This window comes from Pseudomonas sp. Q1 (assembly GCF_009935975.1).
In the GTDB taxonomy this organism is placed as follows: Bacteria; Pseudomonadota; Gammaproteobacteria; order Pseudomonadales; family Pseudomonadaceae; genus Aquipseudomonas; species Aquipseudomonas palleroniana.
On sequence record NZ_QODI01000003.1, the window covers coordinates 57,672 to 286,401 of the forward strand.

At 61.0% G+C, this 228,730-nt stretch carries 213 protein-coding genes, 1 other RNA gene, 2 pseudogenes and 1 riboswitch (2 of these 217 only partly in view); of the genes and pseudogenes, 101 read left to right on the forward strand and 115 right to left on the reverse strand.

The genetic code is table 11. From position 1 onward, the window contains the following. The 6 genes in view from DK870_RS05360 to DK870_RS05385 are tightly spaced (at most 44 nt apart) and all read right to left on the reverse strand, a layout consistent with a single transcriptional unit that may run on beyond the window. On the reverse strand, positions 1–48 hold the 5' portion of the coding sequence (locus tag DK870_RS05360; RefSeq protein WP_060754472.1) for a hypothetical protein. It extends 249 nt beyond the left edge of the window; 48 of the gene's 297 nt are visible here — the first part of the coding sequence; it begins with the start codon at positions 46–48; its stop codon lies off the left edge, out of view. 13 nt (positions 49–61) lie between these two features. Beyond that, positions 62–811 (reverse strand): SDR family NAD(P)-dependent oxidoreductase, encoded by a 750-nt coding sequence (locus DK870_RS05365; RefSeq protein ID WP_161548197.1) that lies wholly within the window; start codon positions 809–811, stop codon positions 62–64. 43 nt (positions 812–854) lie between these two features. After that, positions 855–1,616 carry an SDR family NAD(P)-dependent oxidoreductase gene (locus DK870_RS05370; RefSeq protein ID WP_104995611.1) on the reverse strand — a complete coding sequence of 254 codons (762 nt, stop codon included), beginning with the start codon at positions 1,614–1,616 and terminating at the stop codon, positions 855–857. Positions 1,617–1,626: 10 nt separating this feature from the next. Next, complete coding sequence (locus DK870_RS05375; RefSeq protein ID WP_161548198.1) at positions 1,627–2,967, reverse strand: MFS transporter; 1,341 nt, start codon at positions 2,965–2,967, stop codon at positions 1,627–1,629. Positions 2,968–3,011: 44 nt separating this feature from the next. Then, complete coding sequence (locus tag DK870_RS05380; protein WP_010212857.1) at positions 3,012–3,890, reverse strand: polysaccharide deacetylase; 879 nt, start codon at positions 3,888–3,890, stop codon at positions 3,012–3,014. An 11-nt stretch (positions 3,891–3,901) separates the two neighbouring features. Beyond that, positions 3,902–5,233, reverse strand: coding sequence for an amidase (locus DK870_RS05385; protein ID WP_161548199.1), 1,332 nt, complete (start codon positions 5,231–5,233; stop codon positions 3,902–3,904). A 337-nt stretch (positions 5,234–5,570) separates the two neighbouring features. Between DK870_RS05385 and DK870_RS05390 the strand changes: the two genes are divergently transcribed. The 6 genes from DK870_RS05390 to cmoB all read left to right on the forward strand — a co-directional run bounded on the left by DK870_RS05390 (position 5,571) and on the right by cmoB (position 12,189). After that, a complete protein-coding gene (locus tag DK870_RS05390) occupies positions 5,571–6,560 on the forward strand; it encodes a GntR family transcriptional regulator (RefSeq protein ID WP_161548200.1) in 990 nt (329 codons plus the stop codon). A 118-nt stretch (positions 6,561–6,678) separates the two neighbouring features. Further along, positions 6,679–9,099 carry an endopeptidase La gene (gene lon, locus DK870_RS05395; protein ID WP_090366551.1) on the forward strand — a complete coding sequence of 807 codons (2,421 nt, stop codon included), beginning with the start codon at positions 6,679–6,681 and terminating at the stop codon, positions 9,097–9,099. Positions 9,100–9,408: 309 nt separating this feature from the next. After that, a complete protein-coding gene (locus DK870_RS05400) occupies positions 9,409–9,798 on the forward strand; it encodes a protease inhibitor I42 family protein (RefSeq protein ID WP_161548201.1) in 390 nt (129 codons plus the stop codon). A 1-nt stretch (position 9,799) separates the two neighbouring features. Beyond that, positions 9,800–10,456 carry a lysoplasmalogenase gene (locus DK870_RS05405; RefSeq protein WP_104995607.1) on the forward strand — a complete coding sequence of 219 codons (657 nt, stop codon included), beginning with the start codon at positions 9,800–9,802 and terminating at the stop codon, positions 10,454–10,456. 36 nt (positions 10,457–10,492) lie between these two features. After that, a complete protein-coding gene (gene cmoA, locus DK870_RS05410) occupies positions 10,493–11,236 on the forward strand; it encodes a carboxy-S-adenosyl-L-methionine synthase CmoA (protein ID WP_104995606.1) in 744 nt (247 codons plus the stop codon). Beyond that, the gene (cmoB, locus tag DK870_RS05415) at positions 11,233–12,189 is read left to right on the forward strand and encodes a tRNA 5-methoxyuridine(34)/uridine 5-oxyacetic acid(34) synthase CmoB (protein WP_161548202.1); all 957 of its coding nucleotides are present in this window, start codon (positions 11,233–11,235) and stop codon (positions 12,187–12,189) included. Before cmoA ends, cmoB begins: the two co-directional genes overlap by 4 nt. Positions 12,190–12,316: 127 nt before the next feature. On the opposite strand, the gene tadA is transcribed toward cmoB, so the two are convergent. The 10 genes from tadA to lptF form a co-directional block, all read right to left on the reverse strand. Then, a complete protein-coding gene (gene tadA, locus DK870_RS05420; protein WP_161548203.1) occupies positions 12,317–12,832 on the reverse strand; it encodes a tRNA adenosine(34) deaminase TadA in 516 nt (171 codons plus the stop codon). Beyond that, positions 12,832–14,208 (reverse strand): multicopper oxidase family protein, encoded by a 1,377-nt coding sequence (locus tag DK870_RS05425; protein WP_161548204.1) that lies wholly within the window; start codon positions 14,206–14,208, stop codon positions 12,832–12,834. The genes tadA and DK870_RS05425 overlap by 1 nt, the downstream gene beginning before the upstream one ends. 116 nt (positions 14,209–14,324) lie before the next feature. Further along, complete coding sequence (pdxJ, locus tag DK870_RS05430) at positions 14,325–15,068, reverse strand: pyridoxine 5'-phosphate synthase (protein WP_104995604.1); 744 nt, start codon at positions 15,066–15,068, stop codon at positions 14,325–14,327. Positions 15,069–15,119: 51 nt separating this feature from the next. Beyond that, positions 15,120–15,803, reverse strand: a complete 684-nt coding sequence (gene recO / locus DK870_RS05435) for a DNA repair protein RecO (protein WP_060754486.1) — start codon at positions 15,801–15,803, stop codon at positions 15,120–15,122. 98 nt (positions 15,804–15,901) lie between these two features. Next, positions 15,902–16,804: a GTPase Era gene (gene era / locus DK870_RS05440; RefSeq protein ID WP_016978271.1), complete on the reverse strand. Its 903-nt coding sequence runs from the start codon at positions 16,802–16,804 to the stop codon at positions 15,902–15,904. After that, positions 16,797–17,486: a ribonuclease III gene (gene rnc / locus DK870_RS05445; RefSeq protein WP_033902449.1), complete on the reverse strand. Its 690-nt coding sequence runs from the start codon at positions 17,484–17,486 to the stop codon at positions 16,797–16,799. The genes era and rnc overlap by 8 nt, the downstream gene beginning before the upstream one ends. Positions 17,487–17,638: 152 nt before the next feature. Beyond that, the gene (lepB, locus tag DK870_RS05450; protein ID WP_060754982.1) at positions 17,639–18,493 is read right to left on the reverse strand and encodes a signal peptidase I; all 855 of its coding nucleotides are present in this window, start codon (positions 18,491–18,493) and stop codon (positions 17,639–17,641) included. Positions 18,494–18,498: 5 nt separating this feature from the next. Then, positions 18,499–20,298, reverse strand: coding sequence for a translation elongation factor 4 (gene lepA / locus DK870_RS05455; RefSeq protein ID WP_090366560.1), 1,800 nt, complete (start codon positions 20,296–20,298; stop codon positions 18,499–18,501). A 151-nt stretch (positions 20,299–20,449) separates the two neighbouring features. Beyond that, on the reverse strand, positions 20,450–21,529 hold the full coding sequence (gene lptG, locus DK870_RS05460; RefSeq protein WP_060754984.1) for an LPS export ABC transporter permease LptG: 1,080 nt from the start codon (positions 21,527–21,529) through the stop codon (positions 20,450–20,452). Further along, positions 21,522–22,640 carry an LPS export ABC transporter permease LptF gene (gene lptF / locus DK870_RS05465; protein WP_060754985.1) on the reverse strand — a complete coding sequence of 373 codons (1,119 nt, stop codon included), beginning with the start codon at positions 22,638–22,640 and terminating at the stop codon, positions 21,522–21,524. The genes lptG and lptF overlap by 8 nt, the downstream gene beginning before the upstream one ends. Positions 22,641–22,923: 283 nt before the next feature. On the opposite strand from lptF, the gene DK870_RS05470 reads away from it, so the two are divergent. The 5 genes from DK870_RS05470 (at position 22,924) to rlmF (ending at position 29,649) form a co-directional block, all read left to right on the forward strand. Further along, on the forward strand, positions 22,924–24,414 hold the full coding sequence (locus tag DK870_RS05470; RefSeq protein WP_161548205.1) for a leucyl aminopeptidase: 1,491 nt from the start codon (positions 22,924–22,926) through the stop codon (positions 24,412–24,414). A 159-nt stretch (positions 24,415–24,573) separates the two neighbouring features. Further along, complete coding sequence (locus tag DK870_RS05475; protein WP_060754987.1) at positions 24,574–25,002, forward strand: DNA polymerase III subunit chi; 429 nt, start codon at positions 24,574–24,576, stop codon at positions 25,000–25,002. A gap of 7 nt (positions 25,003–25,009) precedes the next feature. Further along, on the forward strand, positions 25,010–25,393 hold the full coding sequence (locus DK870_RS05480) for a hypothetical protein (protein WP_060754988.1): 384 nt from the start codon (positions 25,010–25,012) through the stop codon (positions 25,391–25,393). Positions 25,394–25,605: 212 nt separating this feature from the next. Beyond that, positions 25,606–28,452 carry a valine--tRNA ligase gene (locus DK870_RS05485; RefSeq protein ID WP_090366567.1) on the forward strand — a complete coding sequence of 949 codons (2,847 nt, stop codon included), beginning with the start codon at positions 25,606–25,608 and terminating at the stop codon, positions 28,450–28,452. 177 nt (positions 28,453–28,629) lie between these two features. Beyond that, the gene (gene rlmF / locus DK870_RS05490) at positions 28,630–29,649 is read left to right on the forward strand and encodes a 23S rRNA (adenine(1618)-N(6))-methyltransferase RlmF (protein ID WP_161548206.1); all 1,020 of its coding nucleotides are present in this window, start codon (positions 28,630–28,632) and stop codon (positions 29,647–29,649) included. Between the two features lie 202 nt (positions 29,650–29,851). Here the strand turns inward: rlmF and DK870_RS05495 are convergent, their stop codons facing one another. Continuing rightward, positions 29,852–30,133, reverse strand: coding sequence for an HU family DNA-binding protein (locus DK870_RS05495; RefSeq protein WP_003188840.1), 282 nt, complete (start codon positions 30,131–30,133; stop codon positions 29,852–29,854). A 398-nt stretch (positions 30,134–30,531) separates the two neighbouring features. On the opposite strand from DK870_RS05495, the gene yejK reads away from it, so the two are divergent. Together yejK and DK870_RS05505 are read left to right on the forward strand one after the other, a co-directional pair. After that, entirely contained in the window at positions 30,532–31,536 is a 1,005-nt protein-coding gene (yejK, locus tag DK870_RS05500) for a nucleoid-associated protein YejK (RefSeq protein WP_090366571.1), read from the forward strand. Beyond that, on the forward strand, positions 31,536–31,886 hold the full coding sequence (locus tag DK870_RS05505) for a glutaredoxin family protein (RefSeq protein ID WP_060754993.1): 351 nt from the start codon (positions 31,536–31,538) through the stop codon (positions 31,884–31,886). The genes yejK and DK870_RS05505 overlap by 1 nt, the downstream gene beginning before the upstream one ends. A 151-nt stretch (positions 31,887–32,037) precedes the next feature. Here the strand turns inward: DK870_RS05505 and DK870_RS05510 are convergent, their stop codons facing one another. Together DK870_RS05510 and DK870_RS05515 are read right to left on the reverse strand one after the other, a co-directional pair. Next, positions 32,038–33,015, reverse strand: coding sequence for a FecR family protein (locus DK870_RS05510; RefSeq protein WP_161548207.1), 978 nt, complete (start codon positions 33,013–33,015; stop codon positions 32,038–32,040). After that, positions 33,012–33,590, reverse strand: coding sequence for an RNA polymerase sigma factor (locus DK870_RS05515; RefSeq protein WP_161548208.1), 579 nt, complete (start codon positions 33,588–33,590; stop codon positions 33,012–33,014). Before DK870_RS05515 ends, DK870_RS05510 begins: the two co-directional genes overlap by 4 nt. Before the next feature lie 289 nt (positions 33,591–33,879). On the opposite strand from DK870_RS05515, the gene DK870_RS05520 reads away from it, so the two are divergent. The 3 genes and pseudogenes from DK870_RS05520 (at position 33,880) to fecA (ending at position 37,733) form a co-directional block, all read left to right on the forward strand. Beyond that, positions 33,880–34,368 (forward strand): sigma-70 family RNA polymerase sigma factor, encoded by a 489-nt coding sequence (locus DK870_RS05520; protein ID WP_161548209.1) that lies wholly within the window; start codon positions 33,880–33,882, stop codon positions 34,366–34,368. Further along, a complete protein-coding gene (locus DK870_RS05525) occupies positions 34,365–35,306 on the forward strand; it encodes a FecR domain-containing protein (RefSeq protein ID WP_090366578.1) in 942 nt (313 codons plus the stop codon). The genes DK870_RS05520 and DK870_RS05525 overlap by 4 nt, the downstream gene beginning before the upstream one ends. 91 nt (positions 35,307–35,397) lie before the next feature. Then, a pseudogene (gene fecA / locus DK870_RS05530) lies at positions 35,398–37,733 on the forward strand (TonB-dependent Fe(3+) dicitrate receptor FecA). Here the strand turns inward: fecA and DK870_RS05535 are convergent. Continuing rightward, the gene (locus DK870_RS05535) at positions 37,730–38,569 is read right to left on the reverse strand and encodes a LysR family transcriptional regulator (RefSeq protein WP_161548210.1); all 840 of its coding nucleotides are present in this window, start codon (positions 38,567–38,569) and stop codon (positions 37,730–37,732) included. The pseudogene fecA and the gene DK870_RS05535 sit on opposite strands and share 4 nt — an antisense overlap. Before the next feature lie 105 nt (positions 38,570–38,674). On the opposite strand from DK870_RS05535, the gene DK870_RS05540 reads away from it, so the two are divergent. Next, complete coding sequence (locus DK870_RS05540) at positions 38,675–40,183, forward strand: MFS transporter (protein ID WP_161548211.1); 1,509 nt, start codon at positions 38,675–38,677, stop codon at positions 40,181–40,183. A gap of 51 nt (positions 40,184–40,234) precedes the next feature. Here the strand turns inward: DK870_RS05540 and DK870_RS05545 are convergent, their stop codons facing one another. After that, positions 40,235–40,645, reverse strand: a complete 411-nt coding sequence (locus DK870_RS05545; protein ID WP_161548212.1) for an HPF/RaiA family ribosome-associated protein — start codon at positions 40,643–40,645, stop codon at positions 40,235–40,237. Positions 40,646–40,857: 212 nt separating this feature from the next. After that, positions 40,858–41,805: a LysR substrate-binding domain-containing protein gene (locus tag DK870_RS05550; protein WP_161548213.1), complete on the reverse strand. Its 948-nt coding sequence runs from the start codon at positions 41,803–41,805 to the stop codon at positions 40,858–40,860. A gap of 136 nt (positions 41,806–41,941) precedes the next feature. Between DK870_RS05550 and DK870_RS05555 the strand changes: the two genes are divergently transcribed. The 3 genes from DK870_RS05555 (at position 41,942) to DK870_RS05565 (ending at position 45,284) form a co-directional block, all read left to right on the forward strand. After that, the gene (locus DK870_RS05555) at positions 41,942–43,318 is read left to right on the forward strand and encodes an L-serine ammonia-lyase (RefSeq protein ID WP_161548214.1); all 1,377 of its coding nucleotides are present in this window, start codon (positions 41,942–41,944) and stop codon (positions 43,316–43,318) included. 61 nt (positions 43,319–43,379) lie between these two features. Next, complete coding sequence (locus tag DK870_RS05560) at positions 43,380–44,666, forward strand: serine/threonine transporter (protein WP_090366585.1); 1,287 nt, start codon at positions 43,380–43,382, stop codon at positions 44,664–44,666. 300 nt (positions 44,667–44,966) lie between these two features. Further along, on the forward strand, positions 44,967–45,284 hold the full coding sequence (locus tag DK870_RS05565; protein WP_090366587.1) for a DUF3509 domain-containing protein: 318 nt from the start codon (positions 44,967–44,969) through the stop codon (positions 45,282–45,284). On the opposite strand, the gene DK870_RS05570 is transcribed toward DK870_RS05565, so the two are convergent. Continuing rightward, positions 45,281–45,769: a phosphate-starvation-inducible protein PsiE gene (locus tag DK870_RS05570; protein WP_060755005.1), complete on the reverse strand. Its 489-nt coding sequence runs from the start codon at positions 45,767–45,769 to the stop codon at positions 45,281–45,283. The genes DK870_RS05565 and DK870_RS05570 overlap by 4 nt on opposite strands. A 247-nt stretch (positions 45,770–46,016) precedes the next feature. On the opposite strand from DK870_RS05570, the gene DK870_RS05575 reads away from it, so the two are divergent. Next, positions 46,017–46,277, forward strand: coding sequence for a YebG family protein (locus tag DK870_RS05575; RefSeq protein WP_161548215.1), 261 nt, complete (start codon positions 46,017–46,019; stop codon positions 46,275–46,277). A 55-nt stretch (positions 46,278–46,332) separates the two neighbouring features. Here DK870_RS05575 and DK870_RS05580 read toward each other — a convergent pair whose 3' ends face one another. Continuing rightward, positions 46,333–47,352: a Glu/Leu/Phe/Val dehydrogenase dimerization domain-containing protein gene (locus DK870_RS05580; protein WP_060753834.1), complete on the reverse strand. Its 1,020-nt coding sequence runs from the start codon at positions 47,350–47,352 to the stop codon at positions 46,333–46,335. Positions 47,353–47,539: 187 nt separating this feature from the next. On the opposite strand from DK870_RS05580, the gene DK870_RS05585 reads away from it, so the two are divergent. Next, positions 47,540–48,343: a SirB1 family protein gene (locus DK870_RS05585; protein ID WP_161548216.1), complete on the forward strand. Its 804-nt coding sequence runs from the start codon at positions 47,540–47,542 to the stop codon at positions 48,341–48,343. Here DK870_RS05585 and DK870_RS05590 read toward each other — a convergent pair. The 4 genes from DK870_RS05590 to hmgA all read right to left on the reverse strand — a co-directional run bounded on the left by DK870_RS05590 (position 48,340) and on the right by hmgA (position 53,014). Next, on the reverse strand, positions 48,340–49,707 hold the full coding sequence (locus DK870_RS05590; protein ID WP_161548217.1) for an aromatic acid/H+ symport family MFS transporter: 1,368 nt from the start codon (positions 49,705–49,707) through the stop codon (positions 48,340–48,342). The two genes, DK870_RS05585 and DK870_RS05590, sit on opposite strands and share 4 nt — an antisense overlap. Before the next feature lie 76 nt (positions 49,708–49,783). Next, entirely contained in the window at positions 49,784–50,428 is a 645-nt protein-coding gene (gene maiA, locus DK870_RS05595) for a maleylacetoacetate isomerase (RefSeq protein ID WP_161548218.1), read from the reverse strand. Positions 50,429–50,440: 12 nt separating this feature from the next. Continuing rightward, the gene (gene fahA / locus DK870_RS05600; RefSeq protein WP_161548219.1) at positions 50,441–51,727 is read right to left on the reverse strand and encodes a fumarylacetoacetase; all 1,287 of its coding nucleotides are present in this window, start codon (positions 51,725–51,727) and stop codon (positions 50,441–50,443) included. Between the two features lie 3 nt (positions 51,728–51,730). Next, complete coding sequence (hmgA, locus tag DK870_RS05605; protein ID WP_060753839.1) at positions 51,731–53,014, reverse strand: homogentisate 1,2-dioxygenase; 1,284 nt, start codon at positions 53,012–53,014, stop codon at positions 51,731–51,733. A 119-nt stretch (positions 53,015–53,133) separates the two neighbouring features. On the opposite strand from hmgA, the gene DK870_RS05610 reads away from it, so the two are divergent. After that, entirely contained in the window at positions 53,134–53,913 is a 780-nt protein-coding gene (locus tag DK870_RS05610; protein ID WP_090366600.1) for an IclR family transcriptional regulator, read from the forward strand. Position 53,914: 1 nt separating this feature from the next. On the opposite strand, the gene dacB is transcribed toward DK870_RS05610, so the two are convergent. The 9 genes from dacB to DK870_RS05655 all read right to left on the reverse strand — a co-directional run bounded on the left by dacB (position 53,915) and on the right by DK870_RS05655 (position 63,370). Next, a complete protein-coding gene (gene dacB, locus DK870_RS05615; protein WP_060753841.1) occupies positions 53,915–55,372 on the reverse strand; it encodes a D-alanyl-D-alanine carboxypeptidase/D-alanyl-D-alanine-endopeptidase in 1,458 nt (485 codons plus the stop codon). 54 nt (positions 55,373–55,426) lie between these two features. After that, positions 55,427–56,467, reverse strand: coding sequence for a YncE family protein (locus DK870_RS05620; protein WP_256679823.1), 1,041 nt, complete (start codon positions 56,465–56,467; stop codon positions 55,427–55,429). Further along, positions 56,467–58,881: a TonB-dependent receptor gene (locus DK870_RS05625; protein ID WP_060753842.1), complete on the reverse strand. Its 2,415-nt coding sequence runs from the start codon at positions 58,879–58,881 to the stop codon at positions 56,467–56,469. The genes DK870_RS05620 and DK870_RS05625 overlap by 1 nt, the downstream gene beginning before the upstream one ends. A 108-nt stretch (positions 58,882–58,989) precedes the next feature. Then, positions 58,990–59,925, reverse strand: a complete 936-nt coding sequence (locus DK870_RS05630; protein ID WP_161548220.1) for a glutathione S-transferase family protein — start codon at positions 59,923–59,925, stop codon at positions 58,990–58,992. A gap of 77 nt (positions 59,926–60,002) precedes the next feature. Continuing rightward, positions 60,003–60,275 (reverse strand): GIY-YIG nuclease family protein, encoded by a 273-nt coding sequence (locus DK870_RS05635; protein WP_060753844.1) that lies wholly within the window; start codon positions 60,273–60,275, stop codon positions 60,003–60,005. Positions 60,276–60,311: 36 nt separating this feature from the next. Then, positions 60,312–60,782 (reverse strand): nuclear transport factor 2 family protein, encoded by a 471-nt coding sequence (locus DK870_RS05640; RefSeq protein WP_161548221.1) that lies wholly within the window; start codon positions 60,780–60,782, stop codon positions 60,312–60,314. Between the two features lie 104 nt (positions 60,783–60,886). Further along, positions 60,887–61,519, reverse strand: a complete 633-nt coding sequence (locus tag DK870_RS05645; RefSeq protein WP_104995583.1) for a DUF1120 domain-containing protein — start codon at positions 61,517–61,519, stop codon at positions 60,887–60,889. 207 nt (positions 61,520–61,726) lie between these two features. After that, entirely contained in the window at positions 61,727–62,353 is a 627-nt protein-coding gene (locus tag DK870_RS05650; RefSeq protein WP_090366613.1) for a response regulator transcription factor, read from the reverse strand. A 183-nt stretch (positions 62,354–62,536) separates the two neighbouring features. Then, on the reverse strand, positions 62,537–63,370 hold the full coding sequence (locus DK870_RS05655) for a response regulator (RefSeq protein WP_161548222.1): 834 nt from the start codon (positions 63,368–63,370) through the stop codon (positions 62,537–62,539). Between the two features lie 413 nt (positions 63,371–63,783). Here DK870_RS05655 and DK870_RS05660 point away from each other — a divergent pair, with 413 nt between their 5' ends. The 8 genes from DK870_RS05660 (at position 63,784) to DK870_RS05695 (ending at position 71,549) form a co-directional block, all read left to right on the forward strand. Then, complete coding sequence (locus DK870_RS05660) at positions 63,784–64,422, forward strand: DUF1120 domain-containing protein (RefSeq protein WP_161548223.1); 639 nt, start codon at positions 63,784–63,786, stop codon at positions 64,420–64,422. Between the two features lie 37 nt (positions 64,423–64,459). Next, complete coding sequence (locus DK870_RS05665) at positions 64,460–65,086, forward strand: DUF1120 domain-containing protein (protein ID WP_161548224.1); 627 nt, start codon at positions 64,460–64,462, stop codon at positions 65,084–65,086. Positions 65,087–65,114: 28 nt separating this feature from the next. After that, positions 65,115–65,735 (forward strand): DUF1120 domain-containing protein, encoded by a 621-nt coding sequence (locus tag DK870_RS05670; protein ID WP_161548225.1) that lies wholly within the window; start codon positions 65,115–65,117, stop codon positions 65,733–65,735. A 99-nt stretch (positions 65,736–65,834) separates the two neighbouring features. After that, complete coding sequence (locus DK870_RS05675; protein ID WP_060753852.1) at positions 65,835–66,464, forward strand: DUF1120 domain-containing protein; 630 nt, start codon at positions 65,835–65,837, stop codon at positions 66,462–66,464. Between the two features lie 2 nt (positions 66,465–66,466). Next, complete coding sequence (locus DK870_RS05680) at positions 66,467–67,183, forward strand: fimbria/pilus chaperone family protein (protein ID WP_161548226.1); 717 nt, start codon at positions 66,467–66,469, stop codon at positions 67,181–67,183. A gap of 129 nt (positions 67,184–67,312) precedes the next feature. Then, entirely contained in the window at positions 67,313–69,751 is a 2,439-nt protein-coding gene (locus DK870_RS05685; RefSeq protein WP_161548227.1) for a fimbria/pilus outer membrane usher protein, read from the forward strand. A gap of 11 nt (positions 69,752–69,762) precedes the next feature. Then, positions 69,763–70,887, forward strand: a complete 1,125-nt coding sequence (locus DK870_RS05690; RefSeq protein WP_090366624.1) for a DUF1120 domain-containing protein — start codon at positions 69,763–69,765, stop codon at positions 70,885–70,887. A gap of 11 nt (positions 70,888–70,898) precedes the next feature. Further along, positions 70,899–71,549: a DUF1120 domain-containing protein gene (locus DK870_RS05695; RefSeq protein ID WP_161548228.1), complete on the forward strand. Its 651-nt coding sequence runs from the start codon at positions 70,899–70,901 to the stop codon at positions 71,547–71,549. Positions 71,550–71,875: 326 nt separating this feature from the next. Here DK870_RS05695 and DK870_RS05700 read toward each other — a convergent pair whose 3' ends face one another. From DK870_RS05700 to DK870_RS05725, 6 genes are all read right to left on the reverse strand, one after another. Continuing rightward, entirely contained in the window at positions 71,876–73,147 is a 1,272-nt protein-coding gene (locus tag DK870_RS05700) for a CynX/NimT family MFS transporter (protein ID WP_161548229.1), read from the reverse strand. Then, positions 73,137–73,796 carry a FadR/GntR family transcriptional regulator gene (locus DK870_RS05705; protein ID WP_060753857.1) on the reverse strand — a complete coding sequence of 220 codons (660 nt, stop codon included), beginning with the start codon at positions 73,794–73,796 and terminating at the stop codon, positions 73,137–73,139. The genes DK870_RS05700 and DK870_RS05705 overlap by 11 nt, the downstream gene beginning before the upstream one ends. A 139-nt stretch (positions 73,797–73,935) precedes the next feature. Continuing rightward, on the reverse strand, positions 73,936–74,700 hold the full coding sequence (locus tag DK870_RS05710) for an amino acid ABC transporter ATP-binding protein (RefSeq protein WP_003221897.1): 765 nt from the start codon (positions 74,698–74,700) through the stop codon (positions 73,936–73,938). A 10-nt stretch (positions 74,701–74,710) separates the two neighbouring features. Beyond that, complete coding sequence (locus DK870_RS05715; protein ID WP_060753858.1) at positions 74,711–75,808, reverse strand: amino acid ABC transporter permease; 1,098 nt, start codon at positions 75,806–75,808, stop codon at positions 74,711–74,713. A 10-nt stretch (positions 75,809–75,818) separates the two neighbouring features. Continuing rightward, entirely contained in the window at positions 75,819–77,000 is a 1,182-nt protein-coding gene (locus tag DK870_RS05720; protein ID WP_060753859.1) for an amino acid ABC transporter permease, read from the reverse strand. A gap of 72 nt (positions 77,001–77,072) precedes the next feature. Then, entirely contained in the window at positions 77,073–78,104 is a 1,032-nt protein-coding gene (locus DK870_RS05725; protein ID WP_060753860.1) for an amino acid ABC transporter substrate-binding protein, read from the reverse strand. Positions 78,105–78,449: 345 nt separating this feature from the next. Between DK870_RS05725 and DK870_RS05730 the strand changes: the two genes are divergently transcribed. Beyond that, entirely contained in the window at positions 78,450–79,106 is a 657-nt protein-coding gene (locus tag DK870_RS05730; protein WP_090366637.1) for an alpha/beta hydrolase, read from the forward strand. Positions 79,107–79,203: 97 nt separating this feature from the next. Continuing rightward, positions 79,204–80,673 carry an ATP-dependent RNA helicase RhlB gene (gene rhlB, locus DK870_RS05735; protein WP_060753862.1) on the forward strand — a complete coding sequence of 490 codons (1,470 nt, stop codon included), beginning with the start codon at positions 79,204–79,206 and terminating at the stop codon, positions 80,671–80,673. A 361-nt stretch (positions 80,674–81,034) separates the two neighbouring features. Here rhlB and moaE read toward each other — a convergent pair whose 3' ends face one another. The 6 genes from moaE to DK870_RS05765 all read right to left on the reverse strand — a co-directional run bounded on the left by moaE (position 81,035) and on the right by DK870_RS05765 (position 89,278). After that, positions 81,035–81,481, reverse strand: a complete 447-nt coding sequence (moaE, locus tag DK870_RS05740; protein WP_081086985.1) for a molybdopterin synthase catalytic subunit MoaE — start codon at positions 81,479–81,481, stop codon at positions 81,035–81,037. Between the two features lie 5 nt (positions 81,482–81,486). Continuing rightward, positions 81,487–81,729, reverse strand: a complete 243-nt coding sequence (moaD, locus tag DK870_RS05745) for a molybdopterin converting factor subunit 1 (RefSeq protein WP_060753863.1) — start codon at positions 81,727–81,729, stop codon at positions 81,487–81,489. After that, positions 81,726–82,199 (reverse strand): cyclic pyranopterin monophosphate synthase MoaC, encoded by a 474-nt coding sequence (moaC, locus tag DK870_RS05750; protein ID WP_060753864.1) that lies wholly within the window; start codon positions 82,197–82,199, stop codon positions 81,726–81,728. The genes moaD and moaC overlap by 4 nt, the downstream gene beginning before the upstream one ends. Before the next feature lie 179 nt (positions 82,200–82,378). Continuing rightward, positions 82,379–86,098 (reverse strand): autotransporter domain-containing protein, encoded by a 3,720-nt coding sequence (locus tag DK870_RS05755; RefSeq protein ID WP_161548230.1) that lies wholly within the window; start codon positions 86,096–86,098, stop codon positions 82,379–82,381. Positions 86,099–86,410: 312 nt separating this feature from the next. Next, a complete protein-coding gene (locus DK870_RS05760; protein ID WP_161548231.1) occupies positions 86,411–87,805 on the reverse strand; it encodes a PhoH family protein in 1,395 nt (464 codons plus the stop codon). Between the two features lie 348 nt (positions 87,806–88,153). Beyond that, positions 88,154–89,278 carry a polysaccharide deacetylase family protein gene (locus tag DK870_RS05765; protein WP_161548232.1) on the reverse strand — a complete coding sequence of 375 codons (1,125 nt, stop codon included), beginning with the start codon at positions 89,276–89,278 and terminating at the stop codon, positions 88,154–88,156. A 132-nt stretch (positions 89,279–89,410) separates the two neighbouring features. Between DK870_RS05765 and yaaA the strand changes: the two genes are divergently transcribed. From yaaA to DK870_RS05840, 15 genes are all read left to right on the forward strand, one after another. Beyond that, positions 89,411–90,190 (forward strand): peroxide stress protein YaaA, encoded by a 780-nt coding sequence (yaaA, locus tag DK870_RS05770; protein ID WP_161548233.1) that lies wholly within the window; start codon positions 89,411–89,413, stop codon positions 90,188–90,190. Between the two features lie 816 nt (positions 90,191–91,006). Next, positions 91,007–92,323: a nucleotide sugar dehydrogenase gene (locus DK870_RS05775; RefSeq protein ID WP_060753869.1), complete on the forward strand. Its 1,317-nt coding sequence runs from the start codon at positions 91,007–91,009 to the stop codon at positions 92,321–92,323. Positions 92,324–92,402: 79 nt separating this feature from the next. Continuing rightward, a complete protein-coding gene (gene alg8 / locus DK870_RS05780; protein ID WP_161548234.1) occupies positions 92,403–93,884 on the forward strand; it encodes a mannuronan synthase in 1,482 nt (493 codons plus the stop codon). Between the two features lie 37 nt (positions 93,885–93,921). Then, positions 93,922–95,088, forward strand: a complete 1,167-nt coding sequence (locus DK870_RS05785; RefSeq protein ID WP_060753871.1) for an alginate biosynthesis protein Alg44 — start codon at positions 93,922–93,924, stop codon at positions 95,086–95,088. An 8-nt stretch (positions 95,089–95,096) separates the two neighbouring features. Next, a complete protein-coding gene (algK, locus tag DK870_RS05790) occupies positions 95,097–96,641 on the forward strand; it encodes an alginate biosynthesis TPR repeat lipoprotein AlgK (RefSeq protein ID WP_256679824.1) in 1,545 nt (514 codons plus the stop codon). After that, positions 96,638–98,125, forward strand: a complete 1,488-nt coding sequence (locus tag DK870_RS05795; protein ID WP_161548235.1) for an alginate export family protein — start codon at positions 96,638–96,640, stop codon at positions 98,123–98,125. The genes algK and DK870_RS05795 overlap by 4 nt, the downstream gene beginning before the upstream one ends. Continuing rightward, positions 98,125–99,693 (forward strand): mannuronan 5-epimerase AlgG, encoded by a 1,569-nt coding sequence (gene algG / locus DK870_RS05800; RefSeq protein WP_161548236.1) that lies wholly within the window; start codon positions 98,125–98,127, stop codon positions 99,691–99,693. Before DK870_RS05795 ends, algG begins: the two co-directional genes overlap by 1 nt. Before the next feature lie 11 nt (positions 99,694–99,704). Next, positions 99,705–101,153 carry an alginate O-acetyltransferase gene (locus DK870_RS05805; protein ID WP_161548351.1) on the forward strand — a complete coding sequence of 483 codons (1,449 nt, stop codon included), beginning with the start codon at positions 99,705–99,707 and terminating at the stop codon, positions 101,151–101,153. 8 nt (positions 101,154–101,161) lie between these two features. After that, positions 101,162–102,271, forward strand: a complete 1,110-nt coding sequence (locus tag DK870_RS05810) for a mannuronate-specific alginate lyase (RefSeq protein ID WP_060753874.1) — start codon at positions 101,162–101,164, stop codon at positions 102,269–102,271. A 199-nt stretch (positions 102,272–102,470) separates the two neighbouring features. Continuing rightward, complete coding sequence (locus DK870_RS05815) at positions 102,471–104,003, forward strand: MBOAT family protein (protein ID WP_104995563.1); 1,533 nt, start codon at positions 102,471–102,473, stop codon at positions 104,001–104,003. A gap of 11 nt (positions 104,004–104,014) precedes the next feature. Continuing rightward, positions 104,015–105,196 carry an alginate O-acetyltransferase gene (locus DK870_RS05820; RefSeq protein WP_161548237.1) on the forward strand — a complete coding sequence of 394 codons (1,182 nt, stop codon included), beginning with the start codon at positions 104,015–104,017 and terminating at the stop codon, positions 105,194–105,196. Between the two features lie 16 nt (positions 105,197–105,212). Then, positions 105,213–105,869 (forward strand): alginate O-acetyltransferase AlgF, encoded by a 657-nt coding sequence (locus DK870_RS05825; RefSeq protein ID WP_060753877.1) that lies wholly within the window; start codon positions 105,213–105,215, stop codon positions 105,867–105,869. A gap of 83 nt (positions 105,870–105,952) precedes the next feature. Then, positions 105,953–107,404 carry a mannose-1-phosphate guanylyltransferase/mannose-6-phosphate isomerase gene (locus DK870_RS05830; protein ID WP_060753878.1) on the forward strand — a complete coding sequence of 484 codons (1,452 nt, stop codon included), beginning with the start codon at positions 105,953–105,955 and terminating at the stop codon, positions 107,402–107,404. A 255-nt stretch (positions 107,405–107,659) separates the two neighbouring features. Beyond that, positions 107,660–108,124, forward strand: a complete 465-nt coding sequence (locus DK870_RS05835; RefSeq protein ID WP_060753879.1) for a hypothetical protein — start codon at positions 107,660–107,662, stop codon at positions 108,122–108,124. A 13-nt stretch (positions 108,125–108,137) separates the two neighbouring features. Beyond that, a complete protein-coding gene (locus tag DK870_RS05840; protein WP_161548238.1) occupies positions 108,138–108,950 on the forward strand; it encodes an SDR family oxidoreductase in 813 nt (270 codons plus the stop codon). Here the strand turns inward: DK870_RS05840 and DK870_RS05845 are convergent. Next, on the reverse strand, positions 108,947–109,804 hold the full coding sequence (locus tag DK870_RS05845) for a LysR family transcriptional regulator (RefSeq protein WP_161548239.1): 858 nt from the start codon (positions 109,802–109,804) through the stop codon (positions 108,947–108,949). The two genes, DK870_RS05840 and DK870_RS05845, sit on opposite strands and share 4 nt — an antisense overlap. 112 nt (positions 109,805–109,916) lie before the next feature. Between DK870_RS05845 and DK870_RS05850 the strand changes: the two genes are divergently transcribed. From DK870_RS05850 to DK870_RS05875, 6 genes are all read left to right on the forward strand, one after another. Further along, positions 109,917–111,107, forward strand: coding sequence for an MFS transporter (locus DK870_RS05850; RefSeq protein WP_104995560.1), 1,191 nt, complete (start codon positions 109,917–109,919; stop codon positions 111,105–111,107). Then, positions 111,104–111,505 (forward strand): hypothetical protein, encoded by a 402-nt coding sequence (locus DK870_RS05855; protein ID WP_060753883.1) that lies wholly within the window; start codon positions 111,104–111,106, stop codon positions 111,503–111,505. The genes DK870_RS05850 and DK870_RS05855 overlap by 4 nt, the downstream gene beginning before the upstream one ends. Before the next feature lie 237 nt (positions 111,506–111,742). Continuing rightward, positions 111,743–113,095 carry a TolC family protein gene (locus DK870_RS05860; protein ID WP_178126861.1) on the forward strand — a complete coding sequence of 451 codons (1,353 nt, stop codon included), beginning with the start codon at positions 111,743–111,745 and terminating at the stop codon, positions 113,093–113,095. Further along, positions 113,095–114,225, forward strand: a complete 1,131-nt coding sequence (locus DK870_RS05865; RefSeq protein ID WP_104995559.1) for an ABC transporter permease — start codon at positions 113,095–113,097, stop codon at positions 114,223–114,225. The genes DK870_RS05860 and DK870_RS05865 overlap by 1 nt, the downstream gene beginning before the upstream one ends. A 6-nt stretch (positions 114,226–114,231) precedes the next feature. Further along, on the forward strand, positions 114,232–114,984 hold the full coding sequence (locus DK870_RS05870; protein ID WP_060753886.1) for an ABC transporter ATP-binding protein: 753 nt from the start codon (positions 114,232–114,234) through the stop codon (positions 114,982–114,984). After that, entirely contained in the window at positions 114,981–115,883 is a 903-nt protein-coding gene (locus DK870_RS05875; protein WP_104995558.1) for an HlyD family secretion protein, read from the forward strand. Before DK870_RS05870 ends, DK870_RS05875 begins: the two co-directional genes overlap by 4 nt. Before the next feature lie 35 nt (positions 115,884–115,918). On the opposite strand, the gene DK870_RS05880 is transcribed toward DK870_RS05875, so the two are convergent. From DK870_RS05880 to DK870_RS05895, 4 genes are read right to left on the reverse strand one after another with little or no spacing between them, the layout of a single operon-like run. Continuing rightward, complete coding sequence (locus DK870_RS05880; protein ID WP_104995557.1) at positions 115,919–116,779, reverse strand: HlyD family secretion protein; 861 nt, start codon at positions 116,777–116,779, stop codon at positions 115,919–115,921. Between the two features lie 10 nt (positions 116,780–116,789). After that, positions 116,790–116,990 (reverse strand): DUF1656 domain-containing protein, encoded by a 201-nt coding sequence (locus DK870_RS05885; protein WP_060753889.1) that lies wholly within the window; start codon positions 116,988–116,990, stop codon positions 116,790–116,792. Beyond that, on the reverse strand, positions 116,980–119,169 hold the full coding sequence (locus DK870_RS05890; protein ID WP_104995556.1) for an FUSC family protein: 2,190 nt from the start codon (positions 119,167–119,169) through the stop codon (positions 116,980–116,982). The genes DK870_RS05885 and DK870_RS05890 overlap by 11 nt, the downstream gene beginning before the upstream one ends. A 10-nt stretch (positions 119,170–119,179) precedes the next feature. Beyond that, the gene (locus DK870_RS05895; protein WP_104995555.1) at positions 119,180–120,691 is read right to left on the reverse strand and encodes an efflux transporter outer membrane subunit; all 1,512 of its coding nucleotides are present in this window, start codon (positions 120,689–120,691) and stop codon (positions 119,180–119,182) included. A gap of 182 nt (positions 120,692–120,873) precedes the next feature. Here DK870_RS05895 and DK870_RS05900 point away from each other — a divergent pair, with 182 nt between their 5' ends. From DK870_RS05900 to DK870_RS05920, 5 genes are all read left to right on the forward strand, one after another. Then, positions 120,874–121,836 (forward strand): LysR family transcriptional regulator, encoded by a 963-nt coding sequence (locus DK870_RS05900; RefSeq protein WP_060753892.1) that lies wholly within the window; start codon positions 120,874–120,876, stop codon positions 121,834–121,836. A gap of 199 nt (positions 121,837–122,035) precedes the next feature. Beyond that, the gene (locus DK870_RS05905) at positions 122,036–123,010 is read left to right on the forward strand and encodes a D-glycerate dehydrogenase (RefSeq protein ID WP_161548240.1); all 975 of its coding nucleotides are present in this window, start codon (positions 122,036–122,038) and stop codon (positions 123,008–123,010) included. Positions 123,011–123,121: 111 nt separating this feature from the next. Next, entirely contained in the window at positions 123,122–124,024 is a 903-nt protein-coding gene (locus tag DK870_RS05910) for a chemotaxis protein (protein ID WP_060753894.1), read from the forward strand. Positions 124,025–124,027: 3 nt separating this feature from the next. Further along, positions 124,028–124,510 carry an N-acetyltransferase gene (locus DK870_RS05915; protein WP_104995553.1) on the forward strand — a complete coding sequence of 161 codons (483 nt, stop codon included), beginning with the start codon at positions 124,028–124,030 and terminating at the stop codon, positions 124,508–124,510. A gap of 110 nt (positions 124,511–124,620) precedes the next feature. Next, positions 124,621–125,364, forward strand: a complete 744-nt coding sequence (locus DK870_RS05920; protein WP_104995552.1) for a YkgJ family cysteine cluster protein — start codon at positions 124,621–124,623, stop codon at positions 125,362–125,364. Between the two features lie 18 nt (positions 125,365–125,382). On the opposite strand, the gene DK870_RS05925 is transcribed toward DK870_RS05920, so the two are convergent. Both DK870_RS05925 and DK870_RS05930 read right to left on the reverse strand, forming a co-directional pair. Further along, positions 125,383–126,171: a transporter substrate-binding domain-containing protein gene (locus DK870_RS05925; protein ID WP_060753897.1), complete on the reverse strand. Its 789-nt coding sequence runs from the start codon at positions 126,169–126,171 to the stop codon at positions 125,383–125,385. 172 nt (positions 126,172–126,343) lie between these two features. Then, positions 126,344–126,577, reverse strand: a complete 234-nt coding sequence (locus DK870_RS05930; RefSeq protein WP_060753898.1) for a hypothetical protein — start codon at positions 126,575–126,577, stop codon at positions 126,344–126,346. Positions 126,578–126,791: 214 nt separating this feature from the next. On the opposite strand from DK870_RS05930, the gene DK870_RS05935 reads away from it, so the two are divergent. The 6 genes from DK870_RS05935 to DK870_RS05960 all read left to right on the forward strand — a co-directional run bounded on the left by DK870_RS05935 (position 126,792) and on the right by DK870_RS05960 (position 136,414). Continuing rightward, positions 126,792–127,958, forward strand: coding sequence for an efflux RND transporter periplasmic adaptor subunit (locus DK870_RS05935; RefSeq protein WP_161548241.1), 1,167 nt, complete (start codon positions 126,792–126,794; stop codon positions 127,956–127,958). Beyond that, on the forward strand, positions 127,955–131,050 hold the full coding sequence (locus tag DK870_RS05940) for a multidrug efflux RND transporter permease subunit (RefSeq protein WP_161548242.1): 3,096 nt from the start codon (positions 127,955–127,957) through the stop codon (positions 131,048–131,050). The genes DK870_RS05935 and DK870_RS05940 overlap by 4 nt, the downstream gene beginning before the upstream one ends. Before the next feature lie 30 nt (positions 131,051–131,080). Continuing rightward, a complete protein-coding gene (locus DK870_RS05945; RefSeq protein ID WP_060753901.1) occupies positions 131,081–131,773 on the forward strand; it encodes a heavy metal response regulator transcription factor in 693 nt (230 codons plus the stop codon). Next, positions 131,763–133,127 carry a heavy metal sensor histidine kinase gene (locus DK870_RS05950; RefSeq protein ID WP_161548243.1) on the forward strand — a complete coding sequence of 455 codons (1,365 nt, stop codon included), beginning with the start codon at positions 131,763–131,765 and terminating at the stop codon, positions 133,125–133,127. The genes DK870_RS05945 and DK870_RS05950 overlap by 11 nt, the downstream gene beginning before the upstream one ends. 391 nt (positions 133,128–133,518) lie before the next feature. Next, positions 133,519–134,841 carry an OprD family porin gene (locus DK870_RS05955; RefSeq protein ID WP_161548244.1) on the forward strand — a complete coding sequence of 441 codons (1,323 nt, stop codon included), beginning with the start codon at positions 133,519–133,521 and terminating at the stop codon, positions 134,839–134,841. 85 nt (positions 134,842–134,926) lie between these two features. After that, complete coding sequence (locus tag DK870_RS05960; RefSeq protein ID WP_060753904.1) at positions 134,927–136,414, forward strand: diguanylate cyclase; 1,488 nt, start codon at positions 134,927–134,929, stop codon at positions 136,412–136,414. Between the two features lie 52 nt (positions 136,415–136,466). On the opposite strand, the gene lpxC is transcribed toward DK870_RS05960, so the two are convergent. The 18 genes from lpxC to rsmI all read right to left on the reverse strand — a co-directional run bounded on the left by lpxC (position 136,467) and on the right by rsmI (position 155,958). Beyond that, positions 136,467–137,378, reverse strand: a complete 912-nt coding sequence (gene lpxC, locus DK870_RS05965) for a UDP-3-O-acyl-N-acetylglucosamine deacetylase (RefSeq protein WP_003171886.1) — start codon at positions 137,376–137,378, stop codon at positions 136,467–136,469. A gap of 112 nt (positions 137,379–137,490) precedes the next feature. Next, positions 137,491–138,687 (reverse strand): cell division protein FtsZ, encoded by a 1,197-nt coding sequence (ftsZ, locus tag DK870_RS05970; RefSeq protein WP_161548245.1) that lies wholly within the window; start codon positions 138,685–138,687, stop codon positions 137,491–137,493. 74 nt (positions 138,688–138,761) lie between these two features. Then, the gene (gene ftsA, locus DK870_RS05975) at positions 138,762–140,024 is read right to left on the reverse strand and encodes a cell division protein FtsA (protein WP_060753906.1); all 1,263 of its coding nucleotides are present in this window, start codon (positions 140,022–140,024) and stop codon (positions 138,762–138,764) included. Between the two features lie 15 nt (positions 140,025–140,039). Further along, positions 140,040–140,909 (reverse strand): cell division protein FtsQ/DivIB, encoded by an 870-nt coding sequence (locus DK870_RS05980; protein ID WP_060753907.1) that lies wholly within the window; start codon positions 140,907–140,909, stop codon positions 140,040–140,042. 4 nt (positions 140,910–140,913) lie between these two features. Beyond that, positions 140,914–141,870 carry a D-alanine--D-alanine ligase gene (locus tag DK870_RS05985; RefSeq protein WP_161548246.1) on the reverse strand — a complete coding sequence of 319 codons (957 nt, stop codon included), beginning with the start codon at positions 141,868–141,870 and terminating at the stop codon, positions 140,914–140,916. Continuing rightward, a complete protein-coding gene (gene murC / locus DK870_RS05990) occupies positions 141,867–143,315 on the reverse strand; it encodes a UDP-N-acetylmuramate--L-alanine ligase (protein ID WP_060753909.1) in 1,449 nt (482 codons plus the stop codon). The genes DK870_RS05985 and murC overlap by 4 nt, the downstream gene beginning before the upstream one ends. After that, entirely contained in the window at positions 143,308–144,378 is a 1,071-nt protein-coding gene (gene murG / locus DK870_RS05995) for an undecaprenyldiphospho-muramoylpentapeptide beta-N-acetylglucosaminyltransferase (protein WP_161548247.1), read from the reverse strand. Before murG ends, murC begins: the two co-directional genes overlap by 8 nt. Continuing rightward, a complete protein-coding gene (gene ftsW / locus DK870_RS06000) occupies positions 144,368–145,591 on the reverse strand; it encodes a putative lipid II flippase FtsW (RefSeq protein ID WP_060753911.1) in 1,224 nt (407 codons plus the stop codon). Before ftsW ends, murG begins: the two co-directional genes overlap by 11 nt. Next, positions 145,588–146,934 carry a UDP-N-acetylmuramoyl-L-alanine--D-glutamate ligase gene (gene murD / locus DK870_RS06005; protein WP_161548248.1) on the reverse strand — a complete coding sequence of 449 codons (1,347 nt, stop codon included), beginning with the start codon at positions 146,932–146,934 and terminating at the stop codon, positions 145,588–145,590. The genes ftsW and murD overlap by 4 nt, the downstream gene beginning before the upstream one ends. A gap of 6 nt (positions 146,935–146,940) precedes the next feature. Next, positions 146,941–148,023, reverse strand: a complete 1,083-nt coding sequence (gene mraY / locus DK870_RS06010; protein WP_161548249.1) for a phospho-N-acetylmuramoyl-pentapeptide-transferase — start codon at positions 148,021–148,023, stop codon at positions 146,941–146,943. Further along, a complete protein-coding gene (gene murF / locus DK870_RS06015) occupies positions 148,023–149,393 on the reverse strand; it encodes a UDP-N-acetylmuramoyl-tripeptide--D-alanyl-D-alanine ligase (RefSeq protein ID WP_161548250.1) in 1,371 nt (456 codons plus the stop codon). Before murF ends, mraY begins: the two co-directional genes overlap by 1 nt. After that, positions 149,386–150,849 carry a UDP-N-acetylmuramoyl-L-alanyl-D-glutamate--2,6-diaminopimelate ligase gene (locus DK870_RS06020; RefSeq protein WP_161548251.1) on the reverse strand — a complete coding sequence of 488 codons (1,464 nt, stop codon included), beginning with the start codon at positions 150,847–150,849 and terminating at the stop codon, positions 149,386–149,388. The genes murF and DK870_RS06020 overlap by 8 nt, the downstream gene beginning before the upstream one ends. Then, complete coding sequence (locus DK870_RS06025) at positions 150,849–152,591, reverse strand: penicillin-binding protein 2 (RefSeq protein ID WP_178126862.1); 1,743 nt, start codon at positions 152,589–152,591, stop codon at positions 150,849–150,851. Before DK870_RS06025 ends, DK870_RS06020 begins: the two co-directional genes overlap by 1 nt. Then, positions 152,591–152,884 carry a cell division protein FtsL gene (gene ftsL, locus DK870_RS06030; protein ID WP_003171871.1) on the reverse strand — a complete coding sequence of 98 codons (294 nt, stop codon included), beginning with the start codon at positions 152,882–152,884 and terminating at the stop codon, positions 152,591–152,593. Before ftsL ends, DK870_RS06025 begins: the two co-directional genes overlap by 1 nt. Further along, positions 152,881–153,828, reverse strand: a complete 948-nt coding sequence (rsmH, locus tag DK870_RS06035) for a 16S rRNA (cytosine(1402)-N(4))-methyltransferase RsmH (RefSeq protein WP_161548252.1) — start codon at positions 153,826–153,828, stop codon at positions 152,881–152,883. Before rsmH ends, ftsL begins: the two co-directional genes overlap by 4 nt. Further along, positions 153,825–154,280: a division/cell wall cluster transcriptional repressor MraZ gene (gene mraZ / locus DK870_RS06040; RefSeq protein WP_003171868.1), complete on the reverse strand. Its 456-nt coding sequence runs from the start codon at positions 154,278–154,280 to the stop codon at positions 153,825–153,827. The genes rsmH and mraZ overlap by 4 nt, the downstream gene beginning before the upstream one ends. 355 nt (positions 154,281–154,635) lie before the next feature. After that, positions 154,636–154,989, reverse strand: an RNA gene (rnpB, locus tag DK870_RS06045) — RNase P RNA component class A. Positions 154,990–155,085: 96 nt separating this feature from the next. Next, a complete protein-coding gene (gene rsmI, locus DK870_RS06050; RefSeq protein WP_060753918.1) occupies positions 155,086–155,958 on the reverse strand; it encodes a 16S rRNA (cytidine(1402)-2'-O)-methyltransferase in 873 nt (290 codons plus the stop codon). Positions 155,959–156,167: 209 nt separating this feature from the next. On the opposite strand from rsmI, the gene DK870_RS06055 reads away from it, so the two are divergent. The 4 genes from DK870_RS06055 (at position 156,168) to DK870_RS06070 (ending at position 159,614) form a co-directional block, all read left to right on the forward strand. Further along, positions 156,168–157,979, forward strand: a complete 1,812-nt coding sequence (locus tag DK870_RS06055; protein ID WP_161548253.1) for a penicillin-binding protein activator — start codon at positions 156,168–156,170, stop codon at positions 157,977–157,979. Then, positions 157,979–158,350: a YraN family protein gene (locus DK870_RS06060; RefSeq protein ID WP_060753920.1), complete on the forward strand. Its 372-nt coding sequence runs from the start codon at positions 157,979–157,981 to the stop codon at positions 158,348–158,350. The genes DK870_RS06055 and DK870_RS06060 overlap by 1 nt, the downstream gene beginning before the upstream one ends. A gap of 92 nt (positions 158,351–158,442) precedes the next feature. Beyond that, positions 158,443–159,036 (forward strand): phosphoheptose isomerase, encoded by a 594-nt coding sequence (locus tag DK870_RS06065; protein WP_007904374.1) that lies wholly within the window; start codon positions 158,443–158,445, stop codon positions 159,034–159,036. Continuing rightward, on the forward strand, positions 159,033–159,614 hold the full coding sequence (locus DK870_RS06070) for a BON domain-containing protein (RefSeq protein WP_060753921.1): 582 nt from the start codon (positions 159,033–159,035) through the stop codon (positions 159,612–159,614). The genes DK870_RS06065 and DK870_RS06070 overlap by 4 nt, the downstream gene beginning before the upstream one ends. Positions 159,615–159,689: 75 nt before the next feature. On the opposite strand, the gene DK870_RS06075 is transcribed toward DK870_RS06070, so the two are convergent. Both DK870_RS06075 and DK870_RS06080 read right to left on the reverse strand, forming a co-directional pair. Further along, a complete protein-coding gene (locus tag DK870_RS06075; RefSeq protein WP_060753922.1) occupies positions 159,690–160,463 on the reverse strand; it encodes an OmpA family protein in 774 nt (257 codons plus the stop codon). A gap of 355 nt (positions 160,464–160,818) precedes the next feature. Further along, complete coding sequence (locus DK870_RS06080; RefSeq protein WP_090366704.1) at positions 160,819–161,295, reverse strand: hemerythrin domain-containing protein; 477 nt, start codon at positions 161,293–161,295, stop codon at positions 160,819–160,821. A gap of 336 nt (positions 161,296–161,631) precedes the next feature. On the opposite strand from DK870_RS06080, the gene DK870_RS06085 reads away from it, so the two are divergent. The 4 genes from DK870_RS06085 (at position 161,632) to DK870_RS06100 (ending at position 165,040) form a co-directional block, all read left to right on the forward strand. Continuing rightward, positions 161,632–161,871, forward strand: coding sequence for a hypothetical protein (locus DK870_RS06085; RefSeq protein WP_060753924.1), 240 nt, complete (start codon positions 161,632–161,634; stop codon positions 161,869–161,871). Between the two features lie 202 nt (positions 161,872–162,073). Then, a complete protein-coding gene (locus DK870_RS06090; protein ID WP_161548254.1) occupies positions 162,074–163,201 on the forward strand; it encodes a sensor histidine kinase in 1,128 nt (375 codons plus the stop codon). 163 nt (positions 163,202–163,364) lie between these two features. Then, positions 163,365–164,903 (forward strand): cryptochrome/photolyase family protein, encoded by a 1,539-nt coding sequence (locus DK870_RS06095; protein WP_161548255.1) that lies wholly within the window; start codon positions 163,365–163,367, stop codon positions 164,901–164,903. Continuing rightward, positions 164,900–165,040 carry a DUF2256 domain-containing protein gene (locus DK870_RS06100; protein ID WP_081086983.1) on the forward strand — a complete coding sequence of 47 codons (141 nt, stop codon included), beginning with the start codon at positions 164,900–164,902 and terminating at the stop codon, positions 165,038–165,040. Before DK870_RS06095 ends, DK870_RS06100 begins: the two co-directional genes overlap by 4 nt. Positions 165,041–165,073: 33 nt before the next feature. Here the strand turns inward: DK870_RS06100 and DK870_RS06105 are convergent, their stop codons facing one another. The 5 genes from DK870_RS06105 to DK870_RS06125 form a co-directional block, all read right to left on the reverse strand. Further along, positions 165,074–167,803: a LuxR C-terminal-related transcriptional regulator gene (locus DK870_RS06105; protein ID WP_161548256.1), complete on the reverse strand. Its 2,730-nt coding sequence runs from the start codon at positions 167,801–167,803 to the stop codon at positions 165,074–165,076. Positions 167,804–168,052: 249 nt separating this feature from the next. Continuing rightward, on the reverse strand, positions 168,053–169,417 hold the full coding sequence (locus tag DK870_RS06110; RefSeq protein ID WP_161548257.1) for a DUF1329 domain-containing protein: 1,365 nt from the start codon (positions 169,415–169,417) through the stop codon (positions 168,053–168,055). A gap of 29 nt (positions 169,418–169,446) precedes the next feature. Next, positions 169,447–171,306 (reverse strand): DUF1302 domain-containing protein, encoded by a 1,860-nt coding sequence (locus DK870_RS06115; RefSeq protein ID WP_161548258.1) that lies wholly within the window; start codon positions 171,304–171,306, stop codon positions 169,447–169,449. Positions 171,307–171,640: 334 nt separating this feature from the next. Continuing rightward, entirely contained in the window at positions 171,641–173,323 is a 1,683-nt protein-coding gene (locus tag DK870_RS06120; protein ID WP_104995533.1) for a fatty acid--CoA ligase, read from the reverse strand. Positions 173,324–173,465: 142 nt separating this feature from the next. Next, on the reverse strand, positions 173,466–174,098 hold the full coding sequence (locus DK870_RS06125; protein WP_060754975.1) for a LysE family translocator: 633 nt from the start codon (positions 174,096–174,098) through the stop codon (positions 173,466–173,468). A gap of 86 nt (positions 174,099–174,184) precedes the next feature. On the opposite strand from DK870_RS06125, the gene DK870_RS06130 reads away from it, so the two are divergent. The 3 genes from DK870_RS06130 (at position 174,185) to DK870_RS06140 (ending at position 177,021) form a co-directional block, all read left to right on the forward strand. After that, positions 174,185–175,147, forward strand: coding sequence for a 2-hydroxyacid dehydrogenase (locus DK870_RS06130; RefSeq protein WP_161548259.1), 963 nt, complete (start codon positions 174,185–174,187; stop codon positions 175,145–175,147). A 30-nt stretch (positions 175,148–175,177) separates the two neighbouring features. Next, the gene (locus DK870_RS06135) at positions 175,178–176,176 is read left to right on the forward strand and encodes a class I SAM-dependent methyltransferase (RefSeq protein ID WP_104995531.1); all 999 of its coding nucleotides are present in this window, start codon (positions 175,178–175,180) and stop codon (positions 176,174–176,176) included. A 51-nt stretch (positions 176,177–176,227) separates the two neighbouring features. Beyond that, positions 176,228–176,347, forward strand: a riboswitch (yybP-ykoY riboswitch). Positions 176,348–176,436: 89 nt separating this feature from the next. Continuing rightward, on the forward strand, positions 176,437–177,021 hold the full coding sequence (locus DK870_RS06140) for a TMEM165/GDT1 family protein (RefSeq protein WP_016978300.1): 585 nt from the start codon (positions 176,437–176,439) through the stop codon (positions 177,019–177,021). A 136-nt stretch (positions 177,022–177,157) separates the two neighbouring features. Here DK870_RS06140 and DK870_RS06145 read toward each other — a convergent pair whose 3' ends face one another. Beyond that, entirely contained in the window at positions 177,158–177,976 is an 819-nt protein-coding gene (locus tag DK870_RS06145; protein ID WP_060754981.1) for a M48 family metallopeptidase, read from the reverse strand. Positions 177,977–179,280: 1,304 nt separating this feature from the next. Here DK870_RS06145 and DK870_RS29955 point away from each other — a divergent pair. Then, a pseudogene (locus DK870_RS29955) lies at positions 179,281–179,475 on the forward strand (HAMP domain-containing protein); the annotation flags it as partial. 114 nt (positions 179,476–179,589) lie between these two features. Continuing rightward, positions 179,590–180,333 carry a methyl-accepting chemotaxis protein gene (locus tag DK870_RS29960; RefSeq protein WP_372241662.1) on the forward strand — a complete coding sequence of 248 codons (744 nt, stop codon included), beginning with the start codon at positions 179,590–179,592 and terminating at the stop codon, positions 180,331–180,333. Between the two features lie 116 nt (positions 180,334–180,449). Here DK870_RS29960 and DK870_RS06155 read toward each other — a convergent pair whose 3' ends face one another. From DK870_RS06155 to DK870_RS06165, 3 genes are read right to left on the reverse strand one after another with little or no spacing between them, the layout of a single operon-like run. Further along, positions 180,450–181,070, reverse strand: coding sequence for an SOS response-associated peptidase (locus tag DK870_RS06155; RefSeq protein ID WP_161548261.1), 621 nt, complete (start codon positions 181,068–181,070; stop codon positions 180,450–180,452). Between the two features lie 36 nt (positions 181,071–181,106). Then, positions 181,107–181,367, reverse strand: coding sequence for a putative signal transducing protein (locus DK870_RS06160; RefSeq protein WP_060754970.1), 261 nt, complete (start codon positions 181,365–181,367; stop codon positions 181,107–181,109). A 29-nt stretch (positions 181,368–181,396) separates the two neighbouring features. Next, positions 181,397–181,579, reverse strand: coding sequence for a CPXCG motif-containing cysteine-rich protein (locus DK870_RS06165; RefSeq protein ID WP_060754969.1), 183 nt, complete (start codon positions 181,577–181,579; stop codon positions 181,397–181,399). Positions 181,580–181,711: 132 nt separating this feature from the next. Here DK870_RS06165 and DK870_RS06170 point away from each other — a divergent pair, with 132 nt between their 5' ends. Then, complete coding sequence (locus DK870_RS06170) at positions 181,712–182,875, forward strand: 1-acyl-sn-glycerol-3-phosphate acyltransferase (protein WP_174554023.1); 1,164 nt, start codon at positions 181,712–181,714, stop codon at positions 182,873–182,875. 63 nt (positions 182,876–182,938) lie between these two features. On the opposite strand, the gene DK870_RS06175 is transcribed toward DK870_RS06170, so the two are convergent. Further along, on the reverse strand, positions 182,939–183,196 hold the full coding sequence (locus DK870_RS06175) for a hypothetical protein (protein WP_060754967.1): 258 nt from the start codon (positions 183,194–183,196) through the stop codon (positions 182,939–182,941). Between the two features lie 180 nt (positions 183,197–183,376). Here DK870_RS06175 and DK870_RS06180 point away from each other — a divergent pair, with 180 nt between their 5' ends. Beyond that, positions 183,377–183,586 carry a hypothetical protein gene (locus tag DK870_RS06180; RefSeq protein WP_060754966.1) on the forward strand — a complete coding sequence of 70 codons (210 nt, stop codon included), beginning with the start codon at positions 183,377–183,379 and terminating at the stop codon, positions 183,584–183,586. A gap of 60 nt (positions 183,587–183,646) precedes the next feature. On the opposite strand, the gene DK870_RS06185 is transcribed toward DK870_RS06180, so the two are convergent. Next, complete coding sequence (locus DK870_RS06185; protein ID WP_161548352.1) at positions 183,647–184,231, reverse strand: YajG family lipoprotein; 585 nt, start codon at positions 184,229–184,231, stop codon at positions 183,647–183,649. A 182-nt stretch (positions 184,232–184,413) separates the two neighbouring features. Between DK870_RS06185 and DK870_RS06190 the strand changes: the two genes are divergently transcribed. Further along, positions 184,414–184,647 carry a hypothetical protein gene (locus DK870_RS06190; RefSeq protein ID WP_060754964.1) on the forward strand — a complete coding sequence of 78 codons (234 nt, stop codon included), beginning with the start codon at positions 184,414–184,416 and terminating at the stop codon, positions 184,645–184,647. 726 nt (positions 184,648–185,373) lie between these two features. Continuing rightward, complete coding sequence (gene mqo / locus DK870_RS06195) at positions 185,374–186,900, forward strand: malate dehydrogenase (quinone) (RefSeq protein WP_090366724.1); 1,527 nt, start codon at positions 185,374–185,376, stop codon at positions 186,898–186,900. 132 nt (positions 186,901–187,032) lie between these two features. Here mqo and DK870_RS06200 read toward each other — a convergent pair whose 3' ends face one another. The 3 genes from DK870_RS06200 to DK870_RS06210 form a co-directional block, all read right to left on the reverse strand. Next, complete coding sequence (locus DK870_RS06200; protein WP_161548262.1) at positions 187,033–187,320, reverse strand: PA4642 family protein; 288 nt, start codon at positions 187,318–187,320, stop codon at positions 187,033–187,035. Between the two features lie 84 nt (positions 187,321–187,404). Next, positions 187,405–187,872 (reverse strand): WbuC family cupin fold metalloprotein, encoded by a 468-nt coding sequence (locus DK870_RS06205; protein WP_060754961.1) that lies wholly within the window; start codon positions 187,870–187,872, stop codon positions 187,405–187,407. Between the two features lie 3 nt (positions 187,873–187,875). After that, entirely contained in the window at positions 187,876–188,433 is a 558-nt protein-coding gene (locus DK870_RS06210) for a hypoxanthine-guanine phosphoribosyltransferase (RefSeq protein ID WP_060754960.1), read from the reverse strand. Positions 188,434–188,596: 163 nt separating this feature from the next. Here DK870_RS06210 and upp point away from each other — a divergent pair, with 163 nt between their 5' ends. Continuing rightward, a complete protein-coding gene (upp, locus tag DK870_RS06215) occupies positions 188,597–189,235 on the forward strand; it encodes a uracil phosphoribosyltransferase (RefSeq protein ID WP_024073483.1) in 639 nt (212 codons plus the stop codon). 2 nt (positions 189,236–189,237) lie between these two features. Then, positions 189,238–190,512 carry a uracil-xanthine permease family protein gene (locus DK870_RS06220; protein WP_060754959.1) on the forward strand — a complete coding sequence of 425 codons (1,275 nt, stop codon included), beginning with the start codon at positions 189,238–189,240 and terminating at the stop codon, positions 190,510–190,512. Positions 190,513–190,628: 116 nt separating this feature from the next. Here DK870_RS06220 and hisC read toward each other — a convergent pair whose 3' ends face one another. From hisC to DK870_RS06270, 10 genes are all read right to left on the reverse strand, one after another. Then, entirely contained in the window at positions 190,629–191,681 is a 1,053-nt protein-coding gene (gene hisC, locus DK870_RS06225) for a histidinol-phosphate transaminase (RefSeq protein ID WP_060754958.1), read from the reverse strand. A 3-nt stretch (positions 191,682–191,684) separates the two neighbouring features. Then, complete coding sequence (gene hisD, locus DK870_RS06230) at positions 191,685–193,001, reverse strand: histidinol dehydrogenase (RefSeq protein ID WP_060754957.1); 1,317 nt, start codon at positions 192,999–193,001, stop codon at positions 191,685–191,687. Between the two features lie 127 nt (positions 193,002–193,128). After that, positions 193,129–193,764, reverse strand: a complete 636-nt coding sequence (gene hisG / locus DK870_RS06235; protein WP_003188599.1) for an ATP phosphoribosyltransferase — start codon at positions 193,762–193,764, stop codon at positions 193,129–193,131. A 213-nt stretch (positions 193,765–193,977) separates the two neighbouring features. Further along, positions 193,978–195,243 carry a UDP-N-acetylglucosamine 1-carboxyvinyltransferase gene (gene murA, locus DK870_RS06240; RefSeq protein ID WP_060754956.1) on the reverse strand — a complete coding sequence of 422 codons (1,266 nt, stop codon included), beginning with the start codon at positions 195,241–195,243 and terminating at the stop codon, positions 193,978–193,980. A 23-nt stretch (positions 195,244–195,266) separates the two neighbouring features. Next, positions 195,267–195,506 carry a BolA family protein gene (locus tag DK870_RS06245; RefSeq protein WP_060754955.1) on the reverse strand — a complete coding sequence of 80 codons (240 nt, stop codon included), beginning with the start codon at positions 195,504–195,506 and terminating at the stop codon, positions 195,267–195,269. A 114-nt stretch (positions 195,507–195,620) separates the two neighbouring features. Beyond that, entirely contained in the window at positions 195,621–195,926 is a 306-nt protein-coding gene (locus tag DK870_RS06250) for a lipid asymmetry maintenance protein MlaB (protein ID WP_060754954.1), read from the reverse strand. Next, entirely contained in the window at positions 195,923–196,570 is a 648-nt protein-coding gene (locus DK870_RS06255) for a phospholipid-binding protein MlaC (RefSeq protein ID WP_090366737.1), read from the reverse strand. Before DK870_RS06255 ends, DK870_RS06250 begins: the two co-directional genes overlap by 4 nt. Before the next feature lie 11 nt (positions 196,571–196,581). Beyond that, positions 196,582–197,049 carry an outer membrane lipid asymmetry maintenance protein MlaD gene (mlaD, locus tag DK870_RS06260; RefSeq protein ID WP_010170575.1) on the reverse strand — a complete coding sequence of 156 codons (468 nt, stop codon included), beginning with the start codon at positions 197,047–197,049 and terminating at the stop codon, positions 196,582–196,584. Continuing rightward, the gene (gene mlaE, locus DK870_RS06265) at positions 197,049–197,846 is read right to left on the reverse strand and encodes a lipid asymmetry maintenance ABC transporter permease subunit MlaE (protein WP_060754952.1); all 798 of its coding nucleotides are present in this window, start codon (positions 197,844–197,846) and stop codon (positions 197,049–197,051) included. The genes mlaD and mlaE overlap by 1 nt, the downstream gene beginning before the upstream one ends. Next, complete coding sequence (locus DK870_RS06270) at positions 197,846–198,655, reverse strand: ATP-binding cassette domain-containing protein (protein WP_003171811.1); 810 nt, start codon at positions 198,653–198,655, stop codon at positions 197,846–197,848. The genes mlaE and DK870_RS06270 overlap by 1 nt, the downstream gene beginning before the upstream one ends. Before the next feature lie 298 nt (positions 198,656–198,953). Here DK870_RS06270 and DK870_RS06275 point away from each other — a divergent pair, with 298 nt between their 5' ends. The 10 genes from DK870_RS06275 to DK870_RS06320 all read left to right on the forward strand — a co-directional run bounded on the left by DK870_RS06275 (position 198,954) and on the right by DK870_RS06320 (position 205,963). Further along, positions 198,954–199,928, forward strand: coding sequence for a KpsF/GutQ family sugar-phosphate isomerase (locus DK870_RS06275; RefSeq protein WP_104995528.1), 975 nt, complete (start codon positions 198,954–198,956; stop codon positions 199,926–199,928). Beyond that, on the forward strand, positions 199,929–200,453 hold the full coding sequence (locus tag DK870_RS06280) for an HAD family hydrolase (RefSeq protein WP_090366741.1): 525 nt from the start codon (positions 199,929–199,931) through the stop codon (positions 200,451–200,453). An 8-nt stretch (positions 200,454–200,461) separates the two neighbouring features. Beyond that, entirely contained in the window at positions 200,462–201,034 is a 573-nt protein-coding gene (gene lptC, locus DK870_RS06285; protein ID WP_060754949.1) for an LPS export ABC transporter periplasmic protein LptC, read from the forward strand. Then, positions 201,021–201,554, forward strand: a complete 534-nt coding sequence (gene lptA, locus DK870_RS06290; RefSeq protein ID WP_104995527.1) for a lipopolysaccharide transport periplasmic protein LptA — start codon at positions 201,021–201,023, stop codon at positions 201,552–201,554. The genes lptC and lptA overlap by 14 nt, the downstream gene beginning before the upstream one ends. After that, the gene (gene lptB, locus DK870_RS06295; protein WP_003171806.1) at positions 201,554–202,279 is read left to right on the forward strand and encodes an LPS export ABC transporter ATP-binding protein; all 726 of its coding nucleotides are present in this window, start codon (positions 201,554–201,556) and stop codon (positions 202,277–202,279) included. Before lptA ends, lptB begins: the two co-directional genes overlap by 1 nt. Positions 202,280–202,464: 185 nt before the next feature. Continuing rightward, the gene (locus DK870_RS06300; protein WP_060754947.1) at positions 202,465–203,958 is read left to right on the forward strand and encodes an RNA polymerase factor sigma-54; all 1,494 of its coding nucleotides are present in this window, start codon (positions 202,465–202,467) and stop codon (positions 203,956–203,958) included. 75 nt (positions 203,959–204,033) lie between these two features. Further along, complete coding sequence (gene hpf, locus DK870_RS06305; protein ID WP_003171804.1) at positions 204,034–204,339, forward strand: ribosome hibernation-promoting factor, HPF/YfiA family; 306 nt, start codon at positions 204,034–204,036, stop codon at positions 204,337–204,339. 10 nt (positions 204,340–204,349) lie between these two features. Continuing rightward, positions 204,350–204,814: a PTS IIA-like nitrogen regulatory protein PtsN gene (ptsN, locus tag DK870_RS06310; protein ID WP_060754946.1), complete on the forward strand. Its 465-nt coding sequence runs from the start codon at positions 204,350–204,352 to the stop codon at positions 204,812–204,814. A 2-nt stretch (positions 204,815–204,816) separates the two neighbouring features. Further along, positions 204,817–205,674, forward strand: coding sequence for an RNase adapter RapZ (gene rapZ / locus DK870_RS06315; RefSeq protein ID WP_060754945.1), 858 nt, complete (start codon positions 204,817–204,819; stop codon positions 205,672–205,674). Between the two features lie 16 nt (positions 205,675–205,690). Beyond that, positions 205,691–205,963, forward strand: coding sequence for an HPr family phosphocarrier protein (locus tag DK870_RS06320; RefSeq protein WP_060754944.1), 273 nt, complete (start codon positions 205,691–205,693; stop codon positions 205,961–205,963). 37 nt (positions 205,964–206,000) lie between these two features. Here the strand turns inward: DK870_RS06320 and DK870_RS06325 are convergent, their stop codons facing one another. The 6 genes from DK870_RS06325 to pmbA all read right to left on the reverse strand — a co-directional run bounded on the left by DK870_RS06325 (position 206,001) and on the right by pmbA (position 211,271). After that, positions 206,001–206,894 (reverse strand): ZIP family metal transporter, encoded by an 894-nt coding sequence (locus DK870_RS06325; RefSeq protein WP_104995526.1) that lies wholly within the window; start codon positions 206,892–206,894, stop codon positions 206,001–206,003. A gap of 36 nt (positions 206,895–206,930) precedes the next feature. Continuing rightward, positions 206,931–207,542: a superoxide dismutase gene (locus DK870_RS06330; RefSeq protein ID WP_060754942.1), complete on the reverse strand. Its 612-nt coding sequence runs from the start codon at positions 207,540–207,542 to the stop codon at positions 206,931–206,933. Between the two features lies 1 nt (position 207,543). Further along, complete coding sequence (locus DK870_RS06335; RefSeq protein WP_060754941.1) at positions 207,544–207,987, reverse strand: hypothetical protein; 444 nt, start codon at positions 207,985–207,987, stop codon at positions 207,544–207,546. A gap of 27 nt (positions 207,988–208,014) precedes the next feature. Then, entirely contained in the window at positions 208,015–209,391 is a 1,377-nt protein-coding gene (locus DK870_RS06340; protein ID WP_161548263.1) for a lyase family protein, read from the reverse strand. Then, positions 209,384–209,779 (reverse strand): hypothetical protein, encoded by a 396-nt coding sequence (locus DK870_RS06345; RefSeq protein ID WP_060754939.1) that lies wholly within the window; start codon positions 209,777–209,779, stop codon positions 209,384–209,386. Before DK870_RS06345 ends, DK870_RS06340 begins: the two co-directional genes overlap by 8 nt. A 145-nt stretch (positions 209,780–209,924) precedes the next feature. Next, a complete protein-coding gene (gene pmbA / locus DK870_RS06350) occupies positions 209,925–211,271 on the reverse strand; it encodes a metalloprotease PmbA (protein WP_060754938.1) in 1,347 nt (448 codons plus the stop codon). A 108-nt stretch (positions 211,272–211,379) separates the two neighbouring features. Here pmbA and yjgA point away from each other — a divergent pair, with 108 nt between their 5' ends. Then, positions 211,380–211,901, forward strand: coding sequence for a ribosome biogenesis factor YjgA (yjgA, locus tag DK870_RS06355; RefSeq protein ID WP_060754937.1), 522 nt, complete (start codon positions 211,380–211,382; stop codon positions 211,899–211,901). 45 nt (positions 211,902–211,946) lie between these two features. On the opposite strand, the gene tldD is transcribed toward yjgA, so the two are convergent. From tldD to mreB, 8 genes are all read right to left on the reverse strand, one after another. Then, complete coding sequence (tldD, locus tag DK870_RS06360; protein ID WP_060754936.1) at positions 211,947–213,389, reverse strand: metalloprotease TldD; 1,443 nt, start codon at positions 213,387–213,389, stop codon at positions 211,947–211,949. Positions 213,390–213,408: 19 nt separating this feature from the next. Beyond that, the gene (locus DK870_RS06365; protein WP_104995522.1) at positions 213,409–214,254 is read right to left on the reverse strand and encodes a carbon-nitrogen hydrolase family protein; all 846 of its coding nucleotides are present in this window, start codon (positions 214,252–214,254) and stop codon (positions 213,409–213,411) included. Between the two features lie 48 nt (positions 214,255–214,302). Continuing rightward, positions 214,303–218,118 carry a YhdP family protein gene (locus tag DK870_RS06370; RefSeq protein ID WP_161548264.1) on the reverse strand — a complete coding sequence of 1,272 codons (3,816 nt, stop codon included), beginning with the start codon at positions 218,116–218,118 and terminating at the stop codon, positions 214,303–214,305. Positions 218,119–218,194: 76 nt separating this feature from the next. Then, a complete protein-coding gene (gene rng, locus DK870_RS06375) occupies positions 218,195–219,652 on the reverse strand; it encodes a ribonuclease G (RefSeq protein WP_010567681.1) in 1,458 nt (485 codons plus the stop codon). A 70-nt stretch (positions 219,653–219,722) separates the two neighbouring features. Continuing rightward, complete coding sequence (locus tag DK870_RS06380; protein WP_090366764.1) at positions 219,723–220,319, reverse strand: nucleoside triphosphate pyrophosphatase; 597 nt, start codon at positions 220,317–220,319, stop codon at positions 219,723–219,725. Positions 220,320–220,370: 51 nt separating this feature from the next. After that, the gene (mreD, locus tag DK870_RS06385) at positions 220,371–220,859 is read right to left on the reverse strand and encodes a rod shape-determining protein MreD (RefSeq protein WP_003171788.1); all 489 of its coding nucleotides are present in this window, start codon (positions 220,857–220,859) and stop codon (positions 220,371–220,373) included. Further along, positions 220,859–221,959, reverse strand: coding sequence for a rod shape-determining protein MreC (gene mreC, locus DK870_RS06390; protein ID WP_081087022.1), 1,101 nt, complete (start codon positions 221,957–221,959; stop codon positions 220,859–220,861). The genes mreD and mreC overlap by 1 nt, the downstream gene beginning before the upstream one ends. A gap of 139 nt (positions 221,960–222,098) precedes the next feature. After that, positions 222,099–223,136 carry a rod shape-determining protein MreB gene (gene mreB / locus DK870_RS06395; protein ID WP_002555108.1) on the reverse strand — a complete coding sequence of 346 codons (1,038 nt, stop codon included), beginning with the start codon at positions 223,134–223,136 and terminating at the stop codon, positions 222,099–222,101. Between the two features lie 210 nt (positions 223,137–223,346). On the opposite strand from mreB, the gene gatC reads away from it, so the two are divergent. From gatC to DK870_RS06425, 6 genes are all read left to right on the forward strand, one after another. Further along, the gene (gatC, locus tag DK870_RS06400) at positions 223,347–223,634 is read left to right on the forward strand and encodes an Asp-tRNA(Asn)/Glu-tRNA(Gln) amidotransferase subunit GatC (RefSeq protein ID WP_057006884.1); all 288 of its coding nucleotides are present in this window, start codon (positions 223,347–223,349) and stop codon (positions 223,632–223,634) included. A 16-nt stretch (positions 223,635–223,650) separates the two neighbouring features. After that, on the forward strand, positions 223,651–225,102 hold the full coding sequence (gene gatA, locus DK870_RS06405) for an Asp-tRNA(Asn)/Glu-tRNA(Gln) amidotransferase subunit GatA (protein WP_060754931.1): 1,452 nt from the start codon (positions 223,651–223,653) through the stop codon (positions 225,100–225,102). A 10-nt stretch (positions 225,103–225,112) separates the two neighbouring features. Continuing rightward, entirely contained in the window at positions 225,113–226,558 is a 1,446-nt protein-coding gene (gene gatB, locus DK870_RS06410) for an Asp-tRNA(Asn)/Glu-tRNA(Gln) amidotransferase subunit GatB (protein ID WP_060754930.1), read from the forward strand. A 145-nt stretch (positions 226,559–226,703) separates the two neighbouring features. Further along, positions 226,704–227,075 (forward strand): septal ring lytic transglycosylase RlpA family protein, encoded by a 372-nt coding sequence (locus DK870_RS06415; RefSeq protein WP_060754929.1) that lies wholly within the window; start codon positions 226,704–226,706, stop codon positions 227,073–227,075. Between the two features lie 50 nt (positions 227,076–227,125). After that, a complete protein-coding gene (locus tag DK870_RS06420; protein WP_161548353.1) occupies positions 227,126–228,181 on the forward strand; it encodes a calcium/sodium antiporter in 1,056 nt (351 codons plus the stop codon). Then, on the forward strand, positions 228,178–228,558 hold the full coding sequence (locus DK870_RS06425; protein ID WP_060754927.1) for a carboxymuconolactone decarboxylase family protein: 381 nt from the start codon (positions 228,178–228,180) through the stop codon (positions 228,556–228,558). Before DK870_RS06420 ends, DK870_RS06425 begins: the two co-directional genes overlap by 4 nt. Here the strand turns inward: DK870_RS06425 and DK870_RS06430 are convergent. Next, on the reverse strand, positions 228,555–228,730 hold the end of the coding sequence (locus DK870_RS06430) for an AEC family transporter (protein WP_060754926.1). The gene runs 766 nt beyond the window's last position; the window shows 176 of its 942 coding nt (coding positions 767–942); its start codon lies off the right edge, out of view; it ends in the stop codon at positions 228,555–228,557. The genes DK870_RS06425 and DK870_RS06430 overlap by 4 nt on opposite strands.

Here is a 228,730-nt window from a genome sequence, read left to right on the forward strand (position 1 = left end):
ATCGCTCCAGTGCAGGTCTTCGCCGAGCAAGCCGCAGAGCCCACACATCGCTACACCCCGCTCATGGCATGACGTCGCCGGAGTTCGGGCCCAGGGTCTGGCCGACGAACAGGTTGCCGCCCGGCTCGCTGGCGAGCAGCACGGCGGCGGGTGCCACTTCATCGGCCAAACCGAAGCGACCCAGAGGCAACTCGACGGCCTTGGCGCGTTTCCAGGTATCGCTGATACCGCCCACCAGGGGGGTTTCGATCGGGCCGGGGGCGATGGCGTTGACCAGCACATTGTCCTTGGCCACTTCCAGCGCCAGGGACTTGGTAAAGCCGATCACCCCAGCCTTGGCCGCTGCGTAATGGGTCAATTCGGCGCCGCCCTTGATCCCCAGTTGCGAGGCCACATTGATAATCCGCCCCCAGCGCTGCGCGAGCATATGCGGCAAGGCACGCTGGCTGGCGACGAACACACTGGTGAGGTCGACGCGCAGCATGTCGTTCCACATTTCAAGGGTGAGGTCGACGCAGCGCGCCTGGGTGAGCATGCCGGCGTTGTTCACCAGAATATCGATGCCACCAAAATGCTCGACGCAACGGTCGACACTGGCCTGTGCGCCGTCGACGCAGCCGACATCGGCCAGGCATTCGACGACCTCGGCGCCGAGGTTGCGGCAGGTGATCGCGGTTTCGGCCAGGCTTGCGGCATTGCGGTCGGCCAGCAAGAGGCGCGCACCTTCAGCGGCATAGGCCCGGGCGATGGCGGCACCGATACCGCTGCCGGCGCCGGTGATCACGGCGCGGCGGTTGGTCAGTTGAGGCATGTCAAATCTCCTGAAGCAAACACGGATCCCATGTGGGCAGCTGTCAATCGGGCCAGCGCACGGTCAGGCCGCCGTCGATAATGATGCTTTGCCCGGTCAGGTAGCTCGACGCATCACTGGTCAGGAATTGCACCAGCGCCGCCACTTCATCGGCCCGCCCGACCCGACCCAGCGGGATTGCCCGCGCAGCTTTTGCCAGGCCCTGCGGGCCAAGGGAGTTCTGCGCATCCAGCGACTGCGGCGTCTCGATCAACCCGGGAATTACCGCATTGCAACGAATCCCCCTGGCCGCCAACTCCACCGCCAGCGAACGGCACAATCCCGGTACGCCCGCCTTCGCCGCTGCATAGTGACTGTGCTCCTGCCAGCCATACACGCCGCCGGCAATCGATGAAATCGCCACCAGTGCGCCGCCCTCGCCCATATACCGGGCCGCCGCACGAAAGGTACGCATCACGCCGGTCAGGTCGACATTGAGCATCTCGTTCCACAACTCATCGGTCATCTCCAACAGCGGCGCACGGCGCAGCAAGCCGGCATTGGCCACGGCGTAATCCAACCGCCCGAAATGCTCCACGGCCTGCGCCGCGAGCGCGTCCACCGAGGCGCTGTCGCCTACATCGAGCGGCCACATCACGCACTCGCCGCCCGCCGCTTCCACCAAGCGAACCGTGGTCTGCGGGTCATGTGGATCAGCCGGGTAATACCCGCCCGCCACCGCGACGCCGCTGCGCGCATAGGCCACGGCGAGGGCTTGGCCGATGCCGCTGGCGGCACCGGTGACCAAGGCAACTTTACGCTTCATCGCACACTCCTTATTGAACGGTTTCCGGGCGCACATGGCGCGCGGCAAACATCAGGGCACCGGACAAAAAGCACGGCAGTGCGCCGAACCACAGCGCGGCGGTTTGCCAGTCACTGCCGGCGGACAACACCTGGGTCGCGCCAAACCCGGCGACCACCGCGCCAATCGGCCCCATCGCATGGATGATCGCGCCGCCGGTGGCGCGGATGCTGGTGGGAAAGCTCTCACTGATAAAGAACAGCGCCGCCGAGTAAGGCCCGATCAGGAAGAACAGCCCCAGGCTGTACAGCCCCACTACCATCGGCATGTTGCTTGGCCCGAACAGCATCCCGGCAAACGACAGCCCACCGAGCATCCAGCCCAGGCCGATGACATTGCGACGGCCGATCTTGTCGCCCATCCAGCCGTGGCTGAGGTAACCGCAGTAACCCACCAGGTTGGACAGCACCAGGATGATCAGCGAGTTCTCAAACGAGATGTGGTGCACGCTGACGATCACCGACGTGCCGAGCACGCTGAACACCTGGATCGCCGCCCAGTTGAGCAACAGCGCGGCGCCGATCACCAAGGTGGCGCGCCGCGCCGGGCCACGGAACGCCGCCTTGAGGCCGGCGTTGCTGTGTTCGTCGTAATCCACGCCGTAGGTCACGGCGACGTTCTGCGCTTCGTTCACTGCGCCGTTTTTACGCAGTTCGCCGATGCGTTGATGGATCTGGAATTGCGGGCTTTCCTTGAGCTTGCGCGCCAGGATCGCGATCACGACGGCCGGGATCGCGGCGAAGATGAAACAGCCCTGCCAACCGATGACCGGCAGCAACAACGCGGTCAACCCGGCGGCGATCAACGCGCCCACCGGCCAGCCGCCTTGTACCAGGCTGTAGATGAAGCCACGGCGCTTGGTCAGCCGCGGATCTTGCGAGGCGCCGTACAGCTCACTCAGGTAAGTGGCGTTGACGGTTTCCTCGGCATAGCCCAGCCCGCCCAACGAACGGATCAGAATCAATGGCGACTTGCCCCAAGCCCCGCCGATGGCCGTCAACGCCGAACACAGCGCAGACCCGGCCACGGTGAAAATAATGCCTTTGCGTCGCCCCAATTTATCGACGACAGGGCCGATGGCAAAGGCGACGACCGCCGTGCCCACCGCCACCCAAGTCGCAATCTGTGCTTGCTCCACTTCACTCCAGCCGAAATGCCGGCCGATCTCCGGCAGCAAGGTGCCGAACAGAATGAAGTCGTACACCGCAAACACCCAGGCGAAAAACGCGATCCAGGTCGCGAAGCGCACTTCCTGGGACGTCAGTTGCCGGGGTTTCCAGCCAGTCAGGTCAAGCTTGTTGTAGATGGACATGAATCGCGCCTCGCAAAGTGGGGGGTCGAACGCATCCTGTAGGGTCAGGTACGCGGTTGGCGGCGGATAAAGTCGTCGGCGATTTCGTCGAAGGTGACGAAGCGCACGCCGGCATGGCTCTGGATGTGCTCGATCAAGCGCTCAAGCATCAACAACACTTGCGGGCGACCGGACACGTCGGGGTGGATGGTCATGGTGAACACGGCGTGTTCGTGTTCGCGGTAGACCCAGTCGAACTGGTCGCGCCACATTTCTTCCAGGTGACGCGGGTTGACGAAGCCGTGGCTGTTGGGGGCTTTTTTGATGAACATCATCGGCGGCAGGTCGTCGAGGTACCAGTTGGCCGGGATCTCCACGAGGTCGGTTTCTTCGCCGCGCACCAGGGGTTTCATCCAGGTGTCGGGGTGCTGGCTGTAGTCGATCTTGGTCCAGCTGTCGCCCTTGCGCACGTAGTAAGGGTGGAAGTCGTTGTGCATCAGGCTGTGGTCGTACTTGATGCCTTTTTTCAACAGCAACTCGTTGGTGACCTTGCTGAATTCCCACCAGGGTGCGACGTAGCCGGTGGGGCGTTTGCCGGTGACTTGGGTGATCAGTTCGATGGACTTGTCCAGGACGATTTCTTCCTGCTCGGCGGTCATCGCGATGGGGTTTTCATGGCTGTAGCCGTGCACGCCGATTTCATGGCCGGCGTCGGCCACGGCCTTCATCTGCTCGGGAAAGGTTTCCATCGAGTGACCGGGGATAAACCAGGTGGTGCGCAAACCGTAGCGCTCGAACAATTTGAGCAGGCGCGGCGCACCGACCTCTCCCGCGAACAGGCCACGGGAGATGTCATCCGGCGAATCTTCGCCGCCATAGGAACCGAGCCAGCCGGCGACGGCGTCAACGTCGACGCCAAATGCACAAAGGATATCTTTAGCCATGGTGTGTCTCCTTAAATAGTCAGTACGGATTCGACGGACAACGCGGCCCGTAACAAGCGTGCGTCTTCGCCCATCGGCGCGCTGAGCAGCAGCCCGGTGGGCAAGCCCTGGGCGTCGCGACCGCTGGGCAGGGTGACGCCGGGCATATCCAGCAAGCTGCCGGGCATGGTCAGGCGCAGGGTGGCGAGGTTGGTCTGCACGAACAGCGCGTCTTCGGCCTCCAGCGGCGCCAGCGCGGGGGCCACATGGGCAACGGTGGGCGTGATCAGGATGGCGCCGTCGAGGTCGTCGCTCAGCTGTTGCTGCAATTGCCGACGCGCATCGAGCAGGTGGATCAACTGGCTGGCCGGCAATGCGCGCGCAGCTTCGAGGCGGCGGCGTACGCGGGGGTCGAGTTGCTCGGCATCGGCGCTGTCGAGCAAGGCTTGATGCAAGGCGAACGCTTCGAATGAGCCGAGCCAGCCGTGGTCCCGGATCAGGTCCAGCGTGGCCTGGAACGCGATGCACGGGCGCACGCTGATCAACGCCCCGGCGGTTTTCAATTGATCCGTCGCACGCAGCAGGTTATTGCGCACGGCGGGCTCAATGCCATCCAGTGCGCCCTGCTCCAGTACAAAACGCTGGCCCTTGAGGCTGCGCGGAGTGTGCAACTGCGTACGCCCGTTGAGCAGGTCATCGATGGCAAGCGCGTCGCGCACGCTGCGGGTCAACGGGCCGAGGCTGTCGAGGGTGCGGGCCAGCGGGAACACGCCGTCGCGGCTGTAGCGACGGCTGCTGGCGCGGTAACCCACCACCCCATTAAAGGCCGCGGGAATGCGGATGGACCCTGCGGTGTCGGTGCCCATGGCGATCGGCACGATCCCGGCGGCGACGGCCACCGCCGAACCTGAAGACGAGCCGCCAGGAATGCGTGGCCGGTCAGTGCCATGGGGATTGTGCGGCGTGCCGAAATGCGGGTTCAGGCCCAGGCCGGAATAGGCCAGCTCGCTGAGGTTGGTCTTGCCCACGCTGACCATCCCGGCACGGCACAGCAGCCCCACGCTCGGGGCATCGAGCAAGGCGGCCGGTGCCGTGCGACGGTAGGCGGCGCCGGCGGTGGTGACGCTGCCGGCCACATCGAACAGATCCTTCCAGGCCAGGGGCACGCCATCGAATACGCTCAAGGGTTGGCCGGCGCGCCAGCGAGCGGCGGCCGCTTCGGCCTCGCGGCGGGCACGTTCGGCGCTCAGGCCGATAAACACGCTGGGGGCCATGCTCGCATGGACCAGCACCTGTTCGAGCACCTCTACCGGATCGCTGCGGCCGCTGGCGAAAGCCTCAGCCATTGAAGTGGCGTCTGACACAGTGACGACCCCCTATAAAACGTACTTATTAATAAAATGTACATTTTACAAAAGCAGTTTCCGTGCCAGTCTTAGCGGGTGACTTGTGTATGCCAGTCTGGTTTATCTCTAATAGCTACGGGATAGAGGGGCTGGCATCCGATAGAAAACCCAAAGGAGACCGCCGGGACAACCCGCGACCCTAATAATGTATCTTTTATCAATAAGTACATTTTGGTGCAGAAAAGTAACATGCCTGCCGTAACGGCCCCAGAAAAGTGCCTTTGCCGGGGTACAGAGTGACAGGCGCAACTGTGAGAGAATCCCCGGCCACCGTCCTACCTGACCAGAGAACGCGATGAAAGCAGTGTCCGCCTCGGCCTCCCGCTACGCGATGATTCATCAAGTGTTGCGCGACGCGATCGTCAGCGGTACCGCCCGCCATGGGCTGGTCCTGCTGGAAGCGCCACTGGCCGAATTGTTCGGCACCAGTCGCGTACCGGTGCGCAAGGCGCTGGACCTGCTGCACGCCGAAGGCTTGATCTGCCGCTTCAACGGTCGCGGCTACCTGATCAACCCCGAAGGCCTGGCCATGGAGCCCCTGCGCCTGCCCTTGAGCCATGCGCACCTGGGGCTCAATGGCGAAGTGGAGCTGGTGGACACTCGGCCACTGGGCGAGCGCATCGTCGAGGAAATCGGTGCGGCGCTCTCCACGTGCATCGCCTTCGGCCATTACCGCCTGGACGAACAAGCCGCCGCCGACCACTACGGCGTCAGCCGAGCCGTGGTGCGTGAAGCGCTGATGCGCCTGCGCGACCGTGGCTTGGTCGAGAAGGAGCCCTACTCGCAATGGCTGGCGGGGCCTTTGACCGCACGCGAAGTTACCGAAGACTACGAACTGCGCGCCTGCCTGGAGCCCGAAGCCCTGCGCCAGAGCGCCCCTCACCTTGATCGCGAGCGGCTTGAAACGATGCTGCAGCGCGTGCTGGACGCCCAGGACAACCCTCAGTGCAGCCTGGAAGACATCGAACAGATCGAAGAGGACTTGCACCAGCACTGCCTGGCCGGTCTGCAAAACCGCAAGATTGCCGCGCTGATCCGCCAGGGCCAGAGCCCGATGATCATCAGTCGGATTTTTTACCGTTTACTGGGCATTGGTGCCGACCCTGCGATGTTGGCCGAACACCGGTTGATTCTGGAATTGCTGCTGCACGGTGCGTTTGATGCGGCGGCACTGAACCTGCGTGAACATCTGCAACGCGCACGCCAGCGGATGTTGCAGCGTTTGAAAGTGTTGTCGGTGCTGCCCGAGCAGCCATTGCCCGCTTACCTGCACAAAATCAGCTGACGCCATCGGCCGAGTCACCGCAGGAATTTCATGCAATTTGTTGCTAAGTGCTCGCGGCCATTGAAACCACCACGGTCCCGCCCCATCTAACCTGCATACTTACTGATGCAGGTGCCCCATGAGCGACCAGCAAGCATTCCCTGATTACGATATCAACGACTACGCCGACCCCGAAAACGCAGAAACGCCGTCTTCCAACACCGGCCTGGCCCTGCCTGGGCAGAACCTGCCGGACAAGGTCTACATCATCCCGATCCACAACCGCCCGTTCTTCCCGGCGCAAGTGTTGCCGGTGATCGTCAATGAAGAGCCGTGGGCCGAAACCCTGGAGCTGGTGAGCAAATCCGACCACCATTCCCTGGCCCTGTTCTTCATGGACACACCGCCCGAAGATCCCCGTCACTTCGATACCTCCAGCCTGCCGCTGTACGGCACCCTGGTGAAGGTGCACCACGCCAGCCGCGAGAACGGCAAGCTGCAATTCGTGGCCCAGGGCCTGACCCGTGTGCGCATCAAGACCTGGCTCAAGCACCACCGCCCACCGTACCTGGTGGAAGTCGAATACCCGCATCAGCCCAGCGAGCCGACCGACGAGGTCAAGGCCTATGGCATGGCGCTGATCAATGCGATCAAGGAACTGCTGCCGCTCAACCCGCTGTACAGCGAAGAGTTGAAAAACTACCTCAACCGCTTCAGCCCCAACGACCCGTCACCGCTCACCGACTTCGCCGCCGCGCTGACCTCGGCCACCGGTAATGAGTTGCAGGAAGTGCTGGACTGCGTCCCCATGCTCAAACGCATGGAAAAAGTGCTGCCGATGCTGCGCAAAGAGGTAGAAGTCGCGCGCCTGCAAAAAGAACTTTCAGCCGAAGTGAACCGCAAGATCGGCGAGCACCAGCGCGAGTTCTTCCTCAAGGAACAGCTCAAAGTCATCCAGCAAGAGCTGGGCCTGACCAAGGATGACCGCAGTGCCGACGTCGAGCAGTTCGAGCAGCGCCTGGAGGGCAAAGTGCTGCCGACCCAGGCACAGAAACGCATCAGCGAAGAAATGAACAAGCTGTCGATCCTGGAAACCGGCTCGCCCGAATACGCGGTCACGCGCAACTATCTGGACTGGGCGACCTCGGTGCCGTGGGGCGTGTATGGCGAGGACAAGCTCGACCTCAAACACGCACGCAAGGTGCTGGACAAGCACCACGCCGGCCTGGATGACATCAAGAGCCGCATCCTCGAATTTCTCGCGGTGGGTGCCTATAAAGGCGAGGTCGCCGGCTCCATCGTGCTGCTGGTGGGCCCGCCGGGCGTGGGCAAGACCAGCGTGGGTAAATCCATCGCCGAGTCCCTGGGTCGGCCGTTCTACCGTTTCAGCGTCGGCGGCATGCGCGACGAGGCCGAGATCAAGGGCCACCGCCGTACCTACATCGGCGCCCTGCCGGGCAAGCTGGTGCAGGCATTGAAAGATGTGGAAGTGATGAACCCGGTGATCATGCTCGACGAGATCGACAAGATGGGCCAGAGCTTCCAGGGCGATCCGGCTTCGGCGCTGCTGGAGACCCTCGACCCGGAACAGAACGTCGAATTTCTCGACCACTACCTGGACCTGCGCCTGGACCTGTCCAAGGTGTTGTTCGTGTGCACCGCCAACACCTTGGACTCGATCCCCGGCCCATTGCTGGACCGGATGGAAGTGATCCGCCTGTCGGGCTATATCACCGAAGAAAAAGTCGCCATCGCCAAGCGCCACCTGTGGCCCAAGCAGTTGGAAAAAGCCGGCGTGGCGAAAACCAGCCTGACCATCAGCGACGGTGCCCTGCGCGCGTTGATCGACGGTTATGCGCGAGAGGCCGGGGTGCGCCAGTTGGAGAAGCAACTGGGCAAATTGGTGCGCAAGGCGGTGGTCAAGCTGCTGGATGAACCGGACTCGGTGATCAAGATCGGCAACAAGGACCTGGAAAGTGCCTTGGGTATGCCGGTGTTCCGTAACGAGCAAGTGCTGTCCGGCACCGGCGTGATTACGGGGCTGGCCTGGACCAGCATGGGCGGCGCGACCCTGCCGATCGAGGCAACGCGCATTCACACGCTCAATCGCGGTTTCAAGCTCACCGGGCAGCTGGGCGAAGTGATGAAGGAGTCCGCCGAAATCGCCTATAGCTACATCAGTTCGAACCTGAAGTCGTTTGGCGGTGACCCGAAGTTCTTCGACGAAGCCTTCGTGCATTTGCACGTACCGGAAGGCGCCACGCCGAAAGATGGTCCCAGTGCGGGCGTGACGATGGCCAGTGCGCTGCTGTCGTTGGCGCGTAACCAGCCGCCGAAAAAAGGCGTGGCCATGACGGGCGAGCTGACGTTGACCGGGCACGTGCTGCCGATTGGCGGGGTGCGCGAGAAGGTGATAGCGGCGAGGCGCCAGAAGATTCATGAGCTGATCTTGCCGGAGCCCAATCGCGGGAGCTTTGAAGAGCTGCCGGAGTATTTGAAGGAAGGCATGACGGTGCACTTTGCCAAGCGCTTCGCAGACGTGGCCAAAGTACTCTTCTGATCCCGTAGTGAGCGGGCTTGCCCCCCAGCGCGGGGCAAGCCCTGATACCAGTAAGTTAAGGATTAACGCGGTCACTGTGGGAGGGGGCTTGCTCCCGATGGACTGCGTAGCAGGCCCATTTTTGAGGCCGCTGCGCGGCCTATCGGGAGCAAGTCGAATCGTCGCACCGCCCCTCCCACAATTTATTCATCGCCCACTTTATCGCTTAACTGACTGGCATTAGGGCAAGCCCGCTCACTACAGCAGCTTGTCACACCTTGTCTCATCTTCGGTTATGCTCGCCGTTCGTCGTAAATGAACGGAGGCTCCATGACCGCTGCCCGCCTGCTACTCCCCCTGAGCTTTGCTCTGCTCGCCGCGTGTGCCAGTGCGCCGAAGCAAAACGTCACCGTGGACAGCCAAAGCGCCTGCCCGCTCCAGCTTAAATCCGGGCAAAACCTGATCCTCACCCTACCCAGCAACCCCACCACCGGTTACCGCTGGGCCATCCAGGACTCCGCCGGCGGCGTGCTGCGCGCCCTGAGCCCGGAGGTCTACAGCAGCGCGGAATCCGGCGTGATCGGCGGCGGCGGCCAATCCACCTGGCGCTTCCAGGCGTTTGCCGCAGGCCAGGGCCGTTTGCGCCTGACCTCCCAGCAGCCTTGGGAGCCGGAAGCCGAACCCACTGGGACCTTCGACTGCGCCATTACGGTGAACTGATATGCCCTGGCTGATCCTTGCGTTGATGGGTGCCGGCACCTTTATCTACGGCCTGAGCACTCACGCGGCACTGTTGTGCCTGCTGGTCAAACCCATGCCGGTGCTTGCGCTGCTGGGTTGGCTGCATGATGCGCCGCCCACCGACTATCGACGCTGGATCAGCCTGGGGCTGATTTTTTCCCTGGTAGGCGATGTATTGCTCGCCTGGCCGGGCGACCTGTTTATCTTTGGCCTGGGTGCATTTCTATTCGCCCACCTGGCGTATCTCAAAGCGTATTTCAGCGACTGCCGCCGCTTGGCGCTGCTGCCATTGATACTGGCGCTGGGGGTGGGCGCCGTGCTGTTGAGCATCCTGATCGCCCACGGCCTGGGTGATTTGCTGATACCGGTAGTGATTTACGCAACGGTGATCAGCGCCATGCTCTGGCGTGCACTGGCACGACTGGGCAGCGACGTGCCGAAACGCTCGGCACTGCTGGCGGCTGCGGGAGCGCTGTCATTTGTGTTTTCCGATACGCTGATCGGCATCAATCGGTTCGTCGTGTCGTTCGACGCGGCGCCCTATCTATTGATCGTCACCTACTGGCTCGGCCAGTGGGGCATCACCGCCTCGGCTTTCCATCAGACAACCCGCGCACACGCGGGCCAACTTGGCTAAAATGCCGGCCTTTTCCACATCAATGCCGGAACAACCGTGAGCAAAGAACCCGATCGCCTATTCGCCCAGCCCCTGCCCCAGGTGCCGGACTTCGCCTTTAACGAGGACGTGGTGCGGGTGTTCCCGGACATGATCAAACGCTCGGTGCCGGGCTACCCGACCATCGTCGAGAACCTCGGCGTGCTCGCGGCGCAGTTTGCCCAACCCAACAGCGTGCTCTACGACCTGGGCGCGTCCCTCGGGGCGGTGACCCAGGCCCTGCGCCGCCATGTGCGCACCGACGGTTGCCGGGTGATCGCGGTGGATAACTCGGCGGCAATGGTCGAGCGCTGCCGCGAATACCTCAATGGCCAGGACTCGATGTTCCAGGAGCTGTTGCCGGTTGAAGTCATCGAGGGCGATATCCTCGCGCTGCAGTTCCAGCCGGCCTCGGTGGTGGCGTTGAACTTCACCCTGCAATTTATCGACCCCGCCGAACGCCTGGGCCTGCTGACGCGCATCCGCCAGTCGCTGCTGCCGGGCGGTGCGTTGATCCTGTCGGAAAAACTGCGCTTCAATGATCCTGAAGAGCAGGCGCTGCTCACCGACCTGCACATCGCGTTCAAGCGCGCCAACGGCTACAGCGAACTGGAAATTGCCCAGAAGCGCAGCGCCATCGAAAACGTCATGAAGCCCGACAGCCTCGAAGAACACCGGGAACGCCTATTGGCCGCCGGGTTCTCGAAAGTCGTGCCGTGGTTCCAGTGTCTTAACTTTGCCTCGTTGATTGCCTTGCCATGATTGATCTGTCCCCCCTCGCCCGCCACTTGGTCGGCACTCCCCTGGCGGTATGGGCCCAGGGCCTGCAAGCGCAACTCGATAGCAAGATGGAAAAGGGTCATGGCGACCTGGAGCGTTGGCAGAGTGCGTTGGACGCGCTGCCGCAGATCCAGCCCAGCGAAGTCGACCTGATCAATGGACTGACACTCGACACCGACTGCGACGATGCCACCCGCGCACAGATGCGCACCGCGTTGATGGGCCTGAGCCCGTGGCGCAAGGGGCCGTTCCATCTGTTCGGCGTGCATGTGGACACCGAATGGCGCTCGGACTGGAAGTGGTTGCGGGTGGCGCCGCATCTGAACTTGAAAGGCAAACGCATCCTCGATGTCGGCTGCGGTAACGGCTACTACATGTGGCGCATGCTCGGTGCCGGGGCTGACAGCGTGATCGGCGTGGACCCTAACTGGCTGTTCTTCTGCCAGTTCCAGGCGGTGCAGCGTTACTTGTCCGAACCCAAAGCCTGGCACCTGCCCTTCCCGTTCGAAGATCTGCCGGCGAATCTGGAAGGCTTCGATACGGTATTTTCCATGGGTGTGTTTTATCACCGCCGCTCGCCGATCGAGCATTTGCTGGCGCTGAAAGACACCCTGGTCAAAGGCGGCGAATTGGTCCTGGAAACCCTGGTGGTGGAAGGCGACCAACAGCAAGTGCTGGTGCCGGAAGATCGCTACGCGCAGATGCGTAACGTGTGGTTCCTGCCGTCGGTACCGGCGTTGATGCTGTGGCTGCGACGGGCCGGGTTCAGTGAGGTGCGCTGTGTGGACGTCAGCGTAACGACGGTGGAGGAACAGCGTGGCACGGAGTGGATGAAGTATCAGTCGTTGAGTGATTTCCTCGACCCCGATGATCACAGCAAGACCATCGAAGGGCTGCCGGCGCCGATGCGGGCGGTGATCATCGCCAAGAAATAACGGTGATCACTCACTGAAGCAATAGAGATCAAATTGTGGGAGGGGGCTTGCTCCCGATAGCGGTGCATCAGTCATAAATAAACTGACTGACAGGCCGCCATCGGGAGCAAGCCCCCTCCCACATTTTTTAATCTCCAGGGTTGCTTAAACGGACGGGCTTGGCTCGGCGGGCCTTGAAGAATTCGCTCAGCACCGTGCCGCACTCCTCGGCCAGTACGCCCCCTTCAAACAACACCCGATGGTTGAGAAAACCCTGGGTGAAAAACTGCCCCTGGCTCTGCACAATCCCGGCCTTGGGCTCCAGCGCGCCATACACCACCCGCGCAATGCGTGAGTGCACGATCAGGCCGGCACACATGCTGCACGGCTCCAGGGTCACATACAGCGTACTGCCGACCAGCCGATAATTGCTGATCGCCTGCGCGGCGGCGCGGATGGCGACCATTTCGGCGTGGGCACTGGGGTCGTTGCAGCTGATAGGGCAGTTGAAACCGCGGCCGATGATTTCACCCTCCTGCACCAGCACCGCGCCTACCGGCACTTCACCCAATGCAGCGCCTTGAGCGGCGAGAGCCAGGGCTTCGCGCATGAAGTCCTGGTCGCGGCTGCGGTCGATAATGGCTGCGGGACGGATCTGGCGCATTACGCCACCTCGATGGCGGCCATCAGGCCGGTTTCCATGTGGTCGATCACGTGGCAGTGGAACATCCACACCCCCGGGTTATCCGCCACCAAGGCCACGCGGGCACGCTCATTCTTGCCCAGCAGGTAGGTGTCGGTGAAGTACGGGATCACCTTGTGGCGGTTTGAAGCGATCACCTTGAAGCTCATGCCGTGCAGGTGGATCGGATGCTGGTACTGGGTCATGTTCTTCAATTCGAAAATGTAGCTCTTGCCCTTTTCCAACTTGGCAATCGGGCGGTCGGCGCAGGTCTTGTCGGTGACATCCCAAGCCTTGCCGTTGATCTGCCACAGGCTCGGCGGTTTACCGTCGTCCACCGACACGGTGCCCACCCATTCGAAATTGAAGTTGAGTTTCTCGGCGTTGGCCAGGTCCGGCTCGCTGATCGGGTTGGCCGGCAAGGCTGCAGGCCATTCGGTGGGTGCATCGGTGTTGGCCACCGAGCGGAAGGTACCGAGGCGCACCGGGCCGTTGCGCAGGGAGAGTTCTTCACCCGCCGGCGGCGCCTTGATCGCCAGGCAAATCCGCATGCCAGGGCCCAGCCAGTACTCCTTGCCCAGTGGGCGCGGCTCGACGGGGTTGCCGTCCAGGGCGTAGATCTGCGCTTCGGCGTCGGGAATATTGAGGCGATAGGTCAGAGTGTTATCGAGGTTGAGCAAGCGCACACGGGTAATCTGCCCGGCCGGCAAATCGATCACCGCCTGGGAGACGCCATTGATGGTCGACAAACGCCCGGCAGTACCGCCACGCGCCGCCTCACGCGGTACGCTGAAAGCAACAAAGGCGCCCTCCTCGTCCACGTGCCAGCTTTTCAGGCTCAGGGTGCGTTCGTGCTTGAAGCCTGTAGGCTCGCGCTCTTCGATGATCAACGGCCCGACCAGGCCACGGCCGAGTTCTTCACTGCTGTTCACGTGGGGGTGATACCAGTAGCTACCGGCATCGGGAACGCGGAATTTGTAGTCGAAGTATTCACCCGGCAACACCGGCAGCTGTGACACGTACGGCACGCCGTCCATTTCCAGCGGCAGGCGAATGCCATGCCAGTGGATCGTGGTAGCGACCGGCAGGTGGTTGATGAAGCGCACGCGCAGCCATTCGCCCTGGCGCACGCGCAACTCGGTCCCCGGCGCCGAAGGGCCGAACGCCCAGGCTTGGGTCTTGTGTCCCGGCACCAGTTCCACGTCCAGGGGCGCGGCGATCAACTCGTAGTCATGCCCCGCTTCAGCCTCGGCGACTTTCCCCAGCCAGTAGCGATAGGCACCACCGGCCCCCACGCCCACTACGGCAAGGCCGGCGAGGCCACCCAGGATTTGTCGACGGGAAAAGGATCGGGACACAACAACCTCACGTATCTGCCGCAGGACCAAGCCCTGCAAAGGGCAGATACGATACACCGGCGGGGTCTAAACAGTAAGACTTCTCATGTGGGAGCAAGCCACTCCCACACTGGATCTCAAGCCTTGGCGGCGGCCAGGATCAGCGCCTTCATCTCGGCCACGGCGCCTTTGAAACCGACGAACAGCGCATGGGCCACCAACGCGTGACCAATGTTCAACTCGTTGATGCCCTTGATCGCCGCCACGGCTTCGACGTTGTGGTAGTGCAGGCCGTGGCCGGCATTGACGATCAGGCCGGCCTTGAGGCCGCAGCCCACGCCATCAATGATGCGTTGCAGTTCCTCGGCCACTTCGGTTGGCGTGGTGGCATCGGCGTAACGGCCGGTATGCAGTTCAATCGCCGGCGCGCCGACACGACGCGAGGCTTCGATCTGGCGCTCGTCGGCGTCGATGAACAGTGAGACTTCGCTACCGATCTTCGACAGGCGCTCCACGGCCGCCTTGATCCGGGCTTCCTGGCCGGCCACGTCGAGGCCGCCTTCGGTGGTCAGTTCCTGGCGAGTTTCCGGCACCAGGCAGATGTGCGCCGGGCGAATACGTTCGGCGAACTGCATCATTTCTTCGGTGACGCCCATTTCGAAGTTCATGCGGGTTTGCAGCACATCCTTGAGCACCAGCACGTCACGCTCCTGGATATGGCGGCGGTCTTCGCGCAGGTGCACGGTGATGCCGTCGGCGCCCGCTTCTTCAGCGTCCAGCGCGGCCTTGACCGGGTCAGGGTAACGGGTGCCCCGGGCCTGGCGCAGAGTGGCGACGTGGTCGATGTTGACGCCAAGAAGAATGCGGTTGCTGGTGGTCACGGAAGCGCTCCTGAAAAGGGAAAGAAACGCTGCACAGCATACACGGGGTTGTCAGGGCTTTCGAAACAACTCGCGACTGACCAGTGGCCGCCCCCCCAGATGCACGGCCAGGGCCTGGCGCATCAGGCGCTTGGCGGCGGACAAGGCACCCGGGGCGCTCCAGTCGGCTTCGCTCATGGCCAGCAGTTCAGTGCCCTGAAACAGGCCGGGTTGCAGCAGGTACACGCGCTCAAGGCCGGCGTCGACTTGCAGGCGGTACATGCCATCAGCGGCGATCGGTGCTCCGTGCAGGTCGTTGGCGAGCTCGAAGCCGTAGCCCAGATCATCCAGCAACCGCCATTCGAAGGCGCGCAGCAGCGGTTCCAGGGGGCGGCCTTCGGCGAGGGCCAACAGCGTGGCGGCGTAGTGATCGAAAACGGCCGGGTGCGGGTCTTCGGCGGGCAGCAGGCGGATCAGCAGTTCGTTGAGGTAGAGGCCGCTGAACAGCGCTTCGCCATTGAGCCAGGCCGAGGTGCCCAGGCTTTCCATGCGGCCGACGTTTTTCAGCTCGCCCTTGCCGCGAAACTCCACATCCAGGGCTACGAACGGCCGCGCCAATGTGCCCGCCTTACCCCGTGCGCTGCGCAACACCGCACGCAGGCGGCCTTGAGGGGTGAGGAAGTCCACCAGGGCACTGGTCTCGCGGTAGGCGCGGCTGTGCAGGACGTAGGCGGGTTGGCTGGTGGGCTGGGACATGGAGGCTCACTGCTGGAATGCATTTTTTGAAAACTGCACAAACCGAATGTAGGAGGGAGCAAGCCCCCTCCCACATTTTCAGTCCTGCGGTGTACTGCTTAAAGGTCGCCGTAGCCCAGGGAACGCAATGCGCGCTCGTCATCGGACCAACCACCTTTCACCTTCACCCACAGGTTGAGCATGATCTTGGAGTCAAACAGCAACTCCATGTCCTTGCGCGCTTCGGTGCCGATGCGCTTGATGCGCTCGCCCTTGTCGCCAATGATGATTTTCTTCTGGCCGTCACGCTCGACGAGGATCAGCGCATGGATATGCAGGGTCTTGCCCTGCTGCTTGAACTCTTCGATTTCCACGGTGATCTGATACGGCAGCTCGGCGCCCATCTGGCGCATGATTTTCTCGCGCACCAGTTCGGCGGCGAGGAAACGGCTGCTGCGGTCGGTGATCTGGTCTTCCGGGAAGAAGTGCTCGTTCTCCGGCAGGTGCTCGGCGATCACACGCTCCAGCGCATCGAGATTGTGCCCGTGCTGGGCCGAAATCGGGATGATCTGGGCGTTCGGCAGTTGTTCCTGCAGCCAGCTCAGGTGCGGCATCAGCTCGGCTTTGTCTTCGATGCGGTCGGTCTTGTTCAGGGCGACGATCAACGGGCCGGTGACATACTGCACGCGCTCCAGAACCATCTGGTCTTCGTCGGTCCACTTGGTGCGGTCAACCACGAAGATCACCACGTCGACGTCTTTCAACGCGGCCGAAGCCGTCTTGTTCATGTAGCGGTTGAGGGCTTTCTCGCCACCTTTGTGCATGCCCGGGGTGTCGACGTAGACCGCTTGCACGTTGCCTTCGGTCTTGATGCCCAGCATGTTGTGGCGGGTAGTCTGCGGCTTGCGCGAGGTGATCGCGAGCTTCTGGCCCAGGATGTGGTTCAGCAACGTGGATTTGCCCACGTTCGGGCGTCCAACGATGGCGACATAGCCACAGCGTGTTGCGGTTGAATCAGTCATGGCCATTCTCCACGCCCAGGGCAATCAGTGCTGCAGCGGCCGCTACCTGTTCGGCAATACGACGGCTCACACCCTGGCCTCGGCTTTTTTCGTTCAGTAAGGTGATTTCACATTCCACGAAGAATACGCGGCAATGGGGCTCACCCTGGATGTCCACCACTTCGTAGCGTGGCAGTTCGCAACCGCGCGACTGCAGGAATTCCTGCAGGCGGGTCTTGGGGTCTTTGTTGGTATCGACCAGCGTCAGACTCTCGATCTCGGAGGTCAGCCAGGCAGTGACGCGCTCCTTCGCCGCTTCCATGCCGGCATCGAGGTATATCGCACCGATCAGCGCCTCAAGGGCATCGGCCAGGATCGACTCGCGGCGGAAACCACCGCTTTTCAATTCGCCGGAACCCAGGCGCAGGTATTCGCCCAGGCCAAAACCACGGGCCAGTACCGCCAGGGTTTCGCCTTTCACCAACCGTGCACGCAGGCGTGACAGCTGGCCTTCGCGGGCTTGGGGGAAACGCTCGAACAACGCCTCACCGGCAACGAAATTGAGGATGGCATCACCGAGGAATTCCAGGCGCTCGTTATTACGCCCTGCAAAGCTGCGGTGTGTGAGGGCAAGGACCATCAATTCCTGGTCCTTGAAGGTGTAACCGAGCTGACGCTCGAGACGACTTAGAGAAACGGTCACGGTTTATCCATATCTAGTTGGTGGCACCGGCGGCCATCGACGATTGACGCAGTGTTCAAGTTCAAATCCTGATTGGTGTCGCATGAAGCCGGGCCAATGATTGTCCCAACCCCAGAAAAGCATTCGGCGCTGTGTGAACAGCGCCGTCTGTATTACTTGATCAGCCCGACCCGCGAGAAGTTCGGCAGGTGGCTGAGCTTGGGTTCCGGCCAACTCATCCAGACCGCAAAGGCCTTGCCGACAATGTTCTCGTCGGGAACCATGCCCAGCAGGTCCTTGGGAATGCTGGGGTCATCCCAGTAGCGGCTGTCGTTGGAGTTGTCCCGGTTGTCACCCATCATGAAGTAGTGACCGGCCGGCACTTTCCACTGGCCATCAGGCATTGCGCGGTAGCGGCTCATTTCCTTGCGGATTTCGTGCTCTACCGTACCGAGTTTTTCCTGGTACAGCTCGGCGCTGCCCAGGGTGTTCGGCTCGGTGCCCAGCAGCTTCTCGGCCACCGATTCACCGTTGACGAACAGACGCTTGTCGCTGGTGTAGCGGATCACGTCGCCCGGCAGGCCCACGACACGCTTGATGTAGTTGACGTTCGGGTCGCTTGGGTAGCGGAACACCATCACATCGCCGCGCTGCGGGTCACCCACCGGGATGACTTTCTTGTCGATCACCGGCAGGCGAATCCCGTAGGAGAACTTGTTCACCAGGATGAAGTCGCCCACGTCCAGGGTAGGTTTCATCGACCCCGACGGGATCTGAAACGGCTCCACCAGGAAGGAGCGCAACACCAGCACGATGAACAGTACCGGGAAGAACGACTTGCCGTATTCAACCAGCAGGGGCTCTTTGTTCAGCTTTTCGACCACCACCGCATCGGGCTGGCTGACGCTGCCCTGATAGGAGGCGATAGCCGCCCGCCGACGCGGGGCGAAGAACACCAGATCGAGCAACGCCAGGAGACCGCAAACGGCAACGGCGATGACCAGCAACAGCGGGAAATTTAGCGACATAGGACCTAACTATCCAACCTGAGCACCGCAAGGAAGGCTTCTTGTGGAACTTCCACGTTACCTACTTGCTTCATGCGTTTTTTACCGGCCTTTTGCTTCTCAAGCAGCTTGCGCTTACGGCTTACGTCACCGCCGTAGCATTTGGCCAGTACGTTCTTTCTGAGAGCCTTGACGGAGGTCCGCGCAATGATCTGCCCGCCGATGGCGGCCTGGATCGCGACGTCGAACATCTGGCGCGGAATCAGTTCTTTCATCTTCTCGGTCAACTGCCGACCTTTGTAGTGCGCGTTGTCCTTGTGCACGATCAACGCCAGTGCATCTACCTTGTCGCCGTTGATCAGCACATCCAGTTTCACCAGATTAGCCGATTGGTAACGATCGAAATGGTAATCCAGCGAAGCATAGCCGCGACTGGTGGACTTGAGGCGGTCGAAGAAGTCCAGAACCACTTCGTTCATCGGCATATCGTAGGTCACTTGCACCTGCGTACCGAGGAACAGCATGTCGCGCTGGACGCCACGCTTCTCGATGCACAAGGTGATGACGTTGCCCAAGTGCTCCTGCGGAACCAGGATATTGGCCCGCACGATAGGCTCGCGCATGTCTTCGATCGCCGACAGATCCGGGAGCTTGGACGGGTTATCGACGTAAATCGTTTCACCGGTTTTCAGCAACAGTTCAAAAATAACCGTTGGCGCGGTGGTGATCAGGTCCAGGTCGTATTCGCGCTCAAGGCGCTCCTGGATGATTTCCATGTGCAGCATGCCCAGGAACCCGCAACGGAAGCCGAAGCCCAGGGCGTCGGAGCTTTCCGGGGTGTACTGCAACGACGAGTCGTTGAGGGTCAGTTTTTGCAGGGCTTCGCGGAAATCTTCGAAGTCGTCGGAACTGACCGGGAACAGGCCAGCGTAGACCTGTGGCTGAATGCGCTTGAAGCCCGGCAGTACGTCGACGTCCGGCGTGCTGCTCAAGGTCAGGGTGTCGCCCACTGGCGCACCGTGAATGTCCTTGATACCGGCGATGATGAAACCTACTTCACCGGCTTTCAGATCAGCGGTCGCGGTGTGTTTCGGGTTGAATACACCGACGCTGTCCACCAGGTGGATCTTGCCGGTGGATTTGACCAGGATCTTGTCGCCCTTCTTCACGCGGCCGTGGCGCACGCGAACCAGGGAAACAACGCCCAGGTAGTTGTCGAACCAGGAGTCGATGATCAACGCTTGCAGCGGGTCTTCGATGTTGCCGGTCGGGGCGGGAATGGTGTGCACCAGGCGCTCGAGCACTTCGTCGACACCCAGGCCGGTCTTGGCGCTGCAGGTGACGGCGTCGGTGGCATCGATGCCGATGATCTTCTCGATCTCTTCCTTGACGCGCTCAGGCTCGGCCTGGGGCAAGTCGATCTTGTTCAGCACGGGCATCACTTCCAGGCCCTGCTCGATCGCGGTGTAGCAGTTGGCAACCGACTGCGCTTCAACGCCCTGGCCGGCGTCAACCACCAGCAAGGCACCTTCGCAGGCCGCCAGGGAACGGCTGACTTCGTAGGTGAAATCGACGTGGCCTGGGGTGTCGATGAAGTTCAGCTGGTAGGTAATGCCGTCTTTGGCCTTGTAGTACAAAGTAACGCTGTGGGCCTTGATGGTGATCCCGCGCTCGCGCTCGAGGTCCATGGAATCCAGTACCTGGGCTTCCATTTCACGCTCGGCGAGGCCGCCGCACATCTGGATGAATCGATCGGCCAGCGTCGACTTGCCATGGTCAATGTGGGCGATGATGGAGAAATTGCGGATATGACTCAAATCACTCACGGGTCAACACTCAAAAAGGCTGCAGGCAGATTGCCCGCTGAAAAATAGCCGGGAATTGTACCTGATGCTCAGGCCAGACGTCATCTTTGCTGACCAGAACAAAAATGCCCCGATCTCTCGAACGGGGCATTTTTTGTTCATAAGCGCAGTATCAACCGGCCCGGCGCAGCAGCCACAACCCGGCCACGGCGCAGATCGCCGTCGGCACCAGCACCGCAAACAGCGGAGAAAAACCGAACACCAGGCTTGATGGGCCAAGCAGATCCTGGGCGATACGGAAAGTAAAGCCCACCAGCACGCCGGTGAATACCCGCTGGCCGAGGGTCACTGAACGCAGCGGACCGAAGATGAAGGAAATCGCCATCAAGACCAACGCAGCGGTGACCACCGGTTGCAGCACCTTGACCCAGAACGCCAGCCAGTAGCGCCCGTTATTCAGGCCCTGGTCCTTGAGGTAGTGGATATAGCTCCACAAACCGGAGATCGGCAGGGCTTCCGGGACCATCACCACGGTATTGAGCAGTTCCGGCTTCAGGGCGATGTCCCATGGCTCGGAGGCCACGTTGATCACTTCGGTGCTGGCCTTGGTGCCTTGGCCCACATTGCGGAAATAGGTGGTGGTGACATCACTCAACTCCCACTTCTCGGCACTGTACTGCGCACGCTTGGCAAAGCTGGAAGTCAGCATGTGCCGCTCTTTGTCGAAGGTATAGCGGGTTACCCCGATCAACAGGCCGCCCGGCTGCACAGCGTTGATATGGATGAACTCGTCTCCCTGGCGGTGCCACAGACCGTGCTTGGCGCTTTGCGCATCCCCCGAACCCTGGGCCAGGGCGCGATTGGCCTGGGCCGTGGCTTCGGCAGGCGGCGCTACGTATTCACCGACCAGCACGCTGCAGGCCATCAGCAGGAGCATGGGCTTCATCACCGCCCAGACGATACGCCCGATGGACACACCGGCGGCACGCATGATGGTCAGTTCGCTGCTGCTGGCCAGGCTGCCGAGGCCGATCAGGCAGCCGATCAGCGCCGCCATCGGCATCATGTCGTAGACACGACGAGGCGCGGTCAATGCGACGAAGCTCAATACGTCCGTGACGGTATAGGTGTCAGTGACGTTGCCGACTTCGTCGATGAAAGCGAACAACGAGGCCAGGCCAAGGATGATGCCCAACACCGCCAGGATGGCGATCAGTACGCTGCTACCTATATAGCGATCAAGCTTAGCCACGGGCCAACTCCTTCAGGCCACGACGGCTCTTCATTTTCAAACGGATAGGTTCCCAGTAGAGCAGCCCCAGGCCGATCGCCAGGAATATCCCATGCACCCACCACAGGCCCAGGGCCGGCGACAACCTGCCCTTCTCCAGGGAGCCACGGGCGGAAATCAGGATGGTCAGGTAGGCCATGTACAGCAGGATCGCCGGCAGCAGCTTGAGGAAACGGCCCTGGCGCGGGTTGACCCGGGACAGCGGCACGGCCATCAAGGTCACGATGAACACCAGCAGCGGCAGGGAAATCCGCCATTGCAACTCGGCGATGGAGCGCAGTTCCTGGCTGCCGAACAACGAGGCAGTCGGGAGCGCGTCGCGGTCGGTTACCTCTTCACTGATTTCAGGCTTGGCCAGCATCACACCATAAGTGTCGTACTTGATCGCCCGATAGTCCGCGAGGCCAGGGCTGCCGTCATAACGATAGCCATTTTCCAGGATCAGGTAGCGGCTGCCGTCAGGGCGTACTTCCTGGCGCCCGCTATTGGCCACCAGAATCGAAATGCCGCGGTCTTTCTGGTTCTGGCCGAAGTTTTTCTGGGAAATGAACACACCACCGAGGTTGGAGCGGTCATCGGTCATGGTTTCGGTATAGGTCACCCGCGTGCCGTCGTTGAGCGCCTGGAAGCGCCCGGGCTCCAGGGTGTCGAACTCGGTCATCGCATCCTGTTTGTTCAGCAGCAGCTGGAACTGCATGGCGCCCTGGGGCGCCAGACTCATGCTCAACCATGCCACCACCAGGGCAACGCCGGCGGCCGGCACCAGGGTCATGGCCAGCAGACGCTGCTGGCTCATGCCGGTGGCCGAAAGCACGGTCATTTCACTTTCGAGGTACAACCGGCCATAGGCCAGCAGAATGCCCAGGAACAGGCCAAGCGGCAGGATCAACTGCAGGAAGCCCGGCAGGCGAAAGCCCATGATCAGGAACAGCGAGCCCGGGTCCAGAGCCCCGGAAGCGGCCTGGGCCAGGAATTTGACGAAACGACCACTCATGGTGATGACCAGCAATACCGCACTCACGGCACTCAGGGTCAACAGGACTTCGCGGGACAGATAACGGAAGACGATCAAACCAGACACTCCAGGGTTGTCAGGCTAAGGCGGCCAAACAAGCAAGCATAACGAGTCGACCCGTTTGCACGGGCCGGCTAAAAAGATTGCGCATTATCCTGTGATTGACCGCGCCTGTCACGGAGCTTACTCATGCGCGTGCACAAAGCATGTGGCAAGGGTTGTCAGGTTCCGTCGGCGAGGTTCAAACTGCGGCCTTTGCCGCTGGCGGTTTACCAAGCCGCCAGGCGTTAAAGCCTGCGTACAAACCTCAGGCTCACAGACCTTGATAAGGGACCCGAAAATGGAATTGGTTGTAAAAAGCGTTAGCCCCGAAACGTTGAAAACCGCCACCCTCGTGGTCGCTGTCGGCGAAGGCCGCAAACTCGGCACCGCCGCCAAGCAGCTGGACGAATTGAGCGGTGGCGCCATCAGCGCCGTGCTCAAGCGCGGCGACCTGGCCGGCAAAGTCGGCCAGAGCCTGCTGCTGCAAAGCCTGCCCAACCTCAAAGCCGAGCGCGTCTTGCTGGTTGGCGTGGGCAAGGACGCCGAACTGGGCGACCGTCCGTTCCGAAAGATCATCAGCGGCATCCTCAGCACCCTCAAGGACCTGGGCGGTAGCGAAGCGACGGTGGCACTCGATGAAATCGTCGTAAAAGGCCGCGACAGCTACGGCAAGACGCGCCTGCTGGCCGAGACCCTGGTCGACGGCGGTTACATCTTCGACCAGTTCAAGAGCCAGAAAGCCGAACCCCGCGCCCTGAAAAAAATCACCCTGCTGACCATCAAGGCCGCCCAGGCTGAAGTCCAGCGCGCCGTGACCCACGCCCAGGCCATCGCCAATGGCATGTCGTTCACCCGCGACCTCGGCAACCTGCCGCCGAACATCTGCCATCCGACCTTCCTCGGCGAACAGGCCAAGGCACTGGGTAAAGAGTTCAAAGGCTTGAAAGTCGAAGTGCTCGACGAGAAGAAGATCAAGGAACTGGGCATGGGCTCGTTCTATGCCGTGGGCCAGGGCAGCGACCAGCCGCCACGCTTGATCGTGATGCAATACAACGGCGGCAAGAAGTCCGAGAAGCCTTACGCCCTGGTGGGTAAAGGCATCACCTTCGACACCGGCGGCATCAGCCTCAAGCCGGGCCTGGGCATGGATGAGATGAAGTACGACATGGGCGGCGCCGCCAGCGTCTTCGGGACCCTGCGTGCCGTGCTGGAGCTGAAACTGCCGATCAACCTGGTGTGCATCCTGGCCTGTGCCGAGAACATGCCGAGCGGCGGCGCTTCGCGTCCGGGCGACATCGTCACCACCCTGAGCGGCCAGACCGTCGAAATCCTCAACACCGACGCCGAAGGCCGCCTGGTGCTGTGCGATGCCCTCACCTATGCCGAGCGCTTCAAGCCGCAGGCCGTGATCGACATCGCCACTCTCACCGGCGCCTGCGTCGTCGCCCTGGGTTCCCACACCTCGGGCCTGCTGGGCAACAACGACGAGCTGATCGAGCAACTGCTCAGCGCCGGTAAAGCCGCCGACGACCGCGCCTGGCAATTGCCGCTGTTCGATGAGTACCAGGAACAGCTGGATAGCCCGTTTGCCGATATCGCCAACATCGGCGGCCCGAAAGCCGGCACCATCACCGCGGCCTGCTTCCTGTCGCGCTTCGCCAAGAACTTCAACTGGGCGCACCTGGACATCGCCGGCACGGCCTGGACCAGCGGCGGCAAGGACAAGGGAGCCACTGGTCGTCCGGTTCCACTGCTGACCCAGTACCTGCTGGATCGCGCCAAGGCCTAACCCTGTAGGAGCGAGAATGTCGTGGCGAGGGAGCTTGCTCCCGCTGGACTGCGCAGTAGTCCCCAGCTTTTCTGGGGCCGCTTCGCGCCCCGGCGCAAGCAAGCTTGCTCGCCACAATACGCTCGCTTTTATCCCGGTTGAGGCCGTTCAGGAACCGCAATGACCCAAGTCGACTTCTATATATTGCCCAGCGCCGACCCGCTCGCGCGCCTGGACTTTGCCTGCAAACTCACCGAAAAGGCCTGGCGCATGGGCCACCGCATTTACCTGCATTGCAGCGATGCCGCCCAACGTGACGAGCTCGATGCCCGCCTGTGGCGCTTCAAGGGTGAAAGCTTCGTGCCTCACGGCCCCGCCGAATCCGAACCCGACGGCCTGGTCGTCCTGGGATTGGGCGACAGCTGCGGCGATCACCATGACCTGCTGGTCAACCTCGACCTGAAAGTACCGCCCTTTGCCAAGGCGTTCGCCCGGGTGGCGGAAGTGGTGGTGGAAGATCCGGCTATTCGTCAGGCCGCGCGGGAGAGTTTCCGTTTCTACCGCGAACAGGGCTATCCTCTGCAAGATCACCGGCTACAACGACTTTGAGTAAATGATGGACACTTCCAACCCTTTAAAAAAAGACGACCACCTGCTGGACGACCTGGAGTCGATCCGCAAGTTGCTGGGTGATGATGACTTGCAACCGCCGCTGCTGACCGAGACGGTCGAAGGCGAGGTACAGATTCCGCTGCTGTTCGACATGGTCGGCGGCAAACCCGTCGCACCGGAACCGGTTGCGCAGGCGCCCGCCGTCGAGCCGGCCCCCGCCGAAAAAGGCCAAGACGCCCTGCTGCTGCACCTGGACAACGAACTGCGCGCCGCCGCGCAACTGATCATGCAGGACGTGATCGACGACTTTGCCCCGCACATCGAAACCGAGATCAAGCGCCGGCTGGATGCGCGGATGGAGCGGTTGCTCAGCCAGTATCAGTCTTAAATCAAACAAAGATCCTCTGTGGGAGGGGGCTTGCTCCCGATAGCGGGGTATCAGCTACCCCTGAACTGGCTGGTCCACTGCTATCGGGGGCAAGCCCCCTCCCACATTTACCCCCCATACACGTCAAGCCCGTCTTCGCCTCGCCCTGCGCCCTATCCCCCGTTATACTTGCCGGCTTTCCTGAATTAATGCCAACTAGGGTCCCGCCGCGCATGGATAAGACCTACCAGCCGCACGCCATCGAAACTTCCTGGTACAACACCTGGGAATCCGAGAATTATTTCGCCCCGCAAGGCGCGGGCGATTCCTACACCATCATGATTCCGCCACCGAACGTCACTGGCAGCCTGCACATGGGCCATGGCTTCAACAATGCGATCATGGATGCGTTGATCCGTTTCCGCCGTATGCAGGGTCGCGACACCCTGTGGCAGCCGGGCACCGACCACGCCGGTATCGCCACCCAGATGCTGGTGGAACGCCAACTCGAGGCCACCGGCCAGAACCGTCACGACCTGGGCCGCGAGAAATTCCTCGAGAAAGTCTGGGAATGGAAAGACCAGTCCGGCGGCAATATCAGCCGTCAGATCCGTCGCCTCGGCTCGTCCGTAGACTGGAGTCGCGAACGCTTCACCATGGACGATGGCCTGTCGGAAGCGGTGAAGGAAGCCTTTGTGCGCCTGCATGAAGACGGCCTGATCTACCGCGGCAAGCGCCTGGTCAACTGGGACACCAAGCTGCACACGGCGATCTCCGACCTCGAAGTGGAAAACCACGACGAGAAAGGTTTCCTGTGGAACCTCAAGTATCCGCTGGCCGATGGCGCCAAGACTGCTGAAGGCAACGATTACCTGATCGTCGCGACCACCCGTCCGGAAACCATGCTCGGCGACGCCGCCGTAGCCGTCAACCCGAACGATGAGCGCTACCAGGCGCTGATCGGCAAGTTCGTCGAACTGCCGCTGGTCGGCCGTCGCATCCCGATTATCGCGGACGACTACTGCGACCCAGAATTCGGCACCGGCTGCGTGAAAATCACCCCGGCCCACGACTTCAATGACTACGAAGTCGGCAAGCGCCACAACCTGCCGCTGCTGAACATCTTCGACAAAAATGCCGCCGTCTTGCCGGCCTGCCAGGTCTTCAACCTGGACGGTACGCTGAACGACAGCATTGACGGCAAGATCCCGGCTGAATACGTCGGCCTCGACCGTTTCGAAGCACGCAAGCAGATCGTCGCCGCCTTCGACGCCGCCGGCCTGTTGGTCAGCGTTGACGACCACGGCCTGAAAGTGCCGAAGGGCGACCGCTCCGGCACCGTGATCGAGCCGTGGCTGACCGACCAGTGGTACGTGTCCACCAAACCGCTGGCAGAACCTGCGATCGCCGCCGTGGAAGATGGCCGCATCCAGTTCGTGCCCAAGCAGTACGAAAACATGTACTTCTCGTGGATGCGCGACATCCAGGACTGGTGCATCAGCCGTCAACTGTGGTGGGGCCACCGCATTCCGGCCTGGTACGACGAATCGGGCAAGGTCTATGTAGGCCGCGATGAAGCCGAAGTCCGTGCCAAGCACAACCTCGGTGCCGACATTGCGCTGCAACAGGACAACGACGTACTGGACACCTGGTTCAGTTCGGGCCTGTGGACCTTCTCTACCCTGGGCTGGCCGCAGCAGACCGAATTCCTCAAGAAATTCCACTCTACCGACGTGCTGGTCACCGGCTTTGACATCATTTTCTTCTGGGTCGCCCGGATGATCATGCTGACCATGCACCTGGTGAAGAACGAAGATGGCACGCCGCAGGTACCATTCAAGACCGTGTACGTGCACGGGCTGGTGCGTGATGGCCAGGGCCAGAAGATGTCCAAGTCCAAGGGCAACGTGCTGGACCCGCTGGACATCATCGACGGCATCGACCTGGAAACCCTGGTGCAGAAACGCACCTCGGGCCTGATGCAGCCGAAGCTGGCGAAGAAGATCGAGAAGCAGACCCGCGACGAGTTTGCCGACGGCATCGCCAGCTACGGCACCGATGCCCTGCGCTTCACCTTCTGCTCGCTGGCGTCCACCGGTCGCGACATCAAGTTCGACATGGGCCGCGTCGAAGGCTATCGCAACTTCTGCAACAAGATCTGGAACGCGGCGCGCTACGTGCTGGATAAAGGCGAAGACTGCGGCCAGAACGGCGAAGCCTACGAGCTGAGCCTGGCCGACCGCTGGATCATCTCGCAGTTGCAGCGCACCGAAGCCGAAGTCACCCGCCAACTTGACCAGTTCCGTTTCGACCTGGCCGCACAGGCCTTGTACGAGTTCATCTGGAACCAGTATTGCGACTGGTACCTGGAGCTGTCCAAGCCCGTGCTGTGGGACGAGAACGCGCCGATCGAACGCCAGCGTGGCACCCGTCGCACCCTGGTGCGCGTGCTCGAAGTGGCACTGCGCCTGGCGCATCCGTTCATGCCGTTCATCACCGAAGAAATCTGGCAGCGCCTGGCGCCGCTGGCCGGTATCGAAGGCAAGACCATCATGCTGCAACCTTGGCCGGTGGCCAACGAAGCGCGCATCGATGAGGCGGCCGAAAGCGATATCGAATGGCTCAAGACCCTGATGCTCGGCACGCGCAACATCCGCGCCGAGATGAACATCGGGCCGGGCAAGCCACTGGCGGTATTCGTCAAGAACGCCAGCGCCGAAGACCAGCGTCGCCTCAGCGAGAACGATGCACTGCTCAAGAAGCTGGCGAAGCTGGAGTCCATCACTGTCTTGGCTGATGGCGCCGAAGCACCGCTGTCCGCCACCGCATTGGTGGGCGACATGGAAGTGCTGGTGCCGATGGCCGGCCTGATCGACAAGGGCGCCGAACTGGCGCGCCTGGACAAGGAAATCGCCCGCCTGCAAGGCGAAGTGCAGCGGGTGGGCGGCAAGTTGTCCAACGCGGCTTTTGTCGACAAGGCGCCGGCTGAAGTGATCGACAAAGAGCGCGCCAAGCTCGCCGAGGCTGAACAGGCCCTGGGCAAGCTGGCGGAGCAGCATGCGCGGATTTCCAGCCTGTAAGGCGGAACCTGTGTGAAAAAAGAGACCTTCGGGTCTCTTTTTTTTGCCTGGAACTCCCCAATTCCAGGCTGGCAATACAATCAAGGTGGAAGGGGACCTGCCCTCTCCCACATTTGCCCGAGATCACCTCGGGATGTGTGACAATGCTCGCCACTTTGAGCCAACACCAGAATCATCATGACCGCCCCCAGTACGCCAAAACCTCCGCGCAAGAAGCCTAAAACCGCAGCCACGGCCAAACCCGTCGTGCCGCGCAAAGAGGCCACTCTGCACCCGCGCAACCGTCACACAGGCCGTTACGACTTCCCGGCGCTGATCAAGATCACGCCGGAACTGGCGAAGTTCGTGATCATCAACCCGTACGGCAAGGAAAGCATCGACTTCGCTAGCCCGGAGGCGGTGCGGGTCTTCAACCGGGCGCTGCTCAAGGCCTTCTATGGTATCCAGCACTGGGACATCCCTGCCGACTACCTGTGCCCACCGGTGCCTGGGCGCGCCGACTACGTGCACTTCCTCGCCGACCTGCTGGCCAGCACCAATGACGGCAAGATCCCGCGCGGTTCTATCGTCAAGGTGCTGGACGTCGGCATGGGCGCCAACTGCGTCTACCCCCTGATTGGCTACATGGAGTACCGCTGGAACTTCCTGGGCTCGGACGTCGACCCTGTCGCCGTGGCCGCAGCCAAGGCCATCGTGCAGTCCAACGACCTGGGCAAAGTCATTCAACTGCGCCAGCAACCCAATCCCAAGCAGATCCTGCTGGGGTTGCTGGAACCGGGCGAGCGCTTTGACCTGACGATGTGCAACCCACCATTCCATGGGTCCATGGAGGAAGCCACCAAGGGCAGCGAACGCAAGTGGCGTGCCTTGGGCAAGGCGGATCCCAAGCGCAAGTTGCCGGTATTGAATTTCGGTGGCCAATCGGCCGAGTTGTGGTGTGAAGGCGGTGAAGCGCGGTTTGTGACGCAGCTGATTGCCGAGAGCGCGCATTTTGCCCACAAGGTGTTGTGGTTCAGCACCCTGGTGTCAAAAGCGTCGAACCTGCCCGCGATCGAGACGGCACTGAAAAAGGCCGGCGCGCTGGAAAGCCAGGTGGTGGAGATGTCCCAGGGGCAGAAACAAAGCCGTTTCGTCGCCTGGACCTTCCAGACCAAGAACGAACAACTGATCTGGCGCCAACGCTGGGTCCGCAACTGACCCCTGTAGCGAGCGGGCTTGCCCGCGCTGGGCTGCGAAGCAGCCCCATACCAGACACTGCATTTTTCCTGCCTGACCACAATTGCCGGTTTTAGGGCGGCTTCGCCACCCAGCGCGGGCAAGCCCGCTCACTACAAGGCAAATCGCAGGCAATAAAAAACCGTGCCCGGATCGCTCCGGAGCACGGTTTTTTTGCTGCGTCTTACTTGTTAACAGCGTCGGTCAGGCCTTTGGCCACAACCAGCTTGATAACTTTCTTGGCAGCGATTTCGATGGCAGCGCCAGTCGAAGGGTTACGGCCAGTACGGGCAGGACGCTCGGTCACTTTCAGTTTGCCAACGCCTGGCAGAGTGATTTCGCCGCCGTTTTCCAGCTGATCAGCAACAACTTGGCTCAGTTGGTCCAGCAGAGCGCGCACGGTAGTTTTCGGTGCGTCTACTGCTTCAGCCAGGTCAGCGATCAGTTGGTCTTTAGTAATAGCCATTGTGGTGTTCCTTCCCTATCAAATTCATATGGATTGCAGAGTGCAGTGTCAGCCATCGAGCCCGACCGTCTAGGCCTGGCACCCCAGGCTTAATAACCGCGGAGATCGGGGTTATAGATGCTTGAAACGGGGATTGGTTCGACCTGACAGATGCTGAATGCACGCTTAACGCCGAGACTTGGCGTAAGACGGGGCAAAACTAGCACAGAGACGGGGAAATATCCGCCTCTACCTAGCCATTTGGTCAGCTTTATCGCTCTAAACCGTGAAAAAAAGGCATATGCCCCGTCAGAGAGCATCCAAAATAGCCTTCCAGGCGTGTCTTGACCAATGGGTGCGGTACACTGGGCGACTTTTCGGGGAGGCCACCGGCTCCCCTTCAACCAGCCGAGAAGCCTATGCCGATCCGTCATTGCATCGTCCACCTGATCGACAAAAAACCCGACGGCACACCCGCAGTTCTTCACGCCCGCGATACGGAGCTGTCCGAATCCGCCGCCATCGAGAATATGCTTGCCGACCTCAACGAGAGCTACAACGCCAAACAAGGCAAGGCCTGGGGGTTCTTCCATGCCGAGTCCGGCGCGCACCCGTTCAGCGGCTGGTTGAAGGAATATTTCGACGGTGCCCAGGATTTCACCCGTTTCAGCCGGATGGCAGTCGAGCACCTGCAAAAGCTGATGGAGGAGTCCAACCTCTCCACCGGCGGCCACGTGCTGTTTGCGCATTACCAGCAAGGCATGACCGATTACCTGGCCATTGCCCTGCTGCACCACAGTGAAGGTGTGGCGGTGACCGACGAGCTGGACGTGACCCCGTCGCGCCACCTCGACCTTGGCCAACTGCACCTGGCGGCGCGGATCAATGTGTCCGAGTGGCAGAACAACAAGCAATCCAAGCAGTACATCTCGTTTATCAAGGGCAAGAACGGCAAGAAGGTCTCGGAGTACTTCCGCGACTTCATCGGTTGCCAGGAAGGCGTCGACGGGCCGGGCGAGACCCGCACCTTGCTCAAGGCCTTCAGCGACTTCGTCGAAAGCGAAGACCTGCCGGACGAATCCGCCCGCGAGAAAACCAAGACCCTGGTGGATTACGCCAGCAGCCAGGCCAAGCTCGGCGAACCCATGGGCCTGGAAGAACTGTCGGGCTTGATCGATGAAGATCGGCCAAAAGCGTTCTACGACCATATCCGCAACAAGGACTACGGCCTGTCGCCGGAAATCCCGGCGGATAAGCGCACCCTCAACCAGTTCCGCCGTTTCACCGGCCGCGCCGAAGGCTTGTCCATCAGCTTCGAGGCGCACCTGCTGGGCGACAAGATCGAGTACGACGAAGCCGCCGGCACCTTGATCATCAAGGGCCTGCCGACCCAACTGACCGACCAGCTCAAGCGCCGCAACTGATGCTCGGCGGGGTGTTCAAGAAAGTCTTGCTGGTGTTGCTGGTGGTGGTTGTAATCCAGAACTGGGGCAAGATCGAGCGGGTGTTCAACCCCTCGCAGGTGGTTTCGGAGCCGATACGCGCCTCGGCGCGCGTGGTGCTCTACTCCACAGAGTGGTGTGGCTACTGCAAGCAGACCCGCCGCTTCCTGGACCAGAAAGGCATCCCCTACCAGGCTTTCGACATCGAGAAGGACGCCCAGGCGCGCAAGGCATATGAGGCGTTGGGAGGTGGCGGTATTCCGTTTGTGGACGTGAACGGCACGTTGATCCGTGACTACAACCCGGACGCGATCATGGCCGCGCTGAAGTAATCCATTCTACAAAACACAGCAGAACTCCATGTGGGAGGGGGCTTGCTCCCGATAGCAGTGTGTCAGCGCCAGCTGTTCTGGCTGATTCACCGCCATCGGGAGCAAGCCCCCTCCCACATGGGGTTCTGCGGCGCTTTTATCTTAGGTGTGACTAGCGCAAGACAATCATCCGGCCAAGAATCTCGTGCTGCTCAAACCCCAGCACCGCCTGCAAGGCATTCAACACGGCTTGCGGGTCTTTGCTCGGAAAGCTGCCACTCACACGTTTGCCGGCCATCTCGTCGTTGAGCAACAGAATGCGCCCGGGGTAGTAACGCCCCAGATCCTTGACCACATCGGCCAAGGGCGCCTTGTAGTAGTTGAGCCAACCGTCACGCCAGGCCAGGCGTGATTCGCTGTCGACCGGGTGCATAGGTTCGGCGACACCGTCGGCGTAGGCCACTTGCTGGCCTGCCGTCAGAATTTGTTGCTGGCCCTGCCTGGAAGGCGTCACTGCAACCCGCCCGGAAAGCACCGTCACCTGGGCACCCGCCGGTTGCAGGCGCACCTCGAACTGCGTGCCCAGCACCCGCGCTTCACCGCTGTCGGCGCCCACTACAAAGGGTTGGCCGGTGTGAGTCACGCTGAAAAAACCGGCGCCGCGACGCAATTGGATATGGCGCTCGCCCTGGCTGAAATCCACGGCAATGGCACTGTCGGCATCCAGGGTCACTTGGGATTGATCGGCCAGGGTGACGGTCCTCACCTCACCGGGCGCCGTCACATAGTCGGCGCCCAAGTCATCGACCCAGCGCGACGGCTGCCAGGTTGCGCCCATGCACACCATCAACAGAAGGCTCGCAGCTATCGCCAGTGCACCGGACCAGCGCACCACCCGTGAGCGCTTGGGGGTGTTCATCGCATTGAGGTAGCCCTGCAAGACCAGCGCCTCTTCATCCGCCAGTTGACGTGCCGGCACTTCACTCAGCTCCCACAGCACCTGCGCCTGGGAGTAAGCCTCGACGTGCGCCGGGTCGGCGCGCAACCACCGGCTGAAGGTCGCCTGGTCGCCACTGCTGGGCTGGTCGTGCAACAGGCTCAACCAGTCGAGCGCGGCCTGCTCCTGAGCGGGTGTGGGGGTGACGTTCACGGTGCTTTCCCTGGCGTGCGTGGAGGCGGCGGTTCACGAAGGCTGGCCTTGCAGGCTTCGAGGGCACGCATCATATGTTTTTCCACGGCACTTTGGGACAAGCCCATGGCCTGGGCGATCTGCGCATACTTGCGGCCATGGATGCGGTTAAGCAGAAAAATCTGCCGGGTGCGCTCCGGCAAACTGCGCAAAGCGGCTTCGACATGGCGCAAATCATTGCCCGCTTCGAGTGCCGCCTGGGGTTCACAGCCTCGGTAGTCCTGCTGCTCCGGCAACCAGCCTTCGCTGCTGCGCACCCGCGCACTTTCGCTGCGTAGATGGTCGATGGCAATGTTGCCCGCGCAGCGCAACAGGTAGGTGCTGAGTTCTTCGACTTGCACCAGCGGCCGGCGCCAGAAACGCAGGAACAGGTCCTGCACCAGGTCGGCCGCCGTGGCACGGCAACCCACGCGGCGGCTGACCAACGCTTCCATCTGCGAGCGCTGGGACAAGAACACCTGCAGGAAATGCGCACGCCCACTGGCCGCATCGGCGTGCGGGTGGTCCTGGGATTCCGGTGGGGTGCCGACCCTCATGGCAGCATCCGCCAACACAGCACCGCCAACAGAATCACGGGCGCCACTACGACACGCGACGTCGCGGCCAGTCGGTAGGAAGCGGACAGTGAGGTTGTGCTGTGCATGCGGGAGGCGCCAGGATCATCAATGCGCGATATTAATGATAAATATTCTCATAAGCAAAAGAGAACGGATGAATCACCTGCGTCCTTTATTGAGCTGCAGGATTGCCCAACGTTGTCACGCAACCTACAATGCGAACAATTCTTGTTCTCTGACGCACACCAATGTTCGTGGAGTGATCGCGTTGCAGCCGTCCAACACCGTCGAAGTCCTGTACCACGACCATCACCACTGGCTCACCGGCTGGTTGCGACGCAAGCTCGGCTGCCCTGAAAGTGCCGCGGACCTGGCGCAAGACACCTTTATCCGGGTGCTGACCGCACGGGAAACCCCAACCCTGATCGAACCCCGCGCCTTCCTCACCACCGTGGCCAAGCGTGTCCTGTTCAATTACTACCGTCGCCAGGACTTGGAACGCGCCTACCTCGACGCCTTGGCGCAACTGCCCGAGCACGTCGCGCCTTCGGAAGAAGAACGCGCCATCATCCTGCAAACCCTGCTCGAGCTGGACCAACTGCTCAACGGCCTGCCGCTTCAAGTCAAACGCGCCTTCCTGCTGGCCCAGCTCAACGGCCTGACCTACGCGCAAATCGGCGCGGAACTGGGCATCTCGATTGCCACCGTCAAACGCCACCTGAATAAAGCAGCCATGCGTTGCTACTTTGCCCTATGAACTTCTCGACCCACGTCGCCGAGCAGGCCGTGCACTGGCTGATGGAAATGCAGCAAGGTGGCCTCAACCCGCGCCAGCATGCGGCCTGGCAACAGTGGCTGGCGGCCCACAGCGAGCATCAGCGCGCCTGGGAGCATATGCAACGCGTTAACCAGCGCCTGCGCGGCATGCCTTCGCCCCTGGCCCATGCGGCGTTGAACGCGCCGAAGTCCAACAGCCGGCGCCAGGCGCTGAAGTTGCTGCTGATCCTCGGCGCGGGGTCGGCGGCGGCCTGGGGCCTGCGCCAGCAACACATTCTGCCGCCACTGAGTGCCGACTATCGCAGCCCCGTAGGCCAGCGTCGCAAAGTGCAGTTGGCCGACGGCAGCCAGTTGCAGCTCAACACCGGCAGCGCGGTGGATGTGCACATGGATGGCCGGCAGCGCTCGATCCGCCTGCTCGACGGCGAAATGCTGCTGACGGCCCGGGCGGGTCATTCGCCCCTGCGTGTGCTGACCGGCCAGGGCCTGCTCAGCAGCCAGGCGGCGCGCTTGAATGTGCGCCAGTTCAACGACCACACCCAACTGGCGGTACTCGACGGCCACGTCGAGGTCATGCCCGACCACTACAGCGGCCTGCCACTGATCGTCGAAGCCCGCCGCCAGGTGAATTTCACTCGCAAAGGCTGGGACACCCCGCGCCCCGTCGACGCCAACAGCGGCGCCTGGGCCGATGGCATGCTGATGGCTGCGCATATGCGCCTGGAAGATTTCCTCACCGAGCTGGGACGCTACCGCCGCGGTCAGCTCAATTGCGACCCGCAGGTGGCCAACCTGTTGCTGTCCGGCAGTTATCCGCTGGACGACAGCGAACGCATTCTCGATCTGCTGGAAGTCAGCCTGCCGGTCAAGGTTCGCCGCTTCACGCGTTACTGGGTGAGCGTGCAGGCACGCGCCTGAAAATATTTTCGACAACCGTGAGCCGTTTTCCAGCCCTCGCGTGACAGAGAAGGAAAGCCACCTTGATCCTTCCTTCTCAGGACCGCCCTTTATGCTCCAGCAACCCACCCCTCTCGCCCGCGCCCTGCGCCAACTCCTGCTCGGCGCCAGCCTCAGTTTCGCCGTGCTGCCCCAGGTGATGGCGGCCGATGCCAAGCCCTATCACATCGCACCGGCTTCGCTGGAAGCGGCCCTGAACCAATTCGGGCGAGAAGCGGGTGTGCTGATTTCCTTCGGCTCCGAGCTGACGGCCGGCATGCAAAGCCGGGGTCTATCCGGCAACTACGGCGCCGCCGACGGCTTGCAAAAACTGCTGGAAGGCACCGGCCTGCAAGCCCGCGCCGAGGGCAACAATGCCTATAGCCTGCAACCGGCCAACGCCCCCACGACGGTCGAACTGCAAACCTCCAATGTCGTCGGCGACTGGCTCGGCGATGCGCAGCAAACCAACGTGTTCGAACACCCCGGCGCCCGTGACGTGATCCGCCGCGAAGCATTCGAACGCCAGGGCGCAACGCAGGCCCGCGACGTGCTCAACCGCATCCCCGGCGTCAACGCTCCGGAAAACAACGGCACCGGCAGCCATGACATGGCGCTGAACTTCGGTATTCGCGGCCTCAACCCACGGCTGGCCTCGCGCTCCACGGTGTTGATGGATGGCATTCCGGTGCCCTTCGCACCGTATGGCCAACCCCAGCTTTCATTCGCCCCGATCAGTACGGGCAACATGGATGCAGTGGACGTGGTACGCGGTGGCGGCGCCGTGCGTTATGGCCCGCAAAACGTCGGCGGTATCGTCAACTTCGTGACCCGCGCTATCCCGGACGCACCGACGGTCAAAGGTGGCTTGCAGACCGAGACCAGCCCGTCTTCCAGCCACGATGGCTTCAAGACCAGCGGCAACCTGCTGGCCGGCGGCACGGCCGACAACGGCCTGGGCGGCGCGATTCTGTATTCCGGCACCCGTGGCGGCGACTGGCGCGAAAACAGCAACACGCGCATCGACGACCTGATTCTCAAGGGCAATTACCAGCTCGACGACGCCAACAGCTTCAATACCATGGCTCAGTACTACGAAGGCCAGGCCGATATGCCCGGCGGCTTGAACGTAAAGGACTACAAGGCGGACCCGTACCAGTCCACCCGCCCCTACGACAAATTCTGGGGCCGCCGTACGATGTTCAACGCCGGTTATCGCTACCAGGAAGACCGCCGTGAGTTCACCGCCAACACGTTCTTCACCACCACCTTGCGTAACGGCTACCTGGACCAGGGCAACTTCCTTTCACTGTCACCCCGCGAATACTGGGTACGCGGCCTGGAAACCCGCTTCGCCCAGGGCTTCGACCTCGGCCCCAGCCGCCATGAGGTCGGCATCGGCTACCGCTACATCAGCGAAGCCGGTCACGAAATGCGCTATCGCACGCCGATCACCGCCAACCAGCAAATGCCCGATACCAACAGCCGCAACGACCGCGACACGCGTGGCGCCACCGAGGCCAATGCGTTGTTCGTCGATGACCGCATCGACATCGGCAAGTGGACCATCACGCCGGGCGTGCGCTACGAGATGATCGAGTCCCAGCAAACCAACAACCTGACCAACGTCAAATACAAGGGCGACTACAACACCGCACTCCCGGCGTTGAACGTGCTCTACCACCTCACCGAAGACTGGAACCTCTACGCCAACACCGAAGGCTCGTTCGGCAGCGTGCAATACAGCCAGATGCCCAACCGCGTAGCCAGCGGCGAAGGAAGCCGGAAAAAGCCCGTACCTGGGAACTGGGTACCCGTTATGACAACGGCAACCTGCGTGCGGAAATCGGCGCGTTCCTGATCAACTTCGACAACCAGTACGACAGCAACCAGACCAACGACACCGTGATCGCCCGGGGCGAAACGCGCCATCAGGGCATCGAATCGAGCGTCAACTACGCCCTCGATGCGTTGAGCCCGGCGCTCACAGGCTTTGATGTCTACGCCACCTACGCTTACGTCGACGCGACCATCCGCGAAGACGGCCCGAACAAAGGCAACCGCGTGCCGTTCTCGTCCAAGCACAAAGGCACCCTGGGCGTGGGTTACACCGAAGGCCCCTGGAAGCTCAACCTGGACAGCAGCTACCAGAGCAGCCAGTTCGCCGATAACGCCAATACCCGGGCGGAAAGTGCCGACGGCGCCAACGGACGCATCCCCGGCTACATGCTGTTCAGCAGCCGCGCGGCGTATGACTTCGGCCCGCAGTTGTCAGACCTGAACGTGGCGGTCGGTGTGAAAAACATCTTCAACAAGCAGTACTACACCCGTTCGTTCGACGACAACAACAAGGGCAAATACGTCGGCGAGCCGCGCACGGTCTACGTGCAAACCTCCATCGCGTTCTAACTGCCCGCCAGGCAGCTGGGGGTGCCCGCCACCAAGGCGTCGATGGCGCAGCGCACCTTGGCGGGCATATGCGCAGCCGTCGGCCAGATCACATGGATCGGCGCAGGCTGGGCGCGGTGGTTCGGCAACACCGCTTCCAACTGCCCACGCAGCACATAATGCGCAATCAGCCAGCTCGGCAACCAGGCCAGGCCGACGCCCGCAATCGCGGCATCGGCCACGGCCTGGAGGTCGTCGAGCATCAACATCGATGCCACCCCAGAGCGAAAGGACGTATTGCAACGGTAGGCAATGCCTCGGTGACCGGCGAGGTCATCAATACAGTCAATCGGCCCGACACGCTGCAAGTACGCCGGTGAAGCGGCCAACCCGACCGACTGCTCACCCAGGCGGCGGGCGCTCAGACGGTCGGTGTCCGGTAACGGGCCGATGCGCACGGCGACGTCGAAGCCTTCCTGCACCAGGTCCGTGAGCCGGTCAGAGAATGAAATCTCGATCTCCAATTGCGGGTAAAGGTCCATCAAGCCCCACAAGGCAGGCGCCGCATAATGGTGGCCGAACGCCAATGGCAAGCTTGCGCGTAGACGCCCACGCGGCTGTTGTCGGCCGCTTTCGAGCACCGACTCGGCAGCTTCCAGTTCGGCCAGTGCACGCAGGCAATGCTCGTGATAGGCCTGCCCATCTTCCGTCAGACGCTGGCGACGGGTGGAACGCTGCAACAGGCACGTGCCCACGGCAGAGCGCGTGAGGTTCAGACGTTCGGCGGCTTCAGTCAGGCTGCCGCTCTCGACGATTTGCAGAAACAGTTCAACACCGTCGAAACGTGGAGTGGCCATGGTTTTATTGTCGCTCCTGAATCCCCTATCCAGGGAAAACTTATCACGAATAAAGAATTCTTTTCCCGCGAGAATAAACCCTCATTCAATCCAAAGGAATTGCCCATGCCGCCCGCCGCCGCTGTATCGGCCGTCAGCGCCCCACGGACCGCCAGAGATGGCCTCGCCCTCACCGCTGTGTGCCTCGTTGCACTGATGTTCGGCCTGGAAATCTCCAGCGTGCCGGTCATCCTGCCCACCCTCGAACAACAATTGGGCACAGGCTTCCAGGATGCCCAATGGATCATGAACGCCTACACCCTGGCCTGTACCAGCGTGCTGATGGCAGCGGGCACCCTGGCCGATCGCTTTGGCCGACGGCGCATGCTGGTGTTGTGCTTGTGGCTGTTCGGCCTGGCTTCGCTGGCCTGTGGGCTGGCCGATACGGCGCCCATGCTGATCGCGGCGCGTTTTGTCCAGGGTGTGGGCGCCGGAGCCATGATGATTTGTCAGTTCGCCATTCTTTCGCACCAGTTCCGGGAGCCGGCGGCGCGTGCGCGGGCCTTCGCGGTATGGGGCGTGATTGCGGGCCTGGGCCTGGGCTTCGGGCCCATGGTAGGGGCCTTGATCCTGGCGATCGCGGATTGGCGCTGGGTGTTCCTGGTGCATGTGCCGCTGACCCTGCTGACCCTGGCGTTGCTGCGGGTCAGCGTGCAGGAATCGCGGGACCCGGCGGGTCATCGCCTGGACATCGCCGGCATGCTCACCTTGACGCTGTCGGTATTCGCGCTGGTGTACTTCATCACCCAAGGCAGCGAGCACGGCTTCGGCTCACCGGCCATGCTCGCTTGGGCTGGTCTGTCGTTGATCGGGTTGCTGTTGTTTGTGGTCATTGAGCGGCGCAGCGAGCATCCGATGTTCGACTTCTCGGTGTTCCGCATCCAGCGTTTCAACGGCGCGTTGATGGGCTCGGTCGGTATGAATTTCAGTTTCTGGCCGTTCATGATCTACCTGCCGCTCTATTTCCAGGCGGGCCTGGGCTATGACACCCTGACCACCGGCGGCGCCCTGCTGGCCTACACCTTGCCGACCTTGCTGGTGCCGCCGCTGGCTGAACGCCTGGCGCTGCGCTATGGCGCCGAACGGATCATCCCCGTGGGCCTGGGTTTGATGGGCGCCGGGTTTATCGCCATGGCCCTGGTCAACGGTACCGAGCAACCGAGTATCGTGCTGATGCTGTGCAGTTGCGTCATCGCGGGCACGGGTTTGGCGCTGACCAATTCGCCGACCACCAACACCACCACCGGCTCGGTCTCGGCCGACCGTGCGGGCATGGCGTCGGGTATCGATCTCAGTGCACGGCTGATTACCCTGGCGCTCAATATCGCGCTGATGGGGCTGGTGTTGCTGCTCGGGATCAGTCATCAACTGGCCAGCTTGCTGCCCGAATCCACAGCAGCAGACTGGCCGGCGATCAGCCAGCATCTTGCCGCGGGCAAGCTGGACGTGCCGGGGCTGACCGTGACAGACGCCCAGGCGGCGCTGCGCCATGGCGCCGGTTGGGCGATGCTCTTCGCCGGTATCGGTGCTGGCGGCCTGGCACTCTTGAGCCGGTATTTTTTCCGCAGCCGTTAAACGAAAACGGGCCTGCATCTGCAGGCCCGTTTGGCTAGGGAGAAAGAGCGGTCAGCTGTTAATCGCTGCCTGCAAGTTTTCTTCGAACTCTGCTTCGAGCGCACCCTCGTCGACTTTGTTGGCCGGCAGATTTTTCCCGGCAGCGCGTGGCTTGCCTTGCAGTTTGCCGAACAGGTGCTCCAACGCATGCTCAAGCTTGATGGCTGCACCATCGATCGCCTGCTCCAGCGTATCGGCTTTATCGCAGACCGAGATCGGTTGATGCCCCTTTGGCCGGGCTTCCAGCCGGCAACTCAAGTCATGGGGGCCGGGCTTGTCGCCGTTCTCATCGCGCAGGTAAACCTCAACGCGGGTCAGGTGTTCTTCATAACGATCAAGCGTGCTCTCAATGGTCGTACGTACCCACTCCTCCAGTCGGATGCTGCTTTCAATATGGTTATCGCTATTGACTTGGATTTGCATAGTTCTTCCCTTATTTCAGCTAGCTCGCGGGAGGTCACAACTGCAACACCGGTGCGGTGAAACCATGACCTCTTGATGACACAATTGAGCAGTCAGCGAAACATTTCAACCCCTTTGCAAAGATAAATCCCACATTACAAATTAAGTCTGACTACGAGCAAAAACGCTGTTAGGGTGGGGAGTTAGTTAAATCTTCCTACACCTTGCGAACCTCACAATTGCCCCTCTTCCAACGGGTGCAATCCGCGAAAAACCTCGGCCTCCTCCACCAGCCAATCATGCACCGCACGCACGCCCGGATGGCTCAACGCACCCGGCGCATACAGCAGCACGTAGCGTTTGTGGTTGGGCACGGCGACACCGAAGGGCACAATCAAGGTGCCGCGCTCCAGTTCGTCATTGAGCAACGTGCGCCGCGCAATCGCCACGCCCATGCCCGCGATGGCGGCTTCGATGGTCAGGTGGTTACGGTTGAAGGTGTGCCCACGTCGCACATCGGCGAGGTGGTAGCCGATGGCATTCAGGTAAAACTCCCACTCGGCGTATTCATAACTCCCACGCCAGGCCGTGATGTCGTGCAACAACGGGAAGTGCGCCAGATCCGCCGGTCCGTGTAACGGCGGACGGCCGCGCAGCAGGCTCGGCGCGCACACCGGGAATATCTGCTCGTCCAGCAGGGCTGTGGATAACAAGCCTGGATAGCTGCCGTCGTTGAGATCGATCGCCAAGTCAAAGTCGCCCTCGTGCAAGGCAATGCTGCTGTCTTCGGCGACCATGCGCAGTTGAATATCCGGGAAGCGTTGCTGTAAACGCGGCAAACGCGGGGTCAGCCACTTGCCCAGAAATGATGGAATCGAACGCAGGCGCAAGGTGCCGCTGATCATGCCCGCGTCCAACCGCTGCAACTCGGCATCGATGCTGCCGTAAGCCTCCCCCACCGTCGCCGCCAACCGCTGGCCCTCGGCACTGAGTTCAACCCCACGCGCCCGGCGATGGAACAGTCGAAAACCCAAGCGCTCCTCCAACTGCCGGATCTGCTGGCTCACCGCCCCCGGCGTGATGTGCAGTTCTTCAGCGCAGCGGGTGAACGACAGATGCCGTGCCGCACAGGAAAACACGTGCAGCCAGACGTAGGTCTGACCATGGAGTGGGCGGGTCATAGCGTTTAGTCCTGCTAAAGGGTTTCTTAGGATAATTCGTTGGTCAGTGCCGATCTAGAGGATCAGTATCGCGCCAATTGCGCTCGGCCTACAAAAATGGCAGCGATTCCTACTCCATTGCTTGTAAGGCTTTAGCATGGCTATCAGTGTTTTCGATCTATTCAAAGTCGGTATCGGCCCTTCCAGTTCTCACACCGTCGGCCCCATGCGGGCAGCGGCGAGCTTCGCCCAGGCACTGGTCGACCAACAGTTACTGAGCGCCACGCGCCGGGTCGAAGTGCGTCTTTACGGCTCGCTGTCCGCCACCGGGGTGGGCCACGCCACCGACCGCGCCTGTGTCATGGGCCTGATGGGCGAATGGCCCGACCAGGTCGACCCAACCTCGATCAACGCGCGCATCCAACAGTTGCGCGAGTCCGGCCGGCTGCTGCTCGCCGGCACCCAGGACATTGCCTTCAATTGGCACTCCGATCTCCTGCTGCTGGACGAAAGCCTGCCTTACCACCCCAATGCCATGTCGCTGCACGCCTACGGTGAAACCGGCCTGCTGAGCGAACAAACCTATTATTCGGTGGGCGGCGGCTTCATCATCGACGCGGCTGAAGCGGCTTCGGGCACTGCGCCGACCAGCGATGTGCAATTGCCCTACGACTTTTCCAGCGCGGCCGAACTGCTGGCCCTGTGCAACAAGCACGGCCTGCGGGTTTCGGAACTGATGATGGCCAATGAACGGGCGTGGCGCAGCGACGAAGCGATCCGCAGCGGCCTGCTGCATATCTGGTCGGTAATGCGCGAATGCGTAGAACAGGGCCTGCGCGACGAAGGCATTTTGCCGGGTGGCCTGGATGTGCCGCGTCGCGCCGCGAAATTGCACCGCAACCTGCTGGAAATCGGCAAACCGAATGTCATCACCTCGACCCTGTCCGCGATGGAATGGGTCAACCTGTTCGCCCTCGCCGTCAACGAAGAAAACGCCGCCGGCGGGCGCATGGTCACGGCGCCGACCAATGGCGCGGCGGGGATCATCCCGGCGGTGTTGCATTACTACATGAAGTTCAATGCCAACGCGTCTGACGACGATGTGGTCAATTTCTTCCTGGCCGCCGCCGCTGTCGGCATTCTGTGCAAGAAAAACGCCTCGATCTCGGGCGCCGAAGTCGGCTGCCAGGGCGAAGTCGGCTCAGCCTGCGCCATGGCCGCCGCCGGGTTGGCCGAGATCCTCGGCGCCACCCCCGAGCAATTGGAAAACGCCGCCGAAATCGGCCTGGAACATAACCTTGGCCTGACCTGCGACCCGGTTGGTGGCCTGGTGCAAATCCCCTGTATCGAGCGCAACGCCATCGCTGCCGTGAAGGCGATCAACGCCACGCAAATGGCCCTGCGCGGCGACGGCAAACACTTCATCTCCCTCGACCGGGTGATCCGCACCATGCGCGATACCGGTGCCGATATGCATGACAAATACAAAGAAACTTCACGGGGCGGCCTGGCGGTCAGCTGGGTGGAGTGCTGATCGGAGCACTGCTACCCGCCCCAACGTGAGCCCGCGCAAAAATAATAACGAGGCAATATCGATGACCGATGTACGTACACCTGCCGTAGAAAACCCTGCCGTAGAAACAACCGTGACCAGCGGCTGGACGCAACATGACACCACCTGGATGCTCGGCCTTTACGGCACCGCCATCGGCGCGGGCACCTTGTTCCTGCCGATCAACGCGGGCGTCGGCGGCTTCTGGCCGCTGATCGTGCTGGCGCTGCTGGCGTTCCCGATGACCTTCTTCGCCCACCGTGGGCTGACGCGCTTTGTGTTGTCGGGCAAATCCGGCGACATCACCGAAGTTGTCGAAGAACATTTCGGCGTCGGCGCGGGCAAGCTGATCACCCTGCTGTATTTCTTTGCGATTTTCCCGATTTTGCTGGTGTACAGCGTGGCGCTGACCAACACCCTCGGCAGCTTCATGGAGCACCAGTTGCACATGACGCCACCCCCCCGGGCAGTCCTGTCACTGGTGCTGATCCTCGGCCTGATGGCCATTGTGCGCTGCGGCCAAGGCGTGATCGTCAAAGCCATGAGCGTGCTGGTGTACCCCTTTGTCGCCGCGCTGTTGCTGCTCGCGTTCAGCCTGATCCCCAACTGGAACGGCGCGTTTTTCGCCTCGGCCGGGGATGGCATGCCAATGCCGCTGTTCTTCAAGACCCTGTGGCTGGCGATTCCGGTGATGGTGTTTTCCTTCAACCACTCACCGATCATTTCCGCGTTTGCCGTCGATCAAAAGCGCGTCTATGGCGCCCAGGCCGAGCGCAAAAGCGGCGGGATCCTCGCCACCGCCCACGGCATGATGGTGCTGACAGTGATGTTCTTCTGCTTCAGCTGCGTGCTGGCTCTGTCGCCGGCCGACCTGGCGGCCGCCAAGGCGCAGAACATTTCGATCCTGTCGTACCTGGCCAACCATTTCCAAACGCCGGTCATCGCCTACGCCGCGCCGTTGATTGCGCTGGTGGCGATCACCAAATCCTTCCTGGGCCACTACATCGGTGCCAGTGAAGGCTTCCAGGGCCTGATCGTCAAATCCTTGCGCGGGCGTAACCGTTCGATGTCGTCCAAGGCGCTGGAACGTTGCACCGCAGTGTTCATGGTACTGACCTGCTGGGCCGTGGCGACCTTCAACCCCAGCATCCTGGGCATGATCGAAACCATGGGTGGACCGATCATTGCCTGCCTGTTGTTCCTGATGCCGATGTACGCGATCCGCCGCGTGCCCTCTCTGCGCCAGTATTCGGGCCAGTTGTCGAATGGGTTTGTGGTGGTGATCGGGTTGATTGCGCTTTCGGCGATCGTTTTCTCGGTACTGCCCTGAAACAGGTCACCGCTCTCAAAGACACCCCGAGATGACTGTGGGAGGGGGCTTGCTCCCGATGAGCGGTGTGTCAGCCAATAAATACTCGGCTGAATGACCGCCATCGGGAGCAAGCCCCCTCCCACACAAGGACCGCATTGTTTGTCAGATCGCTGTACGGCACGCCCTTTGCTGTACAGCTCATGAGGTAAACGGATTTTGTAAAACCTCAGCGACGGAGTGGCCGGTGGTCAGGCAACGCGAACTATTCCCGACACCGGTCGTCAATGACTGCATGTTCCTATCAGGCGGTAACGCACCATGGACAATCCTTTTCAGATCATCACGGACACTTTCAGCCCCGATTACCGCGTCAACCTGAGCATCCAACGGCTCGACGGCAGCATCATGCTCACCCTCTCGAACGAAACGGGCGTGGTGGCCAAACGCATGATCAGTGCCGAACAACGCAACGATCCGCAACGTCTCAAGCGGCTGGTGCAAAGCATTCAGTTCGGCATTGCCATAGAGCAGGGCCATAGCGCCATGGAGATCCTGGCGATGATGACGGACGGCGACAGCCACAAACTTCTGCAGCGCCCGCCCGCCCGTCCCCTGCCCTTCAGCGTCGGGCTCTAGAGTTCGCCCTTCTCGGTTTCCTGGCTCGCCTCGCCTTTGCGACGCGGGCCTTCAACCTTCACCGACGGGAATGCCGACGAGGCATATCGAACGACCATGATCGAAAACGCCAATAGCAGAATACCGCCGCACAGGTAGATGATGCCGATGTCCGGCGGGTTGTGGTGCGATACGTTGGAGATCAACAGGCGCGTCAGCGCAGTGATCGCCACGTAGATCAGGAAACGCACCGGCATGTGGTTGGTCTTGAAATAGATCCCGACCATCGCGCCCAATTCCAGGTAGATGAACAGCAGCAAGATGTCATCGATCTTGATATGCCCGTTCTCCAACATCCCGAGAAACTCCATCACCGCCGCCCACGCGGTCACCGCACCAATGGCAAACAACGCCAGGTAATGGAATGTCTCGACAAACAGGTTGCCCAGGGATTCGGCCAGCCCATGGACGTTCTGGCGCAGCCTTTCAGCCCAGTTGATTTTCACGATGATGCTTCCTTAGGTCGGCTCGACCGGATAATGCGAGTTGAACGTGACGGTTGTTCTGCATGCAGAAAAAAGGCCAGCGGCAGCTATAAGATGATGGCGGGGTGATATGAGGCACTGCAAACCTGGCTTTTCGGGCTACATTAAAAAACTGCTACCCAAACCCCACGGTTTGGCTTAACCTTTAGCTGTATATAAATACAGCAGTCGCAATAGACAACTATCGTGAAGGCATGTGAGGTGGTGAATGGCCGTCGAAGTGGTATACCGCAGCAGCCGAGATCTGGAGCGTTTGTTCATGGATAAAGCCGAAGCTGACCGTCATGACAAGATGCTTGAACTCGCTGAGTTGCTCGCAGAAGTGTTGCAAAAGGCCGTGCCGTCCCTGAGCGAGCAGCAAGTGGAAGAAGCCGGGATCTACATGGCGAAGAACCGCGATGTGTTTGCCAAGGCGTTCAAGAGCCAGCCGGATGCACTGGCCGAGTTGCTGAACCCTGCAACGGAATGAAGCCCGAATTGAACAGGCCCTGAGTCACTGGCTCAGGGCCTTTTTAATGCCTGGGCTATTTATACAGCAGACGCTCGGCCAGCTCATCGGCAACCCGTGCCGGGGAACGTTTTTCAGCTTGGGCGTGGGCGAAGATTTCGGTCAGGCGCCTGCCTATGTTTGACAGATGGGCCGTGATATCCGCCAGCTCGGCGCCGTGGTGCTTGAGAGCGACGTAGATCAGGCCACCGGAGTTGATCACGTAGTCGGGGGCGTAGAGGATGCCTCGCCCTTCCAGTTGGTCGGCGATCTCCAGGTTGGTCAGTTGCGCGCTGGCGGAACCGGCCACAGCGGCGCAACGCAGTTGGCCAACCGTATGGCGATTGAACACCGCACCGACGCCGCAGGGCGCGAGGATGTCGCAAGGGGTGCTGAGCAAGGCATCGTTGGCGATGGGGTGCGCGCCAAGTTGTTCCATGGCCAGTTGGACCTTGCCATGATCGATGTCGCTGACCAACAGCTCGGCACCGGCCGCGTGCAGTTGCTCGGCCAGGGCATACCCCACATTGCCCAGCCCCTGCACCGCCACGCGCAAGCCTTCGAGGTTATCGCTGCCCAGGCGGGCCATGGCGGTGGTGCGGATACCGGTAAACACTCCCATGGCCGCGTGCGGCGCGGGGTCGCCGGCGGCGGTGGTGCTGGTGACGAAGCGCGTGTGCTGGGCAATGCAGTCCATATCGGCAACCGAGGTGCCGCTGTCGATGGCGGTAATGAAGCGGCCGTCGAGTTTTTCGATGCAGCGGCCAAAGGCTTCGAACAAGGCGGCGCGGCTTTCCACGTGCACGGGGCGGATGATCACCGCCGTACCGCCGCCTACCGGCAGGCCGGCCAGGGCGGCTTTGTAGCTCATGCCTTGGGCCAGGCGCGCGGCATCCGCCACGGCACTTTGATCGTCGGGGTACGTCAGGTAACGACAGCCGCCCAAGGCCGGCCCCAGGCGACTGTTGTGGATGGCGATGATCGCCTTCAGACCGGTCACCGGGTCGACGCTCAGGTGCAGCGATTCAAGGCGGGTGCTGTGCATGAGCGCAAACATCAATGAGCTCCCGAATCACTTCTGGTAGTGGCCCAAGTATAGGCTTGCGGTAGAAAAATGCTGGACTGCACTGGAATAAGGCTCACGGTTTTGCAGGCCCTAAGACATAAGACGGTAGGATATTCCTCAAGATGCTGGACGAAAATTCACAGCAAGGCTAAAACGAGGGCATCCGCCGGAGAAAGCAATGAATCCCCGCCAAGCCTTTTTCGCCTGCCTGGACCGCTCTCCCCCCGCGCTGTTTGAAGCGGCGTTGTGGATTGCCGCCGAGCACGATCCCGCCGTGCAGCCGTTGCTCATCCTGCAAGACGTCACCGTGCTGCAACAACAGGTCGCGCTGGGCATGCCCATGTTGCCCGCTGACGAACTGGGTCAACCCCTGTTGCGGCGCTTGAACGACCTGGGATTCGCCCAGGACGAATTCACCCCGCTGCGCCCCGCCGCCGCCCTGCTGGACAAGGTACTGCAACGCAAGCGCGGGCAACCCTTGGCCATGGCGCTGATCGCACTGGAAATCGCGCGACGCCTGGACATCCCCTTGGTGGGCGTGAATTTCCCGGGGCATTTTCTGTTGCGGGTGCCCGACGCCGACCATCTGCTGGACCCCTGTGGCGGTCGGCGTCTGTACCCCAATGACTGCCGCGAACTGCTGCAACGTCAATATGGGCCGAATCTCAAGTTGCAGGCCGAACACCTGAACACCGCTGAACCCCGTTCGATCCTGCAACGGCTGTCACGCAACCTGCGCCAGCTGCACCTCTCCAATGATGCCCCGCTCGACGCCTTGATCGATGCCGAGCGCGTTCTGGAACTGGGCAATGCCAGCGCCGCCGACTACCTGGCCCGGGCCAGCCTGTATCAGCGCCTGGACTGCCCGAACGCCGAGCGCTTTGACCTGGAACATGCCCTGCTGCTCAGCGAAGACCCGATCCAGCGCCTGCGCCTGACCGAGCGGCTGGGGCATCTGCCGCCCAACACGGTGGTGCATTAAGCCCCCGGCGCCTTGAGGATATCCGTCTGCAACGGGCTCTTGGGCACGCTGACGACAGGCGAACGTACCTGAATGATCAGCAACGCAGCGATCACCGCCGGAATCGCGCAGAAGAAGAAAATCTGCTGCACCGGTATATGCATCGCCAACAGCAGGCTGCCGAACAGCGGCCCCAGGATCGAGCCGAATCGTCCCACCCCCAAGGCCCAGCCGGTGCCGGTAGCGCGCACATGGGCCGGGTAGAAGTTGCTGGCGAAGGCATTGAGCGTCAGTTGGCCGCCAATGATGCAGAAACCGGCGGCGAACACGCAGGCCACCAGGTAACGCGGGTTGGCATGGTTCAGCCCCAACAGGACGGTGCACAGCGCAGCCGCCGCCAATACGCCGGACAACAGCCGCACCTTGCTTTTCAGGCGGTCGGCGAACCAGGCCATGCCGATGGCACCCAGGGTGCCGGCAAACAGGAACATCGACGTCACCAGATTGGCTTCTTTCAAGGCCAGGCCACTTTCCAGCAGCAACGACGGCAGCCAACTGATCATGAAGTACAAGAGGATCAAGCTGACAAAAAAGGTCGCCCAGAGCAGCAGGGTCGGGCGCGCATAGCCGTTGCGGAACAACTCCAGCACCGTCAGCTTGCTCCCCTCCTCCCGCTGGCTTTCGGCCGCGCTGGCCAGTGGCGGCTGCCAGCCGGGCAGCATGTGCGCAGTGACCTTTTGCAAGCGCGCATAGGGCGGTGCGTCACGCAACAGACGCGGCAGGGATTCGGGCAGCAGCCACACCAGGAAGGGGAACAGCAGCAACGGCGTGACGCCGCCCGCCAGGAAAACCGCCTGCCAGCCAAAGCCTTCGATAAACCCCGCCGCAACGAACCCACCCGCCGCGCCGCCGAACGAAAAGCCGCACGCGGCCAACGTCACCATCAAGGTGCGCAAACGGGGTGGGGAGTATTCCGACATCAACGCCATGGCACTCGGCATCGCACCGCCCATGCCAATCCCGCAGATAAAGCGCGCAGCCATCAGCGTCGTCAGGGAATTGGCAAACACCATCAGCACCGTGAGGCTGGCATAGATCAGCACGCAGCCCAGCAGGATGCGCCGCACGCCAAACCGGTCGGCCAGGGGCGTCACCAGCAGCGAGCCCAACGTCAGGCCCAACAGGTTGGCACTGAATACCGGGCCGAACGCGGCTTTTTCCAAGCCCCAATCCTTGGCCAAGGCCGGTACCACGTAACCCAGCACCTGAGCGTCGTAGCCGTCGGTCACCAGCAACAGCGCCAGTAGCAGGAGGATCAACCACTGATAGTTCGACACCGGACGGGCATCGAGTGCCGCACGAAAGCTGGCAATCTGATTGTGCATCGCAAGGTCCCTTTATTTTTTTATGTGGGCAACTTCGATCCAATGTGGAAGGGGGCAAGCCCCCTCCCACATTCATTCAGGGTGTATCAGGGGTATCCGGCTGATTAGCCGGATGTGCTTGCACAAACGCCGGATGCCGGGCCGCCAAGGCTGCCACCCGCCCGATACGCGGGTACGCCGCCAAAGGCACCTTGAAACGTTCCGCCGCGTACAACTGCGGAATCAGGAACACATCCGCCATCCCCGGCTGCTCGCCAAAGCAAAAGCCTTTATCACCAATCAGTTGCTCCACCGCGCCCAGGCCCTGGCTGATCCAATGGCCGATCCATTCCAGCAACTGCGCCTCATCATGCCCCCACTTTCGCAACAGGTTCTGGGTGCTGGAGTTGTGCAATGGGTGGATATCGCAGGCGATGATCGAGGCAACCGCCCGCTCATGGGCACGGGCGGCCAGGTCTTTGGAGAGCAGCGGCACCTGTGGATAACGTTCCTCCAGATACTCGATGATCGCCTGCGACTGGATCAGCAACGCCCCGTCATCAGTACGCAACGCAGGTACGCGGCCTTGCGGGTTGATCGCCAGGTAGTCAGGCTGGCGGTTGGCGCCGCCCGCCGGAACCAGCAGGTTGACCGGCACGGCGCTGAAATCCAGCCCCTTGAGCGCCAGCGCGATACGCACCCGATACGATGCGGTAGAGCGGTAGTAGGTATAGAGATCCATCACCCGTCCCTCTCAGTGCGCCGCGACCACGGTGCCACGGCACTCGCCGAAGCCGATGGAGGCGAACCCTTCGCGGCTGCAACGGGCACGCAGGATGATTTCGTCACCGTCTTCAAGGAATTTGCGCACCTCGCCGGACGCCAATTCAATCGGTTTTTTGCCGCCTTCAGTGATTTCCAGCAGGCTGCCGAACTGCCCCGGCTGCGGCCCGGACAAGGTGCCCGAGCCGAACAGATCTCCGGCCTGCAACTGGCAGCCGTTGCTGCTGTGGTGGGCAACCATTTGGGCTGCGGTCCAGTACATGTGCTGGGTGTTGCTCAGCGTCAGGCGATGAGCCGGCAGGTTCTGCTCACGCATCGAAGCGGTGGTCAGCAGGACTTCCAGTTCGATATCCAGGGCACCCGCGTTCTGGTCACGCTTGTCCAGCAGGTAAGACAGCGGCTGCGGGTCACCTTCGGGACGCGGCGATTGCGCCTTGCGGAACGGCTCCAGCGCTTCAGCCGTAACCACCCAGGGCGAGATGCTGGTGATAAAGCTCTTGGACAGGAACGGCCCCAGCGGCTGGTACTCCCAAGCCTGGATATCCCGCGCCGACCAGTCGTTGAGCAGGCAGAAACCGGCGATATGCTCGGCCGCGTCACCAATGGCAATCGCGTCGCCCATGGCGTTGCCCGGGCCGATCCAGATGCCCAGCTCCAATTCGTAGTCCAGGCGTGCGCACGGGCCGAAGCTCGGCTCGGCCTGGCCGGCCGGCAGCGTCTGGCCCTTGGGGCGACGGACGTCGGTGCCCGATGGGCGAATGGTCGAGGCGCGCCCGTGGTAACCAATCGGCACGTACTTGTAGTTCGGCAGCAAGGGGTTGTCGGGGCGGAACAGTTTGCCGACGTTCTGCGCGTGTTCGATGCCGACATAGAAGTCGGTGTAGTCGCTGATTTTCGCCGGCACATGCATCTGGCAATCGGCGGCGCGGTGCAGCACTTGAGCCTCGCGGGTTTGCAGTTGGCTGCCTTCGGCCAGCAGTTCCAGCAGGCGTTCGCGCAGGGCCACGCGCGGGCCACGGCCGAGTTCGAAAAAGGCATTCAACTGACCGCCGGCGGTGGCTTCCACGGCGCGGCGAGCCTCACCCTCGAACGCGTCCAAGGCGGCAAACAGGTCAAGGATTGAGTCACCAATCGCCACGCCGCTGCGCGGTGCCGAGCCCTTGATGCTGAACACCCCCAGCGGCAGGTTTTGCAGGGGAAAATCGCGGTGACCGTTGGCGGAGGCCACCCAGCTGCGGGTTAGCGTTGGATGAGTCATGGGTTATCTCCGGTTCGGGTTGAAGGTGGCGGGCAACGAGGCCCAGCACGCGTCATAAGTGTTTTGCAGTTGTGGGCATTCAAGGGCGAACTGTGTGGGACGCAGCACTTGGCTGGTCTCGAACATGAAGGCCATGGTGTTATCGATTTTGTGCGGCGCCAGCTCCACATTGATCGCTTTGGTGCAGGTCTCGCCATCCGGCCCATGGGCACTCATGCAGCTGTGCAACGACGCACCACCGGGCAGGAAGCCTTCGGCCTTGGCGTCGTAGGCGCCCTGGATCAAGCCCATGTATTCGTTCATCAGGTTGCGGTGGAACCACGGCGGACGGAAGGTGTTCTCGGCCACCATCCAGCGCGGTGGGAAGATCACGAAGTCGAGGTTGGCCAGGCCGTGGGTGCTGGTGGGCGAGGTCAACACCGTGAAAATCGACGGGTCCGGGTGATCGAAACTGACAGTGCCGATCGTGTTGAAGCGACGCAGGTCATATTTGTACGGCACATTGTTGCCGTGCCAGGCGACCACGTTCAGCGGCGAATGATCCAGCTCGCAGGCCCACAGTTCACCGAGGAACTTCTGCACCAGGGTGGTCGGTTGCTTGAGGTCTTCGTAGTGCGCGACCGGCGTGAGGAAGTCGCGTGGGTTGGCCAGGCCATTGCTGCCAATAGGGCCCAGGTCCGGCAGGCGCAGCGGTGCGCCATGGTTTTCGGCGACGTAGCCGCGCGCCTCGGCGTCCAGCAGCTCGATACGGAATTTCAGGCCGCGTGGCAGCACGACGATTTCCAACGGCTCCACGTCCAGCACGCCCAGCTCGGTGGCGACGCGCAAGCGCCCTTGCTCGGGCACGATCAACAGTTCGCCGTCGGCATTGAAGAACACGCGCTCCATGGAGCGGTTGGCACAGTAGTGGTAGATGCTGATGCCCGAGGGTTTTTCCGACCCCGAGTTGGCAACCATGCCCACGAGCCCATCGACAAAATCCGTCGGTTCGCTGGGAACATCCAGCGGATTCCAACGCAGGCGGTTCGGTGTCACCGCACCCAGAGGCCCACCGGCCAATTGCCGATCCAACTTAACAAACGCCGGATGATTGGCCGATGGCTGAATGCGATACAGCCAGGTACGGCGCGCTTCACTGCGGGCCATGGTGAAGGCGGTGCCGGAGAACAGTTCGGTATACAGCCCATAAGGCGCTTTCTGCGGGGAGTTCTGGCCTACGGGTAGCGCACCAGGCAGGGCCTCGCTGGCGAATTCATTGCCGAAGCCCGATTGGTATTCGAGGTTCATGGAACATCCTCTGTACGGAATTGTTTTTATCGTAATTCACTTACGCATAACGTAATTTGATCACTATCGACCGTCAAGCTATAAAGACGCCCATTCATCTCTCGGATTCTTGCCCTTCCATGGATACCCCCCGCGACACCGGAAAACAGAAAGTCCGCTCGGCTGAAGTGGGCACCGATATCCTCAAGGCCCTGGCCGAACTCTCGCCGGCCACCTCGTTGTCGCGCCTGGCCGAACACGTGCAAATGCCCGCGAGCAAGGTGCATCGTTATTTGCAGGCGCTGATCGCCTCAGGTTTTGCCGAACAGAACCCCGCCACCAACCACTATGGCCTGGGTCGCGAGGCGTTGCGCGTGGGCCTGGCTGCGTTGGGCAGCATGGACGTGTTGAAAGTCGGCGCGATGCCCCTGGCGGAACTGCGCGATGAATTGAATGAAACCTGCTTTCTCGCAGTGTGGGGCAATCAAGGCGCAACGGTGGTGCATATCGAGCCTGCGGTGCGCGCCGTCACGGTGGTGACGCAGTTGGGTTCGGTATTACCGCTGCTCAGTTCGTCCACCGGCCTGGTGTTCAGCGCTTATTTGCCGTCGCGGGAAACCGTGGAGTTGCGCGAGCGTGAGATTCAGGCCGGAACCGCCCATGCCCTGGCCGACGATAAGGCCTACGCCGCCGTGTGCGAACAGATTCGCAGCCGTGGCCTGCATTTTGTGCACGGTTTGCTGATGCCTGGGGTCGATGCGTTGTCGGCACCGGTCTTCAACGCGGTCGGGCAAGTGGCGGCGGTGATGACCGTAGTCGGCCCCACCTCCTTGTTCCACGCCGATGAAAATGGCCCGGCGGCGCAGCAGTTGCTGGCAGCGACCCGGGCCGTAAGCTGGCGCATGGGCTATCAGCCCTGAATCAATCGTCCCAGCGTGACAGTGCCTCGACCACACGGTTTTCCACGCCTTTGACCTGGGCGCCGGCCACCACATAGTTGTTGCTGATCATGGAGAACACCAACCGCCGTCCGTGGGTATCGGTGAGGTAGCCGCTCAGGGACGAAACGCCGCCCATGGAGCCGGTCTTGGCATGCAGGTTGTTTTCCGCGAGCGTACCCTTCAGGCGATAACGCAGGCTGCCGCCGGTCATGCGCTCGGTATTGCCGGCGATCGGCAACGCGTTGTACCAGGCGTTGAACCACGGCTGCTTGCTCGCGGCCAATAGCACATCCGTGAGGTTTTGCGACGACACCAGGTTACGCCGCGACAGGCCCGAACCATCGACCTGGCTCAGCGTCGTGGTATCCAGGCCCTGACGCTTGAGAAACCCGGCCACCGCCACCGCGCCCGCCGCCGCCGTGCCACTGTTGGCGGTCTTGCGCCCCATGGCCTTGAGCAAGGCTTCGGACATGTTGTTGTTCGAGAGTTTGAGCAACGGCGTGATCAGCTCCTGCAGCGGCGCCGATTGGTGCTCGGCCAGCACGGTCGCCGTGGCCGGGCTCGCAGCGCCCATCACCCGACGCCCCGAAACGCGGATGCCCTGCTGTGCCAGCGCCTGCTCGAACAGGTTGGCGACCAACTGCGTGGGCTCCCACACACTGACCAATTGCTCGCTCTGCCTGCCCGGCGCGACCGCACCGCTGAGCTGCAAAAGGTTGGTGCCATGCCGGCGATTGATCCCGTAAGTGTTGCCCGGCCCGCTGACGGCACGGTTGCTCAGTTGCAGGTAATCGGTGGGCGGGTAGATCTCGACCGTGACAGGCTGGCCAACGCGCACCGGGGCCTTGGCCGTGACCAGGACACTGCCCGCATCGAAATCGCTATTGGGTGATACGGTCAGCGCTGAAATCTGCGCACCGTAGTAGGTGGTTTCATCATCGTGGGACCAGTCGACGCCCAATCGCTCGGCGTCGAACCAGGTGTCGTCGAACACCAGGTCGCCCTGCACCTGGCGAATGCCCTGGCTGGCCAATTGCGCCGCCAGCGCCTGGTAGTCGGCAAACTGCAGGGTCGGGTCGCCGAGGCCGCGCAGGTATAGGTTGCCGCTGAGACGATCGCCTTGGCGCGTGCCATTGCTGAGCAATTGTGTGGCAAAACGGTATTGCGGCCCCAGCACGTCCATGGCCGCAGCAGTGGTCAGCAGCTTGAGGTTGGAAGCCGGCACCAACCGCGTGCGTGGGTTGTACTGGTAGAGCGTGGCGCCACTTTTGGCATCCCGCACCATCAGGGAAACGCTGGCGCCGTGCAGCGCCGGGTCGGCCAGCAGTTGGTCCAGGCCCTGCCCGCCCGCCGTCTTCGAAGGCGTGGCGCAACCACTGAGCAACAACCCAAAGCCCAGCGCCATCGCGCCGGCGTGTATCCATCGTCCCCACTGCATAACACTGGCATTCCTGAAACTACGAGAGTGCGCAGCTTGGTTAATTCACAGCCCTCAATCAAGTGCCAGGGTGGTGATGGAGAACGTACCGGCCTGAAACTGCGGGTCGGGCTTGGGTTCGGCAGTGCTCGGCGCAGGCTGGTTGAAGTCCATGGCGGGCAGGTAAACCCGCTGGCGTTGCGCGTCGAAGGCCATGTTATAGGCCATCGGCACGGTGCTGACGGTGGCCGACAAGGCGTAATGATCGGCATCACTTTGCTCGATCACCATGACGTTCGCGTCCACGCCGCTGGGGATCAGCAAACGACGATGTTGCGCATCGTAGGCCACGGCATTGACGTCACGCCCAATCGGCAGCCTGGCCTTGACCTCGCCGCTTTCACGGTCCGCAACGATCAGCACCGGCGAGTCGCCTCGACACGCCACAAACAAGCGCTGGCGCTCGACATCCTGGGCCAGCGCGCTCGGCTTGGGGCAATCGCTGAATTGCCAGGTATCGAGCACGGCAAAGGTATCGGCCGCATAGCGCGCGACCTTGCCTTCATCACGCATCGGCAAGAAGAAACTGCCATCGCCCTTGAGCAACAGCGGGTCGATCTTCTTCACCGCCAGTTCATGGGCGCCGGTAATGCGTTCCTGCTGGGGGTCGAACTCGAACAGCGTCGAACGATCCGCCCGACGCCCGCTGACGATAATCACCTTGCCGGTGGACGGCTCGTACACCGCGCTGTTGAGGTTGCTTTGCGCAACGGCGATACGCTTGAGCGGCTTGAGTGTGGATAACTGCACCACACTCAAGCTGCCGTCAGTGTTGAGCACAAACACGCGGTCCAACCCAGGCACGAACACCACACCGTTGGCGCCATCGGACTGCAGCACGGTCTTGACCGTACGCTGGTGCTGGACATCAAACACGGTCAACCCGTTTTCGCGGCGGGCCAGGAACAGATAGGGACGCGTCGGATCAAGGCCGACGAACCCCCAACTGTGCCCGGAGCCAGGCAACGTCACTCGGTGTTCGCGGTGGATGGCGCCGCTGTCCGCCGCTGCGGTGGTGCTGATGAACAGGGCCAGTAGCCAGGCGACCTTGTTCATCAGAACGTCACCGTGCTGGAAACCGACACCTGCCGCGCATCGCCAATCGAAACGAACTGCGTGTTCACCGAAGAGGTGTAGTAGGTACGGTCGAACAGGTTCTTCACGTTGAGCTGGAACTTGACCTTTTGCCCATCGATTTTGGTGTCATAGGTGGCAAACGCGTCGGCCACGGTGTAGCTCGGCAGTTCGAAGCTATTGGCGGCGTCCCCCGCCCGCTCGCCGACATAGCGCGCCCCGGCACCGACCCGCAACTGATCACCGCCCAGGAGGCTGCCGAAGTCATACACCGCCGACAGCGAGGCGGTGTTCTTCGCCACGTTTTGCAGGTCGTTACCTTTGTATTTACTGTCCTCGACCACCACAGCATCGGTATAGGCGTAACTGCCGATCAAGCTCCAGTTGTCGGTCAATTGCCCGCTGGCGTCCAGTTCCAGGCCACGCGAGCGTACCTTGCCGGCGACGCTGTACACCGAGGCCAGGCCATCGCCCACCTGCACCAGCACGTTGCGTTTTTCGATGTTGAACAACGCCGCGCTCGCGGTGATGCGCCCCGGCATATCGAACTTGGTCCCCAATTCCCAGGCTTTGGATTGTTCCGGTTCCAGGCTGCCGTCCAGCACCGTTTTGTTGGCCAGCGGCGCAATGGTGGAGTTGGGTTTGAACGACTCGGTGTAGCTGCCATAGAACGACAACTGGTCGGTGTAGCGGTACACCAGGCCGGCACGGGGTACCCACTTCTGGCCGTTGCCATCGGTGTTGGCGGTAAAGGGCACGCCTTTGCCGGCGTACTGGTCGTACATCTGGTAGCGCGCGCCGCCTACCAGAATCCACTGGTCGGTGAGGTGGATGGCGTCCTGGAAGAACAGCGAATCGCTGCGCAGCAGGTCGGTCTGGTTACTGTCCGGGGCGCTGACGGTGGTGCCGGCCACTTCGTTGCCGTACACGGGGTTGTTGTAGTTGAAGACCCCACGCGGCGCCTGGCGGATCAGGTCGGCACGGTAGATCTTGCGGTACTCATCGTCCAGGCCGAATACCAGGTCATGCTGCATGCCGGCCACGTCGACCTTGCCTTCGAGGCTGGCGGTGGCAAAACGGTCGGTGGTCAACGCCCCCTGAGTGCCGTCCATGCTGCGGGTCAGCGTACCGTTGGTATTGACCTTGACCACACGGACTTGGCTGGCGTCGTAGGTCTCGCGGTTCCAGCTGTAGCCGAAGTGAGCTTTCCAGTCGTCGTTCAAGTCATGGTCGACTTCCAGGCGATACAGGTCGGAACGGCCTTCCATGTTGTTGAACGGCTCGTCCAGGCGCCGAGTCGCCGGGATATTCAGCGGGTGGTTGGTCTTGGGATCAATGGCGGTACCACGGTCGAATGGTGAAAGGAATTCACGGTGTTCATAGGCGAACACCACCTTGGTGGTGTCGCCGTACCAGGCCAGGGATGGCGCCAGCAGTGTCTCGCGGTGGGTACCGAAATTGCGCCAGTAGTCTTCGTCTTCATGGTCGACGATCAGGCGGTAGGCCAGGCCACTGTCGCCAATCGGGCCGGTGGTGTCGAGGTTGCCGCCGCTGCCGTTCTTGCCATCGCCGAAGGTCGAGCCGCGTACCGTCAGAGAGGTGGACTGCACCAGCTCGGGCTTCTTGCTGACGATATTCACCACGCCGCCTGGGTCCTGGATGCCGTACAGCAACGACGACGGACCTTTGAGGACTTCGACCCGCTCGGCCGTGGAATTCAACGCGCGCCCCTGCACCAGTGGCATGCCGTCCTGCATGATCGAACCGTTACGGTTGTCGCCAAAGCCGCGCAACATCACGGCGTCTTGCGTGCTGCCAAGGGTGTTGGCCTGGGTGATCCCACTGACATTGCCCAGGGCGTCATCCAGGTTGCGCGGTTGTTGATCACGCAATACCTGGGCAGGGACGACGTTGACGGTTTGCGGGGTTTCCAGCAGCAGGCCCTGGGAGCGCATCACTGAACTGGTGGGGGGTGGCTGGTAGCTGGTGGCGTCCTGGGTTTGGCTGGCAGCGTTGATGGTGGTCGCGCCGAGGTTGACGGCCCCTTCGGTAGGCACCGGTTCCAGGGCCAGGGTGCGAGCGTCGATCTGGCGGAAAGTAAAGCCCGATTGGCTCAGCAGGCGCTGCAGGGCCTGGGTCGCGCTCATCTGGCCACTGACCGCCGGAGCGTTGAGGCCGTAGGGGGCTTCATCGGTGTAGATCACGCTCATGCCGGTGACCCGGCTGAAATCGCTCAAGGCCTGGGGCAGCGGTTTGGCTGCCAGCGCAAAACTGAACTGGGTGCTTTGCTGCTCCTGCGCCCGTGCCACCGCCAGGGGCAGCAACGCCAGCCCCGACACCGCCAATACCGAGGCTCCCAGCCACTGTTTAACCCAACCGCCCGCCGTCGACTTCATGCTGTGAAAACCCGTGTAGAAAACGCTGTTAATGCGAATAAATCGCAGTTTCAAGCACTACACGGATGAGCCCCAGGTTTACCTCACTGCGGTTCGCAAATAATTTTTCTATGACGCCTGGATGCGAAAGCCAAAGCGCGGGAAATGCACATGCACAGTCCCGCCACGTTCGTCAGTACGGCGCAGGATCAGCTCTTCGCGGCCGGCAAACAGCAGTTCACCGGCTACCGGGTCGACGCCGTAGTCAGTCGCCGCAATGCTGACCTGCTGGCCTGCCTTGAAGCCGTTCAAGTCCTCGAATACCTCATCGGGCAAGGGTGCCGGGGTCGCGTTGCGGGCGATCTCCAACGCCTGCTCGCCGCTCATCTGGCTTGCATTGCCGTGACCGAAACCCAGCACCCGCCCCAGCCAGGCCACCACCGCAGGATAGGCGTCCACCAATGGCGCAGTCACCGGCGTTGCCTTGAGAAACCACATGGGATGGGCCAGGGCGAAGTCGGCGATCGACGGCTCGCCGAACAGAAAGTCGCCCTCTTCGCGCTGCAACTGCTGCTCCAGGCGCGCCATGATTGCCGGCCATTGGTGCTTGGCCAGTTCGGCGGGCAGTTTACTCGCCGTGCCGCCGCTGAAGAGCGCGGCGCGGTCGGCGATAAACGCCTTGACTGCCTCTGGCGACAACTTGGCAAAACGCACTGCCACTGATTCAGGCTGGAAGACCAGGCTGACGGCATGCCCAAACACCACGCTGTCGGCCCAGGTGGCGAAGGTCTGGGTGATCATTTCCTGGCCGAGGGGGAATAGCACCGGCGAGGACTTTTCCTGCTCCAGCCGGCGCGCGATCAACGCCGTGTCGCAATAAATATCGGCGCCGACTTGCAACACCGGCGTTTTTCGATAGCCACCGGTCAACGCGGTCAGGTCCGGTTTGGGCATCACCGGCGAAATGAGCACTGAGTGCCAGGAGAGGCCCTTGAAACCCAGCAACAGCCGAGCTTTTTCCGCGAAGGGTGACGTCGGGTAATGATGCAGGATGAGCGCTGACATGCTGGAGTCCATATACAACAAATGAGCCGTCAGCTTAGCGCGCAAAACGTCACGATGGCGTGATGGGAAACTATCAGTCAGGGTGATGAGCCACTCGCCGCCAGGCACTCCTTGGCGCTTTTCTTGAGTTTTTTGATCAGGCGTTCCTGGCGCAAGGCGTCGGCTTTGCTTGCACACACTTCGGTGTACACCAGCGCCACGGCGGGGCTGGAGAGAAAAAACCGCGCGCCCTTGCCGCTCTGGTGCATCGCGAACCGGCGCACCGGGTCGTTGCTGATGCCGCAATACAACGCGCCATTGGCGGCGCGTACCAGGTAGACAAACCAGGGTTTGGGGTCAGGCGTGTTCACAGCAGGATTCGGCCATGCAAAAAAGCCCGCAGCTTATCAACGACTGGCCTGAAATGCCTTCAGGCCTTTGAGTGCCTGGGCCCGCACGGCGTTTTTCACCAAGGGCGTCCAGCCCAGCAACAGGCCCTTGGTGCCCAATGCCTGGCGCGACCAGCGCCACAGGTCGAAGTGGTCGTGGTGCTCGCAGATCTTGCCATCACGGAACATGAAACGCGCCTGGATATCGTTGACCACCGTGTTGCCGGTGGCGCTGAACAGATACGTCGCCACCCAATGCGCACCGCCGCTATGCTCATCGCTGCGCACGTTGTCGAAGGTCAGGGAGAAATCCTTGGCGCGGGTGGTGAGCATGCGCCACATGTCGCCGGCATCCCGGCCACGCAGTTCGCCAAAGGCCGGGTCACTGAAGACCACGTCATCGGTATAGCAGGCGGCCATGGCCTCGGCGTCCAGGCGTTGGAACGCCTGGTAGAAACGGGTGATCAACGCGGTATGGGCATCACTCATGTGCAGCTCCCTGAATCGTTGTTGTTGATAGGAGCGCACGATAATCCGCGCGGCCGGGGAAAGCCACGGTCATTCGCCAGGGGCATGAGTGATGTGTGGGCGGGTTACAGGTAGACAACGTCCAGCGTGGCGTTGCCGTCGATGAGGATTTCTTCGGTGACCGGCAACGTGGCCTTGTCGGTGATCCAGGTGGCAATCGCCAGGTCAGCCTTGAAGGTTTGCATCGGCAATGGCGCGTAGGAACCGCTCGCCCCGTTCAACGAACGCAGCCAATCAGGCTGCCAGAGGGTGCCAGCGTACAGCCAGGTGCTGCCATCGACCGATTCGATCACCTCACGCAGTTCACCGTCCGCCGTGGCGTTGTTCATCCTCAGTTCATACCAGCCGATTTTCTTGTCATTGGCGGCCAGCCCCAGCCCGAAGTATGAAGCGGTCCCGTTGTTGTAGCTGACGGTGCCGGAACGGTTATCGGTGACCTTGATGGCCAGGGTGGTGCTCGCTTCGCAGTTCACTTCAAGCGTCAGCGCGGCATCCGGCAGTTGGGTATTGCCCCGGGGATTGAGATCCTGGACGGATATCTTGCCGTGGTCGACAAGGCCACCATTGGACAATAACGGCGTACACGCGGCCGGGGTGATCTTGCCGGTAACGCTCAGGTCCACGCTTGAAGCAGCCGATACCGTGGAAACACCGGCCAGCATCAGCGCTGCGGCAATCATTAGTTGAGACTGTTGCATATCAATGCTCGCTTACGGTCGATTATAAGCGGGGCAGCAAACATGCGTCGCCACCCTGCAAGTTCGACTCAATTAATAGACTAGGAATGTCAGACTCCCACCACACTAAGGATGAGACGACAGGCAAACTTTAAAGCACGAGCGAGTTAAACCAAATACAAGTAATACGAATACACCCAGCACACTAATGTCATAAAACCGCAACTATCAGGGCACCATTCCCGCTTCACGAGCATAAGCAAACAAATCCACATCCGTGGAAATACACAGCCGGTGCATGGCCGTGCTTTTCTGTTTGCTGATCGTGGAGATACTGCGGTTGACCCGCGCGGCAATCTGGCTGACGGTCATGCCGCTGGCAAGCATGCGCACCACTTCCTGTTCCTTGCCGGACAGCCTGGGGGTCTGTGCCGGTTGCGCCTGGTCAAGCTGGGCACGCAGGCATTCACTGACAAAGGTACGCCCCTGCACCACGGTTTGCAGGGCCTGGGGCAACTCCCTGGCCGAGGCGCTCTTGGCCACTACGGCCCTTGCACCGTGGGACAACGCCGTGCGCAGGGTCGCGACGTTGGCAAACATGGTCACCAGTATCACCGGCAACCTGGGGTAGCGCCGATGCAACAACCCAAGTAATCCATAACCGTCAGCCTGTTGGTCACCGGGCATCGCAAAGTCCGTCACTATCACATCACAGGGCACGCTGCCCACCAATGCCAGCAATTCGTCCGGCCCGTTGGCCTCGCCCACAACCTTGCACTTACCACTCGCCTCAATCACCACTCTCTGCCCTACGCGAACAATAGGGTGATCGTCAGCAATAATTATGCGGAGCATCGGTAATATCCATGATGGCAAATAAGTAGCAGCCAAAATACATCGCCCTGCCGAAGGCAACAACCGCCAATAAACACAGCTGACAGGCTATTACCCCATACTTCTGGAGGCCGGCATTAACACCTACACAATTAAAAGAAAATACATACAGAAAAGTACTACATAACAGAATGGAAAACTCCTTCACTTATCAAGTTGAAGTTTCCCCAAGTACTGTAGGTAGCGTTCCACATCCTCACGAAATATGCCCAGCGCCACAGCACAGTCAGCCACGCCCGAACGCTGTACGTCGTCCATCAGCCGCACCGCCTGCGGTTCAAGCGGCGTCGCACCGAGAAACGCTACGCCCCCCACCAGGCGGTGCAAGTGGTGGGCGGTCAATGCGGCATCCAGACTCGCCTGGGCCAGGGCCAGACCTGCCAGGTCGTACCGGGCTTCGTCGATCAGGCTGCGCAACATCGGCTCGACAACCTCCCAGGCGCCGAACGTGGCGACCAGGCTGGCGCGGGTCGGGCGCGGCTCGCACCGAGAGTAGGCCGGCCCGCGAGGGGCTTGGCGGGCATGGACGTGTGCATCCGATAGCCACTGCATCAACACTTCGCGCAACCGGGCCAGCGATACCGGCTTGCTCAGCCAGCCATCCATTTCACAAGCCAGGCAATGACGGACGTCCTCGGGGTCCAGCCGTGCGGTCAAGGCAATCACCGGCACCCGCGCATTCCCGGCCTCGCGTTCGCGGCGTCGCAGTTCGCGGGTCATGGTATAGCCGTCCATGACCGGCATGCGGCAATCGCTGATGACCAGGTCGAACGCGTCGGTGGCCAGACTATCCAGCGCCGCCTGCCCGTTGTTGACCACTCGATGGGCGACACCGAGCTTGTCCAGCAACCCGCTCATCAGCAGCCGATAAGTCGCGTGATCGTCGACCACCAAGACCTTGGCGTGCCGCCAATGACCGGGCAGATCGTCCGCCGACGATGCCTTAGGCGGCCCACCGCCTGGTTTATTGCCCCGCATAGTGACCTCATGCAGAGCGATAAGCTCACCAAGCCTTGCCTGACGCCAGGAGACGACGACACATCGCCGACTTTTCTGACAACTGCACTGGAACTTCTCGCTCAGAAAGTTTCGCCACCCACTGAGCTTGAGTAAAGGCGAAAAAAGCGCGAAACGTATCCAAATGAACTGGCCAAGGCGATACAACAACTACGACAACGGTATTTTTTCCCGAATTAAAACGCCCTCGTCGAACAGCATTACAGGGTTGCTCGCACTATCGTAATAGTTGCATTCACCCCGCACGGTCCCGGCGATAAATTCCCCCCGCTTTACCAATAACAGCGCGCGCCCCTCGATAACTCTAAATCCAATGGGCAACTTCTCCGCGCGCTCTATCTGTCCCTGAACCTTGCACAGGAATACGTTTTCCCATGAAAGCCTCTTTCGCAGCCCTTGCAGGCAGTGTGCTGCTGCTCACTTGCCCTTGGGCGCTGGCTGCCAGCAGTGTCGACCTGACCGTCAAAGGCAGCATTACCCCCAGCGCCTGCGTCCCCACCTTGTCTCAGGACGGTACGGTGGACTACGGCAAGATCGCGTCCAAGGATCTATTGGTCGACAACTCAACCAAACTCACGCCTGTCACGCTGCAACTGAACGTGAGTTGCGAGGCCGCAACCCTGTTTGCCTTGAACGGCAAAGACAACCGCCTGGGGTCGGCCCACTTCTTCCTCGACCACAACTACGGCCTGGGTCTGATCAACGGCAACGAGAAACTGGGCAGCTATTCCATAGACCTGCTCAACCCGGTCTCGGAAGTTGCCGTGTACCCCCTGTTCTCCTCTGACCAAGGCCAAACCTGGTTGATGAACTCCGCAGGCAGCTATATGGGGCATCGCTACTGGAATGCGTTCAGCGACACCCTCGGCAGCGGCCCGCACTTTCCTACGGCGCTGCGCAGCGTGACCGTCGACCTGACCATCACTACTCACATTGCTCCGACCCGCACCCTGACGCTGAACGAGGAAGTCCCTCTGGACGGCAGCGCTTCACTGGACGTGCTGTACCTCTGACTGTCAACCCAACCCCCATTCACAAGGATCTGTGCCCATGGATAGAACCCCCTGCGCCGCGCTCGCCATTCTGCTGGCGGCCTGCACGCCCAGCGCTTTTGCAAGCAGCAGTATGGACTTGAGCGTCTCCGGGACCATTACCCCCGCGTCTTGCACTCCGACCCTGTCGAACGATGGCGTCGTCGACCACGGCAAATTGACCGCGCGCGACCTCGACCCCGTCCTTCCCACTCGCCTGCAAACCGGTGAGATGGATCTGGAAGTGCATTGCGAAGGCGCCACACTGTTCACCCTGACCACAGTGGATAACCGCGCGGGCACCGCCGCCGTCAACCCACGCTCGATGCACGGCCTGGGCATGGTCAACGACGACCAGAAACTCGGCGCCGTCTCGTTCGGGCTGTTTGAAGCGATCGCCGACAACGCGCCTGTGCAAACCATTATGTCTCGTGATGGCGGCACCACCTGGGGCCCCTCGTCTTACCTGGGGCACGCGGCCTTGACTGCATTTTCCGCCGCCAGCAGCGCCTACATACCTATCGCAGTGAAGGACCTGAACGCACGCCTGCGCGCCTACACGGTGATCGCACCGGCGAGCGACCTGACCTTGCTGGATGAGTTGCCGATCGACGGTCACGCCACGTTGCAGCTCAAGTACTGGTAATTGCCATTCCTTTTTCTGGAGACCCAACATGAATAAAGCCATCAAACCCCTGCTTGCCGGCCTGCTCCTGGCCAGCAGTACCAGTATTTTCGCCGCCTCCAATGTTGACCTGAGCGTCGTCGGCCTGATCACCCCCAGCTCCTGCGAGCCGAGCCTGTCTGCGCAGACGGTGGACTACGGCAAAATTTCCGCGAAGGATCTGAACACCACGCAACCCACCCCCCTTGAGGCAAAAACCGTCGACTTAACGGTCATCTGCGACGCCGCGACCCTGATGGCACTGGAGAGCAAGGACAACCGCGAAGGCTCCGACTTCGAAAACAACATGATGGATTTCGGCCTGGGCCTGATCAACGGCACAGAGAAACTTGGCGCCATGACCCTGCGCTTGCTGAACCCTATTGCCGACAGCGTCGCCGCCCGGACCATTGGCTCCGATGACGGTGGCTTGACCTGGTTTGTCGAGCGCCACCTGATGCGTCACAACCTCATTTCAGTCGCCGACGCCGCTACCGTCGCCCCCATGCCGGTGCAGACACTGGTCTCGCAGCTGGTCATCGAGCCCAGGATCGCGCCCAGCAGCCAATTGACCCTTAACAATGAAGCCGCGATCGATGCCTCCGTGACCCTGACGGTGCGTTACCTGTAAACCCAGGAGTGGCGAACCTGTCGCTGCGCATTTAAACCACCTGAGAGGGGGTGCAGCCTCGGCCCCCTCGATACTTCAGGCTCCCGGTGAACCGTTTCCATGAAGAACCTGACTTCAGGCCTGCTGGCCTTGCTTTACCTGTTCAGTATCAGCCAACCCGCACGGGCATCCTCCAGTACGGTCCTCGATGTCACGGGGTTGATCACCCCCAGTGCCTGCGAGGTCACCCTGTCGGACAACGGCATCGTCGACCATGGCAGGGTCCCGGCCCGCAGCCTCAATCAATACGAGTTCAGCGCACTGCCCATGCAGACATTGGACCTGGGCGTAAGCTGCAACGAGCCGGTTCTGTTTGTGCTGGTAGGTCTCGACAACCGCGCAGACTCATCCCTGGGCCCTGGCTTCTATTACGGTTTGGGCCACAACGTCCACGCCCCAGGCGAACGCCTGGGCACTGTTTCAATTGCCTTTCGCGACGTCATGGCCGACGGCTCACGCGTGCTGGTACTGGCCTCGAGCAATCAGGGCCTGACCTGGTTTCCCGAGGCCAACGCCTACCCCGACAACTACATGGGCTTTGCCAGGCTCGGCACCCTGGTGCCGGAACCTCATCGCCTGCTGAACGCCACCTTGAACATCAACACGTCGATCAACGCCGCAGCGTTCCTGACCCTGAATCAGGAAGTGCCGCTGGACGGCTCTATCGTGCTCGACCTTAGGTATATGTAGCCATGCCAACCTTCCCTGGTTTCTCCTTTCAAACACTGCGTCGGTGCATCGGCGCTCTTCTCTTGCTGCTCAGTCACCCAGCCGTGGCTGACGGTATGGTCCCGGACACGTCGGTGATCATTGTCTACGAAGCCGAGGGTGAAGCCTCGGTGTCGGTGACCAATACCGATGGCAAGCTTGCGTTGCTGCACGTCACCCTGGAAGACAACCCCGAGGACACCGAGCCGCTGCTGTTTGTCACCCCGCCTCTGGCGCGGGTGGAGCCCTCCAAAAGCCAGTTGGTGCGCTTCATTCTGCAATCGGCCCAGCCGTTGACCACTCAGCGCTTGAAGCGAGTGATCTTCGAAGGCATGCCCCAGGGACGTTCGCAGGCCCAGGCCGGCCATGCGCGGGTGGGCGTGACCGTGCGCCAGAACCTGCCGGTGATCATCCATCCCAAGGGCCTGGCTCCCAACCGCACCCCATGGGAGGGTCTGGTCTGGCGCTTGGAAAAAAACCAGCTGACCGTGAGCAACCCGACCCCCTACGTGGTGCGCCTGGCCCAGGAACTGCGGCTACTGCCCGGCGACAACTCGGCGCTGCTGCCACGCACCTATGTGTTGCCGGGGGAAACCCTGAGCATCAATGTCAGCGCGGCAACGGCAAACACGGTGCGACTGCAACCTGCGACCACCTACGGCTTTGCCGTTGCGCCCTACGACGCGGCGCTCAACCTATAAGAACAGGCGACGGTCACACCGCGCCAACCCTCAAATAAAGAAGTGGCCTCATTGAAGGCCGCCGGGAAGCCTGGCCCTGAATTCAGCCAGTATGCCTCCACTCTCGAGTACGACCTTGTGAGCACAGTAATGACTGACCGCGACGGCGAAGCCATGCCCGCCGTTTCACCCCGCCGCACCCTGCTGGCCGGCCTGGCGCTGACACTCGGCGCCCTCTGGCCCGCCAACGAACCCTTGGCCGACGAGCCGACAAAAGTCGGGCTGTTCGATCCACAAACATTGTCCCAACGCGGTATCGACCCCGAGCTTGCCAACCTGCTGCTGGACGCGCCGCGCTTCACCCCTGGGCGACACGCCGTCAACCTCAGCATCAACGGCCAACGCCGAGGCCGGATCGACGTGGCATTCGACCGCGAGGGCGCTCTGTGTTTCGACCGACCTCTGCTGGATGCCGGTAACTTGGTGGTGTTGGATGCAGACGCCGCCTGCCAGGATTTCCTGGCCGCCTACCCACAAACTGTTATCGAGCAAGACCCGGCCGCTTTGCAGCTCGCCCTGATCGTGCCCGGCGAAGCCCTTCGCCCAGCGGTGCAGGATGTGTCCGGCTATCAGAGCGGCGGTTTCGCCGGTTTGCTCAACTACGACCTGACTGGCCTGCATAACCAATCCGCAGGCAGCAGCAGCCGTTTTGCATCGGCCAACACCGAAGTGGGTTTCAACGCCGGCGATTGGATCGTGCGCAGCCGCCAGGTGCAGACCTGGCAAGACAAAATCTCGCGCACCACCCACCTGGACGCCTATGCCCAGCGCACCTTCGCCGAACAACAGTCGGTGTTCCAGGCCGGGCAGATCAGCCTCTATAACCCGGTGCTGGCAGGCGCGCAGATCACCGGCGCGCAGGTGCTTAACGAAACCGCCCTGCAAGACCAGAACCGAGGCGCGACCATTACCGGCATCGCCAACAGCCCGGCGCAGGTCGAGGTGCGCCAGAACGGCGCGTTGATCCACTCGACGGTGGTGCCCGCCGGGCCGTTTTCCCTGACCGATGTACGCCGCTTGAACAGTCGCTCCGACGTGGAGGTCACGGTCAAGGAAACCCATGGCGAAGAACGCCGTTTTACCGTACCGGCCGCCATGCTCGGCCTGGGCCTGCCGGCGCCGGGTTATGCCGTGGCGGCGGGCCGCGTGCGCCAGATCGGCAACAGCGACGGTGCCGAACCCTGGGTGGTCAGTGCCGGTTGGAATGGTGCATTGCTCTCCCAGGTGAGCGTCGGCGGTGGCGGATTGATCGCCGATGCCTATCGTGCCGCCGGCATGAACCTGGGCTGGTTACCGCGCCCGGAGACCCAGCTGCAATTTACCGTGCAGGGCGCACAAGCCACGCGTGTGGGCAACGAGCAAGGTGTGCAGACCGACCTCTCCTGGTCGCAACAGCTGAGCGACAACTGGGCAATCACCACCGCCGCCTCGTGGCGTTCACTGGGCTACCGCGACCTCGATGAGTCGACCTATTCGCGCTACACCCACGAGCAGGAACGTTCACGCTATCGCGATCAGCAAAGCCTCACCGCATCGTGGGCCAGCCCGTGGCTGGGCGCCTTCAGCGCGGGGGTGTCGCGTTCTGCGTCGTATGCCGGTTACAGCAGCAGCCGGGCGCTGGCGTCATGGGGCACATCGGTGGGCGGGGTGTCGGTTTCCGCCAGCGCCGAGTGGCAGGTAGGCGGCCGGCAGCAAAGCGACGACAGCCTTTACTTGAACATCAGCCTGCCCCTCGGTGAAAACCGCAGAGCCCGCGCCTGGGCGCGCAATACGGGCGGCGAGCACCGCGTCGGCGTGGGCATGAGCGAGCAGGTCAACGACCAACTGGCCTACCGTGTCGGCGTAGAACGCGACAGCCGCGACCGCGAAGTGGAGTCGTCCCTGGGGGTCTCGGCACTGCCCTACTACAGCCAGTTGGACTTCAACTACACCCGCTCCGAAGACCAGCGCTCCAGCTATCAAGGCGGCGCCCGCGGCGGTGTGGTGCTGCACGGTGACGGTGTGACGTTCTCGCCGTACCCGGTGCGCGACACCTTTGCCGTGGTTTCGGTTGGAGAGATGGCCGGGATCAAACTGTCGACCCCAAGCGGCCCGGTGTGGACCGACTGGCAAGGCCAGGCCGTGGCACCGCAACTGGCCGCCTATGGCCGTAGCCCGGTGGAAGTACAAACCCGCTCACTGCCACGCAACGCCGATATCAGCAACGGTTTGGCGGTACTGACCGCCGGCCGGGGCAGCGTCGACAAGCTGCAGTTCGGCGTCAGCCTGACGCGCCGCGTGCTGCTGAGCGTGACCACCGCCGATGGCCGGCCGTTGCCGCGAGGTGCGGCAGTGAGCACTGAAAATGGTGAGTTCGTGACGCTGGTTCAGGAAGGCAGTCAGGTGTTTTTACCCAATGCATTGGATCAACGCCCGTTGTGGGTCAAGGCCCCCGACCAACCTCGCTGCCGCTTGGATTTTGCCTTGCCGAAGGCCGGCGATCCGAACGTGTATTTCGAAACCGCGCCCGCGCACTGCCTGACGCCATGAGGACCATCACCATGAAAGCTGCCTTGTTTCCCCTGGGTTTTCTGCTGCTGAGCGCCAGTGCGTTGGGCGCGGAGGAATGCCAACTGAACCTGAGCGAAAACCGCCTGGACTTCGGCTTGATGAACCGCGCCCTCGCCCTTGTCCCAAGCGGTGAGCGGCTACTGGGTGAGCGCCGCACAAGGCTCACCCTGAACTGCCCGCAGCCGACGGACATGAGCGTGTTTTATCGTGGCCTCGGCGCGGGTGTGGAGCGGTTTCGCTTCACCGAGCGTGGCAGCTACGGCCTGACAGCCAGCGATGCCGTGCTCGATGGCCAGGCGGTGGAGCTGGGTTTATCGGCAGGGCCAGGCCAGCCCGCCGTAACAGTCGCCACGGCCCTGGCTTGGCGCCCGGAACACGGCATAGTGCCAATGCGCGGCGGCATGCCCGTAACCGGGCGCAGCCTGTCGGTGCAAATCGACGCCAGCGCCTGGGCCCGTGAAGAGGCCTCCCGCGTGCGTGAAGCCGTCACCTGGGAAACCAGCGGGCTGTTCGACGCCCGCGGCGCCGGGCGGTCGCGGGAGGTCAGCCTGCTTGCACAGTTTGCCCCGGCCGCCTGTACCCCGAGCCTGTCCAACGGCGGCAATGTGAACCTGGGCAAACTGTCGGTCATTGACCTCAATCAGCATCAGGAAACACCGCTGGCCCCGCGCACAGTGGTGCTGAACGTCACGTGCGACGCCCCGACCGCCTTCGCCATGCGCATGCAGGACAACCGCCAGGGCTCGGCCACCGGCGTGGCCGACGACAGCACCTACGGCCTTGGGCTGGACGCCAGGCAACAGAAGATCGGCCGCTACCGGCTGACCTTCGACCCATCGCAGATGACCGCCGATAACGTCGCTCAACTCTACCGAACCGACTCCGCCACCGGGTCCCAGCCGTGGAGCAGCGCCAGTGCAACCCCACTGCCGATTGCAGCCAACCGATACCTGGGGTTCGCCGCCCAGGCCGGCAGCGTCGGCGGCCCCATCGCCATTCAAAACCTCAACGCCACGCTGAACCTCGAAGCGGTACTCGCGCCCCTGGGCTCCCTGGACCTGGGCAGCGAAGTGCATCTCGACGGCTCGGCCACCCTCGAAATCAACTACCTCTAGAGGAGCACCCCATGAACGCCTACCTGATACCCATCGCGGCCTTGACGTTGCTGGGCACCTACACCTTGGCCAACGCCGCGTCCACCGTCGAACTGACCGTCACCGGCTTGATCACGCCCATGGCCTGCACGCCGCTGCTGCCTGGGGGTGGCCTGGTCGACTTCGGCAAGATTTCGCAAAAGGACCTGAACCAGGCGACCGGTACCCGCCTGCCCCTCAAGTACCTGACCCTGACGGTGAGCTGCAACGCCCCTGGCCGCTATGCCCTGCGCATGCGCGATAACCGCGACGGCACGGCCCACGTCAACAGCGAGATTTACTACGGGCTGGGGCTGGACAACAGTGGCGGCAAGATCGGTGTGTATTCGGTGAGCTTCGATCCCAAGCAAACCGTGGTCGATGACCTGCCGCAGATCTACGGCACCGAATCGACCACAGGCGGTGTGGCGTGGCGCACCGCCAACAGCAACCCGATCGATATCGGCTCGCGCAGCCTGCTGGGCTTTACCGACATGCTCGGCAGCGTAGCCGGCCCGTCAGCGATCCAGAACCTGAGCACCACCTTGAAGCTCGAGGCGGTGATCAATGCCAAACAAAACCTGGACCTGAGCACGGAAACGCCGATGGATGGGTCAGCCACGCTGGAGGTGGTCTACCTCTAGGCCCATGGGTATCTAAACAAACGATGGCCCTGATGCGCTGTTTGCAGTGTTTTTGATCTTGCTTTAGATCTTGATCTTAGTCGCCCCGTTAAACCACGCTGGCCGAACACCGAGCCTGAGCGAGGTGCCGAGTGGTGGGGCAAGGACCTTTTGGTTACTTTTGGGTCCTTCCAAAAGTGACCCGCTGTAAGAGCGGAACCATAAGCCGCCGTTACCGCAGCAATGGATATGTACGCGATCTACCTAACATCCAGGTCGGCTGACAAACCGCCACGGGAGCAAGCTCCCTCGCCACAGGCTTCAACTTAGCACCGCAAGCCCATGCTCTAGGCGTCAACCCTCTCACTGCGCACGTCCACATACAACGCCCGGCCGGCGCCCAGGCCGGCGACAATGGCGCCGAGCCCGAGTGCCGCGAAAATCCAGCCCACAGCGGCCCAGCCGCCGGTCCAGTCATGTACCAGGCCGACGGCGAACGGGCCCATGGAAGCCAGGGTGTAACCAATCCCCTGGGCCATGCTCGACAGGTTGGCCGCCACATGCGCATCACGCGAGCGCAGCACAATCAAGGTCAATGCCAGGCTGAAAGTGCCGCCCTGCCCGAGCCCCAGCAAAATGGCCCAGCCCCACAGCCCGTCGAGGGGTGCATACAGACAACCGAACAGGCCGCCGAGGGTCAGCACCATCACCACCACGATGGCCAGGCGCTGGTCCTTGCCGCGTGTGGCCAGCCACGGTGCGGCGAGGGAGCTGATCAATTGCACGATGATGGAGCCCGACAGCGCCAACCCCGCTTCGGTGGCACTCAGGCCACGGCCGATCAGGATCGACGGCAACCAGCCAAACACGATGTACGCCAGGGAGGATTGCAGGCCCATGTACAAGGTGACTTGCCAGGCCAGTGGATCGCGCAACAAACCGCTCACCCGATAAGCCACCCGGTGGGCACCATGCTTCTGACCGACCTGCGGCAGCCAGCACAGTGCGGCCAGCAACGCCGGCAGAATCCAGAAGCCCAGCCCGATGCTCCAGCGCTCACCAAAGTGCTGGCTGAGCGGCACCGTAGCCCCAGCCGCCAGCGCCGCGCCCAGGCACAGGGCCATGGTGTAGACACCGGTCATGGCACCCGCCTGCCGGGCGAAATCACGCTTGACGATACCCGGCAACAACACGCCGATGATGCCGATACTCGCGCCGGCCACCAGGCTACCGGCGAACAACCCCACTTCACCCAGCGAACTGCGCAGCAGGATGCCCGCAGTCAGCATCAGCAAGACACCCAGCACCACGCGCTCGGCGCCGAAGCGGCGGGCCAGGATCGGTGCGGTGGGGGCAAACAGCCCCAGGCATAACACCGGCAAGGTAGTCAGCAACCCGGCCTTGGCCGCCGACAACCCAAGGCTTGCGGACACGTCATTGAGCAACGGAGACAGGCTCGACAGCGCCGGGCGCAGGTTCAACGCCACCAGCACCAGGCCCAGCAGTAACAGCCAGGGGCGACTCACTGGCGGGTGGCTGTTCTGCACCACTTCATCGTCGGCTTCGGCATCGATCAACAGTTCTTCGAGTTCGCTGGGGCGCTGGGTTTCAGGGTTCATTGATCAACTGCCGGCAGAGGGATTTGGCACGTTCCGGGTCTTGGTGTTCCACGGCGTCGAGCAGGGCGACATGCAGATCGAACACCGCCTGGCGACGCGGCGAAATATTCAGGGTCTGGCGCAATTGCGCGCTGACGATGGCGGAAAAGTACTGGTACAACTCGCTCAGCGCAGGGTTATGCGCGGCGTCCACCAGGCGCGTGTGAAACACCAGGTCGGCGCTGATATAAGCCTCCAAGTCGCCGTGGTACAACACGGCGCTGGCGTCGAGCGCCGCACGCAGGCCGTTGAGGTCCTCTTCGGTACGACGCACCGCCGCCAGGCTGACGGCCTCCACTTCAAGAATCTGCCGCGTTTCCTGCGCCTGCCCCAGGGTGCAATGGGACAACGCACGCATCGTCCCCAGTGGGTCGGTCATCGAGCGCAGATAACTGCCGTCGCCCTGACGAATATCGATCAGCCCGGAAAACGCCAAGACACGCATGGCTTCGCGCACGGTATTGCGGCTGATACCCAGCTCAGCGGACAGCTCAGGCTCGGTGGGCAACCGCTCACCCACGGCCCAGACGCCTTGGCTGATGCGCAGGCGCAATTGTTCAAGGGCCTGATCGACCAGGGAGCGTTTGATCAGAGGGGCGATGTCAGTCATGGGTTCTGCGCTTTCGTCCAATCATAGGATGAATTTTCCTACAGCGTATTCAGAGTTACCTACAAAGGCAACGCTCCAGGTTTTCAGTCAGGCAAAAATAAACCCGGCACCAGGCCGGGTTTATTCATTCAAACATTGATCAATGCAAAATCTGACTCAAGAACAACTTGGTCCGATCATTCTGCGGGTTGTCGAAGAAATCATTCGGCGCCGCCTGTTCCACGATCTCGCCCTTGTCCATGAAGATCACGCGGTTGGCCACGGTGCGGGCAAAGCCCATTTCGTGGGTCACGCACAACATGGTCATGCCGTCTTCGGCCAGGCCGATCATGGTGTCCAGCACTTCCTTCACCATTTCCGGGTCGAGCGCCGAGGTCGGCTCATCGAACAACATGATCTTGGGCTTCATGCACAGGGCACGGGCGATGGCCACACGCTGTTGCTGGCCGCCGGACAGTTGCCCTGGAAACTTGTGGGCCTGCTCCGGAATACGCACGCGCTCAAGGTAGTGCATGGCGATTTCTTCGGCCTTGCGCTTGGGCATCTTGCGCACCCACATTGGCGCCAGCGTGCAGTTCTGCAAGATGGTCAGGTGCGGAAACAGGTTGAAGTGCTGGAACACCATACCGACTTCACGGCGGATCGCTTCGATCTGCTTGAGGTCGTTGGTCAGCTCCACGCCGTCGACCACAATACGGCCCTGCTGGTGTTCTTCCAGGCGGTTGAGGCAGCGAATGGTGGTGGACTTGCCCGAACCCGACGGGCCGCACAGCACGATACGCTCGCCCTGCTTGACGTTGAGGTTGATGTCTTTCAGCACGTGGAACTGGCCGTACCACTTGTTGACGCCCTGCATCTGGATAATGCCTTCAGGGCCCACAGGCTTTTTGATTGCTTCGCTCATAAAAGAACTCCTAACGCTTGTGGCCTGTGTCGAGCTTGCGTTCCAGATGCATGGAATAGCGCGACATACCAAAACAGAAAATCCAGAACACCAGGGCGGCGAACACGTAGCCTTCGGTGGCCATGCCCAACCATTTCGGGTCAGCGGCGGCTTGCTTGACGCTGTTGAGCAGGTCGAACAAACCGATGATGATCACCAGGCTGGTGTCCTTGAACAGCGCGATAAACGTGTTGACGATGCCCGGGATCACCAGCTTCAAGGCTTGGGGCAGAATCACCAGGCCCATGCTGCGCCAGTACCCCAGGCCCATCGCCGCGGCCGCTTCGTATTGCCCCTTGGGAATGGCCTGCAAACCGCCACGCACCACTTCGGCCACATAGGCCGACTGGAACAGGATCACGCCGATCAGCGCCCGTAGCAGCTTGTCGAAGTTCATGCCTTCGGGCAGGAACAGCGGCAGCATCACCGAGGACATGAACAACACCGTGATCAACGGCACGCCGCGCCAGAACTCGATGAAGGTCACGCAGACCACACGAATCGCCGGCAGGTTCGAACGCCGCCCCAGCGCCAGCACGATACCCAGCGGCAACGCGCCGGCGATACCGACGGTGGCGATCACCAGGGTCAGCATCAGGCCGCCCCACTGGCTGGTCGCCACGTTGGTCAGGCCGAAGATGCCGCCATGCAACAGGCAGTAGGCAATGATCGGGTACAGCACCAGGAAGCTCAGGCCGTAGATCGCCTTGCGCTGGAAACGCGAGATGAACAACGGCGCCACGCCCACGACGGCCAACCATACGGTCAGGTCCACTCGCCAGCGCAGATCGGCGGGATAATAGCCGTACATGAACTGCCCGAAACGCTGTTGGATAAACACCCAACAGGCGCCCTCCTTCGTACAGTCGGCACGGGTAGTACCGACCCAGTTGGCGTCCAGAATCGCCCAATGCAGAATCGGTGGCACCACCAGGTACACCAGGTAGATCGCCAGCAAGGTCAGCAGGGTGTTGAGCCAACTGGAAAACAGGTTGGCGCGCATCCATGCCATGGGGCCGAAGACTTTGCTCGGCGGCGGCATGTCAGGTTTGAAAGTATGAGAACTCATGGGCGTTTCCTCACCGCTCGATCAGCGCAATGCGCTTGTTGTACCAGTTCATCAGCAGGGAAATGCTGATGCTGATCGCCAGGTACACGCTCATGGTGATGGCAATGACTTCGATCGCCTGGCCGGTCTGGTTGAGCACCGTGCCGGCAAACAGCGAAACCATTTCCGGGTAACCGATACCGGCGGCCAACGACGAGTTTTTCGCCAGGTTCAAGTATTGGCTGGTCAGCGGCGGAATGATCACCCGCAGGGCTTGCGGGATGATGACCTTGCGCAGCGTCGGCCCCGGGCGCAAACCCAGGGAGCGCGCGGCTTCGGTCTGGCCGTGGCTGACGGACTTGATGCCCGAACGCACGATCTCGGCGATGAACGCTGCCGTATAGACGGTCAATGCCAGGGTCAGGGCCAACAGCTCGGGAATCAGGACCCAGCCGCCGACAAAGTTGAAGCCTGCCAGCTTCGGCATTTCCCAATGCAGTGGGGCGCCGAAAACCAGCGCGCACAACGTCGGGATCACCACCAGCAGCGCAAGCCCCGCCCAGAACTTGTGGAACGGAACGCCGGTGGCTTCGAAACGTTTATTGGCCCAGCGCGTCATCAGCACAATCGCGACAATCGCCACCACCACGCTGACCACGAACGGCCAGAAACCCTGCGCCATCAACGCCGCCGGCATGTTCAGGCCGCGACTGCTGACAAAGAAGGTATCGCCGAAGTTGTGACTGTTACGCGGCCCCGGCATGGTCAGGAACACCGCGAAATACCAGAACAGGATTTGCAGCAGCGGCGGTATGTTGCGGAACACTTCCACGTACACCGTCGCCAGCTTGTTGATCATCCAGTTCGGCGACAGTCGCGCCACGCCGATGATGAAACCGAGCAGGGTCGCCAGGACCACGCCGATCACGGTCACCAGCAAGGTGTTGAGCAAGCCGATCACGAACACTCGGGCATAACTGTCCGATTCGGTGTAGTCGATCAGGTGCTGCGCGATACCGAAGCCGGCACTGCGCTCAAGAAACTCGAACCCCGAGGTGATGCCCCGGTGTTGAAGGTTGGTCTGGGTATTGTTGAAGAGGTACCAGCCCAGCGAGACCACCGCTACAATCGTGATGATCTGGAAGAGCCACGCACGCACTTTGGGATCGCTGAAGCTGAGCTTCTGCTTGGGTGCGCCGATTTGATTTTGCATGAAGTGCCCCGGAAATAATGGAACAGAACATCACCCGGTGGTTGGCCCACCGGGTGACAGAACCATCAGCGATCAGCGCACTGGGGGTGCGTATTGAATGCCGCCGTTGTTCCACAGCGCGTTCAGGCCACGGTCGATTTCCAGCGGAGTGCTCTTGCCGAGGTTTTTCTCGAACACTTCACCGTAGTTACCGACTTGCTTGACGATCTGTACAACCCAGTCCTTTTTCAGTTTCAGGTCTTTGCCGTATTCGCCGTCGGCACCGAGCAGACGTGCGACGTCCGGGTTCTTGGTGGACTTGGCTTCAGCTTCAACGTTTTTCGAAGTGATACCGGCTTCTTCAGCGTTGAGCATGGCGTAGCCTACCCAGCGCACGATGGCCAGCCACTCGTCGTCGCCGTTACGTACGACTGGGCCCAGTGGCTCTTTGGAAATGGTTTCCGGCAGCACCGAGTAATCCTTCGGCGAGGCCAGCTTGCTGCGCTGGGCGAACAGCTGGGACTTGTCGGAGGTCAACACGTCGCAACGGCCGGATTCCAGCGATTTGGCGCTTTCATCGGAGGTATCGAAGGTGATCGGGGTGTATTTGAGGTTGTTGGCGCGGAAGTAATCGGAAACGTTCAGCTCGGTGGTGGTACCGGCCTGGATGCAGATGGTTGCACCGTCCAGTTCCTTGGCACTTTTCACGCCCAGCTTGTTGTTCACCAGGAAGCCGACACCATCATAGTAGGTGATGAAGCCCGGGAATTTCAGGCCCATGCCCGCATCGCGGGAACTGGTCATGGTGGTGTTACGGGACAGGATGTCGACTTCGCCGGATTGCAGCGCGGTGAAACGCTCCTTGGCATTCAACTGGCTGAATTTGACCTTGGTGGCGTCGCCGAAAACGGCAGCGGCCACAGCACGGCACACGTCAGCGTCGATCCCGAGGATCTTGCCGCTGGCATCCGGCACCGAGAAACCCGGCAGGCCGTCACTCACACCACATTGCACAAAGCCTTTCTTCTGCACGGCGTCCAGGGTAGCGCCGGCTTGGGCAAAACCACTGACACCCAATACAGCGGCCGCGGTGACGATGGCCAGGGTGGATTTCAATACCTTCATTCAAACCTCCAGTTGCTCTTGTTGTGTCGGAGCTCGAACCTCAGCGCACCCTTATGAGGCGATATCGACCCGTGTTGGCTTTTTTTAGGGTCAAGCGGCATGAGGTTGTCGCGATAATTCCAGCTGCTATCCCACAAGCGGCAGTCACTGATAGTGTTACCGTCTGCGAATAGTTCTGACATCGACCTACACATAGCAAGGCGCGTACCAGAGTGCCGGCTGAGTCGTTTCAGCCCATGTGCAATAGAAAAAGATTCAACCTTGCGACATTCTCTTAACAGATCGACCTTTCACGCACCGTTCCAACGCACCCAATCGGAGCGTGTGCACATAGATGGAGCAGACATGACCGAACCCTTGATTCTTCAGCCCGCCAAGTCCGCCGACGCCTGCGTAATCTGGCTGCATGGCCTGGGCGCCGATCGCTACGACTTCCTGCCGGTGGCCGAAGCGCTGCAGGAAAACTTACTGACAACCCGTTTCGTTTTGCCCCAGGCGCCGACCCGTCCCGTGACGATCAACGGCGGCTACGAGATGCCCAGCTGGTACGACATCAAGGCCATGAGCCCGGCCCGGTCCATCAGCCTGGAAGAGCTGGAAACCTCGGCCAAAATGGTCACCGACCTGATCAAAGAGCAAAAAAGCAGCGGAATAGACGCCTCGCGGATTTTCCTCGCAGGGTTCTCCCAAGGCGGGGCGGTGGTGTTCCATACCGCGTACCTGAAATGGCAAGGCGCGCTGGGCGGCGTGATCGCCCTCTCCACCTACGCACCGACGTTCGACGATGAGCTGGAATTGTCCGCCAGCCAGCAGCGCATTCCGGCCCTGTGCCTGCACGGCCACTACGACGACGTGGTACAGAACGCCATGGGCCGCAGTGCCTACGAGCACTTGAAGACCCGTGGTGTCACCGTGACATGGCAGGAATACCCAATGGGCCACGAAGTGTTACCTGAAGAGATACGCGATATCGGTACCTGGTTGAGCACTCGCCTGGGCTGAAAAGCATTGCTTTATGTAGCCGCATGACAGACGCACTACGCCGCGCCCGTTTCTTGCATTACACTGGCCGGCGTACATTCCTTAACCAATTAATGAGATCACCGTGCTCAAAGCACTCAAGAAGATGTTCGGCAAAAGCGAGGCTGAGCCGCTCGCGCCAGTTTCCAGTGCCCCTGCCCCCACGTCCGGCAGCCGCAATGACGGTAAACAGCCCGGCCGGACCGCACCTGCCGCCCAGCCGAAAAAGCCAGCGGTAATGCCGGCCGAACAGGCAAAACCGCTCGAGGCCACGCCTGCGCCCGTCGCGCCCAAGCCACGTCGCGAACGTGCGCCCAAACCGCCGGTCACTCCGTGGAAACTCGAAGACTTCGTCGTCGAGCCCCAGGAAGGCAAGACGCGCTTCCACGATTTCAAGCTCGCCCCGGAACTGATGCACGCCATCCAGGACCTGGGCTTCCCGTACTGTACGCCGATCCAGGCGCAAGTCCTGGGTTTCACCCTGGCCGGCAAAGACGCCATCGGTCGTGCGCAGACCGGCACCGGCAAGACCGCTGCGTTCCTGATCTCGATCATCACCCAGTTGCTGCAGACGCCACCGCCCAAAGAACGCTACATGGGTGAACCGCGCGCCCTGATCATTGCCCCGACCCGGGAGCTGGTCGTGCAGATCGCCAAGGACGCCGCCGACCTGACCAAGTACACCGGCCTCAACGTGATGACCTTCGTGGGCGGCATGGACTTCGACAAGCAGCTCAAGCAGCTCGAAGCCCGCCACTGCGACATCCTGGTGGCCACTCCGGGCCGCCTGCTGGACTTCAACCAGCGCGGCGACGTGCACCTGGACATGGTCGAAGTGATGGTACTGGACGAAGCCGACCGCATGCTCGACATGGGTTTCATCCCGCAGGTCCGTCAGATCATTCGCCAGACCCCACCGAAAACCGAGCGTCAGACCCTGCTGTTCTCCGCGACCTTCACCGACGACGTGATGAACCTCGCCAAGCAATGGACCACCGACCCGTCCATCGTCGAGATCGAAGCCGAAAACGTTGCCAGCGAAAACGTCGAACAGCACATCTATGCCGTAGCCGGTGCCGACAAGTACAAACTGCTCTACAACCTGGTCAACGACAACGGCTGGGAACGCGTGATGGTGTTTGCCAACCGCAAGGACGAAGTTCGCCGCATCGAGGAACGCCTGGTGCGTGATGGCGTCAACGCCGCGCAGCTGTCGGGCGACGTGCCGCAACACAAGCGTATCAAGACCCTGGAAGGCTTTCGCGAGGGCAAGATCCGCGTACTGGTGGCCACCGACGTGGCGGGCCGCGGGATTCATATCGACGGAATCAGCCACGTGATCAACTTCACCCTGCCGGAAGTACCGGACGACTACGTGCACCGCATTGGCCGTACCGGCCGTGCCGGCGCGGCGGGTGTATCGATCAGCTTCGCAGGGGAAGATGACTCGTATCAGCTACCGTCGATCGAGGCGCTGCTGGGCCGCAAGATCAGCTGCGAAACACCGCCGACGCACTTGCTGCGCCCGGTTGAACGCAAACGCCCATAAAGCTGGATGCAGTAAAAAATGTGGGAGGGGGCTTGCTCCCGATAGCAGTCGCTCAGCCAACATAACTGTTGAATGTGCTACCGCCATCGGGGGCAAGCCCCCTCCCACAGTTGGTTTTGTGTTCGACCCGCTATTTCCAGCGGTGCGGCTTCGCTGGGGAAGATGACTCGTATCAGCGGCGAGAGACCACCAATGCACTTGCTGCGCCCGGTTGAGCGCAAACGCCCATAAAGCTGGATGCAGTAAGAAATGTGGGAGGGGGCTTGCTCCCGATAGCAGTCGTTCAGTCAACATTACTGTTGAATGTGCCACCGCCATCGGGAGCAAGCCCCCTCCCACATTGGGTTTTGTGTTTGCCCCGCTATTTCCAGCGGTCTGCGGCGGTATGGTCGCTGTGGCGTCCTTCTACCCAGCGCGGCCCTTCGTTGGTGTTCTCTTTCTTCCAGAACGGCGCTCGCGTCTTAAGGTAATCCATCACGAACGCACAGGCATCAAACGCGGCCTGGCGATGGGCACTCGCTGCCGCGACGAAGACGATGGGCTCGCCCGGCTCCAGCACACCAATACGATGCAGCACCTCCAGCTTGAGTAACGGCCAGCGCTGCTCGGCCTCCACGGCAATCTTGGCCAAGGCTTTTTCAGTCATGCCGGGGTAATGCTCAAGGAACATCCCCGACACTTCACGGCCATCGTTGAAGTCGCGCACATAACCGACAAAGCTCACCACCGCGCCCACACCCACATTGGCTGCGTGCATCGCATTGACTTCGGCGCCGGGATCAAACGCCTCGACTTGCACACGAATCACCCTGCTCACCCCCCGGTCACGGGCGGGAAAAACGCCACTTCGTCGCCCGGCTGCAGCGGTTCGTCGAGGTTGCACAGTTCCTGGTTGCGGGCGCACATCAGGCTGGTCTCGTTGAGCACGGCAAACTCCGGATCCGCCGCCAACGCCAGGCGCACAGCGTCAACGGTGGCAAAATCGCCTTCCATTTCCAGCGAATCGAAGCCCACCACCTCTGCGTAGCGCGCAAAAAACAATACGTTGATGCTCATGCCTGCTCCGCCTTGAAATGCCCGCTTTTACCGCCGAGCTTTTCCAGCAGGCGAACGGTTTCGATGGTCATGCCGCGGTCCACGGCCTTGCACATGTCGTAGATCGTCAGCGCTGCGACACTGGCGGCGGTCAGGGCTTCCATCTCCACGCCGGTCTGGCCACTGAGTTTGCAGCGCGCCAGGATATGCACCGTATCCACACCTTCGGCGCTCAGCTCGACCTTGACGCCAGTGAGCATCAACGGGTGGCACAGCGGGATCAGATCACTGGTTTTTTTGGCGGCCTGGATGCCGGCGATACGGGCCACGGCAAACACGTCGCCCTTGGGGTGGGCGCCGTCGACAATCATTTGCAGGGTCTGGGGCAGCATGCGCACCCGCGCTTCGGCCACGGCCTCTCGGAACGTCACGGCTTTGTCGGTGACGTCGACCATATGGGCGCGACCTTGGGAATCGAGATGAGTCAGCACAGGGATACTCCTGATCAGGAGCGACAATTGTAAACCCGTAGGTCAAAAAAAGGGGCACTACACGCGGCCCCCCATCCAAATGCATGTAGTGAGCGGGCTTGCCCGCGCCGCGGTGTGTCAGGCGGCTCAAACTTACCTGATACACCGCCGCGCGGGGCAAGCCCGCTCACTACAAAGGGTCAGAAGCGGAAGGTAAACCCGGCATTGATCCCGTTGTTGTTACCTCGGTTGGACAGCAAACCGCTGTAGCTCAAGGACACCAGCGTATCCGGGGTCAAGGCCATTTCAGCACTGGCCTTGATGACCGCGCCATCGCGGGCCACGGGCACGCTGTTGACTGCAAAGGCCGTGTCGCTGCCGGCGAATTTCAGCGAGGCTTCGCGATCGGTAGCGCCAAACTGATGCTCCCAACCCAACTCGCCGCGCAAGGTCACCGCCGACGTCGAGCTGACCGGCAATTGGGTATGCGCGCGCAGGCCCAGTGTGGAGAGCGTGGCGTCCTGGCTTTGCTTGCTGGCGTGCAAGGCTGCGGCGCCGCCTTTCTCCTTGAATGAGTCGCTCTGGTAGTTCAGGTAGGTCAGGTTGGCGAAAGGCTCGAACTGGCTCCATTGGGTGTAGCCGATCTCGCCGAACACTTGGTCGGTGCGCGCGTTGTATTCGGCTTTGTCGTAGTCCGCCTGGTTGGCATAGGCCACACGACGCGAAGCGTCGATACGGTGCCAGGTGCTGGCGCCACCCAGGCGCAGGGCTATCGCATCGAAACGTTTTCCACCGTAGACCGACAGGTGATAGTTGTCGCTGTCTGCCGAAGACGATGCGCCATTGAGATGGCTCTGGGTGTAGCCGGTAGCTGCCCCCACGCGCCAGCCGTCCCCGACCTCGGTGTCCAGGCCCAGCAACACCCCGCTGGTGGATGAGGAATAACCGCTGGCGTTGTTGTCACCGCTGATGTTGTTGCGACCGCCCAGCAACTGTACCCAACCGCCGTTATCGCCGGCCTGGATCTGCGCGCTGGAATCCAGCGACTGGGCCTGTTGCAGCCGGCCATTGACCGCTTCACGCAGGTAACGGCTGTCGGCCATGTGCGCCGCCGCCACATCCGAGTGCAATTGCCCGGACAACTGCTTGAACGCCTCCCGCGCCTGCGGCGCCGAGTCGGAGGCCAGCAGGCTTTCGTACACCGGGCTGCCCGCGCCCAACGCTTCGGCCGCTGTCGCGACCGCACGCTCATTACGGGTTTGCGCGACACTGGCAAACGTCGCCTGGTTACGCGCCACCGTCAGGCTCAGTTGGTTCGGCTGGTAGCTGAGCTCAGTGCCAATAAACAGATAGTTGGGAGTAATCGCCGCAAACCGGCCGTTGATACCTTGGCTGGCGCTGAGGATGTTGAACGGCTGGCCCAGCAGGCTGCGCGCCTCGCTGGCGGACAGCAGGTTGGGGCTATTCTCCAAGGACACCGTCACCACACCGCCATTGAGGGTCGCGACGCCGCTGCTCTGGATCTGGTCGCTGCGGCCATTGGGGCCTACTTCAACGGCGTACACCGAGCCTGGATTGAAGGTCACGTCACCCGTGTGCAGCGTGCCGATCGAATGCCCCGGCGCCACGCGGCCACCGCTGTTGAGGGTCAAGGCACCCACCGTGCCGTTGCCGGCCAGCGTGCCACCCAAGGTGGTCGTCACACCGTTATCCGCATTGCGCGTGCCCACGGCACTGGCGTCCACCGTCACTGCGGAAGTCAGCGACCCGTCCACCGACAGCTTGCCTCCACGCACCCAGGTACTGCCCGAGTAAGTGTTCTGGCCTTCCAGTACCAGCTCGCCGTCACCGGACTTGACCAGGCTGCCGACATAGGTCGCGCCGGTAAGCAAATCCTTGCCTCGAGCCAGGGTCGCCTGCTCCCGTGCGCTGCCGATCTCGTACGCGAACTGATCATCCGCCGAAGCATTGGCAGGCAGGCCATCGAGCCAGCCTTTTTGCTGTTTGGTCGCGGCCCAGGTCGCTTGTTCGGTGGCATCTTCTACCCGACGTGCGCGAATCGCCTCATCGGAAATCGGGTTAGCCCAGATGTCACGCGTAGCCGTGGGCAATGCCACGGCCACCGCACCCAGGAACTGCCCCGGCCCTTGCATGGCTTTTTGCAGATTGGGCAGGCCCCAGCCACTGACCACGCCCGGTACTTGCGGCGTGCCCGGCGCCGCATCGTGCACCGGTTGCAGGTTGTCGTAGGTGCGGCCACCGGTCAGGGTCCCCACAGGGGTGTCCGGCCCATCCGGCGCTTGCAGGCTGGAGGTGGTGAGCAACACATCCCGGGCCTGGCTGGCGGTCATGTAGGGGAAGCGCTGGAGCACCAGCGCCAGAGCCCCGGAGACGCTCGGCGCAGCGGCGGAAGTGCCGTTGGCGTTGGGGATGATTTCACCTTCAGGCCCGGTGGACGGAATCCCGGAAACACCCATCACGCACCACCATTTCGAGGTGCCGCAACGGTTGTAGACCTGGGCACTGGTCTCGTCGTAACCGGTGATCGAGAGGAATTTGCTTTCGATATCCGGCTTGAAAAATGGCAGGTTGGCGTTGGTGTCCGGGTTGGCGCCGTGGCTGTCGTTGCCCGCCGAGATGATCTGGATAAAGCTGTTTTGCCGGGCAGCATCGGCCATCGCATCCATCCAGGTTTTCTGCCCGGCGTGGGCCTTGTCCCAGAACGGGCGGTAGGCGGCGGTCATGTCGCGCAGGTTGTCGGCCGCGCTGTCGCCGACATTGCCGAAATGGTTTTCCACGTCATTGCGCGAGTTCTGTCCCCAGCTCTGGTTGACGATCGACACATTCTTGGCGGCCAGGGCGTTGTAGCTGGCCATGAACGCGTTGTAGTCCAGATCGTTGGAGCCCTGGAAACGGTTGTCGTCGGTGCCGCCGGTATTGGCGACAAAAATGTTCGCGTCAAAGGCAATGCCGTGCATGCCGGTGCCGTTGCGACTGGCGCCCAGCACACCGGACATTTCCGTGCCGTGGCCGTCGTTGATGGTCGGGTCATACTCGCCGGAAATACTGAAGTGCTCGCCTTTTTGAAACTCGCCGGCCGGGGTGTCATGGAAATAACGCGGATGCGTGGCGTAGTACTCGCCCGTGGACGTCACCGCCTGCACACGGTCCTGGCCCTGGGCGTTCTTGCCCTGGAATTCGAAGTGTTCGGTGAGAATGCCGGAGTCGAGCACGCCGACATTCACACCCTTGCCGGTCATGCCCAAGGCATAGGCGAAATACGCGTTGGTGCGATCCAGGCCGGAGTTGACCTGGGCTTCCGGGGTTTTCCAGGTTTGCGCGTTGGCATTCCAGTCACGGGTGACGGCGGCCCAGGACTGGCCGGCGTTGAGCTGCCCGGTGAGGTTGCTGCTGACGCCCGGTTCTACATAGGTGTAGGGCTTGGCGGCGGGCAGGTTGGCGATGATGGCCTTGGAGAAGTCGAGAATGTTGGTGGTGTAGCGGCCACTGTTGCTGAAAAGCCGGCTGCGGTAGTAATCCAGGCGTGAGCTGTAGTCCAGTGGCCGCCGGGTGTCACCGAGCATGGCTCCGATGGTCAGGTTTTCCGGTTGCAGCTCGTAGTTCTGCTTGAGGGCCGAATCGAACTTGGCGGACTGGCCGGCGAAGTCCTTGGCGGCAAGATCGACGATATCGGCGTAGGCAAACCGCAGGTTTTTATACACGTCGGTATTCGGGCCAAACGAGGCAACCGCTTTGCGAAAGGCCGATTCGAGCACCGGGGCGGTGTAAGGGTTGCTGTCATCCGCCCAGGCCGTTGGGCCGTGGCCGAGCCATAAGGCCAAGCCGAGAGCGATGGGTGTGAGGGGTATCGATTGGCGCTTGCGAAAAAATACAGTGGAGCCATTACCTGCTACGTCCATTTTCCTTTCCCTTTGGAGATGTGCGTCGTCAATGAGCGATGTATCGGGCTTTTTGTAATAGGCAGGGTCACGCGGAAAACCCATGGGGTTTTCAAGTGTTCGTCGAATTAATGAGGAGGTCTTCCGACGGGGGTCACGCAGCGTTCTTATTGTTTTTGCAGCGGCAAAAAATGTAACAAAATAATTACAAAGACCACAAGCACCCTGGGCGCATTAACGAAGACAAATGTCGCCCACAACAAAAACCCCGGACTTCGCGAAAAATCCGGGGTGGTTCGTGGCATTTAGCCACCAACTCTCACAGGTCTGTGTTTACAGGTGCGACTCGGCGTATTCGGCCAGGATCGAACGAGGCACCCCTTGCAGCGCGATGTGCACGCCGTTGGGGAAGTCTTTGAAACGTTCCGTCAGGTAGGTCAGCCCGGAGCTGGTCGCGGACAGGTAAGGGGTGTCGATCTGTGCCAGGTTACCCAGGCACACCACTTTGGAACCGGCGCCGGCACGCGTGATGATGGTTTTCATCTGGTGCGGCGTGAGGTTCTGGCATTCATCGATCAGGATCAGGCTTTGCTGGAAGCTGCGACCTCGAATGTAGTTGAGGGATTTGAACTGCAACGGCACTTTGCTGAGGATGTAATCGACGCTGCCATGGGTGTTTTCGTCATCCATGTGCAAGGCTTCGAGGTTATCGGTGATCGCCCCCAGCCACGGCTCCATTTTTTCCGCCTCGGTGCCGGGCAGGAAACCGATTTCCTGGTCCAGGCCCTGCACGCTGCGGGTGGCGATGATGCGGCGATAGCGCTTGGTCACCATGGTCTGCTCGATGGCGGCCGCCAGGGCGAGAATGGTTTTGCCCGAACCTGCGGCGCCCGTCAGGTTGACCAGGTGGATATCCGGGTCGAGCAGCGCATACAACGCCAGGCTCTGGTAGATATCGCGTGGTTTCAGGCCCCAGGCTTCCTGGTGCAACAGGGGTTCCTGATGCAGGTCGAGGATCAGCAGCTTGTCGACCAAGATCTCTTTGATCCAGCCCACGAAGCCCTGTTCGTCGACGATGAACTCATTGATGTGCACGGCCGGCAGGTTGTCGATCAACTGCACCTGGTGCCAGGTGCGGCCATGATCCTGACGGGTTTCGACTTTGCTGACGCGATCCCAGAACGAGCCGGTCATCATGTGATAACCACGCGACAGCATCGACACGTCGTCGACCAGTTGGTCGGTACTGTAGTCCTCGGCAGCGATCCCACACGCTCGTGCCTTGAGGCGCATGTTGATGTCTTTGGTCACCAGCACCACGCGCAACTCCTTGTCGCGTGCGTGCAAGTCGATCAATTGGTTGATGATTTTGTTGTCGTTCAGGTTCTCCGGCAGCAGGCTGTTGGGCTCGCTGCGCTTGCTCATCAGAATCGACAGCAAGCCCTTGGGCCCGCCTTTACCACGCTGGATCGGCACGCCGACTTCAACGTCTTCGGGTGAAGCTTCACCCAGGGTCTTGTCGATCAGGCGAATCGCCTGGCGGCACTCGGCGGCCACGCTGTGGTGCCCGCTTTTGAGCTTGTCGAGCTCCTCAAGCACGATCATCGGGATGGCGACGTGGTGTTCTTCGAAGTTAAGCAGTGCGTTTGGATCGTGGATCAATACGTTGGTATCAAGCACGTAAAGGATTGGCTGGTCGGAAGAAGGGTTACGTCCATGATCATCCATACTCGGTCACCTTTGTGGGAGCCATTCGACGCAATACCTGGGCGGTGCTGCGCCTCGATTCGACCACCGACCGCACCTGAGTGACGTCAAGCGCGGTGCCCACCTGAGGAGTCTTGTAAGACGCCACCTGTGCTGCAGGTTTCGGCGATCTGACTTCGTAATACCGCAAAACCCATGACAGGAAAAAGCACTTTGACGCTTTTTTGAAGTTTATTTTTCAGGATGACGAATAACACTAGCCGAGTGCCAGGCACCCCGTTAAAGTCGGAAGTCCGCCTGCATCGATTTGTCGCACAAAATCACCCCGAAAATGCCTCTGCCCCAACCGGGCCGGGCGTTTCGTCTTTTTCAACGAAAAGCTTCCCGGCAGTCCTGCCAGCCCAGGCCACTCTGTGCCGTAGATTGCAACAACAGCGGCAACGCCACCCGTGCCTTGTCCTGGGTGTCGTGAAACACAATCACCCCTTTGCGCCACAGCAACATCAGCGTCAGCACCCGTTGCGCCGACTCATCAGCCTTGAGCTGGCCCGGCTCGTCCTGGGAATCGATATCCCACAACGCCACCTGCAGACCTTGCGCCTGGAAGAACCCCTGGCTGTCCGCGCGACGCTGGCCGTAAGGCGGGCGAAACAGCGGCACATAGTTTTCCGGCATCAGGTTTTGCGTCAGCGACGCACCGCGGGTGATGGAGCTTTGCCAGTCCACCCAGTGGCTGTGGGAACGGTATTGCCAACCCTGGGTGCCCACGCACTGGCCGTGGTACAGCGCCTGCACGTCACTGGCCGAACTGCGTTCCACCCGGGTTTGCAGGCTGCCGCCGAGGGCGAAGAAAATGGCGTTCATCTTCTGTTTACGCAAATAGTCAGTGAGCCAGTCGGTATTGCCGTTGAGCGGTGCCGGACCGCCGTCGAAGGTCAGCAGGAACATTCGATCATTGAGCTCATCACCGTTGCGCTCATGGTCACCAAAGCGCGCCACTTCGCTACTGATCTGCGGGAACAGCGCTGCCTTGCGCAGCAGTTCATCGAGGTAACGCTCATGGAATTGATGGCTCGGCCCGGCCCAGCCTATATAGAAGGAGTTTTCACTGACTTCGAACTTGCCGGCCTGCTCGCGCAGGTCATCCATGTTTTCCACCAGGTAGCAGAACGAGGCGTCCTCTTCGCAACTCTGCTGGGCGAGGGTGTAGTTCTCCAGCAGGCGCTGCCACAGCTGGCGACGCAGGTCGTAGATCGACGCCAGGTTGATGATCTTCAGCCCCAGTCGCTGCTTGAGCGCGCCGTCATCCTGGGCCTCACTGGCCAACAGGCTGTGGGCGAACATCAGGATTTCCGCACGCGAGGCCACATCGAACAGCGCCGGGCTGCTGAGTTTTTCCGGCCAGGTGCCACGATCCAGGCTCGCCACATCCACCGGCGCAGCCTGGGTATTGAGGCATAACAGACAAGCCGAGATTAAAAGCGCGATTCGCACACAGGGTCTCCCTCTCCAGAGTCACCGGGCATCATAGCGGATCGCGACTATCGCCATCATAGGTGGAGTCAAAACGCTGCACCCCCTAGAATCGCGGCCACGCTACACGCCACGATTTCAGGAGACGACTTCATGCTGATGGTGATTTCCCCCGCCAAGACTCTCGACTTCGAGACGCCGCCGGTAACCCAGCGCTTTAACCAGCCGCAGTACCTGGATCACTCCCAGGCACTGATCGAACAATTGCGCGAAATGAGCCCGGCGCAAATCAGCGAGTTGATGCACGTCTCCGACAAGATCGGCGGCCTCAATGCGGCGCGCTTCGGCAGCTGGACGCCCGCCTTCACCCCGGCCAATGCCAAGCAGGCACTGCTGGCCTTCAAGGGTGACGTATACACCGGCCTGAACGCCGAAACCTTCACCGATGCCGATTTCAGCTACGCCCAGGACCACCTGCGCATGCTCTCGGGCCTGTACGGCCTGCTGCGCCCTCTGGACCTGATGATGCCGTACCGCCTGGAGATGGGCACCAAGCTGGCCAACGCCCGTGGCAAGGATCTCTACGCGTTCTGGGGCACACGCATCAGCCAGTGGCTAAACGAAGCCCTGGCCGAACAAGGCGACGATGTGTTGCTCAACCTGGCGTCCAACGAATACTTCTCGGCGGTCAAGCGCACAGCCCTGAACGCACGCATCATCAATACCGAATTCAAGGACCTGAAGAACGGCCAGTACAAGATCATCAGCTTCTATGCCAAGAAGGCCCGGGGCATGATGAGCCGCTTTGTGATCGAGGAACGCATCAACGACCCAGCGCATCTGAAGCAGTTCGAGGTGCAGGGTTATCGCTTCGATGCGCAGCTGTCCAAGCCGGACAATCTGGTGTTCCTGCGGGATCACGCACCGGAATAAGGCGCTCAAAATATGGGAGGGGGCTTGCTCCCGATAGCGATAGTTCAGTTACCCATTCAGTGACTGACACTCTGCCATCGGGAGCAAGCCCCCTCCCACTTTTGACTGTATTTCAAATTTAAAACGTCATTTATTTGGCGTCAAAAAATAGATTGACGCATTCCTAACGAATCTTTCACTCGACATTCGTCATTTTTTTTCGTAGTGGCACCGCTTTTTTCAAAAGGTAGTGGCACAAAACTATCCCCGCTTACCAACTCCCTGCAACTACTGGCCGAAGTAGCAAGTGCTATCAATATAGTACTAGTGCCATCTTTTCCAATATTTCAAGAAATTTCAGAAAACAGGATGAGCGGCTCGGAACTTCACCTGAACACGCGGCTCATACCACCGGTAACAAAATTCTCTGTTTCTGTAGGAGATGACTTACATCACAACCCAGCAATAACTAAGTTGCCATCACGACTTATATAGCAGGGTTGAATCATCAACTGATTGAGTTGAGGGCGGCGATAAGGATTAGTTGCTATCCCCTATAGGCCAAGGCAGCGTTTGCCTGAAATATGCAAGCCAGAGCCCAGCGGGCAAAGGCGCCAGCCCCTTCCAGCAGGAAGCCTGGCTACATTTCAGAGCACTCCCCAATAACAAGGCCAAGTTAAGCACAACTTGAGTGCACTCGTTAGCCACTCACTACTCAACATGCCTGCACGCGACAAGTCGGCGTTTATTCGCCCAACTTTCGCGGCAATCAGTGACGCTTGCAAACATGAACTCCGGCCATCTAATTGGCGTGATTAACACAAAGAGGTAAATGCGATGCGCATCAGCATATTTGGTCTAGGTTACGTTGGCGCAGTCTGTGCCGGTTGCCTGTCTGCCCGTGGCCACGAAGTGGTCGGTGTAGATATTTCCAAGGAAAAGATCGACCTGATCAACGCGGGCAAATCGCCAATCGTTGAACCGGGTCTGGGCGAACTGTTGAGCCAGGGCATCGCTAACGGTCGCCTGCGCGGCACCACCAACTTCGCCGAAGCCATCCGCGACACCGACCTGTCGATGATCTGCGTCGGCACGCCGAGCAAGAAGAACGGCGACCTGGAACTCAACTACATCGAGTCGGTGTGCCGCGAAATCGGCTTCGTCCTGCGTGACAAGACCACCCGCCACACCATCGTGGTGCGCAGCACCGTGCTTCCGGGCACCGTGGCCAACGTGGTGATCCCGATCCTCGAAGACTGCTCCGGCAAAAAAGCCGGCGTCGACTTCGGTGTCGCGGTCAACCCGGAGTTCCTGCGTGAATCCACCGCCATCGCCGACTACGACCAGCCACCGATGACCGTCATCGGCGAGTTCGACACAGCGTCCGGCGACGTGCTGCAGTCACTGTACGAAGAACTCGACGCACCGATCATCCGCAAGGACATCGCCGTCGCCGAGATGATCAAGTACACCTGCAACGTGTGGCACGCCACCAAAGTCACCTTTGCCAACGAGATCGGCAACATCGCCAAGGCCGTTGGTGTCGATGGCCGTGAAGTGATGGAGGTGGTGTGCCAGGACAAGACCCTCAACCTGTCCCAGTACTACATGCGCCCAGGCTTCGCCTTCGGCGGTTCGTGCCTGCCCAAGGATGTACGCGCCCTGACCTACCGCGCCGGTTCCCTCGACGTGGAAGCGCCGTTGCTCAATTCGCTGATGCGCAGCAATGAATCCCAGGTCCAGAACGCCTTCGACATCGTTTCCAGCCACGACAAGCGCAAAGTCGCGCTGCTGGGCCTGAGCTTCAAGGCCGGCACCGACGACCTGCGTGAAAGCCCATTGGTGGAACTGGCGGAAATGCTGATCGGCAAGGGTTACGACCTGAGCATCTACGACAGCAACGTCGAGTACGCCCGTGTGCACGGCGCCAACAAGGATTACATCGAAGGCAAGATCCCCCATGTGTCGTCCCTGCTCAACTCGGACTTCGATGATGTGATCAACAACTCCGACGTGATCATCCTGGGCAACCGCGACGAGAAGTTCCGCGCCCTGGCGCACGAAGCACCGCACGGCAAGCAAGTGATCGACCTGGTGGGCTTCATGGCCAAGGCGACCAGCGCCGGCGGCCGCACCGAAGGCATTTGCTGGTAACGGCAACGGTAAGTTCCGGCTGCAAGGGTACTTCCCCAGCGCTTGCAGCCGGAGCCTTCTCCACCCTCGGATGACGCTTATGTCCAAGTTAAGACACATTTTGCTCCAATCGGCCGGCTGGTTGTTCTTCCTCAGCCTGCTGATGGGTCTCGCCCTGCTCTTGCCGGCGAGCACGTTCGACTCGCAGTCGAAGAATTTTATTTTCCTGATTGGTGCCGTCGGTATCTGGCGCTACTCGATGGGGGCGACGCATTTCTTTCGCGGCATGCTGTTCCTGTACGTGGTCTACCCGCACCTGCGCCGCAAAGTGCGCAAGCTGGGCAAGGCCGCCGACCCGTCCCATGTGTTCCTGATGGTCACCAGCTTCCGTATCGACGCGTTGACCACCGCCCAGGTGTACAGCTCGGTGATCCGTGAAGCCATTGAATGCGGCTTCCCCACTACGGTGGTCTGCTCGCTGGTGGAAATGTCCGATGAGCTGTTGGTGAAAAGCCTGTGGGAACGCATGAACCCTCCGGACCACGTCAAGCTCGACTTCGTGCGCATTGCCGGCACCGGCAAGCGCGACGGCCTGGCTTTCGGCTTCCGCGCCATCTCCCGGCATATGCCGGATGACCGCGCCGTGGTGGCCGTGATCGACGGCGACACCGTGCTCGCAGAGGGCGTGGTACGCAAGACCGTGCCGTGGTTCCAGCTGTTCGACAACGTCGGCGGCCTGACCACCAACGAGTTCTGCGAAGTACGCGGCGGCTACATCATGAGCGAATGGCACAAGCTGCGGTTCGCCCAGCGGCACATCAACATGTGCTCCATGGCCCTGTCCAAGCGCGTACTGACCATGACCGGGCGCATGTCGGTGTTCCGTGCCACGGTGGTCACCGACCCGGACTTCATCGCCGATGTGGAAAGCGACTCGCTGCAACACTGGCGCCTGGGCCGTTTCAAGTTTTTGACCGGTGATGACAAGTCCAGCTGGTTCAGCCTGATGCGCCTGGGCTACGACACCTTCTACGTGCCGGATGCCGCGATCAACACGGTCGAGCACCCACCGGAAAAGAGCTTTATCAAGGCCAGCCGCAAACTGATGTTCCGCTGGTACGGCAACAACCTGCGCCAGAACTCCCGCGCCCTGGGCCTGGGTGTACGCCGCCTGGGCGTGTTTACCAGCATCGTGCTGTTCGACCAGCGCGTGTCGATGTGGACGTCCCTGCTCGGCCTGACCGTAGCGTTCATAGCCACCTTCAAATACGGCGGCGCGTTCATCCTCGCGTACCTGCTGTGGATCGGCATCACTCGCCTGATTCTCACGCTGTTGCTGTCGTGCTCCGGCCACAAGATCGGCCCGGCCTACCCGGTGATTCTTTATTACAACCAGATCATGGGGGCGCTGGTGAAGATCTACGTGTTCTTCCGCCTTGATCAACAGTCCTGGACCCGCCAGGACACCAAACTGACCCGCGATTTGGCCAGCTTTCAACGTTGGTTCAACACCTGGTCGTCTCGGACCATGACCTTCTCTGCCGGCAGCATTTTTGTCGCCGTGCTTTTGATGATGGTCTGACCCTGCCAAGCCTGAATTAACTAGGAAATCGAACAGTATGAACAGCCCAGTCAATGCCAATGTTGTCCACGAATCCGAAGCCCAGCGCCAACATGCCCGAGTCAAGATTCCGGCCAAGTTGCGCTTCTTCAACACTGACCGCACACCGACTGAAGCACGGGTGATCGACCTGTCCGCTGGTGGCCTGGCGTTCACCTCCACCCAGCCGCTGACCGTCGGAGCCGTACACAAAGGCCGCCTGCAATTTGTCATCGACAACCTCGGCCTGGCGATGGATGTGGAGCTGCAGATCCGCTCCTACGACCGCCAGAGCGGCCGCGCCGGTTGCCAGTTCCAGAACCTGGAGCCGCAAGACATTTCCACCCTGCGCCACCTGATCACCTCGCACTTGTCCGGTGACATCGTGACCATGGGCGACGTGCTCGCCACCCTGCAACGCGACAACTTCACCAAGGCACGCAAGGTCAAGGACAGCGGCAGCGGCATGACCGCGTTCGGGCGTCTGCGTGCAGTGACGTTCAGCGCGGGGATCTTCCTGGTCGGCCTTGCGGCGTTCGGGTTTATCTTCAAATCGGTGTACGGCATGTACTTCGTCAGCCACGCCCAGGCCGGCCTGGTCAGCGTGCCCGGCATGAACGTGACCATGCCCCGCGACGGCACCGTGCAGAGCTTGCTCAAAGGTGACGCGGTCGCCGCCAAAGGCGCGCCACTGGCGACGTTCAGCACCAGCATGCTCGACGTCCTCAAAGGCCACCTGGACGAAGACCAACTGCAGCCGGCCAAGGTTGAAGAACTGTTCGGCAAGCAAATGACCGGCACCCTCACTTCGCCCTGCGATTGCGTGGTCGCCCAGCAACTGGTTGCCGACGGCCAGTACGCGAGCAAAGGTGACGTGATCTTCCATCTGGTGCCACGCGGCAGCCAGGCCAACGTGGAGGCACGCTTCACCTATCGCCAGTTCGCCGACGTTCGCCCAGGCACTGCGGTGAGCTTCCAGGTGGCCGACGAAGAACAGGTGCGTACCGGCACCATCGTCAGCAGCACCAGCCTGAACAGCGCCGACCTGTCTTCCGACATCCGCGTACAGATCAAGCCAGACGCCCCACTGGACAGCACCTACGCCGGTCGCCCGGTGGAAGTGACCAGCGACCGCGGCCCCTCCTTGAACTGGCTGATCGATAAAGCCATGGCTCACGGTCTGTAAGCGAGGACATGCCTGTGAACCCAATATCAAAAACAACACGATCCCTGTGGGACCGGGCTTGCCGTGGCGAGGGAGCTTGCTCCCGCTCGACTGCGCAGCAGTCGTCGAATTTTTGGGGGCGCTTCGCACCCCAGCGCAAGCAAGCTTGCTCGCCACAGCAAGCCCCCTCCCACCTGGGTTCGCTGGCCTTGCTGGCTGTTGCGGTGAGCCTGGCCGGTTGCGCCGGCCTGCCCGACCAGCGCCTGGCCAACGAAGCCTTGAAACGTGGCGACACCGTCACCGCCCAGCAGAATTACCAGCAACTGGCAGACCTAGGCTACAGCGAGGCCCAGGTAGGCTTGGCCGATATCCAGGTCGGCACACGCGATCCGGCGCAAATCAAACAGGCCGAAGCCACCTACCGTGCGGCGGCGGACACCTCGCCCCGCGCCCAGGCCCGTCTCGGTCGCCTGCTGGTGGCCAAGCCCGGCAGCACCGAAGCCGAACAGCATGAAGCCGAAGGGCTGCTGAAAAAAGCCTTTGCCCATGGCGAAGGCAACACCCTGATCCCGCTGGCGATGCTGTACCTGCAGTACCCGCACAGTTTCCCGAACGTGAATGCCCAGCAGCAGATCAGCCAATGGCAGGCTGCCGGTTACCCCGAAGCCGGTCTGGCCCAAGTGCTGCTGTATCGCACCCAGGACACCTACGACCAGCACCTGGATGATGTGGAACGCATCTGCAAGGCCGCACTGAACACCACCGATATCTGCTACGTCGAGCTGGCCACGGTCTATCAGAAAAAGGCCGAGCCGGAGAAACAAGCCGAGCTGCTCAAACAGATGGAAGCCGGCTACAGCCGTGGCACCGTCACCGCACAACGCGTCGACAGCGTCGCCCGTGTGCTCGGCGACGCCAGCCTCGGCCAGCCGGACGAAAAAACCGCCCAGACGCTGCTGGAGAAGATCGCCCCCGGCTACCCTGCGTCCTGGGTCAGCCTGGCGCAGTTGCTCTACGACTTCCCTGAACTGGGTGACGTCGACCAGATGATGAAGTACCTGGACAATGGCCGCGCTGCCGATCAGCCGCGTGCCGAATTGTTGCTGGGCAAGCTCTACTACGAAGGCAAGTGGGTACCGGCCGACGCCAAGGCCGCCGAAGCCCACTTCGAAAAAGCCGTGGGCAAGGAAGTCGCCGCCGATTACTACCTCGGCCAGATCTACCGTCGTGGCTACCTGGGCAAGGTCTACTCGCAAAAAGCCCTGGACCACTTGCTGACGGCTGCACGCAACGGCCAGAACAGCGCCGACTTCGCCATTGCCCAGTTGTTCTCCCAAGGCAAGGGCACCAAGCCCGACCCATTGAACGCCTATGTCTTCAGCCAATTGGCCAAGGCCCAGGACACGCCGGAGGCCAACGAGTTGGCCACCCAGCTCGAAGCCCCGCTGACGCCTGCGCAACGCGCCGAAGGCCAACGCCTGGTGCAACAAGAACTGGCCACCCGCGGCACCCTGGCCCAGAGCACGCTGCAACTGCACGCCCTGCAAGAAGAAGACGGCGAGGAATCCCTATGAAGCTCAATCCATTCGTCAAGGCCGGCATTGGCCTGACCTTCGCCCTGCTCTGGTCATGCCCGACCCTGGCGGCGCTGACCGAAGCCAAGAACTTCGGCCTGGAAGTGAAAATCACCGGCCAGTCCGAAGACGACCGCGACCTGGGCACCAAGCCCGGCGGTGACGTCAACGGCATCGGCCTCGACCTGCGCCCGTGGGTCTATGGTGAAAGCGGCGCGTGGAGCGCCTATGCGATGGGCCAGGCCGTGACATCGAGCGACATCATCGAGACCGACACCCTGCAACAGTCCTCCGATGACGCCACCGAGCAGTCAAGCAACAACGACCGCAAGACCAAGAAAAACTACCTGGCCCTGCGCGAGTTCTGGGTCGGCTACAGCGGCTTCACGCCCTACCCTGGCGAGATCCTCAAGCTGGGTCGCCAACGCCTGCGCAACGACGACGGCCAATGGCGCGATACCAATATCGAGGCGCTGAACTGGACCTTCGACACCACCTTGCTCAAGGCCAATGTCGGCGCCGCCGAACGCTTCAGCGAATACCGCACCGACCTCAAGGAACTGTCACCCAAGGACAAGGACCGCCAGCACTTCTACGCCGATGCGTCCTACCAGTGGACACCGGGCCAGTGGATCGGCATACGCGGGCACCACACCCATGACGATGGCAAGCTCGACTACGCCGAACCCGGCGTGGCTACCGACCCACTGGACAAGCGCGAAAACGGCGACCTGACCTGGCTCGGCCTCGAAGCCAACAGCGACGCCTATAACTGGCGTAACACCAACACCGTCAACTACTGGGCCAGCATCACCGGCATGCAAGGCAACCGCGACACGGTCAACGCGTTGAATGCCGACGGCACCCGCCCGGGCAACGCCAAGCGCAGTGATGACGTGAACGGCTGGGCCACCGATATCGGTGTGCGCCTGCGCCTCGACCCGCAGTGGCAAGTCGGTGCAGCTTATTCGCGCGCCAGCGCCGAATACGAGCAGAACGGCCTGCAGAGCAACCGTTCGAACTGGACCGGCACCCAGTCCCGCGTGCACCGCTTCGGCGAGGCGTTCCGGGGTGAGATGAACAACATGCAGTCCATGAGCCTGTTCGGTTCCTGGCAATTGCGCGAGGACTATGACGCCAGCCTGGTCTACCACAAGTTCTGGCGTGTCGACGGCAACAAGCCGGTGGGCAGCAACGGTATCGACGCCGTGCAGAACAACACCGATGACGTGACCGGCGCAATCTTGTCCAGCACTTCCCTGCCCCTTGAAGACGGCAAGAAAGACCTGGGCCAGGAGATGGACCTGGTGGTCACCAAGTACTTCAAGAAGGGCCTGCTGCCGGCCGCGTTGAGCCAGTCGATCGATGAACCATCGGCCCTGGTGCGCTTTCGTGCAGGCGTGTTCAAACCGGGCGACGCCTATGGCAGCCAAGTCGACTCGTACATGCACCGCGCCTTTGTCGACGTGATCTGGCGATTCTGATGGGAGCCTGCGCAATGAATGCTCAAAGCCTACTCGTCGCCGCAATGCTGCTGGCCAGCGCCCCGGCGTTTGCCGATTCGGCGGCCAAGGCGCCGACCATCGCCAAAGGGCTGCAACAGGCCAAGACCTACACCATTTCCAGCCCGCCGACCGCACCGCTGGAAATGGCCAAGCCCGCCTTGCCGGACCTGAGCGGCTACACCGCTGCGGCGCTGGAAAAGAAAGTCGTACGCAGCAAGCCCGGCAAGATCAGCATCCGTCGCATGATGCAGGAAGACGCGCTCAAGGATTTCATCGGCGGTGACAACAAGATGGCCGAATGGGTGGTGCGTCAGCACGGCATTCCCCAGGCGATCTTCGTCGATGACGGCTACATGAACCTCAAGGACTTGCTCGGCAAAGTACCCAAGCAGTACTTCAGCGAGACCTCGCCGGGTGTGTTCCTGGCCAAGCTGCCGATCGTGGTCGGGCGTAAAGGCATCCTCGAAATCGACCGCAAAACCCAGGAGCTGCGCCTGTCCCAACAAGCCGGTGCGTTCCTGATCAACGACGGGCAGCTGTTCGTGCGTGATACCAGAATCACCGGTTGGAATGAAAAGACCAACGGCCCGGCACTGTTCCAGTCACCCAAGGAGTTCCGTCCGTTCCTGCTGGCCTGGGGCGGTACCGAGACCTACGTGGCCAACAGCAAGATGGCCAGTTTCGGCTACGCCAACAGCAAGTCATACGGGGTGAGTATTTCCCAGTACACCCCGAACATGGCCAAGGTGCTCAAGCGCCCGGAACCGACCGGCTGGATCATCGATTCCGAGTTCTCGGACATGTGGTACGGCTTCTACTGCTATGAAACCACCGGTTTTGTCATCAAGGGCAATACCTACAAGGACAACATCGTCTACGGCATCGACCCCCACGACCGCTCCCATGGCCTGATCATCGCCGACAACACCGTGCACGGCACGAAGAAGAAGCACGGCATCATCATTTCCCGTGAGGTCAATGACAGCTTCATCTTCAACAACCGCAGCTACGACAACAAGCTCTCGGGCCTGGTGATCGACCGTAACAGCGTGAACAACCTGATCGTCGACAACGAGATCTACCGCAACCACACCGACGGCATCACCCTCTATGAGAGCGGCGACAACCTGTTGTGGGGCAACAAGGTGATCAGCAACCGTCGTCACGGCATTCGCGTGCGCAACAGCGTGAACATCAAGCTCTACGAGAACACGGCCATGGCCAACGGCCTGACCGGCGTGTACGGCCACATCAAGGATCTGACCGACACCGACCGTGACATCGCCCTCGACCCGTTCGACGCCAAGGTCTCGCTGATCGTGGTCGGCGGTGAACTGGCAGGCAACGCCAGCGGGCCGCTGTCCATCGACTCGCCGCTGAGCGTCGAGCTGTATCGCGTGTCGATGCTGGCACCGACCAAGTCCAGCGGCATCAGCTTCAACGGCGTGCTGGGCGATCGCCAGGAAGAAATTCTCGACCTGCTGGTACGCCAGCAGAAAGCCGTGCTGATCGACCCTGTCGAACGCCAGACCGAAATGCAGGATTGAGGATGACCCTTATGCACCCACACATGATCAAACTGCTGAGCCTTTCGGGTCTGACCCTCGGCCTGCTCGCGGCCAGCCAGGGCGTACGCGCCGACGAACTGAAGGCCCCGACCTTCACCGCCGAACCCTGCTGCAGCCTGTGCCCGGCCGCGCATGACGCGAAGAACTACACCACGCGCTACCAGCAGAACTTCACCACCCTGGTGCAAGCCCAGGGCGATTGGCTGTTCCGTACCCAGGAAGATTTGCGCACCGAATTCGACACCACCCCGGCCGGTTACAAGCGCATGCAACAGCTGCACGATGCGTTCAAGGCCAAGGGCGTGGAGCTGGTATTGGTCTACCAGCCGACCCGTGGCCTGGTAAACCGCAACAAGCTCAACCCCGAAGAGAAAGCCAAGTTCGATTTCGACAAGGCGTTGGGCAACTACAAGAGCATGCTCGGCCGTTTCGCCAAGATGGGCTTTGTAGTGCCGGACCTGTCGCCGTTGACCAACGAGCAACTGCCGGATGAATTGCCGGCCCACGACTTCTACTTCCGCGGCGACCAGCACTGGACCCCGTACGGCGCCCAGCGCACCGCGAAAATAGTCGCCGCCAAAGTGCGTGCGATGCCTGAGTTCGCGGATATTCCCAAGCGTGAATTCGAAACCAAACGCTCCGGACGCATGGGCAAGACCGGCACCCTGCACAACATGGCCGGGCAACTGTGCGGCACCAGCTATGCAATCCAGTACATGGACCAGTTCACCACCGAGCCCAAGGGCGAAGCGGGCGACGGCGATTTGTTCGGTGACTCGGGTAACCCGCAGATCACGCTGGTGGGCACCAGCCACAGTGGCAAGAACTACAACTTCGCCGGCTTCCTGGAACAGGAAATCGGTGCCGATATCCTCAACGTCGCCTTCCCCGGCGGCGGCCTGGAAGGCTCGATGATCCAGTACCTGGGCAGCGATGAATTCCAGAAGAGCCCACCGAAGATCCTGATCTGGGAATTCTCGCCGCTGTATCGCCTGGACCAGGAAACCATCTACCGCCAGATGATGGCGCTGCTCGACAACGGCTGTGAAGGCAAGACCGCGCAGATGAGCACCAGCACCACGCTAAAACCCGGCAAGAACGAACTGCTGGTCAACAGCGCGAACAAGGACCTGCGTAACAGCAGCCATCAGGTGGATATCCGCTTCGCCGATCCGTCGGTGAAAACCTTGCACGCCACCCTCTGGTACATGAACGGGCGCCACGAGGACATCAAGATCGAGAAACCCGAAACATCCGATACAGACGGGCGTTTCGCCTTTGAACTGCGCACCGGTGAAGACTGGGCCTCGCAGAACTTGCTGGCCGTGGAAGTGCAGGGGCCGGAAGCGGGAGCTGCCGCGCAAAAGGTCGAAGCGAAAATTTGCACACGCAACGTATTCCCAAGCGGTGGTCAGCAGACCGCCCAACTCGGGAAGTGAGGTGACTTATGCAAAAACTATGGATTCCCTCGTTGCTCGGCCTGGCGATCTTCGCCGGTTCCGTCAACGCCGCCGCCCCGCTACGTCCGCCCCAGGGCTATTTCGCACCGATTGAAGCGTTCAAGACCGGCGACTTCAAGGAAAACTGCGACACCATGCCGACGCCCTACACCGGGCCGCTGCAATTTCGCAGCAAGTACGAAGGCTCGGACAAGGCTCGCGCCACGCTGAACCTGAAGTCCGAACAGGCCTTTCGCGACAGCACCGCCGATATCACCAAGTTGGAAAAAGACACCAGCAAGCGCGTGATGCAGTTCATGCGTGACGGCCGCCCGGAACAGCTCGAGTGCACGTTGAACTGGCTGGTGTCGTGGGCCAAGGCCGATGCGTTGATGTCCAAGGACTTCAACCACACCGGCAAATCCATGCGCAAATGGGCATTGGGCAGCATGGCCTCGGCCTACGTGCGCCTGAAGTTCTCCGACTCTCACCCGCTGGCCAACCATCAGCAGGAATCGCAACTGATCGAGGCGTGGTTCAACAAGCTGGCCGATCAAGTCGTCAGCGACTGGGACAACCTGCCGCTGGAAAAAACCAACAACCACTCCTACTGGGCCGCCTGGTCGGTGATGGCCACGTCCATCGCCACCAACCGTCGCGACCTGTTTGATTGGGCGGTGAAGGAATACAAGGTCGGCGTGAACCAGGTCGACGACCAAGGCTTTTTGCCCAACGAATTGAAGCGTCAGCAGCGGGCCCTGTCGTACCACAACTACGCCCTGCCGCCGCTGTCGATGATCGCCAGTTTTGCCTTGGTCAATGGCGTGGACTTGCGCCAGGAAAACAACAGTGCGCTCAAGCGCCTGGGCGACAAAGTGCTGGCCGGCGTGAAAGACCCGCAGATCTTCGAACAGAAGAACGGCAAAGAGCAGGACATGAAGGACTTGAAGCAGGACATGAAATTCGCCTGGCTCGAACCCTTCTGCACCCTCTACACCTGCGCCCCGGATGTACTCGAGCGCAAGCACGGGATGCAGCCCTTCAAGACTTTCCGCCTGGGCGGCGACCTGACCAAGGTCTACGACCCGACGCATGAAAAAGGCAACAAAGGCAGTTAGCGGCTGATCGTTCCCACGCTCCGCGTGGGAACGCAGCCAGGGACGCTCCGCGTCCAGAAAGCGGACGCAGAGCGTCCAGTGAGGCATTCCCACGCAGAGCATGGGAACGATCACAACGATCACAACCTCCCCTCGAAATCGTGGGGGGGTTTGGGGGGGCTCTGGCCCTTGACTGTTGGTTAAACATGGAGAGATCGGGATGGTTTTCTCGTCCAATGTGTTCCTGTTTCTGTTCTTGCCGATCTTTCTCGGCTTGTACTACTTGAGCGGGCAACGCTATCGCAACCTGCTGCTGCTGATTGCCAGCTACGTGTTCTACGCCTGGTGGCGAGTGGACTTCCTGGCGCTGTTCGCCGCCGTCACCCTGTGGAACTACTGGATCGGCCTCAAGGTCGGCGCCGCCGGTGTACGCACCCGGCCAGCACAGCGTTGGCTGCTGCTCGGCGTGGCCGTCGACCTGTGCATCCTCGGCTACTTCAAGTACGCCAACTTCGGCGTCGACAGCATCAATGTGATGATGAAGTCGATGGGCCTGGAGCCGTTCATCCTCACCCACGTGTTGTTGCCGATCGGTATCTCGTTCTACATATTCGAGTCCATCAGCTACATCATCGACGTGTACCGCGGCGACACCCCGGCCACGCGTAACCTCATCGACTTTGCCGCGTTCGTGGCGATCTTCCCGCACCTGATCGCCGGCCCGGTCCTGCGTTTTCGCGACCTGGCCGACCAGTTCAACAACCGCACCCACACCCTCGATAAATTCTCCGAGGGCTGCACCCGGTTCATGCAGGGTTTTATCAAGAAGGTGTTCATTGCCGACACCTTGGCGGTGGTGGCCGATCATTGCTTCGCCCTGCAAAACCCCACCACCGGCGACGCCTGGCTCGGCGCGCTGGCCTATACCGCGCAGCTGTACTTCGACTTTTCCGGCTACAGCGACATGGCTATCGGCCTGGGCTTGATGATGGGTTTTCGCTTCATGGAAAACTTCAAGCAGCCGTACATCAGCCAATCGATCACCGAGTTCTGGCGACGTTGGCACATCAGCCTGTCCACCTGGTTGCGCGATTACCTGTACATCACCCTGGGCGGTAACCGCAAAGGTACGCTGACCACCTACCGCAACCTGTTCCTGACCATGCTGCTCGGCGGCCTGTGGCACGGTGCGAACATCACCTACATCGTGTGGGGCGCATGGCACGGCATGTGGCTGGCGATTGAAAAAGCCATCGGCCTCAACACCGCACCCCGCAGTTTCAACGTCATCCGTTGGGCCTTTACCTTCCTCCTGGTGGTGATGGGCTGGGTGATCTTCCGCGCTGAAAACCTGCACGTCGCCGGGCGTATGTACGGCGCGATGTTCAGCTTCAACGAGTGGTCGCTGTCGGAACTTAACCGCGCCAGCCTCACCGGCCTGCAAGTGGCAACCCTGGTGGTGGCGTACGCCACGCTGGCGTTCTTCGGCCTGCGCGACTTCTACGCCAACCGCCCCGCCGAGAAAACCCGCCCGGCCGACCCGAGCCTGATCAAGGCGGTGCCGGGCGACAACCCAGGCAGCATCCACCAGCCCGGCTTCACCGTCGGCCGGGATGCCGCGGTGCAACCGGCCTACTGGACGGCTGACTGGCCACGCTACGCCATGCGCGCGGCGGTGCTGCTGCTGTTCGTGGCGTCGATTCTCAAACTGTCGGCGCAGAGTTTCTCGCCGTTCCTTTACTTCCAATTCTGAGGGAGCCGACCATGACCCGCTCATTGCGCATCCTCTATATCAGCCTGTTCCTGGCGTTGCTGCTGGCCCTTGGCGCCTGGTCGCTGCGCAGTTTCTTCGGTTTCAGCACCAACGCCGACGCGACCGTACTCAACGGTCGCTGGACCAAGGCCGTCGAGACCCACTACGACGACGAGTTCCCGATCAAGCGCCTGGGCACCAACCTCTGGGCCGCGCTGGACTACAAGCTGTTCAACGAAGGTCGCAAGGGCGTAGTGCTCGGTCGCGATCACTGGTTGTACAGCGACGAGGAGTTCAACCCCAGCGCCAACGAAGACCAGAACCTGCAAGACAATTACGCACTGGTCGAAGGCGTGCGCCAGAAGCTCAAGGCCCAGGGTATTCAACTGGTGATGGCGATCGTGCCGGCCAAGGTGCGCCTGTACCCGGAACACCTGGGTGAGGTGAAACCTGCGAGCATCCACGCCAATCTGTACCAGGACTTCCACGCCCACGTGGCCGCCGACAAGATCATCGCCCCCGACCTGCTGGGCCCGCTGCAACAGGCCAAGCTCGGCGGCAAGCAGGTGTTCCTGCGCACCGACACCCACTGGACACCGGACGGCGCCGAAGTCGCGGCCAAACAGCTGGCCAAGGTGATTGCCGACAAGACCCCGCTCAGCGGCGAACCCCAGCGCTTCGTCACCGAAGCCGAAAGGACCGAGCCGCATAAAGGCGACCTGCGTCTGTTCCTGCCGCTCGACCCGTTGTTCGAAAACCTGATGCCGCCCAAAGAGCCACTGCAAAAACGTGTCACTCATCTGGCTGAAAACAAAGGTGACGATGCGTTATTCAGCGACAGCGAAACCCCAGTGGCCCTGGTCGGCACCAGCTACAGCGCCAACCCCAACTGGAACTTCGTCGGCGCGCTCAAGCAAGCCTTGCACAGCGACGTAATCAGCTACGCCGAAGACGGCCACGGCCCGATCCTGCCGATGCTCAGCTACCTGAAAAGCGATGACTTCAAGAACAGCCCGCCGCAAGTGCTGATCTGGGAGTTCCCCGAACGATATCTGCCCGTCAACAACGAAATCGGCGATGCCGACCCGCAGTGGGTTGCGCAGCTTAAACAAGCCGGTTCGCGCCAACAAAACATGGCACTCAACACCGTTAAAACCCAGAAATCCGAGATGCCCGACCGGGCGCAAAACTGAAAGAGAGGTAACTCACATGACTTTCACTACTACTCCTCGTCGTCTCGCCAAGACCCTGGCCCTGGCTGCCGGTATGAGCATCGTCTCGATGTCCGCCTTTGCCGGTGGAGACGCAGCGCTTTACGGCCCGACCGCGCCAAAAGGCTCGAGCTTCGTACGTATCTACAACGCGTCCAACCAAGAGGTCAGCGCCACCGTCGGCGCCACCAACCTGAGCGATGTCGCACCACTTTCCAGCAGCGACTTCAGCTTCATGCCCGGCGGTGACTACAGCGCCAAGGTCGGCAGCCAGACCGTGCCGGTCAAACTCGCCCCGGACCACTACTACACCTTGGTCAACAGCAGTAGCGGCCAGCCGCAATTGATCGAAGAACCACCGTTCAAGAACAAGCAGAAATCCCTGGTACGCGTGCAGAACCTCAGCGACAAGGCCCTGACCCTGAAAACCGCCGACGGCAAGACCGACGTGGTCCAGTCGGTGGCCGCCAAAGGCCGTGGCGAGCGTGAGATCAACCCGGTGAAAGTCAGCCTGGCGTTGTATGACGGAGACAAGAAAGTCGGCGATGTGAAGCCGGTTGCGTTGGAACGTGGTGAAGCGGCGGTGCTGTATGTCACCGGCTCGGGTTCGAGCCTGTCGCCAGTCTGGGTCAAGCGCCCGGTGTCGACCCGCTGATTAGCTTTTCAATTTGACGATTCCCTGTGGGAGCAAGCCCCCTCCCACAGGCTCTGACCCATATCGATTCAAGGAGAAACCCCATGATCCCAGTAATCCTTTCCGGTGGTAGCGGCTCACGTCTTTGGCCGCTTTCGCGTAAACAGTTCCCCAAGCAATTCCTGGCCCTGACCGGCGAACACACGCTGTTCCAGCAAACCCTGGAACGCCTGGTGTTCGAAGGCATGGACACCCCCATCGTGGTCTGCAACAAAGAGCACCGCTTCATCGTCAATGAGCAACTCAACGCCCGCAACCTGGAAAGCCAGCGCATCCTGATGGAGCCGTTCGGGCGCAATACCGCACCGGCCGTGGCCTTGACTGCGATGATGCTGGTCAATGAAGGCCGTGACGAACTGATGCTGGTGCTGCCGGCCGACCACGTCATCGATGACCAGAAAGCCCTGCAACGCGCCCTGGCCCTGGCGACCGTGGCCGCCGAGCGGGGCGAGATGGTGCTGTTCGGTGTACCGGCGACCCGCCCGGAAACCGGCTACGGCTATATCAAGTCCACCAACGACTCGCTGCTGCCTGAGGGTGTGAGCCGCGTGCAACAGTTCGTGGAAAAACCCGATGAAAAACGGGCCGTGGAGTTTGTCAAAAGCGGCGGTTACTTCTGGAACAGCGGCATGTTCCTGTTCCGCGCCAGCCGTTTCCTCGAAGAACTGAAAAAGCACGACCCGGACATCTACGACACCTGCGTACTGACCCTCGAGCGCAGTGAGCAGGATGCCGACACCGTGACGTTCGACGAAGCCACCTTCGCCTGCTGCCCGGACAATTCCATCGACTACGCCGTGATGGAAAAAACCCAACGCGCCTGCGTCGTGCCGCTGAGCGCCGGCTGGAGCGACGTGGGTTGCTGGGCCTCGCTGTGGGCGGTCAACGATAAAGACGCCAACGGCAACGTGAGCAAAGGCGACGTGGTGATCCAGGACAGCCGCAACTGCATGGTGCATGGCAACGGCAAGCTGGTGTCGGTGATCGGCCTCGATAACATCGTGGTGGTGGAAACCAAGGACGCGATGATGATTGCCCACAAGGACAAGGTCCAAGGCGTCAAGCAGATGGTCAATACCCTCAATGAGCAAGGCCGCAGCGAAACCCAGAACCACTGCGAAGTCTATCGCCCGTGGGGCTCCTACGATTCGGTGGACATGGGCGGACGCTTCCAGGTCAAGCACATCTCGGTGAAGCCGGGCGCCTGCCTGTCGCTGCAAATGCACCACCACCGCGCCGAGCACTGGATCGTGGTCAGCGGCACCGCTGAAGTCACCTGTGACGAGAACGTGTTCCTGCTTTGCGAGAACCAGTCCACCTACATCCCGATTGCCTCGGTGCACCGCCTGCGCAACCCGGGCAAGATCCCGCTGGAAATCATCGAGGTACAGTCGGGCAGCTACCTGGGCGAGGACGATATCGAGCGGTTCGAAGACATCTACGGACGCTCGACGCCGGTTGAACGAGGTGTTTCGGTGAAAACTATCGCGCAGTAAAACAGTCGTACAAGAAGCCCTCGCCCAGCCGACTGCGTCCCCTATCCGCAGCCGGTTGGGCGGGGGCTTTTTCTTTGGGGCCTTCAGTGTCCCCATCGGGAGCAAGCCCCCTCCCACACTTGAATGTGTTCACAAATCAAAATGTGGGAGGGGGCTTGCTCCCGATGACATCAGCCCAGGCAACATCGCACTCAAGCAACCCAAACCCGCCTACGCTTAAGTTAGGATGCTCGTTCCCTATTCGAGGTGGTCTCCATGTTCTTCGGCGTTCTCCTGATCATCACCTGGCTGATCCTGCTGCTGCGCTACCCCGCCAAGGCGCTGCCGGTTTCCCTCGCCGCCGCTGTCGGCCTGGGGTGCGTGGCGATCTGGGTGGTGTGGCTGGATAACCGCGAAGCGTCGCAATTGGCGCGCCTGGAGCTTCGTATCAGTTATGCGCCACAAGACTGCCAGGCTGACCGCCCGTTGAAGCTGACCCTGAAGAACACCAACGACGTACCCCTGACCGAACTGCGCTGGCGCGTGGCCGCCTATGCACCCGGCGACACGGTCAACCTGGCCGACAACGTCTACGCCGCCCCACGCTATCGCGGCCCCGGCGAACTGCAGGCCGGTGAGACCTGGGAAGACTGCCTGCCCACGCCGCCGCTACGCCCCGGCTACCGCCCGCAAACCCTGGAATTTCGCGCCGAGCACCTGCAGGGCAGTTTCTCGGACTGACAAAGGACTGATCATGCCTAGTGTACTCATCACCGGTTGCTCCAGCGGCATTGGCCGCGCCCTCGCCGACGCGTTCAAGAGCGCAGGCTACGAGGTGTGGGCCAGCGCCCGCCGCCAGGACGATGTGACCAGCCTGGCCGCGGCCGGCTTCAATGCCGTGCCGTTGGACGTCAACGACAGTGCCGCCTTGCAGCGCCTGGCCGAACAACTGGGCGAATTGGATGTGCTGGTGAACAACGCCGGTTATGGCGCCATGGGCCCCTTGCTCGATGGCGGCACCGACGGCTTGCAACGCCAGTTCGAAACCAACGTTTTTTCCATCGTCGGCGTGACCCAGGCGCTGTTTCCCGCCCTGCGCCGTCGCCAAGGCCTGGTGGTGAATATCGGCAGCGTATCGGGCGTGTTGGTGACCCCCTTTGCCGGTGCGTACTGCGCATCCAAAGCCGCCGTGCATGCCTTGAGCGATGCACTGCGCATGGAGTTGGCGCCGTTTGGTGTGCGGGTGATGGAAGTCCAACCGGGAGCGATCAACACCCGTTTCGCCAAAAATGCCGGCGCCCAGGCAGAGCTGTTGATCAACGAACAATCGCCGTGGTGGCCGCTGCGCGAGGGCATTCGGGCGCGCAGCCAGGCCTCCCAGGACAAGCCGACCCCCGCCGATGTATTCGCGGCGGATGTGCTCAAGGCGGTGCAACAGAACGAACCACCACGCTTGTTGCGTTCGGGCAACGGCAGCCGGGCGTTGCCGTTGATGGCCGCGTTGTTGCCCAAGGCGCTGCTGGAGAAAATCCTGATGAAACGCTTCGGGCTGACGCGGACGCTCTAGCCTTTCATAAAATCAATAAACGCCCGCACCTTCTGCGGCAAATGCCGCGTATCCGGATACATCGCATAAACCCCTTGCGGGGCAAAGCGATGGTCCGGCAACAGGCACACCAAGCGCCCCGACCGCAGATCGTCTTGCACCAGCCACTGCGGCAGCACCGCGACACCGTGGCCGCGCACGGCAAAGGCCTGGAGCACGGCGGCACTGTCGGCGACCAGTGCCGCCGGGCCGATGCGATAGGAGTGCGGGTCACCGGTCGGGCCGGTCACGTTCAACTCGGTCAGGCGGCCATGCCCCAGCTTGGGCAAACGCTCCAACTCGTCCAGGGTTCGAACCCCGGCAAACGCTGGTGCTGCAACCGCCAATACCTCGTAGGTCGACAGCTGCACGGCGCGGTGATTGGAGTCCGCAAGGCGCCCCAGCCGGATCGCCACGTCAAAACGCTCCGAAATCAAATCGGCGTGGGTGGACGATGTGGATAAGTGAATATGTAAATCCGGGTGCAGTCGACGGAACGCCTCGACCGCTGGGGCCACCACGGCCAGCGCATAGTCCACGGTCGTGGTGATGCGCAGCGTGCCCTTGAGCTGGGCGTGTTCCGAACGGGCATCCTCGATCGCCAGTTGCGCTTCCAGCAGCACCCGCGTGCAGCGCTGATAGAAGCGCTCGCCGGCGTCCGTCAGCGCCAGTTGTCGGGTATTGCGAGTGAGCAGGGTGACGCCCAGTTCGGCCTCCAGGCGCTTGAGGTTGAAACTGACCACAGCACGGGTCTGGCCCAACAGGTCGGCGGCCGCGCTGAGCGAGCCGGCTTCTACCACGGCTTTGAAGGTGTCGAATCGGTCCAGGCTGACCATGGGCAACCCCCCTCACTTGTCAAAATATTTTTGACAAACTAGCAGGCAAACCGATGTATTCCAAAGTGAACCTGTGGCCTACCCTGCCCGCTTCACTCGCAGGATCACGTTCATGACCTACCGCTCGAAAGTCGCCTGGATCTTTTTGCTGGGCTTCGCCCTGGACCTGGTGAACATGTTTGTCGCTACCGTCGCCTACCCGGATATCGCCCGCCAGTTACAGGCTTCGGTGACGCAACTGGCGTGGGTCAGCAACGCCTACATGCTCGGCCTCACTTTGATCATTCCATTGAGTGTGTGGCTGGCGGCGAGCCTGGGCGAGCGCACGTTGATTGCCAGCAGCCTGCTGTTGTTCGCCGGGGCTTCGGTGATGGCCGGCCAGGCAAGCTCGATCGAAGCGCTGATTGGCTGGCGTGCGTTGCAAGGCTTGGGTGGCGGGCTGCTGATTCCGGTGGGGCAAGCGATGGCTTATCGGCAATTTCCGGCAGCGGAGCGCAGCCAACTGACGGCGCGGGTGATGTCGGTGGCGTTGCTGGTGCCGGCACTGTCGCCGGCGCTGGGCGGGCTGATCGTCGACAGCGTGTCGTGGCGCTGGATCTTCTATGCCAACCTGCCGCTGGCGCTGGTCACCGGGTTGCTGACCATGCTTTGGATAAAACCTGACGTGCCGACCGCCGTGCGCCCGGCGCTGGACATCGGCAGTATTTTCAAACAAGCCGGCAGCCCGATGCTGCGGGTGGCAATGCTGGTTTATCTGTTCATTCCCGGCGTGTTTATCGGTACCAGCCTGATCGCCATTCTCTATTTGCGCAGCCTGGGTTATGACGCAACACGCACTGGCGCACTGATGCTGCCGTGGGCGCTGGCGTCGGCGCTGGCCATTTTCCTCAGCAAAAAACTGTTCAATCGTTGCGGCCCCAAACCCTTGTTGCTGATGGGAATGGCTCTGCAATGCAGCGGCATTCTCTGCCTGAACACCCCCGAACCCAGCGTGATTATTGCTGCCTATGTATTGATGGGCCTGGGTGGCAGCCTGTGTAGCAGCACCGCACAAACCCTGGCGTTTCTGGATATTCCCGCCGCCCATATGGGTCATGCCAGCGCCTTGTGGAACATCAACCGGCAAATCAGCTTCTGCCTTGGCGCCGCGGCGCTCAGTGCGCTGTTGTCGGCCTTGGATTCTTTCGCGACAACCTTCACGATAGCCGCAGCCCTGACCGTGCTGCCCGTCTTCGCAGTGTCACGCCTGGATACGTCCAGAGTCCGCGCACTGCTTCATCCTGCCAGTGAGCGACAGCCATGAATGATTACCGTATTTTTTTCGACGAAGTGATCCACACCCACATCCAGATCGAGCAATGGTTTGCCGGAGTGGCGCCTGAAGGAACATTGCCGAGCCTGCTGGCGCGCTTCTCGCCCGAATTCAGCATGGTGGCACCCGCCACCGGCGCCAGGGTGAATGCGGCCGGGGTCAATGCGCTGTTCACGCGCCTGGGTGGCATGCGTCCAGGGTTGAAAATCACCCTGAGCGAAATGACCGGGATTGATCAACACGCCAACGGTGCGACCGTCACTTACCGCGAGCTTCAGATCGATGACAGCGGTACCAGGACGGATCGGCGGGCCACCGTGGTGTTCGAAAAGCAGGCCAGCGGTGCGCTGCTATGGCGGCACTTGCATGAAACCTACTGCCAGGCGTGACTCCAGGGTCATTCATTACAGAGCAATACAATTTTGCTACAACCCTGAACGGGCGCTTTGCGTAAAGTTGCGCCCTGATTCCTGACTCAACAAACACCTCGCCCCTATCCGGCTGGTCGTTGATCGAAGTCCGCATCGATCCTCTAAAACAGTCCTGGAAGCTTCTGGGTGAAACCAATCAAGCCTTTTAACCTTTCGCGCTCTTGCCGGACGTTATGCTCACTGTCACTGCTGTTGATGGTCACGACCGGCTGTTCAGTCGCCCCCTTGCCGGCCTTGAAACCCACCCCGCCCGAAGCGTGGCGCAACGCGCCGCCTCCCGGGTCGCCGCTGGCCCCCGACCTGAACCAGTGGTGGCGCGCATTCAATGACCCCAAGCTGGATGCGCTGGTGGCGCGAGCCCTGCAAAACAACCTGGATGTCGCCGCCGCCGTCGAGCGCCTGCGGGCCGCGCGGGTATTGCGCCAACATGCGCAATCGCCGTATCTGCCCTCGCTGGGGATCAAGACTCACGATGCGATCAGCCCTGATACCAGCACGTCTTACTTCCTGATCGGCTTTGACGCGCAGTGGGAACTGCCGTTGTTTGGTGCCGGACAAAGCGCCGACCGCGTGGCCCAGGGTAACGAGGCGCGCATAGTTGCCGACTTGCGCAGCGTGCAGGTGTCGCTGGTGGCTGAGGTTGTGCGCCAATGGATCGAACTGCGCTCGGCGCAACAGGCAGAACGCGCGCTGCTGAGCGTGCGCGACACCCAGCATGAAAAGCTGCAACTGTTGCAGGTACGTCAGCAACTCACACTGGCGCCTCAGGGCGATGTGGCCGGCGCCGAGGCTGAACTGGCGCAGACGGAGATGCTGCTGACCGAGCCACGGCAACTGATCAACAGCCATGCGCAACAATTGGCGCTATTGACCGGGCAATCGGAACCCGACGCGAGTTGGCTGCAACCCGGCTCCGCTCCCACACTTGGCCAACGGCAACTCAACGGCCTGCCGGCGGACCTGTTGCGCACACGTCCGGAAATTGCCGGCGCCGAGGCCGAGGTGTTGATCGCCGCCGGTGAACTCGGGTTGAGCCGTGCCGAAATGTACCCGCACCTGAGCCTGGGCACGTCGTTGCAGTGGTCGCTGAACATTGCCAGCAATCGCAAGCACACGCCCAGCGGCAACAGCATTTTCTCGGCCGGGCCCGGGATCAGTATCCCGCTGTTCGACTGGGGCCAGCGGGCCGCCGCCGCCAAATCCAGGAATCACCAGATGAAGGCCGCCGTGCTGGCGTATCGGCAAGCGGTACTGCAAGGCGTTGCCGAAGCCGAAATTGCCTTGGGCGACCTTGAGCAACTGCGTCTGCGCGAGCAGTCGGCCAAACAGGTCTATGCCGCGACACGTAGCCGCCTGGAAGCGGCGCAACAGCGCGTCCACCTGGGTTTGATGAGCCCGCTGGAACTGACGGGCGCCCAGGTCGAAACGCTGCGCGCCAAGCAACAGGCCGACAACGCGACCACCCAAAGGGATGTCGCCTTCGTCGCGCTTTACAAGGCGCTTGGTGGCGCGCCGTTACCGGCGACCACGCTTAAGGATGCTGACTGATGGTGGCGCTTGCCCGTTTGACACTGGTGCATGAGTGGCGCCGCTTCCTGCCCGCGATCATCGCGGTAGGCTTTGCAGGTTTGCTGCAGTTGCTCCAGACGGCCCTGGTACTGGGCATCTTCGGCAGTGCCAGTGTGTATATCACCGGCTCCACGGCAGACCTTTGGGTTGGTTATCCCGGCACGCAAAGCGTCAACCTCGGGCGGCCGATCAATGCCGATGTAGAAATGCGCCTGCGCATGGATGCCGATATCCAGCGGGTGGAATCGTTCCGCTGGGTGGATGCCGATTGGCGCGGTGCACGCGATACCGGTGGCGTGTCGGTCTACGTCTGCGGCATTGATGCCGGGCCCCAGGGCCTGATGTTTGAACGGACCTTGCCACCCCTGCTGCGTGCCCGCCTGGATGAGCCCGGCGCCGTGATCGTGGACCGCGCCGACCTGGACAGCCTGGGCGTCAAGCTGGGGGATAGCGCAATCATCAACGGCCAGCGCGTGCATGTGGTCGGCGTCACCAGCGGCCTGCGTGCGCTGGGCGGGGTCAACGTGCTGGCATCGCTCGCCACGGCGCAACAATTCGACGCCACCGCCACGGCGGACCGCATGACGTACCTGGTCGCCAAAGTGCGCGACCCGAGCCAGGCCGAAAGCGTTGCCGCGCGCCTGGGCGGCGGTGCCGGGTTCGGCAACTACGCAGTCTGGACCGCCCAGCAGTTCGCCCAGCGCTCGCAGATGTACTGGATGTTCGACACGGGCGCCGGTGCAGGCGTGTTGTTTCTGGCAGGCATCGTCTTTCTGGTCGGCGCCGTGATCACCAGCCAGACACTGGTGGCCGCCATTGTCGGTTCGATCCGCGAGTACGCAACCCTGAATGCCCTTGGCGTGGGGGTCAATGCCCTGCGCAAAGTGGTGATGGAACAGGCGTTCTGGGTCGGGGCGCTGGGGCTGCTCGGCAGTTCGGTGCTGGCGGGGCTGTTCTTTGTCATGGCGGCGCACTACAACGTGCCGTTGCAACTTTCGCCCGGCGCGGCTCTGGCGTGCGTGCTGCTGAGCATGATCCTGGCACTGGTGTCGGGCCTCGCGGCCATTCGCACCTTACGCCACGCCGACCCGGCAAGCCTTCTGAGATAACTGCCCATGAGCCTCTCGACATCGGCAACCGCCATCACACTTCAAGCCCGTGGTATCAGCAAGTCGTTTACCTCGGGCCGGATCGTGACGCCTGTGCTGCACGACATTTCCCTGGCGATACGGCCGGGGGAACTGACCCTGATCTCAGGCCCGTCCGGTTGCGGCAAAAGTACGCTGCTGGCGATCCTCAGTGGTTTGCAACGCCCCGACCAGGGCAGCGCCACCGCATTGGGGCAAGACCTGGCAAGCCTGGACAACCAGGCACTCGAGCGTTTTCGCCTCAAGCACACCGGCTTTGTGTTCCAGGGTTTCAACCTGTTCCCGGCCCTGACCGCACTGCAACAGGTCGAACTGCCGTTGAGCTACCTGGGCCTGCCTCACAAAGAAGTACGCCAGCGCGCCATCGCGGCCCTGGAAGAAGTCGGGCTCGGTGCGCGCATGAAGCTGCGCCCGGCCGAATTGTCCGGTGGCGAAAAGCAACGTGTCGCCATCGCCCGTGCCGTGGCCAAAGAGCCCGAACTGCTGTTCGCCGACGAACCGACCAGCGCGCTCGACGCCGCCAACGGCCATATCGTGATCGACATTTTGCACAGGATCGCACGCACACACGGGACCACGGTGCTGTGTGTCAGCCACGACCCGCGCCTGATCAGCAGTTCCGACCGGGTGCTGAGCATTGAAGACGGCCGCATTCTGAACGATCACTCCCAACCCTTCCCACCCGCCAAGCTGGCCGGTGCCCAGGAACATTTTGTATGAACTCGCGTTCGCTTCGCCCATGGCTGGTTCTGAGTAGCGCACTGTTGTTGCTCGCGGGTTGCTCCCGTGAAGATCAACCGGCAAACCCAGCCGCATCGGCCCCCAGCTACCTGGCGGTCGCCCGTGGCCGCATTGACGTGGAAGGCGGCCTGCTCAAGCTCGGCTTCACTTCCGACGCGGTGGTTAATGAGATCAAGGTAAAAGAAGGCGAGCAGGTCAAAAAAGGCCAACTGCTCGCCACCCTGGACAGCGAGCTGCAACAACTGGCGGTGGGTGCTGCACTGACCGGGCAACAACAGGTGCAGGTACAAGCCAAACAACTGGCCAGGCAGCTCAAGTTCGCCGAACAGAAGGCCAAGCGCCTGACATTGGCCGCCGGAGCAGGCGCCGGCGACCAGCAAAGTGCCGATGAGGCCCACGAGGCGGTCGAGCGGCTGCGTGACGAGAGCGAAACCAATAAGGTGCAAGCCGACATCGCGACGAGAAAGCTCAATGCAGCACGCTACGAACTGACCCGGCGCAGCCTTCGCGCGCCCATCGATGCCGAAGTGGTCCGTCGCCTGATCCAGCCCGGCGCGGCGGTCTCCGCGCAGTCCGGTGCGGCCTTCGTATTGTTGCCGAACCAGCCGCGTATCGTACGTGCCGAGCTGAATGAGTCATTTGCCGGCGTGGTCACCCCCGGCATGCAGGCCGAAGTGACGGATGACAGCGGCACTGGCTCGGCACCGCTGTCTGCCCATGTAGTGCGCATCAGTGCGGTGCTGGGCAACAGCACCCTTGAAGACGACGCCCAGGTGCGGGCCAACATGCGTACGGTCGAATGTATCCTGGCGTTCGACCAGCCCCCGCCGGCGTCACTGCGGGTCGGTCAACGCATGCTGGTGCGGTTCGGCCCGTAGGCATTTGCCTGGGCAGGCCGTGCAACGCGGCCTGCTCAACGGGTCGTCGGGTTGACGATCACCGTGCAGGTGATGCCTGCCGCCAGCAGCACGCCTTCGGGCACCTCATCGATATGAATGCGCACCGGCACCCGCTGGGCCAATCGCACCCAGTTGAAGGTCGGGTTCACATCCGCCACCAGCTCACGGCTTTCAGGATTGTCACGATCGTAGATGCCACGTGAGATGCTTTCCACGTGCCCCTTGAGGGTCTCGCCGCTCATCAGTTGCATATCGGCTGGGTCGCCGACGTTGACGTGGGGCAACTTTGTTTCCTCGAAGAAGCCATAGACCCAGAACGAGTTCATATCCACCACGGCCATCTTGGCTTCGCCGATGCGCGCATAGTCGCCCCGATGCACATTGAGGTTGGTCACATAACCGTCGACGGCCGCGACCACTTGAGTGCGCTTCAAGTTGAGTTCGGCGGCTTCCAGTTGCGCCAGCGCGTGCTGGTAATCGGCCAATGCCGAGTCGGCAATGTTGCTGGCGTCGTCACGGTTTTCCCTGGAGATCACCAGGGCGTCGAGGTCGGCACGGCGGTGGGCATTGACCTTGCGCATTTCCCAGGTGGCTTTGCGCGAGGCCACCAGCGCTTGCGCCTGTTTGACCGCGATGCGGTAGTGTTCGGGGTCAATCTGCATCAGCAGATCGCCCTTTTTCACCAACTGGTTGTCACGCACCGGCACGTCCACCACTTCGCCGGTCACGTCGGCGGCGACGTTGATGATATCGGCGCGCACACGGCCGTCGCGGGTCCACGGGGTTTGCATGTAGTGCACCCACAGCGTGCGGCCAATCCAGATGGCCAGGGCCAGCACCAGCAAGGTCGCAAGCAGACTGAAAAACTTTTTCATCGGGGCATTCTCAACGGTAGACGGTCAGCGCCAGGGCGCCGAACAGGCAAACGAACAGGCTCAGGCGCAACAACGCCGGGTGCCAGAAAAAACGGTACAGGTCGAACCCGGCCAGGAAGCGGTCCACGCCCCAGGCCAGCCCCGCCGCGATCAGGAACATCAGGGTCATGGTCGGCATGTAGAGGCCGTGGAACGCGATTTCACGGGGCATGCGTGACTCCTTGCGTGGCGCCCTTGAGGGCCGCCAGTGGTGATTGCGGGTCCAGCAGCGAGGTGCGGATAAAATGCAGATAGCTTTTCACCCGGCGCAGGGCCGAAGTGTCGAAGTGCGGGGCGAAAGGTTCGTCGGTGGCCTGCACGCGGCTGATGGCGTGGTCGACTGCGATCAGGCCGCGCTCCAGGTTGCTCGCGCTGGGTTGCAGGAACAGTCGCACCAGTGAGCGGCCCATCACGCGGATCGCCTGGCGCCACGGCTGGGATTCGGCATACGCCGGGTGCACCGGCAGGATCGCCTGTTCCTTGCGCAACTCGATGATCGCGTGGCCGACTTCCAGCACCACGAACATCCAGCGCAGCAGGTCGCGCTGCACCTGCGGCTGGCCGACCGCCAGGCCGTAGGCCTGGTGCAGCAGGTCGCGGGTGCGGCTTTCGAAGCTCGACGCCAGGCCCTTGAGCTTGCCGCTGATCGCATACACCACCTGTTCACGCAGGTCCTGCTCCAGGCGACGCCACAACCAGCGGCTGTTGGGCGGCAGAATGATCGCCCCCGCCGCCGCGCACACCAGCATGCCGATGACCATCGCGATGTAGTCGTTGATGAAGCTGTAGGGGTTGTAGATCGTGAGGTTGTCCGGCACCGAGCCGGTGCTGAAAAAGATCAGCAGGCCCACACCTACGCCGGCGTATTGCGGGCGTGAAGCGAGAAACGCACCGCAGATGATGACGGGGGCGAGCATCACGCACAGCAGCGGGAAACCGTCGATCCACGGGAACACAAAAAACATTTCGACGAAGCCCACCAGCGCACCGATCAAGGTGCCGCAGGCCATCTGGAACGCCATGCGCTTGGGGTTGGGCGTCGCCGCAGACAGCCCGACCGTGGCGGCGGCGATCAAGGTCATGGTTGCGCCGCTTGGCCAGGCGGTGGCCACCCAGTAACTGCCGAGTACGATCAGGATGAACGACGCGCGGATCCCGGAAGCGGCGCAGGCCAGCCAGTTGGTCTTTGGCGTATAGGGCTCGTCCCAGTCTTCCCGTGCGTGGCTGTGGTCGGCCAGGGAAGCGTGGGTCAGCGCGTAGTTGTGCAAGTCATCGACAAAGCGGTAAAGCAACTCGTAGGCGGTGTGGAAATCCAGTTGCTCAGCCTCGGTGGGCTCGCCCTCCTGGAAGGCCGCACGCAGGCTGCGCACCGTGGCCGGCAGGCCGTCCTTGTAGGCGCTCAGTTGGTTGGCCAGCCGTGCGGCGTCAGGGCTGGTGAGGGCACGGCCAGAAAAACCGTCGAGCACTTCGGCCAGGTCTTGCAAACCGGGCTTGATCGCCGCGACGACATGGTCAGCCTCATCGGTGCGCAGCCGCGCCAGCAATTGGTGCAAGGCGTTAAAGCGCGTGGTGATGCTCATGAACTCGCTGTTGAGGCGGCTGAGGCGACCATTGCGCCGCCGCATATGCGGGTCTTCGAACACGGTGACGCTGCGCAGCCCTTCCAGGCCCACGGCTTCGGCGATAAAACGCACGTTGCTGGCCTCGAAGCCTTCGCGCTGGCTGCGCCCACGCAGGCCATCGGTCACGAACAAGGCAAACACGCCGAAGCGTTGGTACAGGGCATTGCGCATTGCCGCGCTGGAGGTCTGCGGCAGGAACGCCGCGCTGACCAGCGTGGAACACAGGATTCCCAGGGAGATTTCCAGTACGCGCCATACCGCCGCCATGAACGCGCCATCCGGGTGGGCCAGGGCCGGCAAGCCGACCATCGCCGCCGTGTAGCCCGCCAACACGAACCCATAGGCGCGAAAGTTGCGGTTACGCGTCGCACCGGCAGTACACAGGCCGACCCAGATCGCCAGGGCGCCGAGGAACAGTTCGGTGTTCTGCGCAAACAGGGCGATCAGCAAGACCATCACCGCCGAGCCCGCCAGGGTGCCGAGGAAACGGTAGAAGCTCTTGGCGAACACCTGCCCGCTTTGCGGCTGCATCACGATGAAAACCGTGATCATTGCCGTGCGCGGTTGCGGCAGTTCCAGGCGCATGGCCAGCCACAAGGTGAGGAACGCAGCGATCAGCACCTTGAAGATGTAGACCCAGGTCACGCCGTCGCTGCGCGCCCAGTCGAAGAAACCACGGCGCCACTCAAGGGAGTGCAGCCAGCGCAGCGGTGCAGGCAAAGGAGTCATCACAGGCTACTCAGTGGTCAAACACGGCGAGCGCCGCCGGGGTCTTGCTCGGAAGGGTCTTGGCCGGTTGCGGCACATCGCTGCCGGCCCCGAGGCCGCCACCCAGGGCGGTCACCAGTTCGGCGTGAGCGCTCAAGCGTGCGGCCTGCACCTGTTGCTCGATCTGTTGCTGGCGGAACAGCAAGGTCTGGGCATTCAACACGTTGAGGTAATCCGTGAGGCCGCGCTGGTAGGCGATCATCGCAATGTCATAGGTTTTCCGGGCCGACGCCACCGACTGCGCGGCGAAGGCCGCCTGCTTGTTCATGGACTCGCGGCGGATCAACTGGTCGCTGATGCCTTTGAGCGCGTTGACCAGCGTCTGGTTGTACTTGGCCACGGCGATGTCATAACCGGCACTCGCCTCACCCAATTGCCCGCGCAGGCGGCCACCGTCGAAAATCGGCAAGGTGATCGCCGGGCCGACGGTGTAGTTGAATTTCTGCCCACTGAGGAAGCCCAGCGCGGTGCCACCGGTGGCCATGTAGCCGAGGCTGCCGACCAGATCCACGTTGGGGTAGAAACCGGCATGGGCGACATCGATACCCCGGGCCTGGGCAGCGACCTGCCAGCGGCTGGCGACCACGTCGGGGCGCTGGCCGAGCAACTGCGCGGGCAGGCTGGACGGCAGTTTCAACGGGGCGGTGAGGGATAGCGTCGGGCGCTGCAAGGTCGCGCCCTCCCCCGGGCCTTTGCCGGCCAACGCCGCCAACTGGTTACGGCTCAGGGCGATTTCTTCGTCCAGGGCGTCCAGTTGGCGATGGGTTTCCGGCAATGGGGTTTCGGTTTGGCTGACGTCGAAGTGGGTGCCGATCCCCGCGTTCAGGCGCTTGTTGGCAAGCTCCAGGATCTGCTCTTGCTGGGCCAGGGTGGCGGCGACGATATCGCGGCTGGCGTAATGCAGCGACAGCTGGATATAGGCGCGCACCACGTTGTTCTGCAATTCGAGCTGGGCCTGGCGCGCCTCGGCGGCGCTCATGTGGGCCAGGTCGACAGCGCGTTCCGTGGTATTGCTTTCACGGCCCCACAGGTCGAGCGCATAACTCAGGCCGAGCGTGGAACTGTTGTCCCAGGTATTCGCGCCACTCAACTCGCCAGGGCCGTAGAACTGGTCCTTGGGCCAGTTGTGGCGCTTGAGAGCGGTGTCGCTGTTGACCTGCAACGACTCGGCCGACTCGGCCACCCCGGCCATGGCCCGCGCCTCACGCACCCGCGCGGCGGCCATGGCCATGCTCGGGCTGTTTTGCGTGGCACGTTCAACCCAGCGGTTCAGTTGCGGGTCGTTGTAGGCTTGCCACCACTGGGCGGTGGGCCAGTGGGCGTCCTGGACGGCGTTCTGGATGGCTTCGTCGGTGGCCAGGGTATTGGCGTTGAGGACCTGGCCTTGTGGGGCAATGCCTCCGGTTCCGATGCAGCCGCTGATTGCTAACGATAAAGCCCAAACACTGAGAGTCTTCAGCTCTCTGCTGATGCGGCACGGCACGGCAAGCGAATTCCTGAGGTGGTAATGCGGGGAAGGTGGCGCAATTCTAGGCGGCGGCATGCAGGACGATAAGCTGGTATTCCTGTGAATCTTTGTTACCGTTCAGGCGATAATCCATTGGTAGGGATCACTGGTCGGCGTAACTTTCTGTCACAATTTGTCATCTCCCCTGAGAACACTCCATGGACACTTTGCAAAACATGCGCGCGTTCAGTTGCGTCGCCGAAGCCGGCAGCTTTACCGCCGCCGCCGCGCAGCTGGATACCACCACGGCCAACGTGTCGCGCGCGGTCTCCAACCTCGAGGCCCATCTGCAAACCCGCTTGTTGAACCGCACCACCCGCCGCATCGCGCTGACCGAAGCCGGCAAACGCTATTTGCTGCGTTGCGAGCAGATCCTCGCCTATGTCGAGGAAGCCGAGGCCGAGGCCAGTGATGCGCATGCGCGCCCCGCCGGACAACTGAAAGTGCACACCATGACCGGCATCGGCCAGCATTTCGTGATCGACGCGATTGCCCGCTACCGGCGTACCCACCCCGACGTGACCTTCGACCTGACCCTGGCCAACCGCGTGCCGGACCTGCTCGATGAGGGTTACGACGTATCGATCGTGCTGGCCAGCGAGCTGCCGGATTCGGGTTTTGTATCCCAACGCCTGGGCATCACCTACAGCATTGCGTGTGCCTCACCGGACTACGTCAAGGCCAAGGGTTGCGCGCAGCGCCCACAGGACTTGCTCAACCATGCCTGCCTGCGCCTGGTCAGCCCGGTGATCCAACTGGATAAATGGACCTTCAATGGCCCTGAAGGCCAGGAAAGCGTGGCGATCAACACCTCGCCGTTCCTGGTGAATTCGGCCGATGCGATGAAAACCGCCATCACCAGCGGCATGGGCGTCGGCCTGCTGCCGGTGTACGCCGCCATCGAAGGCCTGCGCAACGGCACATTGGTCCGGGTCATGCCGACCTACCGCTCGCAAGAGCTGAACCTGTACGCCATCTACCCGTCGCGCCAATACCTGGATGCGAAGATCAAGACCTGGGTGGAATACCTGCGCGGGTCGTTGCCGGAGATCCTGGCGGCGCACCAGGCGGAGCTGGCCGCGTATGAGCTGAGCAGCGGCGTTCGCCTCGCGACTTTGTAGTGAGCGGGCTTGCCCCGCGCTGGGCGGCAAAGCCGCCCCAACAAAGACGCCGCGGTATTTCAGGAGGACCGAGGTGCCTGGGTTTGGGGCGGCTGCGCCGCCCAGCGCGGGGCAAGCCCGCTCACTACAATGGTGTTGCGTTGGGGGGATAAATGTTAGCGTGCTTGGCATTCTTCCGTAGTCGATGAGCCCGCCTGCAATGAAAAAGACTGTCCTTGCCTTCAGCCGTATCACCCCGCCCATGATCGAACGCCTGCAACAGGAGTTCGAGGTGATCGTGCCCGACCCCAAGCGCGGCGACATCAACACTCAATTCAATGACGCCCTGCCCCATGCCCACGGCCTGATTGGCGTGGGCCGCAAACTGGGCCGTGCGCAACTCGAAGCGGCGAGCAAGCTGGAAGTGGTATCCAGTGTCTCGGTGGGTTACGACAACTATGACCTGCCCTACTTCAACGAGCGCGGGATCATGCTCACCAATACCCCCGATGTACTCACCGAAAGCACCGCCGACCTGGCCTTCGCCCTGCTGATGAGCAGCGCGCGCCGCGTGGCCGAGCTGGACGCCTGGACCAAGGCCGGCCAGTGGAAAGCCAGCGTCGGCGCACCGTTGTTCGGCTGCGATGTGCACGGCAAGACCCTCGGTATCGTGGGCATGGGTAATATTGGCGCAGCGGTGGCCCGACGGGGTCGCCTGGGTTTCAATATGCCGATCCTGTACAGCGGCAATAGTCGCAAGACGGCGCTGGAGCAGGAGCTGGGCGCGCAGTTCCGTAGCCTGGACCAATTGCTGGCCGAAGCCGACTTCGTGTGCCTGGTGGTGCCGTTGAGCGAAAAGACCCGCCACCTGATCAGCACCCGCGAGCTGGGACTGATGAAGTCCAGCGCGATCCTGATCAATATTTCCCGTGGGCCTGTCGTCGACGAACCGGCGTTGATCGAAGCCCTGCAAAACCAGCAAATTCGCGGTGCCGGTCTGGATGTGTATGAACAGGAGCCATTGGCCGAGTCGCCGTTGTTTCAACTGAGCAATGCCGTGACGCTGCCGCACATCGGCTCGGCGACCCATGAAACCCGCGAAGCCATGGCCAACCGTGCTTTGGATAACCTGCGCAGCGCCTTGCTGGGGCAGCGTCCGCAGGATTTGGTGAACCCACAAGTGTGGAAGGGCTGATACAGATCCAAGGTGGGGGGAGACGGCCCGCAACAAAATCCGGTTAAAGCCTGGCTCCCCCAAGTCGATAACCTGCTACAGATCACAGTCCCTGATCCACAGAAGGTTTTTATGTCCACCACCAAAGCCCGCGCAGACTCACTCTCGCTTCTGCTCTTTACCTTGCGCAGCGGCAAGCTGATGGCGATCAACCTGCTGAAAGTCAGTGAAATCATCCCCTGCCCGCCGTTGACCCGGCTGCCGGAGTCGCACCCCCACGTCAAAGGCATCGCCACCTTGCGCGGCGCTTCGCTGTCGGTGATCGACCTGAGCCGCGCCCTGGGGGAAATGCCCCTGCAAGACCCCGACGGCGGCTGCCTGATCGTCACCGATGTCAGCCGCTCCAAGCAGGGCTTGCACGTGCAGGCGGTGAGCAAGATCGTGCACTGCCTGACCACCGATATCCGCCCACCGCCCTATGGCTCCGGTGGCAACCGTGCCTTTATCACCGGGGTTACCCAAGTGGAAGGCGGGTTGGTGCAAGTGCTGGATATCGAGAAAGTCATCCATGGCATCGCCCCGGCCCCGATTGAAGCGGCGCCGACCGACCTGACCATGGAAGAAGCCGAAGTTCTCGGCCATGCCCGCATCCTGGTGGTGGATGACAGCCAGGTCGCCTTGCAACAGTCGGTACATACCCTGCGCAACCTCGGCTTGACCTGCCACACCGCTCGCAGCGCCAAGGAAGCGATTGATGTGCTGCTGGAGCTGCAAGGCACTGACGCGCAGATCAACGTGCTGGTGTCGGACATCGAGATGTCTGAAATGGACGGTTACGCCCTCACCCGCACCTTGCGCGAAACTCCGGACTTCCAGGACCTTTATGTGCTGCTGCACACCTCGCTGGACAGCGCGATGAACAGCGAGAAAGCGCGCTTGGCCGGGGCCAACGCGGTGCTGACCAAGTTCTCCTCGCCAGACCTGACCAAATGCCTGGTGGTCGCCGCCCAGAGCGTGGCGCAAAAAGGTCTGTGAGGCATGCGGGAATACTTCCAGCTGCTGCGCCGTGACCTGACGGGTAGCCTGCCCGCGCCACAGTGGCCGGCGGGTATTGAGCTGGATCATTACCGCGCCGAACTGGCCCCAGCCATCCATTCAGTCTTGCGCCTGACCCAGGACCAGGGTGGCGGTCGCGTGGCCAGCCTGGAGCAATGGCAACATCAATTCATCACGGATGCCGAGTTCGACCCGACGCTGTGCCTGGTGGCCAGTAACGCTGACGGCGTGCTCGGCGTGGCTCAATGCTGGACCAGCGCCTTTATCAAGAACCTCTCGATTCACCCCTGCGCCCAAGGTCAGGGGCTGGGGCGTGCGTTGTTGCTGCAGGCCTTTGCAATGTTCAAGCAGCGCGGCGAATCCTACGTGGACCTCAAGGTGCTGGAGAGCAACGTACGCGCGCGGCAGCTCTATGAAAGCGCAGGTATGAGATTTGTCCTACGCGATGTAGTGACAGAGGACTGACAGGCACTGGCGTGTAACTTGCTTCAAGAGAGCCCGAATGGTGGATAGAGGTAAAAACCCGTCACCGTTCCTGCGTGCCCTCTGACCTTGCCTGGTGACAGAACTTGCCCATGAACACTCATTTTTCCTGCGTAGGTTGCGGCAAGTGCTGCACCGACCACCACGTCCCCCTGACCCTCGACGAAGCCCGGCAATGGGCGGCGGATGGCGGTAATGTGATCGTTCTTGTAGAAGGTTTCCTGGCCAGCGGACTGGGGGTGCCGCAGCAGCAGCGCGAACACGCCGAGCGCCGTTCGGTAAAAGTGCCCAGCGGCAATACCGAGGCATTAGTGGCAATCACCTTTGCCGCCTACAACGCCGGGCGCTGCCGGAATCTTGACGAAGACAACCGCTGCGGCATCTACGAGCGGCGCCCGCTGGTATGTCGGATCTACCCGATGGAAATCAACCCGCATATTCCGCTGAACCCGGCGGCCAAGGATTGTCCACCGGAATCCTGGGAACAAGGGCCGGCCCTGATCGTCGGGGGTGAGCTGACGGACCCTGCGTTGGCGGAGCTGATTCGTCGCTCACGCCAGGCTGACCGTGATGACGTACAGACCAAAGAGGCGGTGTGCGCCTTACTCGGCATCCGCACCACCGCGCTGAAGGGTGACGGCTTTACGGCCTACTTACCGGACATGCACGCCTTTACCCAGGCAATCGAGTTGGCGGTTGATCAGCCGTATGCGGCCCATGAGTGGGTGTTTCATGTGTCCGGGATGGATATCGCCGAACAGGTGCTGGACGCCGGGGCACAAATCGTTACCGAAGTGCCTGCCAACTATGCATTCATCTCCTTGCGCGCCGCCTGACCCTGGGGAAACGGGCGATCATGGACAGGCATGCAGCCCGTTAACAGGGTAAGAGTGCAGGATGCGTCGGTACTCGCCGTTCTGCATCAGTTGTTCGAGCGCACGATTGAGTTCGCTGCGTAACGCCGTATCGGGCTTACGCACCGCAATCGCCACGCTGTTACCCAACAGTTGCGACGAGACGACGGGGCCGAGGAAGTCGAAGCCCAGGCCGTCGGGTGTGTCGAGCAGCGCTTCACGGATTTCGACGGTACCTTGCAGCGTCGCATCGATGTCACCCGCGACCAGGCTGCGAACCAGCTGGTCATTGAGCCAGAAACTCTTGATGGTCACCCCTGCCGGCGCCCACTGCGACAGGGCAAAGGCTTCACGGTTACTTTTCACCAGGACGCCGACACGCTTGCCCTTGAGCGACCGCCGATCCGGAGTCAGACCCGATGATCTACGGGCCACCAGGCGGGTGGTGATCGGGTAGAGATCATCCGTGAAGTTCACCCACTGGCGCCGGGCCGATGTCGGCGCCATGCCCATGATCGCATCGAATTGCCGGGCTTCAAGGGCTGGGAAGTTTTCCACAACCACCTGGTCGACCCAGGTACAACGCACATTGAGCTGCACGCACAGGGCGTTGCCCAATTCGATATTCAGCCCCACCAGTTGGCCTTGCTGATTGCGGCTTTGAAACGGGGGAAAATGCGCGGCGACGGCAAAACGGATTTCGTGTCTGGGTGGATCACTGGCAGTGGCAGTGCTGAACATGACGAGCAGCAGTAATACGGCAAACGCAACACAGAGCTGTTTCAGCATCAGGGGGATATCCTTTCCGGAAAAGCCAGCCTCATCTCACCTTCGCTCCGGCAAAAACAACCGGAGCGAAGCGGATACCGTGCAAGCTTTCAAGAAAGGTCCGCGGGCCGACAATACGAAATTTCAGCTATTGCCGTAGGCAATGATCGGTATTGCCCGCGAATTTTTACTCTTAACGTTTACCCATGGAACGGCGAGTACCGGGTGGCGCCATACCTGGCGTCTTGGTATGACCGTTCTTGACACCGCCCTTGTACCAAGGCTGGCCGGCATTCTTGGCCCCGGCCAGTTCACCCGGCTTGAAAGGGAACTTGAAAGCCGGGATCTCGGCTTTTTCAACGCCGTCGGCATTGGCCGTATCAACGAGGTCGGTCGCTTCAACAGCGGGTTGGGTCGGGGAAGTCATGAAAGCTCCGGAGCGGGCGAAAAATGGAGAGGGACCGGCTTGCAGGCCACACTGGCGCGCAGTATACCTGCGGCCCTCGTATCTTTATCTATTGTCGTACGAATGGTCGGACCTTAACTGACAGCGCCGTCAGACAGCGGTCACTTTGCTGACCGGGTCGGCGAGCTATAAAGGTTCATTCATTCTTACGATCCTTTGCCCTGGCGCCTCACCTATGCAAATAAAACGAAATACGGCCCTGCTGGTGGGCGTCCTTTTGGTGCTGGCGGTTGCAGCCTGGGCATTGACCCGCCCCGCCAAGACCAAACTGGCTGCACCGGCTGCCATTCCGGTGCGTGTGGTGAGCGTTGCACAACAGGATGTCCCGCGTTTCGTCAGTGGTATCGGTTCGGTGCTGTCGCTGCACAGTGTGGTGATTCGCCCGCAAATCGACGGCATCCTGACCAGACTGCTGGTCAAGGAAGGCCAGTGGGTCAAGGCCGGCGACCTGCTGGCAACCCTCGACGACCGCTCGATCCGCGCCAGCCTCGACCAGGCCAGGGCACAGTTGGGAGAAAGCCAGGCCCAGTTGCAGGTGGCGTTGGTCAACCTCAAGCGCTACAAGGCGTTGAGCGTTGACGACGGCGTATCCAAGCAGACCTACGACCAGCAACAAGCCTTGGTCAATCAGCTCAAGGCCACGGTCCAGGGGAACCAGGCCGCTATCGACTCGGCTCAGGTGCAACTTTCCTATACGCAGATACGCTCGCCAGTCAGCGGCCGCGTCGGTATTCGCACCGTGGATGAGGGTAACTTCCTGCGTATGAGTGATACCCAGGGTCTGTTCTCCGTCACGCAGATCGACCCGATTGCCGTCGAATTTTCCCTGCCACAGCAAATGCTGTCGACCCTGCAAGGCTTGATCGCCGCGCCGACCCAGGCCAACGTCGATGTCTACATGGGCGCCGACACCGACGGCCAGACCGGCGACCTGCTCGCCGAAGGCCATTTGAGCCTGATCGACAACCAGATCAACTCCACCACCGGCACCCTGCGCGCCAAAGCCGAGTTCAACAACGCCGCCCAGCGCCTGTGGCCGGGGCAACTGGTGACCCTCAAGATCCAGACCGCCATGGACAAAAACGCCTTGGTGGTACCGCCGACCGTGGTGCAACGCGGCCTGGACTCGCACTTCGTGTACCGGGTCAGCGGTGACAAGGTTGAAGTGGTGCCGGTGCAAGTGGTCTACCAGAACAGCGACCTCAACATCATCCAGGGGGTACAGGCCGGGGACGTGCTGGTCAGCGATGGTCAGTCGCGGCTCAAGGCCGGGGCGCGGGTGGAGGTGCTCAAGGAACCGCCCCAAGTGATCCAGACCGTTGCCCCTCAGGTGCAACCATGAGCGGCAGCCGTTCGCCTTCCGCGTGGTGCGTCGACCATCCGGTTGCCACCCTGCTGCTGACCTTCGCCCTGGTGCTATTGGGGCTGATTGCCTTCCCACGCCTGGCCATCGCGCCACTGCCGGAAGCGGAGTTTCCGACGATCCAGGTCACCGCTACCCTGCCCGGAGCCAGCCCGGACACCATGGCCTCGTCGGTCGCAACGCCCTTGGAAGTGCAATTCAGCGCCATTCCCGGCGTGACCCAGATGACCTCCAGCAGCGCCTTGGGATCAAGCCTGCTGACCCTGCAATTCACCCTGAATAAAAGCATCGACACCGCGGCACAGGAAGTCCAGGCGGCGATCAACACCGCGTCCGGCAAACTGCCCAGGGACATGCCTAGCCTGCCGACCTGGAAAAAGGTCAACCCGGCAGACAGCCCGGTACTGATCCTCAGCGTCAGCGCCGACAGCATGCCCAGCACCGAATTGAGCGACTACGTGGAAACCCTGCTGGCTCGCCAGATCAGCCAGATCGACGGCGTCGGCCAGATCAACATCACCGGCCAGCAGCGCCCGGCGATTCGCGTGCAGGCCTCGCCGGACAAACTCGCGGCCATCGGCCTGACCCTCGCGGACGTGCGCCTGGCCATCCAGCAGTCGAGCCTGAACCTGGCCAAAGGCGCGATCTACGGGGAGAACAGCGTGTCGACACTGTCGACCAACGACCAGCTGTTTCACCCGGACGAATACGGCCAACTGATCGTTTCCTACAAGAACGGTGCACCGGTTCAACTGCGTGACATCGCCAAAGTCATCAACGGTTCGGAAAACGCCTACGTGCAGGCCTGGTCAGGCGATACGCCCGGCGTCAACCTGGTGATTTCACGCCAGCCGGGCGCCAACATCGTCGAGACCGTGGACCGTATCCAGGCCGAACTGCCGCGCCTGGAAGGCATGTTGCCGGCCTCGGTCAACGTCAGTGTGTTGAGCGACCGCACCAAGACGATCCGCGCATCCCTGCATGAAGTGGAAGTGACACTGTTGATCGCCATCCTGCTGGTGGTGGCGGTGATGGCGCTGTTTCTGCGCCAGTTGTCAGCTACGCTGATTGTGTCCAGCGTGCTCGGCGTGTCGCTGGTCGCCAGTTTCGCGCTGATGTATGTGCTGGGCTTCAGCCTCAACAACCTCACCCTGGTGGCGATCGTGATCGCGGTCGGTTTCGTCGTGGACGACGCTATCGTGGTGGTGGAGAACATCCACCGCCATCTAGAAGCGGGTCTCGATAAACGTGAAGCGGCGATCAAGGGTTCCGGCGAGATTGGCTTTACCGTCGTGTCCATCAGCTTCTCGCTGGTGGCGGCGTTTATCCCGCTGCTGTTCATGGGCGGCGTGGTCGGACGGCTGTTCAAAGAGTTTGCGCTGACGGCCACCTCGACCATTCTGATTTCGGTGGTGGTTTCGCTGACACTGGCGCCCACCCTGGCCGCGCTGTTCATGCGTGCGCCGCCCCACCACGCCTCCGATAAACCCGGCTTCAGCGAACGCCTGCTGGCCGGCTATGCGCGCAACCTGCGCCGCGCGCTGGCCCATCAACGCAGCATGGCGGCGATCTTCCTGGTGACCCTGGCCCTGGCCGTGGTCGGTTATGTGTTTATCCCCAAGGGCTTCTTCCCGGTGCAGGACACCGGTTTTGTACTGGGGACCAGCGAAGCCGCAGCGGACGTGTCTTACCCGGACATGGTCGCCAAACACAAGGCCCTGGCCGAGATCATCAAGGCAGACCCCGCCGTGGAAGCGTTTTCCCATTCGGTAGGCGTGACCGGCAGCAACCAGACCATCGCCAACGGTCGCTTCTGGATCGCCTTGAAAGACCGCGGTGATCGCGATGTGTCCGCCAGCCAGTTCATCGATCGCCTGCGCCCCCAGTTGGCGAAAGTGCCGGGCATCGTGCTGTACCTGCGCGCCGGCCAGGACATCAACCTCAGCTCCGGCCCCAGCCGTGCCCAGTATCAATATGTGCTCAAGAGCAACGACGGCCCGACGCTCAACACCTGGACCCAGCGCCTCACCGAAAAACTGCGCGCCAACCCGGCCTTTCGCGACCTGTCCAACGACCTGCAACTAGGTGGCAGCATCACCCACATCAGCATCGACCGCCAGGCCGCCGCACGCTTCGGCCTGACCGCCACCGATGTCGACCAGGCACTGTACGACGCCTTCGGCCAGCGCCAGATCAACGAATTCCAGACCGAGATCAATCAATACCAGGTGGTACTGGAACTGGACAGCCAGCAGCGCGGCAAGGCCGAAAGCCTGAATTACTTTTACCTGCGCTCGCCGCTGACCAACGAGATGGTGCCACTGTCGGCCCTGGCCAAGGTCGACCCGCCCAGCGTCGGGCCGTTGTCCATCAGCCATGACGGCATGTTCCCGGCCGCCAACCTGTCGTTCAACCTGGCGCCCGGCGTCGCACTGGGGGATGCGGTGATCATGCTCAACCAGGCCAAGAACGAAATCGGCATGCCGGCAACCTTGATCGGTACCTTCCAGGGCGCGGCCCAGGCGTTCCAGAGTTCGCTGGCCAGCCAACCCTGGCTGATCCTCGCGGCGCTGGTGGCGGTCTACATTATCCTGGGGGTGCTGTATGAGAGCTTCGTGCACCCGTTGACGATCATCTCCACCTTGCCCTCGGCGGGCCTGGGCGCGCTGATCATGCTGTGGCTGCTGGGCCAGGACTTTTCGATCATGGCGTTGATCGGCCTGGTGTTGCTGATCGGTATCGTCAAGAAAAACGGCATCCTGATGATCGACTTCGCCCTGGAAGCCCAACGCGTGCGCGGGCTGGCACCGCAAGAAGCGATTTATGAAGCGTGCGTCACGCGGTTTCGGCCGATCATCATGACGACCCTGGCCGCATTGCTCGGCGCGGTGCCGTTGATGCTGGGTTCCGGCCCGGGTGCGGAGCTGCGCCAACCGCTGGGCATTGCCGTGGTGGGTGGCCTGCTGGTGAGCCAGGCGCTGACGCTGTTCACCACGCCGGTCATATACTTGTACCTTGAGAAGATCTTCCACCGGCCCAAGCCAGCGCTTGAGCTGGCGACCCCACATTGAGGCTGAGGCCCGTCCTGGAGCAAACGGCTCATGCGCGTTCTGATTGTTGAAGATGAAGAGAAAACCGCGGACTACCTGCACCGTGGCTTGACCGAGCAAGGCTACACCGTCGATGTGGCACGCGAAGGTGTCGAGGGTTTGCACCTGGCCCTGGAGAATGACTACGCAGTGATCGTGCTCGATGTGATGCTGCCCGGCCTCGACGGCTTCGGCGTGTTGCGCGCATTGCGCGCGCGCAAGCAGACGCCGGTGATCATGCTCACCGCCCGCGAGCGCGTGGAGGACCGTATTCGTGGCCTGCGCGAAGGCGCCGATGACTATTTGGGCAAACCGTTTTCGTTCCTGGAACTGGTGGCTCGCCTGCAAGCGTTGACCCGCCGCAGCGGCGGGCATGAGCCGGTGCAGGTCACCGTCGCCGACCTGTGGATCGACCTGATCAGCCGCAAGGCCAGCCGTAATGGCGTGCGCCTGGACCTGACGGCGAAAGAGTTCTCGCTGCTCAGTGTATTGGCGCGACGCCAGGGTGAAATCCTGTCCAAGACCGCTATTGCGGAAATGGTCTGGGACATCAACTTCGACAGTGACGCCAATGTGGTGGAAGTTGCCATCAAGCGCCTGCGCGCCAAGCTCGACGGGCCGTTCGAGGAGAAACTGCTGCACACCATTCGCGGCATGGGTTATGTACTGGAAAGCCGTGTGCTGGAGAACCCAAGTGGCCGCTAACTCGATCGCCCTGCGCCTGAGCGGCATGTTCACCCTGGTCGCGCTGCTGATCTTCGTGCTGATCGGCGGCGCGCTGTACCAGCAAGTGGACCGTGGCCTGGGCTTGCTGCCCGGCGCCGAGCTGGATGCCCGCTACAGCGTGCTGGAGTCTTCGGTGACACGCTTCGGTACGCCGGAGCATTGGGCGAAGATCACCGCCAAACTCAAGCTGCTGGGTGAGGAAGACAAACGCATCCGATTTTGGGTGGTCAGCAGCGACCCCCAGTATGAATACGGCGAGCCGGATGCACGGATTCGCGCCTTCGCCGCCGGCCCCACCGGCAAACGCGACCTGCGTCTGCCGGGGCATGAATATCCGTTCAAAGTGCTGGTGAGCCAGTTTCCGGCCAAAGAACAACGCCCGCCCTTGCGCTTCCTGATTGCCATCGACACCGAGAACTTCCGCGCCACCCAGCACCAGCTGTTGATGGCCCTGATCGGCCTGGCCTTTGTCGGCGTAGTGCTGGCGGCTCTGCTGGGATTCTGGGTCTCGCGCATCGGGCTCAAACCCTTGGGCAAGCTCTCGGACGAAGCGCAGAAGCTTGCGCCACCCAAACTCTCCGGGCGGCTGCAGTTGTCGCCGCTGCCGCCGGAACTGAGCCAGTTCGTCAACTCGTTCAACTCCACCCTGGACCGGGTGGAACAAGCCTACTCACGCCTGGAATCGTTCAACGCCGACGTGGCCCACGAGCTGCGTTCGCCGCTGACCAACCTGATCGGCCAGACCCAGGTCGCGCTGACACGGGGACGCTCGGCGGAGCATTACTTCGAGGTCCTGCAATCGAACCTTGAAGAGCTGGAACGCCTGCGTTCAATCATCAATGACATGCTGTTCCTGGCCAGCGCCGATCAGGGCAGCAAGGCGACCAAGCTGATTGAAAGCTCACTGGCCGATGAGGTGGCCACCACCCTCGATTACCTGGACTTCATCCTCGAAGATGCGCAGGTCAAAGTGCAGGCCCGTGGCGACGCCTTGGTCCATATCGAAAAGGCCCACCTGCGCCGTGCGCTGATCAACCTGCTGAGCAATGCCGTGCAGCACACCGCGCCGGGGCAGATCATCGACGTGAGCATTGAACAGCAGGCGCATCAGGTGACGATCGGCGTGACCAACCCTGGCGATGAGATTGCCGGCGAGCATTTGCCCCGCTTGTTCGAACGTTTTTATCGGGTGGATGCGTCGCGCAGCAACAGCGGAGCGAACCATGGATTGGGGCTGGCCATCGTCAAGGCGATTGCGCTGATGCATGGAGGGGATGTGTTTGTACGCAGTGAGGGTGGCGGCAACACCTTTGGCATCACCCTGCCAATCTGAATCCGTCGGCAAATGTGGGAGGGGGCTTGCTCCCGATAGCGGTGCATCAGTCACGAATGTAGCGACTGACACTCTGTTATCGGGAGCAAGCCCCCTCCCACACTTGAAACCAAACACATCAGCCAACCCAAACTGTTGCGGTTTTGGCAACAGTCATTATCTTGTTACACTCTGTATCGCACCGCTCACCTGCGTTACTTTGACGCATCGATGAGCGCGACGGCAAAGACAGCTTCCCGCTCACCCGAATTTCCCTCGACTTATTTCCAGGGCTCTACACTGGGAATTCGTCTTAAAGCCGCTGACTTCAGCGGCTTTTTTTTGCCGTAAAAAAAGGCCAGGCATCCCCTACGACATTGGCCGTCAATGATTGACCAAAGGAGCTTCACCGGTGAAAACCTCGCTGACATTCACCCCGTTATTTGTCGCTATTGCAGCAACGATCACCTCTCTCGCCCACGCCGCCGACCCGACCTCCACCGATGGTTTCGTCGAAGGCTCGCACCTCAACATCAACACCCGCAACTACTACATGAACCGCGACCGTCGCGACATTCACACCGATGACAGCAAGGAGTGGGGCCAGGGTTTTATCGGCACCTTCGAGTCCGGTTACACCCAAGGCACGGTCGGATTCGGCCTGGACCTCAATGCCATGCTCGGCCTCAAGCTTGACGGTGGTGGTGGCACCGACGGTTCCAGCATCCTTCCTTATGGCAGCGGCAACGGCAAAGCCCCCGGCTCGTTTTCCACCGCCGGCGGCACCTTGAAAATGCGCGCTTTCGATACCGAGCTGAAAGCCGGTGACCTGTTGCTCAACAACCCGGTAATCGCTGGCGGCATGACCCGCATGTTGCCGCAGACCTTCCGCGGCGTGAGCCTGGCCAACCACAGTTTCGACGGTTGGATGATCGAAGGCGGCCAGGCCAGTTTCACCAAGCTCTACAACCAGAGCGGCCACCGCCGTATCGGCACCAGCTACGGCACCCTGCCGGACCACACCGACAGCCGGCACCTGAACTGGGCCGGCGTATCGTTCAGCGGTGTTGCGGGCCTGACCAGCAATCTATACGCCTCCGAACTCAAGGACATCTGGCATCAGTACTACTACGACCTGGACTACACCTACACGCTGAACGACCTGGTCAGTCTCAACCCTGGCCTGCACTACTATCACACCCAGGACACCGGGCAATCGTTGCTCGGCAGCATCGACAACAACACCTACAGCCTGCACCTGACCGTAGGCATCGGCCATCACAGCGTCACCGCCGCCTACCAACGGGTCAACGGCAACACGCCATTCGACTACATCACCCAAGGCGACAGCATTTACCTGGATAACTCCCAGCAATACTCGGACTTCAACGGACCTGGCGAGCGCTCGTGGAAGCTCAAGTACGCTTATGATTTTGCCGGCCTCGGCCTGCCTGGCCTGACCTCAGCCGTCTCGTACATCAGCGGCGAGACCGACCTGACCAAAGTCGACCCCAACAGCCGTGGCTACAGCGCTTGGTACAGCGCCGACGGTAAGGACGCCAAGCACTGGGAACGCGACATCGACCTCAAATACGTGGTGCAGGGCGGCAAGGCCAAGAACCTGGCCGTGCGCCTGCAATGGGCGACCAACCGCGGGGGCAATGGCTACTCGGCGGTAGACCGGGATGTGGATGAATACCGCGTGATCGTGGATTACCCAATCAATGTGTTCTGATCAACAAACTTTTCTTATTAACCAATGATTTAATTTTCATCGTGCAGAACTAAACTGCCAGTATCTACCTGTTGAAGTCTGCGTGATGAGCCAACCCCGCACTCGTAAACTGCCCGTCCGTTCGGAACTGTTGCTGCTTTTGGGCAGCAGCCTGACCGTAATCCTGATCGTGGTGATCGTCACGGCGCTGCTGAGCCGTGAACACGCCAGCACTCTGCAGGCGGCCAAGCGCATGACCACCAACATCGCCCAGCTGATCAACGCCGATGTGCTGCGCAACGTCGAACTCTACGATCTGGCATTGCAGGGTCTGATCGCGGCCACCTCGTACAAGGACTTGACGTCGGTGCCTGCGGACATCCGGCACCTGGTGCAGTTTGATCAATCCAACGCGGCGCCCTTCAAAGGCGAAGTACTCTTACTGGATGCCAATGGCGCGGTGATTGCCGACTCCTCGACCCTGCATCCGACGCGGCGCAACTTTGCTGATCGCGACTACTTCCTGGTGCAGCAACAGAACCCCGACGCCGGGCTGTTTATCAGCCGCCCGTTCAAGATCCACTGCGACTGCGAGCAAGTGTGGCGTATCGCATTCAGCCGCCGCGTATCCGGGCCCAATGGCGAATTTGCCGGGGTGGCGGTGGCGACCATGCGCCTGGCGTATTTCGATCAATTGTTCAATCGCCTCGCCATCGGCAGTGGCAGCTCCGTGAATCTGCTGAGCAGCCGCGGCATTCTCCTGGCCCAGCAGCCGTTGCTGGAACGCGACATGATCGACAAAGACCTGAGTGATCGCCCCAACTTCAAGCGCATGCTGCGCGAAGGCGAAGGCAGCTTCCAGGCAGTCTCTACCCTCACCGGGATAGAGCGCCTATATACATTCACCAATGTGGGCGACCTGCCGCTGATCGTGGTGGTGGCCCTGTCCAGCGAGGATGTGTTCGCCCCCTGGAAACGTGCCGCGTTGCTGACCAGTGGTGCCACCGGTGTACTGTGCATCGGTTTGTTATGGCTGACCTGGATGCTGCGTCGCGAACTGCGCCGCCGCTATCGCGCCGAACAAGTGCTGTCGGAGTTGGCCGCCACCGACGCCCTGACCGGCCTGGCCAACCGCCGCGTGCTCGACCAACGCCTGCAACTGGAATGGGACCGCGCACAACGCTCGACCGAGCCGCTGACGCTGCTGATGATCGATGTCGATCACTTCAAGGCGTTCAACGACCGCCACGGCCATCACGGTGGCGACGAGGCGCTGCGCACGGTTGCCCAGGTGATCAGCGACAACATCCGGCGCCCGGCAGACCTGGCCGCGCGCTACGGTGGAGAAGAGTTTGCGGTGGTGCTGCCGCACACCGACGTCAAAGGCGCCTGGGTGATCGCCGAACATATCCGCAGCAGTGTCGAACACTTGCCACTGGTGCCCGGCGCCGAGCAGCCGATTACCGTGAGCATCGGCATGAGCACCTGGGACAAACACAGCCACATGTCCCTGGAGACGTTATTGCTCAGTGCGGATCAGGCGTTGTATGAGGCCAAGTACTCGGGCCGTAACCGGATAGCAATGAGCGAATAAAAAAAGGCCACCCGAAGGTGGCCTTTCAAAACTAAAGAAAGAGAGTTGTTACTTACACCGCCGCAACGGGACGCATGTAAGAGATCGGTGCGGTGCTGGCATCTTCGAAGGTCACGACTTCCCAAGCGTCTGTCTGCTCAATCAACTTGCGCAGCAGCTGGTTGTTAAGGGCATGGCCCGACTTGAAGCCTTTGAACTCACCTATCAGGCTGTTGCCCAGCAGGTAGAGGTCACCGATTGCATCGAGGATCTTGTGCTTCACGAATTCGTCTTCATAGCGAAGGCCGTCTTCGTTCAGTACACCATCCGCGTCGACCACAATGGCGTTTTCAACGCTACCGCCGAGTGCGAGGTTGTGCTTGCGCAGGTACTCGATGTCACTCATGAAACCAAAGGTACGCGCGCGACTGACTTCTTTTACGAACGAAGTACTGGAAAAATCCACGCTTGCACTTTGGGTGCGGTCACGGAATACCGGGTGATCGAAATCGATCTCAAAGCTCACTTTAAAGCCTTCGAACGGGACGAAGGTGGCGCGCTTGTCGCCGTCTTCTACTGTTACTTCCCGCAGAATACGAATGAACTTCTTGGCTGCGTCCTGTTCTTCCAGGCCGGCAGATTGAATCAAGAATACGAAGGGTCCAGCGCTGCCATCCATGATCGGGACTTCGGACGCGGAGAGCTCGACGTAGGCGTTATCGATGCCCAGGCCAGCCATGGCCGAGAGCAAGTGCTCCACCGTATCCACTTTGACGTCACCGTTGACCAATGTGGTCGACATAGTGGTTTCGCCAACGTTTTCCGCGCGAGCAGGAATCTGCACCACAGGGTCCAGGTCGGCACGAACAAACACGATGCCGGTGTCGACAGGTGCAGGTTTGAGGGTCAGGTATACCTTCTCCCCGGAGTGCAGACCTACACCTGTTGCACGGATAATATTCTTCAGGGTGCGTTGTTTAATCATGGATTGGACCGCTTCAGCGCAAATTGCGAACTGGTATCAACAAAGGCTGGCGATAATACCAGACCAGACCTTTGCTGAACACCAATCACCTTCATAGCCCTGATACATTCCATTAATCGGCCTGACGACGCAAGAATGCCGGGATGTCCAGGTAGTCCAGATCATCTTGCGGATTCAGGCTACGGGACGCCGCAGCACCGGCCTGGGCCTGGTTGCGCATCACGGTCGGACGGTCCAGATCACGGTAGTTCACCGACGGCTGCTCCTGACGCGCGGGCGCTGGAGCCGCAGCTGGCTGGCTCGCCTGGCTGTTGTGCAGGGTGTTGTCGATGACCTTCACAGGCTTCTCGATTTTTGCACCCAGGCCGGTAGCAACCACGGTCACGTGCAGCTCATCACGCATGTCCGGATCGATAACGGTGCCGACCTTGACCATGGCGTGCTCGGAAGCGAAGGCTTCGATGATGCTACCCACGTCGGAGTATTCGCCCAGGGACAGGTCAGGACCTGCGGTGATGTTCACCAGAATGCCGCGCGCGCCTTGCAGGTTCACGTCTTCCAGCAACGGGTTGCGGATGGCCGCTTCAGTGGCTTCACGTGCACGGTTCGGACCGCTGGCGCAGCCAGTGCCCATCATCGCCATGCCCATTTCGCTCATCACGGTACGCACGTCGGCAAAGTCGACGTTGATCATGCCTGGGCGCTTGATGATGTCGGAGATACCGCGGACGGCACCGGCCAGTACATCGTCAGCCTTGGCGAAAGCCGACAGCAGGCTGGCGTCTTTACCCAGGATAGTCAGCAGCTTCTCGTTGGGAATGGTGATCAACGAGTCGACGCTTTCAGACAGCAGACGGATACCTTCGTCGGCGATCTGCATGCGCTTGCGGCCTTCGAACGGGAACGGACGGGTCACCACAGCGACGGTCAGAATGCCCATTTCCTTGGCCACTTCGGCAATGATCGGCGCAGCACCGGTACCGGTACCGCCGCCCATGCCAGTGGTGATGAACACCATGTTGGTGCCTTGCAGCACTTCGGCAATACGCTCGCGGTCTTCCAGAGCGGCTTGACGGCCGACTTCCGGGTTGGCGCCGGCGCCGAGGCCCTTGGTCACGGCTGTGCCCAATTGCAGGATGGTCCGCGCACCGATACTTTTCAGCGCTTGGGCATCAGTGTTGGCGCAAATGAACTCAACGCCTTCAATGTTGCTCTTGACCATATGGTTGACAGCGTTGCCGCCGCCACCGCCGACACCGATCACTTTGATGACCGGGCTAGCGGGGATGTTGTCTACGAGTTCGAACATGTTCCCTCTCCTTTCATTTTCTCTAGTTTTTTCGCCTACTGCTTGGAACGGTGTTGCGGTGTTGCGGTAAATCGTTAGAAGTTGCCTTGCACCCAGCTTTTGATCCGGTCCAGCAACGGCGCTTTCTCATCGTCGTCGCTGCGGTAGCTGTCACGAATGCTCGGGCCCGACAGGGAAATGCCGTCGGTCTGCTTTTGCAGGCCGTACAACAGCAAGCCCACGCCAGTGGAATAAATCGGGTTGCGCACCACGTCGCCCAGGCCCTTCACGCCATGGGGCACGCCCAGGCGCACCGGCATGTGGAAGATTTCCTCGGCCAGTTCGACCGCGCCTTCCATTTTCGAAGTACCACCGGTCAGCACGATGCCGGCCGGGATCAGATCTTCGTAGCCACTGCGGCGCAGTTCCGCCTGGATCAGGGTGAACAGTTCGTCGTAGCGTGGCTCGACCACTTCAGCCAGGGCCTGGCGCGACAGTTCGCGCGGTGGGCGGTCGCCGACGCTTGGAACCTTGATGGTTTCACCGGCACCGGCCAGCTTGGCCAGGGCACAGGCGTAGCGAATCTTGATTTCTTCGGCGTACTGGGTCGGTGTCCGCAACGCCATGGCGATGTCGTTGGTCACCTGGTCGCCCGCAATCGGGATCACGGCTGTGTGACGGATCGCGCCTTCGGTGAAGATCGCGATGTCGGTGGTGCCGCCACCGATGTCCACCAGGCACACGCCCAGTTCTTTTTCGTCGTCGGTCAGTACCGAGTAGGCCGAAGCCAGCTGCTCGAGAATGATGTCGTCGATTTCCAGGCCGCAGCGGCGCACGCATTTTTCAATGTTCTGCGCGGCGTTGACGGCGCAGGTCACCACATGGACCTTGGCCTCCAGACGTACGCCGGACATGCCCAGGGGCTCGCGAACACCTTCCTGGTTGTCGATCACATAGTCCTGCGGCAGGGTGTGCAGGACGCGCTGGTCAGCCGGGATGGCCACGGCCTGGGCGGCGTCGAGGACGCGCTCAAGGTCGGCCGAACTGACTTCGCGGTCGCGGATCGCCACGATGCCGTGGGAGTTCAAGCTGCGGATGTGATTACCGGCAACGCCGACGAACGCCGAGTGAATCCGGCAACCGGCCATCAGCTGCGCTTCTTCGATGGCGCGCTGGATCGATTGCACGGTGGACTCGATGTTGACCACCACGCCCTTCTTGAGGCCCCGGGACGGATGCGTGCCAATACCGACGATTTCGATCGTGCCGTCTTCCCCGACCTCGCCCACCAGCGCCACCACCTTGGAGGTGCCGATATCGAGACCGACGATCATTTTGCCGCTTTGCACGTTTGCCATGGGTCCTGCCTCTTCTTAATTCTTCGCGACAGCGGGTTGTGCTGCCGTGGGCGCAGCCGGTGTACGCCAGCCGACGGCCAGGCCGTTGGCGTAACGCAGGTCGACGCTCGCAATGTTCGTAATCTGTTCTTTCAAGGTTTTGTCATAGATGGCAATAAAGCGGCGCATCTTCTCCACCAAGCGGTCGCGTCCCAGCAACAACTCGATGCCCGGGCCGGAACTGCCTGCCCCGGTCGTCAAAAACCAGCTGCCCCGCTCACGCAATTCCAGGCGTGCAATGGAGAAGCCCAGCGGCCGCAGCATCTGGCTCAACGCCTGGTACTGCTGCATCACTTGCTGTTGCGCCCGCTGCGGCCCGAACAGCTGCGGCAGGTGCTCATAGTTGGCCACTTCACGAGGCGCAAACGCCTGCCCCTGGTTGTTCAGCAACGCGCCATCGCCCCAACGGGCCACGGGCAGTTGCTCTTCCAGGCGGATCGTTACCTGGTCCGGCCATACACGGCGGACTTCGGCGTGGGCGATCCACGGCATCTGTTCCAGCTCCGAGCGCATACCGGCCAGGTCGATGGTGAAGAAGCTCGCCGCCAGGTACGGGCCGATGCGCTGCTGCACCGCCTGCTGGCTGATGTAGCTCAAGTCGCCCTGCACACTGACCTTGGTAATCGGTCGGTCGGCATACGGCAGCAGACGCTGGGCGCCCTCGTAGGTGCCGAAACCCAACGCCACCAGCAACACCGGCCAGAACAGCGCCTTGAGGAAGCCAAAGTTGGCCTTGGGCAAGCGCACCGACATCGGCTCTTTAGCCACCATTCGGCTGGCACCCCGCGGCACCGGCTTGCGGCTCGGTACGGGTGGGGGCTGATGACGAAGCGATGCGCCGTTCATGTTCTTAGCCTCTTGACTCAACGCTTGCGGCCAGGATCGCCAGCACCAGCTGCTGGAAATCCAGACCGGCGGCACGGGCGGCCATAGGTACCAGGCTGTGATCGGTCATGCCGGGAGCGGTGTTGACTTCCAGGAACCAGAAATTCCCTTGCTCATCCTGCATCACGTCTGCCCGCGCCCAACCGGCGATACCCAGTGCCTCACAGGCTTTCGCCGTGAGGTCCATCAATTGCTGTTCCTTGGTTGCATCCAGGCCGCATGGAATCCGGTACTGGGTATCGGAGGCCAGGTACTTGGCGTCGTAGTCATAAAAGGTGTGGGGCGTACCCAATGCGATAGGCGGCAATACCTGGCCACGCAGGGTGGCGATGGTGTACTCGGGACCTTGGATCCACTGTTCCACCAACACTTGCGAATCGTAGGTACTTGCCGCTTTCCATGCGTCGATCAATTCGGCGGCCGAGTTCACTTTGGCCATGCCGATACTGGAGCCTTCATGGGCAGGTTTGACGATCAAAGGCAGACCCAGTTCCTTGGCCGCAGAAATACAATCGTCTTCGCTGCACAGAACGCTGTGACGCGGGGTTGGAATCCCCAGGCTGTGCCACACCTGCTTGGTGCGCAACTTGTCCATGGCCAAGGCAGAAGCGAGGATGCCGCTGCCGGTGTAAGGGATGCCCGCGCACTCCAACAGCCCCTGCATGCTGCCGTCTTCACCGCCACGGCCGTGGAGAATGATGAAGGCGCGGTCGATCTTCTCGGCCTGCAGGCGGGCGAGGAAATCATCGCCCACGTCGATACCGAAGGCATTCACACCGGCGCTTTGCAAGGCTTCGAGCACGGCGTTGCCGGATTTGAGCGACACTTCGCGCTCGGCGCTTTTACCGCCGAACAGCACCGCTACACGGCCGAAGTCGGCCGGGGTGATTCTGGAAAACAGGGAGCCGTAGTCAGTGGTCATTTCGACTTCCCCTTTTCGGCAGCGGCGAAAAGCGGGCTCGCCAGCAATTTAGGGGCAAGGCCACCGATGTCGCCGGCGCCCTGGCACAGCAGGATATCGCCGGCACGCAACAGCGGCTTGACGAGCGGCGCCAGATCCACGCCGCGCTCGATATAGATAGGGTCCAACTGGCCACGCTGGCGGATGCTGTTGCACAACTTGCGGCTGTCGGCGCCCGGAATCGGTTCTTCACCGGCCGGGTAGACTTCCATCAACAGCAGCACGTTGGCATCGGCCAATACATTGACGAAATCGTCATACAGGTCGCGGGTGCGGCTGTAGCGGTGCGGCTGGTAGACCATCACCAGGCGGCGCTCCGGCCAACCACCGCGCACGGCCTTGATCACCGCCGCGACTTCAGTCGGGTGGTGGCCGTAGTCGTCCACCAGCATCACGTCGCCACCGTCTACCGGCAACTGGCCGTAGACCTGGAAGCGGCGGCCCACACCGGCAAAGCGCGACAAGCCTTCGACAATGGCTTCATCGCTGACGCCCTCGTCGGTGGCGATGCAGATGGTCGCCAGGGAGTTGAGCACGTTGTGGTTGCCCGGCATGTTGACCGAGACATCCAGCGGCTCACGGTCAGGACGCAGCACGGTGAAGAAGGTTTGCATGCCTTCCTGGCGCACATTGATTGCGCGCACGTCCGCGTCTTCGCTGAAGCCGTAGGTCACGGTCGGGCGCTTGACCAGCGGCAGGATTTCACGCACGACCGGATCGTCCAGGCACACCACGGCCAACCCGTAGAACGGCAGGTTGTGCAGGAACTCGACGAAGGTTTTCTTCAACTTGTTGAAGTCGCCGTCGTAGGTCGCCATGTGGTCCGCGTCGATGTTGGTCACCACCGCCACCAACGGTTGCAGGTGCAGGAAGCTGGCATCACTTTCGTCGGCTTCGGCGATCAGGTAGCGGCTGGTGCCGAGCTGTGCATTGGTGCCGGCTGCATTCAGGCGGCCACCAATCACGAACGTCGGGTCCAGGCCACCGGCGGCGAATACCGAGGCGATCAGGCTGGTGGTGGTGGTTTTGCCGTGAGTACCGGCGACGGCGATGCCATGGCGATAGCGCATCAGCTCGGCCAGCATCTCGGCGCGTGGTACCACCGGAATACGCCGTTCAAGGGCGGTGGCCACTTCCGGGTTGGAGGTGTTCACGGCACTGGAAACCACCAGCACGTCCGCCTCGGCGGCGTTCTCGGCACGATGGCCGATAAAGATCTGTGCACCGAAGGACTTCAGGCGATCAGTCACCGGCGACTCTTTCAAGTCCGAACCGGACACCTGGTAACCCAGGTTCAGCAAGACCTCGGCAATACCGCACATGCCCACGCCGCCGATCCCGACGAAGTGGATACGACGGATGCGGCGCATCTCCGGTTGTGGCATGGCTTTCTGATTCTCAACCATGGGCCACCTCCAGGCAGATATCCACCACGGTGCGGGTAGCGTCGGGTTTGGCCAGGCGGCTTGCGGTGCTCGCCATGTTGCTGAGTCGTTCCGGTTGCATCAAAACCTCGGTCAGGCGTGCGGCCAAATCGGCGGCGCCAGTCGTTCTTTGCGGCAGCAGGAAGGCAGCGCCCTCCCCGGCCAAATATTCGGCGTTGCGGGTCTGGTGATCGTCGATGGCATGGGGCAAAGGCACCAGCAACGAGGGCAGACCGGCGGCGGCCAGTTCACTGACGGTCAGCGCACCAGCGCGACAGACCACCAGGTCGGCCCAGCCATAGGCATGGGCCATGTCTTTGATGAAGGGCTGTACGTTCGCCTCTACACCCGCCTCGCGATAGCGCGTGGCGGTGACTTCACCATGATCCTTGCCGGCCTGATGGAAGATCTCCGGGCGCAGCTCCACCGGGAGTTGCGCCACCGCTTCCGGCAGCAGCTTGTTCAGCGGCTCGGAGCCCAGGCTTCCGCCCAGGATCAGCAGGTGAGCCTTGCGCCCGACCAGGGCCTGGCGCGCGATATCCATAAACAGTTCGGTGCGTACCGGGTTGCCGGTGGTACGCAGTTTGTCCGAGACACCAAAGGTCTTCGGGAAAGCCTCGCACACCCGCGCAGCCAACGGCGCCATCAGGCGGTTGGCGGTGCCGGCGACGGCGTTCTGCTCGTGCACGATCACCGGCACACCCGCGAGCCTGGCGGCAACACCGCCAGGGCCGGTGACGTAACCACCAAAACCGAGCACACAGACCGGCTTCAGTTCGCGGATGATCTTGCGCGCCTGGAACACCGCCTTGAGCAGCACAAACGGCGCCTTGAGCAGGGACAGCTTGCTTTTGCCACGCAGGCCGGTGACGTTGATCAGATGCAACGGCAGGCCGGCATTCGGCACCAGGTCGTTCTCGATGCCACGCGGCGTACCCAGCCAGTGCACGGTGTAGCCACGGCTCTGGAATTCACGGGCGCAAGCCAGGGCCGGGAACACATGGCCCCCGGTACCGCCCGCCATGATCAGCACGTTAGCGCCCATGAGACGGCTCCTCGGCGAAGTCGCTTTCGCTGAACTCCATCTCTTCGCTGCCCAGGTGGGTTCGACTCTCCCACTCGATGCGCAGCAGCAAGCCCAGGCACACGCAGCAGATCACCAACGAACTGCCGCCGTAACTGAGGAACGGCAAGGTCAGACCCTTGGTCGGCAGCAGGCCGACGTTCACCCCGATGTTGATCAGGAACTGGCCGATCCACAGGAACGACAAGCCGTACGCCACATAGGCGGCGAAAAACTGTTTGGCCTTCTCGGCCCACAAGCCGATGTACATGCCGCGTACGCACACAAACAGGAACAACGCGACGGTGCACAGCGAACCCACCACGCCCAGCTCTTCGGCGAGCACCGAGAATACGAAGTCGGTATGCGCTTCCGGCAGGTAGAACTGCTTCTGCACACTGTTGCCCAGGCCCACGCCCAGCCACTCGCCGCGACCGAAGGCGATCAGCGCCTGGGTCAACTGGTAGCCGGAACCGAACTGGTCGGACCAGGGGTCGGTAAAGGTAATCAGACGCGCCATACGATAGGGTTGCGCCTGGACCAGAATCGTCACCGCCGCAACCGCCAGCACCACCATCAAGGTGAAGCGGAACAGGCCCACGCCGCCCAGGAACAACATCGCCGCCGCCGCGCCCATCATCACCACGGTTGCGCCGAAGTCGGGCTCCATCAGCAACAGGCCGGCCATCGGCAGCAGCACGATGAACGGCTTGAAGAAGCCCATCCAGCTTTCGCGCACTTCTTTCTGTCGACGTACCAGGTAGCCGGCGAGGTAGATCACCACGAACACCTTGGCGATTTCCGACGGCTGCACGTTGAACGCACCGAAGCCGATCCAGCGCATCGAACCGTTCACCTCGCGACCGATGCCGGGCAGGATCACCATGACCAGCAGGCCGAACGCACCGATCAGCATCATCCAACCCAGGCGTTGCCAGGTGGCGATGGGGATCATCATGGTGACAACGCCGGCCCCGAGGCCGATCACCAGGTACACCAGGTGACGGATCATCATGTACAGGGTGTTGCCCGACTGCACGGCGGCGACTTCGGAGGATGCCGAAGTGATCATCACCAGGCCCAGGCCCAGCAGCGCGAGGCAGCCGGCGAGCATCGGGAAGTCGAGGTCGATGCCACGCCCGGTGATGATCGGCGACGGGTACGGCTTGATGATGTTTCTGAAATTGATGCTCATGCCAAGGCCTCCACGCCGCGGGCAAACAACTGGCCGCGCTCTTCGTAGTTCTTGAACATGTCGAAACTGGCACAGGCCGGCGACAGCAGCACTGCATCGCCCGGCTGGGCCAGGGCCCTGCATTGCGCAATGGCGTCGTCCAGGGACGTCACGCGAACCTGCGGCACGGCGTCACCAATGGCGACACCGATCAGGTCCGAATCACGGCCCATCAACACCACGGCGCGGCAATGTGCGGCGACCGGGTCTTTGAGGTCCTTGAAGTCGGCGCCCTTGCCATCACCGCCGGCAATCAGCACCAGCTTGCCTTCGATATCGGCGCCGAGGCCTTCGATGGCCGCCAGCGCCGCACCGACGTTGGTCGCTTTGGAATCGTTGTAGTAGCTGACGCCATCCAGGTCGCGAACCCACTGGCAGCGATGCTCAAGACCACCGAACGTGCGCAGGCTCGACAACATGGCATCGAACGGCAGGCCAACGGCATGACCGAGCGCCAGTGCCGCCAGGGCGTTGGACTGGTTATGCGCACCGCGGATTTTCAGCTCGCGCACCGGCATCAGGTTCTGGAATTCGAAGGCCAGGTACTTCTCGCCGTTTTCTTCACGGATACCGAAGGCCTTGAAGTCGGGTTTGCCCAGACCGAAGGTCCAGCACGGCAGGCCCTCGCCCATCAGCGGACGGCTCAAGGCATCCTGACGGTTGACCACCACCTGCCTGGCACCGCGGAAGATCCGGTGTTTGGCCAGGTGATACGCCGGCAGGCCGCTGTAGCGGTCCATGTGGTCTTCGCTGACGTTCAGCACGGTGGCGACTTCGGCGCCCAGGTCGTGGGTGGTTTCCAGCTGGAAGCTCGACAACTCCATCACGTACAGCTCGACGTCGTCGCTGAGCAAGTCCAGGGCCGGCACGCCGAGGTTGCCGCCCACGGCCACACGCTTGCCGGCCGCTACGGCCATCTCCCCGACCAGGGTGGTCACGGTGCTTTTTGCATTGGAGCCGCTGATGGCCACGATCGGCGCCTTCGCGTGCCGCGCAAACAGGTCGATATCGCCCGACAGCTTCACGCCACGCGCCGCTGCTGCTTGCAGGGCCGGTGTCGCCAGCGCCAGGCCGGGGCTCACGTAGAGCTCGTCGGCGCGGCACAGAAACTCGACATCCAGCTCGCCACAACGCACTTCCACGTGCGGATAGTCACGGCGCAGCGTGACCAGCTCCGGTGGATTTTCCCGCGTGTCGGCCACGGCGAACGCCACGCCCCGGCTCGCCAGGAAGCGAACCAGGGACATGCCGCTCTTGCCGAGGCCGACAACGATGCGGAAGTGGTCTGAAGCGATCAGGGACACTCGTTTCTACCTCAGTTTCAGGGTGGCAAGGCCGATCAGCACGAGAACCACGGTGATGATCCAGAAACGGACAATCACGCGTGGCTCGGGCCAGCCCTTGAGTTCAAAGTGGTGATGAATCGGCGCCATGCGGAACACACGACGCCCGGTCAATTTGAAGGAAGCCACCTGGATGACCACCGACAGGGTTTCCATCACGAACACACCGCCCATGATGAACAGCACGATTTCCTGGCGAACGATCACCGCGATGGTACCCAGGGCCGCGCCCAGCGCGAGTGCGCCGACGTCGCCCATGAACACTTGGGCCGGGTAGGTGTTGAACCACAGGAACCCCAGGCCGGCGCCGATCAGCGCGCCGCAGAACACGATCAGCTCACCCGCGCCCGGTACGTAGGGAATCAGCAGGTATTCAGCGAATTTCACGTTACCCGACAGGTAGCAGAAGATGCCGAGCGCGCCGCCCACCATCACCGTCGGCATGATCGCCAGGCCATCAAGGCCGTCGGTCAGGTTCACCGCGTTGCTGGAGCCGACGATCACGAAGTAGGTCAGCACCACGAAACCAATGCCGAGGGGAATACTGGCGTCCTTGAGCATCGGGATGATCAGGGTGGTCTCGACCGCGCTTGGCGCGGTGGTGTAGAGGAAAATCGCAGCGGCGAGCCCGAACACCGATTGCCAGAAATACTTCCAGCGGCTTGGCAGCCCCTTGGAGTTTTTCTCGATCACTTTGCGGTAGTCGTCCACCCAGCCAATGGCGCCGAACAACAGGGTCACCAGCAACACCACCCACACATAGCGGTTGTGCAGGTCGGCCCACAGCAAGGTGCTGATACCGATGGACGACAGGATCAATGCACCGCCCATGGTCGGGGTGCCGGACTTGGACAGGTGCGACTGCGGGCCGTCATTGCGAACCGATTGACCAATTTGCAGGTTCTGCAGGGTACGGATCATCCATGGCCCCAGGAACAGCGACAGAGACAGCGCGGTCAGCACACCCAGAATCCCGCGCAGGGTCAGGTACTGAAAGACCGCGAAGCCTTTGTAGAACTGTTGCAGATACTCAGCCAGCAGCAGCAGCATTAATGTTTCTCCGTACTTGAGCCACACAAGGCCGCGACGACGTTTTCCATCACCGCGCTGCGCGATCCCTTGATCAAAATAGTGGTGTGTTTGTCTTGTTCAGCCGCTGTCAGCGCCTGGATCAATTCGGCCTGGGTCGCGAAGTGCCGCGCGCCTGCGCCAAAGGCGTTGACGGCGTGCGCCATGTTCGCGCCGACGGCGTAAAGCGCATCGACTTTGCCGGCGGCATACGCGCCGACTTCGCGGTGGCCTTGTTCAGCCCAATCGCCCAATTCGCCGATATCGCCCAACACCAGCACCTTGCGCCCGTCGAAGCCTTTGAGCAGATCCACGGCGGCATTGATGGAAGATGGGTTGGCATTGTAAGTGTCATCAATGACGCGCATACCGTTGCTTGCCAACTGCGCCACGGTGCGCCCCTTGACCGGCTGCACGGCGCCCAGGCCGGTCGCGATACCGAACAACGACACACCCAGGGCGTACGCGGCGGCGGCGGCGGCCAGGGCATTGGCGACGTTATGGTTGCCGAGCAGATTCAGTTGCACCCGCTCACTGCCCTGCGGGGTATGCAGGGTGAACGACGGGCAGCCACGGGCGTCGACAGAGATATCGGAGGCGTGGAAATCAGCGGCGGCATTCAGTACGGCAAAAGTCAGCACCTTGCGACCGGCAGCACGTACGCGCCAGGTCTCGAAGGCCTTGTCGTCGAGATTCAAAACCGCAGTGCCGGATGCATCGAGGCCCTCAAGGATTTCACCCTTGGCCTCGACGATCTTCTGCGGGCCGCCGAACTCACCGACGTGCGCGGTACCGGCGTTGCTGATGATCGCCACGTGAGGCTTGGTCAGCGCCACGGTGTAGGCGATTTCGCCGATGCGCGAAGCGCCCAGTTCGATCACTGCCGCAGTGTGTTCCGGGGCCAGTTCGAGCAGGGTCAGCGGAGCGCCGAAATCATTGTTCAGGTTGCCACGGGTAGCGAGCACCGGCCCACGCGTGCGCAACACACCGGCAAGCAGCTCCTTGACCGTAGTCTTGCCGCTGGAGCCGGTGATGGCCGCGACAGGCTTGTCAAAGGCGGCGCGGTTCAGCGCACCCAGTTGACCGAGGGCCAGGCGGGTATCGGCGACCAGCAACTGCGGCAAGGCGCAGTCCGCAACTTCACGTTGCACCAGAGCCCCGACTGCACCTTTGGCGGCAACGTCGTTCAGGTAATCGTGCCCGTCAAAGCGCGGGCCGGCCAAAGCCACAAACAGCTGGCCCGGCTTGATATTACGGCTGTCGATACTGACGCCGTCGAAGCTACAGTCGCTCGACAATACGCGGGCCGAAAGGGCTTGGGCCAGCTCGCTGAACTTCATCGCTTTAAGCATGGGCAACCTCCCAGGCGGTCAAGGCATGATCGGCCTCGACCAGATCGGAGAAGGCATGGCGTTCGCCGTTGATTTCCTGGTAGTCCTCATGGCCTTTACCGGCCAGCAGCACCACGTCTTCAGCGCCGGCGCTGGCGATCAACTGGGCAATGGCTGCACCACGACCGGCAACGAACGTGGCCTTGGAAGCGTCTTTGAAACCAGCACGGATGTCGTCGAAAATCTGGCTCGGGTTTTCGCTGCGCGGGTTGTCGTCGGTCACGAGCACGCCGTCGGCCAGGCGCTCGACAATCTCGGCCATCAACGGACGCTTGCCCCGATCACGATCACCGCCGCAGCCGAACAGGCAGAGCAATTTGCCCTTGGCGTGTGGGCGCAGCGCCACCAGGACTTTTTCGAGGGCGTCCGGCGTGTGGGCATAATCGACCACCACCAACGGCTGCGAACCGCCACCCAGGCGCTGCATACGACCGACCGGGCCTTCCAGCTTCGGCAGGACTTTCAGGATTTCGTCGAGGGCGTAATCCAGGCCGAGCAACGCGCCGATGGCGGCGAGGACGTTACTCAGGTTGAAACGCCCCAACAGGCTGCTGCGTAAATGGTGCTCGCCTTGTGGCGTCACCAGCGTGGCGAGCACGCCTTCATCATTGAACTGGGCTTCGCGGCAATACAGGTACGCACTGGCGTCTTCCAGGCTGTAGCTGATCAGGCGCGACTCACCCTCCTGGGCCGCCAGCTGACGACCGAACGCGTCATCCAGGTTCACCACGCGGCACTTCAAGTCATTCCAGGCAAACAGCTTGGCCTTTTCAGCAGCGTAGGCCTCCATGGTGCCGTGGTAGTCCAGGTGATCGCGGGACAGGTTGGTCATCACCGCCACATCAAAGGCCAGCGCCGCAACGCGGCCCTGGTGCAGGCCATGGGAAGACACTTCCATGGCCACCGCCGTGGCACCGGCTTTTTTCAGGTCGGCCAGGGTGGCTTGCACGGCGATCGGGTTCGGCGTGGTGTGCAGGCCGCTTTGCAGTGCGCCATAAAAACCGGTGCCCAGTGTACCGACAATGCCGCAGTGCTGGCCCAGCAGGTCAAGCGCTTGTGCGACCAGCTGGGTCACGCTGGTCTTGCCATTGGTACCGGTCACGCCCACCAGGTTCAGCTGGCGACTCGGGTCGCCATAGAAACGCCCGGCGATATCGGACAATTGCGCCGCCAAGCCCTTGACCGGAATCAACGGGACATCGGTGATCGGCAACACGGTGGCGCCTTCCACTTCATAAGCCACGGCCGCAGCGCCGCGCTGCAGCGCATCGGCGATATGCTCGCGACCATCGAATTTGCCACCAGGCACCGCCAGGAACAGGTCCCCGGCGCGTACGCTACGGCTGTCCAGGCTCAGCTCGCGAATCAACAGGTCGTGACCGGCGTGGGCGAAAATCTTGTTCAGGCTAAGAGACATCAGCCGCGCCCTCCATTGGCTTTTGCAGCGGCAGCCGGAGGTCCGGCATTCGCTTGTTGGGTCGGCGGCAGATTGTCCGGCGTGATGTTCATCAGACGTAGGGTGCCGGACATGACTTTGCTGAACACCGGCGCCGATACCAGGCCACCGAAGTAGCCGGCTTTACTCGGTTCATCAATCACTACGACGATGGCGTAGCGCGGATCACTCATCGGACCGAAGCCAGCGAACAGTGAGCGGTAGGAGTTTTCGGCATAGCCCTTGGTACCCACCGACGTTTTACGCGCCGTACCGGACTTGCCTGCCACGTGATAGGCCGGCACCTGGGCACGGAATACGCCACGCGGGGCTTCGATCACTTGTTGCAGCATGCCTTGCATGGTCTTGGCGACTTTTTCCGGGATGACCTGGGTAGCTTTCGGCGCTTCGTCGACATGGATCAGGCTCAAAGGAACCATGCGACCGTTATTGGCCAATACCGAGAAAGCGTGCGCCAGCTGGATCGCCGTTACCGACAGGCCGTAGCCATAGGACAGTGTGGCGGTCTCGGCTTTTTTCCAGTCGCGGTAGTTCGGCAGGTTGCCCACGCGCTCGCCCGGGAAATCCAGGCCGGTGGGTTGGCCCAAGCCGATCTTCTGGGCCAGGTGGTAGATGGTTTCGCCGCCGATATCGAAGGCGACCTTACTCATGCCCACGTTACTGGAGTTGATCAGAATACCGGTCAAATCCAGCACCGGACCTTCGGTACGGGACACGTCACGAATGGTGTATTTGCCCAACTGCAAGGTGCCTGGGTAAACCTCGACTTTGTCGCTCGGCTTCCAGCGCCCGGTTTCGAGGGCGGCACTCATGGAGATGGCTTTCATGGTCGAACCCGGCTCGAACACGTCGATCATGGCGCGGTTACGCATCATCGCCGGTTGCAGGTTGCGACGGTTGTTCGGGTTGTAGGTCGGCTGGTTGACCATGGCGAGGATTTCGCCGGTCTTCACGTCCATGATAACCAGGCTACCGGCCTTGGCGCCGTTCTCTATGATCGCGTTACGCAGTTCACGGTTGGCCAGGTATTGCAGACGCAGGTCAATCGACAACGCCAAGGGCTTGCCAGCCTTGGCGTTCTTGGTGACCTGGACATCCTTGATCAGCCTGCCGCGCCGGTCCTTGATGACCTGTCGCTTGCCGGGAACCCCGGCCAGCCATTCATCGTAGGCCAGCTCGACACCTTCGCGACCGTGGTCGTCGATATCGGTGAAGCCGACCATATGCGCGGTGGTTTCACCGGCTGGGTAGAAACGACGAAACTCCTCGATGCCGTAGACACCGGGGACTTTAAGGTCGAGCACTTGCTGGCCCTGCTCAGGGGTGAGCCCGCGAACCAGGTAGATGAATTCTTTATTGGCCTGGGCTTCCAGACGCTCAGCCAGGGCTTTCGGATCCTGGCCCAGGGCGGCTGCGAGTTCCGGCCATTTTTCCTTGGCGGTCTGCAGTTCCTTGGCGTTGGCCCACAGGGTCGTCACCGGGGTACTGACGGCCAGAGGCTCGCCGTTGCGGTCGGTGATCAGGCCACGGTGCGCCGGGATCGGGATATGACGCAGGCTACGGGCATCGCCCTGACCAATCAGGAAGTCACGGTCGACGACCTGCAGGTCGATGATGCGCCAGGCGATTGCGCCCACCATCAGCGCCAGCAAGCCGAGCACCACGCGGAAGCGCCATGGGTAGAGTGCGCCTTCGAGCTTCATCATGGCGCCACCATGCGGACTTCGGCCGCGCCCGGAATGTGCATTTTCAGCTGCTCGGTGGCCAGCACCTCGATACGGCTGTGGGCGGTCCAGGTGCTTTGCTCGAGAATCAACCGACCCCACTCCGCTTGAGCCTTGTCGCGCACGCTCAATTCCCCGTACAGGGTATTGAGCAACTGGCGGTTCCAGTGGGCGCTGTAGGACACCGCGATCGCGGACACCAGCACGCCGATAAACAGCAGCAACATAAAGAAGCTACCGCCCGGGAGGGGCTTGGCGAAAAGCTTGCTCACCGTAACTTCTCCGCAACACGCATGACGGCACTACGGGCACGCGGGTTGGCCTTGAGTTCAGCTTCGGAAGCGAACTGCGCTTTGCCATGGATCTTGATTTTCGGCACAAAGGCTTCGAAACGCACCGGCAGGTTGCGCGGCAGGTTATCCGTCTCGCCCTTGACCAGGCGACGCATGAACAGTTTGACGATGCGGTCTTCCAGGGAGTGGAAGCTGATCACCACCAGGCGCCCCCCCACTTCGAGTGCATCCAGCGCGGCTTCAAGGCCGGCTTCCAAGTCACCCAGTTCGTTATTGACGTGAATACGCAGGCCCTGGAACGCACGGGTGGCCGGATTTTTACCTTTTTCCCAAGCAGGGTTGGCGACCTTCAGCACTTCGGCCAGGTCGGCGGTACGTTCGAACGGCCGGATCTCGCGGCGCTCGACCACGGCGCGAGCCATGCGGCCGGCGAAACGTTCTTCACCATATTCCTTGAACACACGGGCGATTTCTTCCACCGGCGCCGTGGCGATGAACTGCGCGGCACTGACGCCCCGGGTAGGGTCCATGCGCATATCGAGGGGGCCGTCGTTCATGAAGCTGAAGCCGCGCTCCGGGTCGTCGAGTTGTGGCGAGGACACGCCCAGATCGAGCAAAACCCCGGCCACCTTGCCTGCCATGCCGCGTTCGGCCACTTCGGCACCCAACTCGGCAAAGCTACGCTGCACAACGACAAAGCGGCCGTCTTCGGCCGCTAGCGCTTGCCCGGTGGCAATCGCTTGAGGGTCTTTGTCGAATCCGAGGAGTTTGCCGTCAGATCCGAGCTGGCTGAGTATCAAGCGGCTATGCCCGCCCCTGCCGAAGGTGCCATCCACATAGCAGCCATCCGCGCGTACGGCGAGAGCCTCGACGGCTTCGTCAAGCAGTACGGTGATGTGGTTAAAGCCGCTATCAATAGTCACAGGATCAAATCACGCAGTTCATCAGGCATGGCGCCCGGTTGTTGAATAGCCGCCAGGTCAGCTGCAGAAACAGCATCCCAGGCATCTTCGTCCCACAATTGGAACTTGTTCAGTTGGCCCACCAGCATTGCGCGCTTGTCGAGCTTGGCGTATTCGCGCAGACGCGGAGGCACCAGGAAACGACCGCTGCCATCCAGTTCGAGGTCGACGGCATTACCAATCAGCAAACGCTGCAGGCGACGGTTTTCTTCACGCAATGAAGGCAGAGCGCGCAACTTGGTTTCAATCAACTCCCACTCATCGAGGGGGTAAACACATAAACAAGGGTCAACAGCATCAATCGTGATGATTAACTGGCCTGAACTTCGCGAAATGAGCTCGTCACGATACCGGCTCGGCATGGCGAGACGGCCTTTTGCATCGAGACTGATAGCGTTGGCTCCGCGAAACACAGTTGCGTTTCTCCAAATTTTAGCGTTTTACGTTCAAAAAACCCACTTTGTGCCACTTTCCGCCACTTGCGCACACTATAGGAATGCGCCCACCACACCGTCAAGGCGCGGATTCAAGGAAAAGCCTTACAGAACGGAGATTTAGGAGCGCAAAAGGAGGAGAAACGAGAGTTTGGCGATGTTTTTGACTCAACAACCGCAAATAGCTCATGGAGCTATGGCTTAAAGTTAAAGTGATTTATTAAGAGTAAGATTTTTTTGGTATTACGAAGATGCATCTGCCAATGATTCGGCAGGGAGGGAGTCTTGCGTTACTACCGGTTTTCTGCCCGAGATCCGGACAGAAGGAAAAAAGGTGGAGAGTCGATCTATAAGCCGGGTTCTGTCTTGAACAGTCATTCGTCTACGATGGCCATCACTGGACATCTTTAGCAACCTACCCGGTCCCAGCGCGGGCCACGCCTTGGGACCCTATTTGGTCTTGCTCCAAGTGGGGTTTACCTAGCCACGAACTGTTGCCAGTCGTGCGGTGCGCTCTTACCGCACCTTTTCACCCTTACCGGCACCGAAGTGCTTAGGCGGTTATTTTCTGTGGCACTTTCCGTAGGCTCACGCCTCCCAGGCATTACCTGGCACTTCGCCCTATGGAGCCCGGACTTTCCTCCCCCCCCTAATTTTCATAGAGGGCAGCGACTGTCCAATCGACTCTCCGCCGCGCAGGTTAACGGCACGACGGCCTCAGGACAAGTAATAAAAGTTCAGAATGGCCATCACGTTCAGACGAAATACAGGTTCACCCCCGGAACTATTCAGCTTTCTGTTTATCCAGCGCAACTTGATACAACACATTCTTACGCAGGCCGGTAATTTCCGCCGCCAGGGCCGCAGCGCGCTTGAGAGGCATTTCCTTGAGCAGTAAATCCAGGATGCGCATCGCATCACTGCCGACCGCGTCTTCGTTTTCCGGCGCGCTCCAGCCGGCCACCAACACCACGCACTCGCCACGCTGCTGGTTGCTGTCACCCTCGACAAAGGCACGCAATGCCTCCAGCGGCAGCCCCTTGAGGGTCTCGAAGGTCTTGGTCAGCTCACGGGCCAGCAGCGCCAGGCGCTCACCGCCAAACACCAACTCCATATCTTCCAGGCATTCCAGGATGCGATGCGGAGCCTCATAGAAGATCAAGGTACGCGGTTCTTCCTTCAAGGCTTGAAGGCGCGCACGCCGCCCAACCGCCTTGGCCGGCAAAAAGCCTTCGAAGATAAAACGGTCCGACGGCAAGCCGGCGGCAGATAATGCGGCGATCAGCGCGCACGCACCCGGAACAGGCACTACATTGATACCTGCGGCACGCGCCTGACGTACCAGATGGTAGCCCGGGTCGGAAATCAGCGGCGTGCCCGCGTCGGAGATCAGCGCCACGTCGTCCCCTGCCAGCAGACGGGTGATGAAGCGGCTGCCTTCTTCGCGCTCGTTGTGTTCATGGCACGCCGCTAATGGCGTGCTGATACCAAAATGCTGCATCAACCGCTGGGAGTGACGCGTGTCTTCCGCCGCGATCAGCTTGACTTCGCGCAACACCTTCAGCGCCCGGGCACTGATGTCGTCCAGATTGCCAATGGGCGTCGCCACCACAAAAAGCGAGCCAGCAGTGGAATTCAAAGGACCTGGAGCAGTCAAAACGCACACCTCGATGGTTGGCAAAAGCCATAGTGTAGCGCGTAGGCGCTTCGAAAATACGCCATCACGATGGATGCTTTTTCAGCCATCGACGAGCGATTGCAACATTTGCACGACCTAAATCGACGCTTTCACGCCAGTAACATCGCGCCTGAGCCAGTGCTTGGGTACAATTCCACGCTAATTTGATCGGTATCAGGAACACTTACATGATCGCTTGCCTGCGGCTGCTCTCCGCCCTCTGCCTCGCTGCCCTCCTGGCCGCTTGTGCCAGCTCGCCCTCGTCCAGCCTTGGCGACCTGCCCCGGACCCCGGATGCCAGTATCGAGCAACTGCTCGAACAGGCAACTACCGCCAAGACGCCAGAAAAGGCCGCGCTGCTGCGCCTTAGTGCGGCTGACCTGGCGTTCCACCAGAACAACCCTGGCCGCTCGTCGCAGATTCTTGCGCAGGTGCCGCTGGATGTCCTGAAACCGGCCGCACAAGTATTTGCCAGCACCCTGGCCGCTGAGTTGGCCATGGCCCGCAATCAGCCCAAGGCTGCATTGGCAGCGCTCAACCACCCGAGCCTGCAAAGCCTGAAGGATCTGCCGACAGACCAGCAGATCCGAACCGGCACCGTACATGCCCGCGCTTATGAAGCCGATGGCCAGACCCTGGCTGCCGCTCGCGAACGCGTCGCCATGGCCCCGCTGCTCAGCGGCGACGCCGCCAAGAGCAACCACGAAGCGATCTGGGCGCTGATTGCCGCGCTGCCCGCCGATCAGTTGCAAGCCAGCGGCAACCCGGTATTGGACGGCTGGATCACACTGGCCCAGGCGGTCAAGGGCGCCGGCACCCTGGAGCAGCAGCAAGCCGCTATCGATACCTGGCGTGCGCAGAACCCGGGGCATCCGGCGGCGGTGCAACTGCCGTTGCCGCTGACCAAGCTCAAGGAACTGGCCAGCCAGCCCCTGAACAAGATCGCCCTGCTGTTGCCGCAGGAAGGCCAACTGGCCTCAGTCGGCAAAGCGCTGCGTGAAGGTTTCATGGCCGCGCACTACCAGGCCGAACAGGCCGGGCAGAAGCCGCCGGTGATCGAGTTCTATGACAGCTCGCGCCTGACCTCGCTTGACGACTTCTACGCAAAGGCCCAGGCCGCCGGCGTGCAATTGGTGGTTGGCCCACTGGAGAAACCGCTGGTCAAACAACTCAGCGCACGTCCGCAATTGCCGATCACTACCCTGGCACTGAACTACAGCGAGGCTGAACACAACCCGGCCCAACTGTTCCAGTTTGGGCTGGCGGCTGAAGATGAAGCCCGCGAAGTATCGCGCCGTGCTCGCGCCGATGGCCTGCACCGTGCCGCCGCCATGGTTCCTCGTGGCGAATGGGGCGAGCGCGTCTACAAGGCCTTCCGCCAGGATTGGGAAGCCAATGGCGGCACCGTCGTCGGTGTTGAGTACGTCGACCAGCCCGTCGCCCTCGCCCAACAGATCGCAGACCTGTTCCAGCTGCGTAAAAGCGAAGGTCGCGCCAAGAGCCTGCAAAGCACCGTCGGTACCGACGTTGCCGCCCAGCCATCGCGTCGCCAGGATATCGAGTTCATCTTCCTGGCCGTTACCCCGCAGCTGGCCCAGCAGATCAAACCCACCCTGAACTTCCAGTACGCCGGTGATGTGCCGGTTTACGCAACCTCCCACGTGTTCAGTGCCAGCGGCGACAAGAACCAGTACCTGGACATGACCAACGTCATGTTCTGCGAGACCCCATGGTTGCTCAACAGCACCGACCCACTGCGCAATCAGGTCGCCGCACAATGGCCACAGGCCAATGGCAGCCTCGGTCGCCTGTACGCAATGGGTGTCGATGCCTACCGTCTGGCACCGCGCCTGGGCCAGCTCAAGGCGCTGCCCGACACTCGGGTTGACGGGCTTTCGGGCAGCCTGGGCGTCAGCGCCAACCAGCGTGTCGACCGTCAGATGCCTTGGGCGAAGTTTGTCGGTGGCGACATCCAGCGCCTGCCGGACACCCCGCGCTGATGCCCGAGCGGTCCAGCGCGCAAAGCGGCAAGGATGCCGAACTGCAAGCTCTCCAGTATCTGCAACGACAAGGTTTGCGCCTGCTGGCGCAAAACTGGTTGTGTAAACGCGGCGAGCTTGATCTGGTCATGCTTGACGGCGATACAGTAGTATTCGTCGAAGTCCGCTACAGAAAACACGCACAATGGGGTGGTGCGCTCGCCAGTATCGACGGGCGCAAGCGTCAGAAGCTGATACTCGCCGCGCAGTTTTTCCTGCAAACAGAGGATCGCTGGGCTGACTCTCCCTGCCGTTTCGATGTGGTTGCCATAGAAAGCACACCGTTAGGCCCAGCTGATCTGAATTGGCTCAAAGATGCCTTCGACAGCTGATTCACCGGACACCTTCATCACACACTTTTGCTCTTTGCATTGCGGGCTGCACATTTTCGTGCCGATCAGCCGCGCCACTTAAGGTCACACAGATGGACATGCAATCCCGAATTCGCCAGCTTTTCCAGGCCAGCATCGACACCAAGCAACAGGCGATGGACGTACTTGCACCGCACATCGAGCAAGCCAGTCAGGTCATGGTCAACGCCTTGCTCAACGAAGGCAAAATGCTTTCGTGCGGTAACGGCGGTTCGGCCGGTGACGCCCAACACTTCTCCTCCGAGCTGCTCAACCGCTTCGAACGTGAGCGCCCGAGCTTGCCGGCCATCGCCCTGACCACCGACTCGTCGACGATCACCTCGATTGCCAACGATTACAGCTACAACGAGATCTTCTCCAAGCAGATCCGCGCCCTGGGCCAACCAGGCGATGTGCTGCTGGCGATTTCCACCAGCGGCAACTCGGCGAATATTATTCAAGCGATCCAGGCCGCACATGATCGCGAAATGATTGTCGTAGCATTGACCGGCCGCGACGGCGGCGGCATGGCCTCGCTGTTGCTGCCCGAGGACGTGGAGATCCGCGTCCCGGCCAATGTCACTGCACGCATTCAGGAAGTCCACCTGCTGGCGATCCACTGCCTGTGCGATCTGATCGACAGCCAACTGTTCGGGAGTGAAGAATGACCGTTAAACGCCTCAGCCTTTTGGGCATTACGCTGTGCCTTGCCATCAGCGGCTGCAGCACGGCAATCACCGCAACACGTGACACCCCCATTCAGGACGATAAGGGCACTCGTACCTTCGGCAGCAAGATCGACGACTCGCTGATCGAAACCAAGGTCGAGGTCAACATTGCCAAGGCCGCACCGGACCTGGGCAACGGTGCTTCGCGCATCGTCGTGACCAGCTTCAACGGCGTGGTATTGCTGGCCGGGCAAACCCCGCGTGCCGACCTCAAGGCCCTGGCTGAACAAGCCGCTTCGAGTGTCCAGCGCGTCAAGAAGGTTAACAACGAACTGCAAGTGATGGACCCGATCACCCTGCTGGCCATCAGCAACGATGCCCTGCTGACCACCAAGATCAAGACGCAGATGCTGACCGACAGCGCGATTCCCGGCTCGCGCATCAAGGTCGTCACCGATAACGGCATCGTCTACCTGATGGGCCTGCTGACCCAGACGGAAGCCGCGCGTGCAGCCAACCTCGTGCAAGGCGTGTCGGGTGTGCAAAAGATCGTGAAGGTGTTCGAATACATCGATTGATGTAACCCACAGCCATGAAAAAGGGCGCCGTGCATTGACTGCACGGCGCCCTTTTTTGTCGCTTGTCGCCCGTGTTTATTGGTACTGCTGGTACGGGTTACCCTGGAACTGGTTGTTCTGTTGTGGTGCCTGTTGCTGCTGACCAGGCTGGCCGTATTGCTGGCCAGGAATCGGACCGAGGTTGACCTCTACACGACGATTCTGGGCGCGGCCATTCACGTCGGCGTTGCTGGCAATCGGATTATCCGGGCCGGCACCGCGGGCGCTCAGGTTGGCAGGGCTGACGCCTTGGGAAGTGAGGTAGTTCGCTACGCTCTGCGCACGACGCTGGGACAGGTCCATGTTCAACTGGCGGCTGCCGGTACTGTCGGTGTAGCCGACAATCTGGATTGTGTTCTGGTTGAACTGCTTGAGGGAGTTGGCCAGATTGTTCAGCGGCTGGTAGAAGCTGCTGGCGATGGCATCAGAGTTGGTGGCGAAAGTGATGTTACCCGGCATGATCAGCTTGATCTGATCACCCTGGCGCTGAACTTCAACCCCAGTGTTCGCCATGCTTTCACGCAGTTTCTTTTCCTGCTGGTCGGCGTAGTAGCCGTAACCCGCAGCACCAATACCGGCAACAGCCGCACCGATCAGTGCGCCCTTGCCACGGTTGTTATGGTCGATGGCCGCACCTGCCAATGCGCCGGCCAGGGCACCCAGGCCACCGTACTTGGCGGTCTTGCTCATACCGCCGGACTCATTACCTGCCTGTCCCTGGCTGCTGCCGTCATAAGGATTAGGTGAAGCGCAGCCGGACAACAAGGCTACGGCGGTAGCGACAACAAGCAGACGACGCGGAGTAAACATGAAGGAAGCTCCTACTTTTGCATTCTGTGATGCAGAGGACATTGGCAATGGACCTGTGCCGAGCTTGGAACACGACAAACGGTAAAAATTCCATGCCCGGCGGGCGCCGTGCTCTACAACGGCCGAGCACACTCAAACCCTAGCAGACGATTGCTGAACGGCGATTGTCGATTTCTCTGCAAATGTCGCCGGAAAGTAGCCACTGGGTATCCAGGAACAGTCACACCGCAATTAGAAAGCGAGGCTGAGTCAACCCAAGCGCAACCGTTCAAAGGCCGATTCCGAGGGGCAAAAAAAATGAGCCCGACATGGAGTCGGGCTCACCTCTCTACAGGCGCAGTTAAAGCCTATTGGGTCAGGCTGCAACTTTTTGAGACACGTAACTCTTTTTCAACGATGACTTCATGGCCAGCATCTGTTCACCCAGCTTTTCAAGCTCGGCTTTGCCCAGAAGCTTCTTGGCCTTGGGAAACATCTCTGTTTCCTCTTCTTCGATGTGATGTTCGAGCAGTTCCTTGACCACCTTCACCCGCCCTGCGAATTCCGGGGAGGTAGGATCAGTTGCTTTCAGGTCGGGAAGAACCAGAGAATCAACCGTGCGGTGCTCCTCTTTTGCTTCATAGTACATCTCGGCCTCGTCTTTCCCACCGGCGGCCTTGAAGGCGGGATAGAGAATCTGCTCTTCCAACTGGGTGTGGATGGACACTTCCATCTCTAATTTATCCAGCAGCTCAGTGCGCTTCTTCACCCCACGCTCAGTCGATTCACTCAGTTGGGTCAGGATGGCTTTGACTTTTTCGTGGTCGGCTTTGAGAAGGTCGATGGCATTCATTTTTCTATCTCACTATGGCTATCACGGAAGGGTTCAGCCGTTCTTTGGCGGCTATCTCCCTAGTGCTATCGCATTTGCCGTGCCACCTTACAAAAAATTTAAACCCCTTATATTTCAATAGGTTATTTAGATTAGTGGCAATTTGAATTCATGCACCTTGCCCGAATGGACCTGCCGTCTATTGCAGATAGCAACACGCTCAAACGCCGTTTGATCCCAAGCGCTCGCCAAGGCCAGAAATTACGAACATCTCAATCGACCCACGGTCATTTATTGCATGAGGTGCAGCGCTCATGCGTCGGACCAGATTGCAGAAGTAAGCATGTGGAGTAGGTCATGAACCCATACACAGATGACTTGCCTGATGCCATCAAGCGTCAGGCCGATAGGCTTTTTTACGATATAGAGCGGGCAGGCTCGATGATTTTCGCGGTAAAAACCGGAGCGAAGGCCGAAGGGTTCGTCCTGGGAATAACCTGCTGTGCCGGCCTCCCGGCGGAGCGTTGTGAGTTGCTGTCCAACCATTTCGACAGCGCCGTCGAGAAAAGGCTGAGATTGTTGACAGCGGGCCTATAGAACAGCCTCTCAGCACGACGGCTCAGGGCAAGCGTCAAAACGCGTGATGCTCGCTCCCTATATCGGGCCCTATATCGGGTAAAGCCGGCTTGGTCGCGCTTTGAAATCCACTGGAGAACCTCCTAAACTGGCTCACCACCTTGCTCCCACCTACGCAATTTTGCTTCAGTCCGTCTATAACGGACCTGATCAGGACACCGACATGCGCCTGCCGGATTTCATTCTAGAAAACCTCGAGCCCATCTTGCAGGCCTGGGAAGATTTCGCGAGAACGATCGAGACACCCGGCACGGATCTCGACCGCAGTGCATTGCGCGACCATGCAGAGCAAATGCTGCGGGCGATCGTCGCCGACCTGCGAACCGCACAGACCGCACAAGAGCAAATTGATAAGTCGCATGGCCTGGGGCCGGTGGAAGAGCACGAAACCGCCGCTGAAACCCATGCAGTGGCTCGCTTACTGGCGGGCTTCACCATCGATCAAATGGTTTCTGAATATCGCGCCCTCAGGGCGAGCGTGCTCAGGCAGTGGATGAGCCAGGTAAAAAATGGCACGTCACTGAATATTGATGATATGACCCGATTCCACGAAGCGATTGACCAGGCTCTCGCGGAGTCTATCGCCAGTTACTCCCGAGCCGTTGATGTGTCGCGCAATATTTTCCTGGGCGTTCTCGGCCACGATTTGCGCACCCCGCTCGGGGCGATTTTACTGGGCAGCGACATTCTCAAACATTCCGAGGGTCTCGGGGCGCGGGATGCCAAAGTCGCGACCCAGATACATACCAGCGTTACCCGGGCGAGCCGTATTGTTGGCGATTTGCTGGATCTGACATGCTGCCACATGGGGCCCGGTATTCCCGTCACCAAGACAGACCTGGACCTTTTACCGCTGTGCCGCAGAGTGGTGGAAGAAATCCAGGCATTTCATCCTGAAGCCAACGTGCTGTTTGTCGCACGCACTGCGGTTCCCGGCAGGTTTGACGGCCCGCGATTGGAGCAGGTCTTTTCAAACATCATCAGCAACGCGGTGAATCACGGGAATATCCAGCTTCCCATAACCGTGCAATTGTCGGTCACCGAGGGCGTCGCGGTATTCAGCGTCCACAACAGCGGCGAACCGATACCTGAGGAGGCCCTACCGTTTATCTTCAACCCCATGGGGCGTTTTTCTCAGCGCTCTACCACCGAAAACGGGCCTACCGAAGGGTTGGGCCTGGGCCTGTTTATCGCGTCAGAAATCGTGACCGCCCATAAGGGCTCAATCGATGTCACTTCTGACGCAACGCAAGGCACTACTTTCCTCGTAGAACTTCCGCTCACTGAGTGAGCGGTTCGCCCTGCGAAAAATCACTGCACGTCCCGCCTAAAAAATTGTACAAATTGCCTTTATTGTACAAGTATAAGTGAGCAGCCAGGCATCCGCGCGCCCTCTCACCACGGCTCTGGCATGCCTGCACCCTATACGTTTCTCCATCACTGGAAACTGCTCGATGACTGCACATCGCCGCCTATGCCTGGTTCTGGGCGATCAATTGTCTTTCGACCTGGCCTCGCTGCAGGGCCTGGATAAAGAGCGCGATAGCGTACTACTCGTCGAAGTGATGGAAGAGGCCCGCCACGTCCCTCACCACCCGCAGAAGATCGCCCTGGTCTTCAGCGCCATGCGCCACTTCGCCGAGGCATTGAGGCAAGCTGGAACGCAGATCCACTACGTTACCCTCGATGACCCGCAGAACACTGGCTCGGTGCCGAGTGAGCTACAGCGCTGGCAGTCACTGTTGCAGCCCGATGAACTGCACATCACCGAATGTGGCGATTGGCGCCTGGAACAGTCAATCCGTACGTGTGGCTTGGCGATTGAGTGGCATCGCGATAGTCGATTTCTCTGCAGTCGTGCCGAATTCGCCCATTGGGCCGCAGACAAAAAACAGCTGCGCATGGAGTTTTTCTATCGAGAAATGCGCCGCAAAAACAGGATACTGCTCAACGGTGACGGCAGCCCGGTAGGCGGTGCGTGGAATTTTGATGCGGACAACCGCAAGCCCCTACCCAAAGGAGTGCGGCCGCCTGCGCCGGCCCGCTTCCCGCCCGACGCGCTCACCCAGGAAGTCCTTGCGCTGGTGGCTGAACACTTTTCCAGCCACTACGGCACCCTGGCCCACTTCGACTACCCGGTCAGTCATGCAGATGCGCAGGCTCTCTGGGATTACTTCCTCGATTGGGGGCTGGCGGCCTTCGGTGACTATCAGGACGCAATGGCCAGTGATGAGCCCTTTCTGTTCCATGCCCGTATCAGTGCCGCGCTCAATATCGGCCTGCTGGATGTTCGCCAACTGTGCAGCGATGTCGAGGCCGCCTATTGGTCGGGCAACATCGCGCTGAATGCCGCAGAAGGCTTTATTCGCCAACTGATCGGGTGGCGGGAGTACGTCAGGGGGGTCTACTGGCTGAGGATGCCTGACTACGCCGACGGTAATGCGTTCGGCAATACAAGATCACTGCCGGAGTTCTACTGGACAGGCGCTACCCGGATGAACTGCATGCGCCAAGCCATCAACCAAAGCCTGGAGCACGCCTACGCTCATCACATTCAACGGTTGATGGTGACAGGCAATTTTGCCCTCTTGGCCGGTATCGCTCCGCCCCAGATATGCGAGTGGTACCTGGCGATCTACATGGATGCATTCGAATGGGTCGAGCTGCCAAACACCCTGGGCATGGTGATGCACGCCGACGGTGGGTATCTGGGCTCCAAACCTTACTGTGCGAGCGGTCAGTACATCAAACGCATGTCTGACTACTGTCGTACCTGTGCCTACAAGGTCAGTGAAAGCACCACAGAAGATGCTTGCCCTTTCAATGCGCTCTATTGGCACTTTCTCATGCGTCACGCTGACCTTCTGCGCGGTAATCACCGCATGGGCATGGTGTATAAAAACCTCGACCGCCTAACGGAGGCCAAGCAGCAGGCGCTCTGGCAACGGGGGCAGAGTCTGCTGACCCGGCTGGATGAAGGTGAGTCATTTTGAAAAAGAGTGAGCTGCCGGTGAAAACCTGCGTGTCTTGCGGCCTCTCCTTTACCTGGCGAAAAAAGTGGGCCCGTTGCTGGAATGAAGTGCTTTACTGCTCGCAGCGCTGCCGGCGCAACAAACCGGTGAAAAACTGAACCGGCGCATCCTTGCATACACGGGGCGAAGCGCTAACCAATCAACCCCAACTCCTGCGCCCGTGCCACCGCCTGAGTACGCCGCTCGACCCCCAGTTTGCTGTTGATGTGGCTGGCGTGGGTCTTGACGGTGTGCAGTGAAATAAACAGCTGATTGCTGATTTCCTGATTCGAACACCCCTGCGCGATCAATTGCAGGACCGCCCGCTCTCGGGCGCTCAGGGTTTCGTGAGCAGGCGAAGTTCCGGCCGGCACCACCACGGGAAGCAGCGCCAGCAAACTCTGGTTCAACAGGCCATGGGGGTCCCTGCCAAGTTGTTCGCGCATCCAGTCCGGGTAGTTTTCCAGCAAGCGCTGGAACGGTTGCAGCGCACCGCCCGCTCCGGCTTCCAAGGCTTGGACGAGGATGGACCGGGCCTTGGCTTCCTGGCCGCACTCCAGTAACAAGTGCGCCTGCTGGGTCAGCGCCATCAGCGCGATCATCTGGCGCCCATCGTTATGAGCTTGCTGCGCCAACGCTTCAAGCCGTCGCAGTGAAGCCTCGGATTGATGGCGCGTTGCGTCCAGCGCGGCCTGCTGCAGCTCGATATGTTGCGGCAAGTGTGGATGAAACTCCGGCGCTGCGGCCGCGTGCTCGCCGTTGTAGGTCTGCCCCAGGCGGGTCAGCCAGGCATCGGCCAGGTCAGTGCGCCCCTGGATCAGCCACAGCTCACATTTGATCAGCGTGATCATCGCCAGATAGTAGATGGGTGGAACATCCCAGATATGCATCAGGCGCTCGGCCTCGGCCAGCTCGGCAAACGCCTTGGGGAAATCCCCACGTCGCCCTTCGAAGTTGGCGATCACGCAATGCCCGATCAATACGCTGATATCCCGACAGGCACGGGCTTCCGCCAGCCCGGCACGCAACCGTGCGAGGCCGGCTTCGGGCTGGAAACGCACCAGCAGCAGGTAACCTTCATACAACGACAGCCGCGCACGCACGGCATACAACCGTTGTGGCGCCAGGTCATGCAGGCGCTGCAAGCCCTGGCGCACTTCATCGAGCGAGCGCAAGATCTCGCCACGCGCCTGCAGTACCCGCGCCCGGTCGTAATGAGCCAGTGCTTCAAACAGGGGGTTGCCGACGCGTTGCGCAAGCTCCAGGGACTCTCGATTCAAGCCCCGGGCACGCCATAGGTCGGCATCGACGATGGCCAGGTTGGAGAGGGTCGACAGGCACATCAGGCGCTGGCCGTAGCGCTTGTGCGGCAGGCTTTCCAACGCCTCGCTGCAATAACGTTGAGTCGATTCGCGATCTCCGCGGCCACGGGCAATGATGCCGCTCAGCGCCAACCATTGGGCGAGCATGGATTTCTGTGCGGTCGCTGACGGCGCCGGCAGGAAGCGGCTGAGGTAGCTGGATAACTCTTCGGCCGCGTCCAGTTGGCAGGCCAGGCCCAAGGCCCAGCTATACAACACGATCAAGCGTGGCGTGCTGATCAACAGGCTGTCGGGCAAGTCCATCTTCCAGCGCAGCAGCATGCCCACGTTCTGCTCGGCCAGCAGTTGCTCTTCAGACAGGTTTTGCACCAGGTTCGCCGCCACATCGAGATGGCCGGCCCGCAGTGCCTGCTCGACCGCCTCATCGATCAGGCCCTGGGCGTTGAACCACCGGCAGGCGCGCAGGTGAAGGCTGGCCAAGGGCAATGTGGCGCTCTTGGCGCGACGCGTACGCAGCAGGTCGGAAAACAGATGGTGGTAGCGATACCAATGCCCCTGCTCGTCCAAAGGCACCAGGAAGACTTGATGAGCCAGCAGGTAGCGCAGGATTTCACCACTGTCATGGGCTTCGCGTACGGCATCGCATAGCTCGCTGCAAAAACGATCCTGAGGCGCCGTGTCATACAAAAATGCTTGCACCTCCACCGGCAGGCAGTCGATGACCTCCTCCAGCAGGTAATCCCGGATCAGCCCTTCCCCGCCGTGCAGGCTTTGCGGCAGCGCACCTTCGTTGCCGGCTTCGGACGCCGCCAGCAGCCAGAAACGCAGGCCGGCGACCCAACCTTCGCTGCGGCGAATCAGGTTATCCAGGGCCTCACCGCGCAATGAGCTGCTATGGCGGTCCAGCACTGCCAGGGACTCGTCATGAGTCAGGCGCAAGTCCTGTTCATGCAATTCCAGCAGGTGCCGTGACAAGCGCAATCGCGCCAGGTGCCAATCCGGACGCTGGCGACTGGTGACCAACACCACCAGGCCGTCAGGCAAATGATTGAGGAAGAATTGCAGGCAACGATCCAGCACCGGCCCCTGGGCCAAGTGGTAGTCATCCAGTACCAGCAATAAAGGCGTCTGCGTGGACAGGTAGCCCGTCAGCTCATCCAGCAAACCATCCAGCCACTCCTCGAAAGCAAAGGGCTGATGGCGTTGGCGCATTTTCAGCAGGCCGAGGGACTGGGCACCGAGCTGCGGGAAGTATTGCTGCAAACCGTCGAGCAGGCGCTCAAGAAATCGACCAGGGTCGCTGTCCCGTGGGCTCAACCCCAGCCACAGACTTTGCCAATGCGTCGGCAGGGCCTGGCAGAACTCGACCGCCAACGAGCTTTTGCCGAACCCGGCCGGCGCGCTGACCAGCAGCAATCGCCCCTCCAACCCGGCGCTCAAACGTTCGCACAAGCGCGGTCGCAGCACGTAGCCGTCAGGCAGCGGCGGCCTGTAGAAGCGCGCTTCCAGCGTCGGAATCGCTGCGCTCGCAGGCCCTTGGATTCGGGACAGATCAGTCATCGCCGGGCTCTTGTAGAAGGCTGTTGTCGGCATTGCAGATGTCCGCAGACTAGCGGTAAAAGCGGCGGGGTTGTAGATCTTTGCAACATTTACCTGAAAAAGAACTGCGACAAAAAATGTGGGAGGGGCCTGATGCCAGTCAGTTAAATGGTGGGTAGAACACATCATCTGTAGTGAGCGGCAGGTTCTCTTGACTGAGTAGCATTAGGGAGGGGGCAGCCCCCTCCCACACTGGAACCTTGTTGCCGCTTAGCGCACACCGTCCTGGCGCAGGGCCGCTGGAGTGAAGTCGCTGGTGGTGGCGGTGAAGCCGAAGTCATACGCCTGCTTCTCTTCGTTTTTCATGCCCAGCGCCAGGTAGCGGCCGGACTGCAGGTCGTAGAGGGTTTCCAGGGCATACCACGGCACTTGCTTGTCGTAGTAGTTCTCGGCATGGGCTTCGGCGACGCGCCACAGCTGACCACGGCCGTCATAGTGGTCGATCACGGCCGCTTGCCAGGTATCTTCGTCGATGAAGAAGTCACGCTTGGCATAGATGTGGCGCTGGCCTTCCTTCAAGGTGGCGACCACATGCCAGACGCGACGCAGCTCGTAGCGTGCCAGGTCCTGGTTGATGTGACCGGCCTTGATGATGTCGGCGTATTTGAGCTTGGGATCGTCGACCTTGTAGCTGTTGGAGGCGATGTAGAGTTCTTTCTTGCCTTCCAGTTTCCAGTCGTAGCGGTCCGGCGCGCCGTTGTACATGTCGAGGTTGTCGGAAGTGCGCAGGCCATCGGCGGCAGTGCCCGGCCCGTCATAGGACACTTGCGGCGCCCGACGCACGCGACGCTGACCCGCATTGTAGACCCACGCCGAACGCGGTTCCTTCACCTGGTCCAGGGTTTCGTGCACCAGCAGCACGCCACCGGCCAGACGCGCCGGCGCGGTCACTTGCTGCTTGAAGTAGAACAGCACGTTGCCTGGGTTTTTCGGATCAAAGTCTTTCATCTTGTCGCGGAACACGAACTGATCGCGGAAATACACCAGGCTGTACGAACCGTTGGTTTGCGGCGTGGCCTGGGTTACCAGGCGGGTCACGCTGCCGCCCCGATAGCGGGTAATGTGGTTCCAGATGACTTCCACGCCGCTTTTTGGAATCGGGAACGGCACCGCGGTTTCGAAGTTCTCCAAACCGTTGCCGCCGGAAACCAGGCTGGTGTGCGTGGCATTCTTCTTGATGGCTGCAAACACATCCGCCGGCACGGTCGCGCCGCGATGGGTCGGGTACACCGGCATCTTGAAGGTGTCCGGGTAGCGCTTGAACATCGCGTACTGCCCGGGTGCCAGCTTGTCTTTGTACTGTTCAACGTTGGCTGCGGTGATGGTGAACTGCGGTTGTTCGTTGGCGTAGGGGTTGGCCAGGAAACCACGCGCATCCACGGCACCGGCATTGGTGGGCAGCGGCGACCATTTCGGAATGGTGCCCGCCGCGTTACCGGCCATTTCAGCGCCCATCGGGGTCAGGCTCGTGCCCAGCTTGGCGGCTTCATCCGCCGATACCGCCGCTATGACATTGCTCGCCAGGATCGACAGCCCCAGCACACCCACGTGCAACAGACTTTTTGTTATTTGCATATTCTGGTCTTCCTGAAAATACAGTGTGCTTAGAAGTTGGCGCCGACGCTCAGGGCGATGAAGTCGCGGTCATCCACCGTGCTGAACTTGCCACCAAAGAAGTTGGTGTAGGCCAGGCTGGCGGTATAAGTATTCTGGTACTCGGCATCCAGGCCCAGGCTGACTGCCTTGCGACCTTCTTCGAAGTTACCGCCGGGGCCGGGTGAATACCCCTTGACGTCATGCGACCAAGCCACGTTTGGCTTGAGGTTGACGCCCGCGAACACGTCCGGGTACTCCCAGATGGCTCGGGCGCGGTAGCCCCAGGACGTGGCTGTGGTGTAGCCGTCGTTGTTGCAGTTGGTGTTCAGGCCAGCGGCATTGGGCAGGCCCGCCCCCGTCGCGGTGGAATTGTTGAGCGCATTGCAGAAGCCACCCGGCAAGCTGCCAGGGCCGAAGACCGGATCGCGGCCATAGCGGGCTTGTGATTTGCTTTCCAGCCCCCCGACATGGGTCACCCCGATCTCACCGACGGTGGTCAGGCGGCTGGCGCCCATGACTTGGTCGAAGAAGTGCGTGAAGGTGGTCTGGAACTGCGTCACTTCCTTACGGTTGTAACCATGCAGGTCCTGGCCCGGCGTACCTTTGAGCACGGATGCGTTGCCAAAGCCAGGGATCGGCGTGACACCAGCGTACAGGATATCGGTGGTGCTCAATTGCACGGGAGCGTTTGGACGGTAGCTCAGTTCACCACTCCAGGCCGTGCCTGTCGGCAACGTGGTCGAGAAGCTCAAACCGTACAGGCGGATATCTTCCGGGTACTCGACGAAGTAGTTGGAACTGCCGGCCACGATCAATGGACGCAAGGCAGCCAGAGGCCCCAGAGGGCGGGTGTAAGCCGACGAAGGAGCGCCTTGTGCACTGAAGATCGGCGCGCGGCTGTGGTAATTCATGAAGTACGCGCCGAACTCGGTATCCAGCGGCTCGAAGTTGTAGTGCATGGCCACGCCGAATTGGCCGCTGTCGCGGGCATCCCGGTCCGGACCGCGACGTACCAGTACGCCTTCGTTGTTGACGTCCACACCCAGGGCATTGAGCGTCGGCAACGCAGCGCCCGGGATGGTCGAACGCTTGTTGAGGACACGCAGGTTGTTGTCACAGCCATCGGAAATCACGTCGGGCTGGGAGAAGTACGTGCCGCAGTTATCGGTCACCGTCTGGTCCCACTCCAGCTGATAAAACGCCTCAGCCGACAAGTTATCCGTCAATGATTGCGACACATAAAACATGTTGACCGGAATCAAGCCTTCCTTGATCTCGGCGCCCGGACGACGGAATGCGGACACGTCGATCGGGTTGATGGAGTTGATGCCGCCGCCGATGAAGGTACTTTCACCCCAGCTCACCACCTGCTTGCCGAAACGCACGTTGCCCGGCAAATCGGCGATGTTGTAGTTGTGGTAAATGAATGCATCGAGGATCTGCCCGCCGGAGGACTTGGCGCCTTCCTTGCGGTTGTTGTCGCTGATGTCCTTGAACGGACGGCTTTCGTCCTTGAGTTCGAAGTCGTACCAGTACTTGCCGCGCACAAACACGCCGGTGTCGCCGTATTTCAGTTCCAGGTCGTGGATGCCCTTGAAGATCTTCGAGAACGTTTCACCGCGCTTGAAGTTCAAGTGGCCGTCATCGGAGGTCTGGGACAACCCCTTGCCGCCGTTGTTGGCACCGATCAGGTCTCGGTTAGGCTTGGCTGTCGACCAGCTCGCCCCCACGGAAAGCGACGAGTCAAAGCTCCCTTCGACTTCACCGATATTGAAACTGACGCCGAATGCGGGCCCGGCGAGCGTAGAAGCGAGACTGACGGCCAGAGGCAATCTCGCCCGGCGCCAGAACTGGTTTACTGAGGTCATCGACGCTACTCCATGTGCATTATTGTTATGGCAGTGAGTTCTTTCCTACAGATGCATGTAACGGCCGGGATACAACGATCCCAATGCCGCACGGCACCCGAGCCCCCATGGCCCGAAGCGGAGCATCCGTGAATAACTCTGGAAGGGACTATAGCCAGCAGGGGGGGAGCGCTTGATCCCTCTAAAGTGTGATTTGCATCACCAACCCGTCTGCCACAACCCTTTCGCCACACCGACGAAGATCGGCGTGGCAAGGATGGCTGAAAATCGATAAATCACAAGTGAAGGCTTGAGATAGAGCATTGCCGCGCCCGAGCGGGCGCGGCGAAGGGCGTCACAGGGTCGACAGGAACGTACTGTTGTTGGCCTGCCATTCGATGATGTCGATACGGATACGTTTTTTGTCGAGTTTTCCTACGCTGGTCTTGGGAATTTCAGTAACAACCGCGATCTGGCTTGGAATGGCCCACTTGCTCAAGTGGCCCAGTTCGACAAAAGGCTTGAGATGTTCCTTGAGCTCACGCGCACCTATCACATGGCCATCACGCACGACCAGCAACGCAAACGGGCGCTCGCCCCACTGCGGATCGGCGATGCCTACCACTGCTACTTCACGTACCGCCGGGTGACGGCTGACCAGGTCTTCAAGCGCCAGGGAGGAGATCCATTCGCCCCCCGTCTTGATCACGTCCTTGATGCGATCGCGGATATCAATCACCCCGAAGGCGTCCAGGGTCGCCACGTCACCGGTGTGCATCCAGCCGCCGGCCCACAGCTCGGCGCCCTTCTGCGGCTCATTGAAATAGCCTTCGCTGAGCCAAGGGGCGCGCAACACTAGCTCGCCCTGGGATTCGCCATCGGCGGGCAGGAAATTGCCGTCATCATCGATAATCGCCGCTTCCACCAACGGCCCGGGCACGCCGGCCTTGATGCGGTAGGTGGTGCGCTCATCTTCACTGCCGGCCATCAGCTCTTCATTGAGGTGGGCACAGGACACCAGCGGCCCGGTCTCGGACATGCCGTACGCGGCGGTCAGTTGAATGCCCCGCGCCTTGGAGGCGTCATACAACGAGCGATTCAGCGCACTGCCGCCGATGACGATTTTCCAACCGCCGAAATCCACGCCCTGGGCGGCCTTGGCGTTGAGCACCATTTGCAGGATGGTCGGCACGCAGTGCGAGAAGGTGACTTTTTCCTTGCGCCACAGCTCCACCAGGTATTCCGGGTCGTAGCGGCCGGGATAGACCTGTTTGAGCCCCAGCATGGTGGCTACATAGGGCAGGCCCCAGGCGTGTACATGGAACATCGGCGTGATCGGCATGTACACATCGTTGGTGCCCAGCAGGCGCACGCTGTCGACGCTGCCCATGATGGTTGCCACACCCATGGTGTGCAGCACCAGTTGGCGATGAGTGAAGTACACACCTTTGGGGTTGCCGGTGGTGCCAGTGGTGTAGAAGGTGGTCGCGACCGAGTTTTCGTCGAAGTCCTGGAAGTCGTACTTCGGGCTGGCGGCCGCCAGCAGGCTTTCATACTCGCCCACCAGGTTCGGCAGCTCGGCGGTTTGGGCGTCACCATCGGTGAGCAGCAGGGTCTTGTCGACGGTGGTGAGGTGCCCGGCGATCGCCTGGTAAAGCCCCACGAACTCGCTGTTGACCAACACAAAGCGGTCTTCGGCGTGGTTCATGGTGTAGAGGATCTGCTCCGGCGACAGGCGCACGTTAATGGTGTGGATCACCGCACCGATCATCGGGATAGCGAACATGCACTCCAGGTACCGGTGGCTGTCCCAATCCATGACCGCCACGGTGTCACCGGCCTTGACGCCGGCTTCGGTCAATACGTTGGCCAGCCGCGCGACCCGTTCGATCAAGGTCGGGTAGGTATAACGCAGCTTGTCACGGTAGATGATTTCCCGGGTTTTCTCGTAACGGGTGCCGGACATCAACAGGCGTTTGATCAACAGCGGGTACTGGTACGCACCTTCGGCGGGCGGGATAACGCGGGTCTGCAACATACTAATCCCTTATCTGACTGCACGGTCTTGGCTTGAAGACCTGCACTTTAGAGAGCTTATGTGTCAGCTAAATCAGCCAAAGGAATGATTTGCAGACCCCGGCGAATGCTAGCTTTAAGCCAGCACCCGGCAACTGAAAAACTCATTTCATGCTGGTAAAGGCCAACTTCACACCGATAGCGATCAGTACCGCACCCATGGTGCGGTCGAACCAGTGGCCCATCCGCGCAAACCCGGCACGCACGCGCTGCTGGCTGAACAACATCGCCACCAGGCAGAACCACAGCGCCGTCGCCACCGCCAGGTACACGCCGTAACCCGCTTGAATGGCCAGCGGCGTCTGCGGGTTGATCACCACAGTGAACAAGGAGAGGAAAAACAGGGTGGCCTTGGGGTTCAAGCCGTTGGTCACGAAACCTGCGGTAAATGCGCCACGCGGGGTGCGTTCGCCAGCTTCGCGGTGCAACTCGCCTTCGGCGGCAGGCTTGGCCGGCTGCGCACGCAATGCCTTGAAACCGATGTACAGCAGATACGCGGCGGCCGCCCATTTCAGCGCGTTGAACAGCACGATGGACTGCGACACGATCAAGCCGATGCCGAGCAACGAGTAACCCACGTGCAGGAAAATCGCCGAGCCGACGCCCAGCGCCGTCCACGTCCCGGCGCGGCGGCCATGGGTCACACTTTCGCGCACGACCACGGCGAAATCCGGGCCGGGGCTGGCCACTGCCAACAGGTGAATCAGCGCTACGGTCAAAAACTCGGCGACGTACATGCTTACTCCATTAAGTAACTGATTATTTCATCTGATAGGCTCGGCAGATTACGCCTTCGAACCTCGTCACAAAAGGTACAGTTGAGATGAACAATCGCCGCGCCGTCTTCCTTGATCACTCCTCTCTGGACTTGGGCGACCTCGACCTCGGCGAGTTGCGCAACAGCTTCAGCGAGCTGCAGCTGTTTACGGATACCACGCCACAGAATGTGCTTGAGCGCGTGCAAAACGCCCAGGTGGTGATCAGCAACAAGATCGTGCTCAACGCCGAAACCCTGGCGGCCTGCCCTGAACTGGAACTGATCCTGGTATCGGCCACCGGCACCAACAACGTCGACCTCGCCGCCGCCCGCGCCCATGGCATTACCGTGAGCAACTGCCAGGGCTACGGCACACCGTCGGTGGCGCAGCACACGATCATGTTGCTGCTCAACCTGGCGACACGCTTGAAGGACTATCAACGCGATGTGGCGGCCGGCAAATGGCAGCAAGCCAAGCAGTTCTGCCTGCTGGACTACCCCATCGTCGAGCTGGAAGGCAAAACCCTCGGCCTGCTCGGCCATGGCGAACTGGGCGGCGCCGTGGCACGCCTGGCGCAAGCCTTCGGCATGCGCGTGGTGCTCGGCGCGATTCCCGGACGCCCTGCCCGCGCCGACCGCGTGCCGCTGGATGAGTTGCTCGCACAGGTCGACGCACTGACCTTGCACTGCCCGCTCAATGAACACACCCGCGACTTTATCGGCGCCCGCGAACTGGCATTGCTCAAGCCCGGCGCCTTTATCGTCAATACCGCGCGCGGTGGCCTGATCAATGAACAGGCGCTGGCAGACGCGCTGCGCAGCGACCACCTGGGCGGCGCAGCCACCGATGTGCTGAGTGTCGAGCCGCCGGTGCAGGGTAACCCGCTGCTGGCAGGCGACATTCCTCGATTGATCGTCACGCCGCACAATGCCTGGGGCAGCCGCGAAGCTCGACAGCGGATCGTCGGCCAATTGGTGGAAAACGCCCAAGGCTTTTTCAACGGCGCCCCGTTGCGCGTCGTCAATTGATAAACTGCGCCCCTTTTCAAGGAGCAGACCATGGATCCGCGCAGTGAAGTACTGCTTCGTCAGGCCGAACTTTTTCAAGGCAACCTGCTGCTGGTCGGCTTGCCTGCCGACGACCTGCTGGGCCGCCTGCCCAACGCCCACGGTTGGTGCTGGCATGCCGGCGACCAGGCCGCGCTCGATGCACGCTTCCCCGAGCGCAGCCAGTTCGGTGTGAACGTGCCCGAGCGCTCGTTCGACGCGGCAGTGATCTTCCTGCCCAAGTCCAAGGACCTCACCGACTACCTGCTCAACGCCGTGGCCGCACGCCTGCCCGGCGCCGAGCTGTTTCTGGTCGGGGAGAAAAAAGGCGGTATCGAAAGTGCCGCCAAACAGATGATCCCCTTCGGCAAACCGCGCAAGCTCGATAGCGCACGGCATTGCCAACTGTGGCAGGTCACCGTGGCCAATGCCCCGCAAGCGGTCGAGCTGGAAAGCCTGGCGCAGGTGTTCGACGTACCGCTGGCCGAAGGGCCGCTCAAGGTCGTGAGCCTGCCGGGCGTGTTCAGCCACGGGCGCCTGGATCGCGGCACCGAGCTGTTGCTGGAGCATCTGGACAAGCTGCCTGGCGGTCACTTGCTCGACTTTGGTTGCGGCGCCGGTGTGCTGGGGGCGGCCGTCAAGCGGCGCTACCCGCACAACAGCGTCACGTTGCTGGACGTGGACGCATTTGCCGCTGCCAGCAGTCGCCTGACATTGGCTGCCAATGGCCTGGAAGCCGAGGTGTTGACCGGTGATGGTATCGACGCCGCACCGATGGGTTTGAACGCAATCCTGAGCAACCCACCGTTCCATGTCGGGGTGCATACCGATTATTTCGCCACCGAGAACCTGCTGCGAAAAGCCGCGAAACACCTGGCAAAAGGCGGCGAACTCCGGCTAGTTGCCAACAGCTTCCTGAAGTATCAGCCGCTGATCGAAGAGCATCTTGGGGTCTGTGCGATCAAGGCCGAAGGCAACGGCTTTCGCATTTACCGTGCCAAGCGCGGCTGACGGGCGTTTGAAAAAGAACGCTTGCCGAATGGATTTTGCCTAGGCAGAATCCGCTCCGTCCTAGGGGAGTAGTCTCCCACGAGCGTCACGCTCGTCCGGCATACGTCAACATACTTGGTCAGCAGGCCATGGCGTATGCGACCCAGGAGTCCGCACAGACGGACCGGGGTTTGACAAGACCTATGACACGCACACCTTACCCGGGGCGGGAAGGCTGTACGTGTCATAGCCGTGTCGACCCGCCCCTGGAAGCCTACCTGATGCTGGATTCATTACTCGTTCCTACCGCAATCGTTGCCTTGGCCGAAATCGGCGACAAGACGCAACTGCTCGCGCTCATCCTCGCCGCACGCTTTCGCAAGCCCTGGCCGATCATCGCCGGTATCGTCGCCGCGACCCTGGCCAACCATGCGGCCGCCGGTGCCGTGGGGGCCTGGTTCGGTAGTTTCTTCTCGGATGCGGTGCTGCACTGGATCCTGGCGGCGAGCTTCTGCGCCACCGCGCTGTGGACGCTGGTGCCGGACAAGCTCGACGATGACGAAGCCAGTACCACACGCAAGTTCGGGCCATTCCTGACCACGTTGATCGCATTCTTCCTCGCCGAAATCGGCGACAAGACGCAGATCGCCACGGTGATGCTGGCGGCGCAGTATCCGGAGTTGTGGCTGGTGATCATCGGCACCACCCTGGGCATGCTGATTGCCAACGTGCCGGTCGTATTGGCGGGGAACTTTGCAGCCGAGAAGCTGCCGCTGACCTTGATTCGTCGACTGGCGGCTTCGGCGTTTTTCATCCTGGCGATCGTGGCGGTGTACAAGGCCATGCAAAGCAGCGGTTGGATCTGAGGCTGTAAACCCCAACCCATTGTGGGAGGGGGCTTGCTCCCGATAGCAGTATTTCAGTCGGTATATATGTTGACTGATTCACCGCCATCGGGAGCAAGCCCCCTCCCACACTTGGATCTTCACAAGGTTCGGAGTATCAGGATTTCCGGGCCTGTTGGTAGAGCGGCATCACCTTCGGAATGGCCGCCTGCAGCGAGGCGATCCGGCTGTCGGACGCCGGGTGAGTACTCATGAACTCCGGTGGCGCGCCCTCTGAAGCCTTGGCCATCTTGTTCCACAGCGTGATGGCGGCGTTCGGGTTGTAGCCGGCGCGAGCCGAAAGCTCCAGGCCGATCAGGTCCGCTTCGTTTTCGTTGGCGCGGCTGTTAGGCAAGGTCATGCCGTAGTTGGCAACCGTGTCGGCCAGTGCCAGGCTGTCCTGGCCCAGGCCAAACAACGCACCGGCGCCCTGCTTGGCCATCTGGATGCCATACGCCTTGGACATGGCTTCGCGGCCGTGTTCACGCAAGGCGTGGGCAATCTCATGGCCCATTACGGCAGCCAGCTCGTCATCGGTGAGCTTGAGATTGTCGATCAACGCGCTGTACACGAAGATCTTGCCGCCAGGCCCGCAGTTGGCGTTCATCTCATCGCTCTTGATCAGGTTCACTTCCCACTGCCACTGCGCCGCATCCGGGCGGAAGTTCGGCGCCTGGGCGATCAAGCGGTTGGCGATGGCCTGCACGCGCTTGGCGTTGGTGCTGGTCTTGTCGACCAACCCCTTGCCGCTCGCCTCACCCAACGTCTGCTGGTAAGACTGGGCATACATCTGGTCGACTTCCTGACTCGACAGCATGCTGAACATGTACTGCTTACGCTCCACACCCACGGCGCCACCACTGGTGGTGTTGACCGACTGGCAACCTGCGAGCAACACCGCTGAACTGAGTAGACTTACCGCCAATGTTTTCTTCATGACACTCTCCCTGAAAATCTGGCGCATATCGTAGGCGGTCATTTATATCGACGCCAGATACAACAGACGTTTAACCGCTGATTTTCGGATACATCTCACAACGCCAGCCATCATCGCATTTGCGACACCCCCCCACTCATTTGCAGGACAAGCCTTAAGACTCCCTCCGGCATGGCCGATATAACAATAAGCCCAACCTCTCTGCGCCCGGAGCCTTCATGAAATTCAAGTCGATTCAGTTTTCTGTCGCGGCACTCACCGGCGCCATCGTGCTGAGCGTGGTCGCCGTGCTGGTGCTCTACGCCTTGTTTTCCGGTGCGCGCACCCAGGAGATGGTGCAGACACGCACCCAAACCCAATTCGAGCAAATCATCAAGGAACGTCTTACCGCGCTGGCACAGACCCAGGCCACACTGATCCAGCGTGAACTGGAGGCGCCACTGGTGACCGCCAAAGGTTTGGCCACCACCAACGCCCTGCTCGGCATGAAGGACGCCAAGGGCGAACCCGCGCTGCAGATCGGCCGCGAGCAATTGATCAGCCTGCTACATGAAACGGTGGTGCGTAACCCGAAAATCCTCGGCGCCTACATCGGCTGGGAACCCAATGCAATCGACCATAACGATGCCAATTATGTAAACAGCCCGATCGTCGGCATGGGCACCGACGGCCGCTTTCTACCCTGGTGGTACCGCAACGCAGACGGCAGCCTGGGCCTGGACAAACTCGCCGACGTCAACGACCAGAGCACTCTCTCCACCGGCATACGCGCCAGCGAGTACTACTTGTGCTCCAAGGAAAGCCAGAAACCCTGCGCCATCGACCCTGCCCCCTATAAGGTCGGCAATGCCATGGTGATGCTGGCGTCGTTCATCGAGCCGATCATGATCGACGGCAAGTTCCAGGGCATCGTCGGTGCCGACCTGTCGGTGAACTTCATCCAGGACATGCTGACCCGCGCCGACCAGAACCTCTACGACGGCGCCGGCGAATTGGCGCTGATCTCCAACAATGGACGCCTGGTGGCCTACACCAAGGACTCAAGCAAACTCGGCGAAAAAGCCAGCGACCTGCTCGACAGCAGTGAGCTGTCCAATCTTGGCCAATTGAAGGTTGGCGAAGTGCGCTACGACATCGACAAGGAACACGGGCATATCGAGTTGCTCCTGCCGTTCAATATCGGCCAGACCGACGCGCGCTGGACCTTGATGCTGCAACTGCCCCTGAGCGCCGTGATGGCGGATTCGAACGCGCTGCAAAGTGACCTGCAGGCCCAGCGCAAGGCGGACATCTTCGGCATGGCCATGGTCGGCCTGGTGATCGCCGGCCTCGGCCTGCTGGTGATCTGGCTGGTCGGCCACGGCATCGCCCGCCCACTCAAACAAATGGTGGCCATGCTCAACGATATCGCCCAGGGCGAAGGCGACCTCACACGCCGCCTGAGCAGTGACCGTGCCGACGAGTTGGGCGCGATTGCCAGCGGCTTCAATACCTTCCTGATCAAGCTGCAAGGCATGATTACGCAAGTGGTGAGCTCGGTGCAGAAGGTCAGCGACTCGTCGGAACACACCGCTGACATTGCGATCCGCACCAACCAGGGCGTGCACAAACAAATGGTCGAGATCGACCAGGTGGCAACCGCCGTGCACGAGATGACCGCCACCGCACAGGATGTGGCGCGCAACGCTACCCAGGCCGCGCAAGCCGCCAGCCATGCCGACCAGGCGGCCAGCCAGGGGATGCGTATTGTGCGCGATACCTCTTCCTCCATTGGTGCGCTCGCAGAGGAAATCGGCAAAGCCGTGGGCGTGGTCCAGACCCTGGCCAAGGACAGCGAGAACATCAATGCGATCCTCACGGCGATTCGCGGGATTGCCGAGCAGACCAACCTGCTCGCGCTCAACGCGGCCATCGAAGCGGCGCGAGCCGGCGAGCAAGGCCGTGGTTTTGCCGTGGTCGCCGATGAGGTGCGCAACCTGGCGCAGAAAACCCAGAAGGCCACCGAAGAAATCCAGGCCATGATCCAGCAGTTGCAACAAGGTACCCGCGATGTGGTACGGGTGATGGAAGACAGCCAGAACCGCACCGATGAAAGCGTGCAACACGCAGCCAAGGCGGCTGAGGCGCTTGAGACCATCACCCAGGCGGTGTCGGTGATCAACGACATGAACACCCAGATCGCCAGTGCTGCCGAGGAACAGAGCGCGGTGGCCGAGGACATCAATCGCAATGTGATCAATATTGGCCAGGTGGCCAATGAAGTCGCGGGCGGTGCGGATGAGTCCAGCACGGCCAGCGCCGACCTGACCAAACTGGCTGAACAGCAGCGGCGCTTGATCAATCAGTTCAAGGTTTGAGATTTGCGGCGACTTTGAGGCCTTATCGGGAGCAAGCCCCCTCCCACATTTGAATGTATCCACAAATCAAACTGTGGGAGGGGGCTTGCTCCCGATGAGGCCGGTCAATCCCACCACTAGGCCGGGGTCAGGCACTCCGGCCCGTTGAGCTTGGGATCGTTGACCATATTGGCCAGGACCCGCTCGCGCAATGCGGCGGGCTCACTGGCCAGCAGGGCCTGCAGGACAGGCAGGGAGGTTTCGGGATTGAGCCAGGCCTCCTGCCCCTGCGCGTCCAGAATCAACGGACGCCGCTGGTTTTGTGCAGCCTGGGTCACCACCGCCGTACTCAGCCAGACCTGCTCCTGCACCGGGTACGCCTCCCAGATGGCGGCAAAAAACAACGTGGAACCCTCCCCCGGCGTCAGCCAATACGGACGCTTGCGCTGGGTGCCTCGCCATTCATAGAACCCGTTGGCCGGCAGCAGGCAGCGACGCTGGCGAAAGGCTTCGCGAAACATCGGTTGTTCGGCCAGGGTCTCGGCGCGGGCGTGGGCCGGGGTGCGCGACAGATCGGTCAGCCAGGGTGGCGTGAGGCCCCAGCGCGCACGCGCCAGCGTGCGCTGACCCTCACTCAGGCGCTGGATCAGCACCGAGTCATTGGGGGAGATATTCCACTGGGCCTGCTGATCCGCCGGGAAGCCCGGCAGGGCAGCAAACGATGAGTTCCAGCGAAACAAGGCATAACGTCCACACATGGGGTAACACGACTCTTGGGTAAACCGACCGACAGCCTAACAGACCAGCACGTCGGGGAAGCTGTCGGGTTCTTCACCGGGCAAGGGTTGGGCGCCGATGTAGGCGGTAATCAGCTCACGGGCATAGGCGGCCTGATCGTTGTCCACTTCCAGGCCCAGCAGTCCGAAAATCGGCAGTTCCCCCGTACCGCCGAGCAAATGGCGCCCCACCAGATGCGCCTCGATACCTTCGCTGGCAAGCATCTGCTGCAGCAGCTCGCCTTCCATCAGGTTTTCCGGTTCGTAGATTCGCTGCATGCGCGTACCTGTTATTCATGACCTGCCGGTTATTCGTTCTCGCTGCGGGTGTCCAGCATCCACTCGTCACCGTGCACCTGCAGGGTGAAAATGACCGGCCGGCAACACACTTGGCAGTCCTCTATATAAGTCTGGTCACCGCCAGACAGGTCCACCGTTGTCTCGACCTCTTCGCCACAATAAGGACATTCGTACAGTGCGGTTTCCAGCATCGCGGTCTCCCAGGTGACTTGTGCGTATAATCGCCGGTCTATTTACAGGGCTATTCACGGCAGAGCCAATATTGCGGCCGCACCCTGATGTTTCCTTCTACTTACCCTAGCCGTTTCTAACAAGAGAGCATGATGGGCGAATTCGATACCATCCGACCTTACAACGACAGCGAAGTCCCGGCAGTGCTGGCACGCCTGTTCAGTGACAAGGCCTTTCTGGACATCCTGACCCACTTCCGCTTCCCGCGCTTTGCCGGCGCCCTGGGCTGGTTGCTCAAGCCGATGATCGCGCGCAAATTGCGCCGCGAGTTTGCCGGCGTCACCACCGTGGCGACGCTGCAGGACAAAGTCGAGTATTACGTCGACCATACCATCGACCGGGCGACCGACGGCGTGACCTATACCGGCGTCGAGCAACTCAAATCGGGCACCGCCTACCTGTTCCTGGCCAACCACCGCGACATCGTGATGGACCCGGCCTTCGTCAACTACGCCGTGTACCACGCCGGCCTGCCGACACCCCGCATCGCCATTGGCGACAACCTGCTGCAAAAGCCGTTTGTCAGCGACCTGATGCGCCTGAACAAGAGCTTCATCGTGCACCGCTCGATCACCGGGCGAAAGGAGAAGATGGCGGCGTTCAACCTGCTGTCGGCCTACATCAATCATTCGATCCGCAACGACGGCCAGTCGATCTGGATCGCCCAGGCCGAAGGTCGCGCCAAGGATGGGGACGATCGCACCGAGTCGGCGATCCTCAAGATGTTCCACGTCAGCCGCAAGGACGAACCGTTTGCCGAAGTCATCCAGTCGCTGAACCTGACGCCGGTGTCCATCAGCTACGAATACGACCCCTGCGATGCGGCCAAGGCCCGTGAGCTGTATATCCGTGCCACAACCGGCACCTATAGCAAGGCCCCAGGCGAGGATGATGTGAGCATCGCCTTGGGCATCACCGGCTACAAGGGCCGAGTACACGTCAACTTCGCGCCGCCGATCACCGAACGTTTTGAAGACACCAAGCTGCTCGCCGTGGAAATGGACCGGCAGATCCTGGGTGGGTATCGACTGTTCCCGGTGCACTACCTGGCTTATGCACAGTGGAGTGATGCCGACCCTCAACTGCAGGTGCCGAAGGCAGCAGACCTGTTCCCGGCCGACGAACTGGCCAAGGCCAAAGCGGAATGGGAGCGGCGCTTGAACGAATGCCCGGCCGAGCACCGCCCGTACCTGGTGGTGCAATATGCAACACCGGTGCGCAATCAGTACCGGGTCAAGGCCGGAATGCCTCTGTAACCGCCGATGACACCTGTGGGAGGGGGCTTGCCCTCTCCCACAGATGTTTTTGCAGTGCTTTTTTTACAGATGGGTGCTGAGCCAGGAGGTGGCCAGCGCCAGCCCAAGGCAGGCAAACCCGACACGATAGGCCAGGCGATACGCCCGTTCGGTGTGTACATCCAGAAACAGCATCGGTTGGTCAACGGCGCGCTCTTCGCTTCGCGCGGTAAGATCGGCCATCGCACGCTGTGATCGCAGGCGGGTGATGAATAGCAGCGCGGCGCCCGGGCAGGCAACCAGTAGCGCAGCAGTATTGATGAGCAGTGCGGGCAGTGCCATCGCAAACCTCGATGTATCAGTGGCCTGGTATCAGCTCAGATACAAACCTGAACGATAGTCGCCTCCTGCGCCTTCCTGCTCCCTCCCCCATAGCGCTAATGTATCCAGTAATTTACAGCGTCACCTGAACGTCACCTTAACAAGCCACTCTGTTGCCCTTCGACGTTTGAGGAGCTTGTCATGCTGCACGCGCAAAACCAGGATCGACTGTATTGGGTCGCACAAAGCGACGAGCAAGAGGCGCTGGTCGGCAGCCTGGCATTCAACGTCCAAGACCGCCATTGGCTGGTGTATTGCGCCCTCGCCGGGCATCAGCATGCCGACCTGCCGGAGCTGGATCTGCTCACAGGTGTCAGTGTGCTGGAGCTTTATGTCGAAACGGCGGCATGAACATCACAGGCATAAAAAAACCGGGCTCATCACTGAGCCCGGTTTTTTGTTGAGCGGTGTTTACTGCGAGCCGAGCAACTGGGCGATGCTTGGGTCTTTGAACAGACGGGTCAGGGCGTCGCTGAGCACGTCGCTGACCAGCTTGGTGTTGGTTTCCTGGTTCGGCGACATGCCGAAACGCTGGTCCAGGGACGCGCCGTAACGGCCACTGTAGCGACGAGTGCCGGCAACGACGTCGGACTTGAAGGTCGCGCCGATGGACGCTTCAGTCACATACAAGCCTTGTTTAGGCGACTGGTACTTCAGTTCGGCCAAGGTAATGGTCAGTTGAGGTGCGCCCGGCGAGTTGGCCGGCGTGAAACCCAGCAGGCGTACAGCCGCTTCGGCCTGGGCTTGCAGCTTGGGCAGCACATCCTGGCCGGTTACCGAAATAAGCGCGGTCTCAGGGTACAGGCCCCCGCGAGAGCCCAGGGTCGGCGACGGACGACCATCCACCACGCGTACCGACACCGGCTGGCCATGCCCCACAGGTGCCAACTGCGCAGTGACTTTAGGTTGCGGGCTGAGTTGTTGCGGGCTGTTGGCGCAGCCAACCAGCGTCAAACTGGTCACAGTGATCAAACCGAACAACAGGCGTTGCAACATACTCATTTCTCCAGAACTAGAGGCAAACAGGTCGCCAGTATAACGGTGCAGGCGCGCCGCTCACCAGCCATCCTGAACGGCAGCTGAAGGCACGCGGAAATTACAATTTCACATAATTTGGTCACTCCAGTGTCATGGCACACTGGCAACCTTCGAGCATGTAACGTAACAGGTACAAAACCATGCGCCTTCTCAAATCACTGTTCATGCCACGCGCCGACCATCGCCACTTTGCCCGACTCGATGCCCGTGGCTATTGCCTGGCATTCAAGCAGTGCCGCTTGCCGCCCGTCGGTGAGGGTTGGGTGGAGGTGACGGAGACTCACCTGGGGTGGATGAACCGCCCGTTGCCGGCCAGCGCCCGGGTGCGCCCGTTGTCTGCGCATGCACAACCACCGCAAGCGTTGGCCTCCTGACCGAGGCGCTAATAAAAGTCATAAAACACGCCCATTTCCCTGGCGTTCTTCGCTACAATCTCCCCCCGATTATAAGGACGTCTCCTGATCGGGCCCCGCAGCATCGTTAATGCCCCGGCATTAACCCCCAAACCGCCCACAGAGAGCCGCCCACACAGATCGTGTGAAGCCGGCGCGCTTGCTGTTTTCTTGCAAACCACCCGCCTTTGCCGAATCTGCCAGAGCTGCCATTGCGCTCGGCCACTTGAGTTGTTTGCCCGTTTTGCCGCGTGTCGGCAAGGACCTCGGGCCAGGTGCCAGGCTGGGGCAGCCCATTTTTGAGGTTCACGTCTTCAAAAGAGCGTGAAAAAACGGGTTTTCACAACTTCACAAGAGTGTGGCGAGCAAATGAATAGTTTTGCGTTTGTACAAGCACCATCAGCGTCTGGAACAGCCCAACACAGGACCGAGAACTCCCCGAAAACTGGAGCTTGAAACCTGTCCGCTACGGATTTGGTTGCACGAACCGCACGCTTTGACCATAAGTCGAATTGCCACAGGCGCCCATGAATGCGTTCATAGGCAGATTAGCCCGGCAGGAAGCGTGCGCTGAAGTTGCAAAAAAATTGCGAAGAATCGGACATGGCGATCCTGGCCATGGGTAACCTGGGGCAACACGTGAACCGCCCCGTCACTCCTGGCAGCCATGCCGTCAATTTGGTGCTGCAGATTTTGGAGACGCGTTAAATGGCGCATAACGAAGCAGTCGACGTAGTACTGGTAGGGGCCGGCATCATGAGTGCCACCCTGGCCGTACTGCTCAAAGAGCTCGACCCCGGCCTCAAGCTGGAAGTCGTTGAGCTGATGGACTCGGGTGCCGCGGAAAGTTCCAACCCGTGGAACAACGCCGGTACTGGCCACGCCGGGCTGTGCGAGCTGAACTACACGCCGCAGGCGGCTGACGGTTCCATCGACATCAAGAAAGCGGTGCACATCAACACCCAATTCGAGGTATCGAAGCAGTTCTGGGCCTACCTGACCAAGAAAGGCACGTTTGGCTCGTCCAAGTCCTTTATCAGCCCGGTGCCGCACCTGAGCTTCGTGCAGGGTGAAAAAGGCGTGTCTTTTCTCAAGAAGCGTTTTGAAACCCTCAGCCAGCACCACGCGTTTTCGGACATGCACTACACCGAAGACCGTAGCGAAATGGCCGAGTGGATGCCCTTGATGATGCCGGGTCGCCCGCTCGATGAAAAAATCGCCGCCACCCGTGTGATGAACGGCACTGACGTCAACTTCGGTGCCCTGACCAACCAACTGCTCAGTCACCTGACCAGTTCTGCAGACGCCCAGGTCAAGTACAGCAAGCGCGTTACCGGCCTCAAGCGCAATGGCGCGGGCTGGACCGTGAGCATCAAGGACGTCAACAGTGGCAACAGCCGCGAAGTGGATGCCAAGTTCGTGTTCCTAGGCGCCGGTGGCGCGGCCCTGCCGTTGCTGCAAGCCTCGGGTATCGAAGAAAGCAAAGGCTTTGGCGGTTTCCCGGTCAGCGGCCAATGGCTGCGTTGCGACAACCCGGAAGTGGTCAAGCACCACCAGGCCAAGGTCTACAGCCAGGCGGCCGTGGGTTCGCCACCGATGTCCGTCCCTCACTTGGACACCCGCGTGGTAGACGGCAAGAAATCCCTGCTGTTCGGGCCATACGCCGGCTTCACCACCAAGTTCCTCAAGCACGGCTCGTTCCTTGACCTGCCGCTGTCGGTCCGCGCCGGCAACATCGGCCCGATGCTCGCCGTCGCCCGGGACAACATGGACCTGACCAAGTACCTGGTCAGCGAAGTGATGCAATCCATGGAGCAACGCCTGGAATCCTTGCGCCGCTTCTACCCTGAGGCGAAAGCCGAAGACTGGCGCCTGGAAGTGGCCGGCCAGCGGGTGCAGATCATCAAGAAAGATCCGAAGAAAGGCGGCGTGCTGCAATTCGGCACCGAGCTGGTCGCGGCCAAGGATGGATCGCTGGCAGCACTGCTGGGCGCATCCCCAGGTGCTTCGGTAACCGTTTCGATCATGCTGGAGTTGATCGAGAAGTGCTTCCCGGAGAAAGCCGCTGGTGAGTGGGCAGCCAAGCTGCACGAGATCTTCCCGGCACGGGAAAAGACCCTCGAAACCGATGCCGAGCTGTACCGCAAGATCAACACGCAAAACAACATCAGCCTGGAACTGGTTGAGCCTGCCGCCGAGACTGGTAGGAGCGAGCTTGCTCGCGAAGATCGTTAACGATAACGCAGCGCGCCTGGTTTAGCCCAGCGCCCTGGGGCTCTTCGCGAGCAAGCTCGCGCCTACAGAAGAGCCCATAAAAAACGCCCCGCCCTCTGCATGAGGACGGGGCGTTTTTTTATGTTCGGATAATCAGCCGCGAGCGTTTTCGATCAACTCGATGTACTCGTCCGCGTGACGCTGATCCTTGATCAGGTCGATAAAGGTCTGACCATGCTCATCCTTGCCATCGAGATCCAGGCCTGCAGCCTTGAAAAAGCCCAGGAACCGCTCGAAATCGTCGATACGCAAGCCACGGTAGGCCTTGATCAGTTTGTGCAGGGACGGTGAAGTCGCATCAGCCGGCTCGAAGTCCAGGAACAACTTGATCTGATCGTCACCGATCTCATCACCAATCACCTGTTTCTTATCTTTACGCATTACCGACTCCAGCCTGCAGACATTTACACGGGGATTGAAGTCTACCTGCGGGGCTCGGCCTTGTGTAGGCGAGGATCAAACCGCTCATTCGAACTGGGCAAGCATCCAGCGCTGGTATTGAGCGACCTCGGCATCGCCCTCGCGAGGCGCCCACTCGGCAAGCTCCCCTTCACCCACCGGGCGATACGGACCGGCTTTGCACTCAAACATGACGGTGTCGGGCTCCAGGACCGCCAGGCCGTGGAACACACCCGGCGGCAGATCGACGCCCGAACACTCTCCACCGGCCTGCATGACACGCTTGGCGATGACCTCGCCGGCCTCGTTGAATATCAACAAGCCCAAACGCCCTTTGAGCACCAACAAGGTTTCCGCCTTGTCCGCGCTCAGGTGCCGATGGGGTGGTACGTAGGTGGTGGGCTGCAGGCTCACCGCCAGGCGATGGCACGGCTCTTCCATCTGGTGAAAGTTGTGATGGTGCCGACCGCGTGGACTGCTGGCCGCTTTCTCGGCCAACTCAGCAAACAGCGATTGATCAAGAAAGCGGGCCATTCATTACATTCCTTTAACGGCGAAGATGCCATTGGCGTTACGCCAGTAGCCTTTGTAGTCCATACCATAACCGAAGATGTAGCGGTCGACGCACGGCAGGCCGACATAATCGGCTTTCAGGTCCGGGCGGGCCTTGCGGTCGTGGTCTTTGTCGATCAGCACGGCAGTGTGCACTTTGCGCGCGCCGGCGTGCTTGCAGAAGTCGATGATCGCGCCCAGGGTGTGCCCTTCATCGAGGATGTCGTCGATGATCAGTACGTCGCGGTCGATGAACGAGACTTCCGGCTTGGCTTTCCAGAACAGATCGCCGCCGCTGGTTTCATTACGATAGCGCGTAGCGTGCAGGTAGGACGCTTCCAGCGGGAAGTGCAGGTGCGTCAGCAATTTGCCGGCGAAGATCAGGCCACCGTTCATCACACAGAAAACCACCGGGTTGGTGTCGGCCATTTCGCGAGTGATGTGCGCTCCAACCTCGGCGATCGCTGCTTCGACTTGTGCTTCGGTGTACAGGCAGTCAGCCTCGCGCATGATTTGACGGATATGCTCGAGATCAGCGGACATGGCGCTCTCCAAGGGGTGCTGTGGCAAGAAAAGCGGGCGAAGGTACGCTTCTCGTGCGCTCCAATCAAGCCTTTATGGACTAACGTACTTGATGTCTATAGGACAACACCCTCGGATAGATTAATCTAGGCCGGTTTTTTTGCCCGCTGCCGGAGCCTTCCCCATGCCCACTCGCGAGATCCGCCACCCGCTGATCCGACACAAACTCGGCCTGATGCGCCGTGCCGATATCAGTACCAAGAACTTCCGTGAGCTTGCTCAGGAAGTCGGAGCGCTGCTCACTTACGAAGCCACCAAGGATTTGCCCCTGGAAAGCTACGAGATCCCCGGTTGGGCCGGTCCCGTCCAGGTCGAGAAAATCGCCGGCAAGAAGATTACCGTGGTGCCGATCCTGCGCGCCGGTATCGGCATGCTCGAAGGCGTGCTCAGCCTGATTCCAGGCGCCAAGGTCAGCGCCGTCGGCGTGGCCCGCAATGAAGAAACCCTGCAGGCGCACACTTACCTGGAAAAACTCGTTCCGGAAATCAACGAGCGCCTGGCCATGATCATCGACCCGATGCTCGCCACCGGCAGTTCCATGGTCGCCACCATTGACCTGCTGAAAAAGGCCGGTTGCAAGGACATCCGCGCCATGGTGCTGGTCGCCGCCCCCGAAGGCATTGCCGCCGTCGAGAAGGCCCACCCCGACGTGCAGATCTACACCGCATCCATCGACGAGCGCCTGAACGAACACGGCTACATCATCCCTGGCCTGGGCGATGCCGGTGACAAGATTTTCGGCACCAAACAGAAGGACGCGTGAACATGCAGGATGAATTCAACGACCCGCTTTGGCGCCAGATCCTGTCTGGCGCACAAATGCTCTTCGTGGCATTTGGCGCGCTGGTGTTGATGCCGCTGATCACAGGTCTGGATCCAAACGTCGCGCTGTTCACCGCCGGCCTGGGCACACTGCTGTTCCAGGTGGTGACGGGGCGGCAGGTGCCGGTGTTCCTGGCATCGAGCTTCGCGTTCATCACCCCGATCATTCTCGCCAAGGGCCAGTTCGGCTTGGCAGCGACCATGGGCGGCGTGATGGCGGCCGGTTTCGTTTATACCTTCCTGGGCCTGGCGGTGAAAATCAAGGGCACCGGGTTCATTGACCGGTTGCTGCCGCCGGTGGTCATCGGCCCGGTGATTATCTCCATCGGCCTGGCCATGGCGCCGATTGCCGCCAATATGGCAATGGGTAAAGCCGGTGATGGCAGCGAGCTGATTCATTACCAGACCGCCATGATGATCTCGATGCCGGCCTTGCTGACCACCTTGATCGTGGCGGTGTTCGGCAAGGGTATTTTCCGCCTGGTGCCGATCATCTCTGGGGTACTGGTGGGTTTCGCCATGTCGTTCTACTTTGGCGTGGTCGATACGGCGAAGATCGCCGCCGCCCCCTGGTTCGCCCTGCCCCACTTCACCGCGCCGGAATTCAACTGGCAGGCGATTCTGTTTATCGTGCCGGTAGCCCTGGCCCCGGCGATCGAACATATCGGTGGTGTGATTGCGGTGGGCAGCGTGACCGGTCGTGACTACCTGAAGAAACCGGGCCTGCACCGCACTTTGCTGGGTGACGGGATCGCCACCACGGCCGCCGGCCTGTTTGGTGGCCCGCCGAATACCACCTACGCCGAAGTGACCGGCGCGGTGATGCTGACCAAGAACTACAACCCTAAAATCATGACCTGGGCCGCAATCTTTGCCATCAGCCTGGCATTTATCGGTAAGTTCGGCGCATTGCTGCAAAGCATTCCGGTACCCGTGATGGGCGGCATTCTATGCCTGCTGTTCGGCTCGATTGCCGCAGTGGGGATGAACACGCTGATCCGCCACAAGATCGACCTGGGTGAGGCACGCAACCTGGTGATTGTGTCCGTGACCCTGGTGTTCGGTATCGGCGGTGTACTGGTAGGCACCGGCACTGGCCCGGATGATTTCGGCCTCAAGGGCATCGCCCTGTGCGCGGTGGTGGCGATTGGTTTGAACCTGCTGCTGCCGGGTAATGATGGCTGGAAGAACAAGCAGTCTGACAAGCCGTTGATCTAACAAAATGTGGGAGGGGGCTTGCTCCCGATGGCGGAGTGTCAGTCGATACATGATTGACTGATCTACTGCCATCGGGAGCAAGCCCCCCTCCCACATTTTTTGATCTCCAGTGTCGCTTAGAGCTCGCCGAGCCCATCGACCAGCGCCTGGTTCTGCTCAGGCGTGCCGATGCTGATCCGCAGGAACTGGGCAATCCGCTCCTGCTTGAAGTGCCGTACGATCACACCCCGCTCACGCAACTTGGCCGCCAGGCCGGCTGCGTCGTGCCGAGGGTGGCGGGCAAAGATGAAGTTGGCTGCCGACGGCAACACTTCAAAGCCTTTGCCTTCCAGTTGTGCGACCAGTGTGTTGCGACTGTCGATCACCTGCTTGCACGTTTTCTCGAAGTACTCACGGTCCTCGAACGCTGCCGTCGCGCCGACAATCGCCAGGCGATCCAGCGGGTAGGAGTTGAAGCTGTTCTTGACCCGCTCCAGCGCCTCGATCAGGTCCGGGTGGCCTACGGCCAGGCCCACCCGCAAACCGGCCAGTGAGCGCGATTTGGACAGGGTCTGGGTCACCAGCAGATTCGGGTAGCGGTCCACCAGGCTGATAGCGGTTTGGCCACCGAAGTCGATATAGGCTTCATCGACCACCACCACCGAATCCGGGCTGGCCTTGAGAATCTGCTCGACTGCCTGCAATGCCATCACGCAGCCGGTCGGCGCGTTCGGGTTGGGGAAAATGATCCCGCCGTTAGGCTTGGCGTAATCGGCGACACGAATCTGGAACTGCTCGTCCAACGGCACCGGGTCGGACTTGATGCCGTACAGGCCGCAGTACACCGGATAAAAGCTGTAGCTGATGTCTGGAAACAGCAGCGGCAAGTCGTGCTGGAACAGACCGTGGAAGATGTGTGCCAGGACTTCATCGGAACCATTGCCGAGGAATACCTTACCGGCGTCGACCCCGTAATACTTGGCCACAGCCTGCTTGAGCAGGTCGCTGTTGGGGTCCGGGTACAGGCGCAGATTGTCATTCAACTCGGCCTGCATGGCCGCCAGTGCCTTGGGCGAGGGACCATAGGGGTTTTCATTGGTGTTGAGCTTGACCAGCTTGGTCAACTTGGGTTGCTCGCCGGGCACGTAAGGCACCAGGTCCTTGACGAAAGGGCTCCAGAATTTGCTCATGCCTTACTCTCCCTTGAGGATGCGATATTCGGCGCTGCGCGCGTGCGCACTCAGCGATTCACCACGGGCCAGCACCGAGGCGGTCTTGCCCAGCTCGGAGGCGCCCTGCGGCGAACAGAAGATGATCGACGAACGCTTCTGGAAGTCATATACCCCCAGCGGCGACGAGAAACGCGCGGTGCCGGAAGTCGGCAGTACGTGGTTAGGGCCTGCACAGTAGTCGCCCAGGGCTTCGCTGGTGTGGCGGCCCATGAAGATCGCTCCGGCGTGCCGAATCGACGGCAGCCAGGCTTGCGGGTCGGCCACGGACAATTCCAGGTGTTCCGGCGCGATGCGGTTGGCCACTTCGATGGCCTGCTCCATATCGCGAGCCAGAATCAGCGCGCCCCGGCCGTTGATCGACTTCTCGATGATCTCGGCGCGCTCCATGGTCGGCAGCAGCTTATCGATACTGGCGGCGACCTTGTCGAGGAACTCGGCATCCGGGCTGACCAGAATTGCCTGGGCGTCTTCGTCGTGCTCAGCCTGGGAGAACAGGTCCATGGCGATCCAGTCCGGGTCGGTATGGCCGTCGCACACCACGAGGATTTCCGAAGGACCGGCGATCATGTCGATCCCCACCTGGCCGAACACATGACGCTTGGCGGTGGCCACGTAGATGTTGCCCGGCCCCACCACCTTATCGACCTTCGGCACGCTTTCGGTGCCGTAGGCCAAGGCCGCAACGGCTTGGGCGCCGCCAATGGTAAACACGCGGTCGACACCGGCGATGCACGCCGCCGCCAGCACCAGCTCGTTGATTTCGCCGCGCGGGGTGGGCACCACCATGACCACTTCGGTCACGCCGGCCACTTTGGCCGGGATCGCGTTCATCAACACCGATGACGGGTACGAGGCTTTACCGCCCGGCACGTATAGGCCAGCGCGGTCCAGCGGCGTGACCTTCTGGCCCAGCACGGTGCCATCGGCTTCGGTGTAGCTCCAGGAATCCTGTTTCTGCTTTTCGTGGTAGCTGCGTACCCGCGCCGCCGCGACTTCCAAGGCTTCGCGCTGGGTTGCGGTGATGCGCGTCAGAGCCAGTTCCAGGCGTTCGCGGGGCAGGATCAGGTCGGCCATGGACTGGACGTCCAGGCCGTCGAATTGGCGGGTGAAGTCCACCAGCGCCGCGTCACCGCGCTCGCGCACGGCCTTGATGATGTCGAGTACTCGCTGGTTGACCGAGTCGTCGGACACGCTTTCCCAGCTCAGCAGATGATCCAGATGATGGGCGAAATCCGGGTCGGCAGCATTGAGTCGGGCAATTGCAGTGGACGTGGTCATAGCGAGGGCCTCATAGGATTGGCAAAGATGCTCAGGCGCCGAAAGTTAGCAGTCGATCCGCTTGGGCACCTGAGAATTCTGGCTATGAGGCGGATAGACGGGCGCGACCTAAGGCCGCGCGGGTAGGTCAACCGCGGTGTCGAGACTCCACTGCCTTGCGCAGGGTGTCGATCAACGCCTGAATACGGGCGTGTTGCATTTTCATGGAAGCTTTGTTGACGATCAGGCGCGAGCTGATGTCAGCAATGAAATCCTGGGGTTCCAAGCCGTTGGCACGCAGGGTGTTGCCGGTGTCGACGACGTCGATGATCTTGTCGGCCAGGCCAATCAGCGGCGCCAACTCCATCGAACCGTAGAGCTTGATGATGTCGACCTGACGACCCTGCTCGGCGTAGTAGCGCTTGGCAACGTTGACGAACTTGGTGGCAACCCGCAGGCGGCCCTTGGGTTCGACGTCACCGACACGACCGGCAGTCATCAGCTTGCACAGGGCAATACGCAGGTCCAACGGCTCGTACAGGCCCTGGCCGCCGTATTCCATCAGCACGTCTTTACCGGCGACACCGAGGTCGGCCGCGCCATGTTCAACATAAGTCGGCACGTCGGTAGCCCGCACGATCAACAGGCGAACGTCGTCCTGGGTCGTGGGGATGATCAGCTTGCGGCTCTTGTCCGGATTCTCGGTCGGCACGATGCCCGCTTCAGCCAGAAGCGGCAAAGTGTCGTCAAGGATGCGGCCCTTGGACAGTGCGATGGTCAACATGGGAAACGTCAGTCCTTCATCAGGCTATTGCTGTCCGGGCGCAAACGGCGCCAGACACAGATCGAGGCCATTACAGCCTCGACTTGAAATAACGGCAAACTTCATTGTAGTGAGCGGGCTTGCCCCGCGCTGGAGTGCGCAGCGCTCCCAAGATTTTTAGGGCCGCTTCGCAGCCCAGCGCGGGGCAAGCCCGCTCACTACAGTGATAGCGGACTAGCCCGGTACGCGGCGGATCTTCGCACCGAGCATCTGCAGCTTCTCTTCGATGCACTCGTAGCCACGGTCTATGTGGTAGATGCGGTCGATCAGGGTGTCGCCTTTGGCGCACAGTGCAGAAATCACCAGGCTGGCCGAAGCACGCAGGTCGGTCGCCATCACCGGCGCGCCCTTGAGCTCATCGATGCCGGTAACGATAGCGGTGTTGCCCTCGACCTGGATCTTGGCACCCATGCGGTGCAGCTCATACACGTGCATGAAGCGGTTTTCGAAGATGGTCTCGATCACGGCGCCCGTGCCTTCGGCAATTGCGTTCAAGGAGATGAACTGCGCTTGCATGTCAGTCGGGAACGCCGGGTAAGGAGCAGTGCGCAAGTTAACGGCTTTGGCTCGCTTGCCGTGCATGTCCAGCTCGATCCAGTCTTCACCGGTGGTGATTTCAGCACCGGCTTCCTTGAGTTTTTCCAGGACGGCTTCGAGGATGGTCGGATCGGTGTCCTTGACCTTCACGCGGCCACCGGTCACGGCGGCGGCAACCAGGTAGGTGCCGGTTTCGATACGGTCCGGCATCACTTTGTAGGTGGCCGAGTGCAGACGCTTCACACCGTCGATGGTAATGGTGTCGGTGCCGGCGCCGCTGATGTTGGCACCCATGGCGATCAGGAAATTCGCCAGGTCGACCACTTCCGGCTCACGCGCGGCGTTTTGCAGGACGCTGCGGCCATTGGCCAGGGCAGCGGCCATCATGATGTTCTCGGTACCGGTCACACTGACGGTATCGAAGAAGAAGTTGGCGCCACGCAAGCCGCCTTCCGGCGCCTTGGCCTTGATGTAGCCACCTTCGACGTCGATGATCGCGCCCATGGCTTCAAGGCCACGGATGTGCAGGTCAACCGGGCGCGAACCGATGGCACAACCGCCAGGCAGGGCCACTTCGGCTTCGCCGAAACGGGCAACCATCGGGCCCAGTACCAGGATCGACGCACGCATGGTTTTCACCAATTCATACGGGGCAACCAGGGTCTTGATGGTGCGCGGGTCGATTTCGACCGCCAGTTTCTCGTCGATGACCGGCTCGATACCCATGCGACCGAACAGTTCGATCATGGTGGTGATGTCGTGCAGGTGCGGCAGGTTGGCCACAGTCACCGGGCCATCGCACAGCAGGGTCGCTGCCAGGATCGGCAAGGCGGAGTTTTTCGCACCGGAAATGCGAATCTCGCCATCAAGGCGGGCACCACCGGTAATAATCAATTTATCCATAAGAATCTCGACGCCTTGGGGGCTCAGGTGCGCTCGGACCAGGCCGCGCGGCTGAAAAATTTCATAGTGACCGCGTGGATGCTGCCATCGGTGATCCACGGGTTCAAATGGGCATAGATCTGCTGTTGACGCTTGACCGGGCTCAATGCCGCCAGTTCATCGCTAATCACGTTCAGCTGGAAATTGCAGCCTTCGCCTTCAACTTCTACGATCGTTTCCGGCAGCTTTCCTTCAAGGAAGCTCTTAACTTCTAGGGCCTGCATGCTCAACCTCTATCGGCGCCCAGTGCGCACGGGTCGCACATCATACAAAAAAGCCCCGCGCCTGCGAACCCCGCATAGCAGGACTCTGACGGGGGGGTTTCTTGATAATAGCTATTAAGGATGCGCCAACAGCTCGGTCAGGCCACTGACCTGGGCAATTTCACGCATATCTTCGGGCAACGCGCGGATACTCACAGGCTTTTTCGCAGCCTCGGCATCACGCATGAAGCACAGCAACAACGACAAGCCGACGCTGCTGGACTTGGTCACCGCCGAGCAATCGAGCACCAAAGCGGGCGCGGTGCTGGACTTGATCAACGCCTGGCCCTGCTTGCGCAGCGCAGGCCCGGTGCGGTAGTCCAGCACGCCGCTGAGCAGCAGCTCGCCGGCATCGCCAAGACGAACAGCCGACTCGGTCATTGCGCGGACTTCCCAGCTTCTTTATCGGAAGCTTCCTTGGCCTTGGCCACTTCACCCGCCCAACCATTGATGGTCTTGTCCAGGTCATTGCCGTTGCGCTGCATGGCATCGGCGAACTGGTCACGGAACAGCTTGCCGATATTGATGCCGTTGATGATCACGTTGCGCAGCTTCCACTCGCCGTTGACCTTCTCCAGCGTGTACTGCACAGGGTAGACGGCGCCGTTGTTGCCTTTGACGCTCATGTTCACGCTGGTGCGGTCGCCCGACTCATCGCCGGCCGGAGCAACGGTAATGCCCTGATTGTTGTACTCAAGTAGCGCATTGCCGTAGAACTGGAACAGGCCCCTCTTGAAGTTTTCCTGGAAGGTCTGCATCTGCGCTGGGGTTGCCTTGCGCGAATACTTGACCGTCATGATGCTTCTGGAAATGCCTTCGGCGTCAACCACAGGCCCGACAATAGTGTTCAGGGCGTTGTAGAACTGGCTTGGGTCTTGTTTGTATTGCTCTTTGTTGGCTTTCAAGTCAGCCAGCATCTTGTTGGTCGTGTCCTGCACCAGATCGTGCGCAGAACCTGCCGCGTTGGCCATCAGCGGCAGCGCTGCAAGCAGTACCAGCAGGCCGCGTCGCAAGGTAGAGATCATGAACAGGTTCCTCATTTGGCGTCTTTATTGACCGTATTGAGCAGGAATTTACCGATCAGGTCTTCAAGCACCAACGACGACTGTGTGTCGTGGATTGTCGAACCATCCTTGAGCAGGGCTGTTTCCCCGCCCACGCTGATACCGATGTATTTTTCGCCCAGCAGACCCGCAGTGAGGATAGATGCAGTGGAGTCCGTCGGCAGATTATCTACCTTCTTATCCACTTGCATGGTCACTCGACCGGTGAAGCTGTCGCGATCCAGATCGATTGCCGTGACCTTGCCGATGGTCACACCGGCCATGGTCACTTTAGCTCTGACCGTCAAACCGGCGATATTGTCAAAGTATGCGTAAAGTTTATAAGTATCGGCGGTGGGGCTGGCCGAAAGGCCGCTGACGCGCAGCGCCAGCAACAGTAAAGCCAGGATGCCAGCCAGCAAGAAAAGGCCGACACCGATTTCCACAGTGCGGTTTTGCATCAGAAATCTCCAAACATCAAGGCGGTCAAAATGAAGTCAAGGCCCAGTACGGCCAGCGAGGCGTACACAACGGTCTTGGTGGTGGCGCGACTGATCCCTTCTGAGGTGGGCTCACAGTCGTAGCCTTGGAATACGGCGATCCAGGTCACTACAAAGGCAAAAACGATACTCTTGATGATGCCGTTGAGCACATCGCCACTGAACGTCACGCTGTTTTGCATGTTGGCCCAGTAGGAGCCGTCATAGACCCCCAGCCAGTCCACCGCCACCCAAGAGCCGCCCCAGATACCCACCACGCTGAAAATCATCGCCAGCAATGGAAGGGAAATGAAGCCGGCCCACAGGCGCGGGGCAACAATGTATTTGAGCGGGTCTACGCCGATCATTTCCAGGCTGGACAGTTGCTCGGTGGACTTCATGTTGCCGATCTCGGCAGTCAGCGCCGAACCGGCGCGCCCGGCGAACAGCAACGCGGTGACCACCGGACCAAGCTCACGCAGCAGCGTCAGGGCGACCATCTGCCCTACCGCCTGCTCCGAACCGTAGCTGGAAAGAATATTGAAGCCCTGCAACGCCAGCACCATGCCGATGAATACGCCCGAGACGACGATGATCACCAGGGACATCACGCCGACCGCATGCAGCTGTTTGACCAGCAACCCAAAGCCGCCGCCGATGCCGCCGCGACCGAGCAAGGCGTGAAACAGGAAAATAGTCGAGCGACCCAGCACTTCGACGATGTCGATGCCTGAGCGGCCGAAAAGGCGAACCTTCTCGATAAGAGATGTCTTGCGCATCAGCGCTTCCCCAGAAGATCTGAGCGGTAGTCCGCTGCCGGAAAGTGAAAAGGCACCGGGCCATCGGGATCGCCGGTCATGAACTGGCGGATACGCGGGTTATCGGCATTCATCAGCTCCTCCGGCGTACCCTGCCCCAGCACCTGGCCATCACCCACTACATAGAGGTAGTCAGCGATGCTCGCGGTCTCGGCCAGATCGTGGGACACCACGATGCTGGTGATCCCCAGCGCATCATTGAGCAAGCGGATCAGGCGTACCAGCACGCCCATGGCGATGGGGTCCTGGCCGACGAAAGGCTCGTCATACATGAGGATCTGTGGGTCGAGGGCAATAGCCCGCGCAAGGGCGACACGGCGTTTCATGCCGCCGGACAACTCGTCGGGCATCAGGTCGATGGCACCACGAAGGCCAACGGCCTGCAGTTTCAACAACACGATGTCACGGATCATCTCGTCGGACAGCTGGGTATGCACCCGCAGCGGAAACGCTACGTTTTCGAAAACATCGAGGTCGGTAAACAGCGCGCCGCTCTGGAACAGCACCCCCATGTGCTTGCGCGCATCGAACAGATCGCTGCGCGACAGCGTCGGAAGGTTCTGGCCATTGACCCACACTTCACCGGCACTGGGGCGCAATTGCATGCCCATCAGGCGCAACAAGGTGGTTTTGCCACAGCCGGAAGGCCCCATGATTCCCGTGACCTTGCCACGGGGAATGCGAATATCGACGTTATTGAAGATGCTGCGCGTCCCGCGCTTGAAGGTAAGGCCCTTCAGCTCGACCGCGTAGGCGTTATCGGCACTCATCTAATCTCCTTGGGATGCAGCCTTTCACTCAGACACCCGGTATGCGACTTTCGTTAGCAACGCCTGCGCAATAATTATCCACATGGGCTGAGCGGACCGAACTGGCGGCGAACTATATCACTGCTGGTACAGCGCCCCCAAGGCCGGAACAGCGCTTGTTCAGATTCACGACAGGGAAAAAACGTTGCTGAGCACGAATCTCAAGCGCTCAGCGAATAAAGCCTGACGAACTTGCGTGAGGGAATTGATCATTACCGCTATAATCGCCGACTTTTCGTCAGGCTATACGACTTCAGACATGAGCCAATCCAGCGACCTCATTGAATCCGCACAACGTACCATTCGCCTCGAACTGGAAGCCGTAGAAGGTTTACTGACCCATATCGACGCGGATTTCGTGCGTGCCTGCGAGATGATCCTGGCCAGTAAGGGCCGCGTTGTCGTGGTCGGCATGGGCAAATCCGGCCATGTCGGCAACAAGATTGCCGCCACACTGGCAAGCACCGGCACCACCGCGTTTTTTGTACATCCGGCCGAAGCCAGCCATGGCGACATGGGCATGATCACCAAGGATGACATCATCCTGGCGCTGTCAAACTCCGGCACCACCAACGAAATCGTGACCTTGCTGCCGCTGATCAAGCGCCTGGGCATCAAGATGATCAGCCTCACCGGCAACCCGGAATCGACGCTGGCCAAGGCTGCCGAAGTCAACTTGAACGTGCATGTGGCCCATGAAGCCTGCCCACTGAACCTGGCTCCCACCTCTTCGACCACCGCGGCCCTGGTCATGGGCGACGCCCTGGCCGTAGCGCTGCTGGAGGCTCGCGGCTTTACCGCTGAAGACTTCGCGTTCTCCCACCCGGGCGGCGCCCTGGGCCGTCGCCTGCTGCTGAAGGTGGAAAACGTCATGCATGCCGGCGATGAACTGCCCCACGTACAACGCGGCACGTTGCTCAAGGACGCGTTGATGGAGATGACCCGCAAGGGCCTGGGCATGACCGTGATCCTGGAGACCGACGGACGCCTGGCCGGAGTCTTCACCGACGGCGACCTGCGCCGAACCCTGGACCGTACCATTGATATCCACACCGCAACCATCGATGCGGTGATGACGCCCCACGGCAAGACGGCTCGCCCGGAAATGCTCGCGGCCGAAGCCCTAAAGATCATGGAAGACCACAAGATCGGCGCGCTGGTGGTAGTCGACAGCGACGACCGCCCGATTGGCGCGTTGAACATGCACGACTTACTGCGTGCGGGAGTGATGTAAATGACCGACGACCTGCTGCAACGCGGCAAGAACATCAAACTGGCGATTTTCGACGTCGATGGCGTGCTGACCGATGGCCGCCTGTATTTCCTCGAAGATGGCAGCGAATTCAAGACTTTCAACACGCTTGATGGCCAAGGCATCAAAATGTTGATGGCCGCGGGCGTGCAAACCGCGATTATCAGCGGTCGAAAGACACCCGTTGTGGAACGCCGCGCACAAAACCTGGGGATTCCTCACCTCTATCAGGGCCGTGAGGATAAACTGGTGGTTCTGGACGAGCTTCTTGGCCAACTCAACCTAAGCTATGAGCAGGTCGCCTACTTGGGCGATGACCTGCCCGACCTGCCGGTCATTCGCCGGGTGGGCCTGGGCATGGCCGTCGCGAACGCCGCAGCCTTTGTGCGTGAACACGCGCATGGCGTCACCACTGCCCGTGGCGGTGAAGGTGCCGCCCGCGAGTTCTGCGAATTGATCCTGCGCGCCCAGGGCAGTCTTGAAGCGGCCCACGCCGCCTACCTATAGAGCGTTTTATGCTGAGCAAAAAGATTCGCAACTTCCTGTTATTCGGAGTCATCGCCGCGATCTTCCTGGCGGTGGGCTACTGGAATATCAGCCCGGAGCGCTTCCTCGACAAACCTGTCGTGCAGGTTGATGCAGGCGCTATCGACTATTACGCAACCAACGCCTACAGCGTGCAGTTCCTGCCCGACGGCAAGGTGCAGTACGAGATGACGGCGGACAAGGTCGAACATTTGAAAGCGTCCGAGGTCACTTTGCTGACCAACCCGGACATGAACCTGTACCGTGGCACCGAGTTCCCTTGGCATGTCACGAGCCTGCGCGGCGAAGTCAACCCGGACGGCACCCAGGTAGAGTTGATCGACTCGGTGCGCATTGCGCGCACCGACGAACAGAAGCGCGACACCATCATCACCAGCAGTCGCATGACCGTATTCCCACAACAGCAATATGCGCAGACCGAGCAAGACGTTAGAATCGACGGCGCTGGCGGTGTATCGACTGGCAAGGGAATGAAAGCGTATTTGAAAGAAAGCAGGATACACCTGCTATCGAACGTAAGAGGACAGTATGAGGCTCGTTAAAACCCTCCCTATTTTGCTCGGTCTGGGCGCAGCACTGGGAAGCGTGAGCGCCTGGGCCCTGCCGACCGATAGCAACCAACCGATCCATATTCAGGCCAACGATGCCCAATTGGACGACAAGAAAGGCATTGCTACCTACACGGGCGATGTGATCATTACCCAGGGCTCGATGAAAATCACCGGCAACACGGTGACGCTCACTCGCACCCCCGCTGGCGACATCGACGTGGTGACCTCGGTGGGCAACCTGGCTTACTTCGAGCAGAAGCAAGCCGCGACCGATCCGGGACCGATGAAGGGCTACGGCAAGACCATCCAGTACCACGCCCAGCAAAACCGCATCATTTTGATCGACCAGGCCAAAGTGATCAGCACCGACGGCAACTCCACGGAAGGTGAAAAAATCACCTATGACACCGTGAAACAGATCGCCAACGCCGGTCGTGCCAATGGCAACAAGGTCACTGCACCTCGTCCGCGTATCGACATGGTTATCCAGCCGAAGAAGAAGGCCGAGTAATGGCAACCCTGAAAGCCCAGCATCTGGCCAAGGCCTATAAAAGCCGTCAGGTCGTGCGCGACGTCAGCTTGTCGATCGACAGTGGCCAGATCGTCGGTCTGCTCGGCCCCAACGGTGCCGGCAAGACTACTTGCTTCTATATGATCGTCGGCCTGGTCCAGGCGGATCAGGGTCGCGTGCTGATCGACGACCTGGATGTCAGCCACCAGCCCATGCACGGTCGTGCTCGGGCTGGCATCGGCTATCTTCCGCAGGAAGCGTCGATCTTCCGCAAACTGTCGGTGGCCGACAACATCATGGCGATTCTGGAGACCCGCAAGGAACTCGACCGTGATGGCCGCCGCAAAGAGCTGGAAAGCCTGCTGCAGGAATTCCACATCAACCACATTCGCGACAACCTCGGCATGAGCCTGTCCGGTGGTGAGCGTCGCCGAGTGGAGATCGCCCGCGCCCTGGCCACCGCACCGAAGTTCATCCTGCTGGACGAACCGTTTGCCGGCGTCGACCCGATCTCGGTTGGCGACATCAAACAGATCATCCACCACCTCAAGGCCAAGGGCATCGGCGTACTGATCACCGATCACAACGTTCGCGAGACGCTGGATATCTGTGAAACCGCCTATATCGTCAACGATGGCCAACTGATCGCCGAAGGTGACTCCGCGACCATCCTGGCCAACGAACTGGTCAAGGAAGTGTACCTGGGCCACGAGTTCCGCCTGTAAACACCGCGGTGTCACGGCTATTGGCCAATGCGCGCGGTAGTCAATAAAAACCTCAGGCTTTTTATTGTTACCGCGCTCTAGGCAAAGCCCCCGATATCAGGCATATAATTTGCTTATGTTTGGCGCTCACGCGCCCTGTCGTGGATGGCGCAATGCGCCGGCGAATAAGGTGTTAAGCCCCTGCCATGAAACCATCGCTAGTCCTGAGAATGGGCCAGCAGCTGACGATGACACCGCAGCTGCAACAGGCCATCCGCCTGCTCCAATTGTCGACCCTGGACCTGCAACAGGAAATCCAGGAGGCCCTGGAGTCCAATCCGATGCTCGAACGCCAGGAAGACGGCGACGACTTCGATAATACGGACCCGCTGGCCGACAACATCGAGCAAAAACCCAACTCCGACGTGCAGGAACCCTCCTATCAGGAAACCGCCCCTACGGTGGACAACCTCGAGGACGGCGAATGGAACGAACGCATCCCCAACGAGCTTCCAGTGGATACCGCCTGGGAAGACGTCTATCAGACCAGTGCCAGCAGCCTGCCCAGCAGCGACGATGACGAGTGGGACTTCACCACCCGCACGTCCGCCGGCGAGAGCCTGCAAAGCCATCTGTTGTGGCAGTTGAACCTGGCGCCGATGTCCGACACCGACCGCCTGATCGCCGTCACCCTGATCGACTGCATCAACAACCAGGGCTACCTGGACGAAACCCTTGATGAAATCCTCGAGGCATTCGACCCGGAACTGGACATCGAACTGGACGAAATCGAAGCCGTCCTGCACCGCATCCAGCAGTTCGAGCCCGCCGGCATTGGCGCCCGTACGCTCAGCGAGTGCCTGCTGTTGCAACTGCGCCAGCTGCCCGCCAAGACCCCCTGGCTGGTCGAAGCCCAGCGCCTGGTGACCGACTATATCGACCTGCTGGGCAGCCGCGACTACAGCCAGCTGATGCGCCGCATGAAGCTCAAGGAAGACGACCTGCGCCAGGTGATCGAGCTGGTACAGAGCCTCAACCCGCGCCCAGGCTCACAAATCGAGTCCAGCGAAGCCGAGTATGTCGTGCCCGACGTAATCGTGCGCAAGGACAATGAGCGCTGGCTCGTCGAGCTGAACCAGGAGTCGGTGCCGCGCCTGCGAGTCAACCCGCAATATGCAGGCTTTGTGCGCCGCGCCGATACCAGCGCCGACAACACCTTCATGCGCAACCAACTGCAGGAAGCCCGCTGGTTCATCAAGAGCCTGCAAAGCCGCAACGAAACCCTGATGAAAGTGGCCACCCAGATCGTCGAGCATCAGCGCGGCTTCCTGGAGTATGGCGACGAAGCGATGAAACCGCTTGTGTTGCACGATATCGCCGAAGCAGTGGGCATGCACGAGTCGACGATTTCCCGGGTAACCACGCAAAAATTCATGCATACCCCCCGGGGTATTTATGAGTTGAAATACTTTTTCTCAAGCCACGTCAGCACCTCCGAAGGCGGCGAATGCTCGTCCACGGCAATCCGCGCGATCATCAAAAAACTGGTTGCCGCGGAAAATCAGAAAAAGCCATTGAGTGACAGTAAGATCGCTGGTTTACTGGAGGCACAAGGCATTCAGGTCGCCCGTCGAACCGTCGCCAAGTACCGCGAGTCCCTCGGGATCGCGCCTTCCAGCGAGCGTAAGCGTTTGATGTGACGGGCGGGCCACAGCGTTCCAGTGGCAGGCACCCCGGCCTGCCGCTTTATGCACTGGCAACGAAGGAGAAGCTGTATGCAAGTCAACATCAGTGGACACCAGCTGGAAGTCACCAAACCCCTGCGTGAATACACCGAAAGCAAGCTGAACAAGCTTGCGGGGCATTTTGACAAGATCACCAACGTGCAGGTCATCATGGAGGTCGATAAGCTCAAGCAGAAAATCGAGGCCACCCTGCACGTACCGAATGCCAAGCTCGTCGCCAATGCGGAACATGAAGACATGTACGCGGCGATCGACTCGCTCTACGACAAGCTCGACCGCCAACTCATAAAGCATAAGGAAAAGAATCTGCACCTGATGCAAGGTACAGGTCGCTAACTCCCCTCCCATGATCCGACTTGAAACCATCCTGACCCCCGGCCGTTCCCTTGTGAACGTGCCGGGCGGCAGCAAGAAAAAAGCCCTCGAACAAATTGCCAACCTGATCAGCCGTGAAGTGCCGGATCTGGAGATGCAGGATGTCTTCGACGCGTTGATTGCCCGTGAAAAACTCGGCTCTACCGGTTTTGGCAATGGCATCGCCATTCCGCACTGCCGCCTCAAAGGTTGTGAAGCGCCCGTGAGCGCCCTGCTGCACCTGGAAGCGCCCATCGATTTCGACGCCATCGACGGCGCCCCGGTCGACCTGCTGTTCGTGCTACTGGTCCCACAGGCCGCCACCGACGCACACCTGGAACTGCTTCGGCAGATCGCCAGCATGCTCGACCGCAAGGAAGTACGCGACAAACTACGCAGCGCCAGCAGCAACGAGGCGCTCTATCAGGTTGTCCTGGATGAACAAAACGGGCAGTAATCATGCGTTTGATCATCGTCAGCGGCCGTTCCGGCTCAGGTAAAAGCACCGCCCTCAATGTTCTTGAGGACAACGGTTTTTATTGCATCGACAACTTACCCGCCGGTCTGCTGCCTGAATTGGCGGAACGTGCGTTGATCCATACCGAACTGGCGCAGCCGTTGGTGGCCGTATCGATTGACGCCCGCAACCTGCCCAGCCACCTCTCCCGCTTCCCGGAGTTGCTCGAGGAAGTACGCGCCAAGCACATTCATTGCGACGTGCTGTATCTGGATGCCGACGAAGAGACGCTGCTCAAACGCTTCTCGGAAACCCGTCGACGTCATCCGCTCAGCAGCCCACATCGATCTCTGGCTGAAGCCATTGAGGACGAAACCACGTTGCTGGGGCCGATCATTGACCTCGCCGACCTGAAGATCAACACCACCAGCCTCAACCTGTACCAACTACGCGACGCGATCAAGCTGCGCCTGTTGAACCAGCCCGAGCCCGGCACCGCGTTTCTCGTGGAGTCGTTCGGCTTCAAGCGCGGCATGCCGGTGGACGCCGACCTGGTGTTCGATGTCCGCTGCTTGCCTAACCCCTACTGGAAGCCAGAACTGCGCGACCAGTCCGGGCTGGATCAACCCGTTATCGACTACCTTGCAGCACAGCCGGATGTAGAGGATATGTTCCAGGATATCTCTACTTACCTGCTCAAATGGTTGCCGCGCTTCGCCGCGAGCAATCGGGCCTATGTCACGATTGCCATTGGTTGCACCGGCGGCCATCACCGCTCTGTCTATTTGACCGAACGACTGGGCCAGGTTTTGCAACACACCCTCAAGAACGTCCAGGTTCGCCACCGCGACCTTAGCTGAAAGGAACACCCCCGCGATGCCCGCTCTGGAAATTGAAATCATCAACAAGCTCGGCTTGCACGCCCGGGCTTCCGCCAAATTCGTCGGCGTTGCCGGGCAGTTCCCCTGCCAGATTCGCGCCGGCCGCACCCCGGAATCGATGGTCGATGGCAAAAGCATCATGGCCATGATGATGCTGGCTGCCGGCAAGGGCACCCGGATCCACCTGAAGACGGAAGGCGAGCAGGAACAGGAAGCGATGGACGCCTTGGTGAAGTTGATCAACAACTACTTTGATGAGGGTGAGTAAACCCACCCGTTGAAAACTGCGTGGAGCTGAAACGGCTTCACCCCAACGCAGTATCCATGACCATCATCAGGCAAAACCCGATACACAGCCCCAGGCTGGCGAGCTTTTCGTGACCATTGCGCCTCGATTCGGGGATCACTTCATGGGTTACCACCAGCAACATCGCACCGGCGGCCAACGCCAGCCCCAATGGCAACAGCACCTCGGCCAGGCTTACCAGCCATGCGCAAAGCACGGCAAAGACAGGCTCGACCAACCCGGATGCAGCACCGATCAAGAATGCCTTGAACCGTGACATCCCTGCCCCCGCTAATACCAGCGCTATCACCAGACCTTCAGGCACGTCCTGCAGGGCAATGCCCATGGCCAAACTGTCGGCATCGGGTACGCCACCCCCAGCGGAGACGCCCACCGCCATACCTTCCGGAATGTTGTGGGCAATGATCGCGAACACAAATAGCCAGATACGCGGCGGGATTACCGGCTTGTCCGGTGTCCCCACCAATATTTCGGGGCTGGCACCAGCAACCTTGCGATCAACCAGATACAGCCAGAAAGCACCCAGCATGATGCCGAAGCTGATCAATCCGCTCGCGCCCCAGGGCGATAACCCGAGGTTCTGGGCGGCAGAGATACCCGGCACGACCAACGAGAACGCGGTCGCCGCCAACATCACCCCCGCACCAAATCCCAGCAGGGAATCACTCAGTGCGACCGGCATGCGCCGAATCACCAGCACCGGGACCGCCCCCAACGCCGTGCCAAGCGCACAGATCGCCCCGCCCTGCAGGGCACGCAGAATGCGTGGTTCCAGGCCCAGCCAGGCCAGCCCATGGGCCACCAGCAACGCAGTACCTGCCAATAGCAGCAGCGAGCCAAACGCATAGCGAAACAGGCGCCCGCTGCCGATCGTCAGTGTTTCAGTGCCCATTGGTCACCCTTGGATCTTGTTATAGGGAGGCGAGTGTCAGGCCAAGGCAGCCTGATAACGAGCGGCGACTTCCGGCCAGTTGATGACGCTGTAGAAGGCATTGATGTATTCCGGGCGACGGTTCTGATACTGCAGGTAGTAGGCGTGCTCCCAGACATCCAGCCCGAGGATCGGCGTATTGCCGCTCATCAACGGGCTGTCCTGATTGCCGCTGCTCTCCACCACCAGGGTCTTGCCTGGAGTGACACTGAGCCAGGCCCAGCCACTGCCGAAACGGGTCAGCGCGGCTTTGGTAAAGGCTTCCTTGAAACGCTCAAAGCCGCCCAATTGCTCGTCGATAGCCCGGCCCAGCACACCCTCGGGCTGGCCGCCGCCCTTGGGTGACATCACTGCCCAGAACAGCGAGTGGTTGGCATGACCGCCGCCCTGATTGATCACTGCCGCGCGCAGTGTTTCAGGCAATTGCTGGACGCTGGACACCAGTTTCTCTACCGGCCAGCCCGCGAACTCAGTCCCGTCAACCGCCGCGTTGAGGTTGTTGATATAAGTCTGGTGATGCTTGGTGTAGTGAATTTCCATGGTCTGTGCATCGATATGCGGCTCGAGGGCATCGTAGGCATAAGGCAAGGCAGGCAAGGTGTAGGTCATATCAATGCGCTCCGTAATAAGGGTTGTTGCGGGTCGACGCATCCGGTTGCGTCGCAGCGCCGCCCAACAAGCGATGAGTACGTGGGTATTCACCGTGATCGCTGATGAAATTCAACAACTCGACATAGGTCTTGCTGCTCTGGCGCAGCGCCGCCTCGCGCAACTGCGGGCTCAGACGCGGGTCCTGCAGGGTCTGCAACAGGCGTTGGTGAATGGCGCAGAGGTATTCCGCGCTTTCTTCCGGCTGGTTCAGGCGCAGGTGCAGATCTGCCAGGTTGTGATGGGAAATGACGCAGGCCGCCACTGCTTCTTCGGCGTCCGCCCAGCGCTCAAACAGCACTTGAGCCAGGGCCAGGGCTTGCAAATAGGCCTCGCGAGCGTCGACTAACTCACCCTGCATAAAGCAGCGATTGGCGCGTTCGATCGTGCGTTTCCAGTGCTCCATGGTGATCCTCCAAAGCAGAGTCGGTGATTACACGCCGCCGGCCGTGAGTTTTTCCGGGTCCAGCAGCATTTCCAGCTGACTACGGGGCAAGTCAGTGTGTTCAAGGGCTACGTCAATCACCGGCCGGCCTTGTTGATAGGCTTTTTTGGCGATTTCGGCGGCCTTCTGGTAACCAATGATCGGGTTGAGCGCGGTGACCAGGATTGGATTGCGTGACAGCGCTTCCTTGAGCTTGGCCTCATTGACCTTGAAGCTGGCGATAGCCTTGTCCGCCAGCAATCGGCTGGAATTGGCCAGCAATTCAAGGCTGCTGAGCAGGTTCTGGGCGATGATCGGCAGCATCACGTTCAGCTCGAAGTTGCCCGACTGGCCGGCGACGGTAATCACTGAGTCATTGCCAATCACTTGCGCGGCCACCATGGCGGTCGCCTCCGGGATCACCGGGTTGACCTTGCCCGGCATGATCGAGGAGCCCGGCTGCAGCCCTTCCAGTTCGATTTCACCGAGCCCGGCGAGGGGACCGGAGTTCATCCAACGCAGGTCGTTGGCGATTTTCATCAGTGAGACGGCGGTGGCTTTCAATTGACCGGAAACGGCGACGGCAGTGTCCTGGGAACCGATCAGGGCAAACAGGTTCTTGCCCGGCGTGAATTTCACGCCGGTCAAACCACTCAGTTGCTGGCTGAAACGTGCAGCGAACTCCGGGTGTGCGTTGATCCCGGTGCCGACAGCCGTGCCTCCTTGAGCCAGGGCCTGCAAGCTTGGCAGCAAGTCCTGCAAATGCCCGATATTGGCCTTGAGTTGCTGCGCCCAGCCGTTGAGCACCTGGCTCATGCGCACCGGCATGGCGTCCATCAGGTGGGTGCGGCCGGTCTTGATGAAGGGATGGACGGCTTCGGCCTTTTGCTCGATCACCTGAACCAGATGCAGCAGGGCTGGCAACGTTTGCTCATGCAGCACCAACGCGGCGCTGACATGGATAGTGGTCGGGATGATGTCGTTGCTGCTCTGGCCGCAGTTGACATGATCGTTGGGGTTGACTACCTCACCGAGCAAGCGGGTGGCCAGAGTTGCAATCACTTCATTGGCATTCATGTTGGAACTGGTGCCGGACCCGGTCTGGAAGATATCCACCGGGAAGTGCGGCATGAAATCACCTTCGAGCAAGCCTTGGGCGGCATCGACGATGGCCTTGCCCTGTGCTTCGCTGATCTGTTTGAGGTCGACATTGACCTTGGCGGCAGCCACCTTGGCCAGGATCAAGGCTCGAATGAATTGCGCCGGCATGCGCTGGTGACTGATCGGAAAGTTGTTCACCGCGCGCTGGGTCTGCGCGCCATACAGCGCGTCGGCAGGTACTTGAAGTTCGCCCATGCTGTCGCGTTCGATACGGGTGTTACTCATCGTTAGATCCTTGCACCAGGTCAGAGTGAGAAAGTGATGGCAGCAATTGGCAGGTCGCCAACTGCCAGGCAAAGGTCTGCCAGCGCTTGAGGCGGCAGGCGCAGCGGGAGAGTTTTTCCAGGTCACGCAATGGGCGCCATGCCTGATCCAGGCACAGGGATCGCCAGTGCCATGGCAAGGCGATATCACTGGCGGTGTCGATCAAGAGACGGAATGAGGTTTCGGCGATCGTCCACGGATGGGTCGCAGTGCAGCACGCCAGGTATCGACCTTCGTTGAGGTAATGTTCGATCAGGCGAGGCTCATTGGGATCGAGGCCGCAGCGGATCTGACGGCTCATCCAGCGCCAGCTTTCCAGGTACGGATCCTCATGCAGGACAGAACTCATGATCTACGCTCGCTCGATAATGATATTCATTATTAAATGATATTAAGAATCAAAACAAGCCGAGAAATTCAGTTCGACTTTTACATAGCCAAAAAAAAGCACGCCATCTTCGGGATGGCGTGCTTTTTTATGAAGCGCTGTGTGATCAGCTGCCGGCGACGGTCATCCGCTCGATCAGTACCGACCCCGTGCGAATATTGCTGCGCAGCTCCAAGTCATTACCCACTGCCACGATCTGCTTGAACATGTCGCGCATATTGCCGGCGATGGTCACTTCCTGAACGGCGAACTGAATCTCACCGTTTTCCACCCAGAAACCCGCCGCGCCGCGAGAGTAATCACCCGTCACCATATTCAAACCATGGCCCATCAACTCGGTCACCAGCAGGCCCCGGCCCATACGACGCAGCAAGGCAGCCTGGTCTTCGGCACCGTGAGTCACAAACAGGTTATGCACGCCACCGGAGTTGGCAGTACTCGGCAAGCCAAGCTTACGCCCGGCGTAAGTGCCCAGCACGTAGGACACCAGCTCGCCCTTCTCGACAAACGGCTTGGCATACGTCGCAAGGCCATCACCGTCGAACGCCGAACTGCCCATGGCACGCATCAGGTGAGGGCGCTCGTCGATGGTCATCCACTCAGGGAACAACTTCTGGCCGATTGCGCCTTCAAGGAACGAGGACTTGCGGTACAGGTTGCCGCCGGAAATCGCCCCCAGGAAACTGCTGAACAACCCCCCAGCCAGTTCCGCCGAAAACAGCACCGGCACTTCACAGGTCGGCACCGGGCGCGCACCCAACCGGCTGGCAGCGCGTTGTGCAGCGCGCTGGCCGATGCTGACCGGGTCCGCCAGCAGATCGCCCTGGCGATTCACGTCGTACCAGTAATCACGCTGCATCTGGCCATTGGCTTCGGCGATCATCACGCAGCTCAAACTATGACGGGTGGACGCGTAACCACCGATAAAACCGTGGCTGTTACCGTAAACGCGGCAGCCCTGATGCGTACTCAAGGTGGTGCCATCGGCGTTCTTGATGCGGGCATCAGCGTCAAACGCAGCCGCTTCGCACTTCAGCGCCTGCTCGATCGCTTGCTCAGGCGTGATATCCCAGGCATGGAACAGGTCGAAATCCTTCAAGTCCTTAGCCATCAACGCTTTGTCGGCCAACCCCGAGCTTTCATCTTCAGAGGTGTGCTTGGCGATGGCCAAGGCAGCCGCGACGGTCTCGCGAATCGCCTCCGGGCCGCTGGCCGACGTGCTGGCCGAGCCCTTGCGTTGCCCCACATACAAAGTAATACCAAAACCCTGGTCGCGGTTGAACTCGACGGTTTCCACTTCGCGCTGACGCACCGACGTAGACAGCCCTTGCTCCAGCGACACCGCCACCTCACAGGCGCTGGCCCCCTGGCGCTTGGCCTCGGCAAGGATCTGCTCGACTTGTTCCTGCAGTGCCGGTAAAGCTTGCGGACCGACGCTTTGGGCTGCACTCATGGTTTTCTCCACTCAAATTCTGCTTTCGGTTAAGGCCATCGAGCGACCGGGCCGGACAAGCGGCCCCCGACTGGTTATCATGGCGGCGTTTCTTTGCGGACTGCCACCATGGTTGATTCTTACGACGACTCCCTCGATGGGGAGAAAAGCAAATCCCAGGTCAAACGCGAGCTGCATGCTCTGGTTGACCTTGGCGAGCGCCTTACAACGCTCAAGAAAGACTTGATTGCGAAACTGCCACTGACCGACGAAATGCGCCGGGCGCTGGCGGATGCGCCCAAGCACACCGCGAATATCGCGCGTAAACGGCATATCGCGTTTATCGGCAGGCTGATGCGCGATCAGGATACTGACGCGATTCTGGCCTTGCTTGATCAAACCGATGCCTCCACTCGCCAGTACAACGAACGCTTCCATAACCTGGAACGTTGGCGTGACCGCCTGATATCGGGCGACGACGCCGTGCTGGAGAAATTCGTGGTGGACTACCCGGAAGCGGATCGCCAGCAACTGCGTTCCCTGATCCGTCAGGCCCAACACGAACTGGCGCACAACAAGGCGCCGGCCACCAGCCGTAAAATCTTCAAGTACATCCGTGAGCTGGACGAGACGCAGCGCGGCCTGCGCTGATCCTCTTCCCCGGGTGGCGACCTTCGCCACCCGAAGCTCCCCGGCTTACGACCCCGTACCCCCGACGGTAATCGCATCAATTTTCAGCGTGGGCTGGCCGACACCCACCGGCACCGACTGCCCGTCCTTCCCGCACGTACCGACGCCACTGTCCAGCGACAGGTCATTACCGACCATCGACACCTTGCTCATGGCCTCCGGCCCGTTACCAATCAACGTCGCCCCCTTGACCGGCGCGGTAATCTTGCCGTCCTCGATCAGGTACGCCTCGCTGGTGGAAAACACAAACTTGCCGCTGGTGATATCCACCTGGCCGCCGCCGAGGTTGGCGCAGTAGATCCCGCGTTTCACCGAAGCGATGATTTCCGCCGGGTCGCTTTCGCCCCCCAGCATGTAGGTATTGGTCATGCGCGGCATCGGCAGGTGCGCATAGGATTCGCGGCGGCCGTTGCCGGTACGTGCCACACCCATCAGGCGCGCGTTGAGTTTGTCTTGCATATAGCCTTTGAGTACGCCGTTCTCGATCAGGGTGGTGCACTCGGTCGGTGTACCTTCATCATCAACACTCAGCGAGCCACGGCGGCCGGCTAGGGTGCCGTCATCGACGATGGTGCATAGTTTGGAAGCCACCCTCTCGCCCATGCGTCCGCTGTAGGCGGAGCTACCCTTACGGTTGAAGTCGCCTTCCAGCCCATGGCCCACCGCTTCGTGCAGCAAAACACCGGACCAACCCGAACCCAGTACCACCGGCAAAGTCCCCGCTGGTGCCGGAATGGCCTCCAGGTTGACCAATGCCTGGCGCAGCGCTTCCCGGGCGTAGCCCATGGCACGGTCGTCAGCCAGGAAATAGCGGTAGTCGGTACGCCCGCCGCCGCCATGGCCGCCGCGCTCGCGACGGCCGTTCTGCTCGACGATCACGCTGACATTGAAACGTACCAACGGCCGCACATCCGCCGCCAGCCCACCATCGGTGGACGCCACCAGGACGCGCTCCCACACACCGGCCATGCTCACGGTCACCTGCTGAATGCGCGGGTCCAGGGCTCGGGTGGCCGCGTCGACACGCTTGAGCAGCTCAACCTTTTCTGCACGACTGATGACTTCCAAAGGGTTATCCGGTGCGTAGAGCTGCGCCACATCCTGGGTGCTGAACGCCTGTACCGTGCCGTTTTGACCGGCACGAGAGATCGAACGCGCCGCACGGGCCGCCAGGCCCAGGGCTTCCAGGGTGATTGCGTTGCTGTAAGCAAAACCGGTCTTCTCACCCGATTGCGCGCGCACGCCGACCCCTTGGTCCAGGTTGAAGCTGCCTTCCTTGACGATGCCGTCTTCAAGAGCCCACGACTCGGAAATCTGCCCCTGGAAATACAGGTCGGCTGCGTCGATGCCCGGCCCGGCCAGATCGCCCAGCACGGTTTGCAAGCTTTCGATGGTCACGCCACCGGGTGCCAGGAGGTGTTCACTGACTGAGGACAACAACTCGCTCATAGGTTTGGCCTTAAATTCATCATTCTGAAGCAGGCCGCTGGGCGCCCTGCGAGAAAAAGCGCCGATGGTTCACCACCGGCATGCGCGCCCGTATCGACGCCTGTTCACTGCTATCGCGCTCGGCCAACAACACCGCTTCGCCTTGATCCTGTTGTGCCAGCACTCGCCCCCAAGGGTCGATAATCGCCGCATGTCCAAAGGTTTCCCGCGGCCCGGGGTGCACGCCGCCTTGTGCGGCCGCCAGCACGTAGCATTGGGTCTCGATGGCGCGTGCGCGAATCAATACGTCCCAATGCGCCGCTCCCGTCACCGCAGTAAAAGCCGAGGGTGCGGTAATCAGCTCTGCGCCCGCTGCGCGCAACTCACTGTACAGCTCGGGGAAACGCAGGTCATAACACACGGTCAGCCCCAGTCGACCCACCGGTGTATCCGCCACCACCACTTTGCCACCGAAAGCATAGTCGTCAGACTCCCGATAACGACCACGGGCATCGGCGACATCGACATCGAACAAGTGCAGCTTGTCGTAACGGGCGACGATCTGGCCCTGATCGTCGATCAGCAGCGAGCAGGCGTTGGGCTTGGCATTCGGCTGGCCCTCGGGTGGCAATGGCAATGTACCGGCCACTATCCATAAGGTGAGGTCGCGGGCTGTCTGTTTCAACCACGGCAGGATCGGGCCTTCACCCGAGGCCTCGGCGCGACCGATATCGGCCACATCACGACGCCCCATGGCCGCGAAGTTTTCCGGCAGCACGGCAAGCGTCGCACCGCCCATCGCCGCTTGTTCCAGCAAGCGCCGGGCCTGGATCAGGTTGGCCAGCACATCGCTCTGGCTGACCATTTGAATTACCGCAAAGGACATGGGCCCACACTCCATGATTGGCATAGGGCCATGCTACTCCACAGTCTCTCAGTTTGGTTTTTCAAATGGTTTGTCGAACGTGATTTTCGGGTCTTTCCAAGGCCCTTCCACTTTGTATTGCACGCTGGCGAAGCGCGAAACACGGTCACCGATCAATTTGTCGATCAGAAACAACGCCCCCCCAATGGCCGGCGCCCCGACAATCAGCGCCGCAATGGGCAGGTTGTTGGTCACAGGCAAAGTCACCAGCAACTTGGCGTCCACGCGGTCAGCCACCAGGTCCAGGGTGCCGTTGAGTTCCAGATTGGTCGACGGCCCGGTCATGGTGATCGGCTCACGGGTCACGAAGACTCCGTCACTGGCCGCCAGCAACCCCTTGACTCGGTCATAGCTCAAGCCCTTGCCGAGCAGGTCCGAGAAGTCCAGGCGCAAACGACGACCGATGGAGTTGAAGTTCAACAGGCCGAACACCCGCAACGCCTGGGCGCCGCCCTCCACTTCCACAAACTGACCTTTACGGAACGAGGCATCGAGGCTGCCGGAGAAGCGCTTGGGCCCGACCCACGCCGGTGAACCCGGCCAACGGCCATCCACGTCCAGGTGGAAGTCCTCGCTGGTCACGGTTGGCGCAAAGCCCCAGCCCTTCAGCACATCGGCGATATTCTTGCCATCCAGGCGCCCTTTGTACCAACTGTAACTGGCCCCTGGCGCACCTTCCCAGCCACCGGCGCCCTTGAGCAGCATGCCCTTGAGGCCCAGATCCAGGTCGGTAAACGCCAGGCCCTTGGCGGTCGGCCGGATCTTCAGCGACCAGGCCCCCACGAGGTCCGGCCCCTGGAACAGCTTATCGATGGCGATATCCAGTGCCGGAATATCCTTGGGATCAATATCAGCCAGCGGGTCAGGAGCGTTTTCGTCCGCCTGTACCGTTGGGTCCACCGCAGGCAATTTCACGTACTGCAGGTTGATCGCAATCGGCGCGCCCTTGGCGTCCGGCAGGTTCACCGTGCCTTTGGCCTGCTGGCTGTCGAGCTGCAAGCCCCACGCAGCAGGCTTGCGGTCGAGCTGCAGGCTGACTTGATCCAACTGGGAGCCAAGGCCGGTCAGCTTGCCCACCTTGAAATCGGCACCACTGAGCAGTTGCTTGGCACTGCCGCCCGGATCGTTGCCCGCGTAACGGTTAACCAGTTTTTTCCATGGGTCGATATCCAGTTCCGACAGCACCCCGCGAATGCGCAGGCCTTTGTTCCCGGGCAATAACGCGTTGCCATCGCCGAGGAACAACTCGCCACGACCGTCATTGAGCTTGTCGGGTGGCGCCGCAAAGGTGAAACTCGCCAACTCGCCGTAACTGAACCAATAGCGGCGCTCGGCACCTTGCAAAGTCATGCGAAAGACGCTGTCACGCCCCTGGCTGGCTGGCATGCCAAAGGGGGCGGGCAAATCTACTGCAACGCCCTTCATATTGGAGCTGACCATGAGTTGGCTGTCAGCGCCATCCAGGGTCAGCTGCAGTTGGTAAGGTATGTCGCCGGAAACCGGTAATGGCTGGCTGATCTTCAACCAATCCGTCAGACGCTTCACCGTGACCTGGCCTTTGGCGGTCACGCGGGTACTGATATTGCCGGGCTTGCCATCGGCAACAATCTGCGCAGTGATGGGACGGTCGAACGCCTGCGCCGAAATGTTCTGGCCGCTCAGGCCCTTGGCGCTGTCGAAGCGGAAGTCACCCTTGAGCTGGGTCAGGTCCAGTGGCGGCTCGGCCAGTTGCAGGCGGGCCTTGTCGGTCTTGAAGTCCACCACGATCTTGGGGTCGGTCCCCTTGGCCAACGGAACATCCAGGTCCAGGCTGCCTTGCAGATCGCCCTCGCCTTTCCAACCGGCGAAGGTCGAGGCTGTGCCTATCGGCGCTTCCTGAAGGATTTTCAGACCATCACCCAGGCCACCGGCAAACCCTCCGGTCAGCAGCAGGTGACTGTCCTGGCCGGCAGGTGCGTGGGGAATATTGACATAGACATCCTTGACCTTGGTGTCGAGCAACTGGCCCTTGCTGGCCAGAATACGCACACCGCTCTCCTCGACGAACACTTCACCGTCGACCTTGCCCACATGAGGCCAGCCCGGCTGGAACGCCAACTCGGCATCATGCACCTTGAAGAACAGGCTGATATTGCGCGAAGCCGGCAGCGCGTCGTGGTTCAGCGAGCCCTGGTACTGGAAGAAACCCTGGTCAACCGCCCCTTTGAGAATCGCTGTGCGCAACCACTCATCCAGCGACGGGCTGAGTACGGCGGGCAGATACTTGGGGGTGAAGCGACCATCACCATCAACCATGCCGACCCGCAGGTCCATGTAGTCTTCCTGGTTATGGTCGAAATGCAGGCGAATCAGGAAGTCGGCAGCGATTTTGCCTTCCTCGCCCAGCACCTTGATGTAAGGCGCTATCAGGGTGAAGCCTTCCTTATCCAGCTTCCAGGTCAGTCGCGCATTGGCCTGGATGTACTGCCAAGGCTTGGCGAAGATCGGGTCCAGATGCAGGGAAAAGTCCTTGCTGTCCATGCGCAATTCGCCATGGCCCAGGTCGCCGCTGATACTACCGGACACGTTACGCGCGGCCGGCGCACCGAAATAAGCATCAAAGCCGATGCGCTCAAGGTTGGCGGCGAAGCTGACTTTCTGGTCGGTGGTATCCTGGGGGCGCAGATCCACCAGTACATTACGCAGTACCCCCGTGGCCTTCAGATGCTCCAGGGTCTTGGCGAAGCCTTCCGGCAACGGCGCCAAGGCATTCAACAAAGGGGTGATAGGCGTCAGATCGAGGCGATCGGCCTGGAGCTTCCAGACCTCCTGGTCCTTGTCCGTGGCCAGGGTTTGCTGCAATTGCATGTGCGATTCCCAGCGGGTATCGCCCAGGTTCATCGCGAGCGAATCGAACAGCACCTTAAGGCCGCTATCACTGCGTTGCAGATAAGCGGTCAGGGCCAGATTTTCGATATGCACAGGCTTGCGATCGGCATAGCTGCCCTTCACTTGCGCAGAGTTGAGACGCACCGCAGCACTTTGGACAGTACCTTTGGCCCAGCTCAACCAGAACTCACCGCCGGCCTGGAACTGCGTGAGCTTCCATTGCCGGGTCAACTTCGCGGGAATCCATTTGGCCCAGTCGCTCTGGGGCAGGCTGAGATAGGCTTCGACTTCTGCGTCTTGCCATTGGCTGGCGCGAATGCGGCTGCGCAGGCTGACGGCAAGCGGTTGACCGTCAGGCAACGTCAAGCGTGCATCCAAACGTTGCCGAGTCATGCCGGTGTGCAGGCTCAAGCCGACGTAAGTCATGGTCAGCGGCGCCTGATCGAACGGCTGGAGGGTGACCTGGCTATCCAACAGCGACACGCGCTTGACCATTTGCATGCGCGTCAACAACTGCCCGGGGTCCAGTGGCTGTTCATCCCGTACCGGCAGACCTTGCAAGGCCCAGTGACCGTCCTTGTCTTCCTTGACGCTCAATTGCAGCCCACTGACTTGCAGATGGGCGATGCGCACTTCAAGGGCCATCAGGCTGGCCCAGATATCCGGCACCACTTCGACCTGATCCAGGCGCAGGGCGCTGCTGCCCTCACCGACCATCACGTCGTGGGCCAGCAATACCGGGGCGAAGCCACTCCAGCGCCCCTCGAGGCTGCCAATGTGCAGGGGCATGTCAACCGCGGCCTGGGCCTTGGCCTCAACTTGCGCACGGTATTCGGCCACCAGCGGCGTCAGTTCACGACCCAGGCTCACGTATACCGCCGCCATTACCAGCAGCAGCGCACAGAGGCCCAGGCCCCAACGGGTCAAAGCGGCAAAAAAGCGTATCAGACGCTCCATGTCAGGCGACCCTCAAGGCAGTTGGCGGACGGCAGATCATGGCCTGCCGGTCTCACGGAAAGAAAGCGAATGGGGATCAGAGCAGCACCACGTCGTATTGTTCCTGGGAATACATGGTTTCAACCTGAAAACGGATGGTGCGCCCGATAAAACCTTCCAGCTCCGCGACGTTACCGGACTCCTCATCCAGCAATCGATCGACCACTTTCTGGTTGGCGAGCACTCTATAGCCTTCAGCCTGGTAGGCTCGCGCCTCCCGTAAGATTTCCCGGAAAATCTCGTAGCAAACCGTTTCTGGAGTCTTCAACTTGCCGCGCCCCTGGCAACTGCTGCAAGGCTCGCACAGCACCTGCTCAAGGCTTTCACGGGTACGCTTGCGGGTCATCTGCACCAGGCCAAGCTCGGTGATACCGATGATATTGGTCTTGGCGTGATCGCGCTCCAGCTGCTTCTCCAGCGTGCGCAACACCTGACGCTGGTGCTCTTCGTCTTCCATGTCGATGAAGTCGATGATGATGATGCCACCGAGGTTGCGCAGGCGCAGTTGGCGGGCAATCGCCGTAGCCGCTTCGAGGTTGGTCTTGAAGATGGTTTCTTCCAGGTTGCGGTGCCCTACGAACGCGCCCGTATTCACGTCGATGGTGGTCATGGCTTCTGCCGGGTCTACCACAAGATAGCCTCCGGACTTGAGTGGCACCTTGCGCTCCAGGGCTTTCTGAATTTCATCTTCGACGCCATACAAGTCAAAGATTGGACGTTCGCCAGGGTAGTGTTCCAGGCGATCGGCAATTTCCGGCATCAGTTCGGCAACAAACTGCGTGGTGCGCTGGAAGGTTTCCCGCGAGTCGATGCGAATTTTCTCTATCTTTGGGCTGACCAGGTCGCGCAGGGTGCGCAGCGCCAGGCCCAGGTCTTCATAGATGACGCTCGGTGCGCCAACGGTCTTGATCTGCGCGCCTATCTGGTCCCACAAACGCCGCAGGTAACGGATGTCCATCAGGATCTCATCCGCGCCGGCGCCTTCAGCGGCCGTGCGCAGGATAAAACCACCCGCTTCCTTGATGCCCTCAGCGGCCACACAATCACTGACGACCTTTTTCAGGCGCTCACGCTCGGCTTCGTCTTCGATTTTCAGCGAGATGCCGACATGGGCAGTACGGGGCATGTACACCAGGTAGCGTGATGGAATCGATAGCTGGGTGGTCAGGCGTGCGCCCTTGGAGCCGATGGGGTCCTTGGTGACTTGCACGACCAGGCTCTGCCCTTCATGCACCAGAGCACTGATGCTTTCCACCGCCGGGCCTTCGCGCAGGGAAATTTCCGAGGCATGGATAAACGCAGCACGGTCCAGGCCGATATCGACGAACGCTGCCTGCATCCCCGGTAACACGCGCACCACTTTGCCTTTATAGATATTGCCGACGATCCCGCGCTTCTGGGTGCGCTCGACATGCACTTCTTGCAGAACACCGTTCTCTACCACCGCCACGCGCGATTCCATCGGCGTGATATTGATCAGAATCTCTTCACTCATGGCTGGGTCTCGTTCAGGCGTTTTCACAATAGTGGCCGATCGCTTAAGGCTGGGCGCTGGAGTCAAGCGATCAGCGCACGGTGAGGTTTTGCCAACAGGGTATGCCGAATTGGCCAAGCAGTTGCGCGGTTTCGCACACCGGCAAGCCGACCACGGCGGAATAACTGCCATTGAGACCGGTCACAAATACCGAACCCAACCCTTGAATAGCATAGCCCCCCGCCTTGTCCTGAGGTTCGCCACTGTGCCAGTAAGTTGTAGCCTCTTCGACAGAAACCCCGCGAAAACGTACACGGCTGCTTACACATTGGGTTACGCAGCGCAGCCCATCAGTAACAGCAATCGCGGTTAGGACTTCATGCTCGCGATCAGAAAGCGCCAGCAACATCGCCAGCGCATCGGCTTGATCCACCGGCTTACCGAGGATCTGACCGTCGACGATCACAGCCGTGTCGGCACCCAACACACAAGCGCCGGAAGAATGTTCAAGCGCAGCAAAACCTGCCATGGCCTTGCCACGCGCAAGACGCTCGACATAGGCAACGGCGGGTTCGTTTGCAAGAGGGGTTTCATCAATGGCGGCGCTGACCACGGTGAAAGGCACACCGATCTGGGTCAGCAGTTCACGTCGCCTCGCAGAGCCCGAGGCCAGATAAAGCGAATTCATTCAAGACTCTCCCTGTAGAGTTCGATAACCAGGCAGAGCCTCGCAATCCATTCAATTGATTTTATAACGACGACGCAGGCCGCGCAGGCCGAAACTGATCCAGGGCCACAGTAGCGCACTGACCAGAGCCGGTAACACCAATGCCAGGGTTGGCTGGCGGTTACCGGTCAAGGCGCTGAGCCATAGTTGCACCAACTGCGCCAGGCCGAAGATCACCAGGATCACCAGGCACTGCTGCCACATCGGAAACATGCGCAGACGCTGTTGCAACGACAGCACCAGAAAGGTAATCAGGGTCAGGATCAACGCGTTCTGCCCAAGCAAAGTGCCATAGAGCACATCTTCCGCCAAGCCCAGAAACATCGCAGTGACCATGCCCACTTTGTGCGGCAGGTTCAGCGACCAGAAGGCCAGCAGCAATGCCAGCCACAGTGGGCGCAGGATCTCCATGAACTGCGGCAGTGGCGACACGCTGAGCAGCAAACCGATAGCAAAGGTTAGCCAGACGATCCAGCCATTGCGCGAATGAGTACCGGCCATTATTCCTCCCTCTGCCGCGTAGTTGCCGGGGTGGTTGCCGCCGGCCTGGCGGCTGGCGTCGCGGCCGGTGGTTTAGCTGCTGCCGGTTTGGCTGGCCGCGCACTGTGGGCGGCCGGCTTGGCCGGGGTTGCTACGGGCGCCGCCGGAGCGGCTGCCGGTGCAGGCGGCCCTACGAACGCGGGCTTGGGCACCGTCGCCGGAATGATCGGCGCCGTACCGTTTTGCTTGTCTTCCGCCTCTTGGGCCTGCGCGGCGTCATTGGCGCGCTCTTCCGGCGTGCGGTTGTCACTGAAGACCAGCAGCAGGTAACGGCTACGGTTGAGGGCAGCGGTCGGCACGGCGCGAACAATGGCGAACGGCTGGCCGGAATCGTGGATCACTTCCTTGACCGTCGCCACCGGGTAGCCGGCGGGGAACCGCTGGCCGAGACCGGAGCTGACCAGCAGGTCGCCTTCCTTGATGTCGGCGGTATCGGCCACATGCCGCAGTTCCAGGCGCTCCGGATTGCCGGTGCCGCTGGCGATTGCACGCAAGCCATTACGGTTGACCTGCACCGGGATGCTGTGGGTCGTGTCGGTCAGCAACAATACCCGCGAGGTGTAGGGCATCAGCTCAACCACCTGGCCCATCAAGCCACGGGCATCGAGCACCGGCTGGCCAAGGACCACACCGTCGCGCTCACCCTTGTTGATGATGATGCGATGGGTAAACGGGTTGGGGTCCATGCCGATCAACTCGGCCACTTCGACCTTCTCGTTGACCAGTGCGGAAGAATTGAGCAACTCGCGCAGCCGAACGTTCTGCTCGGTAAGGGCCGCGAGCTTTTGCAGGCGTCCCTGCAGCAGCAGGTTCTCAGTCTTGAGTTTTTCGTTCTCGGCAACCAGCTCGGTGCGGCTGCCGAATTGGCTGGCCACGCCCTGGTAGAGACGTTGCGGCAGGTCGGTGATCCAGTAGGTCTGCATCAGCACCAGCGACATCTGGCTACGCACAGGCTTGAGCAGTGCAAAGCGGGCATCGACCACCATCAGCGCGACCGAAAGCACGACCAGCACCAATAAGCGCACGCCCAATGAGGGGCCTTTGGCGAAAAGCGGTTTAATAAGCCGCTCCTCCCAGGCAAATGTTCTCTTTATTCATACGGCATCTAACCGGCCTGGATGCAGATTGAAGAAGATAAACGCCAACAGGCAGCACTGCAAAGTGCTGCCTGCCGACGAAGCATGAACCATCCTGGCGATCTTATTCGCTGGAGAGCAGGTCCATGGTGTGTTTATCCATCATTTCCAGTGCACGGCCACCACCGCGGGCAACGCAGGTCAGCGGGTCTTCGGCGACGATCACCGGCAGACCGGTTTCCTGGGCCAGCAACTTGTCGAGGTCACGCAACAACGCGCCACCACCGGTCAGCACCAGGCCACGCTCGGCGATATCGGAAGCCAATTCCGGCGGCGATTGCTCCAGGGCGCTTTTCACTGCCTGAACGATAGTGGCAAGGGACTCTTGCAGAGCTTCCAGCACTTCGTTGGAGTTCAGGGTGAAGGCACGTGGAACGCCTTCGGCCAGGTTACGGCCGCGAACGTCGACTTCGCGCACTTCGCCGCCCGGGTAAGCGGTACCGATTTCCTGCTTGATGCGCTCGGCGGTGGATTCACCGATCAGGCTGCCGTAGTTGCGACGTACATAAGTGATGATCGCTTCGTCGAAGCGGTCGCCGCCTACGCGCACGGATTCGGCATACACCACACCGTTCAGGGAAATCAGGGCGATTTCAGTGGTACCACCACCGATATCGACCACCATCGAACCGCGCGCTTCCTCAACCGGCAGGCCGGCGCCGATAGCGGCAGCCATAGGCTCTTCGATCAGGAACACTTCGCGGGCACCGGCCCCCAGGGCCGATTCACGGATGGCACGACGCTCCACCTGGGTGGACTTGCATGGAACGCAGATCAGCACGCGAGGGCTGGGCTGCAGAAAACTGTTTTCGTGAACCTTGTTGATGAAGTACTGCAGCATCTTCTCGCAGACGCTGAAGTCGGCGATCACGCCGTCCTTCATCGGACGAATGGCAGCAATATTGCCTGGTGTACGGCCGAGCATGCGCTTGGCCTCGGTGCCGACGGCAACGACACTTTTCTGATTACCATGGGTCCGAATAGCCACAACCGATGGCTCATTCAGGACGATACCGCGCTCGCGCACGTAAATAAGGGTGTTGGCAGTGCCCAGGTCAATGGAAAGATCGCTGGAAAACATGCCACGCAGTTTCTTGAACATGGGAAAGGGACCCTAGGCAACGCGTGGGTAAAAAAGTGCGGCAAACTCTAACAACGACAGGGATTTTGGGCAAGGCGCCAATGTGCTAAATTGGCCGACTTTCTGTGCACCAACCCCCACAATCGCGGCCATATGACCGTAGAAATGCGGTAGTGTTCCGACAATCTAACACACGGACGCCCTCCGTTCTGTTTTCCACTGGAGAATCCCATGGCGCTTGAACGCTCCGACGTGGAAAAAATCGCGCATCTGGCCTCGCTTGGCCTGAATGACGCCGATCTTCCACAGACCACCGCAGCCCTGAACAGCATTCTCGGGCTGGTTGACCAAATGCAGGCCGTGAATACCGACGGTATCGAGCCCCTGGCTCACCCGCTGGAAGCCAGCCAGCGCCTGCGCGCAGACGTCGTGACCGAGCGCGATAACCGCGAGGCCTACCAGTCCATCGCGCCAGCGGTCGAAAACGGCCTGTATCTGGTTCCGAAAGTCATCGACTAAAGGGAAAGAGCCTTTCATGCATCACATGACTCTGGCCGAGATCGCCCGCGGTCTCGCCGACAAAAAGTTTTCTTCCGAAGAGCTGACCAAGACCCTGCTGGCGCGCATCGCCGAGCACGATCCCAAGGTCAACAGCTTCATCAGCCTCACCGAGGAACTGGCCTTGAGCCAGGCCAAGGCCGCCGACGAGCGTCGCGCCAACGGTGAACAAGGCGCACTTCTGGGCGCACCGATCGCCCACAAAGACCTGTTCTGCACCCAGGGCATCCGCACCAGCTGCGGCTCGAAGATGCTCGACAACTTCAAGGCGCCCTACAACGCCACCGTAGTCGCCAAGCTGGCCGCCGCCGGGGCCGTAACCCTGGGCAAGACCAACATGGACGAATTCGCCATGGGCTCGGCCAACGAGTCGAGCTACTACGGCGCAGTGAAAAACCCGTGGAACCTGGAGCATGTGCCCGGCGGCTCGTCCGGGGGCTCGGCTGCGGCCGTCGCCGCACGTTTCCTGCCGGCCGCCACCGCCACCGACACCGGCGGGTCGATCCGCCAGCCTGCCGCGTTCACCAACCTCACTGGCCTGAAGCCGACCTACGGTCGTGTTTCCCGTTGGGGCATGATCGCGTACGCGTCCAGCCTGGATCAGGGCGGCCCGCTGGCTCGGACTGCAGAAGACTGCGCAATTTTGTTACAAGGCATGGCAGGCTTCGATAAACAGGACTCCACCAGCATCGATGAGCCAGTGCCGGACTACAGCGCCAGCCTGAATACGTCGATCAAGGGCCTGCGTATCGGCGTGCCGAAGGAATACTTCAGCGCAGGCCTCGACCCACGTATCAACGAGCTGGTTCACAACAGCATCAAGGAGCTGGAAAAGCTCGGCGCCGTGATCAAGGAAATCAGCCTGCCGAACAACCAGCATGCGATTCCGGCCTACTACGTGATCGCCCCGGCGGAAGCCTCCTCCAACCTGTCGCGTTTCGACGGTGTGCGCTTCGGCTACCGCTGCGAAAACCCGAAAGACCTGACCGACCTGTACAAGCGCTCGCGTGGCGAAGGCTTTGGCGTGGAAGTACAACGCCGGATCATGGTGGGTGCCTACGCGCTGTCGGCTGGTTACTACGATGCGTACTACCTCAAGGCGCAAAAAATCCGTCGCCTGATCAAGAACGACTTCATGAGCGCCTTTAATGAAGTCGACGTGATTCTCGGCCCAACCACGCCTAACCCGGCCTGGAAGATCGGCGCCAAGAACAACGACCCGATCGCCGAGTATCTGGAAGATTTCTACACCATCACCGCCAACCTCGCGGGCTTGCCTGGCCTGTCCATGCCGGCCGGTTTCGTCGACGGCCTGCCGGTGGGCGTGCAATTGCTCGCACCGTATTTCCAGGAAGGCCGCCTGCTCAATGTGGCGCACCAGTACCAGTTGAACACTGACTGGCACACTCGCACCCCTACCGGCTTCTGAGGAGAACACTATGCAATGGGAAGTTGTGATCGGGCTGGAGATTCATACCCAGCTCGCCACCCAATCGAAGATTTTCTCCGGTAGCGCCACCACGTTCGGCTCAGAGCCCAACACCCAGGCCAGCCTGGTTGATCTGGGCATGCCCGGCGTGCTGCCGGTGCTGAACCAGGAAGCGGTGCGCATGGCGGTGATGTTCGGCCTGGCGATTGACGCCCAGATCGGCCAGCACAACGTGTTCGCGCGCAAGAACTACTTCTACCCGGACCTGCCCAAGGGCTACCAGATCAGCCAGATGGAACTGCCGATCGTCGGCAAGGGCCACCTGGACATTCCCCTGGAAGACGGCACGATCAAACGTGTCGGTGTAACCCGCGCCCACCTGGAAGAAGACGCCGGCAAAAGCCTGCACGAAGAATTCCCGGGGGCTACCGGCATCGACTTGAACCGTGCCGGCACGCCGCTGCTGGAGATCGTGTCCGAGCCGGACATGCGCAGCGCCAAGGAAGCCGTAGCCTACGTCAAGACGATCCACGCACTGGTGCGCTACCTGGGCATCTGCGACGGCAACATGGCCGAAGGTTCGCTGCGTTGCGACTGCAACGTGTCGGTCCGCCCAAAGGGCCAGGTCGAATTCGGCACCCGCTGCGAGATCAAGAACGTCAACTCGTTCCGCTTCATCGAAAAGGCGATCAACAGCGAAGTGCGTCGCCAGATCGAACTGATCGAAGACGGCGGCAAGGTCATCCAGCAGACCCGCCTGTACGACCCGAACAAAGACGAAACCCGCGCCATGCGCAGCAAGGAGGAAGCCAACGACTACCGTTACTTCCCCGACCCGGACCTGTTGCCGGTCGTGCTGGAGGACTCGTTCCTCAATGACATCCGCAGCACCCTGCCGGAACTGCCGCAGCAGAAACGCGAGCGCTTCCAGGAGCAGTTTGGCCTGTCGGTCTACGATGCCAGCGTCCTGGCGTCCAGCCGCGAACAAGCCAACTACTTCGAAAAAGTGCTGAGCATCGCCGGCGACGCCAAACTGGCGGCCAACTGGGTGATGGTCGAGCTGGGCAGCCTGTTGAACAAACAGGGCCTGGAAATCGACGAAGCCCCAGTCACAGCCGAGCAACTGGGCGGCATGCTGCTGCGTATCAAGGACAACACGATCTCCGGCAAAATCGCCAAGACCGTGTTTGAAGCCATGGCCGCAGGCGAAGGCAGCGCCGACGAAATCATCGAGCAGCGTGGCCTCAAGCAAGTGACCGACAGCGGTGCGATTTCCGCCGTTCTCGACGAAATGCTCGCGGCCAACGCCGAGCAGGTCGAACAATACCGTGCGGCCGACGAAGCCAAACGCGGCAAGATGTTCGGCTTCTTTGTCGGTCAGGCGATGAAAGCATCCAAAGGCAAGGCCAACCCGCAACAGGTGAACGAACTGCTGAAAAGCAAGCTCGAAGGCTGACAGCGACGAAGAGACCGGGTGAGCTCGGTCTACTGTAGGAGGGGGCTTGCCCCCGATGAGGGTGTGCCAGTCAGCAATTTTATAGACTGACTCACCGCTATCGGGGGCCAGCCCCCTCCCACATTTGATAGGGGGATACCTGGAAATGAAGCGTCTATTCGGCCTCCTGGCCCTGTTCTCCCTGTTGACCGGTTGCGCCAGCGGCCTCATTGACCCCAACGGCTACGACGAAACCGGCACCGCCTCCTATTACGGTGCCAAGCACCATGGCAAAAGAACCGCCAGCGGTGAACCCTTCAACCAGAACGCCCTGACGGCCGCCCACCGGCGCCTGCCCTTCGGCACCCGGGTCAGGGTGACCAACCTCGCCAACAACAGATCCGTGGTGGTACGCGTGAATGACCGTGGCCCGCATACCCGAGGGCGCTTGATCGATCTGTCGCGCAAAGCAGCCGAGCAACTGGGTATGCTGGGCAGCGGCACCGCACGGGTTCGTGTGCAAGCCATGAGCAACTGATCGAGGCCGCCTTGAGTATTTTTGGATTGAACGCACTCTCGCCCTGGAGCCTGGCCGAACTGATCAGCGGCCTGTTGCTGCTGATCGTCGGTGCCGAAATCCTGGTGCGTGCCGCCGTGCGCCTGGCCGCCAGCCTCAAGGTACGGCCGCTGATCATCGGCTTGAGTATCGTCGCCTTCGGCAGCAGCGCGCCGCAGATGACCGTCAGCCTGCAAGCCACCGTGGCCGGCAACACCGATATTGCCGTGGGCAGCGTGATCGGCAGCAGCATCTTCAACATCCTGGTGACCCTGGGTTTGTCCGCCCTGGTCATTCCATTGCGAGTGTCACGACAATTGGTTCGCCTGGACATCCCGGTCATGATCCTCGCCGGGCTGCTGGTCTTTGCGCTGGCAGCCAACGAAGCGCTGACACCCTTCGATGGCCTGCTGTTGCTCGCCGCCCTGGCGGGCTATCTGGGCCTGTTGCATTACCAGACCCGCCACTCACGCCGCCCACGTACACGGGATACCGTGGCCCAAGCGCCTTGGCTGAGTAGCGTATTGCTGATGCTGGGCGGGTTCCTGGTGCTGGTGCTGGCCGGGCATTTGCTGCTGGGCGCGGCGGTGGATGTGGCCGGTGACCTGGGCCTGTCGGAACGCATCATCGGCCTCACGCTGATCGGCGTCGGTACTTCTCTGCCGTGCCTGGCCACCTCGTTGATTGCAGCCCTGCGTGGCGAGCGGGAAATAGCCGTGGGCAACGTGATTGGCAGCAATTTGTTCAACCTGCTGGGCGTACTGGGTTTTACGGCGTTGATCGCACCGTCGCCACTGTCGGTGTCACCCAACGCCCTGGACTTCGACCTGCCGGTGATGCTCGGCGCAATCACCCTGTGCTTGCCGGTGTTCTATACCGGTTACCGCGTCACTCGCGCCGAAGGCCTCGTTCTGCTGGGGCTGTACCTTGCGTATGGCCTGCATGTGATGGCGTTCACCACCGGCATGCCCCTGGCCAATAAGCTCGAACAATTGATGCTGTACTACGTCCTGCCGGTGCTGGTGGCGTTGCTGTTGTTCACATCGCTACGGGCCTGGCGTCGTCAACACAAGAGGGAATCGCAATGACCGATCAGAAAAAGCCCGGGGTTGAAATGCGTCGCCAAGTCATGGGCGACGCGTTCGTCGAACGCGCCCTGGGCAATGCCACCGAATTCACCCAACCGTTGCAGGATTTCGTCAACGAGCACGCGTGGGGCAGCGTGTGGAATCGCGAAGGCTTGCCCCTGAAGACGCGCAGCCTGATCACCCTTGCCGCCCTGACCGCGCTCAAATGCCCGCAGGAGCTCAAAGGCCATGTGCGGGGCGCACTGAATAATGGCTGCACCGTCGAAGAAATTCGCGAAGCGCTGCTGCATTGCGCGGTGTATGCCGGGGTGCCGGCGGCGATCGATGCGTTTCGTGCGGCCCAGGAAGTCATCGACAGCTACCAGAAGGAAGGTTAGATCCAGCCGCCTGCCTGCAATACAAAGATCCCGATATTCGTGGTCACCGCCGCCATCAGCGTGGTGATCACGATAATCGCCGCCGCCAGTTCATGATTGCCCTCGGCCGCCCTGGCCATCACGAAACTCGCAGCGGCCGTCGGCGCGCCGAAGTACAGAAACAGAATGCCCA

Excerpts from the sequence above, each read along its gene's own strand:
- DK870_RS05365 (WP_161548197.1), bottom strand. The coding sequence starts at position 811 with ATGCCTCAACTGACCAACCGCCGCGCCGTGATCACCGGCGCCGGCAGC.
- DK870_RS05370 (WP_104995611.1), bottom strand. The coding sequence starts at position 1,616 with ATGAAGCGTAAAGTTGCCTTGGTCACCGGTGCCGCCAGCGGCATCGGC.
- DK870_RS05375 (WP_161548198.1), bottom strand. The coding sequence starts at position 2,967 with ATGTCCATCTACAACAAGCTTGACCTGACTGGCTGGAAACCCCGGCAA.
- DK870_RS05380 (WP_010212857.1), bottom strand. The coding sequence starts at position 3,890 with ATGGCTAAAGATATCCTTTGTGCATTTGGCGTCGACGTTGACGCCGTC.
- DK870_RS05390 (WP_161548200.1), top strand. The coding sequence starts at position 5,571 with ATGAAAGCAGTGTCCGCCTCGGCCTCCCGCTACGCGATGATTCATCAA.
- lon (WP_090366551.1), top strand. The coding sequence starts at position 6,679 with ATGAGCGACCAGCAAGCATTCCCTGATTACGATATCAACGACTACGCC.
- DK870_RS05400 (WP_161548201.1), top strand. The coding sequence starts at position 9,409 with ATGACCGCTGCCCGCCTGCTACTCCCCCTGAGCTTTGCTCTGCTCGCC.
- DK870_RS05405 (WP_104995607.1), top strand. The coding sequence starts at position 9,800 with ATGCCCTGGCTGATCCTTGCGTTGATGGGTGCCGGCACCTTTATCTAC.
- cmoB (WP_161548202.1), top strand. The coding sequence starts at position 11,233 with ATGATTGATCTGTCCCCCCTCGCCCGCCACTTGGTCGGCACTCCCCTG.
- tadA (WP_161548203.1), bottom strand. The coding sequence starts at position 12,832 with ATGCGCCAGATCCGTCCCGCAGCCATTATCGACCGCAGCCGCGACCAG.
- recO (WP_060754486.1), bottom strand. The coding sequence starts at position 15,803 with ATGTCCCAGCCCACCAGCCAACCCGCCTACGTCCTGCACAGCCGCGCC.
- era (WP_016978271.1), bottom strand. The coding sequence starts at position 16,804 with ATGACTGATTCAACCGCAACACGCTGTGGCTATGTCGCCATCGTTGGA.
- lepB (WP_060754982.1), bottom strand. The coding sequence starts at position 18,493 with ATGTCGCTAAATTTCCCGCTGTTGCTGGTCATCGCCGTTGCCGTTTGC.
- DK870_RS05470 (WP_161548205.1), top strand. The coding sequence starts at position 22,924 with ATGGAATTGGTTGTAAAAAGCGTTAGCCCCGAAACGTTGAAAACCGCC.
- DK870_RS05475 (WP_060754987.1), top strand. The coding sequence starts at position 24,574 with ATGACCCAAGTCGACTTCTATATATTGCCCAGCGCCGACCCGCTCGCG.
- DK870_RS05480 (WP_060754988.1), top strand. The coding sequence starts at position 25,010 with ATGGACACTTCCAACCCTTTAAAAAAAGACGACCACCTGCTGGACGAC.
- DK870_RS05485 (WP_090366567.1), top strand. The coding sequence starts at position 25,606 with ATGGATAAGACCTACCAGCCGCACGCCATCGAAACTTCCTGGTACAAC.
- rlmF (WP_161548206.1), top strand. The coding sequence starts at position 28,630 with ATGACCGCCCCCAGTACGCCAAAACCTCCGCGCAAGAAGCCTAAAACC.
- DK870_RS05495 (WP_003188840.1), bottom strand. The coding sequence starts at position 30,133 with ATGGCTATTACTAAAGACCAACTGATCGCTGACCTGGCTGAAGCAGTA.
- yejK (WP_090366571.1), top strand. The coding sequence starts at position 30,532 with ATGCCGATCCGTCATTGCATCGTCCACCTGATCGACAAAAAACCCGAC.
- DK870_RS05505 (WP_060754993.1), top strand. The coding sequence starts at position 31,536 with ATGCTCGGCGGGGTGTTCAAGAAAGTCTTGCTGGTGTTGCTGGTGGTG.
- DK870_RS05515 (WP_161548208.1), bottom strand. The coding sequence starts at position 33,590 with ATGAGGGTCGGCACCCCACCGGAATCCCAGGACCACCCGCACGCCGAT.
- DK870_RS05525 (WP_090366578.1), top strand. The coding sequence starts at position 34,365 with ATGAACTTCTCGACCCACGTCGCCGAGCAGGCCGTGCACTGGCTGATG.
- DK870_RS05535 (WP_161548210.1), bottom strand. The coding sequence starts at position 38,569 with ATGGCCACTCCACGTTTCGACGGTGTTGAACTGTTTCTGCAAATCGTC.
- DK870_RS05540 (WP_161548211.1), top strand. The coding sequence starts at position 38,675 with ATGCCGCCCGCCGCCGCTGTATCGGCCGTCAGCGCCCCACGGACCGCC.
- DK870_RS05545 (WP_161548212.1), bottom strand. The coding sequence starts at position 40,645 with ATGCAAATCCAAGTCAATAGCGATAACCATATTGAAAGCAGCATCCGA.
- DK870_RS05550 (WP_161548213.1), bottom strand. The coding sequence starts at position 41,805 with ATGACCCGCCCACTCCATGGTCAGACCTACGTCTGGCTGCACGTGTTT.
- DK870_RS05555 (WP_161548214.1), top strand. The coding sequence starts at position 41,942 with ATGGCTATCAGTGTTTTCGATCTATTCAAAGTCGGTATCGGCCCTTCC.
- DK870_RS05560 (WP_090366585.1), top strand. The coding sequence starts at position 43,380 with ATGACCGATGTACGTACACCTGCCGTAGAAAACCCTGCCGTAGAAACA.
- DK870_RS05565 (WP_090366587.1), top strand. The coding sequence starts at position 44,967 with ATGGACAATCCTTTTCAGATCATCACGGACACTTTCAGCCCCGATTAC.
- DK870_RS05575 (WP_161548215.1), top strand. The coding sequence starts at position 46,017 with ATGGCCGTCGAAGTGGTATACCGCAGCAGCCGAGATCTGGAGCGTTTG.
- DK870_RS05580 (WP_060753834.1), bottom strand. The coding sequence starts at position 47,352 with ATGTTTGCGCTCATGCACAGCACCCGCCTTGAATCGCTGCACCTGAGC.
- DK870_RS05585 (WP_161548216.1), top strand. The coding sequence starts at position 47,540 with ATGAATCCCCGCCAAGCCTTTTTCGCCTGCCTGGACCGCTCTCCCCCC.
- DK870_RS05590 (WP_161548217.1), bottom strand. The coding sequence starts at position 49,707 with ATGCACAATCAGATTGCCAGCTTTCGTGCGGCACTCGATGCCCGTCCG.
- maiA (WP_161548218.1), bottom strand. The coding sequence starts at position 50,428 with ATGGATCTCTATACCTACTACCGCTCTACCGCATCGTATCGGGTGCGT.
- fahA (WP_161548219.1), bottom strand. The coding sequence starts at position 51,727 with ATGACTCATCCAACGCTAACCCGCAGCTGGGTGGCCTCCGCCAACGGT.
- hmgA (WP_060753839.1), bottom strand. The coding sequence starts at position 53,014 with ATGAACCTCGAATACCAATCGGGCTTCGGCAATGAATTCGCCAGCGAG.
- DK870_RS05610 (WP_090366600.1), top strand. The coding sequence starts at position 53,134 with ATGGATACCCCCCGCGACACCGGAAAACAGAAAGTCCGCTCGGCTGAA.
- dacB (WP_060753841.1), bottom strand. The coding sequence starts at position 55,372 with ATGCAGTGGGGACGATGGATACACGCCGGCGCGATGGCGCTGGGCTTT.
- DK870_RS05620 (WP_256679823.1), bottom strand. The coding sequence starts at position 56,467 with ATGAACAAGGTCGCCTGGCTACTGGCCCTGTTCATCAGCACCACCGCA.
- DK870_RS05625 (WP_060753842.1), bottom strand. The coding sequence starts at position 58,881 with ATGAAGTCGACGGCGGGCGGTTGGGTTAAACAGTGGCTGGGAGCCTCG.
- DK870_RS05630 (WP_161548220.1), bottom strand. The coding sequence starts at position 59,925 with ATGTCAGCGCTCATCCTGCATCATTACCCGACGTCACCCTTCGCGGAA.
- DK870_RS05640 (WP_161548221.1), bottom strand. The coding sequence starts at position 60,782 with ATGAGTGATGCCCATACCGCGTTGATCACCCGTTTCTACCAGGCGTTC.
- DK870_RS05645 (WP_104995583.1), bottom strand. The coding sequence starts at position 61,519 with ATGCAACAGTCTCAACTAATGATTGCCGCAGCGCTGATGCTGGCCGGT.
- DK870_RS05650 (WP_090366613.1), bottom strand. The coding sequence starts at position 62,353 with ATGCTCCGCATAATTATTGCTGACGATCACCCTATTGTTCGCGTAGGG.
- DK870_RS05655 (WP_161548222.1), bottom strand. The coding sequence starts at position 63,370 with ATGCGGGGCAATAAACCAGGCGGTGGGCCGCCTAAGGCATCGTCGGCG.
- DK870_RS05660 (WP_161548223.1), top strand. The coding sequence starts at position 63,784 with ATGAAAGCCTCTTTCGCAGCCCTTGCAGGCAGTGTGCTGCTGCTCACT.
- DK870_RS05665 (WP_161548224.1), top strand. The coding sequence starts at position 64,460 with ATGGATAGAACCCCCTGCGCCGCGCTCGCCATTCTGCTGGCGGCCTGC.
- DK870_RS05670 (WP_161548225.1), top strand. The coding sequence starts at position 65,115 with ATGAATAAAGCCATCAAACCCCTGCTTGCCGGCCTGCTCCTGGCCAGC.
- DK870_RS05675 (WP_060753852.1), top strand. The coding sequence starts at position 65,835 with ATGAAGAACCTGACTTCAGGCCTGCTGGCCTTGCTTTACCTGTTCAGT.
- DK870_RS05680 (WP_161548226.1), top strand. The coding sequence starts at position 66,467 with ATGCCAACCTTCCCTGGTTTCTCCTTTCAAACACTGCGTCGGTGCATC.
- DK870_RS05685 (WP_161548227.1), top strand. The coding sequence starts at position 67,313 with ATGACTGACCGCGACGGCGAAGCCATGCCCGCCGTTTCACCCCGCCGC.
- DK870_RS05690 (WP_090366624.1), top strand. The coding sequence starts at position 69,763 with ATGAAAGCTGCCTTGTTTCCCCTGGGTTTTCTGCTGCTGAGCGCCAGT.
- DK870_RS05695 (WP_161548228.1), top strand. The coding sequence starts at position 70,899 with ATGAACGCCTACCTGATACCCATCGCGGCCTTGACGTTGCTGGGCACC.
- DK870_RS05700 (WP_161548229.1), bottom strand. The coding sequence starts at position 73,147 with ATGAACCCTGAAACCCAGCGCCCCAGCGAACTCGAAGAACTGTTGATC.
- DK870_RS05705 (WP_060753857.1), bottom strand. The coding sequence starts at position 73,796 with ATGACTGACATCGCCCCTCTGATCAAACGCTCCCTGGTCGATCAGGCC.
- DK870_RS05710 (WP_003221897.1), bottom strand. The coding sequence starts at position 74,700 with ATGAGCGAAGCAATCAAAAAGCCTGTGGGCCCTGAAGGCATTATCCAG.
- DK870_RS05715 (WP_060753858.1), bottom strand. The coding sequence starts at position 75,808 with ATGAGTTCTCATACTTTCAAACCTGACATGCCGCCGCCGAGCAAAGTC.
- DK870_RS05720 (WP_060753859.1), bottom strand. The coding sequence starts at position 77,000 with ATGCAAAATCAAATCGGCGCACCCAAGCAGAAGCTCAGCTTCAGCGAT.
- DK870_RS05725 (WP_060753860.1), bottom strand. The coding sequence starts at position 78,104 with ATGAAGGTATTGAAATCCACCCTGGCCATCGTCACCGCGGCCGCTGTA.
- DK870_RS05730 (WP_090366637.1), top strand. The coding sequence starts at position 78,450 with ATGACCGAACCCTTGATTCTTCAGCCCGCCAAGTCCGCCGACGCCTGC.
- moaD (WP_060753863.1), bottom strand. The coding sequence starts at position 81,729 with ATGAGCATCAACGTATTGTTTTTTGCGCGCTACGCAGAGGTGGTGGGC.
- DK870_RS05755 (WP_161548230.1), bottom strand. The coding sequence starts at position 86,098 with ATGGACGTAGCAGGTAATGGCTCCACTGTATTTTTTCGCAAGCGCCAA.
- DK870_RS05760 (WP_161548231.1), bottom strand. The coding sequence starts at position 87,805 with ATGGATGATCATGGACGTAACCCTTCTTCCGACCAGCCAATCCTTTAC.
- yaaA (WP_161548233.1), top strand. The coding sequence starts at position 89,411 with ATGCTGATGGTGATTTCCCCCGCCAAGACTCTCGACTTCGAGACGCCG.
- DK870_RS05775 (WP_060753869.1), top strand. The coding sequence starts at position 91,007 with ATGCGCATCAGCATATTTGGTCTAGGTTACGTTGGCGCAGTCTGTGCC.
- alg8 (WP_161548234.1), top strand. The coding sequence starts at position 92,403 with ATGTCCAAGTTAAGACACATTTTGCTCCAATCGGCCGGCTGGTTGTTC.
- DK870_RS05785 (WP_060753871.1), top strand. The coding sequence starts at position 93,922 with ATGAACAGCCCAGTCAATGCCAATGTTGTCCACGAATCCGAAGCCCAG.
- algK (WP_256679824.1), top strand. The coding sequence starts at position 95,097 with ATGCCTGTGAACCCAATATCAAAAACAACACGATCCCTGTGGGACCGG.
- DK870_RS05795 (WP_161548235.1), top strand. The coding sequence starts at position 96,638 with ATGAAGCTCAATCCATTCGTCAAGGCCGGCATTGGCCTGACCTTCGCC.
- algG (WP_161548236.1), top strand. The coding sequence starts at position 98,125 with ATGGGAGCCTGCGCAATGAATGCTCAAAGCCTACTCGTCGCCGCAATG.
- DK870_RS05805 (WP_161548351.1), top strand. The coding sequence starts at position 99,705 with ATGCACCCACACATGATCAAACTGCTGAGCCTTTCGGGTCTGACCCTC.
- DK870_RS05810 (WP_060753874.1), top strand. The coding sequence starts at position 101,162 with ATGCAAAAACTATGGATTCCCTCGTTGCTCGGCCTGGCGATCTTCGCC.
- DK870_RS05815 (WP_104995563.1), top strand. The coding sequence starts at position 102,471 with ATGGTTTTCTCGTCCAATGTGTTCCTGTTTCTGTTCTTGCCGATCTTT.
- DK870_RS05820 (WP_161548237.1), top strand. The coding sequence starts at position 104,015 with ATGACCCGCTCATTGCGCATCCTCTATATCAGCCTGTTCCTGGCGTTG.
- DK870_RS05825 (WP_060753877.1), top strand. The coding sequence starts at position 105,213 with ATGACTTTCACTACTACTCCTCGTCGTCTCGCCAAGACCCTGGCCCTG.
- DK870_RS05830 (WP_060753878.1), top strand. The coding sequence starts at position 105,953 with ATGATCCCAGTAATCCTTTCCGGTGGTAGCGGCTCACGTCTTTGGCCG.
- DK870_RS05835 (WP_060753879.1), top strand. The coding sequence starts at position 107,660 with ATGTTCTTCGGCGTTCTCCTGATCATCACCTGGCTGATCCTGCTGCTG.
- DK870_RS05840 (WP_161548238.1), top strand. The coding sequence starts at position 108,138 with ATGCCTAGTGTACTCATCACCGGTTGCTCCAGCGGCATTGGCCGCGCC.
- DK870_RS05845 (WP_161548239.1), bottom strand. The coding sequence starts at position 109,804 with ATGGTCAGCCTGGACCGATTCGACACCTTCAAAGCCGTGGTAGAAGCC.
- DK870_RS05850 (WP_104995560.1), top strand. The coding sequence starts at position 109,917 with ATGACCTACCGCTCGAAAGTCGCCTGGATCTTTTTGCTGGGCTTCGCC.
- DK870_RS05855 (WP_060753883.1), top strand. The coding sequence starts at position 111,104 with ATGAATGATTACCGTATTTTTTTCGACGAAGTGATCCACACCCACATC.
- DK870_RS05860 (WP_178126861.1), top strand. The coding sequence starts at position 111,743 with ATGGTCACGACCGGCTGTTCAGTCGCCCCCTTGCCGGCCTTGAAACCC.
- DK870_RS05865 (WP_104995559.1), top strand. The coding sequence starts at position 113,095 with ATGGTGGCGCTTGCCCGTTTGACACTGGTGCATGAGTGGCGCCGCTTC.
- DK870_RS05870 (WP_060753886.1), top strand. The coding sequence starts at position 114,232 with ATGAGCCTCTCGACATCGGCAACCGCCATCACACTTCAAGCCCGTGGT.
- DK870_RS05875 (WP_104995558.1), top strand. The coding sequence starts at position 114,981 with ATGAACTCGCGTTCGCTTCGCCCATGGCTGGTTCTGAGTAGCGCACTG.
- DK870_RS05880 (WP_104995557.1), bottom strand. The coding sequence starts at position 116,779 with ATGAAAAAGTTTTTCAGTCTGCTTGCGACCTTGCTGGTGCTGGCCCTG.
- DK870_RS05885 (WP_060753889.1), bottom strand. The coding sequence starts at position 116,990 with ATGCCCCGTGAAATCGCGTTCCACGGCCTCTACATGCCGACCATGACC.
- DK870_RS05890 (WP_104995556.1), bottom strand. The coding sequence starts at position 119,169 with ATGACTCCTTTGCCTGCACCGCTGCGCTGGCTGCACTCCCTTGAGTGG.
- DK870_RS05900 (WP_060753892.1), top strand. The coding sequence starts at position 120,874 with ATGGACACTTTGCAAAACATGCGCGCGTTCAGTTGCGTCGCCGAAGCC.
- DK870_RS05905 (WP_161548240.1), top strand. The coding sequence starts at position 122,036 with ATGAAAAAGACTGTCCTTGCCTTCAGCCGTATCACCCCGCCCATGATC.
- DK870_RS05910 (WP_060753894.1), top strand. The coding sequence starts at position 123,122 with ATGTCCACCACCAAAGCCCGCGCAGACTCACTCTCGCTTCTGCTCTTT.
- DK870_RS05915 (WP_104995553.1), top strand. The coding sequence starts at position 124,028 with ATGCGGGAATACTTCCAGCTGCTGCGCCGTGACCTGACGGGTAGCCTG.
- DK870_RS05920 (WP_104995552.1), top strand. The coding sequence starts at position 124,621 with ATGAACACTCATTTTTCCTGCGTAGGTTGCGGCAAGTGCTGCACCGAC.
- DK870_RS05925 (WP_060753897.1), bottom strand. The coding sequence starts at position 126,171 with ATGCTGAAACAGCTCTGTGTTGCGTTTGCCGTATTACTGCTGCTCGTC.
- DK870_RS05930 (WP_060753898.1), bottom strand. The coding sequence starts at position 126,577 with ATGACTTCCCCGACCCAACCCGCTGTTGAAGCGACCGACCTCGTTGAT.
- DK870_RS05935 (WP_161548241.1), top strand. The coding sequence starts at position 126,792 with ATGCAAATAAAACGAAATACGGCCCTGCTGGTGGGCGTCCTTTTGGTG.
- DK870_RS05940 (WP_161548242.1), top strand. The coding sequence starts at position 127,955 with ATGAGCGGCAGCCGTTCGCCTTCCGCGTGGTGCGTCGACCATCCGGTT.
- DK870_RS05945 (WP_060753901.1), top strand. The coding sequence starts at position 131,081 with ATGCGCGTTCTGATTGTTGAAGATGAAGAGAAAACCGCGGACTACCTG.
- DK870_RS05960 (WP_060753904.1), top strand. The coding sequence starts at position 134,927 with ATGAGCCAACCCCGCACTCGTAAACTGCCCGTCCGTTCGGAACTGTTG.
- lpxC (WP_003171886.1), bottom strand. The coding sequence starts at position 137,378 with ATGATTAAACAACGCACCCTGAAGAATATTATCCGTGCAACAGGTGTA.
- ftsZ (WP_161548245.1), bottom strand. The coding sequence starts at position 138,687 with ATGTTCGAACTCGTAGACAACATCCCCGCTAGCCCGGTCATCAAAGTG.
- ftsA (WP_060753906.1), bottom strand. The coding sequence starts at position 140,024 with ATGGCAAACGTGCAAAGCGGCAAAATGATCGTCGGTCTCGATATCGGC.
- DK870_RS05980 (WP_060753907.1), bottom strand. The coding sequence starts at position 140,909 with ATGAACGGCGCATCGCTTCGTCATCAGCCCCCACCCGTACCGAGCCGC.
- DK870_RS05985 (WP_161548246.1), bottom strand. The coding sequence starts at position 141,870 with ATGACCACTGACTACGGCTCCCTGTTTTCCAGAATCACCCCGGCCGAC.
- murC (WP_060753909.1), bottom strand. The coding sequence starts at position 143,315 with ATGGTTGAGAATCAGAAAGCCATGCCACAACCGGAGATGCGCCGCATC.
- murG (WP_161548247.1), bottom strand. The coding sequence starts at position 144,378 with ATGGGCGCTAACGTGCTGATCATGGCGGGCGGTACCGGGGGCCATGTG.
- ftsW (WP_060753911.1), bottom strand. The coding sequence starts at position 145,591 with ATGAGCATCAATTTCAGAAACATCATCAAGCCGTACCCGTCGCCGATC.
- mraY (WP_161548249.1), bottom strand. The coding sequence starts at position 148,023 with ATGCTGCTGCTGCTGGCTGAGTATCTGCAACAGTTCTACAAAGGCTTC.
- murF (WP_161548250.1), bottom strand. The coding sequence starts at position 149,393 with ATGCTTAAAGCGATGAAGTTCAGCGAGCTGGCCCAAGCCCTTTCGGCC.
- DK870_RS06020 (WP_161548251.1), bottom strand. The coding sequence starts at position 150,849 with ATGTCTCTTAGCCTGAACAAGATTTTCGCCCACGCCGGTCACGACCTG.
- DK870_RS06025 (WP_178126862.1), bottom strand. The coding sequence starts at position 152,591 with ATGAAGCTCGAAGGCGCACTCTACCCATGGCGCTTCCGCGTGGTGCTC.
- DK870_RS06055 (WP_161548253.1), top strand. The coding sequence starts at position 156,168 with ATGATCGCTTGCCTGCGGCTGCTCTCCGCCCTCTGCCTCGCTGCCCTC.
- DK870_RS06060 (WP_060753920.1), top strand. The coding sequence starts at position 157,979 with ATGCCCGAGCGGTCCAGCGCGCAAAGCGGCAAGGATGCCGAACTGCAA.
- DK870_RS06065 (WP_007904374.1), top strand. The coding sequence starts at position 158,443 with ATGGACATGCAATCCCGAATTCGCCAGCTTTTCCAGGCCAGCATCGAC.
- DK870_RS06070 (WP_060753921.1), top strand. The coding sequence starts at position 159,033 with ATGACCGTTAAACGCCTCAGCCTTTTGGGCATTACGCTGTGCCTTGCC.
- DK870_RS06075 (WP_060753922.1), bottom strand. The coding sequence starts at position 160,463 with ATGTTTACTCCGCGTCGTCTGCTTGTTGTCGCTACCGCCGTAGCCTTG.
- DK870_RS06080 (WP_090366704.1), bottom strand. The coding sequence starts at position 161,295 with ATGAATGCCATCGACCTTCTCAAAGCCGACCACGAAAAAGTCAAAGCC.
- DK870_RS06085 (WP_060753924.1), top strand. The coding sequence starts at position 161,632 with ATGAACCCATACACAGATGACTTGCCTGATGCCATCAAGCGTCAGGCC.
- DK870_RS06090 (WP_161548254.1), top strand. The coding sequence starts at position 162,074 with ATGCGCCTGCCGGATTTCATTCTAGAAAACCTCGAGCCCATCTTGCAG.
- DK870_RS06095 (WP_161548255.1), top strand. The coding sequence starts at position 163,365 with ATGACTGCACATCGCCGCCTATGCCTGGTTCTGGGCGATCAATTGTCT.
- DK870_RS06105 (WP_161548256.1), bottom strand. The coding sequence starts at position 167,803 with ATGACTGATCTGTCCCGAATCCAAGGGCCTGCGAGCGCAGCGATTCCG.
- DK870_RS06110 (WP_161548257.1), bottom strand. The coding sequence starts at position 169,417 with ATGCAAATAACAAAAAGTCTGTTGCACGTGGGTGTGCTGGGGCTGTCG.
- DK870_RS06115 (WP_161548258.1), bottom strand. The coding sequence starts at position 171,306 with ATGACCTCAGTAAACCAGTTCTGGCGCCGGGCGAGATTGCCTCTGGCC.
- DK870_RS06120 (WP_104995533.1), bottom strand. The coding sequence starts at position 173,323 with ATGTTGCAGACCCGCGTTATCCCGCCCGCCGAAGGTGCGTACCAGTAC.
- DK870_RS06125 (WP_060754975.1), bottom strand. The coding sequence starts at position 174,098 with ATGTACGTCGCCGAGTTTTTGACCGTAGCGCTGATTCACCTGTTGGCA.
- DK870_RS06130 (WP_161548259.1), top strand. The coding sequence starts at position 174,185 with ATGAACAATCGCCGCGCCGTCTTCCTTGATCACTCCTCTCTGGACTTG.
- DK870_RS06135 (WP_104995531.1), top strand. The coding sequence starts at position 175,178 with ATGGATCCGCGCAGTGAAGTACTGCTTCGTCAGGCCGAACTTTTTCAA.
- DK870_RS06140 (WP_016978300.1), top strand. The coding sequence starts at position 176,437 with ATGCTGGATTCATTACTCGTTCCTACCGCAATCGTTGCCTTGGCCGAA.
- DK870_RS06145 (WP_060754981.1), bottom strand. The coding sequence starts at position 177,976 with ATGAAGAAAACATTGGCGGTAAGTCTACTCAGTTCAGCGGTGTTGCTC.
- DK870_RS29960 (WP_372241662.1), top strand. The coding sequence starts at position 179,590 with ATGGTCGAGATCGACCAGGTGGCAACCGCCGTGCACGAGATGACCGCC.
- DK870_RS06155 (WP_161548261.1), bottom strand. The coding sequence starts at position 181,070 with ATGTGTGGACGTTATGCCTTGTTTCGCTGGAACTCATCGTTTGCTGCC.
- DK870_RS06160 (WP_060754970.1), bottom strand. The coding sequence starts at position 181,367 with ATGCAGCGAATCTACGAACCGGAAAACCTGATGGAAGGCGAGCTGCTG.
- DK870_RS06165 (WP_060754969.1), bottom strand. The coding sequence starts at position 181,579 with ATGCTGGAAACCGCACTGTACGAATGTCCTTATTGTGGCGAAGAGGTC.
- DK870_RS06170 (WP_174554023.1), top strand. The coding sequence starts at position 181,712 with ATGGGCGAATTCGATACCATCCGACCTTACAACGACAGCGAAGTCCCG.
- DK870_RS06175 (WP_060754967.1), bottom strand. The coding sequence starts at position 183,196 with ATGGCACTGCCCGCACTGCTCATCAATACTGCTGCGCTACTGGTTGCC.
- DK870_RS06180 (WP_060754966.1), top strand. The coding sequence starts at position 183,377 with ATGCTGCACGCGCAAAACCAGGATCGACTGTATTGGGTCGCACAAAGC.
- DK870_RS06185 (WP_161548352.1), bottom strand. The coding sequence starts at position 184,231 with ATGTTGCAACGCCTGTTGTTCGGTTTGATCACTGTGACCAGTTTGACG.
- DK870_RS06190 (WP_060754964.1), top strand. The coding sequence starts at position 184,414 with ATGCGCCTTCTCAAATCACTGTTCATGCCACGCGCCGACCATCGCCAC.
- mqo (WP_090366724.1), top strand. The coding sequence starts at position 185,374 with ATGGCGCATAACGAAGCAGTCGACGTAGTACTGGTAGGGGCCGGCATC.
- DK870_RS06200 (WP_161548262.1), bottom strand. The coding sequence starts at position 187,320 with ATGCGTAAAGATAAGAAACAGGTGATTGGTGATGAGATCGGTGACGAT.
- DK870_RS06205 (WP_060754961.1), bottom strand. The coding sequence starts at position 187,872 with ATGGCCCGCTTTCTTGATCAATCGCTGTTTGCTGAGTTGGCCGAGAAA.
- DK870_RS06210 (WP_060754960.1), bottom strand. The coding sequence starts at position 188,433 with ATGTCCGCTGATCTCGAGCATATCCGTCAAATCATGCGCGAGGCTGAC.
- upp (WP_024073483.1), top strand. The coding sequence starts at position 188,597 with ATGCCCACTCGCGAGATCCGCCACCCGCTGATCCGACACAAACTCGGC.
- DK870_RS06220 (WP_060754959.1), top strand. The coding sequence starts at position 189,238 with ATGCAGGATGAATTCAACGACCCGCTTTGGCGCCAGATCCTGTCTGGC.
- hisC (WP_060754958.1), bottom strand. The coding sequence starts at position 191,681 with ATGAGCAAATTCTGGAGCCCTTTCGTCAAGGACCTGGTGCCTTACGTG.
- hisD (WP_060754957.1), bottom strand. The coding sequence starts at position 193,001 with ATGACCACGTCCACTGCAATTGCCCGACTCAATGCTGCCGACCCGGAT.
- hisG (WP_003188599.1), bottom strand. The coding sequence starts at position 193,764 with ATGTTGACCATCGCACTGTCCAAGGGCCGCATCCTTGACGACACTTTG.
- murA (WP_060754956.1), bottom strand. The coding sequence starts at position 195,243 with ATGGATAAATTGATTATTACCGGTGGTGCCCGCCTTGATGGCGAGATT.
- DK870_RS06245 (WP_060754955.1), bottom strand. The coding sequence starts at position 195,506 with ATGCAGGCCCTAGAAGTTAAGAGCTTCCTTGAAGGAAAGCTGCCGGAA.
- DK870_RS06250 (WP_060754954.1), bottom strand. The coding sequence starts at position 195,926 with ATGACCGAGTCGGCTGTTCGTCTTGGCGATGCCGGCGAGCTGCTGCTC.
- DK870_RS06255 (WP_090366737.1), bottom strand. The coding sequence starts at position 196,570 with ATGATCTCTACCTTGCGACGCGGCCTGCTGGTACTGCTTGCAGCGCTG.
- mlaD (WP_010170575.1), bottom strand. The coding sequence starts at position 197,049 with ATGCAAAACCGCACTGTGGAAATCGGTGTCGGCCTTTTCTTGCTGGCT.
- mlaE (WP_060754952.1), bottom strand. The coding sequence starts at position 197,846 with ATGCGCAAGACATCTCTTATCGAGAAGGTTCGCCTTTTCGGCCGCTCA.
- DK870_RS06270 (WP_003171811.1), bottom strand. The coding sequence starts at position 198,655 with ATGAGTGCCGATAACGCCTACGCGGTCGAGCTGAAGGGCCTTACCTTC.
- DK870_RS06275 (WP_104995528.1), top strand. The coding sequence starts at position 198,954 with ATGAGCCAATCCAGCGACCTCATTGAATCCGCACAACGTACCATTCGC.
- DK870_RS06280 (WP_090366741.1), top strand. The coding sequence starts at position 199,929 with ATGACCGACGACCTGCTGCAACGCGGCAAGAACATCAAACTGGCGATT.
- lptC (WP_060754949.1), top strand. The coding sequence starts at position 200,462 with ATGCTGAGCAAAAAGATTCGCAACTTCCTGTTATTCGGAGTCATCGCC.
- lptA (WP_104995527.1), top strand. The coding sequence starts at position 201,021 with ATGAGGCTCGTTAAAACCCTCCCTATTTTGCTCGGTCTGGGCGCAGCA.
- lptB (WP_003171806.1), top strand. The coding sequence starts at position 201,554 with ATGGCAACCCTGAAAGCCCAGCATCTGGCCAAGGCCTATAAAAGCCGT.
- DK870_RS06300 (WP_060754947.1), top strand. The coding sequence starts at position 202,465 with ATGAAACCATCGCTAGTCCTGAGAATGGGCCAGCAGCTGACGATGACA.
- hpf (WP_003171804.1), top strand. The coding sequence starts at position 204,034 with ATGCAAGTCAACATCAGTGGACACCAGCTGGAAGTCACCAAACCCCTG.
- ptsN (WP_060754946.1), top strand. The coding sequence starts at position 204,350 with ATGATCCGACTTGAAACCATCCTGACCCCCGGCCGTTCCCTTGTGAAC.
- rapZ (WP_060754945.1), top strand. The coding sequence starts at position 204,817 with ATGCGTTTGATCATCGTCAGCGGCCGTTCCGGCTCAGGTAAAAGCACC.
- DK870_RS06320 (WP_060754944.1), top strand. The coding sequence starts at position 205,691 with ATGCCCGCTCTGGAAATTGAAATCATCAACAAGCTCGGCTTGCACGCC.
- DK870_RS06325 (WP_104995526.1), bottom strand. The coding sequence starts at position 206,894 with ATGGGCACTGAAACACTGACGATCGGCAGCGGGCGCCTGTTTCGCTAT.
- DK870_RS06330 (WP_060754942.1), bottom strand. The coding sequence starts at position 207,542 with ATGACCTACACCTTGCCTGCCTTGCCTTATGCCTACGATGCCCTCGAG.
- DK870_RS06335 (WP_060754941.1), bottom strand. The coding sequence starts at position 207,987 with ATGGAGCACTGGAAACGCACGATCGAACGCGCCAATCGCTGCTTTATG.
- DK870_RS06340 (WP_161548263.1), bottom strand. The coding sequence starts at position 209,391 with ATGAGTAACACCCGTATCGAACGCGACAGCATGGGCGAACTTCAAGTA.
- DK870_RS06345 (WP_060754939.1), bottom strand. The coding sequence starts at position 209,779 with ATGAGTTCTGTCCTGCATGAGGATCCGTACCTGGAAAGCTGGCGCTGG.
- pmbA (WP_060754938.1), bottom strand. The coding sequence starts at position 211,271 with ATGAGTGCAGCCCAAAGCGTCGGTCCGCAAGCTTTACCGGCACTGCAG.
- yjgA (WP_060754937.1), top strand. The coding sequence starts at position 211,380 with ATGGTTGATTCTTACGACGACTCCCTCGATGGGGAGAAAAGCAAATCC.
- tldD (WP_060754936.1), bottom strand. The coding sequence starts at position 213,389 with ATGAGCGAGTTGTTGTCCTCAGTCAGTGAACACCTCCTGGCACCCGGT.
- DK870_RS06365 (WP_104995522.1), bottom strand. The coding sequence starts at position 214,254 with ATGTCCTTTGCGGTAATTCAAATGGTCAGCCAGAGCGATGTGCTGGCC.
- DK870_RS06370 (WP_161548264.1), bottom strand. The coding sequence starts at position 218,118 with ATGGAGCGTCTGATACGCTTTTTTGCCGCTTTGACCCGTTGGGGCCTG.
- rng (WP_010567681.1), bottom strand. The coding sequence starts at position 219,652 with ATGAGTGAAGAGATTCTGATCAATATCACGCCGATGGAATCGCGCGTG.
- DK870_RS06380 (WP_090366764.1), bottom strand. The coding sequence starts at position 220,319 with ATGAATTCGCTTTATCTGGCCTCGGGCTCTGCGAGGCGACGTGAACTG.
- mreD (WP_003171788.1), bottom strand. The coding sequence starts at position 220,859 with ATGGCCGGTACTCATTCGCGCAATGGCTGGATCGTCTGGCTAACCTTT.
- mreB (WP_002555108.1), bottom strand. The coding sequence starts at position 223,136 with ATGTTCAAGAAACTGCGTGGCATGTTTTCCAGCGATCTTTCCATTGAC.
- gatC (WP_057006884.1), top strand. The coding sequence starts at position 223,347 with ATGGCGCTTGAACGCTCCGACGTGGAAAAAATCGCGCATCTGGCCTCG.
- gatA (WP_060754931.1), top strand. The coding sequence starts at position 223,651 with ATGCATCACATGACTCTGGCCGAGATCGCCCGCGGTCTCGCCGACAAA.
- gatB (WP_060754930.1), top strand. The coding sequence starts at position 225,113 with ATGCAATGGGAAGTTGTGATCGGGCTGGAGATTCATACCCAGCTCGCC.
- DK870_RS06415 (WP_060754929.1), top strand. The coding sequence starts at position 226,704 with ATGAAGCGTCTATTCGGCCTCCTGGCCCTGTTCTCCCTGTTGACCGGT.
- DK870_RS06425 (WP_060754927.1), top strand. The coding sequence starts at position 228,178 with ATGACCGATCAGAAAAAGCCCGGGGTTGAAATGCGTCGCCAAGTCATG.